Source organism: Pseudoalteromonas tunicata (genome assembly GCF_002310815.1).
Lineage (GTDB): Bacteria > Pseudomonadota > Gammaproteobacteria > Enterobacterales > Alteromonadaceae > Pseudoalteromonas > Pseudoalteromonas tunicata.
This window is the reverse complement of the sequence record NZ_CP011032.1, coordinates 2,981,240-3,211,925: the sequence shown is the minus strand read 5'-3', so window position 1 is coordinate 3,211,925 and position 230,686 is coordinate 2,981,240. Positions and strand designations below refer to the sequence as shown.

General features: G+C 39.8%; 206 protein-coding genes and 1 tRNA gene (2 of these 207 cut by a window edge). 119 read left to right on the top strand and 88 right to left on the bottom strand.

Features of this window, described 5'->3' with window-relative positions; all coding sequences use genetic code 11:
- The 5 genes from prmA to rpsU all read right to left on the bottom strand — a co-directional run.
- Nucleotides 1-143: the start of a 50S ribosomal protein L11 methyltransferase gene (prmA, locus tag PTUN_RS14595; protein ID WP_009837711.1), read on the bottom strand. Its footprint begins 736 nt before the window's first position; only the first 143 of its 879 coding nucleotides appear in the window; its start codon is at nt 141-143; the stop codon falls past the left edge of the window.
- 73 nt (nt 144-216) lie between these two features.
- A complete protein-coding gene (gene rpoD / locus PTUN_RS14590; RefSeq protein WP_009837710.1) occupies nt 217-2,064 on the bottom strand; it encodes an RNA polymerase sigma factor RpoD in 1,848 nt (615 codons plus the stop codon).
- A gap of 134 nt (nt 2,065-2,198) precedes the next feature.
- Nucleotides 2,199-3,950: a DNA primase gene (gene dnaG, locus PTUN_RS14585; protein WP_009837709.1), complete on the bottom strand. Its 1,752-nt coding sequence runs from the start codon at nt 3,948-3,950 to the stop codon at nt 2,199-2,201.
- Nucleotides 3,951-4,073: 123 nt separating this feature from the next.
- Complete coding sequence (locus tag PTUN_RS14580) at nt 4,074-4,520, bottom strand: GatB/YqeY domain-containing protein (RefSeq protein ID WP_009837708.1); 447 nt, start codon at nt 4,518-4,520, stop codon at nt 4,074-4,076.
- 22 nt (nt 4,521-4,542) lie between these two features.
- Complete coding sequence (gene rpsU / locus PTUN_RS14575) at nt 4,543-4,758, bottom strand: 30S ribosomal protein S21 (RefSeq protein WP_009837707.1); 216 nt, start codon at nt 4,756-4,758, stop codon at nt 4,543-4,545.
- A gap of 240 nt (nt 4,759-4,998) precedes the next feature.
- On the opposite strand from rpsU, the gene tsaD reads away from it, so the two are divergent.
- Nucleotides 4,999-6,015 (top strand): tRNA (adenosine(37)-N6)-threonylcarbamoyltransferase complex transferase subunit TsaD, encoded by a 1,017-nt coding sequence (tsaD, locus tag PTUN_RS14570; RefSeq protein WP_009837706.1) that lies wholly within the window; start codon nt 4,999-5,001, stop codon nt 6,013-6,015.
- 31 nt (nt 6,016-6,046) lie between these two features.
- Here the strand turns inward: tsaD and plsY are convergent, their stop codons facing one another.
- Nucleotides 6,047-6,637 (bottom strand): glycerol-3-phosphate 1-O-acyltransferase PlsY, encoded by a 591-nt coding sequence (gene plsY / locus PTUN_RS14565; RefSeq protein ID WP_009837705.1) that lies wholly within the window; start codon nt 6,635-6,637, stop codon nt 6,047-6,049.
- 127 nt (nt 6,638-6,764) lie between these two features.
- Between plsY and folB the strand changes: the two genes are divergently transcribed.
- From folB to PTUN_RS14550, 3 genes are read left to right on the top strand one after another with little or no spacing between them, the layout of a single operon-like run.
- Nucleotides 6,765-7,121, top strand: coding sequence for a dihydroneopterin aldolase (gene folB / locus PTUN_RS14560; RefSeq protein ID WP_009837704.1), 357 nt, complete (start codon nt 6,765-6,767; stop codon nt 7,119-7,121).
- Nucleotides 7,122-7,610, top strand: a complete 489-nt coding sequence (folK, locus tag PTUN_RS14555) for a 2-amino-4-hydroxy-6-hydroxymethyldihydropteridine diphosphokinase (RefSeq protein ID WP_009837703.1) — start codon at nt 7,122-7,124, stop codon at nt 7,608-7,610.
- A complete protein-coding gene (locus tag PTUN_RS14550; RefSeq protein ID WP_009837702.1) occupies nt 7,607-8,419 on the top strand; it encodes an undecaprenyl-diphosphate phosphatase in 813 nt (270 codons plus the stop codon). Before folK (PTUN_RS14555) ends, PTUN_RS14550 begins: the two co-directional genes overlap by 4 nt.
- Before the next feature lie 518 nt (nt 8,420-8,937).
- Here the strand turns inward: PTUN_RS14550 and lepB (PTUN_RS14545) are convergent.
- The 3 genes from lepB (PTUN_RS14545) to PTUN_RS14535 form a co-directional block, all read right to left on the bottom strand.
- Nucleotides 8,938-9,645 carry a signal peptidase I gene (gene lepB / locus PTUN_RS14545; protein ID WP_083781256.1) on the bottom strand — a complete coding sequence of 236 codons (708 nt, stop codon included), beginning with the start codon at nt 9,643-9,645 and terminating at the stop codon, nt 8,938-8,940.
- Nucleotides 9,646-9,754: 109 nt separating this feature from the next.
- Complete coding sequence (locus PTUN_RS14540) at nt 9,755-10,384, bottom strand: HlyD family secretion protein (protein ID WP_050760017.1); 630 nt, start codon at nt 10,382-10,384, stop codon at nt 9,755-9,757.
- A gap of 232 nt (nt 10,385-10,616) precedes the next feature.
- Entirely contained in the window at nt 10,617-11,726 is a 1,110-nt protein-coding gene (locus PTUN_RS14535; protein WP_009837699.1) for a tRNA nucleotidyltransferase, read from the bottom strand.
- 132 nt (nt 11,727-11,858) lie between these two features.
- Between PTUN_RS14535 and PTUN_RS14530 the strand changes: the two genes are divergently transcribed.
- A complete protein-coding gene (locus PTUN_RS14530; RefSeq protein ID WP_009837698.1) occupies nt 11,859-12,770 on the top strand; it encodes an ExeA family protein in 912 nt (303 codons plus the stop codon).
- Between the two features lie 13 nt (nt 12,771-12,783).
- Nucleotides 12,784-13,593, top strand: a complete 810-nt coding sequence (locus PTUN_RS14525) for a general secretion pathway protein GspB (RefSeq protein WP_009837697.1) — start codon at nt 12,784-12,786, stop codon at nt 13,591-13,593.
- Between the two features lie 7 nt (nt 13,594-13,600).
- Here PTUN_RS14525 and PTUN_RS14520 read toward each other — a convergent pair whose 3' ends face one another.
- From PTUN_RS14520 to putA, 3 genes are all read right to left on the bottom strand, one after another.
- Nucleotides 13,601-14,785, bottom strand: coding sequence for a DUF3391 domain-containing protein (locus PTUN_RS14520; protein ID WP_009837696.1), 1,185 nt, complete (start codon nt 14,783-14,785; stop codon nt 13,601-13,603).
- 15 nt (nt 14,786-14,800) lie between these two features.
- On the bottom strand, nt 14,801-16,000 hold the full coding sequence (locus tag PTUN_RS14515; RefSeq protein ID WP_009837695.1) for an HD-GYP domain-containing protein: 1,200 nt from the start codon (nt 15,998-16,000) through the stop codon (nt 14,801-14,803).
- A gap of 136 nt (nt 16,001-16,136) precedes the next feature.
- Nucleotides 16,137-19,943: a bifunctional proline dehydrogenase/L-glutamate gamma-semialdehyde dehydrogenase PutA gene (gene putA, locus PTUN_RS14510; protein ID WP_009837694.1), complete on the bottom strand. Its 3,807-nt coding sequence runs from the start codon at nt 19,941-19,943 to the stop codon at nt 16,137-16,139.
- A gap of 156 nt (nt 19,944-20,099) precedes the next feature.
- Between putA and PTUN_RS14505 the strand changes: the two genes are divergently transcribed.
- Nucleotides 20,100-20,576: a winged helix-turn-helix transcriptional regulator gene (locus PTUN_RS14505; protein ID WP_009837693.1), complete on the top strand. Its 477-nt coding sequence runs from the start codon at nt 20,100-20,102 to the stop codon at nt 20,574-20,576.
- Nucleotides 20,577-20,650: 74 nt separating this feature from the next.
- Here PTUN_RS14505 and PTUN_RS14500 read toward each other — a convergent pair whose 3' ends face one another.
- On the bottom strand, nt 20,651-21,259 hold the full coding sequence (locus PTUN_RS14500) for a TIGR04211 family SH3 domain-containing protein (protein WP_009837692.1): 609 nt from the start codon (nt 21,257-21,259) through the stop codon (nt 20,651-20,653).
- Between the two features lie 186 nt (nt 21,260-21,445).
- Here PTUN_RS14500 and PTUN_RS14495 point away from each other — a divergent pair, with 186 nt between their 5' ends.
- A complete protein-coding gene (locus PTUN_RS14495; protein ID WP_009837691.1) occupies nt 21,446-22,966 on the top strand; it encodes a CYTH and CHAD domain-containing protein in 1,521 nt (506 codons plus the stop codon).
- A complete protein-coding gene (locus tag PTUN_RS14490; protein WP_009837690.1) occupies nt 22,957-23,586 on the top strand; it encodes an START domain-containing protein in 630 nt (209 codons plus the stop codon). The genes PTUN_RS14495 and PTUN_RS14490 overlap by 10 nt, the downstream gene beginning before the upstream one ends.
- Before the next feature lie 55 nt (nt 23,587-23,641).
- On the opposite strand, the gene metK is transcribed toward PTUN_RS14490, so the two are convergent.
- Nucleotides 23,642-24,793: a methionine adenosyltransferase gene (gene metK / locus PTUN_RS14485; protein ID WP_009837689.1), complete on the bottom strand. Its 1,152-nt coding sequence runs from the start codon at nt 24,791-24,793 to the stop codon at nt 23,642-23,644.
- 282 nt (nt 24,794-25,075) lie between these two features.
- Between metK and tkt the strand changes: the two genes are divergently transcribed.
- From tkt to PTUN_RS14460, 5 genes are all read left to right on the top strand, one after another.
- On the top strand, nt 25,076-27,067 hold the full coding sequence (gene tkt, locus PTUN_RS14480) for a transketolase (protein WP_009837688.1): 1,992 nt from the start codon (nt 25,076-25,078) through the stop codon (nt 27,065-27,067).
- A 340-nt stretch (nt 27,068-27,407) separates the two neighbouring features.
- Nucleotides 27,408-28,421: an erythrose-4-phosphate dehydrogenase gene (gene epd, locus PTUN_RS14475; protein ID WP_009837687.1), complete on the top strand. Its 1,014-nt coding sequence runs from the start codon at nt 27,408-27,410 to the stop codon at nt 28,419-28,421.
- Between the two features lie 73 nt (nt 28,422-28,494).
- Entirely contained in the window at nt 28,495-29,670 is a 1,176-nt protein-coding gene (locus PTUN_RS14470) for a phosphoglycerate kinase (RefSeq protein ID WP_009837686.1), read from the top strand.
- Between the two features lie 168 nt (nt 29,671-29,838).
- Nucleotides 29,839-30,903, top strand: coding sequence for a class II fructose-bisphosphate aldolase (fba, locus tag PTUN_RS14465; RefSeq protein ID WP_009837685.1), 1,065 nt, complete (start codon nt 29,839-29,841; stop codon nt 30,901-30,903).
- 133 nt (nt 30,904-31,036) lie between these two features.
- Entirely contained in the window at nt 31,037-32,839 is a 1,803-nt protein-coding gene (locus PTUN_RS14460) for a choice-of-anchor I family protein (protein ID WP_040643756.1), read from the top strand.
- Nucleotides 32,840-33,167: 328 nt separating this feature from the next.
- Here the strand turns inward: PTUN_RS14460 and PTUN_RS14455 are convergent, their stop codons facing one another.
- Entirely contained in the window at nt 33,168-34,790 is a 1,623-nt protein-coding gene (locus PTUN_RS14455; RefSeq protein WP_009837683.1) for a response regulator, read from the bottom strand.
- A gap of 236 nt (nt 34,791-35,026) precedes the next feature.
- Between PTUN_RS14455 and PTUN_RS14450 the strand changes: the two genes are divergently transcribed.
- From PTUN_RS14450 to PTUN_RS14435, 4 genes are all read left to right on the top strand, one after another.
- Nucleotides 35,027-35,977: a porin gene (locus tag PTUN_RS14450; protein WP_009837682.1), complete on the top strand. Its 951-nt coding sequence runs from the start codon at nt 35,027-35,029 to the stop codon at nt 35,975-35,977.
- Nucleotides 35,978-36,260: 283 nt separating this feature from the next.
- The gene (gene phoB / locus PTUN_RS14445; RefSeq protein ID WP_009837681.1) at nt 36,261-36,950 is read left to right on the top strand and encodes a phosphate regulon transcriptional regulator PhoB; all 690 of its coding nucleotides are present in this window, start codon (nt 36,261-36,263) and stop codon (nt 36,948-36,950) included.
- Nucleotides 36,951-37,035: 85 nt separating this feature from the next.
- Entirely contained in the window at nt 37,036-38,364 is a 1,329-nt protein-coding gene (gene phoR / locus PTUN_RS14440; RefSeq protein ID WP_009837680.1) for a phosphate regulon sensor histidine kinase PhoR, read from the top strand.
- A 99-nt stretch (nt 38,365-38,463) separates the two neighbouring features.
- Nucleotides 38,464-39,432, top strand: a complete 969-nt coding sequence (locus PTUN_RS14435) for a PstS family phosphate ABC transporter substrate-binding protein (protein WP_009837679.1) — start codon at nt 38,464-38,466, stop codon at nt 39,430-39,432.
- 333 nt (nt 39,433-39,765) lie between these two features.
- On the opposite strand, the gene PTUN_RS14430 is transcribed toward PTUN_RS14435, so the two are convergent.
- The 8 genes from PTUN_RS14430 to sfsA all read right to left on the bottom strand — a co-directional run bounded on the left by PTUN_RS14430 (nt 39,766) and on the right by sfsA (nt 45,958).
- Nucleotides 39,766-39,999, bottom strand: a complete 234-nt coding sequence (locus tag PTUN_RS14430) for a hypothetical protein (RefSeq protein WP_009837678.1) — start codon at nt 39,997-39,999, stop codon at nt 39,766-39,768.
- A 16-nt stretch (nt 40,000-40,015) separates the two neighbouring features.
- A complete protein-coding gene (gene panC / locus PTUN_RS14425; protein ID WP_009837677.1) occupies nt 40,016-40,867 on the bottom strand; it encodes a pantoate--beta-alanine ligase in 852 nt (283 codons plus the stop codon).
- Entirely contained in the window at nt 40,867-41,661 is a 795-nt protein-coding gene (gene panB, locus PTUN_RS14420; RefSeq protein WP_009837676.1) for a 3-methyl-2-oxobutanoate hydroxymethyltransferase, read from the bottom strand. Before panB ends, panC begins: the two co-directional genes overlap by 1 nt.
- Nucleotides 41,662-41,695: 34 nt before the next feature.
- Nucleotides 41,696-42,181, bottom strand: coding sequence for a 2-amino-4-hydroxy-6-hydroxymethyldihydropteridine diphosphokinase (gene folK / locus PTUN_RS14415; protein ID WP_009837675.1), 486 nt, complete (start codon nt 42,179-42,181; stop codon nt 41,696-41,698).
- A 1-nt stretch (nt 42,182) separates the two neighbouring features.
- A complete protein-coding gene (gene pcnB, locus PTUN_RS14410; RefSeq protein WP_009837674.1) occupies nt 42,183-43,556 on the bottom strand; it encodes a polynucleotide adenylyltransferase PcnB in 1,374 nt (457 codons plus the stop codon).
- A gap of 175 nt (nt 43,557-43,731) precedes the next feature.
- Nucleotides 43,732-44,634 (bottom strand): tRNA glutamyl-Q(34) synthetase GluQRS, encoded by a 903-nt coding sequence (gene gluQRS / locus PTUN_RS14405; RefSeq protein WP_009837673.1) that lies wholly within the window; start codon nt 44,632-44,634, stop codon nt 43,732-43,734.
- A gap of 11 nt (nt 44,635-44,645) precedes the next feature.
- Nucleotides 44,646-45,089, bottom strand: coding sequence for an RNA polymerase-binding protein DksA (gene dksA / locus PTUN_RS14400; protein WP_009837672.1), 444 nt, complete (start codon nt 45,087-45,089; stop codon nt 44,646-44,648).
- Nucleotides 45,090-45,250: 161 nt separating this feature from the next.
- Nucleotides 45,251-45,958 carry a DNA/RNA nuclease SfsA gene (sfsA, locus tag PTUN_RS14395; protein WP_009837671.1) on the bottom strand — a complete coding sequence of 236 codons (708 nt, stop codon included), beginning with the start codon at nt 45,956-45,958 and terminating at the stop codon, nt 45,251-45,253.
- 91 nt (nt 45,959-46,049) lie between these two features.
- Between sfsA and pepB the strand changes: the two genes are divergently transcribed.
- The 3 genes from pepB to PTUN_RS14380 all read left to right on the top strand — a co-directional run bounded on the left by pepB (nt 46,050) and on the right by PTUN_RS14380 (nt 49,130).
- On the top strand, nt 46,050-47,345 hold the full coding sequence (gene pepB / locus PTUN_RS14390) for an aminopeptidase PepB (protein ID WP_009837670.1): 1,296 nt from the start codon (nt 46,050-46,052) through the stop codon (nt 47,343-47,345).
- A 160-nt stretch (nt 47,346-47,505) separates the two neighbouring features.
- On the top strand, nt 47,506-48,369 hold the full coding sequence (locus PTUN_RS14385; protein WP_009837669.1) for an urea transporter: 864 nt from the start codon (nt 47,506-47,508) through the stop codon (nt 48,367-48,369).
- Nucleotides 48,370-48,566: 197 nt separating this feature from the next.
- Nucleotides 48,567-49,130 (top strand): phosphoribosyltransferase, encoded by a 564-nt coding sequence (locus tag PTUN_RS14380; RefSeq protein ID WP_009837668.1) that lies wholly within the window; start codon nt 48,567-48,569, stop codon nt 49,128-49,130.
- A gap of 77 nt (nt 49,131-49,207) precedes the next feature.
- Here the strand turns inward: PTUN_RS14380 and PTUN_RS14375 are convergent, their stop codons facing one another.
- Nucleotides 49,208-49,864, bottom strand: coding sequence for a Crp/Fnr family transcriptional regulator (locus PTUN_RS14375; RefSeq protein ID WP_040643676.1), 657 nt, complete (start codon nt 49,862-49,864; stop codon nt 49,208-49,210).
- Between the two features lie 275 nt (nt 49,865-50,139).
- On the opposite strand from PTUN_RS14375, the gene PTUN_RS14370 reads away from it, so the two are divergent.
- Nucleotides 50,140-50,370: a YgjV family protein gene (locus PTUN_RS14370; protein WP_040643675.1), complete on the top strand. Its 231-nt coding sequence runs from the start codon at nt 50,140-50,142 to the stop codon at nt 50,368-50,370.
- A gap of 2 nt (nt 50,371-50,372) precedes the next feature.
- Here PTUN_RS14370 and ubiM read toward each other — a convergent pair whose 3' ends face one another.
- The 4 genes from ubiM to pdsR form a co-directional block, all read right to left on the bottom strand.
- Nucleotides 50,373-51,530, bottom strand: coding sequence for a 5-demethoxyubiquinol-8 5-hydroxylase UbiM (gene ubiM, locus PTUN_RS14365; RefSeq protein WP_083781255.1), 1,158 nt, complete (start codon nt 51,528-51,530; stop codon nt 50,373-50,375).
- 77 nt (nt 51,531-51,607) lie between these two features.
- Nucleotides 51,608-53,254: an amidohydrolase gene (locus PTUN_RS14360; protein ID WP_009837664.1), complete on the bottom strand. Its 1,647-nt coding sequence runs from the start codon at nt 53,252-53,254 to the stop codon at nt 51,608-51,610.
- A 191-nt stretch (nt 53,255-53,445) separates the two neighbouring features.
- Complete coding sequence (gene pdsS / locus PTUN_RS14355; RefSeq protein ID WP_009837663.1) at nt 53,446-55,593, bottom strand: proteobacterial dedicated sortase system histidine kinase; 2,148 nt, start codon at nt 55,591-55,593, stop codon at nt 53,446-53,448.
- The gene (pdsR, locus tag PTUN_RS14350) at nt 55,593-56,282 is read right to left on the bottom strand and encodes a proteobacterial dedicated sortase system response regulator (protein WP_009837662.1); all 690 of its coding nucleotides are present in this window, start codon (nt 56,280-56,282) and stop codon (nt 55,593-55,595) included. The genes pdsS and pdsR overlap by 1 nt, the downstream gene beginning before the upstream one ends.
- A gap of 221 nt (nt 56,283-56,503) precedes the next feature.
- Here pdsR and pdsO point away from each other — a divergent pair, with 221 nt between their 5' ends.
- The 3 genes from pdsO to PTUN_RS14335 all read left to right on the top strand — a co-directional run bounded on the left by pdsO (nt 56,504) and on the right by PTUN_RS14335 (nt 59,955).
- Nucleotides 56,504-57,247, top strand: a complete 744-nt coding sequence (pdsO, locus tag PTUN_RS14345; RefSeq protein ID WP_009837660.1) for a sortase-associated OmpA-like protein PdsO — start codon at nt 56,504-56,506, stop codon at nt 57,245-57,247.
- A gap of 88 nt (nt 57,248-57,335) precedes the next feature.
- Complete coding sequence (locus tag PTUN_RS14340; protein ID WP_009837658.1) at nt 57,336-59,390, top strand: marine proteobacterial sortase target protein; 2,055 nt, start codon at nt 57,336-57,338, stop codon at nt 59,388-59,390.
- Complete coding sequence (locus PTUN_RS14335) at nt 59,374-59,955, top strand: class GN sortase (RefSeq protein ID WP_009837657.1); 582 nt, start codon at nt 59,374-59,376, stop codon at nt 59,953-59,955. Before PTUN_RS14340 ends, PTUN_RS14335 begins: the two co-directional genes overlap by 17 nt.
- Before the next feature lie 7 nt (nt 59,956-59,962).
- Here the strand turns inward: PTUN_RS14335 and PTUN_RS14330 are convergent, their stop codons facing one another.
- On the bottom strand, nt 59,963-60,901 hold the full coding sequence (locus PTUN_RS14330; RefSeq protein WP_050760023.1) for a DMT family transporter: 939 nt from the start codon (nt 60,899-60,901) through the stop codon (nt 59,963-59,965).
- A gap of 151 nt (nt 60,902-61,052) precedes the next feature.
- On the opposite strand from PTUN_RS14330, the gene proB reads away from it, so the two are divergent.
- The 3 genes from proB (at nt 61,053) to PTUN_RS14315 (ending at nt 65,736) form a co-directional block, all read left to right on the top strand.
- Nucleotides 61,053-62,165 (top strand): glutamate 5-kinase, encoded by a 1,113-nt coding sequence (gene proB / locus PTUN_RS14325; RefSeq protein ID WP_009837655.1) that lies wholly within the window; start codon nt 61,053-61,055, stop codon nt 62,163-62,165.
- A 31-nt stretch (nt 62,166-62,196) separates the two neighbouring features.
- Nucleotides 62,197-63,438, top strand: a complete 1,242-nt coding sequence (locus PTUN_RS14320; RefSeq protein ID WP_009837654.1) for a glutamate-5-semialdehyde dehydrogenase — start codon at nt 62,197-62,199, stop codon at nt 63,436-63,438.
- Between the two features lie 309 nt (nt 63,439-63,747).
- Nucleotides 63,748-65,736 carry an LTA synthase family protein gene (locus PTUN_RS14315; RefSeq protein WP_009837653.1) on the top strand — a complete coding sequence of 663 codons (1,989 nt, stop codon included), beginning with the start codon at nt 63,748-63,750 and terminating at the stop codon, nt 65,734-65,736.
- 134 nt (nt 65,737-65,870) lie between these two features.
- Here PTUN_RS14315 and PTUN_RS14310 read toward each other — a convergent pair whose 3' ends face one another.
- A complete protein-coding gene (locus tag PTUN_RS14310) occupies nt 65,871-66,644 on the bottom strand; it encodes an SDR family oxidoreductase (RefSeq protein WP_009837652.1) in 774 nt (257 codons plus the stop codon).
- Nucleotides 66,645-66,772: 128 nt separating this feature from the next.
- Between PTUN_RS14310 and PTUN_RS14305 the strand changes: the two genes are divergently transcribed.
- The 7 genes from PTUN_RS14305 to PTUN_RS14275 all read left to right on the top strand — a co-directional run bounded on the left by PTUN_RS14305 (nt 66,773) and on the right by PTUN_RS14275 (nt 76,011).
- Nucleotides 66,773-67,687 carry a LysR family transcriptional regulator gene (locus PTUN_RS14305; protein ID WP_009837651.1) on the top strand — a complete coding sequence of 305 codons (915 nt, stop codon included), beginning with the start codon at nt 66,773-66,775 and terminating at the stop codon, nt 67,685-67,687.
- A 187-nt stretch (nt 67,688-67,874) separates the two neighbouring features.
- Nucleotides 67,875-68,234, top strand: a complete 360-nt coding sequence (locus PTUN_RS14300) for a glutathione S-transferase N-terminal domain-containing protein (protein ID WP_009837650.1) — start codon at nt 67,875-67,877, stop codon at nt 68,232-68,234.
- A gap of 182 nt (nt 68,235-68,416) precedes the next feature.
- Nucleotides 68,417-70,402 (top strand): methyl-accepting chemotaxis protein, encoded by a 1,986-nt coding sequence (locus tag PTUN_RS14295; RefSeq protein WP_009837649.1) that lies wholly within the window; start codon nt 68,417-68,419, stop codon nt 70,400-70,402.
- A gap of 281 nt (nt 70,403-70,683) precedes the next feature.
- Nucleotides 70,684-71,787, top strand: coding sequence for a hypothetical protein (locus PTUN_RS14290; protein ID WP_009837648.1), 1,104 nt, complete (start codon nt 70,684-70,686; stop codon nt 71,785-71,787).
- A 497-nt stretch (nt 71,788-72,284) separates the two neighbouring features.
- Nucleotides 72,285-73,769, top strand: coding sequence for a glutamate--tRNA ligase (gltX, locus tag PTUN_RS14285; protein WP_009837647.1), 1,485 nt, complete (start codon nt 72,285-72,287; stop codon nt 73,767-73,769).
- A 177-nt stretch (nt 73,770-73,946) separates the two neighbouring features.
- Nucleotides 73,947-74,645: a DUF3581 family protein gene (locus PTUN_RS14280; RefSeq protein ID WP_009837646.1), complete on the top strand. Its 699-nt coding sequence runs from the start codon at nt 73,947-73,949 to the stop codon at nt 74,643-74,645.
- A gap of 124 nt (nt 74,646-74,769) precedes the next feature.
- The gene (locus tag PTUN_RS14275) at nt 74,770-76,011 is read left to right on the top strand and encodes a DEAD/DEAH box helicase (RefSeq protein WP_009837645.1); all 1,242 of its coding nucleotides are present in this window, start codon (nt 74,770-74,772) and stop codon (nt 76,009-76,011) included.
- A gap of 39 nt (nt 76,012-76,050) precedes the next feature.
- Here PTUN_RS14275 and PTUN_RS14270 read toward each other — a convergent pair whose 3' ends face one another.
- On the bottom strand, nt 76,051-77,700 hold the full coding sequence (locus PTUN_RS14270) for an FMN-binding glutamate synthase family protein (RefSeq protein WP_009837644.1): 1,650 nt from the start codon (nt 77,698-77,700) through the stop codon (nt 76,051-76,053).
- Between the two features lie 182 nt (nt 77,701-77,882).
- On the opposite strand from PTUN_RS14270, the gene PTUN_RS14265 reads away from it, so the two are divergent.
- The gene (locus PTUN_RS14265) at nt 77,883-78,455 is read left to right on the top strand and encodes a mechanosensitive ion channel domain-containing protein (protein ID WP_009837643.1); all 573 of its coding nucleotides are present in this window, start codon (nt 77,883-77,885) and stop codon (nt 78,453-78,455) included.
- A gap of 116 nt (nt 78,456-78,571) precedes the next feature.
- Nucleotides 78,572-80,524, top strand: a complete 1,953-nt coding sequence (locus PTUN_RS14260) for a TonB-dependent receptor plug domain-containing protein (protein WP_162892525.1) — start codon at nt 78,572-78,574, stop codon at nt 80,522-80,524.
- Between the two features lie 125 nt (nt 80,525-80,649).
- On the opposite strand, the gene rimK is transcribed toward PTUN_RS14260, so the two are convergent.
- Nucleotides 80,650-81,555, bottom strand: coding sequence for a 30S ribosomal protein S6--L-glutamate ligase (gene rimK / locus PTUN_RS14255; RefSeq protein WP_009837641.1), 906 nt, complete (start codon nt 81,553-81,555; stop codon nt 80,650-80,652).
- A gap of 13 nt (nt 81,556-81,568) precedes the next feature.
- Nucleotides 81,569-81,994: an ATP-dependent zinc protease family protein gene (locus PTUN_RS14250; protein ID WP_009837640.1), complete on the bottom strand. Its 426-nt coding sequence runs from the start codon at nt 81,992-81,994 to the stop codon at nt 81,569-81,571.
- Nucleotides 81,995-82,125: 131 nt separating this feature from the next.
- Here PTUN_RS14250 and PTUN_RS14245 point away from each other — a divergent pair, with 131 nt between their 5' ends.
- Nucleotides 82,126-83,097 carry a zinc transporter ZntB gene (locus PTUN_RS14245; RefSeq protein WP_009837639.1) on the top strand — a complete coding sequence of 324 codons (972 nt, stop codon included), beginning with the start codon at nt 82,126-82,128 and terminating at the stop codon, nt 83,095-83,097.
- Between the two features lie 83 nt (nt 83,098-83,180).
- Here the strand turns inward: PTUN_RS14245 and PTUN_RS14240 are convergent, their stop codons facing one another.
- Nucleotides 83,181-83,465, bottom strand: a complete 285-nt coding sequence (locus tag PTUN_RS14240) for a hypothetical protein (RefSeq protein WP_009837637.1) — start codon at nt 83,463-83,465, stop codon at nt 83,181-83,183.
- A 384-nt stretch (nt 83,466-83,849) separates the two neighbouring features.
- Here PTUN_RS14240 and PTUN_RS14235 point away from each other — a divergent pair, with 384 nt between their 5' ends.
- The 3 genes from PTUN_RS14235 (at nt 83,850) to PTUN_RS14225 (ending at nt 86,144) form a co-directional block, all read left to right on the top strand.
- A complete protein-coding gene (locus tag PTUN_RS14235) occupies nt 83,850-84,356 on the top strand; it encodes a DUF3087 family protein (RefSeq protein WP_009837636.1) in 507 nt (168 codons plus the stop codon).
- Nucleotides 84,357-84,507: 151 nt separating this feature from the next.
- The gene (locus tag PTUN_RS14230) at nt 84,508-85,380 is read left to right on the top strand and encodes a TIGR02285 family protein (protein WP_083781254.1); all 873 of its coding nucleotides are present in this window, start codon (nt 84,508-84,510) and stop codon (nt 85,378-85,380) included.
- Nucleotides 85,381-85,463: 83 nt separating this feature from the next.
- Nucleotides 85,464-86,144 carry a phosphoglycolate phosphatase gene (locus PTUN_RS14225; RefSeq protein ID WP_009837634.1) on the top strand — a complete coding sequence of 227 codons (681 nt, stop codon included), beginning with the start codon at nt 85,464-85,466 and terminating at the stop codon, nt 86,142-86,144.
- A gap of 14 nt (nt 86,145-86,158) precedes the next feature.
- Here PTUN_RS14225 and PTUN_RS14220 read toward each other — a convergent pair whose 3' ends face one another.
- The 5 genes from PTUN_RS14220 to PTUN_RS14200 all read right to left on the bottom strand — a co-directional run bounded on the left by PTUN_RS14220 (nt 86,159) and on the right by PTUN_RS14200 (nt 90,580).
- Entirely contained in the window at nt 86,159-87,613 is a 1,455-nt protein-coding gene (locus tag PTUN_RS14220; protein WP_009837633.1) for an FAD-dependent oxidoreductase, read from the bottom strand.
- An 83-nt stretch (nt 87,614-87,696) separates the two neighbouring features.
- Entirely contained in the window at nt 87,697-88,884 is a 1,188-nt protein-coding gene (locus PTUN_RS14215; RefSeq protein WP_009837632.1) for a vWA domain-containing protein, read from the bottom strand.
- 4 nt (nt 88,885-88,888) lie between these two features.
- On the bottom strand, nt 88,889-89,728 hold the full coding sequence (locus PTUN_RS14210; RefSeq protein WP_009837631.1) for an AAA family ATPase: 840 nt from the start codon (nt 89,726-89,728) through the stop codon (nt 88,889-88,891).
- Between the two features lie 70 nt (nt 89,729-89,798).
- Nucleotides 89,799-90,257 (bottom strand): hypothetical protein, encoded by a 459-nt coding sequence (locus PTUN_RS14205; protein ID WP_009837630.1) that lies wholly within the window; start codon nt 90,255-90,257, stop codon nt 89,799-89,801.
- A gap of 86 nt (nt 90,258-90,343) precedes the next feature.
- Nucleotides 90,344-90,580: a DUF1653 domain-containing protein gene (locus tag PTUN_RS14200; RefSeq protein ID WP_009837629.1), complete on the bottom strand. Its 237-nt coding sequence runs from the start codon at nt 90,578-90,580 to the stop codon at nt 90,344-90,346.
- Nucleotides 90,581-90,696: 116 nt separating this feature from the next.
- Between PTUN_RS14200 and PTUN_RS14195 the strand changes: the two genes are divergently transcribed.
- From PTUN_RS14195 to rpoS, 11 genes are all read left to right on the top strand, one after another.
- Nucleotides 90,697-91,173: a DUF2947 domain-containing protein gene (locus PTUN_RS14195; protein WP_009837628.1), complete on the top strand. Its 477-nt coding sequence runs from the start codon at nt 90,697-90,699 to the stop codon at nt 91,171-91,173.
- A gap of 69 nt (nt 91,174-91,242) precedes the next feature.
- The gene (locus PTUN_RS14190) at nt 91,243-91,872 is read left to right on the top strand and encodes a hypothetical protein (protein WP_009837627.1); all 630 of its coding nucleotides are present in this window, start codon (nt 91,243-91,245) and stop codon (nt 91,870-91,872) included.
- Nucleotides 91,873-91,886: 14 nt separating this feature from the next.
- Complete coding sequence (gene ftsB / locus PTUN_RS14185; protein ID WP_009837626.1) at nt 91,887-92,168, top strand: cell division protein FtsB; 282 nt, start codon at nt 91,887-91,889, stop codon at nt 92,166-92,168.
- Nucleotides 92,168-92,866 carry a 2-C-methyl-D-erythritol 4-phosphate cytidylyltransferase gene (ispD, locus tag PTUN_RS14180; protein ID WP_009837625.1) on the top strand — a complete coding sequence of 233 codons (699 nt, stop codon included), beginning with the start codon at nt 92,168-92,170 and terminating at the stop codon, nt 92,864-92,866. Before ftsB ends, ispD begins: the two co-directional genes overlap by 1 nt.
- Nucleotides 92,863-93,345, top strand: a complete 483-nt coding sequence (ispF, locus tag PTUN_RS14175; protein WP_009837624.1) for a 2-C-methyl-D-erythritol 2,4-cyclodiphosphate synthase — start codon at nt 92,863-92,865, stop codon at nt 93,343-93,345. The genes ispD and ispF overlap by 4 nt, the downstream gene beginning before the upstream one ends.
- The gene (gene truD / locus PTUN_RS14170; protein WP_009837623.1) at nt 93,342-94,373 is read left to right on the top strand and encodes a tRNA pseudouridine(13) synthase TruD; all 1,032 of its coding nucleotides are present in this window, start codon (nt 93,342-93,344) and stop codon (nt 94,371-94,373) included. Before ispF ends, truD begins: the two co-directional genes overlap by 4 nt.
- Nucleotides 94,370-95,140 (top strand): 5'/3'-nucleotidase SurE, encoded by a 771-nt coding sequence (surE, locus tag PTUN_RS14165; protein WP_009837622.1) that lies wholly within the window; start codon nt 94,370-94,372, stop codon nt 95,138-95,140. The genes truD and surE overlap by 4 nt, the downstream gene beginning before the upstream one ends.
- Nucleotides 95,124-95,762, top strand: coding sequence for a protein-L-isoaspartate(D-aspartate) O-methyltransferase (locus tag PTUN_RS14160; protein WP_009837621.1), 639 nt, complete (start codon nt 95,124-95,126; stop codon nt 95,760-95,762). The genes surE and PTUN_RS14160 overlap by 17 nt, the downstream gene beginning before the upstream one ends.
- Nucleotides 95,763-95,796: 34 nt before the next feature.
- On the top strand, nt 95,797-96,375 hold the full coding sequence (locus PTUN_RS14155) for a YqaA family protein (protein WP_040643751.1): 579 nt from the start codon (nt 95,797-95,799) through the stop codon (nt 96,373-96,375).
- 14 nt (nt 96,376-96,389) lie between these two features.
- Nucleotides 96,390-97,220: a peptidoglycan DD-metalloendopeptidase family protein gene (locus tag PTUN_RS14150; RefSeq protein ID WP_009837619.1), complete on the top strand. Its 831-nt coding sequence runs from the start codon at nt 96,390-96,392 to the stop codon at nt 97,218-97,220.
- Between the two features lie 59 nt (nt 97,221-97,279).
- Entirely contained in the window at nt 97,280-98,299 is a 1,020-nt protein-coding gene (rpoS, locus tag PTUN_RS14145; protein WP_009837618.1) for an RNA polymerase sigma factor RpoS, read from the top strand.
- Between the two features lie 120 nt (nt 98,300-98,419).
- Here rpoS and mutS read toward each other — a convergent pair whose 3' ends face one another.
- A complete protein-coding gene (gene mutS, locus PTUN_RS14140) occupies nt 98,420-100,999 on the bottom strand; it encodes a DNA mismatch repair protein MutS (protein WP_009837617.1) in 2,580 nt (859 codons plus the stop codon).
- Between the two features lie 26 nt (nt 101,000-101,025).
- Between mutS and PTUN_RS14135 the strand changes: the two genes are divergently transcribed.
- The gene (locus PTUN_RS14135; RefSeq protein WP_009837616.1) at nt 101,026-101,517 is read left to right on the top strand and encodes a nicotinamide-nucleotide amidohydrolase family protein; all 492 of its coding nucleotides are present in this window, start codon (nt 101,026-101,028) and stop codon (nt 101,515-101,517) included.
- 66 nt (nt 101,518-101,583) lie between these two features.
- Nucleotides 101,584-102,645 carry a recombinase RecA gene (gene recA, locus PTUN_RS14130; protein ID WP_009837615.1) on the top strand — a complete coding sequence of 354 codons (1,062 nt, stop codon included), beginning with the start codon at nt 101,584-101,586 and terminating at the stop codon, nt 102,643-102,645.
- 161 nt (nt 102,646-102,806) lie between these two features.
- Here the strand turns inward: recA and gbpA are convergent, their stop codons facing one another.
- Complete coding sequence (gene gbpA, locus PTUN_RS14125; RefSeq protein WP_009837614.1) at nt 102,807-104,276, bottom strand: N-acetylglucosamine-binding protein GbpA; 1,470 nt, start codon at nt 104,274-104,276, stop codon at nt 102,807-102,809.
- A 351-nt stretch (nt 104,277-104,627) separates the two neighbouring features.
- Between gbpA and PTUN_RS14120 the strand changes: the two genes are divergently transcribed.
- The gene (locus PTUN_RS14120; RefSeq protein ID WP_009837612.1) at nt 104,628-104,948 is read left to right on the top strand and encodes a hypothetical protein; all 321 of its coding nucleotides are present in this window, start codon (nt 104,628-104,630) and stop codon (nt 104,946-104,948) included.
- 9 nt (nt 104,949-104,957) lie between these two features.
- On the opposite strand, the gene xseA is transcribed toward PTUN_RS14120, so the two are convergent.
- The gene (xseA, locus tag PTUN_RS14115; RefSeq protein ID WP_009837611.1) at nt 104,958-106,307 is read right to left on the bottom strand and encodes an exodeoxyribonuclease VII large subunit; all 1,350 of its coding nucleotides are present in this window, start codon (nt 106,305-106,307) and stop codon (nt 104,958-104,960) included.
- Between the two features lie 137 nt (nt 106,308-106,444).
- Between xseA and guaB the strand changes: the two genes are divergently transcribed.
- Together guaB and guaA are read left to right on the top strand one after the other, a co-directional pair.
- The gene (gene guaB / locus PTUN_RS14110) at nt 106,445-107,914 is read left to right on the top strand and encodes an IMP dehydrogenase (RefSeq protein ID WP_009837610.1); all 1,470 of its coding nucleotides are present in this window, start codon (nt 106,445-106,447) and stop codon (nt 107,912-107,914) included.
- Nucleotides 107,915-108,035: 121 nt separating this feature from the next.
- Nucleotides 108,036-109,613 carry a glutamine-hydrolyzing GMP synthase gene (gene guaA, locus PTUN_RS14105; protein WP_009837609.1) on the top strand — a complete coding sequence of 526 codons (1,578 nt, stop codon included), beginning with the start codon at nt 108,036-108,038 and terminating at the stop codon, nt 109,611-109,613.
- A gap of 88 nt (nt 109,614-109,701) precedes the next feature.
- On the opposite strand, the gene PTUN_RS14100 is transcribed toward guaA, so the two are convergent.
- Nucleotides 109,702-110,724, bottom strand: a complete 1,023-nt coding sequence (locus PTUN_RS14100) for a GGDEF domain-containing protein (RefSeq protein ID WP_009837608.1) — start codon at nt 110,722-110,724, stop codon at nt 109,702-109,704.
- A 223-nt stretch (nt 110,725-110,947) separates the two neighbouring features.
- Here PTUN_RS14100 and PTUN_RS14095 point away from each other — a divergent pair.
- The 3 genes from PTUN_RS14095 (at nt 110,948) to rimI (ending at nt 111,838) form a co-directional block, all read left to right on the top strand.
- Nucleotides 110,948-111,024 (top strand) — tRNA-Trp (locus tag PTUN_RS14095).
- Between the two features lie 74 nt (nt 111,025-111,098).
- Nucleotides 111,099-111,389 carry a hypothetical protein gene (locus PTUN_RS14090; RefSeq protein ID WP_009837607.1) on the top strand — a complete coding sequence of 97 codons (291 nt, stop codon included), beginning with the start codon at nt 111,099-111,101 and terminating at the stop codon, nt 111,387-111,389.
- Complete coding sequence (gene rimI / locus PTUN_RS14085) at nt 111,386-111,838, top strand: ribosomal protein S18-alanine N-acetyltransferase (protein ID WP_009837606.1); 453 nt, start codon at nt 111,386-111,388, stop codon at nt 111,836-111,838. The genes PTUN_RS14090 and rimI overlap by 4 nt, the downstream gene beginning before the upstream one ends.
- On the opposite strand, the gene PTUN_RS14080 is transcribed toward rimI, so the two are convergent.
- Entirely contained in the window at nt 111,819-114,473 is a 2,655-nt protein-coding gene (locus PTUN_RS14080; RefSeq protein ID WP_009837605.1) for a hybrid sensor histidine kinase/response regulator, read from the bottom strand. The two genes, rimI and PTUN_RS14080, sit on opposite strands and share 20 nt — an antisense overlap.
- A 214-nt stretch (nt 114,474-114,687) precedes the next feature.
- On the opposite strand from PTUN_RS14080, the gene PTUN_RS14075 reads away from it, so the two are divergent.
- Complete coding sequence (locus PTUN_RS14075) at nt 114,688-115,140, top strand: YfiR/HmsC family protein (protein ID WP_157742135.1); 453 nt, start codon at nt 114,688-114,690, stop codon at nt 115,138-115,140.
- A gap of 31 nt (nt 115,141-115,171) precedes the next feature.
- Here PTUN_RS14075 and PTUN_RS14070 read toward each other — a convergent pair whose 3' ends face one another.
- On the bottom strand, nt 115,172-117,445 hold the full coding sequence (locus PTUN_RS14070; protein ID WP_009837603.1) for a TonB-dependent receptor plug domain-containing protein: 2,274 nt from the start codon (nt 117,443-117,445) through the stop codon (nt 115,172-115,174).
- Nucleotides 117,446-117,676: 231 nt separating this feature from the next.
- On the opposite strand from PTUN_RS14070, the gene prfC reads away from it, so the two are divergent.
- The 4 genes from prfC to PTUN_RS14050 all read left to right on the top strand — a co-directional run bounded on the left by prfC (nt 117,677) and on the right by PTUN_RS14050 (nt 122,632).
- A complete protein-coding gene (prfC, locus tag PTUN_RS14065; protein ID WP_009837602.1) occupies nt 117,677-119,260 on the top strand; it encodes a peptide chain release factor 3 in 1,584 nt (527 codons plus the stop codon).
- A gap of 125 nt (nt 119,261-119,385) precedes the next feature.
- Nucleotides 119,386-121,128, top strand: a complete 1,743-nt coding sequence (gene argS / locus PTUN_RS14060; protein WP_009837601.1) for an arginine--tRNA ligase — start codon at nt 119,386-119,388, stop codon at nt 121,126-121,128.
- Nucleotides 121,129-121,208: 80 nt separating this feature from the next.
- Nucleotides 121,209-121,847, top strand: coding sequence for a pyridoxamine 5'-phosphate oxidase (gene pdxH / locus PTUN_RS14055; RefSeq protein WP_040643673.1), 639 nt, complete (start codon nt 121,209-121,211; stop codon nt 121,845-121,847).
- A complete protein-coding gene (locus tag PTUN_RS14050; RefSeq protein WP_009837599.1) occupies nt 121,820-122,632 on the top strand; it encodes a TatD family hydrolase in 813 nt (270 codons plus the stop codon). The genes pdxH and PTUN_RS14050 overlap by 28 nt, the downstream gene beginning before the upstream one ends.
- Here the strand turns inward: PTUN_RS14050 and PTUN_RS14045 are convergent.
- The gene (locus PTUN_RS14045; protein ID WP_009837598.1) at nt 122,602-123,219 is read right to left on the bottom strand and encodes an AhpA/YtjB family protein; all 618 of its coding nucleotides are present in this window, start codon (nt 123,217-123,219) and stop codon (nt 122,602-122,604) included. The genes PTUN_RS14050 and PTUN_RS14045 overlap by 31 nt on opposite strands.
- A gap of 116 nt (nt 123,220-123,335) precedes the next feature.
- Here PTUN_RS14045 and serB point away from each other — a divergent pair, with 116 nt between their 5' ends.
- On the top strand, nt 123,336-124,343 hold the full coding sequence (serB, locus tag PTUN_RS14040; protein ID WP_040643747.1) for a phosphoserine phosphatase SerB: 1,008 nt from the start codon (nt 123,336-123,338) through the stop codon (nt 124,341-124,343).
- Here the strand turns inward: serB and PTUN_RS14035 are convergent.
- Nucleotides 124,335-126,845 (bottom strand): PilZ domain-containing protein, encoded by a 2,511-nt coding sequence (locus PTUN_RS14035; RefSeq protein WP_009837596.1) that lies wholly within the window; start codon nt 126,843-126,845, stop codon nt 124,335-124,337. The two genes, serB and PTUN_RS14035, sit on opposite strands and share 9 nt — an antisense overlap.
- 136 nt (nt 126,846-126,981) lie before the next feature.
- Between PTUN_RS14035 and radA the strand changes: the two genes are divergently transcribed.
- Nucleotides 126,982-128,346, top strand: coding sequence for a DNA repair protein RadA (gene radA, locus PTUN_RS14030; RefSeq protein WP_009837595.1), 1,365 nt, complete (start codon nt 126,982-126,984; stop codon nt 128,344-128,346).
- 231 nt (nt 128,347-128,577) lie between these two features.
- Nucleotides 128,578-130,761, top strand: a complete 2,184-nt coding sequence (locus PTUN_RS14025) for an OsmC domain/YcaO domain-containing protein (protein WP_040643672.1) — start codon at nt 128,578-128,580, stop codon at nt 130,759-130,761.
- Between the two features lie 105 nt (nt 130,762-130,866).
- Here PTUN_RS14025 and serA read toward each other — a convergent pair whose 3' ends face one another.
- The 6 genes from serA to PTUN_RS13995 form a co-directional block, all read right to left on the bottom strand.
- Nucleotides 130,867-132,099, bottom strand: a complete 1,233-nt coding sequence (gene serA / locus PTUN_RS14020) for a phosphoglycerate dehydrogenase (protein WP_009837593.1) — start codon at nt 132,097-132,099, stop codon at nt 130,867-130,869.
- Nucleotides 132,100-132,113: 14 nt separating this feature from the next.
- On the bottom strand, nt 132,114-132,770 hold the full coding sequence (gene rpiA / locus PTUN_RS14015) for a ribose-5-phosphate isomerase RpiA (RefSeq protein WP_009837592.1): 657 nt from the start codon (nt 132,768-132,770) through the stop codon (nt 132,114-132,116).
- 55 nt (nt 132,771-132,825) lie between these two features.
- Complete coding sequence (locus PTUN_RS14010) at nt 132,826-133,407, bottom strand: 5-formyltetrahydrofolate cyclo-ligase (protein ID WP_009837591.1); 582 nt, start codon at nt 133,405-133,407, stop codon at nt 132,826-132,828.
- 52 nt (nt 133,408-133,459) lie between these two features.
- Nucleotides 133,460-134,014, bottom strand: a complete 555-nt coding sequence (locus PTUN_RS14005; RefSeq protein ID WP_009837590.1) for a hypothetical protein — start codon at nt 134,012-134,014, stop codon at nt 133,460-133,462.
- Nucleotides 134,015-134,208: 194 nt separating this feature from the next.
- Nucleotides 134,209-135,711, bottom strand: coding sequence for a S10 family peptidase (locus PTUN_RS14000; RefSeq protein WP_009837589.1), 1,503 nt, complete (start codon nt 135,709-135,711; stop codon nt 134,209-134,211).
- Between the two features lie 116 nt (nt 135,712-135,827).
- Nucleotides 135,828-136,718: a dTDP-4-dehydrorhamnose reductase family protein gene (locus PTUN_RS13995; RefSeq protein ID WP_009837588.1), complete on the bottom strand. Its 891-nt coding sequence runs from the start codon at nt 136,716-136,718 to the stop codon at nt 135,828-135,830.
- 120 nt (nt 136,719-136,838) lie between these two features.
- Between PTUN_RS13995 and PTUN_RS13990 the strand changes: the two genes are divergently transcribed.
- Complete coding sequence (locus PTUN_RS13990; RefSeq protein ID WP_009837587.1) at nt 136,839-138,104, top strand: diguanylate cyclase; 1,266 nt, start codon at nt 136,839-136,841, stop codon at nt 138,102-138,104.
- Between the two features lie 37 nt (nt 138,105-138,141).
- On the opposite strand, the gene PTUN_RS13985 is transcribed toward PTUN_RS13990, so the two are convergent.
- The 4 genes from PTUN_RS13985 to PTUN_RS13970 all read right to left on the bottom strand — a co-directional run bounded on the left by PTUN_RS13985 (nt 138,142) and on the right by PTUN_RS13970 (nt 141,677).
- Nucleotides 138,142-138,864, bottom strand: coding sequence for a LytR/AlgR family response regulator transcription factor (locus tag PTUN_RS13985; RefSeq protein ID WP_009837586.1), 723 nt, complete (start codon nt 138,862-138,864; stop codon nt 138,142-138,144).
- On the bottom strand, nt 138,854-139,408 hold the full coding sequence (locus PTUN_RS13980; RefSeq protein ID WP_009837585.1) for a histidine kinase: 555 nt from the start codon (nt 139,406-139,408) through the stop codon (nt 138,854-138,856). Before PTUN_RS13980 ends, PTUN_RS13985 begins: the two co-directional genes overlap by 11 nt.
- 90 nt (nt 139,409-139,498) lie before the next feature.
- Complete coding sequence (locus PTUN_RS13975; protein WP_009837584.1) at nt 139,499-140,593, bottom strand: histidine kinase; 1,095 nt, start codon at nt 140,591-140,593, stop codon at nt 139,499-139,501.
- 1 nt (nt 140,594) lies between these two features.
- Entirely contained in the window at nt 140,595-141,677 is a 1,083-nt protein-coding gene (locus PTUN_RS13970) for a sensor histidine kinase (RefSeq protein WP_009837583.1), read from the bottom strand.
- 335 nt (nt 141,678-142,012) lie between these two features.
- On the opposite strand from PTUN_RS13970, the gene PTUN_RS13965 reads away from it, so the two are divergent.
- The 3 genes from PTUN_RS13965 (at nt 142,013) to hrpB (ending at nt 146,174) form a co-directional block, all read left to right on the top strand.
- Nucleotides 142,013-142,351, top strand: a complete 339-nt coding sequence (locus PTUN_RS13965; RefSeq protein WP_009837582.1) for a P-II family nitrogen regulator — start codon at nt 142,013-142,015, stop codon at nt 142,349-142,351.
- A 10-nt stretch (nt 142,352-142,361) separates the two neighbouring features.
- Nucleotides 142,362-143,594 carry an ammonium transporter gene (locus tag PTUN_RS13960; RefSeq protein ID WP_009837581.1) on the top strand — a complete coding sequence of 411 codons (1,233 nt, stop codon included), beginning with the start codon at nt 142,362-142,364 and terminating at the stop codon, nt 143,592-143,594.
- A 156-nt stretch (nt 143,595-143,750) separates the two neighbouring features.
- Nucleotides 143,751-146,174 carry an ATP-dependent helicase HrpB gene (gene hrpB / locus PTUN_RS13955; RefSeq protein WP_040643744.1) on the top strand — a complete coding sequence of 808 codons (2,424 nt, stop codon included), beginning with the start codon at nt 143,751-143,753 and terminating at the stop codon, nt 146,172-146,174.
- 2 nt (nt 146,175-146,176) lie between these two features.
- Here hrpB and PTUN_RS13950 read toward each other — a convergent pair whose 3' ends face one another.
- From PTUN_RS13950 to PTUN_RS13925, 6 genes are all read right to left on the bottom strand, one after another.
- The gene (locus PTUN_RS13950; protein WP_009837579.1) at nt 146,177-146,980 is read right to left on the bottom strand and encodes a class I SAM-dependent methyltransferase; all 804 of its coding nucleotides are present in this window, start codon (nt 146,978-146,980) and stop codon (nt 146,177-146,179) included.
- A gap of 241 nt (nt 146,981-147,221) precedes the next feature.
- Nucleotides 147,222-149,093 carry a M56 family metallopeptidase gene (locus PTUN_RS13945; RefSeq protein ID WP_009837578.1) on the bottom strand — a complete coding sequence of 624 codons (1,872 nt, stop codon included), beginning with the start codon at nt 149,091-149,093 and terminating at the stop codon, nt 147,222-147,224.
- A 9-nt stretch (nt 149,094-149,102) separates the two neighbouring features.
- Nucleotides 149,103-149,486, bottom strand: coding sequence for a BlaI/MecI/CopY family transcriptional regulator (locus PTUN_RS13940; RefSeq protein ID WP_009837577.1), 384 nt, complete (start codon nt 149,484-149,486; stop codon nt 149,103-149,105).
- Nucleotides 149,487-149,579: 93 nt separating this feature from the next.
- Nucleotides 149,580-150,341 (bottom strand): LytR/AlgR family response regulator transcription factor, encoded by a 762-nt coding sequence (locus tag PTUN_RS13935; RefSeq protein WP_009837576.1) that lies wholly within the window; start codon nt 150,339-150,341, stop codon nt 149,580-149,582.
- Between the two features lie 255 nt (nt 150,342-150,596).
- A complete protein-coding gene (locus PTUN_RS13930; RefSeq protein ID WP_009837575.1) occupies nt 150,597-151,649 on the bottom strand; it encodes an aldo/keto reductase in 1,053 nt (350 codons plus the stop codon).
- Nucleotides 151,646-152,092, bottom strand: coding sequence for an acyl-CoA thioesterase (locus tag PTUN_RS13925; protein ID WP_009837574.1), 447 nt, complete (start codon nt 152,090-152,092; stop codon nt 151,646-151,648). Before PTUN_RS13925 ends, PTUN_RS13930 begins: the two co-directional genes overlap by 4 nt.
- A gap of 163 nt (nt 152,093-152,255) precedes the next feature.
- Here PTUN_RS13925 and PTUN_RS22000 point away from each other — a divergent pair, with 163 nt between their 5' ends.
- Nucleotides 152,256-152,426, top strand: a complete 171-nt coding sequence (locus PTUN_RS22000; protein ID WP_162892523.1) for a hypothetical protein — start codon at nt 152,256-152,258, stop codon at nt 152,424-152,426.
- Nucleotides 152,427-152,570: 144 nt separating this feature from the next.
- Nucleotides 152,571-154,985 carry a penicillin-binding protein 1B gene (mrcB, locus tag PTUN_RS13920; protein WP_119081500.1) on the top strand — a complete coding sequence of 805 codons (2,415 nt, stop codon included), beginning with the start codon at nt 152,571-152,573 and terminating at the stop codon, nt 154,983-154,985.
- A 114-nt stretch (nt 154,986-155,099) separates the two neighbouring features.
- Here mrcB and hemL read toward each other — a convergent pair whose 3' ends face one another.
- The 4 genes from hemL to PTUN_RS13900 form a co-directional block, all read right to left on the bottom strand.
- Nucleotides 155,100-156,380 (bottom strand): glutamate-1-semialdehyde 2,1-aminomutase, encoded by a 1,281-nt coding sequence (hemL, locus tag PTUN_RS13915; RefSeq protein WP_009837571.1) that lies wholly within the window; start codon nt 156,378-156,380, stop codon nt 155,100-155,102.
- A 23-nt stretch (nt 156,381-156,403) separates the two neighbouring features.
- Nucleotides 156,404-157,420 carry an aspartate carbamoyltransferase gene (locus PTUN_RS13910; protein ID WP_009837570.1) on the bottom strand — a complete coding sequence of 339 codons (1,017 nt, stop codon included), beginning with the start codon at nt 157,418-157,420 and terminating at the stop codon, nt 156,404-156,406.
- Between the two features lie 99 nt (nt 157,421-157,519).
- Complete coding sequence (locus PTUN_RS13905; protein WP_009837568.1) at nt 157,520-157,954, bottom strand: CopD family protein; 435 nt, start codon at nt 157,952-157,954, stop codon at nt 157,520-157,522.
- 14 nt (nt 157,955-157,968) lie between these two features.
- The gene (locus PTUN_RS13900) at nt 157,969-159,651 is read right to left on the bottom strand and encodes a chloride channel protein (protein ID WP_040643671.1); all 1,683 of its coding nucleotides are present in this window, start codon (nt 159,649-159,651) and stop codon (nt 157,969-157,971) included.
- A 263-nt stretch (nt 159,652-159,914) separates the two neighbouring features.
- On the opposite strand from PTUN_RS13900, the gene PTUN_RS13895 reads away from it, so the two are divergent.
- The 5 genes from PTUN_RS13895 to PTUN_RS13875 all read left to right on the top strand — a co-directional run bounded on the left by PTUN_RS13895 (nt 159,915) and on the right by PTUN_RS13875 (nt 166,466).
- Entirely contained in the window at nt 159,915-160,580 is a 666-nt protein-coding gene (locus PTUN_RS13895; RefSeq protein WP_009837566.1) for a DUF6776 family protein, read from the top strand.
- Nucleotides 160,581-160,710: 130 nt separating this feature from the next.
- Nucleotides 160,711-161,049: an iron-sulfur cluster insertion protein ErpA gene (gene erpA / locus PTUN_RS13890; RefSeq protein WP_009837565.1), complete on the top strand. Its 339-nt coding sequence runs from the start codon at nt 160,711-160,713 to the stop codon at nt 161,047-161,049.
- A 203-nt stretch (nt 161,050-161,252) separates the two neighbouring features.
- Nucleotides 161,253-162,344, top strand: coding sequence for an efflux RND transporter periplasmic adaptor subunit (locus PTUN_RS13885; protein ID WP_009837564.1), 1,092 nt, complete (start codon nt 161,253-161,255; stop codon nt 162,342-162,344).
- Between the two features lie 2 nt (nt 162,345-162,346).
- Nucleotides 162,347-165,421: an efflux RND transporter permease subunit gene (locus PTUN_RS13880; RefSeq protein ID WP_009837563.1), complete on the top strand. Its 3,075-nt coding sequence runs from the start codon at nt 162,347-162,349 to the stop codon at nt 165,419-165,421.
- Between the two features lie 805 nt (nt 165,422-166,226).
- A complete protein-coding gene (locus PTUN_RS13875) occupies nt 166,227-166,466 on the top strand; it encodes a helix-turn-helix domain-containing protein (protein WP_040643670.1) in 240 nt (79 codons plus the stop codon).
- Nucleotides 166,467-166,512: 46 nt separating this feature from the next.
- Here PTUN_RS13875 and PTUN_RS13870 read toward each other — a convergent pair whose 3' ends face one another.
- From PTUN_RS13870 to PTUN_RS13855, 4 genes are all read right to left on the bottom strand, one after another.
- A complete protein-coding gene (locus tag PTUN_RS13870; RefSeq protein WP_009837559.1) occupies nt 166,513-167,904 on the bottom strand; it encodes an AmpG family muropeptide MFS transporter in 1,392 nt (463 codons plus the stop codon).
- Nucleotides 167,905-167,970: 66 nt separating this feature from the next.
- Complete coding sequence (locus PTUN_RS13865; RefSeq protein WP_009837558.1) at nt 167,971-168,591, bottom strand: peptidylprolyl isomerase; 621 nt, start codon at nt 168,589-168,591, stop codon at nt 167,971-167,973.
- Nucleotides 168,592-168,595: 4 nt separating this feature from the next.
- The gene (locus PTUN_RS13860; RefSeq protein WP_009837557.1) at nt 168,596-169,147 is read right to left on the bottom strand and encodes a YajG family lipoprotein; all 552 of its coding nucleotides are present in this window, start codon (nt 169,145-169,147) and stop codon (nt 168,596-168,598) included.
- Between the two features lie 23 nt (nt 169,148-169,170).
- Nucleotides 169,171-170,307 (bottom strand): methyltransferase, encoded by a 1,137-nt coding sequence (locus tag PTUN_RS13855; protein WP_040643742.1) that lies wholly within the window; start codon nt 170,305-170,307, stop codon nt 169,171-169,173.
- 40 nt (nt 170,308-170,347) lie between these two features.
- On the opposite strand from PTUN_RS13855, the gene PTUN_RS13850 reads away from it, so the two are divergent.
- The 15 genes from PTUN_RS13850 (at nt 170,348) to dinB (ending at nt 184,666) form a co-directional block, all read left to right on the top strand.
- Entirely contained in the window at nt 170,348-170,950 is a 603-nt protein-coding gene (locus PTUN_RS13850) for an alpha-ketoglutarate-dependent dioxygenase AlkB family protein (protein WP_040643741.1), read from the top strand.
- 178 nt (nt 170,951-171,128) lie between these two features.
- Nucleotides 171,129-171,452, top strand: a complete 324-nt coding sequence (locus PTUN_RS13845; protein ID WP_009837554.1) for a BolA family protein — start codon at nt 171,129-171,131, stop codon at nt 171,450-171,452.
- A 195-nt stretch (nt 171,453-171,647) separates the two neighbouring features.
- Nucleotides 171,648-172,085 carry a TRAP transporter small permease subunit gene (locus tag PTUN_RS13840; protein WP_232284982.1) on the top strand — a complete coding sequence of 146 codons (438 nt, stop codon included), beginning with the start codon at nt 171,648-171,650 and terminating at the stop codon, nt 172,083-172,085.
- Between the two features lies 1 nt (nt 172,086).
- On the top strand, nt 172,087-173,466 hold the full coding sequence (locus PTUN_RS13835; RefSeq protein WP_009837552.1) for a TRAP transporter large permease: 1,380 nt from the start codon (nt 172,087-172,089) through the stop codon (nt 173,464-173,466).
- Between the two features lie 12 nt (nt 173,467-173,478).
- Nucleotides 173,479-174,588 carry a TRAP transporter substrate-binding protein gene (locus PTUN_RS13830; protein WP_009837551.1) on the top strand — a complete coding sequence of 370 codons (1,110 nt, stop codon included), beginning with the start codon at nt 173,479-173,481 and terminating at the stop codon, nt 174,586-174,588.
- Nucleotides 174,589-174,710: 122 nt separating this feature from the next.
- A complete protein-coding gene (gene fabV / locus PTUN_RS13825; RefSeq protein ID WP_009837550.1) occupies nt 174,711-175,901 on the top strand; it encodes an enoyl-ACP reductase FabV in 1,191 nt (396 codons plus the stop codon).
- Nucleotides 175,902-176,303: 402 nt separating this feature from the next.
- Nucleotides 176,304-177,647, top strand: coding sequence for a Na(+)-translocating NADH-quinone reductase subunit A (locus PTUN_RS13820; RefSeq protein ID WP_040643737.1), 1,344 nt, complete (start codon nt 176,304-176,306; stop codon nt 177,645-177,647).
- Between the two features lie 2 nt (nt 177,648-177,649).
- Nucleotides 177,650-178,852 carry an NADH:ubiquinone reductase (Na(+)-transporting) subunit B gene (locus PTUN_RS13815; protein WP_009837548.1) on the top strand — a complete coding sequence of 401 codons (1,203 nt, stop codon included), beginning with the start codon at nt 177,650-177,652 and terminating at the stop codon, nt 178,850-178,852.
- Complete coding sequence (locus PTUN_RS13810) at nt 178,845-179,597, top strand: Na(+)-translocating NADH-quinone reductase subunit C (protein WP_009837547.1); 753 nt, start codon at nt 178,845-178,847, stop codon at nt 179,595-179,597. Before PTUN_RS13815 ends, PTUN_RS13810 begins: the two co-directional genes overlap by 8 nt.
- A complete protein-coding gene (locus PTUN_RS13805; RefSeq protein WP_009837546.1) occupies nt 179,590-180,222 on the top strand; it encodes an NADH:ubiquinone reductase (Na(+)-transporting) subunit D in 633 nt (210 codons plus the stop codon). The genes PTUN_RS13810 and PTUN_RS13805 overlap by 8 nt, the downstream gene beginning before the upstream one ends.
- 10 nt (nt 180,223-180,232) lie before the next feature.
- The gene (gene nqrE / locus PTUN_RS13800) at nt 180,233-180,841 is read left to right on the top strand and encodes an NADH:ubiquinone reductase (Na(+)-transporting) subunit E (RefSeq protein ID WP_009837545.1); all 609 of its coding nucleotides are present in this window, start codon (nt 180,233-180,235) and stop codon (nt 180,839-180,841) included.
- Between the two features lie 19 nt (nt 180,842-180,860).
- Nucleotides 180,861-182,087, top strand: a complete 1,227-nt coding sequence (gene nqrF / locus PTUN_RS13795; RefSeq protein WP_009837544.1) for an NADH:ubiquinone reductase (Na(+)-transporting) subunit F — start codon at nt 180,861-180,863, stop codon at nt 182,085-182,087.
- 111 nt (nt 182,088-182,198) lie between these two features.
- Complete coding sequence (locus PTUN_RS13790; protein WP_009837543.1) at nt 182,199-183,242, top strand: FAD:protein FMN transferase; 1,044 nt, start codon at nt 182,199-182,201, stop codon at nt 183,240-183,242.
- Nucleotides 183,243-183,322: 80 nt separating this feature from the next.
- Nucleotides 183,323-183,535 (top strand): (Na+)-NQR maturation NqrM, encoded by a 213-nt coding sequence (nqrM, locus tag PTUN_RS13785; RefSeq protein WP_009837542.1) that lies wholly within the window; start codon nt 183,323-183,325, stop codon nt 183,533-183,535.
- A gap of 81 nt (nt 183,536-183,616) precedes the next feature.
- The gene (dinB, locus tag PTUN_RS13780) at nt 183,617-184,666 is read left to right on the top strand and encodes a DNA polymerase IV (RefSeq protein WP_040643669.1); all 1,050 of its coding nucleotides are present in this window, start codon (nt 183,617-183,619) and stop codon (nt 184,664-184,666) included.
- A 30-nt stretch (nt 184,667-184,696) separates the two neighbouring features.
- Here the strand turns inward: dinB and PTUN_RS13775 are convergent, their stop codons facing one another.
- Entirely contained in the window at nt 184,697-187,012 is a 2,316-nt protein-coding gene (locus tag PTUN_RS13775) for a methyl-accepting chemotaxis protein (RefSeq protein ID WP_009837540.1), read from the bottom strand.
- Between the two features lie 148 nt (nt 187,013-187,160).
- Between PTUN_RS13775 and PTUN_RS13770 the strand changes: the two genes are divergently transcribed.
- Entirely contained in the window at nt 187,161-188,699 is a 1,539-nt protein-coding gene (locus PTUN_RS13770; RefSeq protein ID WP_009837538.1) for a M17 family metallopeptidase, read from the top strand.
- A gap of 143 nt (nt 188,700-188,842) precedes the next feature.
- Here PTUN_RS13770 and PTUN_RS13765 read toward each other — a convergent pair whose 3' ends face one another.
- Entirely contained in the window at nt 188,843-191,044 is a 2,202-nt protein-coding gene (locus tag PTUN_RS13765) for a S9 family peptidase (RefSeq protein ID WP_040643736.1), read from the bottom strand.
- Between the two features lie 145 nt (nt 191,045-191,189).
- On the opposite strand from PTUN_RS13765, the gene PTUN_RS13760 reads away from it, so the two are divergent.
- Nucleotides 191,190-191,585, top strand: coding sequence for an HIT domain-containing protein (locus PTUN_RS13760; RefSeq protein WP_009837536.1), 396 nt, complete (start codon nt 191,190-191,192; stop codon nt 191,583-191,585).
- Between the two features lie 100 nt (nt 191,586-191,685).
- On the opposite strand, the gene PTUN_RS13755 is transcribed toward PTUN_RS13760, so the two are convergent.
- Nucleotides 191,686-194,652 carry a TonB-dependent receptor domain-containing protein gene (locus tag PTUN_RS13755; RefSeq protein ID WP_009837535.1) on the bottom strand — a complete coding sequence of 989 codons (2,967 nt, stop codon included), beginning with the start codon at nt 194,650-194,652 and terminating at the stop codon, nt 191,686-191,688.
- Between the two features lie 539 nt (nt 194,653-195,191).
- Between PTUN_RS13755 and PTUN_RS13750 the strand changes: the two genes are divergently transcribed.
- A complete protein-coding gene (locus PTUN_RS13750) occupies nt 195,192-196,031 on the top strand; it encodes an HDOD domain-containing protein (RefSeq protein ID WP_009837533.1) in 840 nt (279 codons plus the stop codon).
- 67 nt (nt 196,032-196,098) lie between these two features.
- Here PTUN_RS13750 and rdgC read toward each other — a convergent pair whose 3' ends face one another.
- Both rdgC and PTUN_RS13740 read right to left on the bottom strand, forming a co-directional pair.
- Entirely contained in the window at nt 196,099-197,013 is a 915-nt protein-coding gene (rdgC, locus tag PTUN_RS13745) for a recombination-associated protein RdgC (RefSeq protein ID WP_009837532.1), read from the bottom strand.
- A gap of 105 nt (nt 197,014-197,118) precedes the next feature.
- The gene (locus PTUN_RS13740) at nt 197,119-198,888 is read right to left on the bottom strand and encodes a sensor histidine kinase (protein ID WP_009837531.1); all 1,770 of its coding nucleotides are present in this window, start codon (nt 198,886-198,888) and stop codon (nt 197,119-197,121) included.
- Nucleotides 198,889-199,092: 204 nt separating this feature from the next.
- Between PTUN_RS13740 and PTUN_RS13735 the strand changes: the two genes are divergently transcribed.
- The 5 genes from PTUN_RS13735 to ung all read left to right on the top strand — a co-directional run bounded on the left by PTUN_RS13735 (nt 199,093) and on the right by ung (nt 205,094).
- Nucleotides 199,093-199,458, top strand: coding sequence for a response regulator (locus PTUN_RS13735; protein ID WP_040643667.1), 366 nt, complete (start codon nt 199,093-199,095; stop codon nt 199,456-199,458).
- A gap of 226 nt (nt 199,459-199,684) precedes the next feature.
- Nucleotides 199,685-202,102 (top strand): bifunctional aspartate kinase/homoserine dehydrogenase I, encoded by a 2,418-nt coding sequence (thrA, locus tag PTUN_RS13730; RefSeq protein ID WP_009837529.1) that lies wholly within the window; start codon nt 199,685-199,687, stop codon nt 202,100-202,102.
- An 8-nt stretch (nt 202,103-202,110) separates the two neighbouring features.
- A complete protein-coding gene (thrB, locus tag PTUN_RS13725) occupies nt 202,111-203,064 on the top strand; it encodes a homoserine kinase (RefSeq protein WP_009837528.1) in 954 nt (317 codons plus the stop codon).
- Nucleotides 203,051-204,334: a threonine synthase gene (thrC, locus tag PTUN_RS13720; protein ID WP_040643666.1), complete on the top strand. Its 1,284-nt coding sequence runs from the start codon at nt 203,051-203,053 to the stop codon at nt 204,332-204,334. The genes thrB and thrC overlap by 14 nt, the downstream gene beginning before the upstream one ends.
- Before the next feature lie 103 nt (nt 204,335-204,437).
- A complete protein-coding gene (gene ung, locus PTUN_RS13715) occupies nt 204,438-205,094 on the top strand; it encodes a uracil-DNA glycosylase (protein ID WP_040643665.1) in 657 nt (218 codons plus the stop codon).
- Between the two features lie 52 nt (nt 205,095-205,146).
- On the opposite strand, the gene PTUN_RS13710 is transcribed toward ung, so the two are convergent.
- From PTUN_RS13710 to tal, 3 genes are all read right to left on the bottom strand, one after another.
- Nucleotides 205,147-205,329, bottom strand: coding sequence for a DUF3545 family protein (locus tag PTUN_RS13710; RefSeq protein ID WP_009837525.1), 183 nt, complete (start codon nt 205,327-205,329; stop codon nt 205,147-205,149).
- A gap of 179 nt (nt 205,330-205,508) precedes the next feature.
- Complete coding sequence (pgi, locus tag PTUN_RS13705; RefSeq protein WP_009837524.1) at nt 205,509-207,134, bottom strand: glucose-6-phosphate isomerase; 1,626 nt, start codon at nt 207,132-207,134, stop codon at nt 205,509-205,511.
- Between the two features lie 11 nt (nt 207,135-207,145).
- On the bottom strand, nt 207,146-208,096 hold the full coding sequence (gene tal / locus PTUN_RS13700; protein WP_009837523.1) for a transaldolase: 951 nt from the start codon (nt 208,094-208,096) through the stop codon (nt 207,146-207,148).
- A gap of 254 nt (nt 208,097-208,350) precedes the next feature.
- Between tal and yaaA the strand changes: the two genes are divergently transcribed.
- A complete protein-coding gene (gene yaaA, locus PTUN_RS13695; RefSeq protein ID WP_009837522.1) occupies nt 208,351-209,127 on the top strand; it encodes a peroxide stress protein YaaA in 777 nt (258 codons plus the stop codon).
- Between the two features lie 118 nt (nt 209,128-209,245).
- Here yaaA and PTUN_RS13690 read toward each other — a convergent pair whose 3' ends face one another.
- Nucleotides 209,246-210,583 (bottom strand): peptidoglycan DD-metalloendopeptidase family protein, encoded by a 1,338-nt coding sequence (locus PTUN_RS13690; RefSeq protein WP_009837521.1) that lies wholly within the window; start codon nt 210,581-210,583, stop codon nt 209,246-209,248.
- Between the two features lie 194 nt (nt 210,584-210,777).
- On the opposite strand from PTUN_RS13690, the gene tyrS reads away from it, so the two are divergent.
- Nucleotides 210,778-211,980: a tyrosine--tRNA ligase gene (tyrS, locus tag PTUN_RS13685; protein WP_009837520.1), complete on the top strand. Its 1,203-nt coding sequence runs from the start codon at nt 210,778-210,780 to the stop codon at nt 211,978-211,980.
- Nucleotides 211,981-212,048: 68 nt separating this feature from the next.
- On the opposite strand, the gene PTUN_RS13680 is transcribed toward tyrS, so the two are convergent.
- Nucleotides 212,049-212,540: an FKBP-type peptidyl-prolyl cis-trans isomerase gene (locus tag PTUN_RS13680; protein WP_009837519.1), complete on the bottom strand. Its 492-nt coding sequence runs from the start codon at nt 212,538-212,540 to the stop codon at nt 212,049-212,051.
- A gap of 12 nt (nt 212,541-212,552) precedes the next feature.
- A complete protein-coding gene (ygfZ, locus tag PTUN_RS13675) occupies nt 212,553-213,467 on the bottom strand; it encodes a tRNA-modifying protein YgfZ (RefSeq protein ID WP_009837518.1) in 915 nt (304 codons plus the stop codon).
- A gap of 154 nt (nt 213,468-213,621) precedes the next feature.
- Here ygfZ and PTUN_RS13670 point away from each other — a divergent pair, with 154 nt between their 5' ends.
- Together PTUN_RS13670 and PTUN_RS13665 are read left to right on the top strand one after the other, a co-directional pair.
- The gene (locus PTUN_RS13670; protein WP_009837517.1) at nt 213,622-213,873 is read left to right on the top strand and encodes an FAD assembly factor SdhE; all 252 of its coding nucleotides are present in this window, start codon (nt 213,622-213,624) and stop codon (nt 213,871-213,873) included.
- Nucleotides 213,866-214,264, top strand: a complete 399-nt coding sequence (locus tag PTUN_RS13665) for a protein YgfX (RefSeq protein WP_009837516.1) — start codon at nt 213,866-213,868, stop codon at nt 214,262-214,264. Before PTUN_RS13670 ends, PTUN_RS13665 begins: the two co-directional genes overlap by 8 nt.
- Here PTUN_RS13665 and nadB read toward each other — a convergent pair.
- Nucleotides 214,261-215,874 carry an L-aspartate oxidase gene (gene nadB / locus PTUN_RS13660; protein ID WP_009837515.1) on the bottom strand — a complete coding sequence of 538 codons (1,614 nt, stop codon included), beginning with the start codon at nt 215,872-215,874 and terminating at the stop codon, nt 214,261-214,263. The two genes, PTUN_RS13665 and nadB, sit on opposite strands and share 4 nt — an antisense overlap.
- Nucleotides 215,875-216,114: 240 nt before the next feature.
- Here nadB and rpoE point away from each other — a divergent pair, with 240 nt between their 5' ends.
- The 11 genes from rpoE to PTUN_RS13605 all read left to right on the top strand — a co-directional run bounded on the left by rpoE (nt 216,115) and on the right by PTUN_RS13605 (nt 225,174).
- Nucleotides 216,115-216,696, top strand: coding sequence for an RNA polymerase sigma factor RpoE (gene rpoE, locus PTUN_RS13655; RefSeq protein WP_009837514.1), 582 nt, complete (start codon nt 216,115-216,117; stop codon nt 216,694-216,696).
- 12 nt (nt 216,697-216,708) lie between these two features.
- The gene (locus PTUN_RS13650) at nt 216,709-217,338 is read left to right on the top strand and encodes a sigma-E factor negative regulatory protein (protein ID WP_040643664.1); all 630 of its coding nucleotides are present in this window, start codon (nt 216,709-216,711) and stop codon (nt 217,336-217,338) included.
- Between the two features lie 4 nt (nt 217,339-217,342).
- A complete protein-coding gene (locus tag PTUN_RS13645; RefSeq protein ID WP_009837512.1) occupies nt 217,343-218,290 on the top strand; it encodes a MucB/RseB C-terminal domain-containing protein in 948 nt (315 codons plus the stop codon).
- Entirely contained in the window at nt 218,287-218,736 is a 450-nt protein-coding gene (locus tag PTUN_RS13640) for a SoxR reducing system RseC family protein (RefSeq protein ID WP_009837511.1), read from the top strand. Before PTUN_RS13645 ends, PTUN_RS13640 begins: the two co-directional genes overlap by 4 nt.
- 69 nt (nt 218,737-218,805) lie before the next feature.
- Entirely contained in the window at nt 218,806-220,596 is a 1,791-nt protein-coding gene (gene lepA / locus PTUN_RS13635; protein ID WP_009837510.1) for a translation elongation factor 4, read from the top strand.
- 14 nt (nt 220,597-220,610) lie between these two features.
- Nucleotides 220,611-221,546 carry a signal peptidase I gene (lepB, locus tag PTUN_RS13630; protein WP_009837509.1) on the top strand — a complete coding sequence of 312 codons (936 nt, stop codon included), beginning with the start codon at nt 220,611-220,613 and terminating at the stop codon, nt 221,544-221,546.
- A 3-nt stretch (nt 221,547-221,549) separates the two neighbouring features.
- Nucleotides 221,550-222,227: a ribonuclease III gene (gene rnc / locus PTUN_RS13625; protein WP_009837508.1), complete on the top strand. Its 678-nt coding sequence runs from the start codon at nt 221,550-221,552 to the stop codon at nt 222,225-222,227.
- A complete protein-coding gene (gene era / locus PTUN_RS13620; protein WP_009837507.1) occupies nt 222,217-223,116 on the top strand; it encodes a GTPase Era in 900 nt (299 codons plus the stop codon). Before rnc ends, era begins: the two co-directional genes overlap by 11 nt.
- A gap of 1 nt (nt 223,117) precedes the next feature.
- Nucleotides 223,118-223,813 carry a DNA repair protein RecO gene (gene recO, locus PTUN_RS13615; protein ID WP_086009667.1) on the top strand — a complete coding sequence of 232 codons (696 nt, stop codon included), beginning with the start codon at nt 223,118-223,120 and terminating at the stop codon, nt 223,811-223,813.
- Nucleotides 223,814-223,817: 4 nt separating this feature from the next.
- Complete coding sequence (pdxJ, locus tag PTUN_RS13610; protein WP_009837505.1) at nt 223,818-224,549, top strand: pyridoxine 5'-phosphate synthase; 732 nt, start codon at nt 223,818-223,820, stop codon at nt 224,547-224,549.
- A 184-nt stretch (nt 224,550-224,733) separates the two neighbouring features.
- Nucleotides 224,734-225,174, top strand: coding sequence for a tellurite resistance TerB family protein (locus PTUN_RS13605; RefSeq protein ID WP_009837504.1), 441 nt, complete (start codon nt 224,734-224,736; stop codon nt 225,172-225,174).
- A gap of 13 nt (nt 225,175-225,187) precedes the next feature.
- On the opposite strand, the gene PTUN_RS13600 is transcribed toward PTUN_RS13605, so the two are convergent.
- The 5 genes from PTUN_RS13600 to PTUN_RS13580 all read right to left on the bottom strand — a co-directional run bounded on the left by PTUN_RS13600 (nt 225,188) and on the right by PTUN_RS13580 (nt 228,928).
- Nucleotides 225,188-225,403, bottom strand: a complete 216-nt coding sequence (locus PTUN_RS13600; protein ID WP_009837503.1) for a hypothetical protein — start codon at nt 225,401-225,403, stop codon at nt 225,188-225,190.
- Nucleotides 225,404-225,755: 352 nt separating this feature from the next.
- Entirely contained in the window at nt 225,756-226,646 is an 891-nt protein-coding gene (locus PTUN_RS13595) for a dienelactone hydrolase family protein (protein WP_009837502.1), read from the bottom strand.
- A gap of 140 nt (nt 226,647-226,786) precedes the next feature.
- Complete coding sequence (locus PTUN_RS13590) at nt 226,787-227,515, bottom strand: substrate-binding periplasmic protein (protein ID WP_009837501.1); 729 nt, start codon at nt 227,513-227,515, stop codon at nt 226,787-226,789.
- Between the two features lie 177 nt (nt 227,516-227,692).
- A complete protein-coding gene (locus PTUN_RS13585) occupies nt 227,693-227,857 on the bottom strand; it encodes a DUF2256 domain-containing protein (RefSeq protein ID WP_009837500.1) in 165 nt (54 codons plus the stop codon).
- A gap of 123 nt (nt 227,858-227,980) precedes the next feature.
- Entirely contained in the window at nt 227,981-228,928 is a 948-nt protein-coding gene (locus tag PTUN_RS13580; RefSeq protein WP_009837499.1) for a sodium-dependent bicarbonate transport family permease, read from the bottom strand.
- 108 nt (nt 228,929-229,036) lie between these two features.
- Here PTUN_RS13580 and PTUN_RS13575 point away from each other — a divergent pair, with 108 nt between their 5' ends.
- Together PTUN_RS13575 and PTUN_RS13570 are read left to right on the top strand one after the other, a co-directional pair.
- Entirely contained in the window at nt 229,037-229,996 is a 960-nt protein-coding gene (locus PTUN_RS13575; RefSeq protein ID WP_009837498.1) for a LysR family transcriptional regulator, read from the top strand.
- Between the two features lie 122 nt (nt 229,997-230,118).
- Nucleotides 230,119-230,686: the 5' end (the start) of a DEAD/DEAH box helicase gene (locus PTUN_RS13570; RefSeq protein ID WP_009837497.1), read on the top strand. 683 nt of this gene lie beyond the right edge of the window; only the first 568 of its 1,251 coding nucleotides appear in the window; it begins with the start codon at nt 230,119-230,121; its stop codon lies beyond the right edge, outside the window.

The following is a 230,686-nucleotide window of genomic DNA, read 5'->3' as shown; positions in this document are numbered from 1 at the left end:
ACTTCACCAATTGGCGGCTCATAGATTGGCGTATTATTGGTATCTAAAAATGTCACTGAGGCGCTGCCACAGTCCATTAGGTAGTCGCTAATTTGATCAGCATTTTGTTTGGTTGCATTGATGCGAATTTGGATCCAAGCCATGAGAGTGACCTTTTAAAGGTTAAAATTTAAAAAGGCCGCAATGCGGCCTTTTATTTATACAATAACGGTTTAGTTATTTAAAATCTAAGAAGCTTTTTAATAAGTCTGAGCGAGAAGGGTGACGTAATTTACGTAACGCTTTGGCTTCAATTTGACGAATACGTTCACGTGTTACATCAAATTGTTTACCTACTTCTTCTAACGTGTGGTCGGTATTCATATCGATACCAAAACGCATACGTAATACTTTAGCTTCGCGCGCCGTTAAACCCGCTAAAACTTCGTGAGTCGCGCCTTTTAAGCTTTCCATTGTTGCAGAATCAATTGGTGATTCAATGGTGCTATCTTCAATAAAATCACCAAGATGTGAATCTTCATCATCACCAATTGGCGTTTCCATTGAAATAGGCTCTTTAGCGATTTTTAATACCTTACGGATTTTATCCTCAGGCATCATCATTCGCTCAGCTAATTCTTCAGGGTTTGGCTCACGACCCATTTCTTGCAACATTTGGCGCGAAATGCGATTCAGTTTATTGATTGTTTCAATCATATGAACTGGGATACGGATTGTACGTGCTTGGTCGGCAATTGAACGAGTAATTGCTTGGCGGATCCACCACGTAGCATAAGTTGAAAACTTATAACCACGACGATATTCAAATTTATCAACCGCTTTCATCAAACCAATGTTACCTTCTTGAATAAGATCCAAGAATTGTAAGCCTCGGTTGGTATATTTTTTGGCGATTGAAATTACTAGACGTAAGTTAGCTTCAACCATTTCTTTTTTCGCACGGCGGGCTTTTGCTTCACCAATGCTCATACGACGGTTGATATCTTTAATGCGCTCAACGCTCAAACCTGTGGTTTGTTCCATATTACGTAGTTTGTTTAAGCTACGCTCTATTTCAGGGCGACATTCAGCAAGTTTATCTGAATACTTTTCACCAGCATTGATTTCAATATCTAGCCACTCACCATTACTTTCATTATTGGCAAAATGCTTAATAAAGGTTTTTTTAGGTAACTTAGCAATTTGACATGCTTGTTTCATGATCAGACGTTCTTGTACACGAACTCTATCCATCATGTCGCGCATGTTATTTACCATGCGGTCAAACTGTTTAGGCATTAATTTAAACGTGCGGAATAATTCGCCGATTTCAGTAATCGCTTCTTTCGCATCTGGGTGAGAGCGACCTTTCTCTTCAAAAATAAGACGCGCTTTATTGTAAAGATCACGTAATTTTTCAAAGTTTTCGCGAGCAAGCTCAGGGTCTGGACCTAAATCAACTTCTTCTTCATTTGAGTCGTCATCATCATCGTCATCTAAGTCGACGTCTTCATCTTTTAGTTGCTCATCGTTTAAATCTGAGCCGATGTGTGTTGCTGCAATTGGAAATTGTTCTTCATCAGAATCAAAAAAGCCAGAAATGATATCGCTTAAGCGGATCTCTTCAGCTTCATATTTATCCCATTGCTCAAGTAAATAGGTAATTGCTTCTGGGTATTCAGCAACAGAAATTTGTACTTGATTGATGCCTTCTTCAATCCGTTTAGCGATTTGGATTTCGCCTTCACGTGTTAAAAGCTCAACCGTTCCCATTTCTCGCATGTACATGCGTACTGGATCAGTCGTACGACCAATTTCTTTATCAACAGTTGCAAGTGCAGCGGCAGCAGCTTCTGCAGCATCTTCATCTGTTGTTGTTTCCTGCATCATCAATTCATCAGCATCAGGTGCGCTTTCACAAACCTGAATACCCATGTCATTGATCATGCTAATGATATCTTCAACCTGATCGGAATCGATTATATCCTGTGGAAGGTGATCGTTCACTTCTGCGAACGTCAAATAGCCTTGCTCTTTACCTTTTTGAATCAGGAGTTTTAGTTGTGACTGAGGAGTTTGCTCCATAGAGATATTCTCTTCCACTTTGAAAAGTTGACACTGCAGGCGTCAGCTCGGAAATTAGTTCAAATGCGACGCGGTGAATAGAGCATTATAACACGAAGTATTTTTTCTGGCTAGCTCACTTGTCGCCGTTATCTTTACGAGCCCTTGAGGGCTTGGGTTAATAATGAATACTCGAGGCGTTCATCTTTATTCAATCCTTGGGTCTTGTCTTTTATTAATAGGGTCTCGAGGCGATGATTTAAACACTGATCTTCAATAAATTTAAATGTGTTTTTAAAATACTCTTCAAGTTGGCCTTCATCTATTTGATGTTGCCAGCCAGCGAGCATTGAAAGTGCTTTAAAATCAGATGATTCTCGGTAAAGCTCTAAAATTTGACCTGTATTAATTTGATTATGTTTCAGGCACAGTGCTTGAAGTTGTTTAAATAGAGCCAAACCCGGTAAATTAAGTTCAACAAGCTCAGGCGCGTAGGGAATACTGTTTGCTAACTGTGGATGTTGTAGCAACAAACCAATGGCAATCCGCATTGGGGTCATTTTAAATTTACTTTTAAGTGATTGCTGCTGACGCGGATTTTTTATTTTTTGGTTCAGCTGCTCTCGGGTGCGCCCAATCAAACGAGCTAGTTTTTCGAGTAAATTTTCTTGGTAAAAATCACTTGGTACTTTTTCAATCATCGGCAAGGCTAAACTCATTAACTTTGCTTTGCCTGCATCAGTTGTGATGTCCAGTTCAAGTGACAGTCGCTCAAACAACACTTTAGTAAAGTCTGATGCTTGCTCTAACCTTTGTTCAAACAGCGCTTTGCCTTCTTTTTGTACCAAAGAGTCAGGATCTTCACCATCGGGTAAAAAAACAAATAACAAAGCTTTGCCATTATTGAGGTACGGCAGGGCATTTTCAAGTGCTCGCCAAGCGGCATCTTTACCTGCTCTATCGCCATCGTAACAACAAATTACTTTGTCGGTTGCTCGAAAAAGAGTTTGCATATGCTCACTAGTGGTTGCTGTCCCAAGTGCTGCAACAGCATATTCAATGCCTTGCTCTGAAAGTGCAACGACATCCATATAGCCTTCAACGACCATAATTTGGGTGAGTTTTTTAAAGGCTTGTTTTGCTTCGTAAAGGCCGTAAAGCTCAAACCCTTTATGGAAAATACGCGTTTCTGGCGAGTTTAAATATTTTGGCCCGTTATCACCTTGTAATACTCGCCCACCAAACGCTATAACTCGACCCCGTTTATCACGGATGGGAAACATCAGCCGATCGCGGAAAAAATCAAATTGACGACCGGGTGTTTTTTCACTGGCAAGTTTTAAATCGGTTAGTTGTTGTTTTTGATCTTTGGTGCGAGCGAGTTGTTTACATAAGCCATCCCACTCTGTTGGAGCGTAACCGATCATGTATTTTTTAACTGTTTGGCCAGATAAACCACGGCCTTTTAAATAGCTGATCACATCAGCTGAGTTTTGATGATGCTTAAGTTGATGTTGGTAAAAATTGCTCGCTTGCAGCATTAAATCGTAATCGGAGCGTTTTTGTTCTGCGCTGACTTGCGGTGCACTTGATTGGCCTGCAGTTTGTTCTCTTGGCACTTCTAAATGCAAATTTGCAGCAAGTTCTTCAATGGCATCAACAAACTCTAACTTTTCATATTCCATGATAAACGAAATCGCATTTCCATGAGCGCCGCAGCCAAAGCAGTGATAAAACTGTTTATCTTGTGATACGGTAAATGAAGGGCTTTTTTCGTTATGGAAAGGGCAGCAGGCTTGATAATCTTTACCTGTTTTTTTTAAACCAATTTTGTTGTCTATTAGATCAATAATATCTGTTCGGGCTAATAAATCGTCGATAAAGCTGCGTGGAATTTTTCCGGCCATGTATGAAGTATCAGTCTAATAAAGTTGAAGGCAAGGATAACGGAAATCTGAATTAGGATCTAGCCGCTCTAAAACGAAGAAACCGAGCACAAGGCTCGGTTCAGTAACAGGTCGCTACTTTATTTAGGCATTTAATCGTTGCTTGATTAAGCCAGAGATTTTACCGATATCGGCTTTACCTTCGGCTTGGCTTTTGATTAAGCCCATTACTTTACCCATGTCTTGCATGTTAGTCGCACCGCAATCTGAAATTGCTTGGTCAATTAGCTGAAGAATTTCTTCCTCACTTAAAGGCTTTGGTAAAAAGCTTTCAAGTACACTGATTTCACTTGCTTCAGTTTGTGCCAAATCATCTCGACCCGCTTTTTCAAATTGGTCGATTGAATCGCGACGTTGCTTAACCAATTTTACTAAGACTGAAGTTATTGCAGCTTCATCTAAAGTAATTTGGCCATCAATCTCGCGTTGCTTGATTTCAGCTAATGCCATACGAATTGCACCAAGGCTCACTTTATCCTTAGCACGCATTGCATCTTTTTGTGCGTCTGTTAATTTTGTCAGAAGACTCATCTATACAAGACCTGGTAAGGTATTAGTAAAGTTTAACGCGACGTGCGTTTTCGCGAGAAAGCTTTTTCATGTGGCGTTTTACTGCCGCTGCTTTCTTACGTTTACGCTCTGCTGTAGGCTTTTCATAAAATTCGCGGCTACGAACGTCAGAAAGGATACCTGCTTTTTCACATGAACGCTTGAAACGACGTAAAGCCACGTCAAACGGTTCGTTTTCTCTTACTTTGATTACTGGCATTAAAAAATCACCTACTAACTAAAATGAGTTTGACTCATATGACCAAAAATTGGCCGTCTAGTACAAAAATGGTGCGGCATTGTAAAACGAAGCGCGACGCGATGTAAAGAATAATTATTACAAAGCTAGTAAAATTCTGACAAGTCAGTAAAATTGCCGGCTCAGTTTTACGGTTAATGGCGTAAGATATCATATAAATCTGGTTGCCACGATTAATTTGGCATATTTGGAGTGTAACAAATGCGTATTTTAGGTATTGAGTCGTCTTGTGATGAAACGGGAATTGCCATTTATGACGATGAAAAAGGCTTACTTGCACATCAATTATACAGTCAAGTTAAATTGCATGCTGATTATGGCGGTGTGGTGCCTGAATTAGCGTCGCGGGATCATGTTCGTAAAACTCTCCCGTTGATTACTGCCGCTTTAAAAGAAGCTAACTGTACACCAGAGGATTTAGATGGCATTGCTTATACGGCAGGTCCCGGCTTAGTGGGAGCTCTGCTGGTTGGCTCATCGATTGCACGAGCCCTGTCATTCGGTTGGAAAATTCCAGCTGTTGCAGTGCATCATATGGAAGGTCATCTATTGGCGCCAATGCTTGATGAACCTCGTCCTGAATTTCCATTTGTTGCTTTGCTTGTATCAGGTGGCCATACCTTATTAGTAAAAGTGGCCGGTATTGGTGAGTATCAAATATTGGGTGAATCGATAGATGATGCCGCAGGTGAAGCGTTTGATAAAACAGCTAAGTTACTTGGCCTCGATTATCCAGGTGGCCCACTATTGGCTAAATTAGCCGAACAAGGCACACCAAAACGGTTTATTTTTCCAAGACCAATGACAGATAGACCTGGGCTTGATTTTAGTTTTAGTGGTTTAAAAACGTTTGCGGCTAATACAATTCGCTCTGAAGGTGATGATTTACAAACTAAAGCCGATATTGCGCATGCATTTCAAACTGCAGTGATTGATACACTGGCCATCAAATGCAAGCGCGCCTTAAAAGAAACGGGTATTAAACGTTTGGTGATAGCCGGAGGCGTGAGCGCTAATTGTTATTTGCGTGAGCAGTTTGCCAAAATCATGCAAGGGATGCAGGGCGAGGTTTTTTATCCAAGAACTGAGTTTTGCACCGATAATGGTGCGATGATTGCGTATGCGGGTATGCAACGCTTAAAAGCTAAACAATATGCTGACTTAGATAGTAAAGTAAGGCCACGTTGGTCGATTGAAGAATTGCCACCACTTAAATAAGCCAAATAATAAATGAATTTAAAAAGCCAATTTATTGGCTTTTTTTCTGTCCTACTTTTGGTTCTGTACCTTTGATGAGCCTAACAATATTGGCGCTGTGACGAAATATGATGAGTAGCGCCAACATGCTTACAGGCAGCGTGTAAAGTGGTTTGATCAACCATGTATAAAGTGGTGCCAAGCCAACGGTAATAAGTGCAGCAAGAGATGAGTAACGTGTTAACCAGACAATCGCAATCCACGTTGCGATAAGTAATCCCGCAAGTGATAAGCCGATAGGGAGTAAGGTACCAAACGCTGTTGCGACCGCTTTACCGCCTTTAAAATGAAAAAAGATAGGATAAATGTGACCTAAACAGGCTGCTACACCAATTAAACCCAGCATTAGCGGGTCAATCTTTAAAAAGTAAGCGCCCCAAACCGGAATAGTCCCTTTTAAAATATCAAAACACAGCACCAAAATAGCGGGGATTTTACCGCCTAGGCGCAGAACATTTGTCGCACCTGGATTTTTTGAACCAAATTCACGCGGATCCGGGATACGAAAGACGCGACAAATCAATACCGCAGAAGATATTGAGCCAAACAAATAGGCAAAAATGAGCATTACACCTGTTAACACTGTGATCCTTATTTTTTAATCAGCAAAATTGGGCTATCATCTGCCGCTGATATTATTCTGGTAGAAGGGTACTGTTTTTTCATCCTTGTGGGTATCCGACCAGCCTTTAATTTAGAGCATTGTTACTATGGATAAAGTATTTATATCGCAATTGCAAGTAAACACTATTATTGGTGTTTATGATTTTGAAAAAGAAAGTAAACAAGATTTATTTTTTGATGTCGAAATGCTCACTGATATTCGAGCAGCTGCGCAGTCTGACAATATTAATGATGCGGTGGATTACGCTGTGGTGAGCGAGCGAATTATTGCCCATACCACCGCCAAACCTGTGGAGTTACTTGAAACTTTAGTTGAGCAACTAGCAAGCATTATTTTAACTGAATTTAATGTACAACAAGTAATGATTCGAGTGAGTAAACCTGCTGCGGTTGCTGCGGCAAAAACTGTGGGTGTTGAAATCACTCGTATTAGGCATGCATAAATGGCGCAGGTTTTTATTAGTCTCGGTTCAAATATCAATAAAGCGCATTATATTCAAGCTGCAAATACAGTACTTGCTTTGCATTTAACCGAACTAACTTTTTCTTCTGTTTTTGAAAGTGAAGCGGTTGGTTTTAGTGGTAAAAATTTTTATAACTCAGTAGTCGGTGGTAATACTACTTTGGAATTAAGGGAGTTTTGTCAATTACTGAAAAAGATTGAGCGCGAGCACGGCCGCAAAGATAACGATAAAAAATTTAGCCCTCGCACGCTCGATCTTGATTTACTTTTTTACGATGATTTGATTTGTGAAATACCAGCGCAAATTCCCCGAGATGAAATCACTAAAAACGCCTTTGTTTTATGGCCGTTAGTAGAAGTGGCACCTAATTTAATTCACCCCGTTTTGCAAAAAAGCATTGCTGACATCTGGCAAGCTTACGATAAAACACAACAAAAACTATGGAAAGTGGAGTTACCAGTAGTATGAGTATTATTGAAATTATTGTTTTAGCGCTGATTCAAGGATTAACCGAGTTTTTACCTATTTCGAGTTCGGCCCACTTGATTTTACCCTCACAAATTTTAGGGTGGCAAGACCAAGGCTTAGCCTTTGATGTTGCGGTGCATGTTGGTACGCTTGTAGCAGTAGTCATTTACTTTCGTAAAGAGGTGGCGGATATTTTAGCTGCGTGGTTTAAGTCGTTTGGTGCACAAGGTGAAACAGATGATAGCAAGTTAGGGTGGTGGATTATTATTGCAACGCTTCCCGCGCTTATAATCGGCTACTTTTTTAAAGACTTTGTTGAAAGCTACTCACGTAACGCTTGGATCATTGCCACCACAACCATAGTGTTTGGTTTGTTGCTTTGGTACGCCGATGCAAAAGGGAAGCAAGTAAAGTCGGTTTACCAGCTTAATTGGGTGAGTGCGCTGTTAATTGGTTTGTCACAAGTGGTGGCGATGGTGTTCCCTGGTACCTCTCGCTCAGGCATCACGATGACGGTTGGTTTATTACTCGGGTTAAATAAACAAAGTGCAGCGCGATTTTCATTCTTAATGTCTATCCCAGTGATTGCAGCGGCGGGTTCTTATTATATTTATAAGCTCTCAACGGGCGAGGAGCTTATTGATTGGAATGCGATTGTACTGGGCTCTGTGCTGTCCTTTGTCTCCGCTTATATTTGTATTTATTTCTTTTTGAAAGTGATCGAACGGATGGGGATGCTGCCATTTGTGATATACCGTTTAGCGCTGGGCGTTGCATTATTTGGCTTCCTCTATTTTACAGCCGCTTAAGCGTAAAATATTTTAAATATAAAGCTCAACCTTATATGGGGTTGAGCTTTTTTATTATCAGTTGAGCTAGATTTTTAGCTCAAGCAGGCTGTAATGCGAATAATCAAGCGTTCGTTAGTACTTTGACTAGATAATATTTCAATACTTTAATGGTAGTCCTGCTTTTTTGATATAACAGCCAATCTTGTATTGGCATCTTTTAGGGACATGATACTGTCATAATCATATATATCGACATTTTTGCGGTACGATTTAAGCTCACGAACTATTTTATCTGGAAACAAAAAATATCCTAAATACTTACACCTTCTTGTATGTAAAATCCAAAAACTTAAAGTGCCGATATAAATAAGCCATAAATTAATTGGTAATAGGTAAATGCTAAAATACTTTAAGCTTAAGATTGCAAGTAAAATTAAGACGATGCACTTGAGTCGTAAATAAAAACTATTCGAAGGTAAATAAAAATCGAAGTATGTAAACCTATCAATAAACGGCATTTTATTCATTTGCAGTCATTACTCAAAAATAACAGATAAACTGGTTTGTTCTTTAGAAATTGAATCATCTTGATTCAATTGAAACTTATAAAGAGAATGAGCAACAATATCTTTACGTTTTACAGGTCCATAGTGCCTAGAGTCGTGGCTATTGGTAAAATTATCACCAACAAAAAAATATTGATCCTCTTTAAGCCTATAAGTCGAGCCGTTACTGCAATCTTTATAGGTGTTTAATTCTTGTGCTTTCCAATTAGTTGTAATATTACGCGTAAAACCATTCACATATACAAGGTCACCGCAGACTTGCACCCTGTCATTTGGACCCGCAATCAGTCGTTTTCTATACAAGTCACCTTGTGCGTTTTTAAAACCATACATAGCGCCTTTATCAAGACTAAAATCAAAGTGTTTGGATATTATATAATCATTTGAAGAGATAGTAGGCCAGTTTGATTTGGTTTCGCTCTTGTCAAAAGAATAACCTGTGACGAGTGGTAAGTTTATTGAAAGTATAGATACGGTAATAATGCTAATGCTCACCGAAGAGAGTAAAGCGTTTCGTTTTTTTATCCGTATTAAATCTGTTATAAAAAAGATCACAAATAATATCGCAAAGCCATGAAAAATATACGGAAATGAATATAAATTAGATCCAAGTTCGAATAATCTAATGGAATACAAGTAGATTAATATTATTAAAACCTTACATAAAATGTTTTTCATTTTTTCAAATTTATTCCCGCGTTAAAGGTATAGCGCATAAGCGCTATACCTAAATTTAAAAGTTATTATCGGTAAACAGGCCTGGAACATGGCACTTCGACCAAGGAACTTAATCTGGTTGTTTTGCTTGCTTGGCTTCAAGCAATACCTGTTGTTGGTTTTCTTTTTCAAATTTCGAAATAACACCATTATTATGTAACTTTTCAGCATCTTTTTGTTGTGCCACTAACAGTGATAACGTTTCGTTCGCAAGCGTTAGCTGGTTTTCGAGTGCGACCTGTTCACTCTTTAACGCTATCGCTTTGCTTGCTAAGTTTTGGCTTTCTTTGATTTGAATGGTTTGATATTGCGTTATTTCTTCATCGAGCAATGTTAATTGTGAGGTTAACTGCTTTTGTAATTTGCTACTTAAGCTTAACCCATCGGCGTTATTTTGATGAATAATCAACGTTGCTAGGGCTTGGCCTTTTTCAACGACGTCGCCTTCGTTTACCAGCAGACTGTCGATAGTGCCGCCTTGAGTAGCAAAGCTTTTAATCATCCCTTTATTGGGCATTAAAAAGCCGCGCACGGTTTCTTTACGCGAATATTCAGCGGTAAATAAAAAAGTGATAATTGCAATAGCAACCGATACTAAAATTAACGCCGTTAGCTTAATAGATAAGGGTTGAGCTAAGGTTATTGGGCCGGTTAAACGCTCACTTTGATGTGATATAGCTTCCTTTCTAAATAACGACATTGCCATTCCTTGGCGTGGTTGTGGGGACGTTGTGGATGTTAATCCGCCAAAAGTAATCTCGTCAAGCCATTATTGTTATAAAAATTACATGAGGTAAGCTTTTACCTCCCTCAATATTTAGGTTAACTTATTGTATTTTATAGGTTAACTTTCTTGTGAGCTAATTGGTGTTTTTATGGTCGTTTACATAGTTGCCAAGCAAGTATCCAATCTGAGTTTTTAAGTTTAGCGCTTAACCTAAAGCGGCTGCAATGGCTGTTAAGCGGGCTTGGTCCATTGCGGGTTTAATGGCTGCACCAGTAATGCCTTGTTTGATAAACGTTTGTGCATTAATACTACTTGCTTGTTTAGCGGCACTTTCAAGGGTGAGTTGATGCTTACTTTTCTCTCCCAAATGACATTCAAATACCGCTAATAGTGCGGTTAGGCGCTCTGGGCGTCGCCATAAATCTAGTGCATTAAAACAAGCCAGCATTTCACTCGCACACAGTTGTGGCTGCATAAATAAAGGGTTAAAGCGAATGCTCAATTGCGCGAGTTCGACAAAACTATTGGGCAGTTTTAAATCTAGTTTGAGTTTAGCCAAGTCAGGCTGATTAAACAGGAGTGCAACTTGGCAAAATAAAATTTCGGGCGTTGCTAATTGATGGTGTTTGGCGTAATCATGTTGCTGTTGTAAATCACAGGCCGTTTGTGTGCTCCACACTTGCGCTAAGCTTGGGCACAGCTCTCTGAGTGCATTGACCTGTTGCAGCACGCTTAAGAATGTCGCAAAGGCGCCATCGTTTAATGACTTTTCCCACTCAATCCAGACTCGCTCAGCTGTTAAGGTTTTTAGCTCACCTTGGGTTACCATATTTTGCATTAAAGTGATGGTTTCTGGTGCTACGGTAAAACCTAAATAATTATAACGGGCGGCAAAGCGGGCAACTCGTAAGATACGCAGCGGATCTTCTGCAAATGCACCGCTAACATGACGTAAAATACGATTGTTTAAATCATCTTGCCCATTATAGGGATCAATCAGTTGACCATCAGGTGCTTGTGCGATGGCATTAACAGTTAAATCGCGGCGAATTAAATCCTCTTCAAGAGTGACATTGGGATTAAAATCACAAATAAAACCTGTGTAGCCTTGGCCTTGTTTTCGTTCGGTACGGGCTAAGGCATATTCTTCTTTGGTTTTTGGGTGTAAAAAAACCGGAAAGTCTTTGCCTACTTGAGTATATCCCTGAGATAACATTTGTTCTGCGGTCGCGCCGACAACAACAAAATCGCGTTCTAATACAGGGCGGCCTAATAATGTATCTCTGACTGCGCCGCCAACTAAATATATTTGCATGATGAGTTTCACTTATTGCACACAAAGTCAGTTTATCATAGCAAGGTCGCGCTGTAATTTTGACTCGTGATTTTACTCGGTGTTTATTTGTGCCATTATAAGGGCGAATTTTGTGATACAGGAACAGTTTAAGTGTATTTAAGCTATTTTGGATTAAGCGAAAAGCCGTTTTCAATAGCGCCCAATCCTGAGTATTTGTTTTTAAGCGAGCGCCATAAAGAGGCGCTGGCTCATTTAACATTTGGCCTTGGCGATGCAGGGGGATTTGTATTATTAACGGGAGAAGTTGGCACCGGAAAAACAACGGTGACACGCTGCATGCTGGAGCAATTATCAGATTCAACACAAGTTGCGTTTATTTTAAACCCAGCGCTGAATGAACTCGAACTACTAGCCAGTATTTGTGATGAACTTAAAATTCGCTATAAAAAATCTGAAACGAGTTTGAAAGACCTGACTGATAAAATTAAAAGTCGTTTACTCAAAAACCATCAAGCTGGTGGTCATACGTTACTTATTATTGATGAAGCGCAGCATCTATCGGCGGCAGTACTTGAGCAGTTACGATTGTTAACGAATTTAGAAACGAATACCAAAAAATTGCTGCAAATAATTTTGGTGGGCCAACCAGAATTACAACAGCTATTAAAACGCAATGACTTACGGCAATTGGCACAGCGCATTACTGCGCGTTATCATTTGCTGCCATTAAATGAGTCGCAAGTGTTTGCTTATATTCAGCATCGTATTTTTAAAGCGGGTGGCCAAACTCAGTTATTTGAAATGGGTTCAATTAAGTTAATCCATCAATTAACCGCTGGGATCCCAAGATTAATCAATTTGTTATGTGATCGTGCTCTGATGGGAGCCTATTCCAATCAGTATCCGTTAGTGACAAAAGCTGTTGTTAAAAAGGCAGCGGCAGAAGTATTGCCCGATCAGGTGACAGAGCAAAAGGTTTCAAGCAATGGAGCTAAATGGGTGTGGTGGTTTGCTGGTGTTGCAATGCTTTTGAGTGGTTTTGCATTATCGTATGTTTTTTAATTAAAAGGTTGTTATGTCGTATTTATTAGATGCATTAAAGCAAGAAAATCAACAAAGTGGTGCGGCATCGGCCAACGTTGGCATGGCTGCACAATTACATTACTCAGAGCAGCAGTCGCTAAAGTTTTATCGGCGCCTTGTTTTGGTATTGGCACTTGTTTTGGCTTTAATCGTGGGGTTTTTGAGCGGAAAGTGGTATCAGAGTTATCAATACGAGCAAGGTGCACTAAAGCTGGCACAAGATACGGATAATTTGCCGCCTGCACAGGTTGAAGCTAGCCCTGTAAATCCGGTCATTGCTGCACCGGCCATTGAAGCTAAAACGATTGTGGAAAAAAACGATGCTGAGCCAAAATTAACAAACACGCTTGAAACTCAAAATGATTCAAGCGCCGCTGATGAAATTGATTACAGCCAATATAAGGTAGTGGGTAAGCCATTAGATTTAACCGCTCAAAAAGCGCAAGATGCTGCACTTAATGCTGTCCCTGATGAATTAAAAGCGGCATTTGCCAAAGCGGTCGCGCAAACTGAAAAACTCACCGAGTATGAAGTGACTCAAGGCAGTCAGTCGTCTTCGCTAGTGCAACCTATTGAGTTATTGCCAGATGTCATTGCTAAACAAATCCCACCGATGAGTTATCAAGCGCATATTTACGCAACTGACGCTAAAAAACGTTGGATTAAGCTCAATAATCGCTCTTTATATGAAGGTGATACGTTATCGGGAATGACGGTATTAGAAATAGCTCCAGAGCAAACGGTGATGAGTATGGATGGCTATAAATTTAGTTTAAGTGCATTACAAGATTGGCGAAAATAATTCAGCCTTAGAGTGATGATAAATGTGACGTTAAATCAAGGCCAAATTGTGAGGCCAATACATTCGCTTCTATTTTATCATCACTGAGTTCAGCTGAGAGAATGACCTCATGAATATTGATATAAAGCTTTGATTTAACATTATAAAAGCAATGGATTAACGGTGTCGATGTATTGTTATCTTTAAAGCCTTTGATATACCCCAGTTTTCCTGACTCAAGTTGTACCAAAAATCCAGCTGGGTACATTCCAAGTTGTTTTATAACTCGTTTTATAAGCGTATTGTTAAACTGCAGCGGTGACTTTTTAATTAGATACTGATAACAAGCCTTACTTGAGATACTTTTTTCGCCTTCAAATCCTGAAGATAGACTATCAAAGGTATCGCAAATCATAAATAGTTCTAGCATAGGGTGTAAATGTTGAGCCAGCTCGATGGCTGACTTTGGTTCGTTTTGTAGGTTTACCAGCTGATATTGACACAATAAGACCGTATCCTCTGGCGCACCTCCGCTATTTGATAAGATTTGCAGTGTTGATTGGCAATACTTATGACGTTGTATTTTTAAGTAACTATTTAGTAGGTGGTCTTGTTTTTGTAATTGACCAGCGAGTTTGTATTTTCCTAAGTCATGCAAAAGGGCGCATAGGATTAAACTAATAATGTTTTCTTGTTTTTTTGTCACTAAGTGATGAGTTGCAGCTAATAAAATAGCCACGCGCATACTATGGCCTATGATGCTATCGGGTATTGTTTTAATTTTAGTTATGCATAATAGACAGGACGGATTACGTTTAGTTGATTCTAAAATGGCATGAATGAGTAATTCGAGTTGCCAAATATTGATTGGTTGAAACGAGATCACCCTTTGTTCAATATCCTGCATTGCTTTTTCTAGTTGGTTATAAGTTTGCAATGCTTGATCAAATTCATTGGCAAAACTAAGTTGTTTAGTTTTAATCGGAGGTTGTTCAATTTTGGCTGGGGCAGCGGCCACTTTATTACTTTGCATTTCTTTAGATTGATCAATAATAACCTCAATCACCCCTTTTTTTTTCAAATCATCAATCGACTTCTGATTTCGTACCCAACCTGTTTGTACAACCCGCACATCACCAAGCTGCTTGCTGACTCTTTCAACATAGCAGCCAACTGTTAGCTTAGTAATAGAAACACGTTGCAATTGATTCATAACCTACCGTAAAAGTTAATGTAAAATCGAATTTCTGAAAAACTTCATTAAATCAATACCAAAATCCTCAGGTTTAATCGCGGATTCTAACTCATCTTCAACATACTTATCTGCTAAATTAAGATCTTTTACCTCGGTATGATGTTGATGTTTCGCGTTATAAAAAACCTTAACCCAAGGTTGTAACGGATTTTGAAAATTACTGCGAGTGACTATGCCTAACTTTTGGCTTTTTAGTTTAACTAAAGTGCCTATAGGGTAAATGCCGATGCATTTAATAAATTGATTTACCAGCTCAGTGTCAAAACTGGCAGGGCTGTCATCTTTAATAATTTTAAAGGCTTGAATAGGGTTCATGCCATCTTTATAAACACGCTTGGCGGTGAGGGCATCGTAGACATCAACAATCGCAATCATTCGCACATGCTGTGGGATTTGATCTGCGCTCAATGCAAAAGGGTAGCCTTTACCGTCAAGGCGTTCATGGTGATAAGCTGCAATATCGACCGCAAGTCCAGAAAGTCCTGCTTCTTCTAAAATTTCTTTACTATATAAAGCATGATTTTTCATTAGGTTAAATTCATCTTCGGTAAATTTACCCGGCTTATTTAAGACCTCATCTTGAATTTTTATTTTGCCAATGTCATGCAGTAGAGCGCCTGTGGCTAATTGATGGATCACTTCTGGTTCAAGATGAAGGTGTTTGGCAAAAATGGTCATTAAGACCGAAACATTGATTGAATGCTCTAACAAATAAGCATCTTTTTCGCGAATACGCGTCATGCAGGCAAGGGCGTCTTGGTTGCGAAAAATAGAATCGATAAAGCCTTGTGCTACGTCTTCAAAGGGGCCAATTTCAATTTTACGATTCGCTTTTATACTTTCAAAAGCGAGGTGTTGTAAGGACTTTGCTTCGGTATACAATTTTTCGGCTTTGTTTATTTCATCATTAAATTCAGCTGTGATAGCTGTCGGGTCATAAAGGGAAGGCGCCGCATTTTTTTTACTCGTATCTTTTATTTTTTTCTCGGGTTTAGCTAAGGCTTTTTCAGTATCGATTTCAACCTCTAAAATACCGGCCTTTATAAGCTTTTCAATGGCAGCTTTAGTGCGTACTAACCCTTGATTTTTAATTTTGAAGGTGCCTTGCTGCTTAGTTACACCGTTGACGTACATTCCCGGGGCAAGTTCAGATACTGCTATTTTTTTAAGCATTGAGTGGCTACATGTTGAGATTACATGTTTTAAAACTAGCAATAAATGGGGGATAAACCTAGTTGATAGAAAAGAAATAACAGCTCAAACAAAAAGGGCATCCTAAGATGCCCTTTAAAATTAATACTAAGCTCGTTTATTGGTCATCATCAACCGCGAGCGTCATCAATGATGTATTACCACCTGATGCCGTGGTATCGATACTAATGGTTTTCTCGGTGATTAAACGAGAAATCAAGGTATCGTAATATTCACTGCTGATCACAGGTAAAATAGCCCCACTGCGCGCAGCTAACTGCTTACTAAAATAACCCAAACGTGATGAGCGTGCTGCTACTACAGCGCCCGCTAAATGAGTGTGAGCTAAAATAGCTTGCAGCTGATTTGGTTTTGCAACTTGGAATACACCTTCAGCAACACCGGTTGAAATAAACTTATCTCTAAAGGCTTGTGCTTCATCATAAAACAACTCAGAGGCAACCGTAATAACCGTATTACCGGCTGCTAGAGCTGTGATGATAGAAAGAACCCAGAAGTTAAATGAGGTACTTTTGTCTGCATAACACACCACACAACCACGAGGCTCTAAATAAAGGATGTTTGATTCGCCTGTTGGTCCAGGAAGTACAATGGCCTTTTTCATGCGTTTTTCAACACGGTTTAACTGCGAGCGCGCATCCGATAGTGTTAATGCTAAGTCATCGGCTAATTCATTCACGATATCAACGGTTGCAACTTTAGCTAATAACTGACGCACTACAGAAATTCGATCGTTCAATGGGGTTTTACGCCAAATTTTCTCATCGCGCATTGATTTGGCCATCAATTGATTAACTTGCTCTGCAGCGCCTGGGAAATTATGAGTTTCAAGCTCATCAGCACTTAAGTTCGTCATTTGTACGTTGATAGGCGATGCTTTTTCTTTAACTAAACGGGTTAAGTAGTTTGGACCACCTGCTTTTGGACCAGTACCAGATAAACCACGGCCACCAAAAGGTTGCACACCAACAACCGCACCAATCATATTGCGGTTGATATAAACGTTACCGGCACGAGACATTTTTGCTAAGTATTCAGCACGCGCTTCGATACGGGTATGAATGCCCATAGTTAAACCAAAGCCAGTAGCATTTACTTGGTCAATCACGTTATCGAGTTGGTCTGCTTTAAAGCGAATAACATGAACACATGGACCAAATACTTCTTTTTTCAGCACAGATAAATCGCTGATCTCGTATAAACGAGGGGCAAAGAAATAGTGACCAGTATCGCCCATTTGTGGCAATTCACATTGGTAATGTAAAGTTGAGCGACCTTTTAAGTATTCAACGTGTTCATTTAAGGCGTTTAATGCTTTTTGGTCGATTACTGGGCCGATATCGGTTGATAACAACGCAGGGTCGCCTAAATGTAATTCAGCCATTGCACCTTTGATCATACGAATTACTTTATCGGCAATGTCTTCTTGAATAAATAATACACGTAGTGCAGAACAGCGTTGACCAGCACTTTGGAAACCAGATGAAACAACATCGTCTACCACTTGCTCAGGGAGTGCAGTTGAATCAACAATCATACAGTTTTGACCGCCCGTTTCGGCAATCAATGGCACTTGAATGTCTTCACGTTGCGCTAACGTTTGTGAAATACGAGTTCCTGTTTCAGTTGAACCGGTGAACATAACGGCTTGAATACGTGGATCTGGCACAATTACTTTGCCCACATCTGAACCACGAGCTATAACTGCTTGTACTACATCTTTTGGTAAACCAACAGTTTGCATTAGTTCGATGGCACGCAAAGCGATTAAACTTGTTTGCTCTGCTGGTTTTGCGATAACAGTATTACCCGTTACGATAGCCGCAGCGACTTGGCCTAAGAAAATCGCTAATGGGAAGTTCCATGGGCTGATACATAAAATCACACCACGGGCTTCAAAACGCTCATCTTTTGCAAGTTCTTCAGCGCGTGCTGCATAGTAGCGACAAAAATCAACCGCTTCACGGACTTCATCAACACCATCTTTGGCAATTTTGCCAGCTTCTTTAATACATAACGCAATTAGCTCGTCACGATGACGCTCTAGAATATCAGCCGTTTTACGTAAAATATCAGCGCGTGCTTTAACAGGAGTTGTTGACCAAGTTGTGAGTGCTGTTTCTGATTTTTCAATCAGTTGGCGCATTTGTTCTTCATTTTGTAATGAAATATGGCCAATCACTTCGTTATGGTTTGATGGGTTTTTAACCGCTTGCGCACCTTCAGGCACGTGTGTTTCGCTAATTAAATTATCAGCAAGCCATTTGTCTAAGTTTGCTTTAAACGGCGTGATGTGGTTGATATCAGTTAAATCTAACCCTTTTGAGTTAGCACGCTCTGCGCCAAAAATATCAAGCGGTAGCATAATTTGAGAGTTGTATTTATTGCTTAGTCCTTGCAACGTTTCAACTGGGTCTGGCAATAATGACTCAACAGGTTTGCTGTCATCAACAATTGCATTTACAAATGATGAGTTAGCACCATTTTCAAGTAAACGGCGTACTAAATATGCTAGTAAGTCTTCATGTTGACCCACTGGTGCATAAACTCGGCACTGTACTTTATCTTGGGTTACGATTTGGTCGTAAAGTGATTCACCCATACCGTGTAAACGTTGGAATTCAAAGCCTTGGCTATCACCTTGTGCAACTTCTAAAATTGTCGCAGCAGTATAAGCATTGTGAGTAGCAAACTGCGGGAAAATCACATCGCGTGCTGCCATTAGTTTGATGGCACAGGCTTTGTATGAAACGTCTGTAGTCGCTTTACGAGTAAAAACAGGGAAGTGGTCAAGCCCTTCTTTTTGGGTGTTTTTAATTTCACTGTCCCAATAAGCACCTTTAACTAACCGTACCATCATTTTACGACCAACACGGTGTGCAAGGTCGACTAACCATTCAATTACGAATGTAGCGCGTTTTTGATAGGCTTGAACCGCCAAACCAAAACCATTCCAGTTACCAAGCGCTGGGTCTGAAAATACTGCTTCAATGACATCAAGTGAAATATCTAAACGTTCAGCTTCTTCAGCATCAACTGTAAAACCAATATCATAATCTTTGGCTGTAAGAGCAAGGGCTTTAAGCTTTGGCACTAGTTCGTTCATTACACGTTCTTTATGAGTAAACTCATAACGAGGGTGAATTGCAGAAAGTTTTACTGAAATTCCAGGGCTTTTAATTGGACCACGGCCCTTAGCTGCTTTACCAATGGCATGAATCGCATTCACGTAGCTTTGATAATAACGATCAGCATCAGCCATGGTGCGAGCACCTTCGCCAAGCATGTCGTAAGAATATACGTAACCTTTTTCTTCTTTATCTACGGCGCGTTCAATCGCTTCATCAATTGTACGACCCATAACAAACTGTTTACCCATGATTTTCATGGCAAATTGTACTGATTTGCGGATCACTGGCTCGCCAAGACGGCCTAAGGTTTTTTTCAAAACGCCAAATTGTTCATCTTTGTTGCGATCAGAGTAGTTCACCATTTTACCTGTGAACAATAAGCCCCAGCTTGATGCATTTACAAATAAAGAATCACTGTTTCCTAAGTGCGAACTCCAATCACCATGTGCCAGTTTATCGCGAATTAAACTTTCTTGAGTTTCTTTGTCTGGTACGCGAAGTAATGCTTCAGCCAAACACATCAAAACCACACCTTCTTCAGATGACAGTGAGAACTCATTTAATAACGCATCAACACCACCTTGCCCCGCTTGGTCTTCACGGATATTTACCACGATTTGACGAGCACGTTCCCATGCACGGCTACGAGCTGTCACGCCAACTTCAGCTAAAGGTAAAATGTAATCAATCACTTCGTTTTCATCGATACGATAAAAATCACGGATTTTTTGTCTGATAGGACACTGTGTTGTTAAATCTTCATTGTAAAGCATTGCAAACCCTCAAAACAAAATGGAGCCAAACAAGATGGAGCCAAACAAAATAGAGCAGCATTCTATATAATATACAGCAGAATATGCTGGTTAATTTTGGCTAAATACCGTAAATTAGCGAGCACAAACAGGGGTTAAACCGCATAAAATACTGCTATGAGCCAAACCAAACCAAATCGCCAACTCGATAGAATTGATTTAGCAATTCTAGATGCTTTACAACAAAACGGTAGATTATCGAATGTTAATTTAGCCAAAGAAGTTAATTTGAGTCCAAGCCCTTGTCTCGATAGAGTAAAGCGTTTAGAAAAAGAAGGTTTTATTGATGGCTATCGCGCACTACTTAATGCTGAAAAGCTTAATCAGGGGTTGATGGCTCATGTACAAATTACCTTAGAAAAATCAACTACTACGGTTTTTAAGCTATTTAAACAGCATGTATTGGCGATTCCACAAGTGGCTGAGTGCGATATGGTTGCGGGTGGGTTTGATTATTTACTTAAAATTCGAGTTTCAGATATGAGTGAATATCGAGAAGTACTTGGTAAATTGGTTGATATTCCAGGTGTAGCGACTAATTACACTTATATGATCATTGAAAATGTTAAAAAAGACAGTGGCTTAATTATCTAGTTACTATTTTGGTAGCTAAATAGTATTGCCATAAAAAAAGCACCCAAAGGTGCTTTTTTTATTCAATGCTTAAATTAAGCCCAGCCATCGTAGCGTTTACGACGCGATAAAACTAAGGTAATGATGATACCAAACAGTAAGCCTGTAAATGCAATGGCGGCACCGTACATTAATAATTCTTTTTTCTCTTTTTCTGTATTGTTCGCAACAAGGGCTGCTTGCTGGGTATTTTGTTGCTGTGCAAGCGCCAGCTTTTTGTTTAATTGAGCATTTTTTTCATTTAACTCTACATTTTGCTGTTGTAGTTCAGGTAGCTGGCTGCTTTGTTGTAGTAAGTTATTTTCAAGTTCAGTGATTTTATCTTTAAGGTTTTGGTTTTCGACCGCTAAACCACTTTTTTTACTGACAAAACGTTGGTCAACCCAACCGGTGCGACCTTTATCATCTTTTACTTGAGCATAACCGTCTTGTTCATCAATTAATTCAAGCGGACTGCCTGCGTTAATCGAACCAACAATTCTAAAATTCTTGCCCGCACCTGCGTGCATGTAGATGTATAAGTCATCGATAATATAGCCAGATTGTACATTATCGTTATCGGGTGTTGGTTGTTCAGTTGTTTCTGCATGAGCACTCAAAGTTGCAACGAGTAGTCCTGCGGTAAGTAAAAGTTGTTTAAACATCCCCAAACCTTTGATTATTAATTATGATTATTGGCTTACAAATAGTATGAATTTACTTAAGTAATAGCAAGCTTCTCTGTTAAAGAGCGTACTTTGTCGACAAAATAAGTAAAAAATTTGCATTGAATAGGGGGGATGGTTTATTTTGGACACTTCTTTAACTACCTTAAAAGCTATCTAACCTCTATGGATACAGAGATAGAACTGAAATTTCTTGTTTCAGATACTGTTATCACCCATATTCCCGGACTTATCACTCAGTTTGGTAAAAGAATAACAAATTTCCCTGCTCGTAATTTACTGAATGCGTATTTTGATACTCCAAATCGTGAGTTGCGTGCGCTCGATATTGGATTACGAACCCGCTGTTGTGATGGCGAATGTGAGCAAACAATAAAATTAGCCGGTGAAGTGGTGGGTGGGTTACATCAACGTCCTGAATACAATGTTGCTCTTAGTGGCAATCGCCCTGATCTTGAAGCTTTCCCTGCTAATATTTGGCCGCATGGCATGCAAATAAGTGCAATTAATCAAAGTCTTTACCCTATTTTTAGTACCAATTTTATTCGTCGTACTTGGTTAGTTGAAACTGAAAATGGCTCAGAGATTGAGGTGGTATTAGATAAAGGCGAAGTCAGCGCAAGTGGTCAGCATTTAGGTATTTGTGAAGTTGAGATGGAGCTGAAAAAAGGCCATCGTAGTGATATTTTTGCCTTAGCAAAACAATTAATACAGTGCTCGGAAGTCCGTTTAGGTCTTTACAGCAAAGCGGCGCGTGGGTATATGTTGGCCGATCATAAACCGTTAAAAGCAGATAACTACATCAATTATGTGCCTTTAACAAACGATATGACTCAAGAACAAGCCTTAATTGCCTGCTTAAATTATGGTATTCGTTTTGTTCAAAAGCATGAGCAGTGTTATTTTGAAGACGCTAAATTTAAAACTCTAAAATTAATGATGGATGGCATAGCCCTTATTCGTCATACATTTTGGTTGTTTGAAGCGATCGTTGATAAACAGGCAACAGAGCATTTACGCCAAGAATTAAAATGGTTTTTACACACCTTCTCTTGGGTAGAAGGGGCGATTCAAATCAAAACGTTCACTTCAAAAAAACATGCTTATTATAAAAAAATAAGTAAGGCTCCGAGTTTAAATGCTGTGATTGAAGATATTAGAGAGCAGCGCCCTCGCATTGCATCCATCAAAGCCATTTTTCAATCACCGCGTTACAATAATTTGATTTTAGCGCTCACCACTTTTTTAGTGGATAAATCATGGCGTACTGCGTGGTCTGCACAAAATGTGCAAGCGGCTGAGTTAAAGGTTATTGATATTGCTGCCGATTTATTTGAAAAAGATTGGCAAGAAATGCAAACCTTGTTACCACTTGAACGCGCTTTAACGGCACAAGATTATTTAGCTCAGAAAAATGAATTACAGCGAAACTTGCTCAGCGGTGCTTGTTTAGGCTCGTTATTTGCGTCAACTAAACGTGATGAGTATCGTAGCCCTTGGTTTGATATTGTTGAAGGAATTGATGAACTTGGCACATTGGATTATTTACAGCGCTTATCTGAGCAGCAATCTGATGATGCACTTGCAAATATTCAAGTTTGGTTGGCTCAGAAAACCGAGAATTTAGTAGCCGCAATGGAGCAAAGTCGACAAGTGACTTTGAAGCAAACACCATATTGGCGTTAAATCTGATCTTTAAAGTACCAGCCACACTCAGCATGAGCTTAATGTGCGTTGCTCTTTGTGCAGAGCCTGCTACTTGGCAATGGGTGAGTAGTAAGCAGGAGGTTGATTTATATAAACAAGAAACTGAATCTGGCTTAATCCGTATTAAGGCACATACAGTATCTACAGGTACGATTTCAGCATTTATTGCTTTGCTGCACGATACCGAGCATGCGTCACTTTGGATTGATAGAGCTGTTAAAGTTGAGGTGCTTGCTCAGCCAAGTGAAACTGAATTTATTGTTTATACTGAATTTTCGGCGCCATGGCCGCTCAAAAATAGAGACATGTTGACCTATTCGAATTATCAATCTAAAACGGATGGTAGCTTTGAATTTGATATTACGGATCAACATATATTGCTTGAACAATATCAGCAACAGCTCAAATCAGATAATACGATACGTATTAAAGATGTGCGTGCTCATTGGCAGGTTAAAGCGCTTACCGACACTACTATTGAGATTGAGTATCAGGCATTTGCCGATCCTGATGGTGCAGCACCTAATTGGCTTGTTAATAAAATGGTATTAAAGAGTGCTCAAAATACCTTTGTAAATATGCGAGCTCGATTGCAATAATAAAGGCGCTTTGTGAGCGCCTTTTTTATTATTTAATTAACTGATAGTTAATTAATTACAGACCTGCAGCGGCACGAAGTGCATCGGCTTTATCTGTTTTTTCCCAAGGGAATTCGTCACGACCAAAGTGTCCGTATGCTGCTGTTGGCAAGTAAATTGGACGCTCTAAATCTAGCATTTGAATTAAACCATATGGGCGTAAATCGAAGTGCTCACGAATTAACTCGATTAAACGTGACTCTTCTAATTTGCTAGTACCAAATGTTTCAACACTGATAGATGTTGGCTCTGCAACACCAATTGCGTAAGACACTTGTAATTCACATTTATCAGCAAGACCAGCAGCTACGATATTTTTTGCTACATAACGAGCAGCGTAAGCAGCTGAACGGTCAACTTTTGATGGATCTTTACCAGAGAAAGCACCACCACCGTGACGTGCCATACCACCGTAAGTATCTACGATAATTTTACGGCCTGTTAAACCACAGTCACCCATAGGTCCGCCAATTACAAAGCGACCAGTTGGGTTAATAAAGAATTTAGTTGCGCTACTGATTAATTCAGCTGGTAATACTGGCTTAATAATCGTTTCCATTACCGCTTCAATTAAGTCAGCTTGAGAAATCGTATCACAGTGCTGCGTTGATAAAACAACTGCATCAATTGCAACAGGCTTACCATTTTCATAAGCAAATGTTACTTGTGATTTAGCATCTGGACGTAACCAAGGTAAGGTGCCGTCTTTACGTACTTGCGCTTGACGCTGTACTAAGCGGTGCGAGTAAGTAATCGGAGCTGGCATTAAAACTTCAGTTTCATTACATGCATAACCAAACATTAAACCTTGGTCACCAGCGCCTTGTTCTTCAGGGCTTTTACGATCAACACCTTGGTTGATGTCTGGAGATTGTTTACCTATGGTATTTAAAATTGCACAAGAGTCGGCGTCAAAACCCATATCTGAGTGGGTATAACCAATTTCACGCACTGTTTTACGTGTTAACTCTTCAATATCAACCCAAGCGCTCGTTGTAACTTCGCCACCTACCATCACCATACCAGTTTTAACGTATGTTTCGCAGGCTACGCGTGCTTTAGGGTCTTGCTCTAAAATTGCATCTAGAACCGCATCAGAAATCTGATCGGCGATTTTATCCGGATGGCCTTCAGATACAGATTCAGAAGTAAATAAATGTCTTGCCATTTTATTTATACTCACAAAAATCGCGCCCACGTAGGTGGTAAATCGCGCTTAAAAAATTTAGGGTGATACTTTATATGAAAGTGACTTTTTTTCATAGTGCTTTTACGCCTAGACGGCTAAATTAAAATCATAAGGCCGTATTGTTATTAAAAAGTGACAAACAAGATTTATTATTGCAGGTTTTTTCATTGCTCCAACTGGTGTAATAAGTAAGAATAGCTCCATACCCAAACTAATTGGGACTTACAACCAGCGCAAACACACTTAAAGGTAGGAGAATTCATGCCGTCTCGCAAAGAACTTGCTAATGCAATTCGTGTCTTATCAATGGACGCAGTACAAAAGGCCAACTCAGGCCACCCTGGAGCCCCTATGGGCATGGCTGATATCGCAGAAGTATTATGGCGCGATTATCTTAACCACAATCCAACAAATCCAGAGTGGGTAGATAGAGATCGATTTATTCTCTCTAACGGCCACGGTTCAATGCTGATTTATTCTCTTTTACATTTAAGTGGTTATGAGCTTTCAATTGACGATTTAAAGAATTTCCGTCAAATGCATTCAAAAACCCCTGGGCACCCAGAATATGGTTATGCACCAGGTATTGAAACCACTACGGGTCCACTTGGTCAAGGGATCACAAATGCTGTCGGTATGGCAATTGCTGAAAAAGCGTTAGCGGCACAATTTAATCGTGATGAGCATGATATTGTTAACCATTATACTTATACTTTTTTAGGTGATGGTTGCTTAATGGAAGGGATTTCGCACGAAGCCTGTTCATTAGCCGGTACATTAGGACTTGGCAAACTAGTCGCATTTTGGGATGACAACGGTATTTCAATTGACGGTGAAGTTGAGGGGTGGTTTACCGACGATACTCCTGCACGCTTTGAAGCCTACGGCTGGCATGTAGTGCGTAATGTCGATGGTCACGATAGTGAAGCGGTGCGTGCAGCTATTGATGAAGCCCGTGCGCAAACAAATAAGCCGACTTTAATTTGTTGCAAAACTATTATCGGTTTTGGCTCACCAAATAAATCGGGTAGCCATGATTGTCATGGTGCACCGTTAGGTGATGCAGAAATTGCTGCAGCCCGTGAGTTTTTAGGTTGGGAACATGGCCCATTTGAAATTCCTGCCGATATTTATGATGCATGGGATAACAAAGCCAAAGGCTCTGATCTTGAAGCGAGCTGGAACTCTAAATTTGCTGCCTACAAAGCTGCATATCCAGAATTAGCTGCTGAATTTGTTCGTCGTAATAACAGCGAATTACCAGCAGATTGGGCTGAAAAGTCACAAGCATATATTGAACAATTACAAGCGAATCCTGCCAATATTGCATCACGTAAAGCATCACAAAATGCACTTGAAGCATTTGGTCCATTATTGCCTGAGTTTATGGGCGGTTCAGCTGATTTAGCTGGCTCAAATTTAACTCTTTGGTCTGGCTCTAAAGGCCTAACAGCTGAAGATGCATCGGGAAATTACATTTTCTACGGTGTGCGCGAGTTTGGTATGTCAGCCATTATGAATGGTATTACCTTACATAAAGGGTTTGTACCTTATGGTGCTACTTTCTTAATGTTTATGGAATATGCGCGTAATGCTGTGCGTATGGCGGCATTGATGAAGCAACCTGCTATTTTTGTTTATACCCATGATTCAATTGGTTTAGGTGAAGATGGTCCAACACATCAACCTGTTGAACAAATTGCGAGCATGCGTTTAACGCCAAACTTAGATAACTGGCGTCCATGTGACCAAGTTGAATCAGCAGTTGCATGGAAAGCGGCTATTGAGCGCAAAGATGGCCCAACAACACTTATTTTTTCACGTCAAAATTTAGCGCAGCAAACGCGTTCTGCTGAGCAGTTAGCCAATGTTGCTAAAGGTGGTTATGTACTGTCATGTGACGGTAATCCAGAAATCATTTTAATTGCAACCGGTTCTGAAGTGCAATTAGCGCAAGATTCAGCAGCAGCACTTCGCGCCCAAGGTAAAAAAGTACGTGTTGTTTCTATGCCATCAACTGATGTATTTGAAGCGCAAGATGCGGCTTATAAAGAGTCTGTATTACCTAAGGCTGTTAGTCGTCGAGTTGCGATTGAGGCGGGTATTGCTGATTACTGGTACAAATATGTTGGTTTAAATGGTGCCGTGATTGGTATGACGACGTTTGGTGAATCAGCACCTGCGGGTGAGTTATTCCAACACTTTGGTTTCACAGTAGAAAACATTGTTGAAAAATCAATCGCACTTTTTTAATTTCAATTAAAAGAAGTTAATTAATGAAAGCCAGTTTTAACACTGGCTTTTTTATTAACTAAGGGGTAGCTTGGTGATAGTTAATGAGTCAATACCTGCCAAAACAAACTAACCACTTCATTAATATCTTGGGTCTCAAATAACCGGACCTTTACTTGCCTTAGTTTTTCTAATCTGAAAATTAATTATTTTCGCTATCGAAGATGGCGCGGGTCGTTTACAATAGCCCCATTAATTAATTGTAAATCTAAAGTTGAAGTTTGCTGCTTGGGTGTTGATTTTATCTAAGCCAGTAATGTTAAGGCTTTATCTACTTTTATCATGCGGAACCCTTTTTTAGATGGCAATTAGACTTGCAATAAATGGTTTTGGTCGCATCGGTCGTAACATAGTACGTGCTATTTATGAATCCGAACAACACGATCGCTTTAAAGTCGTCGCAATTAATGAACTTGCCGAGCCGCAAGGAATTGCCCACCTGTTAAAATACGACACCTCCCACGGTCGTTTTAAATTTCCTGTTCAGTTAGATGGCGATAGCTTAAATGTCGCAGGCGACAGCATTGCTTTGTTTGCCCTTGATTCACCTGCCGATTTACCATGGGCTGAGCTTGATGTTGATGTGGTTTTAGAATGTACGGGGGTGTTTCATTCTCGTGAGCATGCACAAATTCATTTAGCTGCGGGTGCTAAAAAAGTACTCTTTTCTCAACCAGCCGATGCAGATATGGATGCCACTATTGTTTATGGCATTAACGATGATGAATTAACCGCAGCACATACCATAGTATCGAATGGTTCATGCACCACCAATTGCATTGTGCCAGTTATCAAGGTGATTGATGATGCCTTTGGCATTGAATCAGGTGCAATTACAACTATTCATGCATCAATGCATGATCAGCAGGTTATTGATGCATATCATCCGGATTTACGCCGTACTCGTGCTGCAAGTCAATCGATTATCCCGGTTGATACCAAGCTAGCTCGAGGCATTGAACGTATTTTACCTAAATTTCATGGTCGTTTTGAGGCGATTGCCGTACGAGTGCCAACGATTAATGTTACCGCAATGGATTTGAGTGTCACACTCAATACCGATGTAAATCTAGCTGATATTAATCGTGTCATTAAAGCCGCTGCAGGTGGACGTTTGACCGGAATTTTAGATTACACCGAAGAGCCATTGGTATCGGTTGATTTTAATCACGATCCACATTCTTGTATTATTGATGGCACACAGACACGTGTTAGTCATAAACGCCTAGTAAAGTTATTAGTTTGGTGTGATAACGAATGGGGCTTTGCTCATCGTATGCTTGATACCTCGTTTGCGATGATGAGTGCCAAATAATCGTTTAAAATTAATTTATTGCGTATGTCATTTACTTTTTGTAAATGAATTTTAGTTGAAAAAGGAGCAGACAATGTCAGTCATTAAAATGGCCGATTTAGATTTAGCAGGCAAACGCGTGTTAATTCGTGAAGACTTAAATGTACCAGTGAAAAATGGCAAAGTGACCTCAGATGCGCGTATTCGTGCTTCTTTACCAACAATTAAGTTAGCCCTTGAAAAAGGCGCTAAAGTGATGGTGATGTCACACTTAGGTCGTCCAACTGAAGGCGAATATAATGAAGAGTTTTCGCTTGCTCCTGTTGTTGATTATTTAAATGATGCGCTTGATTGTGCTGTACGTTTAGAAAAAGATTATTTAAACGGCGTAACAGTTAATGACAATGAAGTCGTGGTATTTGAAAACGTTCGCTTTAATAAAGGCGAAGGTAAAGACGATGAAACCTTAGCAAAACAACTAGCTGCATTATGTGATGTGTATGTTATGGATGCATTTGGTACAGCGCATCGTGCTCAAGCATCAACCCATGGTGTTGGTGTTTTTGCTCCAATTGCGTGTGCCGGTCCATTACTTGCTGCCGAACTTGAAGCATTAGGTAAAGCCCTTGATAATCCAGCACGCCCGTTAGTGGCCATTGTTGGTGGTTCAAAAGTATCGACCAAACTAACGGTACTTGATTCATTGTCTAAAATTGTTGACCAATTAGTAACTGGTGGCGGTATTGCCAATACGTTTATTGCAGCGGCAGGCCATCCTGTTGGCAAATCATTATATGAACCCGATTTAATTGCTGAAGCACAAAAGTTAACTGCGGATGCAAAAGCAAATAATGGTGACATTCCGGTTCCAACCGATGTTGTTGTTGCTAAAGAGTTCTCAGAATCAGCTGTTGCTACACTTAAAGATGTGTCTGAGGTAACTGATGACGACATGATTTTTGATATCGGTCCAGATTCAGCGCAGCAGTTAGCGACTATCATTAAAAATGCTGGCACGGTGGTTTGGAATGGCCCAGTTGGTGTATTTGAATTTGACCAGTTTGGCAATGGCACCGAAGCGATTGCTAAAGCAATAGCTGAATCAAATGCGTTTTCAATTGCTGGTGGTGGCGATACATTAGCTGCCATTGATAAATATGGTGTTGCAGACCAAATATCTTATATTTCAACAGGTGGTGGTGCGTTCTTAGAGTTTTTAGAAGGCAAAGTACTTCCTGCTGTTGCGATGTTAGAAGCGCGCGCTAAATAATATTTGTAACCCACTTAGGTCTCTTCTCTCACTTTGATACTTAAGTAGGCTGGTTAGCCTGAGCTTGCTCAGGCGGTGACTTGAGCCATAAATTGAGTCAGTAAAAAATTAATCTATCCGTTCATACCAGATAGCATTCGGTCGCTATCAAATATTGGAGAAAGCAAAATGGCTTTAATTAGTATGCGTCAACTTTTAGACCATGCAGCAGAATATGGTTATGGGGTTCCAGCCTTTAACGTCAATAACCAAGAGCAAATGCGTGCCATCATGGAAGCGGCAGACAGAACAAATAGTCCTGTTATTGTGCAAGGTTCTGCTGGTGCTCGTGCTTATGCCGGTGCCCCTTTTATTCGCCATATGATTTTAGCAGCGATTGAAGAATGGCCACATATTCCTGTAGTAATGCATCAAGATCACGGTACTTCACCAGGTGTTTGTCAGCGTTCAATTCAATTAGGCTTTTCATCTGTAATGATGGATGGTTCATTAATGTCTGATGGTAAAACACCATCGACTTATGAGTACAATGTCGATGTAACACGTCGTACTGTTGAAATGGCGCATGCATGTGGTGTGTCAGTTGAGGGTGAGCTAGGTGTTTTAGGTTCACTTGAAACAGGCGAAGCGGGTGAAGAAGACGGTATTGGCGCTGAAGGTAAACTTGATTTAGACCAGCTACTAACTGATCCAGAAGAAGCGGCTGATTTTGTTAAAAGAACCGGTGTTGACGCCCTTGCGATTGCTTGTGGTACATCACATGGCGCGTATAAATTTACCCGTCCACCAACAGATGATATTTTAGCAATTGACCGCATCAAAGAAATCCATGCTCGCATTCCAAATACACATCTTGTTATGCATGGTTCATCGTCAGTACCACAAGAGTGGTTAGCTGTGATCAACGAATACGGTGGTCAAATTTCTGAAACTTACGGTGTGCCAGTTGAGCAAATCGTAGAGGGTATCAAACACGGTGTGCGTAAAGTAAATATCGACACTGATTTACGTTTAGCATCAACAGGTGCAATTCGTCGTCACTTAGCACTTAATCCTTCAAATTTTGATCCACGTAAGTTTTTAGCTGAAGCAACTAAAGCCATGACGGAGATTTGTATCGCACGTTATGAAGCCTTTGGTACAGCAGGACAAGCGAGCAAAATTAAACCAATTTCGCTTGATGAGATGCATTTGCGTTATTTATCAGGTGAGCTTGCAGCAAAAATCAAATAACCTTGATTCGCTGATTTAAAAAGCCCTTTTATGGGCTTTTTTTATGCCTAAAATTTGTCATACCAATGGCATAAAAATGTCATTTAAAGATGTTCTGCTAGTGGCTTTAATTTTAACTATCAGGATGTTGGATATGTATAAAAAATCGATTATTGCGTTGAGTTTATTAACCTTACTGAGCGGGTGTAGTTTAGAAGGTGATGATGGTGCAGCAGGCGCCAAAGGAGCAACTGGAGAAACGGGGGCCACTGGCTCTGCGGGAGAAACCGGTGCAACAGGTAAAAATAATAACGGTTTATATGATATTCATCTGGTGGGTCGTGCGGTACTTAATGCGCAATCGCCCGAAGGGGCTGCAGAAATTGTTGCTTATCAAGCAAGTAAACAATGGATTTATGCAATAAATAGCTCAGGATCAAAACCAAGTGTTGAGATTATGGCTGCAGCAAATCTCGACGCGCAAACCTTAGTAAAAAATAACGAAGGAGTGATCACCAATACTAATTTAGTGCCAGCAATCAGCATCGATTTGTCGCTTAATACTCCAGGTGATGCTAACAGCATTGCTATTTCATCCGATGATAAATTATTGGCCGTTGCGATGGCTGCAGCGCAAACCGGTGTCGCAGGTCAAATTGCTTTTTATGATATCAGTGGCGATAGTCCGGCATTTATTCGTAATGTAACGGTTGGTTATTTACCTGACATGGTGACCTTTACGCCCGATAACAGCAAAGTTGTAGTGGCCAACGAAGGTGAGCCTGCAGGTGATTATTCGGTTGATCCTGAAGGCTCAGTTTCAATTATCTCAATTGTGAACGGTGCGCCAGCAGAGACAGCGACAACACTGAGTTTAAGCGGTTTTAACGATAAACAAGCCGAATTAGTAGCCCAAGGTGTAGTATTTGCAAACCCAACTGGTCGCACTATCAAAGGTAAAGTGATTAATACTAGCGTTGCGATGGATCTAGAGCCTGAATACATCACTATTAGCACAGATAGCAAAACGGCATATGTCACGGTTCAAGAAAATAACGCCTTATTAATTGTTGATTTAGAAAATAATACTTTGAAGCTACAAGGACTTGGATTTAAAGATTGGAGCCAATTAGATTTTGATGCCTCAGATAAAGATGGTGGGGTGCATTTCAAAAAATATCCTGGTTTATACGGCATGTATCAACCAGACACAATTGCAAGCTACCGTTGGCAAGGTGCAGAGTTTTTAATAACTGCTAATGAAGGTGATGGTCGTGAGTATTTCTTTGCCACAGAAGATGAAGCTAGTTGTTTAAATCAAGGGGGCATTGAATTTGATGCCGAGGCTGGATGCCTTGCTTATATAGATGAAATTAGAGTTAAAGATCTCGATTTGGCCGATAACTTTTCTTACCTTAATAATAACAACGATGATATTGGTCGTCTAAAAGTCACCACCGTCCTTGGAGATAAGGATCAAGATGGCCGTTATGAATCCCTTTACACTTATGGCGCACGCTCATTTACAATATGGGATAGTAATGGTTTAGTGGTTTTTGATTCGGGCGATCAAATTGATCGGATCACTGCTTCAATTCATGGCGCAGCATTTAATAATGACGAAGACACCAATGAAGGCGATACACGTTCAGATGCAAAAGGTGCAGAGCCTGAGGCACTCGCTATTGGTAAAGTTGGCGATCGTACATTAGCTTTCATAGGCTTAGAGCGAATGGGAGGGGTATTGGTTTATGACGTAACCAATCCTTATAACGCTCAGTTTATTGATTATTTTATTAATCGAGGCTTAGTAGAAGGTGCTGATCCGACCGGTGATTTAGCCCCTGAAGGCATGAAGTTTGTGAGCGCAGATCATAGTCCAACAGGTAAAGCACTTCTGATCATTGGTAATGAAATATCAGGCTCAGTTGCTGTATGGCAAATAGCTGAAAAATAATAGTTTTTAACAAGGCGAGCTCAATACTCGCCTTTTTTAGATCGAAATTTTACCCACTATTTTAATTGATCCATGCGTTTTATCATTAATATGATTGTTCGGATCAGATCTTTACCTGCAAGGATCAGTTTTATACCAACAAGGATCGTTATTTTACTTACTGCGATCGGATCTCGGTGCTAAAAACCCGTATAAAAATAAAACAAAGCGGTCTTTTCAGTCTTTAAAACCACTAGATGTGAATAAAGAAACAGCAGTTTTGGCTTTCACTGGGTAAAAAATTGATCTCAAACCGCAACATGATCTTAACTTAGTAAAAAACTGATCCTTATAACATGATCTCTGAATATTGTTTTAACTGTAACAGTCGTTGTTGTTGAGGTTGCGTCATTTTGAGCTTATAAGCGGTAGTTAATAAGTCTTGTTGCTCAAAGCGCCAAAATTTAGTTAGCTTCAATACTTGCATCGTATTAAGTAAATTTAAGAGATAAACTGGATTCGTTGGAGCTAAAAAATGAGCTTTAGAAAATAAATCTAGCGCCATAAAGCTTTGTTGCTGTTGTTGTTTTTCAATAGCCCATTGGTTGTAGCAACTGGCTCTGTGTTCTTCATCTTGATTAATTTGCTCAAATAACTTTTGCATAAAATAATCAAAAGCCATGCTTTGTGCGCTGATATCCATCATGCCGTGTAAGCGCATTTTTTGATGAAATACAGTTGCGGCTGTTTCTTTATCACGAAGTAGTACCGCAGAAACTAAGCAAAAAAATTGCTTCAAATGATCATCTATGCGCATTAAAAGCTGCTGTAATTGCCTGTTTAATTGTACTTTATCTTGTTTTAATGCATCGCCGTCTAATGCGACGCATTCTAATAATAATTTAAAGAAAGGCAAATAAGCTTGGAAGTGATCTTGGTTGTGTAAGCTCAGCAGTTGTTTGATAATTTTTTTCACTTGTTGGCTACATAATTGCGAAGTCAACGCGTTATTATGATTTGATAAACAGTAATCAAGCAGCGCCACTTGCATCATGCTAAATAAAATAATTGTTAAATAATGATGGTTTTCTAAGGTTGTTTTTAATTTACGCTCTAAATATTCAATACTGGTTGGTAAACTTTCGGTTTCAAAAATAAAAATACTTTTTAATTGTGCTTCATGGGCACTATAGCTTACTTCGGGTAATTGATTAAAAGTCACTAAACTTTGATAGTAATCATTGTGTTGCAGAAATATCTTAACTTTATATAACGCTTGTTTACGAGCGAGTAAATTCAAAGACTGCATTTTTAATAAGGTCAGTTTCAGCTTTTTTTCATCACCAATTAAGTTATAAATCGCAAGCTGTGCACTGGCTTGTTGGCCAGCCAAATTTATTGATTTTACCGTTTTAAGAGCTGAATTTACTTGGCCTATTTTTAACTCTTGTGAGGCTCGAATAAGCTGAAGTTCATTATGCTGTGCTGTGGTTAAACCAATAAAGTGAGCATGAGCCAAAACCGCTTCTTTTTGTTCATTATTAGCATTATTGAGCTGAGCGAACATTAATTTTAAACGCTTTGCGGAGCTTTCATGTTCTTTGAGCAGCTGTTTTAGTTTAATTTGATCAATTGGTTTGTCGATGACTTCTGTGGTGATGTAACGAAAAGCCAGATCAGTTAAAACCCGCTCTGGCTGATCGGAAAGAAACAATACTTTGCAATGATCAGCAAGTAATGATTGGCTAATTAAATAACGAATAAAATCGTTACCATTACTGTATTCACTGCTGTCAAAATCCATTAATAAAAGATCAAAGTTGTGCTGTTTTAATTGAGCCACAAGATCATGGGTTGATTTGGCTATATTTACATCAAGACAACCCAGCTTTCGTAGCAAAGAAACAAGGTGAGTGCGAACTTTTAAATTCGACTCAAGTAACAGTACATTGATTTTTAATGGATTTTGCATTTATTGCTAAATTGTTATTAATAGTTTTCTTAAGTTTACCTATTTGTAACCGAAGACGAAAGTTTTAGCTGTATGAGCTTGTGTTTTTTCATCACTTGATCTCTAGTAAATAATTAGGTGATTTAAATGGTTGTAACTTGATCTCGTTCATTTTATAGACGACTTTTAGATAAGACAAAAACAATGCCTATTTGCTTTGCAAATGATTTAGGCCGCTGCACTAAAAGGGTTATTCAATGAAAACAAAGGTAACAAACGCGGTGTTATTGAGTTCGGCATTACTCTGCTCTACAGCGTATGCTGAAGATATTAAACTTTATGGGCGTGCGCATTTAGGGATCCAAAGCTCTGATGTTGGTGAGGGTCGCGAGACAGATATTGAATCTTATGCTTCACGGCTTGGTGTACTAAGCAATCATAAAGTTAATGATAGTCTTGAGGCGGTATTTCGTTTTGAGTGGGAGGTCAACGTTACTGAGCAAGATCATGATGGGGCAAAAGCTGAGAATTTAACAGCCAGAGACCAATATGTAGGCTTAAAAGGCAATTTTGGTGAGATCATGATTGGTCGTATGGATACCGCCATGAAAAAATCTGAAAACCAAGTCGATGTAATGAATGATTTTGCTGCTGATATTAAAGTTTTATTTAATGGTGAGAACCGATTAGGTGATTCTATTCGATACCAGTCACCACTTATGGGTGAAGTTAAACTATTGGTGACTTATGTCGCGAAAGAAAACAGCAAACAAAATGATGAAAATGGGATTTCAGCCGCGATAACTTATGGCGATATTCACTTAAAACGCACCAATATGTATTTGGCGTTGGCTCGAGACGAAAAGGTAGCAGGCTATACTGTTACAAGACTAACAGGGCAATTTCAACTGGGCGATTTAATGCTCGGAGGCATGTACCAAGACAGTGAAAAAGACGCTGATGGCACCGATGGTGATGGTTACATGTTTAGTGCATCTTATAAAATTGATGATTATAAATTGTTAGGTCAGTATCAACACAGTGATATGGCGTTTGGTAAATTAAAAGATACGGGTGATGCAGCGTCACTGGGTGTTGAACGCAAACTCAGTAAACAAGCCCGTATGTATTTGCTTTATAGTATGTTCAATATGGATACCATAGAAGATCAGGATCATTTAGCGGTGACATTACGTTATGATTTTTAAATAAGACTGACCGAAATAGCTGCTCAATTAATCTTTTGTCTTTGAAAATTCTTAAAACAGTAATGCGAATTACTGTTTTTTTATATCTAAATTTAATAAATGTGATAGTTTGTATAAAAATGATGATTAATTTATGTTTTAAAAATCATTGAGTTAACTTAATTATGACTTATTTGTTTTGTTTGTGTTTCACATTTAACGCCAAAATAAGCACTTTTTCATAAAAATGTCATAATTAGTCATAATAATAGCTGCAGTTTAAAGTACTGAAGAGAGTTAAAGGATGTCACGTAGAATACTTGTAGTTGATGACGAAGCACCAATTCGCGAAATGTTGGTGTTTGTACTAGAGCAAAATGGATTTCAAGCTATCGAAGCAGAAGATTATGACTCAGCCATTGCCTCTTTGATGGAACCTTATCCAGATATGATTTTATTGGATTGGATGCTACCTGGCGGTAGTGGAATACAAATTGCTAAAAAGATTAAACAAAGTGAATATACTCGTCACATCCCAATTATTATGTTGACTGCACGTGGTGAAGAAGAAGACAAAGTAAAGGGCCTAGAAGTAGGTGCTGATGACTATGTTACCAAACCATTTTCGCCAAAAGAATTAATGGCTCGTATTAAAGCCGTAATCCGCCGAGTATCACCAACGTCACTAGAAGAAGCAATTGAAGTACATGGTCTTCGTCTTGACCCTATTTCTCATCGTGTCACTTCTGCGGGTAGTGAGCTTGATATGGGGCCAACAGAATTCAGATTGTTACATTTCTTTATGACGCATCCTGAGCGAGTTTACAGTCGTGAGCAATTACTTGATCACGTTTGGGGTACTAATGTTTATGTTGAAGACCGTACTGTTGATGTACATATTCGACGTTTGCGTAAAGCGATTGCGCCTATGGGTCATGATAAATTAGTGCAAACAGTGCGCGGCTCAGGATATCGCTTCTCTAGCAAGGTTTAATAAAAAACGTATTGTTATTCCCTTTGGGTCAGGATTAAAATCATTAACCCCAAGGGAATTAATCCCGTAGCAAAAGAGTCGATTTATGTATCGAGTTATTAATAAACGCACTCTCACCAAGCGTTTAGTCATTTATTTTTTACCTCTTCTTTTGATAGGAGTCCTGATCGGGGCTCCTTTTTTACTGTTATTTTTAGGTGCAAGTGTATTGATGTTTTGGCATTACCGCCAATTGTACCGTCTTAGTGATTGGCTCATAAATCAACGTAGTTTTAATCCTCCTGAAGGAGATGGAACGTGGGAGCAAATATTCGAAGGTATTTACCGCCTACAACACCGTAATCGCAACAAACGTAATGAACTTGCTGAGCTCATTCGTCGTTTTCGCGAAGGTGCAGAAGCCGTTCCTGATGCTGTAATTGTATTACAACGTGATTTTAGTATTGTGTGGTGTAATCAATTAGCGTTAAAAGTGCTAGGCCTAAAATGGCCGATGGATCATGGTCAGCGACTCGATAATTTAATTCGTCATCCAAAATTTTCTCTATATATGCAAGCAAAAAAGTTTGAAGAGCCACTTGAGCTGATTTCACCTCTTGGTATTGAACAAGTACTTGAATTTAGGGTGATGCCTTATGCCGATGCCCAGTTAATGATGGTGGTGCGCGATGTTACGCGATTAAAACAACTTGAACAAATGCGCAAAGATTTTGTCGCTAATGTTTCTCATGAATTACGTACCCCGTTAACTGTGATAGCAGGTTACCTTGAAATGATGGAGCCTGACGATTTACCACCAGCACGAGTTTGGGGTAAAGCGCATGGCACTATGCTTGAGCAGTGCAAGCGAATGGATAGTTTAGTCAGTCAGTTGTTGTCATTATCACGTATCGAAGGATTACGTCGGATTGATCAAGATAAAACGGTTGATGTGCCTAAAATGTTGAAATTAGTAATGATTGAAGCTGAAACTCTTAATCGAGATAAACACCATACTTTACATTGCGAAATTGAAGAGGGACTGTTTATTTTAGGTGGAGAAGATGAGTTACGAAGTGCTTTTTCAAATCTAGTTTTTAACGCGGTTCATTACACACCAGCCGAAGGTGAAATAACGGTTAAGTGGCATGTGAATAATGGTTGTGCCCAATTTAGTGTAACGGACAATGGTGATGGTATTGCCCCTGAACATATTCATCGGTTAACGGAGCGTTTTTACCGAGTCGATAAAGCTCGTTCCCGTAAAACGGGTGGCTCAGGATTAGGTTTAGCTATTACTAAACATGTCTTATCACGCCATGAAAGTGAGCTTTTGATTAAATCAGAAGTGGGTAAGGGCTCATGTTTTTCGTTTTCATTTGCTTCTAACCGAGTAAAACAACAAGTTACAGACGCTTTATTACAATTAGATTAATCAAGTCATAAAAATGTCATTTTTGAGTCATCTAACTGTCATTAAAACAGCAGAAAATAGACTCAATTAAAGAGAATACATTCAAGTGGAGTCACCCGAATGAAATTTAAAAACATCGTTGCAGCAATGGGTTTTGCAGTAACAACCTTAGTTACAACTCAAGCTTCAGCTATCGAGCAAGCACTGCCAGAATATACAAAAGTAAGTGGTATTTCAGGTAACTTTTCATCTGTTGGCTCTGATACATTAGCGAATATGATGACGTTTTGGGCAGAAGAATACAAACGCCAATACCCAAATGTAAATATTCAAATTCAAGCAGCAGGTTCTTCTACTGCGCCACCGGCACTGACTGAAGGTACTGCAAATTTTGGCCCTATGAGCCGAAAAATGAAGTCAAAAGAAATCGAAGCATTCGAAAAGCGTTTTGGCTATAAACCAACTGAAATTCGTGTTGCTATCGATGCACTTGCAGTGTTTGTACATAAAGATAACCCAATTGAAGGGCTTCGTATTGACCAAGTCGATGCTATTTTCTCTTCAACTCGTAAATGTGGTGCAGATAAAGAAGTAACACGTTGGAGTGATGTTGGTTTAACAGGTGAGTGGGCAACTAAAGACGTTCAGTTATACGGTCGTAACTCAGTATCGGGCACATATGGTTACTTTAAAGATAAAGCCTTATGTAAAGGTGACTTCCGTAACAACGTAAATGAGCAACCTGGTTCTGCTTCGGTAGTACAGTCAATCTCATCTTCTGTAAATGCGATTGGTTACTCAGGTATCGGTTATAAAACATCAGGTGTTCGTACTGTACCATTAGCTAAAAAAGGTAATAACTTTGTAGATGCAACGATTGATAACGTAGCAAGTGGCCAGTACCCACTATCTCGTTTTCTTTATGTTTACGTGAATAAGCACCCAAATAAAGACTTATCGCCTATTGAAACTGAGTTTTTAAAAATGGTGTTATCAAAAATGGGCCAAGAAATTGTCGAAAAAGATGGTTATGTACCACTTTCTGCAAAACTCGTAGAGCAAGAGCTTACGAAACTAGGTTTAAAATAAGTTATCTAATTAATTTATATGACAAAAAAGCCAGTCGAGAGACTGGCTTTTTTATTGCAACTTCTTAATTAAAACAGTAAGTAACCTCAATACTGGATAATACATCAATCTCAAGCAGCTATTTTCAACGCTCACTGCGTTGGATTAACTTGCAATAGTCCAGCTATTGACGCGCTAATCCGCCTTGCTAGCCTTTAAAATATCAGGCTAGAGATAAATAACTTCAAAATTTACTTTTAATTCAATGTGTTGCTAAATCTCTTATCTAGAACTGAGGTTAAGTAAAATAGCGAGAAAAAATAACTTATTGAGATAGTAACTTTTACTTTAATACTATTGTACGTTTATTAATGCTTCTGCTTGGCTTTTGCAACGATTGTGTGACTCGGTGCATTTTGTTTCGCATACTGATTTAACCAAGCCATCGCCAGAGCTGCGCATGTCGCAATTTTGCTGACACTGAAATAGCTCTTGGCCACAACGATTAAGTTCTGGATTGCTGCTTTGACAGCCAAAAAGCATTAAGGCACTTAGGCCGATACATAAACGTTTGCTGATGGTGTTCATTGCAGTCCTTTTTTAGTTAATCCAAATTAATTTGTAAGTTATCAATCAAGCGTACATTACCTAAAAATGCAGCAGCTAGAATGATAAGTTGTTTATCACCGAGATTTGCAGGTTTAAGTGTTTGTCTGGCAACAATATTATAGTAGTCAGGTTGTAATCCTGCTGCAGTTAATTTTGTATTAGCTTCAAGCGTTAATGTTTCAATTTCACCATTGCCTGATTGTAGCGCTGCTGCGGTCTCGTTTAAGGTTTGAAATAATACTTTAGCGGTTTCTTTTTCTTCATCACTTAAATAGCCATTACGTGAGCTCATTGCCAAACCTGATGCTAAACGTTTAGTGGCAACGGGAATAATTTCAACCGGGATTGATAAATCTTCGACCATGGTGCGAATAACTTGTAGCTGTTGAAAATCTTTTTCACCAAAACAAGCATAATCTGGTTGTACAAGATTAAATAGTTTAGCTACAACCGTTGCAACACCGCGAAAATGCCCCGGACGACTGCCACCACAATGACCTTCTGAAACGCCAAGCACTTCTATATAACTTTGGGCATCTAAGCCTTTTGGATAAATAATATCGGGTGTTGGGGTAAATAATAAATCGGTATCTAAGGCTTCCAATCCTAATTGGTCTTGCTCAAGGGTACGCGGGTATTTATCTAAATCTTCACCTGCGCCAAATTGCATTGGATTAACAAAAATACTTACTACTACTTTATCGGCCACGGATTTTGCTTTTTCGACCAAACTAAAATGACCTTGGTGCAGATTGCCCATAGTCGGCACAAATGCGACCGTTAAGCCAGCTTGTTTCCATGCTTTTACACGACTACGTAGTGATTGAATAGTTGAAACTGTTTGCATTAATTAAACTCGTGCTCAGTGCCAGGGAACGCGCCACTGGTCACATCATCTAAATATTTTTTTACTGCCGCTGGCATGTTGCCAGTTTCAAGTAAAAAGTTTTTCGAAAATTTTGGAATATAACCGGCTGAAATACCGACTAAATCATGCATCACTAAAATTTGGCCATCGGTTAGCTTTCCAGCACCAATGCCAATGGTTGGAATAGAAACGCTCTGTGTTATACGTTCAGCAAGTGCAGAAGGGATGCATTCAAGTACTAATAATTGTGCGCCAGCACGCTCTAAAGCTTGAGCATCTTGCACCATTTTATTCGCTTGTTCATTTTCACGGCCTTGAATTTTAAATCCGCCAAAAACATGAACCGATTGCGGTGTTAAACCTAAATGACCACATACAGGAATACCTTGAATCGTGAGTGCTTTAATACTGTCATAAAGCCATTCACCACCTTCTAATTTAACCATGTTAGCACCCGCGCGCATTAATTCTGCGGCATGTTTACAGGTATCAGTAACAGTGGAATAAGTCATAAAAGGCATGTCAGCAATCACAAAGGTATCTTTTGCGCCGGCCCGCACGCAGCGGGTGTGGTAAGCAATATCTTGGTTGGTTACGCCAAGGGTATCAGTGCCCCCTTGTAGTACCATGCCCAGTGAATCACCAACAAGCAGAACATGAATGCCGTTATCTTGAAATAGTTGTGAAAAACTGGCGTCATATGCAGTTAGTGCTGCAATTTTACGCCCTTCTTCTTTCATTTTTTTTAACGTAGAAACAGTAATTTTAGCCATAAAGCCCCCAGATAATGCCTGGCATTATCCTGTATTAACGTGTAATTGGTGTTAAGCCATTTAATGGCACTAAATTGAGTAATGCCGCAATGGGTTTACCATTGGGTAAGATTAAATCAGTATCAAGTTCAGCCAATGGGTAGAGCACAAATTCGCGTAGCTCTAATCCATAATGCGGTACGGTGAGTCGCTCGTTATTAATTATTTCGTTATCGTACAATAAAATATCGATATCCAGAGTGCGAGGTCCCCAGCGCTCTTCTTTGCGGACTCGACCGCAATCGAGTTCAATTTTTTGCGTCTGATCAAGTAATGCTAATGGTGCCAATAAGGTCGTGATTTTGGCAACTGCATTCACATAATCAGGTTGATCTTGCGGACCCATCGGCTTACTACTGTAAAACCTAGATACCACAATATTATCTTTACCAACCAATGCGCCAAGTGCTGCAACAGCCTGCTCAAGCTGTTGCACGGGTTGATTAAGGTTTGCGCCTAAGCCTAAATAAACAACTGCCATATTATTGTTCCGAGCTGTTAGGTTTTTTACTTGGAAAACGACGACGAGGACGTCTGCGAGCCGCTGGTTTATCACCTGAATGACTCGGTTTTTCGGCTAAATCAGGTTTGTGCAACGGTGCTGGCACAATATTTTCGCGTTTTTGGTACTCAGTCCACCAATTGGCTAATTCTTGCAGTGGCCCCGGTGTAATTTGAGTGCGTAGCAGCAAAAAGTCATACGCAGCTCTAAAGCGTGGTTGCTGCGCTAAACGGTATGCTCGTTGTCCACCACGTTTTGGTAAGCGTAATTGAATTTGCCAAATTTCCCTTGACCCTTGAGTAAAGTGTTTTGGCACGGCAATATGTTGGGCATTTTGTGCGACAACTTCGTTACCCGCTTGGGTATACGCTTCATATTCATCAAGCTTGGTTTCTTTAATTAATTGTTCCGCACGTTGCACCATTGGGTACCAAAGTAATGCAGCAAAAACAAAAGCAGGTGTTACTTTTTTATCAGCATTAATGCGAGTATCTGTATTGATAAACATTTGCGTGATGAGTTTGAGCTCTTCACCTGTTTTAGATTGTTCAATAATTAAATCAAGGGCAGGGAATAACTGCTTAAACAGACCGTATTGACGTAATGCCACGAAGTTTTGCTCAGCTTTACCATTTAAAAATAGTTTAAGCACTTCTTCAAACAAACGAGCCGCCGGAATATTTGATAATAAATCAGCAAGTTCATAAATTGGCTTTTCAGTGTCTGGTGCAATCGTCATATCGAGTTTGGTGGCAAAGCGAATGGCTCTTAGCATCCTAACTGGATCTTCTCGGTAGCGCGTTTCTGGGTGGCCGATCAGTTCAATACGTCGGTGTTTGATTGCATCCATACCATTGGCATAGTCATGAATACTGTAATCATTAATAGAGTAATAAAGCGCATTGATTGAAAAGTCGCGACGCTCGGCATCTTCATCGATAGAGCCAAATACGTTATCACGCAGCAATTGGCCTTCGGTACTCGATTGGCTAATTGGATTTTTATCTTCGCTACCTTCATGGTGACCACGCATGGTCGCCACTTCAATGATTTCTCGGCCAAATACAATATGCGCTAAGCGAAAGCGACGGCCAATAATACGGCAATTACGAAATAAGCGTTTCACCTGCTCTGGTGTTGCATTCGTAACTACATCGAAATCTTTGGGTGTGACACCAAGTAAGACGTCTCGAATACATCCGCCAACTAAATAAGCGTCGTAACCACCGTCTTTTAAGCGATAAAGCACTTTAATAGCGTTAGGACTAAAGTCTTTACGCGAGACATTGTGTTCTGCTCTGCCGATAATCAGCGGCGACTTGCTGTTTTTCTTTACTTTCTTTTCAGTTTGCACGCTGTTTTTACCGGTTAGTTTTCGACAAAAATTAATTAGTTTGGAAATAATAACGCGTCTCCTTCGGCTGGTTGGGGTAACTTGGCCATTTTTAGGTGGCTATCATATAACAGCGCGGCGAAAAACTTAATAGCCCTTTGCAGCTAAGTGATTTTTTATCTAAATTAGCTGGTAATTATTGATGATTTAAGACAATTTCGGTCTGTTTTGGTACTTGGCTTATCTGCCATTGCCCAGTTGCCCAGGTAAGTAATTGACTAACCGAGCTATGAGTAAGCTCAAGTGGTGGAGGAAAGCCTAAAAATGTCAATGCGGCACATAACGCTGGGAGTGGATTTTGGTTGTCGATTGCAGGGGCATGATTTTGCTTTGAGAGCTTAAAACCAGGCTCCACCACCGCAAGCGGCAGATGTGCAAACTTTGGTACAGTTTGATTTAATAACTGATAGGTACTTATTTGGCGTACTGTTGGTTCTAGTAAATCTGCGCCGCGCACGATATCAGTGATACCTTGTTCAATATCATCTAGTACCACCACTAATTGGTATGCAAAGAGTCCATCGCTGCGTTTAATGATAAAGTCTTCTTCAGCAAAAGATTTAGCAACATTAACAGAGCCTTGAATGCGGTCATTAAACTCTAAGCAGGGTTTACTTTGTTTTATTCTAATAGCGTGATGTTGAAATGGATGACCAGCTACTTTGCAGCTATTAAGATAAATGCCACCTTGCGCTTTAATTTGTTTTCGCGTGCAAGTACAGGCATAAACTAAGTTGTTTTTAATGAGTTGATTGAGTGTATTTTGATACAAATCAAGACGTTGGCTTTGGTAAGCAACGGGCTCATCCCAATGTAATCCATAGGCTTCGAGGGTGTGTAAAATTATATCACTTGCACCAGCAACAACACGTGGCGTATCAATATCTTCAATACGAACTAGCCATTTACCATGGTGAGCTTTAGCGTCAAGGTAACTGCCAACAGCAGCTATGAGTGAACCAAAATGGAGGGGACCTGAAGGTGAAGGGGCAAATCGACCTCGATAAACCCCTACCTCAGAACAAAAAGCAGGATCCATACTACAGAGTATTAACCACGACCCGCTTGTTTTTCTTTGATTTCAGACAACGTTTTACAGTCAACACATTGGTCTGCTGTTGGGCGCGCTTCTAAACGGCGGATCCCAATTTCAATCCCACATGAGTCACAGTAACCGAAATCATCATTTTCAATTAGTTGTAATGTTTTTTCGATTTTCTTAATTAATTTACGCTCACGGTCGCGAGTACGAAGCTCAAGAGAAAACTCTTCTTCTTGTGCTGCGCGGTCAACCGGATCAGGGAAGTTTGCTGCTTCATCCTGCATATGCGTTTTTGTGCGGTCGACTTCTTGTCGTAAGTCATTGCGCCATGCTTCAAGAATCAATTTAAAATGAGCTAGTTGCGCATCATTCATATATTCTTCATTTGGTTTTTCTTGGTACGGCTCAACACCCGCCTGAGCCAGTAAACCTAATTTTTTTTGCTCCGGCATAACACTCTCCTAATCCTTACTTTCAATCCCGGTCAAAGTCGGCGGGTATAAATACCAGAAACTTACACCCTAGGCAAATACTTTATGCATTAATTCATTAGTATTACCTATAACTGAGACTTAGGCAGTTTTTATTATTTTATTATGACAGTTAGCGTTTATTAACAGCTAAAGGTCAGTCTTTTATTTAGGGTTATCTCTTTGGCACTAATATGCGTGTTATAACAGAGTACTTCAACCCCCGCTTTAAGTGCCGCATTGATCCCAAGTGCATAGTTTGGGTCAATGTGAGCTGCTGGTTTCACAGATTGTATGCCTTGGTGCTGCACTAAAAATAACAACACAGCTCTGTGGCCTTGTTGTTTCATTTCAATGAGTTCACGTAAATGTTTTTGCCCTCGAGTCGACACTGCATCAGGAAAGAATCCTTGGTGATTATCTCCTAGCAAGGTGACAGATTTAATTTCTACATAGCATTTATCGGTTTGATTTTGACTTAATAAAATATCAATTCGACTATTTTCACTGCCATATTTTACTTCTGCGGTAATGGTATTGTAGCCATCAAGCTCAGGAATTTGGTTTAAATGAAGTGCTTCTAGCACAATTTTATTAGCTAGGGCGGTATTAACACATATAAGCTGACCTTGCATGTTTTGTGTGAGCTCTAAACTATGTGGGTATTTGCGTTTTGTATTACTGCTGGTTGAATAAAAAGCCCGATAGCCTGAATCTGCGCAACCGGTCATTGCTCCAGTATTGGCGCAGTGAATGGTGCATTGTGTGTGATCTTCTTTGACTATATCGACTAAAAAACGTTTGTAGCGTTTAATTAAAGTGGCGCTTTGAAGTGCAGGCTCAAATTTCATTGTTTACTCGCAATATTCGTCTCAATCTGTTGGGAGAACTGATCGGCTATAGTAGACTCAACCTACTCATAAAACGCAAGAGAAACGCAACATGTCACAATCTTTTATTGTTCGCTTGACTGAACAAGCTGCCGCGGCTCACTGGGGCCAAAATACCCAATTATCATTTGATCAAAGTGGTGCTTTAATTCATTTAACTGAGCAAGAAACATTAAAAAACATTCAAAAAGCAGGTCGTGCTATTGCCGCTCAAGGTATTAAAGCGGTGCAATTAGCAGGCGATGCGTGGTGCACTGAAAGCCAGTGGGCATTTTATCAAGGTTTTGTTAGTCCAAAGCAATTAAGTGGTGTGAGCTTTGTTGAGAATGCGCAATCAGATTTAGCAGAATTAGCGCAATTACAACAAGCTGCGACGTGGGCACGTACCATGATCAACGGCACTGCCGATGATGTTTTCCCTGAATCATTAGCTGAAAAAGCGGCTGAGTTTATTCAATCATTAGCCCCAGAGCATGTGAGTTATCAAATCATTAAAGGTGATGCACTTCTTGAGCACCAATGGGTCGGTATTCATGCGGTAGGCCGTGGCAGTGATCGTAAACCTGCGTTATTAATGCTTGATTACAACCCTACAGGTGATGCAACTGCTCCTGTTGCCGCAGCGCTTGTTGGTAAAGGCATTACATTTGATTCAGGCGGTTATTCAATTAAACCTTCTGAAGGTATGCTTGGCATGAAATGCGATATGGGCGGCGCAGCCACTGTTACTGCTGGTTTAGCCCTTGCGATTAGTCGTGGTATCGATAAACGCATCAAGCTGTTTTTATGTTGTGCGGAAAACTTAATTTCTGGCGGCGCTTATAAATTAGGCGATATCCTCACTTACAAAAATGGTACCACGGTTGAAATCGTTAATACCGATGCCGAAGGTCGCTTAGTATTAGCTGATGGTTTAATGGCCGCAGGCGAAACCGGCGCACCATTAATTATTGATGCAGCAACATTAACAGGTGCAGCGTTAATGGCTGTTGGCACACAATACAATGCGTTATTTGGTTTAGATAAAGCCTTAGTGCGTGATGTACAACAATTTGCCGAAGATGAATTTGAAGCTGCATGGCCATTACCGCTTGAAAAATGGCATCAACAACAATGTCCATCGGCTTATGCCGATACCGCCAATAGTCGTGCCCAAAAAGGCGGTGGCTTTGGTGGTGCATCAAATGCTGCGGGCTTCTTATCTCGTTTTGTACCAAACGAAGGCCAAGGTTGGGTGCACATCGATTTAGCTGGTTGTTTCCAAGATAGCGCAGGCGCGCAGTGGGCTGCTGGTGCTACTACTATGGGTATGCGCACCGTTGCACGTACTTTGTTAGAAAAAGCGTAAGTACGAAAGCAGCTTCATTTATATACTTTAAAAGCTCACTGTGTTCAGTGAGCTTTTTTATGGCTATTGATTGCTGATTCTGCTTGATAAGGCGGATGATATTCTTTATAAAGCGCCGATATTATGGTGAGTGCACATATTTTAGGTAAACGAATCAACGATGAGCCCAATTAAGCAACTGATACCTTTTATTAAGCTGGTTTTTCGTGGCCTTGGCCAAGTCATGCTGCAAAATAATGCAGTATCGGGCGGGTTATTTTTACTGGCTGTTTGGATGAGTGTGCCTTGGCAAGCCCTAGCAATGTTACTCGGTGCATTGCTAGGTTCGCTGCAAGCCAAGTTTTGTGATTATGACCAGTGCGCATATCAGCAAGGGGTTTTTGGTTTTAATGGCGCATTGGTTGCGCTTGGAGCCAGCTTTTTTTATCCAGATGCAATGTGGGTGATTTGGCCTGCAGTAATCGGTTTCGTTTTTTTAGCCACTGTTATTATGGCGCAATGCATTAAACGCCAGTACAGCGGATTGACTAGCCCATTTGTAGTGGCGAGCTGGATTTTATTGCTTAGCTTAGCTCATTTTGGAATTCAACCCGTGTCAGGTGTTGCAAATATAGGTTGGGATTGGGTATTACCATCAGTGTTGCAAGGTACCTTGCAAGCATTTTCACAAGTGTTTTTTCAGGGCAATAACCTAGCAGGTGTTTTGATTATACTGGGACTTGCGATCAATCAATTTAAAGCAACGATCATTACGGTTTTGGTTGCTGCTGCAATTGCATTAGTAATGCCTTTATTTGGATTAAGTGAACCTGCTATGGCGGGGTTATTGGGGTTTAATGCGGTGCTGTGTAGTTTGGTTTTTGCTAATCGAAAAACATTATGGCCGCTATTGGGAGCAGTGTTAATTAGTCTTTGTTTTATGCTGGTGGCGTTGAGCTTAGGTATAACCGCATTAACTGCGCCATTTGTATTGGCGACCTGGCTTGTTTTGAGCGTTGAAAAGTGGCGTATTTATAAACTTTAATCTGCTGAGCGGCTGAATGAAGATATTTTGGTTATTAAGTTTTTTATAACAAAAAGCATGGATTTAAGCTTTTTTTAGTATTTTTGCTCTAAATTAAGCCAAACTTGCGAAATTAATAACCAAAGTCCACGCTTTTGTATTAAGATCCGCCACCAATTTTTGCTACACAGTCCTTTTCTGAATAATGGGGAGCACACATGTCAGATAAACGTTATATCACAGCTCAGCAACTACTTGAGGATTCGTTCCGTGTTGCCGCACAGGTTTATGAAGATGGTTTCCGCCCAGATTTCATTATTGGTATTTGGCGTGGCGGTGCACCAATTGGCATCGCAGTACAAGAATATTACGATTTTAAAGGCGTTGAGACAGATCATATTGCGGTACGTACGTCGTCTTATTATGGTATTAACCAGCAATCTAAAGACATTAAAGTGCATGGTTTGCATTACATCATTGAAAACGCCAATGCGAATAACTCATTGCTGATTGTTGATGATGTATTTGATTCAGGTCGCAGTATTTATGCGTTAAAAGAAAAACTGAAAGAATTAATGCGTTTAAATATGCCAGCAGACGTGCGTGTTGCTTGCCCATATTACAAACCAAAAAATACTAAAGTGGATATGAAGCCTGACTACTTTATTCATGAGTCAGATGAATGGTTAGTCTTTCCACATGAATTATCGGGTTTAACGCCAGACGAAATTATTTCAGGTAAAACTGATTTAACGAATATTCAGCATTTGTTAGTAAAGTAATCTAACTAATTCGCTGATAGTAAATAAAAAAGGCCATTTATTGGCCTTTTTTATTTACTGGAGTTATTTAATTGAAATTAGCGTTGTAAAAAATTATCGATAAATTCTTCAAGTGCTTCTTCATCAACTGGTTTTAAGCCTGAATCGGTGCGCGAGACTAAGCCTTTTTCAACTAATTCACTGACTACACGGCGATAAGCACGCTCTGTGGTGGCAAATCGTTCGGCCTCTGCAATCACAGTTTGATAAGGGCGGAGTGTGGTTGGGCCGCTGTGACGAGCACGGGTTAAGCAATCTTTAGCAATATTATAACTAAGGGGAAGTAACAGTTTGTCGAGGTTTACCTGCTGATTTTCAGCAAATTTTGCCGCAATACTTTGCGCAGTATACAAACTGAGTTCAGGTTGGCTCAGTAATAACTCACGCCAATGTTTAAGCTCAATTAGGTTATAGCAGACATCACTTTTTGAGGTGACGGTGTAGATACCTGGTTTATTGTTGAGCGCTTCAATTTCACCGATCAGCGTATTATTGCAATCGAGTTGCCCAAGTAATAACCTGCGCCCGTTGCCAACATCATAACTAAACGACACTGTGCCAGAGCGTACCAACAAGAGTTTTGTAAATGGTTGCCCTTGATGTAGTAAGGTTTTTTCTTTCTCTTGATTAAAGCTATTGCCAGCAAATGACAGCAGTTGCTCAACCAAATTTGAGGAGAAATGATATTGGAACATAACCGTGGGCGCTCTCTTACTCTGGGGTTCGGACAATTGTCCTTTAATTAAAAACTGCAAGACCTTAACATCTTTGTTAATTTACACCAATCCACAATGAAAAGAAAAAGCCTTTATTCTATATTTAGCTCGATTATTTAATCGAATTAGTTGTGGAGTTATCCCGTGACTGAACGTCCCTGCGCAAGTTGGTAAACAAATTCAGTGGGCTATTGAGTGGATTGGTTTTTTTATTCTGACTACCAACTAAGTAGTAAAACTTAATGAGGTGAATGATGAGCTGGGAATATTTAGGTTATTTAGCATCAGTATTATTAGTCGCCTCATTAATGATGAGCAACGTCACAAAGCTACGTTGGTTAAACTTAGCGGGCTGTATTGCATTTACTTTTTATGGTGTGGCTATTACTGCGTGGCCGGTGGCAATCACCAATGGATTACTCTCTTTGGTTAATATTTACCACCTTTATAAATTGCATCGTTATCAACATGAGCAAGTCAGTTAATTTCAGCCATATTGCGTGAGCTTGGCTGTAATTGCTTGTTTTAGCGGTGGAAAGTGATTGGAAAAACGCAGCAATATTTTTCGTGCTAATTTAGCAGGTGGATTTTCACTGGTAAATAACTGCACTATGCCGTTGGTGCCATAGTACATCATTCTCGCTTCTTTTTGCTGTTCGCTGTGATAGGCCGCAAGTGTCTGCTCGCTGTAGTAGGTGTCGTTTTTATCAATAGCTTCAGAAATCACTTTTGCCAAACGTGTTGCACCCACTAATCCTAAGTTAAAGCCATGAGCAGTAACCGGATGCATGCCCACAGCAGCATCACCAAGTAATGCGACATGCGCTTTACTAAAATACGCTGCAAATACGCCTACCAATGGATATGAAAAGCGCGCAGTACTTAATTGCATATCTCCTAGACTATGAGCTAAAGCATTAGTAATAAATCGGTTGAACTCATCATCACTTAATGCCAATAAATCGGCAGCTTTGTCTGTATTTGCCGTGACCACAATTGATGATTCACCTTCACTTAAGGGCAAAATCGCTAATGTATGGCCGTAATGAAAGCACTCATGAGCTGTGCATTGATGGGCTAATTGGTGGCGCATCCGACAAACAATCGCGGTGCGGGCAAAATCTTTGATAGTGGCGCTTATTCCCACTTGGCGTCGCGTTGCTGAAAAGCGAGAGTCTGCAGCCACTAACAGTGGAGTATCAAATTGGCGGCCATCACAGAGTGTGACGCGATAGCCAAGTTCACTTTTTATTACTTGTTGCACTTTGGTTTGCCAAATAAAGTTAACATTTGGCTGCGGTGCAACTGTTTCATATAAAGCTTGGCGCAGGTGATGATTTGACACTAAAAAGCCAAGTGGTTGTGTGTGTTCGCAAAAATTAAGTGTATAGGGCGAATGACCATCTTGTACCTTGGCCGCTGCAATGGGATGTGCTTGCAGCTTCGACCAAATATCAAACTGTTTTAAAATAGCCAATGATTGATGAGTGAGTGCAATATCGCGGCCATCATAGTCTGGCTGGGCGCATTGTTGCTGGCTTTGCTGTTCAATCAAGGTGATATTGAGGCGGCTGTGAGCTAGGGCTTTTGCCAGTGCAAGAGCGCTTGGACCTGCGCCAATAATTATTAAATCTTTATTCATCATCACTGCCTTTAACTAAGATTACTCAGCATAAAGGCAGTGCAAATTTTTTAGTTGATGTGTATCAAAACGAGGTGAATTTATCGTTTATATTTTTGCTCACCAGCTAACCAGGTTTCAAGTACTTGGGTTTTATAAATATCGGCCGCATCAATGGTAAAAATATCTTGATCAATCAAAATAAAATCAGCCCATTTTCCTTGTTCAAGTGAACCTAATTTAAACTCTTGATGCGCTGCATAGGCTGCATCTAGGCTAAAGGCTTTAAACGCATCTTTACGACTGAGCGCTTCGTTATTGCGCCAGCCAAGTTCGGGTTGTTGGTTGTGATCCATGCGCGTAATTGCAGCATACAAACCATCAAAAATATTGGCCAGTTCAACCGGGAAGTCTGAGCCTGCCGCTACTTTTGAGCCCTGATTTAAAAAACTTTGCCATGCGTACGCGCCTTGTAATTGCATGGCATTAAGGCGTTGTTCTGCCATGTGCATATCGGATGTGGCATGAACAGGTTGCATTGAGGGAATAATTCCTAAGCTTTTAAAGCGCGGAATATCAGCTGGGGTGACAATTTGAGCATGTTCAATGCGATTGCGCAGTAATTTGCCGCCGGTTTTTTTAAAGGTATTTTCGTAGGCATCCAGCACGGTATGGTTGGCCATATCGCCGATAGCATGGGTATTGGCGCTAAAACCATATTTAAAACTGAGCTCAAACAATTGCTCAAGCTTTTCTTGGCTTTCGAGCATTAACCCTTTGTGACCTGGGCGGTCGGCGTAATCATCAATCAATGCAGCGCCTCGGCTACCTAAAGCCCCATCGGCATAGATTTTGACACTACGAATCGACAAGAAGTCTTGTTGATCTTTATAAACACCAGCTTGGAGCATGGTTTCAAGTTTAGGATCGGCAGCGCTTAGCATGGCAAAAATACGCATCGGCATAGTGTGCGCCGCATCGCGTTCTTTGTATATTTGCCATGTTGGGTAATCAATGCCCGCATCATGTACTGAGGTAATACCCAGCGCTAGCAAGTGTTTACCTGCCGCATCAAGTGCCGCATTTAACTGCTCTTTACTTGGTTTTGGTTGATGAACACGAATAAGCTCTTCGGCTTTATCAATAAAAATACCACTTGGCTCCCCATTGGCTAAACGTAAAATCTCGCCGCCGGCAGGGGCTTTAGTGTTTGAGTTAATGCCTGCAAGTGCCATCGCTTTGCTATTGACCCACACCGCATGGCCATCAACACGCGATAAAATAACAGGGCGATCGCTCACGTATTTGTCCAAGTCAGCTGCTGTTGGAAATTGTTTTGTTGGCCAGTTTTCTTGATTCCAACCACGGCCAATAATCCAGCCAGATTTATCTTGGGCAAAACGGCTTAACTGCTCACCAATTTCGGCTTTTGAGCGGGTATTGCGTAGCTCAAGTTGCACTAAGTTTTGCCCCAAACCAATGACATGACCATGGGCATCAATTAAGCCAGGTAACAGTACGTGTTGTTTGCCATCAATTTTTTTTGCTTGGCTGTAACTTTTTAATAAGCCTTCATCTCCAGTTCGCACCACTTTGCCATCCTTAAAGACGAGTGTTGAAAACGTTTTAAGATCACCTTGGCGGGTGAGGGTGTAACCCTTAACGTTATGAATAAGTTCAAATTCGGCTAATGCCGAAAAACTGCTGCCAAGTAATAAGCTGGCAGCAATCAGTTTGTATAGTGTCATAATGATTCTCGTTGTTGTTTTTATCAACAGTATCAAGATTGTCGGCTTTAGCAATATCCTTTTGCCAATAGTGAGAGGAACAAACGATTTATTGAGCCCGGTAGCTGTAAACCAACCTCAATACTGGATAATAAATCTATCTCAAGCAGTTAATCCAACGCTAACTGCGTTAGATTAACTTGCAGCTCGTTCTAGTGTTTTGTTGATGATAACGGCAGGGTAAGGGTCATTTGCACGCCTTGGTTTTCTGGTAGGTTAGTGGCGTTAATTCGGCCATGATGAAACTCAGCAATTAAGCGGGCAACATATAAACCAAGCCCTAAATGGGGTTGTTTTTGCATAGCTTGACTGCGCACCGAGACCATCGAATCAAAAATATGGTCACCAATTTTATCAGGCAGGGCTGGCCCTTGATTGCTGATGGTGAGTTTGGCATGTTTATCATCATGACTAAGCTCAACCACAATCGGGGTCTGTGGGGTGGCAAACTCAATGGCATTGTTGATAACTTTATCGAGCAATTGGGCAATAAACTCCGGCACACCGCTGAGCATTATGGGCTGTTCAGTGAGCTTAAGCTCAAAACGCTCGGTTGGATAAGTCATTTGATAACCCTGCATACAGCCGTTAATCACTTGGCTTAAATCAAACATTTGGCGCTCTGAATGGGCAATGCTTTGCTCTAAGCGAGTGGCTTCGCTCATGGTGGTAATAATTTTATTGAGTCGATTAACACCTTCGGTAGCGCGATCGATGTATTTTTGTTGCTCTGGCGCGAGTTCATCAAGCTGCAAGCTTTCAAGTGATGAGCGTACCACAGCCACTGGCGTGCGTAACTCATGAGATAATCGCGATGACATATTTTCTAAATAATGGGTATATCCGCCTAAACGACCGACAATATTGGCAAAGCTTCGTGATAAATCGCCAATTTCATCACCCGCATTTGAGCTTTTAATCTCACCGAGCACACGCCCTTGTGGGTCGATAGCTTGCTCGGCTAAATCACGCAATTTACGGATCCGTGATGAAATACGAGAAGCAAAAAAGAATAGGGTAAACGTGCCAATGAGCATTACAGCTAAAATAACGGTAAAGAGTTTTTCAAGGGCTTTGTTGCGAATGGAACGTACGCCATTGGTGGTTTCTTCTGCAATTACTGCCCCCATGACGTTATCATCAATCCAAATTGGATACGCGGCAGATAAAATCACCGCTTTTTTATCTGGCGTGAGGCGCCAGCTTGATTCTGAGCGTCCTTCAAGTGCCGCTTTAATATGCGCGCCTTCAAGGGCGGCATTATCATAAAGTTCATCAATAAATTCATCGGCAGGGCGGGTTAAAATCAAATAATAAAGTGGATGAAGGTATTCTTTTTCAAACAGATCCCACCAAGAAGTTCGTTGCTGGTATTCATCAAGGCTATTGGCCCACACGCCATCGGCATGTTTGATGTCACCCGATTGAGCCAGCACCCGATGATGAGTATCAACCACCCAAATGCGGCTACCAGAGTGACCCATACCTTTGATTATGCGTTCAATTTCGGGCGATGGCACCAGCACAGTGCCAAGCTCAGTTAAATTGTTAAGATTTGAAGTGGCCATGGTTTTAACGGCCACATTTGGGCCATCCCAATCAACAATGGCAAAACCGAGTTTTTTACCGAGCATGTTAAGTGGTAAACGTAATTCAATACGATAGCCACTTTGGGTTAGCTTAAAATGGCCTTGAATTTGTGGCACAACCGATAAATCGGCTTCATCGTAGGCAGTGATCCACCCCGGTTGTTTTGGCGCAATAATATAGGTTTTTAAACTGCCATCACTGTCTTGAAACGCAATTTTAAGATGGTCGTTGCGGGTAATACTTAAACTATTGGCTGGGCGAAAAACCACTTGCTGATCAGTCACATCAAAAATGGCATACAAGTGTTTTTCGTATTTACCGACCATGTGTTCAAACGCTAAATCACTGCTTTGATGTTGCTCATTTTGTGGTTGTAAATAGCGACTATCGTATTGCCAAAAGAGTGGGCGATAAAGTTGCCATTCGTTAAAGTCTCCATCGAGTTTGATGGGACCATTGATATTGTAGGCATATAAATCTCGGCCTTTCTCAACTTGTTTTAAAAAGCTCGCTTGGCTATCAAACAAGGCTGGGCGTTCATGTAATGCGGTGGCAAGTGCTCGGGTGGTGCCAACTAAAGTTTTTTCTTGGCCTTTGCGCAGGTATTTTTCCATTTCCCACACATATTCATAACCAAGCCAAGGCAATAATAATAAAAAGCTTGATAACAAAATAAATTGGCTACGAAGACCAAAGCTAGCACGGCGCATTAGCTGTGCTCCCAGCGATACCCCATGCCATAGACGGTATCAACGCAGTTAAAATCGGCATCCACTTTAATAAATTTTTTTCGAATGCGTTTTACATGAGAAGTGATAGTGGAATCATCAACGTAAATTTTGGCATCGGTCATTAAGTCGTTGCGGCTTTTAACATGACCTGGGCGCTGCGCGAGGGCATGCACCATCCAGAACTCAGTAATAGTTAAGTCGATGGCATGGTCGTGCCAGCTGACTTGCATGCGATTGGTATCAATTTTTAGTGGCCCGCGGGTCAGAATGTTTTGTGCAACAACGGGCACTTCAAGTGCCGCCATGCGGCGAAAAAGCGCCGCAATGCGTGCAGCCAAATGGGGCAAACTAATGTCTTTGGTTAGGTAGTCATCAGCGCCCATGCGCAGGCCACACACGGTATCGATTTCGCTGTCTCGGGCTGTTAAAAAAATAATCGGTAAGGTTTTAGACAGCGAGCGTAAGGTTTGGCACAAGGTAAAACCGCCATCAATTTCATCACCAAGGCCGATATCAACAATGGCTAAATCGGGCAGTTGTTGTTTAAACGCCAGCTCCGCACTTTGGCGGTCGGCGTAACCTTGCACCTGATAGCCTTGCTTGGTAAGCATTTCAGTGTAGTTTTCGCGAATGGCGGTTTCATCTTCAACAATGGCAATTTGTTTCATTTTAGCTTGGCTTTTAATGCAGGTTATAAATTTGATAAGCGAACTATACCTAAAAAAATCAACTTGTAAGCAGTAAAACTGTAATTGCCTTTTTTTTGCCACAATTGATCGCCAGTTTGCCTTTTTTGCTCCCTTTTGTTGCCACTTGGCTGGTGTTTAATGAATTCCATCAAAACACACAAGCACTCCAACCAGTAGGCTTACTTTTTAGGAAGAACATTATGAAAAAGACCATCATCACATTAACACTAGCCACTTTATTATCAGCGCCAGTTATGGCAACGGCTAAATCGTCAGAGCAAGCACCAAAACGCGAAAATAAAGAACAAGCCATTGGGCTTGGTTCGGGGGCGTTATTAGGTGCTGCTTTAGGCGGCCCAGTAGGGGCATTTATTGGCGCATTGACCGGTGGTTTAATTGGTCAAACTGCATCAGATAGTAAAATCATTAAAGCGCAGCACACTGACCTAGTAGCACTACAGCAACAAAGTTTGCAACAGCAAGATTTAATGGCGCAAAACGAAGCGCTCGAAAACCGCTTATCTGAAATTGAATTTGAGAAAAACAAACTGCAACAACAACGGTTAGATAATTTAATGGCTATGACAGTGCAATTTAGAAGTGGCTCAAGTGCAATTGAAGCGCATTTTGCAAGCCAACTCGATGAAGTGGCGGCTGTATTAGCACAAAATCCTGATTTATCGTTAGATTTACAAGGATTTGCCGACCGCCGTGGCGACGAGCAAGCCAACCTTATTTTATCAAAACAACGTGTTACTAATGTAAAAGCCTATTTGGTGAAACAAGGTGTAAATGCGGTGCGGTTAAATACCGATGCCTTTGGTGAACAACATGCATTGGCTGCACAGCAAGATTTTGAAGGTGACTTTTTCGATCGCCGCGTCACGCTAAAAGCAAAAAATAACCAAGCCATTGAAGCGACAGCCAAAAACCAAAACTATTAACGGTTTACCCTGCAATTGCGCGAACTAGCCAATCAAACTTTGTTTGAGCGGGCCAGTTGCAGGGCTTTTTTTGCCACGGAGTTCCCAAATGATCAATATCAATCGCCGTTTTTTGGCAACGTTTTACTGTGGGTTGGCAACAGTGTTATTACTGGTTAGTCGACCTATTTTTGCAGTCGAATCAACGGATAGCGCCGCATCAACCCTTGCCCTTAGCGACCGCTCAGGTCGGCTTATAAGTCAAGGTTTGTTGCTCAGCAGTGACGCGCAAATGACCATAACCGGTTTAATCAACAAGGTAACGGTAACGCAGCGCTATAAAAATACCAGTTCAGAAGTTTTAAATGGGCGCTACGCCTTTGCCTTACCTGACAATAGCGCAGTATATGAGATGCAAATGCGCGTTGGTGAGAGGGTCATTGTCGGCGAAATTAAAGAAAAAAAACAAGCAGAGCAAGCCTATGAGGTTGCAAAACAACAAGGTAAAAAAGCAAGCTTAGTCAGCCAAAAACGCCCCAATTTATTTGTTAGCCAGGTGGCTAATATTGAGGCGGGGCAAACAGTTGAGGTGACCTTGGTGTATCAGCAATTATTGCATTATGAACAAGGCGAGTTTACGGTGCGTTTTCCTATGCTTGTTGCGCCGCGCTATCAACCAAAACGGCTGGTTTTTGATGCTGATTTACAAGGTAATTGGCCAAGTGCAAGCGAGATAACCTCAGCCCCTTTTATTGATGAACTTGAAACACAAAGCGCTAAAGCAGTGGGACAAGGGATGAGTGATGCAAAAATTAAACAGAGTGTATCGATAGCGCTTAACTTAGGATTTGAACTCGATACCATAATGTCGCCTTATCATGAAATTAATCAGCAACTTATTGGTAATAATCACTATCAAGTGAGTTTAAAACAGGGCACAACATTCGCTAATCGTGATTTTGTCTTGCGGGTAAAACCTAAAAATCAAGCGGCCATTCAAGCGGCGGTATTTAAAGAGCATTTTGAAAACGATGATTACGCGTTAGTGATGTTAATGCCGCCAAGTGATGAGTTTATTGCTGCGCAGCGGCTACCTCGAGAAGTAATTTTTGTCATTGATACATCAGGCTCTATGCATGGTGAATCATTAGAGCAAGCCAAGAGTGCGTTATTTTTTGCTTTGGCTAATTTAGACCCGCAAGATAGCTTTAACATCATCGAATTTAATAGCAAGGTCAATGCACTTAACGCGCAAGCATTGCCAGCCAACGATTTTAATATTCGTCGAGCGCGTAACTTTGTGTATGGCTTAAAGGCCGATGGTGGTACTGAAATAGGATTAGCATTTGAGCAGGTACTTGATAATAGTGAGCATGCCGATTATTTACGCCAAATTGTATTTTTGACCGATGGCAGTATCAGCAACGAAACAGAAGTATTTGCGCAAATAAAAGGTAGTTTGGGCGATAGCCGAATTTTTACCATTGGTATTGGTTCTGCGCCTAACAGTTATTTTATGACGCGCGCAGCCACACTGGGTCGCGGGACTTTTACCTTTATTGGTGATGTAACGGATGTGCAACGGACAATGAAAAACCTGTTTGTGCAATTGGCTAATGCCGCGCTTAAAGAGCTTATTATTACAGATGAAAATGGTGATGCGCTTGATTTTTGGCCCAAACCGATTGCCGACTTATATTTTAACCAAGCGATGATGGTGGCGATAAAACTCAACGCAGGACAAAACCAAATCAACGTGCGCGGGCAGCAAGCGTTTGGTCAATTTAATGCGCAGTTTATGCTTGGCCAAGCGCAAACTGGCAGTAACATTGCCAGGCTTTGGGCAAGGCAGCAAATTCAGTCTTTAAGCATGCAGCAAGTTTATACTGCTAATAAAGAACATGATCCAATTGCAGATAAAATCCTCACACTTGCGCTTAAATATCAGTTACTAAGCCCTTACACCTCATTTTTAGCGGTTGATAAAACGCCAAGCAGTTTACAGCCAGCGCATGGTGAAAGCCGTATTACACCGATGGCGGTAAAAGGATGGAGTGCGCCAATTCCACAAACGGGTGGTCAAAGCGTGTGGCAATTGCTGGTCGGTTTTATGTTACTGATGTTAGCCGCAATTGGCTGGTGGCGTAATGAGCAAACACATTAAACGCATCGTATTTGCTTTTGGGGTATTGTTTGGCGCTGCCTTGATGATGCAAGGCGGCTACATGCAAGCTAAAGCATGGCTGGCACAATATTTGATTTCAGACGCATGGCAAGCAACGTTATCGGGGCAACATAAAGTTAAGCCGTGGTTTTATGCCGATACTTACCCGGTGGCAAAATTGCGGGTACCTGCACTTGATGTTGAGCGCTATGTATTGGCAGAGGCTAATTTGCGCACCTTAGCATTTGGGCCTGCTTTTTTAGCGCCAGATTTGCAGTTATCGTCACTGCAATCGCCATTAATTGCGGGGCACAATGACAGCCATTTTGCTTTTTTAGCCGCTGTGCAGCGTGGGCAAATACTGCAAGTACAACAACCAAGCGGCCAGTGGTGGCAGTATAAAGTGACTGATTTGTCGGTGATTTTAGCCACCGACACCGCATTTTTAGCGCAAGTTCAGCCTTCATCAACCCTTTATTTGGCCACGTGTTATCCTTTTAATAGCCCAGTAGCCGGAACAACGCAGCGTTATTTAGTCACCGCACAAAGAATGAGTGACGCCTAAAAAGTCGTTAAACCACAGAGGAGCTCTTTACTGGCTCCTCGGTATTTATGTGTTCAAGTTCGCCTAATGGGTCGGCATTATCTTTGATTTGCTTGGCATGTTGTTGACTGACCAAAATACCGATAAAGACCACGCCAATACTTAACCACTGCCAAAGAGTAAGCACTTCTTGCAAAATGATTGCTGAAAGCAGCAAGGCAAAAATGGGAATCAGGTTAGAAAATGCCGCCGCTGTAAGTACCGAGATTTTACTAATTGCATAGTTATAAAGCCCATAACCACCCAAAGTAACAAAAGTACCGAGATATAAAATACTGAAAATGGCGCTACTGTTTATTTCGGTTGGCAGGTCAACAAAGAATAAAAATGGCGCAAAAAATAAGCTACCGCTCAATCCTTGCAAGGCAATTAATGACAGTGGCGAATAACGTGCAGCTAAATGTTTTACGCTTACGGTGTAATAGGCGGCGCAAATCATGGCTAAAAATTCTAAAAAATTACCCAATAATGGGTTAGGTGCTTGGTCTGAATGGGGTGAAACCAAGGTTAATAAAATACTGCCGCCAATACACAAGCTAAAACCAATAATGATTGCTTTAGATAACTGCTCTTTGAGTAAATAAAATGCCAAAACTGCGACAATAATTGGCAAACACGATACCAACACCCCAGCTTGTGAGGCCGAGGTATATTCCATTGCATGACCTTCAAACAAAAAGTATAAACAAGGCTCAGCCAACGACATGCTGACTAAATACTTCCAATCACCACTTTGGTAATCAAATCGTTTTACAAAGCGCCACAATAAAAGACAAATTAACAAGGTGGTCAGCATGCGTGCAAAAATAACCACCGCAGGGTCGTAAATGGCAATAGCATATTTTAATGCGATAAATGAACTGCCCCACAAAAAGGTGGCAATGATTAAACATAAACTCGGTGGCATGGTAAACATCAATAATTTCAGGGGTAAAAATCATATCATTTTGCATAAATAACCGCAGCTTAGTGTCATTATTTTTTTTCAAGTGATTAAAGCTTGTACTAAAAAGTTGTTTTGATATAACTAAGACCGCAAACAGGAATGAGAGGGTGAAATGAGCGTCAGTAAAACCATAGTGGTTAAGCTTGGCACAAGTGTGCTAACAGGTGGCAGTTATACGTTAGATAAAGCGCATATGGTGGAGTTAGTCCGCCAATGTGCACAATTAAGGCAACAAGGTCACAAAGTGATTTTGGTTTCAAGTGGCGCGGTGGCGGCGGGTAAAGAGCACTTACACATGAGCTGCGACTTAAACAATTTAGCCAATAAACAAATGTTGGCGGCGGTTGGCCAATCGCAACTTATTTTAACATGGCAAACCTTATTTAATATTTATGGTATTCATGTCGGGCAAATGCTGCTGACTCGCGCCGACTTAGAAGACCGAGAGCGCTACTTAAATGCGCGCGATACCCTGCACGCCTTATTAAAACACCATATTGTGCCGATCATTAATGAAAATGATGCCGTAGCCACCGCCGAAATAAAAGTGGGTGATAACGATAATTTATCGGCCTTAACCGCTATTTTGGCTCAAGCCGATCAGTTACTGTTATTAACTGATCAGCCCGGATTATTTACTGCAGATCCGCGCTCAAATCCTGATGCAACCCTTATTACTGAAGTGAATAAAATTGATGATAATTTACGCGCACTTGCTGGTGGCAGTGGTACAAATTTAGGCACAGGTGGCATGGCCACTAAGTTACAAGCGGCCGATGCCGCACGCCGTGCAGGTATTGAAACCATCATTGCAGCAGGGCACAGACCCAACGTTATTATTGATACGGTTAATCAAACAGGTGTTGGCACGCGTTTTAAAGCACTCGAATCGGCGATTGAAGGGCGAAAACGTTGGTTGCTTGCAGGGCCTTCAAGCAGCGGTAAGCTTGTACTCGATGCTGGGGCAACGGATGCCATTGTACTGCAAGGTTCCAGTTTATTAGCCAAAGGCGTGAAGCAAGTTAAAGGCTTGTTTGAGCGTGGCGATTTAGTTGAGTTGGTGACAGTACAAGGTGAAGTCATTGCCAAAGGTATTTGCCGCTATAGCAGCATCGATTTAGATAAAATAAAAACCTTACATTCAGAGCAAATCAAAGCCGTTTTAGGGTTTGATAATGGCAAAGTGGTGATCCACCGCGATGACTTAGTGTTGCTGGATGATTAATGCTTGCCATTGACGAAATACAGGAATAATTATGCTAGAACAACTTGCTCAAGATGCACAAATTGCGAGTTATCAATTGGCTACACTTTCAAGTCGTAGTAAAAATCAGGCTTTAAAAGCCATTATTAATCAGTTGGTACAGCATCAAAGCGCTATTTTGGCGGCTAATCAATTAGATATTGCAGCGGGTAAAGAAGCAGGCTTAACCGATGCGCTACTCGACCGTTTATTGTTAACCGCAGAGCGATTGGCGGGAATGTGCCAAGATATAGAACAATTAATCGCGCTCAGTGATCCGATTGGTGAAGAATACCAAGGTAAACAATTAGAAAGCGGTTTATTTTTAAAAAAACGCACAGTACCACTTGGTGTAATTGGTGTTATTTATGAAGCGCGACCTAATGTCACCATAGATATTGCTTGTTTAGCCTTAAAAACTGGCAATGCAGCCATTTTAAGGGGTGGAAAAGAAACCCTAAACTCCAATATTTTATTAGTTAAGCTTATTCAAACAGCATTGGTAGAGGTGGGAATTAATGCTCAAGCGGTGCAATTAATCGCAGATCCCGATCGCGCCTTGATTTACCAATTGCTTAAACTCGATAAATACATTGATATGATCATTCCCCGAGGTGGGCAAACCTTACAGCAAGTATGTGTTGAGCACAGTACCATTCCCGTGATTACCGGAGGGATTGGTATTTGTCATTTGTTTGTTGATGAGTCGGCCGATGTTGAAAAAGCGATTGCGGTTATTCGTAATGCAAAAGTGCAGCGGCCAAGCGTGTGTAATGCCCTTGATACAGTATTAATTCATCAAAGCATTGCCTATGAATTTATTAATCGTTTAGTGCCAGCACTTGCTGCAGATGGGGTTAGTTTTAGAGGTTGCCCACAGAGCGTAGCCATAAATGCAACCTGCCAAGTGGCGCAGGCTAGTGATTTTGATACCGAATGGTTAAGTTTAACCTTGGGTATAAAAGTGGTCGACGATTTAAGCAAGGCCGTGAGTCATATTCGAGCGCATTCGAGTGGTCATTCCGATGGCATTTTAACGCAAAGCCTTAAAAGTGCCGATCAATTTGTTGCCCAAGTAAACTCGGCTGCCGTGTATGTTAATGCCAGCACGCGTTTCACCGATGGTGCCCAATTTGGTTTAGGTGCAGAAGTTGCGGTCTCAACCCAAAAACTGCATGCTCGTGGCCCAATGGGACTTGACGCACTTACAACCTACAAATGGATTGGCATTGGTGATGGTTTAATTCGTAGCTAAACCGCGCTTAACCAAAGGCGTAATTGGTTTACACCTCTGGTTAAATGATGTCCGATTGATGGGTTAAATTGATTGTCGATTTAACCCATTTTTATATTTTTTGTTGCTTAAAATTGTTGTTATTGTTTATTTCTATTAGTTGTTACGCTTTATTTACATCATTTTGTTTGTTTTTGGTTAAATGTAGAAAATCGTTGGGTTATTGACTTATTCAATTACAAATTTATGACACTTTTTTACAGATTATCTGTACCTACCTAGCTACACTCTTCGCCCTGTTTTTGTACTTATATCGGAACTTAATCTGTGATGGATTACGCAGCACCGCATTCAAGTCGTTGGATGATGTTTGTTAAAGAGAGTTGGCGTATTACGCTTTTGTGGTTGGCGGGAACTTTGTTATTTATGGGTTTTCGCATTTTTTATTTATTGTATTTTCATACTCAACTTTCAGAGCTATTAAGTACACAAGCAATTATTGATGGTTTAAAAACTAGTTTTGCGTTTGATTCTGCTGCCAGTGGTATTTTTTTTGTTATTCCTTTTCTTGCCAATTGTGCGCTGCAGCCAATTCGGTTACAGCGTTATGTGGCACAAATTAGAAAAATAACTGCTTATGTGTTTTTTAGTTGTTCAATTTTACTTTGCGTGATCAGCATCACGTATATTTCAGAGTATGGCCGTCAATTTAATTATTTTATGTTTGAAGGCTTGTACGACGATAAACTTGCAATCGCAAAGACCGCCATCATGCAATATAAACCTTGGGGAAGTATCTTAACCCTAGTGATATTGTTGTTTATGAGTCACCGCTTATACCGTGTAATAGAGCGCCATCCGCTTCGTTTGCTTGATAAGCTCTTCACTCAACGCATCGGTTATCGTATTGTTTTAGTATTTTTAATTGTAGTACTGGCAACCTGTGCGGTTAGAGGCTCGTTTGAATCTCGCCCTGTCATGCGCAAGTGGTCAAGTGTGACACCCGATCCCTTTTTTAATGATTTAATCATCAATCCATTTCGTAGTCTTATATATGCGCTAAAGGATTATTACGCATTACAAAGTGATGGCGTATCGGGTCAAAACCCTTATCAGGTTGATGCCCAATTATTAGCCGAACCATTTAATTTTTTAGAAAAAACCGCGACAGGGCCTTATATTGCAAAACCTTCGCAAGTATTTTTAATTGTGATGGAAAGTTATGACGCTTGGCCCTTGCAGCAAAAATATGCTGACTTAAATCTGAATAATGAGTTTAAACAGCTTAGTAAGCAGGGCATATATCTTGATAATGTATTGCCTGCGGCATTTAGTACCATGAACTCATTATCGAGTATTTTGTCTGGGATCCCTTATTCGGGGGTGAACATGAGTAAAGTTGCAACTACAAAAGCAACAAGCCCGCTGTCGATATTTGAACAAATGAAGGGGCTTAATTACCAAACAAACTTTTTTTATGGTGGTTTGCTTTCATGGCAAAATATTGGTCAATATGTCAAAAGCCAAGGCGCTGAAAATAGTTATTCAGCGGTGGATGCAGGTGGCATAGGCAGTGGTGGTGTATGGGGTATTGATGATGGTCAATTGTTTGACTTAGTCGCGAAAAAGGCGAAAGAAAATAGTTTTAATGTTATTTTATCAAGTAGTTATCATGGGCCATTTAATTTAGATCTGGCTCAATATGATTATCCATTTTTAACTCAATCAGATTACCCTCGTGCAATTCAGGCACTTGATGATGAACTACTTGACCCTTATGTGCTAGGGCATTTATGGTATTCAGATAAAATGCTCGGACGCTTTGTTAAGCGGATGCAAACTCAATATCCAGATGCCTTGTTTGTAGTGACAGGAGATCATTACAGTCGGCGTTATTTACATGGCAAGCCGAACTTATACGAGCTGACCCATGTACCTTTATTGCTTTATGGAAAAAATTTGCCAAGCAATCTGATTGCAACACAACAAGTTGCCAGTCATCTTGATATTGGCGCCACTTTAATGGATTTACTTGCACCACAAGGCTCTGATTATTTAAGCTTTGGACACTCACTTATTGAGTATCAAGCTGATCGTAAGGTGATAGGTTTTCAAACGTTACGTCAAGGCGATGATTTTTGGCGTGGTGATTTTAACCAGCAATATGAGTTTTATCAGGTTAATGATAAAGATAAACAACAATTGTTGACTGAGGCTCGTAACGAATCAAAATTAATAACATCTGATGCGATAAAGCAGTATGAAAATTATATGGGATTGGCCTGGCACATGTTAATTAATGGTTCGGCAAAAAAGTAAATTTGGCTTAATAATTTGGCATAAGTGGCAGTGCAAAGGCAAAGCGTGCACTGCCACTATAAACTAACTATTCGAATCATAAACTTTATAATACGCTAGTTATAATTGCTTTTATTACCCTAAATTTGAGTTAACTATTTTGTTGTATAACCGCCATTGACGAGGATCGTTTGGCCTGTCATCCACCAACCTTCAGTTACCACAAAACGAATATAAGGAACAATATCTTCAATTTCAGTTAATCCCGTTTTAGAAAATGCAGAAAGCGCTGCAGCCGTTTTATGATAAGCAATAGCATCTGCGCCTTCCTCGGAATAAAAGAAAGGAGTATCCATAGGACCTGGGCCAATAGCTGTAACCGAAATACCACGCTCGCCAAACTCTTTTGCTGCCGCACGGGTAAAATGCTCAACTGGCGCTTTCATTCCAGCATAAGCTGCATAAAAAGGAGTAAAGGCACCTAACAGCGACGTTACTATGGTACAGACTTTGCCATTTTCATTGAGATTTTTACCGGCTTCTTTTAAAAAGAAAAAAGCAGCTTTAGCATTCACCGCGCTCATCTGGTCGTATTCATCTTCGCTCACTTCTACTATGGCTTTTTTAAGTACCTTACCAACAGTATTTATGGCGATGTCAGGGTGACCAAAAGCCTTAATTGTATCTTCAAATAATCGTTTATTCGCTTCAGCTGAGGTCAAATCTGCTTGTATTGCAATTGCTTTTGTTCCTAGAGCTTCTATTTTGGCTACCGTCACTTCCGCACTCGCTTGTGTTGATGAACTGTTGTAATGCACAACGATTGCTTTTGCACCCTGCTTGGCAAAATCTTCAGCAATTAACCCCCCTAAATTTTTTGCGCCGCCAGCAATTACAACAACTTTATCTTTGATCGTATTAATTGACATTTTTACCTCGAACTATGGTGTTTGACTTCAGAGTCTCTAATATAGACGGCATTATTTGACTGATAAATAATCAATACCTGACAGCACTTAACGGGAAACTCGAACAATCGATAGTGAGACGGCGATAAATGGATAGAATTGAACAACTAAAAATATTTATACAAGTTGTAGATAGTGGCAACTTTACTAAAGCAGCTTTGGTACTTAATAAGCCACGCTCCACTGTGTCGACTGTTATCCAAGAGTTAGAGAATAAACTTGGTACATCCTTGTTCCATAGAACCACTCGAAGCATGTCACCAACAGATGATGGCTTACAATACTTTGAGTTAGCAAGAAGCCTAGTTGATCAGTTTGATGCCGCAGAAACGTTGTTTTTAAATAATCCTGTTAAAGTAAAAGGGCGAATTCGAGTCGATATCCCAAGTCGAATTGCTCGGCGCATCGTTATTCCTGCATTACCTGATTTTTTAATTCAATATCCAGATCTTGAAATAGAGTTTGGCGCCAGCGATAAATACACTGATTTAGTATCAGATGGAGTTGACTGTGTTTTACGTGTTGGCCCACTTACAGATTCAGAATTGATTTGCAAAAAACTAGGTGATTTATCTTTATGTAATTGTGCAAGTCCTAACTATTTAGTGCTCAATGGCACACCGATTGAACTTGCAGATCTGCAAAAGCATAAAGTTGTTAATTATTGCAGCTCAGTTGCGGCAAGCTCAGCGGGCTGGGAGTATTGTGTTGATGGTGAAATACGAAAAATCATAATGGGTAGTAATATTGCTGTTTATAATGCAGAAGCTTATATTGCCGCAGCACTTGCCGGATTGGGGATTATTCAAGTTCCTAGATTTGATGTTGTTGATTTGATTGAAAGTGGTGCATTAATTGAGGTTATGTCTGATTATCGCCCCTTACCGTTGCAATTATCTTTGTTGTATCCGAGTAGAAAAAACCTTACACCGCGAGTCAAAATTTTCCAAGACTGGTTATGCCAATTGGTTTCACAAAAATGCCTAAATTCTGATGAACTTTAAATAATAAAAAGAATAATTAGACATAAGAAGTTGATCAAATAGCTCGAGAATATTTACGATTAATTTTGTAAGCTCATTTTTTAACGAGATCACAGATAACAGCTTGATTCGTTGTGTGATTGAAATACTTAACTTGTCATCCTTGGCTATGGTAAAGTGCGCGCCTATTTTTGTTTAGGAGCCCATTATGAAACTTGTCCGTTGGTTGTTAGGTCGTTTAATTTTGTTATTTGATTTTCTGTTTCAGCCAAAAGCCCGAAAGCGTGCACCACACGAGCAAGAAATGGTTGACCAACAAACCAAACAATTAGCTTTGTATCAATTTAAAGCCTGCCCTTTTTGTGTCAAGGTGCGCCGTGCGATGAAGCGTCAAAACTTAACGATAGAGCTGCGTGATGCTAAAAACGTTGCAACTCATCGCGATAGCTTATTACAGCAAGGTGGCAAAGTAAAAGTACCTTGTTTAAGAATTCAAGATAATCAAGAGGTTACTTGGTTATATGAATCAAACGATATTATTGCTTACTTAAACAAACGTTTTGATTAAGTGCCTAGCAAGGCTAATAAAAACCCTGATTAAATATGATTTTAATCAGGGTTTTTTATTTATGTACTTTGGGCGTGTTAATCCTAATTTTCTAATCTATATCTTAATAAGAAAAAATAATAATTTTATAGGCTAAATCGATTATTTCGAGAGGCTTTTTTGCAATTTAAGGCGGGTATATTTTGAAACTTACAATTGGTCGAGTTTTATCTTTATCATTTAGTGCTGTATTACTCTTAATGTTTATTGCCAGTTTTGTGGTATGGCAAAAGCAGCATAGTTCAATCTTAATGGCAACAGAAGTTGCAGATGATGATGTGCCTGGGGTGGTATTATATTTACAACTGCTTGATGAAATGAGTGATATGCACAGCGCAGCGTTGGCATTCACCCTCGCCCAACCTGGAGCTAAGGCGGATTTTAATGCTAATTTTAATGAATTTAAGGACTTTCACAGTCAATTAGTACTGCTTGAATCGAGTACTTTAGAGCAGCGTCAACTATTAGCTAAAGCTTTGGCTAATATTGAGCAATATGCGCGTGCAATAGAGCAAAATATTTTTAATGTTTATTCATCTGAAAAAGAGCAAAGTGCACAAAATCTTTATAAACAAACTTATTTTGAAACTGGGATTGAGCTTAAAAAACTGCTAACAGAACAAAAAATCAAAACGCTTGATTTAGTGAGTGAAACGGCAAGCTCTGAAAATATAAGTCGGTTGCGTTTTATTCTTGAACTAGAAGATGAGACTGATGATTTGCTTACTTTTTTAGGCAAATATCTTTCGGGTATTGATAACGCTCAGCGTGATTTTTTAGAAGATTCGCAAGAATTTAAACAGTATCTCTCACAGTTAAGTACTCATTTAGAGCCAAATGTTTATCAGCAAATTGATGGTTTATCAAAAACCATTTTAAAAAATGCAGAAACTATTTTTACCACTTTAACTCCAGCTGCAAAAACTAAAGCACAGCTGGCGGTTTTTAAAGCATTTGAAGATTATTTAAAACCGATTGAGAGTTTAATTGAAGATGCATCGGCTGATGAAATTAGAGAAGCCAAACTAGGAGTGGCGAATTTAAAAGTTACGCTTAACAGTGCCACTAATACTTTATTTGTAACTACCTTTTTGGCGATTATTATCGGGATTTTTATTGCATGGAAACTAGCAAGCAGTATTACAACAAGGCTTAATGTATTAACTGGTCAAGCTGGGGCGATTGCAAAAGGGAATTTGTCTTTAACAGCTATTAATGTGACCCAAGATGATGAACTTGGTGAACTGGCAAAATCAATTAATGTGATGCAAACATCCCTTCAGCATTTAATTAGTGAAATCAGTAAGGTGTCTCGAGATGTTGCCGGTGCAAGCCAATCGCTGACTGTAGCAAGTCAGCAAATTAATGCCGGTAGCCAAGAACAAGCACTTAAATCTCATCAAATAGCTACAGCTGCAGAGGAAATGACCGCAACGGTTAATAATGTTGCAATGCAAACTCAAGAGGCTGCGGAGCAAGCCAGTGAAGCGGGGCGCGCGGCTAAAGAGGGCGGTGTGATCATGAGTAATGCAGTGCAAAGCTCAGAAAGAGTTGCAAAATTAATGTCTGAAATTGCCAATACTGTCAGCAGTTTAGGTAATCGTAGTGTTGAAATTGGTCAAGTGATTAGTGTCATCACTTCGATTGCCGAACAAACCAACTTACTTGCACTGAATGCTGCAATTGAAGCCGCGCGAGCTGGCGAGGCTGGGCGTGGTTTTGCGGTTGTGGCTGATGAAGTTCGTGGCCTTGCAGAGCGCACTGCCAAAGCAACCAAAGAAGTATCGGATTCAATTACTGCGATTCAAAAAGAAACTGAAACCGCCGTTTCGCGCATGCATCGCGGTACCGAGGCGGTATCTGAAGGTGTAGAGCACAGCAAGGCGGCCGGTGACGCGCTAGAGCAAATTGTAGGATTAGCGGCCATCGTGAATGACATGATCCAATCGATTGCAGGTGCTGCCGAGGAGCAAACCGCTGTAACAAAAGAAATCACTCACGACATTACCAGTATAAGCGACATTGCTAATGATTCAGTCAGTCAAACTGCATCAGCAGAGCAAACAGCTCTTGCACTTGGCAATAAAGTGAAACAACTTGAAGGGTTAATTGCTGAGTTTAAAATTTAACATCAGCGTTTGAGTTTTTAAATTAAAGCTATTTTTAGCAAAAACCGTTTGCAGCAATGTAAGCGGTTTTTTATTACAAAAATGTGGAGTGGTTTTGTATTTTCGAGTATTTAAAGCTTTGCGTAGGTGCAAGCCTGATTGCGAAGGCGAGCGCAGCTCGGACGCTTTTTATAGATTTAACATACCTCGAATCTAATAAGTTATGGTGAGTTTTTATCCTATTGTTTTTTTTTAGCCTATGCTAGATTAAGTTCCCATTACAATACAAGGATGAGGTAATAATGAAAGTACTTTTCGCTCTTAAGGCTACTGTTTTAGTTATGTTGTTACAGGCAGATTCTGCCTATGCAGCTTCTAAGGAATATAAAGCACAGATATGTGAAAACTGTAGTGCTAGCCAAGCATTTGAAATCGCCAAAGGATTTGAGCCTATCATTCAATGCCGTTCAGGAGCGTTTCATCCTGATGAGCAAGAGTGTTACTCGACAACAAATGAAATAGTGATATTTAATGCAAGGACTCGCACTAGCTATGGCTTTTATAATGGTCATGAAAATCAGGGATCTCCAGCTCATGAGTTAAGTAATTTCATAGTTGATATTAATAATTTACCGAGTGAAGTCGATATTATGCTTAATAATATTGTTAATAATTACAATACTTTAAATAATATTGCTAGCACACTTTTTCATGACAGCTTTATAAAAAATATAAGTAATAGCCAAGGATTGTTAGGATTAGATCGTGTATATTCTTCAGATGAGTGTAAAAGTCACCCCTCAGTACAAACTTTAAAATACATGACCGATTCTAGCAAAATTGCACATGCTCAGATCCAAGCTCAACTCGCATACGATAACAATGTAGACTTTAGAAACAGTGTTACGAGACAAGAAATAACCAGTGCAGGGTTTTCAATAGGTCTTGGACAATTTGGTGCTACTGGGAGCTGGGTTAATATAATCTCACCAAAATTAACAATCTGGAAATTTACAAATGACAGTAGTGTATTACCTAATCAGATTGGCTATAAATTGGATCTTATAGATGGCAGAATTAAAGTAGGTATTAGTGGATCTGGGACGTTATTAGATGGTGCGCCATTGGATGTCCTGAAAGATTTTGGTGGCGATGCTAGTACAATATCTAAATGTTTAGCAGATGAGTTAGATAACATTTTCCCAAAAACCATAATAGCCCCTAATGGATCTCTAGTAGGTGGTGGACCTAATGGTGCTCCTTCATTTGGAAATTCATCACTTATTTCATCTGGCACTACCACAGGTGGTATTCCAGGTGGGAGTGCTCAACAATGTATGCACCATTATTACGATCGTTTTCACCCAGGAGTGATTATGTTTAGTTTCCTTGGCTCATGTCCATAAAATAGTTTTTTATTTTAACCTTGCGTTAAAATAAATTAGTTAACCTCAATTCTGGAGAAGAGATTTAACAACACATTGAATTAAAAGTAAATTTCGAAGTTCTTTCTCTCTAGCTGAGAGTTTCAAGGCTAACAAGGTGGATTGGTGCGTCATTGCAAGTTAATCCAACACTGTTAGCGTTGAAAATAGCTGTATGAGATAGATTTATTTTCTAGTGTTGAGGTTATTTTAGAATAAAAATAGTCTATCCCTTATCTTTTTTAAAAATAGCCCTAAGTACCCTTATCACTGCCAGATTCGAGCTCCTAAAACCTAAGGCTAATCGGCAATCGACTAACAGGTTTAATTTAAATGCTGATACAGATCCTTTTTTGGTTGATGAAACCCAAATCAGGCTGCTCTCGTTTTTATATTGAATCCTAATATCACTTCGAAAATGATCTCCTTTATGCTACTCTTCGCGGCCATAACCGACTTAATTTTTAGAGATTTAACAGATGACTATTCGTACTCGTGTTGCACCATCACCAACGGGTGATCCTCATTTAGGCACCGCGTATATTGCTTTATTTAATTATTGCTTTGCCAAGCAGCAAGGTGGTGAATTTGTTTTGCGTATTGAAGATACCGATCAGGTTCGTAGCACGCGTGAATCAGAACAAGCGATTATGGATAGTTTAAAGTGGTTAGGTCTTAATTGGGATCACGGTCCAGATGTCGGTGGTGAGTTTGGCCCATACCGCCAATCTGAGCGCTCAGAGCTGTATCGTAAATATGCGCATCAATTAGTTGAAGCGGGTAAAGCATTTTATTGTTTTGCGACCAGCGAAGAATTAGACCAAATGCGTGATGAGCAAGTGGCTGCGGGTTTACGTCCAAAATACGATGGTCGCGGGTTAAAGTTATCAGCGCAAGAAGTGGCTGAAAATTTAGCCGCAGGCAAGCCATACGTTATTCGTATGAATATTCCTGAAGAAGGGACTTTTGTATTTGAAGATTACTTGCGTGGTGACATTGAAATCCCATGGGAAAATGTGGATATGCAAGTGCTGTTAAAAGCCGATGGCTTTCCAACGTACTTTTTAGCAAACGTGGTGGACGACCACCACATGGAAATTAGCCATATTTTCCGTGGTGAAGAGTGGATTAACTCTGCGCCAAAATTATTAAAGTTGTATCAAGACTTTGGTTGGACGCCGCCAGTTTTAGGCCATTTACCATTATTACGTAATCCAGATAAATCTAAATTATCAAAACGTAAAAACCCAACTTCAATTAATTATTATAAAGAAATGGGCTTTTTACCTGAGGCACTGCTTAATTATTTAGGCCGTATGGGTTGGTCAATGCCTGATGAGCGTGAAAAGTTCACCCTAGATGACATGATTGAGCATTTTGATATTAAACGTGTTTCGTTAGGCGGCCCGATTTTTGATATCGATAAACTCAATTGGTTAAACGGTTTATGGATCCGTGAAAATTTAACTGATGAGCAGTTAATTCAGCGTTTCCTTGAGTGGAAATTTAACGCTGATTTAATGGCTAAAGTGATCCCACAAGCTAAAACACGTATTAATACATTGTCTGATTTAGTTGAATTGGCAGGGCATTTTGTTGCCGGTATACCAACATACGATCCGGCATTATTAAGCGCAGGAAAAGCCGATGCTGATGTAATTCGCCAAGCGTTACAAATCTTTATTTGGGAATTGGAAGCGCTGCGCACATGGGATAAAAACGAGATATTTACCATTGCTAAAGCGGTTGCAACCCATCACGAATTAAAAATTAAAGAGTTTTTAGAGCCTATTTTTGTGGCCATTTCAGGCAAAACGTCATCTACTTCTGTGGTTGATGCGATGGAGATTTTAGGTTCTGATATGTCTCGTGCTCGTTTACGTGCGGCGCTTGGTCATTTAGGGGTCTCTAAAAAACAAGCTAAAGCATTTGAAAAAGCCTATCAGGTTTACCAAAACGCTTAATTAGCTAGTATTGAAAAAGCGACTGTGAGGTCGCTTTTTTATTGCAAAATAGCAAAAGGAATCGCTTAATTATTCACGTTTCTAGTGGGGTTAAGCATAATCACAACAGATTCGACCTCTTTTTCATCAGTTCACTGATAGAATGCGGCGGTTAAATTAATCAAGCAGTAGATGTGTATGTTAAGTAGCTTTTATAATCAAAACGACGATCGTATTTCTTTCACTCGTGAGCAAGGTAGCCGTTTTGCTAAATTGATTGCCGACGATTTTAATCCTTTGCATGATGTAGATGCGAAAAAATTCTGTGTGCCTGGCGACTTACTTTTTTCATTAATTTTGAATAAGTTTGGCATCAGTGAAAAAATGCATTTTACCTTTTCAGGAATGGTCGACGAAACGGTTGAGCTGATTTTGCCACAAGGTGCAGAGAAGTTTGATTTGACCGATGGTGATAAAGTCTATTTATCGGTTGAGCGCTCGGGCGCAACATCAACGTGTCAAACGCTGACCGACAGCTTGATTAAGAATTATGTTGAGTTCTCTGGTACTACTTTTCCACATGTAATTATTCCATTAATGGGTAAACAAGAGGTGATGATCAACCCATCACGTCCTATGGTAATTTATGAATCAATGTCGATTGATTTAAAACATCTTAATATTCAAGCGCCAGAACTTGAGTTTGCAGAACCTGTTTTTGAATGTAACGGTAAGCGTGGCAAAATTATTTTGCGTTTTAACTTATTGGAAAATGGCGAGTTGGTTGGAACTGGCGAAAAACACATGCTGGTTTCGGGTATTCGTGAATATTGCCAAAACACCGTTGATGATTTAATCGCTTTTTATAATCAACGCAAAGAAACCCTTAAACCTTAAGTTTAAGGTGGGTGAAAAAAGGTGCTGAGGCACCTTTTTTTATGGCTATTTATTGAGTAAAGGCGTGATACTCCGTGCATCTCTGCTAAAATAGCGGCAATTTTGATAGCTAAGGTAATAAAAAATGGGATTTGCTGCATTAGGGTTAAATCAACAACTGGTTCAAGCGCTCACTGAGTGTGGTTACGATACACCTACGCCTATCCAAACTGCGGCTATTGGAGAGATTTTACAAGGTAAAGATGTGATGGCTGGCGCCCAAACGGGCACAGGTAAAACAGCCGCTTTTGCACTGCCAATTTTACAGCGTTTGGCAGAGCAGCCTGAGCGAAAGGGCCAATTGCGTACTTTGGTGCTAACGCCAACCCGAGAGTTGGCGCAGCAAGTATTTGCCAGCTTTGAAAAATATGGCCAGCATAGTGAATTAACCGCCGCTCTTGCTTATGGCGGCGTAAGCATTGGTGAGCAAATTAAAGCTATTAAAGCGGGCGTTGATATTATGGTGGCAACACCTGGGCGTTTGCTTGATCACTTAGTTAAAGGCACGGTTAATTTATCAAACGTTCAATATTTGGTTTTTGACGAAGCAGATCGAATGCTCGATATGGGTTTTATTGACGAAATTAATAATATTTTGCGTCGGTTACCTAAAGAGCGCCAAACCTTATTATTTTCAGCCACCTTTGATGATGCAATTTTTAAACTGAGTAAAAAATTGCTCAATCAGCCTGTTTTAATTGAAGTGAATCAACGCAATCAAGCTGCCAGCGAAGTTGAACAAATTGTTTATGCGGTTGATGCTGATAGAAAGCGTGAGTTGATTTCACACCTAATTGGCGCTAAAAATTGGCAGCAAGTGCTGGTATTTACTCGTACCAAACAAACTGCAGACGAACTTGCTAAAGAAATGTGCAAAGATGGTTTAAAAACCCAAGCTATTCATGGTGATAAATCTCAGGGGGCACGAGATAAAGCCTTAAGTGAGTTTAAAGAAGGCAAAACGCGGGTATTAGTAGCCACCGATGTTGCGGCTCGCGGCATTGATATTCAGCAATTACAGTATGTGATCAATTATGAATTACCTTATATCGCTGAAGATTATATTCATCGTATTGGTCGTACCGGTCGTGCGGGTGAAAAGGGCCTAGCGATATCGTTATTGAGTATTGACGAAAATTGGCTGCTTGAAGAAATAGAAGCGGTACTTGATAAGCGTTTACCTCAGCAATGGTTGCCAGGCTATGAGCCTGATTTAACCAAAGAGCCCGTAGATAAACGCAAAAATGGCAAGGTAGCTGAAAAGCGAAGAGCTAAAAAGCGTTTATCTGGGCAAAAAACGGGTAATCGTGCGCAGCGTAAACGTTAATATAAGTTGATACATGCGCGAGCATGCATCAGATGACAATTAAACGATGTGTTGAAGCTTTAAGCCTGGCGGGCACAACATATCACCTTCAGGTACATAAAACTGAGCGCTTGATGCTTGTTGCCACCAAATAGACCAGGGGTAACTTAATTGTTCAGTATCAAATAGTGCGTTTTCTGCCAATAGAGGGATTGCAGCGCCATATGAAATCATTAATCCATTTTGAGTACGACGTTTAATCATTGCGGGCGTCAAATTTTTTGGATCATCAAGTCCCATGCTGCCAACTAGTTCAAAAAAACTATGTAAGGTATTGCGTTGAAAATTGGCTACCCGTTGTCCTTTGACGGGCACATCAATTGCTTTACCCCGAGCATCATCTTGAGTTGCAATACCTGTTGGGCACATGTTGGTATTACAGCTTAGTGATTGAATGCAACCCAGTGCCATCATCATGGTTCGAGCCGCATTAACCACATCCGCTCCAACCGCTATTTTTGCCAATAAATCAAAGCTTGAGGCTGTTTTACCTGCACCAATTAAGGTGATTTTATCGCGTAAACCACAGCCTCGCAGTGCGCTATTGGCTAAATACAAGCTTTCTAAACAAGTTAACCCCAAGCGATTTGAAAACTCGACTGGTGCTGCCCCTGTGCCGCCTTCGGCACCATCTATGGTGATAAAATCTGGGAGGATGTTTGTTTCGAGCATGGCTTTACAAATGGCTAAAAACTCAGCCGGATTACCCAAGCAAAGTTTAAATCCTATTGGTTTTCCGCCGCTGAGTTCGCGCAATTGTTTTACAAACATTAGTAAGTCAATGGGGGTAGTGCATTCGGGGTGTGCTGCGGGTGAGACACAATCGTGTTGTTTGTCTATGCCCCTAATTTGAGCAATTTCATCGCTGATTTTGGCTTTTGGCAGCACGCCACCATGGCCAGGCTTTGCTCCTTGAGAGAGTTTAATTTCAATCATTTTGATGGAGGTTTTTTGCGCCATGGCAGTGAATTTTTCACTATCAAAGCGGCCATCACTGCCACGACAGCCAAATAATCCTGAGCCAATTTGCCAGACTAAATCGCCTCCGTGTTTTAAGTGATACGGGCTGACGCCGCCTTCACCGGTATTGTGGTAAAACCCGCCAATTCTAGCACCAAGGTTAAGCGCTTCAATGGCATTGGCACTGAGGGCACCAAAACTCATGGCTGAAATATTAAGGTAATCTGCGCTGTAAGGCTCAAGGCAATCAGGGCCACCAATTAATACGCGTTTATTGTTTGCGTGAACGTCGGTTGGCGCTAACGAATGCCATAAACTTAAATAATTGGCCGCCATTAAATCACGTTGCGTGCCAAAGGCGATGGTATCACGCTCGTTTTTAGCTCGTTGATACACTAATGATCGCTGCTCACGATTGAAGGGCGTTTCTTCGGTATTGTTGGCAATAAAATATTGCTGAATTTCTCTGCGAAATGACTCTAAAAAATAGCGGATGTAGGCTACAACCGGATAAAGACGATTTAAACTATGTTTTGAATAGCGCAAATCATAAAAGCCAACAACCGTATAAAGCATTGTAAAACTAAATAAAAAGGCGGTTGTTTTACTTGGCCATTTGAGCCATAAGTAACCCGCACCGAGGTTTCCTAATGTGGCAATCCAATAATAAAATTTTTGCATTAATGTCATGAAAATGGCTCCTTATTTTTTCATTCAGTGTAGGGCGATTCATAATTAAAAACAAAAGCTTATTTGTTATGAAACTATATTTATAGGCTAAACTGCGGCACAATAGTGCCTCAGTAAGTTGAGGTCCAATATCAGTACTTTGTTACTTTGCAACCTCGTTTTTATGATTTTGAAGGTATGAGATGGCGTTATTAGAATCTATTTTGGAACAGTACAAACTGATCGTCACTTTAATTGTTGTTTTACTTTTTCCATTTTTAGTCAAACTGCAAAAAAAACTGCTCGCAAATACAGTTAAAGGGCGGATTGATCCCCATCGTCAGCATCGTGCTGAATTATTACTGACCAGCATTTTAGCCATTGTTTTATTGTGTTTGGTTTTAGTGTTTTGGGGCATTGAACTTCGAGGGTTATTGGTTCTTGGTTCATCCTTGTTTGCCATGTTAGGTGTTGCGCTTTTTGCTGCTTGGTCTTTGTTAAGTAATTTAACCTCGTTTTTATTGATGTTTATCCAAAATGATTGTCGTGTTGGTTATTGGGTTCGAGTCATCGATGGTGCCAATTTTGTTGAAGGTAAAGTAGTGGAAATGGGCTTGTTAAATGTGATTTTAGAAACCTCTGATGGTCATCGCGTTTTATATCCTAATAATTTATTTGTTGTACGTCCTGTTATGATTTTGAATCGCTCCTTACGAGAGAAAAAGAAACTTTATAGTACTCGTTTAATTGAACTGAAAAAGCGTAATACACGTTAAACAATCGTTAAGTTTTGCTGTTAATTAATTGTATCTTGGTTTGTTGCGTTTTATTTGCTATTTTCAAGTTAGAGTCAAAAGAGGGCTTCTTTATTAAAGCATTACTTATATCTTCATTGCTTCTGTCTGCAACAGCGCTTTACGGTGCTGAAGGTGAGGATATCTTTGATTTAAGTTTTGAAGAGCTGTTAGCTGTTAATATTGAACTTGCCAGTAAAACCAGTGAAACCCTGCAATCTGTGCCATCAACTGTTACCGTTATATCAAAACAACAAATCGAAAATCTAGCTGTAAATAATGCCTATGATTTAATTAATTTTATTCCCGGCTTTCAATCAACTCGTGGTGATTGGGTTGGAGCTGTGCCTAAAGAGCATGCCAGAGGCGTATACCTAGACAGCGGCAACTTATTGGTGATGATAAATGGTGAACGCTTAAATGAGTTTTCTTTTGGCAAGGCATCTGTTTATACCCCATTTATTCCAACAAGTATTCTTGAAAAAGTCGAAGTTATCCGCGGGCCAGGCTCGGCATTGTATGGTAGTAATGCATTTATTGGCGTGATTAACTTTGTAACTAAAAAGCACGAAAACCAAGTCATCGTAGGTATTGGTGAGCACGGTTTGGCTCAAATGTCTGCCAATTGGCACCAACAATTGACACAAAATTCAAAAGCTTTCGTTAATTTAGCGGTTGATAAATCACAAGGGGAGCAATATACCGATTTTAATCAGGTGAAAGACCCTCTAGATGCGGTTTATTTTGAGCTTGGTTTGAGTGTTAATAAATGGCATTTTAATGGGCGTTATAACCAAGTAAACCTTGATCAGTTTTTGAATTTGGGCGGTTTTTCGGCTCAAAATCGCCATAAAAGTGAAAATAATTATTTAAGTGCGCAATATCAATGGTGGCAATCGGCTCAGTCGTCATTAAGCTCTAAGTTTTTTTACGGCTTACATAAAATAGCCTCTTCAGGCATGATTATTCCAGCTGAAGCTCAGATAGTAAGCGAGCCTTTTTTTGTAGGGCCATTTTGGCGTACTCGTGAATTGGCGTTTAATACAGATTATCAAAATGAATTATCACAAACTTTAAGTTTAACCAGTGGCTTTGAATTAAAAAAAGTCGAGCAGCTCCAAGCTGGGATTTATACCAGTCACTTTGATACAGAGCAGCAAAGAACAATTCCTGATGATAATTATTGGCTTGGTGGGCCGACTAGGCTTAGCGAAAACCCAGAGTTTGCGGGGCTAAAAAAATCACTCGATCAATACAGTGCTTATGGTCAATTTAAATGGCATTACAGCAATGATTTAACGATTTTTTTAGGCGCACGATTTGATGATGTTGTGAGTATTGAAAGTAAAGTATCGCCTCGTTTGGCTGCTGTTTTTAGTGGCATTAAATCGCACACCATTAAATTTCAATATGGTGAGTCATTTCGAACTCCTGTTACTAATGAGCTTTATTCTAATGATGAAGTGACCAGTGGCAACCCTGCTTTAACCTCCGAATTTGTCAAAACGACCGAGCTTGTTTGGCAATACCATAATCAGCAATTTAATTCAGAATTAGTCTTTTTTAGTAATGACCTGAATGATTTTATCAATAAAGTCGCCACCCCGAATGGGCCTGCAGAATTTACCTTTGCTAATGTGATCGATAAAAAAATTCAAGGCTTAGAGAGTAGCTTAAATTGGCATTTTAGTTCAGGGCTTGAGCTTGGGGTTAATATCACTAATTTATTTGATAAACCTGCCAATGCGAGTTTTAAACACTTTGCTAGTACGTTTATTAACTATCGTATTGAAAGTTTGTTGTTTAGCGTAAATGCTAATTGGCGCGATGGCGTTAATGTCGCGCTAGATAATGGTATGGATTTTTCGCAAAGTGCCTATCTGCTTTTTGGTGGGAGTGTGCAATGGCAATTGAGCGATAAGTCAAAGTTAAGCTTAAAAGCGACTAATTTACTCGATAAGCAGTTTGTTGTGTTTGATCCCAGAATGGATGATGGCCAAGTGCCAGGACAGGGGCGACAAACTCGCATAACGTATCAATATAGTTTTTAAATCATCGAATCTTGATGTGATAAAAACAGCATTTATCTTTGATTCAAAATGTTAGTTAATCACTTATTAAGAACCGAGGTTAAGTAATAAAAAAGGCCTTAAAGGCCTTTTATTATGTCAAATTATTAACCACGACCGCGGGTTGATGTTTTATTTTCACTCGCATTTTTAGCAATGAAATCAATGATCATACCGGCAATGTCTTTACCCGTTGCTTTTTCTATTCCTTCAAGGCCTGGTGATGAGTTTACCTCCATGACCAAAGGTCCTCGGCTTGAACGTAATAAATCGACACCAGCAACATTGAGTCCCATTGCTTTTGCTGCATCAACAGCAGTTTTGCGCTCTTCAGGAGTGATTTTGACTAAAGATGCACTGCCGCCGCGGTGTAGGTTTGAGCGGAATTCACCTTCTTGTGCTTGACGCTTCATTGCAGCAATGACTTTATCGCCAAGTACAAAACAGCGAATATCCGCGCCGCCAGCTTCTTTAATATATTCTTGCACCATGATATTCGCTTTTAGGCCCATAAAAGCTTCTAAAACGCTTTCTGCTGCTTTACGAGTTTCGGCAAGTACAACCCCAATTCCTTGAGTACCTTCAAGCAATTTGATAACAACTGGTGCGCCACCGACCATTGACAATAAATCTTTGATGTCATCGGCTTTGCTTGCAAAACCTGTGACAGGCATGCCAATGCCTTTGCGCGATAATAACTGTAAAGAACGTAACTTATCTCTTGAACGGGTAATTGCGACTGATTCATTTATTGGGTAAACACCCATCATTTCGAATTGACGTAATACTGCACAGCCATAAAAAGTCACCGAGGCGCCAATGCGTGGGATGATGGCATTAAAATCAGATAGGTTTTCGCCTTTAAAATGAATTTCAGGTTTGTCTGAGTTGATATTCATATAGCAGCGTAATGCGTCGATTACTTTTATTTCAAAGCCACGTTCTTCAGCTGCCTCAATGAGACGCTTGGTTGAATAAAGGTTTTTATTGCGAGATAAAATACCTATTTTCATAATGTTTGTTCCTTTATTTTGTGAGATATGACGCAGCAGGATCTACGATGATTTTGTCATTCATAGCAGTGCGTCCCAAAAGCATTCTAAACATCATGTTTTCCCTATTTGTTAGGGTGACTTCGATAGGAAAGCTTTCTTGATTAATTGTTAAGGTTGTTTTAATAACAAATCTGGTTTCTGTGTGTCCGCCTGAATCGGTGACTTTTCGCATGTCGACAACTTGTGCTTCAGCAACAAGTTCGACCTCTGTATTTTGTTGAATAGGGTGAAGCCAAAACCGCACCCAATTCTGGTTGTTTTTTTTGAATTCTTCAACTTTAAATGCATGCAAACAAGATGTACGGGCACCAGTATCAATTTTAGCTTTGATTTTTGTGATCCCAAGATCTGGTAAGCTGAGCCATTCTCGCCATCCAACTAATAGTTTTTCAGCCATTGGTTATTCTCTTTTAGATGTGATTTATTGGGCATTGAATAATTGTAAAATCATTAGGTGATTCATTTATTTGAGTATAACTTACTCCTTAATTCTTATCTTGCGTTAGCACCGAAATAGTGAGAAAAATTATGAAAAACCAAGGATTAATCCATGCGCTACTACTTGATGGCGCAGGAGGAGCAAAACCACTTAATGCGCATGAGGTTCGCTCTTGGCAACCTGAACAAGGTCAATTATGGCTCCATTTTGATTATGGTGTAGAGCAAAGCCAAGATTGGATCCAACAAGATTTAGGGTTAGAGCCGTTAGTTATTGATTCGTTATTAGCAGGTGAAACCCGCCCAAGAGCGGTTAAAGTCGCCAGTGGATGTTTATTATTTTTAAGAGGTGTGAATCTTAATCCTGCACAAACGCCAGAAGACATGGTATCCATTCGGGTTTATGCAGATGAAAACAGAATTATAAGTACGCGTAGACGGCGATTATTATCCGTTAGCCAATTACATGATCAGTTAATGATTGCCCAAGGCCCTTGCTCTATTTCTCAAATTATTAGCCAATTGGCGCTTGGCTTAACTAGTCGGATGGAAAGTGTGATTGATGAAGTCGACGATAGGTTAGATGTTTTTGAAAGTGATTTAGGGGTTGCTGCTAATGATAATTTGCATCAAGCTTTATCTAAAATACGCAGGCAAACTATTACACTTAAGCGCTACATTAAACCGCAACGCGAGGGGTTAAAACAGTTTTTGTCGCATCAACTTGTTTGGTTTGAATCTGAGCAAGTGCAAGTTATTGAAGAAAGTATTAATGATCTAACACGCTTAATCGAAGAGCTTGATATGGCAATTGAGCGAGCACAAATAGTATATGAAGAAATTGCTAACTTGATTTCAGAACAAGTTAATAAACGCATGTACATTATGTCAGTTGTCGCTGCGATTTTTTTACCACTTGGTTTTTTGACCGGATTACTTGGGATTAATGTAGGTGGTGTACCTGGTACTGAAAACCCAAATGCATTCTTTATTTTTGTCGCTTTATTAGTGGGATTATTTGTTTCATTGGCCGGATATTTTAAATATAAAGGTTGGATTTAAAGCTTAATAATGTTTGTTGCTAAAGATTTAGGGCATAAAAAAACGCAAGTCTTTGCTTGCGTTTTTTTATTGTTTATTTGTTATTAGCTAGTTTTGAGCCAATTAACAAATAAACGAGCGTCGCTGTTTGTAGCAAAACGCGTATTTTTTAATCCTGTTTTATCAGCAAAAATAACATTGCTTTTATTAACAGAGATAGACTGCACTGGATGTGCAATTTGGATCAACGATCCGTTATAGTTATATGACATAGAAAACTCACAATAAATGTGTTCAGCATTTTGCTGAAGAAATTTTAAAATAAGCTTCAATACAGTTTTGACGATTCTTCCGAACACTAAGTCAATGAGTTTAGTATTCTCTAACATGGATTTTCATTTTAGCAATAGACAAGCATTGCTTTAGTCGCCGTACAATAATTCAGCTTTTCGATTTTTTAATGCTGGCTTACTGGATCAGGGTAAGAAGGGGCATTACTACTGGAATTTAACACTGAGAGGTTAGTGGTAAACCAAAGAATGGATGCTATCTGTTATTTGCTTCTTACGCAAGCGTTATTTTATTTAATTAAGATAAAAGGTGCATAAAAATCTTTTTTATCGCATAAATCAATTTTAGTAGGACCAATTAAAGGGGAGTTATTGAGATTAAATTAGCAATTGGGGTTATTTTATTTTGCTTGTTGCATTTAGTTAAGTAAGTTTGTTCTTTCAAGGTAGAATAAGTTGTTTTTATTCTGATAGTGAGGACGTATGCAGTTACAAGAAATCAATAAACAACGTTACAGAAAACATTTAAATATCATTATTGTGGCGGCTATTGTGGTGCTTTCCATTTTAAGTCTGTCTATTTCGCAGTCTTTAATTGCTCTTTTCCCATCAGAGCAAGGGTCACATTTTCATTGGAATTTAATTGGCGTGATTTGTGGTTCGTTAATAATTGGTTTTGTACTGAAGCACAATCGCGAGCATACCTTTATGACTGAGGTAATGTATGTGTGGGATTTAAAACAAGCGTTAAATCAAGTGACTCGAAAACTACAAAAAGTTAAAAATGCAGTCGACCAAGGTGATGTATCTGCAATGCATACCTTATATTTTTATTATTCAGGTAATCGCCAATTATGGTTACTTGATGATAATACGATTACTTTGGATGATTTAGCGATTTGGCAGGCGGAATTAGAAGTTAAAGCAAAATCGGTTAATTTAATTTTAAATGCCTCATTACATGACCCACTTTACCTTCGTACTCTTTAATCTTGCTGTATCATTTTGGCTATAAATGGTTTTGTTTGTAGCCAAACTTTCAAATTGCCTGCTGTAAATCTAATTCTTTTTTATTATTTTAATTTAACTTCCTTCCTATTTTCGTATGGTGTGTTATCACTTAATTATCAGTTAAAAAGAGTTGAATATTCACTTGAACACTTTCAATAAGCAGCTTTGCCATTTTAGTTTCTTATTATTGAGCATATTGAGTGCTTGGGTTGCACATGCTCAAGAGCAAATTATTTGGCAATTAAACCACGCGCCACCTTCAACAATTGTTCATGGTGAGTTTAAAAATAAAGGTTTTATCGATCTAATTTTAAAAGAAATTATTGATCAATTGCCTCAGTATGAGCATGTAATTGAGGTCAGTACACTTGCAAGTTCATCGTTTGAAATCAGGGCTAAAAAAAATGTTTGTTTACCAGCTCTATTTGATACTCCTGAACGACAAAAATTTATGGTTTTTTCCAATGCCAGTATCGCTCATCCAAGTAACCGAATTGTTTTATTAAAGTCAAAGGCACTTACTATGCCCGCTTCAAACCTAAGACACTTACTCGCGAATAAAGCATTATTTATTGGTCTTGATCAGGCCCGCTCTTATGGATCTTATATTGACGCAATCCTTGCAGACTTTGAACCTGCCGATAATATTTATCGCCGTGAATCGGAATCGCCCAATGGATTAATCGAAATGGTGGTCGCTGGGCGTTTAGATTACACCTTGGCATATCCATTTCAAATTCAGTATTACTTACAAAGCCATGGATTCAATGGAGATAACCCTTTAATAGAGCAGAAAATAGAAGGGCTGGAGCCTTTTTCTATGGGGAAGGTCGCCTGTGCAGATACTCCTTGGGGGCGTAATGTAATAAAGCAGGTTAATGAAGTATTAGCCCGCATTAAACCGACAAAGGCATATCAAAATGCGATGACAACTTGGTGGCGACAAAGCGCCGCTGATCCTACTTTTGTTGAGTATTATCAAAACGTTTTTTTGACTCATTAAGTTTTATTTAAGTTTGTTATTAAATTACTCGCTCTAAGAAAGGTATAATCGCGCTCTAAAATAAGCTAAGAGTACTTTTGACTATGACCTTTTTTGCTAAAGAGCTGATTATTTTTGATTTAGATGGCACTTTAATAGACAGCGCTCCTGATTTAGCGCTAACAATTAATTTAATGCTGGCTGATTTACAACTTGAGCCAGTTGATGAGTCGCTTATCCGTACTTGGGTTGGCAATGGCGCACAAGTATTGGTGGAGCGTGCTTTAGCGCATGCATACTTATCAAAACCTGTAGAGCTGAGCTTAATTGATGATGCTCTCGCTATTTTCTTAAATCATTATCAGCATAATTTAGTGGTAAAGAGCCGCCTTTACCCAGATGTATATCGCACGTTAACGACATTGAAACAGCAAGGATTTACCCTTGCTTTAATTACTAATAAACCGGAGCGTTTTATTGCCCCGATATTGGCTGCAATAGAGCTAAATTCACTATTTAGTAATGTATTGGGAGGCGATAGTTTAGCGCGTAAAAAGCCCGATCCTCTACCTCTGATTACTGCGTGCCAACAACTCGACTTTTCGGTTGAACAAGCTGTGATGGTCGGAGATTCAAAAAATGATATTTTGGCCGCCAAAGCCGCTAAAATGCAAAGTGTCGGCCTTACTTATGGCTACAATTATGGCGAACCCATTGCTAATTCCAAACCAGATTTAGTGCTCGATCATTTTGCAAAATTAATTGACCATCTTGTTCGGGTTTAGCCAATAATACTCATTTATCCCTGAATATTTTTTGCAAGCGCAATCGGATACTCTCGCTGGCTAGCTAATGTTTTAGCTGTTTGCTCAATTTGCTGGTCAGTAAATGATTGCGTAATCGCAAAATAATGACCCGCATTGGCTGCTTTTTCGCTAAGTTCAGCACATAGCAGCTTTTTATCGATTAAATCTTGCAAAATTGCATCGCTGGCGCACAGTGCTGACGATGCTTTTACTATTTCAGCGCGAGCATAATTAGCTGTTTCAAATGAGACATCGGCTGCACGTAACGTTGGATCTTGCCCTGGTATTTGCTGGGCGCCATACAGTGGTTTGCCTGCAGGTTTTGCCGAATCAAAACTTGGCATAAATTGTGCCAAATGGTGAATGGACAGTTGTGTTCTTTGGTGAATATCAACTTGTTGCCACAAATGGCGCGCCTTATTGAGTAATTTAGTGGGTAATAAAGGTTGAGCGCTATCTTGATTGTTTTTTACCAAGCCATCTTTAAACAAGGTGATGTCTTGCGTCATGCCATGTAGCTGAAAGTAGCCATCAGGATAAGGCGTTAATTGTGCCATGCCATTGGGTGTACCGCGTTCGCCTAAAATAATCACTTCAGGCCAAAGCCCAATGCAATCAGGCCATTTGGCGACATAAGCGGCTTTAAATTCCACCATTCGATTTCTTTTAAAGCCAAGCATGTCATCAATTTCACCCGTCTGATATCCGGCAGCATTAATCAAATAGTCAAACTTTACAATTTCATGATTCGTTTGCACCGACCATTTATCTTCAATCTGACTAACCGACAATACTTGGCTGTTTAGCTTTAGCGTACAGCTTGGTAATTGCGCAGCGGCCAAAGTCGCAATGGCGGCTAAGCGAAACGAACTTAAGCCATATTCTTGCACTAAAATAACAGGCCATTGTAATTGAGTTAAATCTAGATTTTTAGCCACAGGAATAAGCCAGTCATCTAACGTGTTTATTTTAAGTGGCAGATGCTGCTTGGCGAGTTGCTCAAGGTCTTCTTGTTGATAAATTTTATAATAATCATTTGGTTTACCAAGCACTTGATTACTTGGGTCTTGAGTTATTAACGCTTGGTAATACTGCTGTAATTTTTGAAGGCGCGGTAAATAATCGTCAACGCTGCCTTTGTCTCGTTTTGGTAATGCTATGACAGTTGGACGAATATTGGCACTTTGTTGATAAACTTTTAACGTATCAATCGATTGTTTTAGTAATGTAAGACATTGTTTATCTGAGATTTCTCGATACAAATTACCACCAGCGTGCAGGTGACAAATTGGAGGGCCATTCACTAGGCTCGGCCCTTGCTCAATTAAGGTTGTATTGATGCCTAATTCTGCAAACCGTATAGCGATAGTCGAGCCTGCGATGCCTGCACCGATAATACCGACGCGGCATGAGGTTGACGAGGTAAGTTGTGCGTCATTAGATTGCATAGTTTTTACTTAAATGGCCCAAAGAAACGGGCGCATTCTAGGTGAAAACGGCGCTCATTTCACCCTCAAATTTATTAAGGGTATTAACTTAGCGCTTTAATTGCATCGTTGATCCCACCTAAGGTTAGTGGAAACATTTTTTGGTGCATCAGTTGTTTTATCACGCCAATTGAGTGATAAAAATCCCAGTGTTGCTGTGGTTGTGGATTGAGCCAAACGACTTTATCAAAATGCTCCGTTAAGCGATTTAGCCAAACTTGGCCCGATTCTTCATTCCAATGTTCAACACTGCCACCTGGATAGGTTATTTCATAAGGACCCATGGTGGCATCGCCAACAAAAATCACTTTATAGTCTTTGCCATATTTATGCAAAATATCAAAAGTTGAAAGGTGCTTTTCACGGCGGCGCTGATTATCTTGCCAAACCTGTTCATAAACACAATTGTGAAAATAAAAGAACTCTAGGTGTTTAAACTCGCTATGAGCGGCGCTAAATAATTCTTCGCAAGTCTGAATGTAATCATCCATTGAGCCGCCGACATCAAAAAACATCAGCACTTTAACTGAGTTACGGCGCAGTGGTTCCATTTTAATATCCAGCATGCCACCTTGTTTTGCCGTAGCGCTAATGGTGTCATTTAGTGCTAGTTGGTTCGATGCACCGCTTCTTGCAAATTTACGCAGTTTTTTTAATGCCAGTTTCATGGTGCGTGAGGAAATATCCGCTTGGTTGTCAAAGTTTTTAAACTCTCGTTGATCCCACACTTTCACCGCTTGGCGTTGGCGGTTTTCGGCTTGGCCGATACGGATCCCCTCAGGATTATAACCATAGGCGCCAAATGGTGAAGTGCCGCCGGTACCGACCCATTTGTTGCCGCCCGCGTGGCGTTTTTGTTGTTCTGCTAGACGTTCTTGCAGCGTTTTTAACAGCGCATCGAGGCCCCCTAGGGCTTTGATTTGTTGCTTTTCGGCTTCGGATAGATTTTTTTCAAACTCTTTACGCAGCCATTCATCGGGTAAGTTAGCAGCTTGGCTGAGTAAATTAACCACATCTAGTTGCACGATGCCGTTAAAGTATTCGGCAAATGCTTGATCGAAGCGATCAAACGCGCTTTCGTCTTTGATTAAAATGATGCGTGCTAATTGGTAAAAGTCGTCCATGTTAGCAAAGACAATACCTTGCTCAAGGGCGCGAATTAAATCGAGTAATTCGCGCATGCTAACTGGTAGCTGATACTTTTTGAGTGTTAAAAAAAATGAAATAAGCATGGTATTAGCGTTTACGGCTCATAAATGCGAGCTTTTCAAGCAGGCTGATATCTTGTTCATTTTTAAGCAATGCCCCAAACATAGGCATTAAACCACCTTGATGTGTTTTATCTTGTAATGTTTGGGCGTCAATCTCCTGTGCCATTAGTAACTTTAACCAATCAAGCAATTCGCTGGTTGAAGGTTTTTTCTTTAAACCATTGACATCGCGCAGTTCAAAAAAGGCTTCAAGCGCTGCACTGACTAATTTTTGTTTTACATGTGGGTAATGCACATCAATGATTTGTTGCATTTGCTCTGCGGTTGGGAAATTAATGTAGTGGAAAAAACAACGTCTTAAAAATGCATCGGGCAGCTCTTTTTCGTTATTGGAAGTAATAATCACAATAGGGCGCTGAGCCGCTTTAACACGCTCTCCAGTTTCATAAACGTGAAACTCCATTTTATCGAGTTCAAGCAGTAAATCGTTTGGAAATTCAATATCGGCTTTATCTATTTCATCAATCAGTAAAACAGGGCGTTTATTGGCACTAAACGCTTGCCACATTTTGCCTTTAACAATGTAGTTATTGATATCGTGAACACGCGCATCACCAAGTTGGCTGTCACGAAGACGAGACACTGCATCGTATTCATATAAACCTTGTTGCGCTTTAGTGGTTGATTTGATGTGCCACTGGATGAGCTCGGTATCAAGTGCTTTGGCAAGTTCCTCAGCAAGCATGGTTTTACCTGTACCAGGTTCGCCTTTAATCAGTAACGGTTTTTCTAATAACATCGCGGCGTTAACCGCTAATTTTAATGGTTCGCTGGCAATATAATTGGCTGTGCCGTTAAAGGACATGATTGAATCTCTCAAGTGGTCTGATGAGAATATCATCCCATACTCATGCAAAAATACCAACAGCTTGCAATTATAAACTCGACTCCGGCGGTGTTTGTTGGCAAAAGTGTTCTGGGATTTTTGTCAGCGTCACTTTGCTTGCTTCTTTGACTAAGACACATTCACCTGGTTTGATGCTTTTGTCTTTTTGTACCACCGAAAAGTTGCCTTGAGTAACGCTACTTAATTGATACTGATAAGCGTTGTTATCTCCTTCAAAAGCGGCGCTGATTATTCCTGTAAAAAAAGCACCGACTATTGTACCTGCAATCATGTCACCGCTATCGCCATCTAGGTTTTTAATTAATCCTGTGGCACCGCCAATTGCCATAGCTTCGGGCACGTCAGAATCAAGTTTTACATGGGCAATCGAATCAACGCGAGCGTAATACTGTTTGATCACTTTATTTTGGTCAGCGCGATCAATGCCTTGATTAGCACAACCTGCAAGCCAGCTAACCATTAATAAAAGGGGAAGTGATTTTTTCATGAGCAATTCTCTTTAAGGTTTTCTAAAGTGTAGAGAATTACTTTGTTAGCTTCTGCAGGAAATCTGTTGAAAAGTGTCAAAAACTGTTAATACGTTCCAAGTGTTTTTGTTGAAGGAGTGATTAATTTAAAGCGTGGAACGATTTGACCATTAATTTCGACCGTTTCGTTAAACATGGTTAAAGGCCTAGCCCAAATACCAAACTCGCCATACAAGGCTTGGTAAATTACCAAGGCTTCTTGGGTTTCGCTGTGGGTTGCTAAAGCGAGCACTTGATACTCTTGACCTTTGTAATGCTGATATAAACCCGTTTGGATTGTCATGTTTTTTCCTTTTGTTCAGCCTAAAGACTGGTTTTCGCTTTCATGGCGCTATAAATCTAAGCCTGTGCTGAGTTATACTCTAACTAATTTTGGCAAAGGGCCTGTAATGAGAAGTCATGAATTATATACCGTTAGAAGAACATAAACACGCGTGGGTATTTCGCCATAAAGATTTGCCAATTTCGCCTGACGATCTGGCATTAATTAAGCCAATGACCGAAGCGCGCGCCGCAAATGTGTGGACTACGTTTATTAGCCAAGAACAAGATCATCCAGATTTTTTTACTGAAAAAGAGTGGCTTGGCCAAAAATCGACTTGGCTAGAAACCATTAATTGGGAAAAAGCATGGGAAAAAGAGGGCTCAGCCTTACCCGATGAAGTGTTAGGCCATTTAGCTTGGGATAATAATACTACGGTATATTTTTGTTTATCTCGTAATAATGTAATTGAAACCCGTTGGGATGTTTTTGTGCGCTGTTGGCAGAACTTCTTGTTTATGAGTGATGGCGTGATTTTATTAGGTAAAAAACGTCAACAAGTTGCTCAGTTTATGGCAAATGGCACGGTAAAATTAGGGCAAAAATCAGCTTAGCGACAAATGTTTTCACTGCGGACTTTGCTATGGTATAAAAACACAGCAAATTTTTAAAAAGGAAATGCATTGTTAGAGCAACTTAATCAGCAATCTGAACTATGGCAAGATGTTGAAAAGCATCGTTTGCATGCTGAGTTGTGTAATGCGTTTTATGCCCGTGAAATCTTAAGACTCAGCAAAGAGCAAAATAATACCAAAGTGTGTCGCATTTTAGCCAGTTTACCTTTTTACATTGAGCGTGCTGCGGTGCATATTTTAGCGGGTAATAGCCCGTTGCAACTCGATAGCCAAAATGGCAGTTGGATTGCAAAACAAGCGGCGCATCCGCCAGAATTTTTAGGCGAAAAAGTTGCTGACTATTATAGAAAAAATGCGAAGGTTGGTTTAATTGTGCCAATAGTGGTGTGCAAAGAAGGCATGACTTTCATCAAACTCGATAGTATTGATGAAATTCAAAACGAAAGTCTACATTGTAATCAACATGGTTGGTTTTCATTAAATGGGTCAAGCCAAGACTGTGATGAGCAATTATTAATTAAACCGACAAAAGCATCAATCACCGCCGCTTGCTGTGGTCATGTGTGGTTACAGCAAAAACGAACTTCGCCAAGGCGTTTGGCGCTTAGAGAAATGTTATTAGCAGCAAATTTAAATTGGCTTAACTTCGCCAAGCCGTTTATGGCCAATAGACGTTAAACACGGAGAATAATATGCGTCTTTTTCAACTGGCATTGGTGTGTTTGTTTGCCTTTATTCAATACAAATTATGGTTTGGCCATAATGGAGTCAAAGATTATACCCGCTTAAAATTGGCTGTGCATGAGCATCAGCTTGTTAATGACAATTTAAGTAAGCGAAATAAGCTGCTAAAAGCCGATGTTGAAGATTTAAAAATTGGCCTTGATGGTATCGAAGAGCGCGCACGTAATGAGCTTGGGTTAATTAAACCCGGCGAAACTTTTTACCGTGTATTGCCTGGTAAACAAAAATAATGAAACAAGTCAAAATAGCTGCCATTGTGCCAGCGGCTGGAGTGGGAAGTCGCATGCAAAGCGCCTTACCTAAACAGTATATTAAGATTAATCAACAAACTGTCTTAGAGCACACTTTAAATAAGCTGTTATCTGTTGCGGCCATTGAGCATATTATGGTTGCAATTAGCCCAGACGATATGTGGTTTGGTGAGCTTGGAATAAATGACGAAAAAATTACCTGCACCGAAGGCGGGGCGCAGCGCGCGAATACCGTATTAAATGCATTAACTCTTTTAAAAGATCAAGGGGTTGATTGGGTATTAGTACATGATGCAGCGCGCCCTTTAGTACACTCAAGCGATATTGAGCTATTAATTGATCGTTGTTTATCAAGCCAAACGGGTGGGATTTTAGCCTCAAAAGTGAAAGATACCATTAAGCAAGGTGGCCAATTTATTGAAGCTACTGTTCCTCGTGATGCGCTTTGGCAGGCTTTAACACCGCAAATGTTTCAAGTTGATTTACTTTTTCACGCACTCACAAATGCTTTAAACGCAGGTTTTATTGTGACCGATGAAGCCTCTGCTATGGAGCACGCTCAGCATCCAGTGATGCTTATTGCTGGGCGCTCAGACAACATAAAAATTACCACCCCTGAAGATTTAATACTTGCTGAATTTTACCTCAGCACAACGCGCAGTTTGGAGACACAATGATCCGTATTGGCCATGGTTTTGATGTACATCGATTTGGCGGCGAAGGTCCGTTAACAATTGCGGGCGTAAAAATAGATTACCCACAAGGTTTTGTGGCTCACTCTGATGGCGATGTTGCCATCCATGCTTTATGTGATGCCATTTTAGGGGCTTTAGCATTAGGTGATATTGGTAAGCATTTTCCTGATACGGCAAAGGAATATGAGAATATCGATAGCCGAATTTTATTACGCCATGTGGTCTCATTGGCAACTGAGCGCGGTTATCAATTAGGTAATGCTGATATTACGATAGTGGCACAAGCGCCAAAGATGCTGCCTCATATCGAAAAAATGCGCGCAATTTTAGCTGCAGACTTAAACGCGAGCGTTGAGCAAGTGAATGTTAAAGCCACTACCACCGAAAAATTAGGTTATGAAGGGCGAAAAGAAGGAATTTCAACTCATGCGGTTGTTTTAATGATGAGCCAACCAGTATGAGTGAATTAAATTACTTATATGGTAAACCGCTTTCGCATGCTGACTTTAAAAAAGAGCCCGAAGATTTCATGGTTGATGAGGTTTTAGGGTTTGAGCTCAGTGGTGCGGGTGAGCATGTTTGCTTGCAGGTGGTAAAAAAAGGTGAAAATACCCAATTTGTTGCTAAGTTGATTGCGAAACATGCAGGGGTTAATCCTCGTGATGTGAGTTATGCCGGGCTTAAAGATCGCCACGGGGTTTGTACACAATGGTTTAGTGTGCCAGTTCCAATTAAAACTGACATCGATTTTAGTGTGCTTAACAGCGATACACTGTTTATTGTGCAGCAAGTGAGGCATCACCGAAAATTACGTACTGGTTGTCATCAAGCTAATAAATTTACCATTAGGCTTCGAAATGTTAGTGAGCCGCTTGATGTGTTTTGCCGCATCAATGCGCTCAGGGCTGGTGTGCCTAATTATTTTGGTGAGCAACGTTTTGGTCGTGATGGCCATAATTTAACGATGGCGCAGCGCATGTTTGCGGGCGAACGTATTCGTGATAAAAAACTGCGTGGTATAGTGATTTCTGCCGCGCGTTCCCATGTTTTTAATCAAATAGTCAGTAAACGTGTGCTTGAACATGGTTTAGCCAAAACCATGCATGAGGAGGTATTTTTACTCGATGGCAGTAATGCATTTTTTAAAGAGCCAATTAATAGCCTTAATTTAGATAGACTAGCAGCGAATGATATTGCTTTATCGGCACCTTTGATAGGTAAAGGTGATGAGGCGCTTACGGCTCAAGAGTTACTTTGGTTGGCTGATTTTCAACAGTGGCGAGATGGTTTAATTGAGCTTGGTTTAAAAACGGAGCGGCGTTTATTACGCCTAGTACCGCAAGGGTTAACTATTAAGCAAGAAGACTCAACGACGCTAGTAATTGAATTTGCTTTGGCAAAAGGTTGTTTTGCAACTGCATTATTGCGTGAACTTGTACTCTATCGTGATGCATCCCCAAGTCATAAAGAACAGGAAGAAGAACAATGAGAATTTTATTAAGTAATGATGATGGGGTTCATGCCAAAGGGATTGCGGTGTTATATCAAGCGTTATCACAAATAGCGGAAGTTGTGCTGGTAGCACCCGATCGCAATTGCAGTGGCGCAAGTAATTCGCTGACGCTACTTAACCCACTTCGTGCTACTACGTTAGAGAATGGTTTTATCTCTATAAATGGTACGCCAACCGATTGTGTGCATATTGCTTTGAATGAACTGCTCGATTTTGCGCCTGATTTAGTGGTTGCAGGTATAAATAACGGCGCCAATTTAGGCGATGATACCTTATATTCGGGCACAGTCGCTGCAGCAACAGAAGGGCGCCATATGGGCTTGCCTGCGGTTGCGGTATCGTTATGCTCTAAAGATGAGCAATATTACGAAACGGCTGCAGCCGTTGCTGTGAAAATTATTTCGTCTTTAGCGTCTCATCCTCTGCCAAAAGATCAAATTATTAATATTAATGTGCCGGATATTCCATTAGCAGAGCTAAAGGGGATTCAAGTAACACGTCTTGGCGCGCGTCATAAAGCTGAAACTATGACCAAACAACTAGACCCTTGGGGCCGTGATATTTATTGGTATGGCAGTTTAGGAAGTGAGTCGGATGCAGGCCCCGGTACTGACTTTTATGCTGTAAAACAAGGTTATGCCTCAGTTACTCCTTTAACCGTTGATATGACAGCAAAAGAGAGTTTAGTGGCAATGAGTGAATGGGTCGGTAACTTGGAGTTTCCTAGTGCTCAGCAATTATGATCGTAGTGCACAGGCACTAGCGCATAAACTATCGCAAGATGGCATTACCAATCATTTAGTATTAAACGCAATTGCAGCAACACCAAGACATGTATTTGTCGATGATGTACTAAAGCATCAGGCATATCAAAATACAGCATTGCCTATCGGCCTTGGTCAAACGATTTCGCAGCCATACATTGTTGCTAAAATGACACAATTATTATTAGATGCTGGTGTGAAAGATAAGGTGCTTGAAATTGGCACTGGCTCAGGCTACCAAAGTGCTATTTTGGCTCAGTTGTTTAAAGAAGTGTATTCTGTTGAGCGGATTAAATCCTTGCAATGGCAGGCAAAAAGACGGCTACAGCAGCTCGACTTTTATAATGTGATGATGAAGCACGCCGATGGTTGGCAAGGCTGGCCTGCTAAAGGTCCGTTTAATGGCATCATTGTGACCGCAGCTGCTGCGCGCGTGCCAGAAGCGCTTTTAACGCAATTGGCTAATGAAGGGGTATTGATTGCACCGATTGGCGAAAAGGAGCAGCAATTAATCATTGTGCAACGACAAGGTGATAATTTTGTTCATCATCAACTAGAGTCTGTTCGTTTTGTGCCTTTGATTGATGGTGACATCGAATAAATACGATTTTTTATTTTATCTAAATGGAGTTGTCTTGAAGTTATTTACAAAATTATATGACATGGCCTTAAAATGGGCGCGTCATCGACATGCTGTGCGTTATTTATCAGGCATGAGTTTTGCGGAATCTGTTTTTTTTCCTATTCCACCCGATGTAATGCTTGCCCCTATGGCGCTGGCTAAACCGGAAAAAGCATGGCACTACGCTTTTTATACAACAGTAGCATCAACAATTGGCGGGATAGTGGGTTATTTGTTGGGATACTCATTATTTGATCCACTCGTTCAACCCATTATTACTGATTTTGGCTATCAGGATAAGTTTGATCATGCGTTAAGTTGGTTTAAAGATTATGGTGTTTGGGTGGTCTTTTTAGCAGGATTCTCACCTATACCTTATAAAGTATTCACTTTAGGCGCGGGTGTGATGCAAATGGCATTTTTTCCATTTGTACTCGCTTCAGTGGTTGGGCGCGGCGCTCGTTTTTTTCTAGTCGCGGCGCTAATGAAATGGGGCGGTGCAAAAATGGAAGCCAATTTACGCCAATATGTTGAATGGTTGGGCTGGGGAACTATCGTACTTGCGGTGATTGCCTACCTTATTTATCGCTAACTTTGAGGCGCACTGTGAGTTTAAAGTTTGTACAAACATTTATTTTAGCTTGCTGTGTGTTTCTTTGGGGCTGTGCTAATCGCTCAAGCCCCGCTCCAGTCTCTAACTTATCCTCAGGTCAGACCTCTTCGCAACAAAAAATTAACATCAATCAAGGCAGTTACAAAGTTAAGCCGAGTGAGACTCTTTACTCTATTGCTTTTAGAGCAAATTTAGACTTTCGGGAACTTGCTAAGATCAACGGAATTAGCAGCCCCTACACTATTTATCCTGGGCAATTATTACAATTATCGCCAGCGAAGCAAAAAAATAAAAAGGCGTCAAAATACCCAAAAAAGACTGGTAAGTCTACAGTTTTACAACAAAAAAATAACAAAAACTCAAAAAAAGGGCTTGATCCTAAAAAACAACGGGAGTATGGTCAAAAACAAGCCACAAAAAAACAGTCGTCCGAAACTGTTAAAGGTTCAAATAATATACAGTGGCGTTGGCCAGTTGCAGGAAAAATTACTCGTACTTTTTCTAACAAAGATAATGGCTATAAAGGACTTTATATAACCAATAAAGCTAAAACACCGGTTCATGCCGCAGCCTCTGGTACAGTGGTATACGCAGGTGATGCATTAAGAGGATATGGGCATTTAATCATAGTTAAACATAATGATGATTATTTAAGCGCTTATGCACATAATGCTGCGATATTGGTAAAAGAAAAACAGGAAATTAAAGTAGGGCAAAAAATAGCAGAGATGGGTAATACCGAGTCGGCAACTACAGGGCTTCGATTTGAAATCCGATTCCGAGGTAAGTCTGTCAATCCTGCGAAATATTTGCCTAAGCATTAGGGGCGCAAATCGTGTTGGAACGGTAATAATTTGATTATTACTAAACTTAGCTCGGGAGAATGCTTATGGTTCGCACAGTAAAATTAGAAGCTGTTACGGAGACTGCAATGGAAAGCAAATCGACTAAAGTAATGGAAGATGAGATACAAGATGACTTACTTGATGAAGTTGAGGATCTTGATGACATTGAAAGTGTCGAAGATGAAGATGCTGATGAAGAAATTATTGCCAAAGATGCGATAGTTAAGAATTTAGATGCGACACAAATTTATTTAGGCGAAATTGGTTTTTCTCCTTTGTTAAGTGCTGAAGAAGAAGTTTACTTCTCTCGAAAATCTCTAAAAGGCTGTGAAGCCTCTCGTAAACGTATGATTGAAAGTAATCTACGTTTAGTGGTAAAAATTGCCCGTCGTTATAACAACCGAGGTCTTGCTCTTCTGGACTTAATTGAAGAAGGTAATCTTGGTTTGATCAGAGCGGTTGAAAAGTTTGATCCAGAAAGAGGATTTCGTTTTTCAACTTATGCAACTTGGTGGATCCGTCAAACGATTGAACGTGCGATCATGAATCAAACTCGCACTATCCGGCTTCCAATTCATGTTGTTAAAGAGCTCAATGTTTATTTACGTACAGCACGTGAATTAACTCAAAAACTTGATCATGAACCTACGGCAGAAGAGATAGCTGAGAAGTTAGATAGACCTGTTGAAGACGTTACAAAAATGCTGCGTCTTAATGAAAAGATTACTTCAGTTGATACGCCAATTGGCGGTGATTCTGAAAAAGCTTTACTCGATATCTTAGCTGATGAAAAAGGCGGTGGTCCTGAAAGTTGTATTCAAGATGAAGATATTCGCGAAAATATTGTCCATTGGCTTGAAGAGCTAAATGCTAAGCAAAGAGAAGTATTGGCAAGAAGATTTGGTTTATTAGGTTATGAACCATCGACCTTAGAAGATGTAGGTAAAGAAATTGGTTTAACCCGTGAGCGAGTTAGACAAATACAAGTTGAGGCCCTGCGCCGTTTAAAAGAAATATTAATGCACCAAGGTTTAAATATAGAGTCATTATTTCAATAAGTTTCATAACATTAAAAAAGCCGCAAAATGCGGCTTTTTTCTTTTTTACTGTAACGGCCAAATCTATTCTGAGTTATCTGAACTCGAGATAAGGAATTTATTACGCACGAGATTAGGTAATTAACCTAACTCTTTTAAGCGGTACAGTAATGCCAGAGCTTCTTTTGGTGTTAGTTCATCTGGGTTTATTGCAGCAAGCTGGGTTTCAACTTCTGAGATTTCAGGCAAGTTAACTGTTGCTTGAGTTAATAAATCAAACTGACCTGAATTGTTAACTAATTGATGTTGCTCAAGTAGCCTTAATTTTTGTTTAGCCTGTTTGATCACACTTTTTGGCACGCCCGCTAAGGCCGCAACCTGTAAACCAAAACTTTTACTTGCTGGTCCATCCAATACTGTATGTTTAAAAGCAATGGTATCATTATGCTCAATCGCATCTAAATGAACGTTAACTAATCCTGGCACTTGTTCAGCTAATTCAGTTAATTCAAAGTAGTGAGTGGCAAAGAGAGTTTTGGCTGAAATCTTATGTGCAAGATATTCCGCAGTTGCCCAAGCTAATGATAAGCCATCGTAGGTACTAGTACCACGACCAATTTCATCCATTAAAACTAATGAATGCTGAGTTGCATTATTAAGAATATTCGCTGTTTCTGTCATTTCGACCATGAAAGTCGAGCGTCCTGAAGCTAAATCATCACTTGCGCCAATGCGGGTGAAAATTCGGTCGACGATTCCAATGTTTGCTTGGCTAGCAGGGACAAAACAACCAACGTGTGCCAGTAATACAATCAGTGCAGTTTGACGCATATAGGTTGATTTACCCCCCATATTTGGACCAGTAATAATCAGCATTTTGCGTGTTGGAGCAAGATGAGTCGGATTTGCAATAAAAGGCTCACTCATGACATGTTCAACCACTGGGTGGCGACCCTCAACAATAGTAATATCTTGATTATCAATTAAAGTTGGGCGGCAATAATTGAGCGTTTCGGCTCTTTCTGCGAAGTTATTAATTACATCAAGTTCACTTAAACTAGCAGCGAGTTGCTGAAATTGTTTTAAATGTGGTAGAAGTTGATCAAATAAGCCTTCATAAAGCTGTTTCTCAAGTGCAAGCGCTTTTGATTGGCTGCCTAGCACTTTATCTTCATGTTCTTTTAGTTCAGGAATAATATAGCGTTCATTATTCTTTAATGTTTGACGACGAATGTACTCTGGCGGCACTTGATCGGCATAAGCTCGGCTGACTTCAATATAAAAACCATGCACTCGGTTATAACCAATTTTTAAAGTCGCAATGCCTGTGCGTTCGCGCTCTTTTGCTTCAAGCGCCTCAACAATATCTGTTGCACCTTGGCTTAGAGCTCGCCATTCATCAAGTTCAGCATGATAGCCAGGGGCAATGACGCCACCATCTCGAATAAGCACCGGAGGGTTTTCAATAATCGCCTGCTCAAGTAAAGATTGAATGTGAGGGATCACCGCAGAAGCACGCTTGATGTCGCTCAATCGATTACTTGAGGTGTGTGCAAGTAAATTTTGCACCAAATGAAGTTGCTGTAATGCATTACGTAAACGTGAAAGGTCGCGTGGGCGGGCACTTCTTAGTGCTAATCGAGCCACAATGCGCTCAATATCACCAATCTGTTTTAATACGTCATAAAAGTCGTTAAATAAACCGCAATTCATGATCTCACTGACTGCATCTAATCGTGCATTGAGCTCGTTATGGTCACGGGTCGGCGTATGTAAACGGCGTTTTAGCAACCGAGACCCCATCGGGGTCGCTGTTTTATCAAGTACCTGAGCCAATGTATTATCAATATCACCAGATAAATTAATCGTTAGTTCAAGGTTTTTTCGTGTTGCCGCATCTAAGATAACGTGAAGTTCATTTTGCTCTAAAGCAATTGCGTTTATATGTGGTAAAGCAATACGTTGCGTATCTTTTACATATTGCATTAAACAACCCGCGGCAATGAGTGCTTCATGCGCATCTTGTACGCCGAAACCGATTAAATCTTTGGTTTCGAATTGTTGACATAAAATAGTGGAGGCGGTGTTTAAGTCAAACTCCCACTCGGGGCGACGACGGCTTCCCTTATAGCTTGAAATTAAATGCATCGCAGTAAAGTTTTCTGGATACAATAATTCAGCCGGTTGAATGCGTTGTAATATTGAATGGCAACTTTCTTCAGTATTTGCTTGGGTTAAGTAAAAGCGACCTGAATTGATATCAAGATACGCAATGCCAAACGTCCCTTCTTTAGCTAAATAAATGGCAGTGAGTAAATTATCTTGGCGCTCTTTTAATAATGCTTCATCAGAAATAGTGCCAGGAGTAATGATCCTGACGACTTTGCGTTCAACAGGACCTTTACTGGTTGCTGGGTCGCCAATTTGCTCGCAAATAGCAACTGATTCGCCCATTTGCACTAGGCGAGCGAGGTAATTTTCGACCGCATGATATGGCACTCCCGCCATTGGAATAGGCGCTCCGCCGGCTCGACCTCTATGGGTCTGTGATATATCGAGTAATTGAGCGGCACGCTTAGCATCATCAAAAAATAACTCGTAAAAATCGCCCATACGATAAAACAAAAGGATATCGCGATGCTCAGCTTTTATTCGTAAATATTGCTGCATCATAGGTGTTTGTTGACTTATAGTATGTTCAGAAAACAGATCTAATGGCATAAAAACTTAATTACCCAAGGCTTAATATGGAATTACAACAAGAGATCAGTCAGCTTGCTGCAGAGTTAGGCGCTATATTAGCGGATAAAGGCATTTGGATCACTACTGCCGAATCATGTACTGGTGGAGGGATAAGTTATGCGTTAACCGACACTGCTGGAAGCTCTCGTTACATTGACCGCTGTTTTGTCACTTATAGCAATGAAGCAAAACAAGCACTTTTAGGTGTGAGTGCTGCAACATTGACAAGCTTTGGTGCAGTGAGTGAGCAAACTGTGATTGAAATGGCGCAAGGTGCAGCTTTGGCGGCTAATGCTGAACTTGCAATCAGTGTTTCTGGCATTGCAGGACCGAGTGGCGGGAGCACCGATAAACCGGTTGGCACAGTATGGTTTGGAATTCAACTTGGTGCTAAAACTCAGACATTAAAATGTATTTTTAGTGGTTCTCGTGCAGAAATTAGAGTTCAAGCTATTGTATTTGCATTAAAAAATTTAATTGAAATAATAAAAAGCTAAATTAGGCTTGATACTGTTAATCTATACAGTATAATCGATTTATTACACAGGTTCGGAGAATCAAAAATGAACGATAATAAAGAAAAAGCATTAAGCGCAGCACTATCTCAAATTGAACGCCAATTTGGTAAAGGTTCAATTATGAAATTAGGTGATAGTCAGGCACTTGATATTGAATCTATTTCAACTGGCTCACTTGGTATTGATATTGCGCTGGGTATAGGTGGTTTACCTGCTGGTCGTATTGTTGAAATTTTTGGTCCTGAATCGTCAGGTAAAACAACGTTAACGTTACAAGTTATTGCAGAAGCCCAGAAAAAAGGCAAAACATGTGCCTTTATTGATGCTGAACATGCCCTTGACCCTGTTTATGCTGAAAAGTTGGGTGTAAATATTAAAGATTTACTGGTATCTCAGCCTGATACCGGTGAGCAAGCGCTTGAGATTTGTGACATGTTAGTGCGCTCTGGTGCTGTTGATGTGGTGATCATTGACTCGGTGGCAGCATTAACACCAAAAGCTGAAATTGAAGGCGATATGGGTGATCACCATGTTGGCTTACAAGCTCGTTTAATGTCACAAGCATTACGTAAGCTAACTGGTAATATCAAACGTTCAAATACTTTAGTTATTTTTATCAACCAAATACGTATGAAAATTGGCGTGATGTTTGGTAATCCAGAAACAACCACAGGTGGTAATGCACTGAAGTTTTATGCTTCAGTTCGTATCGATATTCGTCGTACCGGCTCTGTTAAAGAGGGTGATGAAGTGGTAGGTAATGAGACGCGTGTAAAAATTGTTAAAAACAAAGTTGCGCCGCCATTTAAACAAGCAGAATTTATTATTATGTATGGAGAAGGTATCTCTAAACATGGTGAGCTAATTGATTTGGGTGTTCAGCACAAATTTGTTGAAAAAGCCGGTGCATGGTACAGCTATCAGGGTAATAAAGTTGGTCAAGGTAAATCAAACTCAATTAAATTCTTAAAAGAAAATCCAGCAATTGCTGATGAAATTGAAAAGAAATTACGCGATATGTTGTTATTAAAAGCAACAATTAAACCAGAGGATGGGATTGCAAGTTTAGCTGCTGAAGCCGAAGGTAGCATTGAAGAAGACTTTTAATATATTAATTAAATAGTTATAGAAAAAGCCCTTTGTAGAAACAACTCTGCAAAGGGCTTTTTTTATGTCGTTACTTAAGTTTTTTAAAGCCTGTATGCGTATGGTTTTAATAAATCTTAAAAACACTCATTATTGATAATACCTGTTGAATACATAGTATTTTATTGCTCAATCCATGCCATATTCCAATATAAACCCACTCCTGGTTCATATTGATTAGACCCTTTAGACCATTGCACACAGTAACCGTTATATGGCCAAGGTTTACATTGATAAATTTTACCATTCTTAGGTTGGAGCACCGTTGTGCCTGCTTTATAGCTACTTAAGCTGTCAGGGAATACAAAATCGGCATTGGTTTTAGGTGGCTCTATTGGATCAATCGGATCAGGATCACCGCCATCATCTGCTACAACAATATTAAGGTGATACGTTTTTTGATCTGTAGTGCCATTTTCTGCATTATAACTAATCACTAAGTTATAGTGACCAGCTTGAGCTTCAGGATAATCTAAGCTCAGCTCTGATTGGCCTGATTCAACATTAAATATTTTGGTCAGTACGCTGCTGTAATTTTTATTTAGCGTTGCAGTAATCGTTGCTTTTTCACTGATATCAACAGAAAAGTCAAAGCTAACAGCGTTATCATTTACTTCATAATTATGGCTTAATCCGGATACATTAAAATCAGGTTTTGGTAATGGTGCTTGAACAAACTCAAGTTCAACAGAACTTATTCCTGAATTACTTTGGGCAAAAATTTCATTCCGTCCAGCCATTGGTTGGATTTGGTTATTTTCATCAAGTTGCCCCGCTTGTAACCAAGATTGTGACTCATTGATTTTTTGCGCTAAGGCTAATGGCCAGTTTCCACTTAGGCCCGCTTCTTCGGTATCAATCTCAAGCACGGTTTGGAGTGAAGGTAAGTCTTTTGAATCACTGCCAAATACTCGTGTTTTAACGCTTGAACCAACGGTTAGGTTTCGACCAGACAAAATATCACCCACATCTTGCCAATACACATTGCTGGTATCTCCATTATCAATCATTAAATCGACAACATTATAAAAGCTCATTCCGGTATCACCTACATCCCATACACCAAGAACTATATGGTAGCCATTACGATCGGCTGGAACATTACATAAATGAGTAACTTGACGAGGAGGTTGCTTGTAGTGACCTGAATATTCGCAAAAAGGGACGGCTTCAAATTGATCTCGGGTTAATGGGCTGTTTGGATCCCAAGTCGTTTTGGTGATGAAGTAACGCCAATCTCGGGTTGAGTGATTGGCGGTGAATGTCCATGTAAACTCATTTGGCCCAGCTTTGATTGGGCGTTTTGTCCATCGACTGATTGTTTGAGCATTTAACTGGCTAAAAGCCCCGTGACCAGCACTGGCAATATGGCCATCAGCTGGGCCTGATTCTGGAAAACGATCGGGACCTTCTAAACTTTGAGGTTCATAAACGACATTACCACAATTGGTATTTTGTGTCAGACGACATAAATAACCACGAGACTCGGGTTTGCTGATATAACCATGTGCAACGGCAGTTTGAGCAAATGGAAGTGATACTAAAGTGGCTAATGGCGCCATAGCTAAAAATAGTTTGTTAAGTTTTTTCATTGTTTTCCTTATTCAATAACAAAAGACAAGTCAGCATGGGTTTTATTTATTAGTTGATAAAAAACAGCGCTGTCATTTTGTGTTTGGTTATTTATTGAGTTAGCTAAGTTTAAAATTGGGAATGGATAAAGCATGGTGAATGTGGCTAAAATGGTAACATTGAAGGTCTCTGTATCACAATAATATAAAAGGATGGTTGAAGTGGATTGGCTTATACCTTTTTTAATTAAAATGAAATTTAGTCTACTAAGAGGGTTTTACTGAGCTTATTTTAATAGAAGTGAGTTCAGGGTTTTATATTTAAATTATATACTTAGTAAATTGCATTTCTAGAATTTTTAAGGTGCTGTAATGGATCGCAGAACATTATTAAAGAAAATAGTGTTATTTGATAAACCCGAAGAAGCATTTTGTGAGCTTGGGAATTTTGCTCGTTTAAGTAAAGAAGATGCGCTTTTAGTTGATAAAAATATTCTGTGCGATGTGTTGACTCTATATTTAAATCAGCAAATTACAGATGAAGATTTAAAGGATTGGGCTGCTTTTGTAGAGTGCAATGATGAAATTAATTGCACTCTAATTGAAGATTTTATTTTTGCGCTGGCCAACAATGAAATGATAGGGGGCATAAACAGCAACTCAATTGTTCTAATGCTTACTCTGTGTAAATAATTCAAATGATTATTTTGAATTAATTTCGAGTATTTGCGCTGTAAAATCCCCATCAATTAAAGTAGTGGTCATTTTAGAGTCTGGTTTAATTTGTAATATTGAGTTAATAATTTGGCCTTGTTCATTTTTTGTGATGCTGTAACCACGAGCCAACACAGTTAATGGACTTACGGAGTTTAAACGAGCAGCTTGCAGTGCAAGATTATTGGATGCTTGTTTAAGTTGCTGCTGCAACTGAGTTTCTAATTTTGTTTTTAATTTGTTAAGTTGATGCTGTGATTGTTGTAGTTTTAGGTTTGGAGAGCGTAGCATTAAACGATTATTTAAGCTGGAACATGACTTTTGAGCACCAAGTAGTTTTTGTTTTATCGCTTGCTCTAAATTAATACTCAGCTCGTCTAGACGTTGACTTTTTTGCTGCAATTGAGATTGTGGATGACATAAAGACAAACGATGTTTAATGGCCACAGCATTGCGTTGTTGTATGGCGAGGTAATGCTTAAATGCATTAAATAGCGCCTGTTTTTGCTGGGTAATAAGTGAAAATAATTGCGCTTGATTTGGGCTCACTAATTCAGCCGCCGCAGAGGGGGTTGCTGCGCGGATATCTGCCACATAATCACTGATCGTAAAATCGATTTCATGACCTACAGCACTTACAATCGGAATTTGGCTGGTAAAAATGGCGCGAGCTAACGATTCATTGTTAAAACACCAAAGATCTTCAAGTGAGCCACCACCTCGGCCTAAAATAATTACATCAACTTCTTTGCGACTATTGGCGAGGCTAATTTTTTCGATAAGCTGTTGATGTGCTGTATTGCCTTGTACTTGAGCCGGATATATTACAATTTCAAGTTGTGGTGCGCGCCTTTGTAATACAGTTAAAATATCTTTTACTGCAGCACCTGTTGCAGAGGTGATAATTCCTACTTTATTGATAATACTTGGCAATGGTTTTTTATGGCTGGCGCTAAAAAGCCCTTCGCTGGCTAGTTGCATTTTTAAGGCTTCAAATTGTAGTTTTAAAGCACCTTCGCCGGCAGGTTCCATTTGCTCAACAATTAATTGATAGTCACCACGCGGCTCGTACAGTGAAATACGAGCCTGCATTTGAACTTGATCGCCATTTTTTGGTTTAAAGCGCATCGCTTGATTATTTCCACGCCACATTGCAGCTCGGATTTGGGCGTGATCGTCTTTTACTGTGAAATACCAATGCCCGGAACTTGGGCTAACGAAATTTGAGATTTCACCCGTAATAGTAATACTGGCAAAATTGCGTTCAAGTAGTTGACGGATCTCTTTATTTAAGCGAGAAACACTATAAACTGAAGGGGATTTTTGATTCAAAAGCATTGTTTTTGTTCTGTAAAAGATAGTAACAAAGCTACTTTAACACATATTTTTTCAATTTATGTTTACTCAATGGGGATCTGCTGATAAAATTTGACCGCAACTCCCTATATTCACTTTCACTCGTGAGATGTTGCATAATGCTTAGGATCGCTAAAGAAGCTCTAACCTTTGACGACGTACTTTTAGTACCGGCTCATTCTACCGTTTTGCCACATACGGCAAATATTTCAACTCGTTTAACACGTGGTATTAAGTTAAATCTACCATTAGTTTCTGCATCTATGGATACAGTAACTGAAGCACGCTTGGCTATTGCTTTAGCGCAAGAAGGTGGTTTAGGTTTTATCCACAAAAACATGACTATTGAAGAGCAAGCCAATAACGTTCGTAAAGTAAAAACATACGAAGCGGGTATTGTGTCTTTCCCTGTGACTGTTACTGCAAATCTAACTATTGCCGATACGCTAGCCCTAGCTGAAGCTAAAGGTTTTTCAGGATTTCCTGTTACTGATGAAAATAATACTTTAGTGGGTATTGTAACTAGTCGTGATATGCGTTTTGAAACCAAATTGGAGCAACCTGTTTCAACAGTGATGACCCAAAAAGCAGACTTAGTGACAGTAAAAGAAGGCACTGAACGTGATGTGATTTTGGGATTAATGCACGAACATCGCATTGAGAAAATTTTAGTTGTTGATGATGAATTTAAATTAAAAGGCATGATCACAGTTAAAGATTATCAAAAAGCACAAGATAAACCGAATGCATGTAAAGACGAGCAAGGTCGTTTACGTGTCGGTGCTGCTGTTGGTGTAGGTCCTGGTACTGATGAACGCATTGCAGCCTTAGTTGAGGCGGGGGTTGATGTATTATTAATTGATACGTCACACGGTCACTCGCAAGGTGTAATCGATCGTGTTACTGAAACACGTAAAGCATTCCCAAATTTACAAATTGTAGCTGGTAACGTGGCTACCGCAGAAGGTGCAATTGCCCTTGCTGATGCGGGTGTTGATGCTGTTAAAGTAGGCATAGGCCCAGGCTCAATTTGTACTACTCGTATTGTAACTGGTTGTGGTGTGCCACAATTGACAGCAATTTCCGATGCTGTAGAAGGCTTAAAAGGCCGTGATATTCCAGTTATTGCCGATGGCGGTATTCGTTTTTCTGGCGATATCGTAAAAGCACTTGTTGCTGGCGCATCATGTGTAATGGTTGGTTCGATGCTTGCTGGCACTGAAGAGTCACCAGGTGAGGTTGAGCTTTATCAAGGTCGTTACTACAAGTCATATCGTGGAATGGGTAGCCTTGGTGCGATGAATCAAAAAGAAGGTTCATCAGACCGTTACTTCCAAAACTCGAAACAAGCTGAGAAATTAGTGCCTGAAGGTATTGAAGGTCGTGTGGCTTACAAAGGCCCAATCGCAACGATTATTCATCAGCAAGTGGGCGGTTTACGCAGTGCGATGGGATTAACAGGCTGTGCAACAATTGCAGAGCTTAATGTTAAGCCTCAGTTTGTGCGTGTTACTTCTGCTGGTATGGGTGAATCACATGTTCATGATGTACAGATCACCAAAGAAGCACCTAATTACCGTTTAGGTTAATGCTTGATAAGCAAAGTAAATTTCGGGGCTAGCATCGGCTAGCCCTTATTTATTATTAGTAGGTTACTTATAAAAGAGTAGTCGACTGATTTGTAATTAGTTTATGACGAACGAGATCCTCATGAGTAAAAATATCCACGATTCACGCGTCCTTATTTTAGATTTTGGTTCACAATATACTCAGCTGATTGCTCGCCGCATTCGCGAGATTGGCGTTTATTGTGAATTATGGGCATGGGATGTAACTGAAGAGCAAATTCGCGAATTTGCACCTGATGGTATTATTTTATCAGGCGGCCCAGAGTCAACAACTGAAGACAATAGCCCGCGTGCACCTGAATATGTATTTAATGCAGGCGTGCCTGTACTTGGTATTTGTTATGGTATGCAAACTATGGCAATGCAGTTAGGTGGCTTAGTTCAAAGCTCTGACAAGCGTGAATTTGGCTATGCTAAAGTTGCTAAGTTAGGCCAATGTAAGTTATTTGATGCGATTGAAGACCATGTTGCTGATAACGGTCAAGGCATTTTAGATGTATGGATGAGTCATGGCGATAAAGTCATTGAAATTCCTGCAAGCTTTACAACCACAGCACAAACAGAAACTTGCCCGCATGCAGCAATGGCTGATGAAGCAAAACGTTTTTATGGGGTGCAATTCCATCCAGAAGTGACTCACACTCAACAAGGTCAACGTTTACTAGAGCGTTTTGTTGTTGATATCTGTGGTTGTGAGAAATTATGGACGCCAGCAACAATTATTGAAGACGCGATTGAGCGTATCAAAGAAAAAGTCGGCGATGACGAAGTTATCTTAGGCTTGTCTGGTGGTGTTGATTCATCTGTTGTTGCTATGCTATTGCATCGTGCAATAGGCAGCAAACTAACCTGTGTATTTGTTGATAATGGTTTACTTCGCTTAAACGAAGGCCAACAAGTAATGGATATGTTTGGTGATCACTTTGGTTTAAATATCATTAAAGTGGATGCTGAAGCTCAATTTTTGGCTGATTTAGCCGGCTTATCCGATCCAGAAGCTAAGCGTAAAGCAATTGGTCATACTTTTATTGATATTTTTGATGCCGAATCTAAAAAGCTTAAAAATGCAAAATGGTTAGGCCAAGGTACAATCTACCCAGATGTGATTGAATCTGCTGCATCAGCAACAGGTAAAGCGCATGTCATTAAGTCTCATCATAACGTAGGTGGTTTACCTGATGATATGGAGATGGGGCTAGTTGAGCCGTTACGTGAGTTGTTTAAAGATGAAGTACGTAAAATTGGTTTAGAGTTAGGTTTACCATACGATATGCTTTATCGTCACCCATTCCCAGGTCCAGGCCTTGGTGTGCGTGTATTGGGCGAAATCAAAAAAGAATATTGTGACTTATTACGTCGCGCCGATGCTATCTTCATTGAAGAGCTGCATAAAGCTGACTTATACAATAAAGTAAGCCAAGCTTTCACCGTATTCTTACCTGTAAAATCTGTGGGTGTTATGGGCGATGCGCGTAAGTACGACTGGGTGGTATCACTACGTTGTGTTGAAACCATTGATTTTATGACTGCTCGCTGGTCACACTTACCATATGATTTCCTAGGTTTAGTATCTAACCGTATTATTAATGAAATTGATGGTATCTCTCGCGTTGTTTATGATATTTCTGGCAAGCCGCCAGCAACGATAGAGTGGGAATAATGGCTGGATAAAACCTTCCATTTGATAATAAAAAACAGCAAAGCAATTTGCTGTTTTTTTATTTTAAAAATCATAAAAATATATCTAGTTAAAATAACTCGATTTCATCACCGCTTTGCGATTCTTGAATATTCGCTTTTGGTACATCCGAGTAAAAGATAACTTGGTCTCGGCCGCTATTTTTTGCGAAGTATAGCGCTTTGTCAGCATTTTCGATTACTGAGATCGGAAAGTCGTAAGGGCTCATACGAGCTATTCCAATACTGAGAGTTAGTTGTTTAATGAAAGGAAAATGTGTGCTGCGAATTTGTTCCATAAATGCTGCTAGTCGTTTATTAATGAGCTCTTGCGTTGTTGGTTCAAATACAATTACAAATTCTTCACCACCAAAACGAAAAACTAAATCAGAAGCCCTAAAAAAAGCAGACATACGCTGTGCAAGCAGTAATAGCACTTCATCACCGCAAATATGGCCATAAGTATCATTAATTTTTTTAAAATGATCAATATCAACCATAGCCAGCCAAGAGGTTGAATCATCATGGTGTTTACGATTGGTTTTTTCTGTACGTACTTTAAAGTGATCGTTTATTTGATTTTCCATCAAGAGCTTTATTTTTCGATCAAAGGTTTGACGATTTAACAAACTGGTGAGTTTATCGCGCTCATTCTCATTTAATATCGTGAGGTAATTTTCATAAATACGGCAATAAGAGTTTAATAATACTTGTTGTTCACTATGCAGAGTTTTACAGCGAATATAAATAGCACCCACGGGTTTATCATTTAATAAAATAGGTAACCAGCGTTGCTCAAGATCATTTTTCTTTTGAATGTTGATTGTGCAGGCTGAATGCAAACATGAAGCAAGCTCTTTTGAGATATCTTGTAGGATTTCTCTCTCACCCCAAATGTAATTATTTTCACTATCAAGATATAAAGAGGCGCTTTTTTCAACACCTATTCCATTGCTTTGAGATAAATTTTTATAAATGATAATGTCTTTGCAATTTAAAAATTCGTGAATAGTCGAAATAAGGCTAAATTCTAAAGAGTCAATGTCACGATTTTTGGTAATTTTTACAACGGAGTTTAATAAGTCTTCTTGCATTATTGCCTCTTTATCATTTGTGATATCTAATAAATAAACATCATTTCTTATTTATAATGTAATCGATTTAAAAAGCAATGTTATTTAGAAACGCTTAATGAGACTTAAATGAATGTTTTTGTGTGAATTATGCTCTAAGTGTTTAGATTTTCGACACTTAAACTAAATTACTAAATTATCTCTTTACCTTTATAAAAAGATCTCTATAATTCGACGACATTGCAGGGGCGTAGTTCCAATTGGTAGAACAGCGGTCTCCAAAACCGACGGTTGGGAGTTCGAATCTCTCCGCCCCTGCCAATTCTTTATCTCTTCTATAAAATCTCGTTTACTGTTAACGTAATTAATAAAACTACCTTAATGGTCCAGTAATAATGTCGCAATTAATTAATCAAATTTTTGAAATTGAAACTTTAACGCTTAATGCACATTATCGTAATCGGTTTGTTCAAGCTGCTACTCAATCAGATTCGATGGTTGCTATAGATGAGCAACTTTTTGATGATATTAAGCGTGCATTGATTGATTCGGTCGTGACTCAAGTGAGTATTAACACCGTTCAAGGGTTCGATTTACAACCTCCCCAGTTAATTATTTGTCAGCATGGCCTGTCGGGGCTAGAGAAAAAACAACTTTGGCAAAAATTGAGCGACATTCAAAAATGATAATTCAACCACTTAATGAGCAGCATCTTAGCGTCATGATGGCAATAGAAGTCTCTGCGAATGCGTTTCCTTGGTCAGAACAAAACATGAGCTCATGTTTTGGCGCGCGATATTTTCATTTTGGTATGTTTGATCAAGCTCAGTTAGTCGGTTTTTATATTGCTGAAATGGCGGGTCCAGATTTTACTTTGATGGATATTGGAGTTCATCCTCAATATCAAGGTAAAGGGATTGCTTCACAATTGATGGCACATTTAGTTGAGCAATCGCAAACGCGTGGCGCTGAAAATATTTTTTTAGAAGTACGAGCAAGTAACCAAGCTGCAATCCACCTTTATAATAAAGTTGGTTTTTGTGAGATGGGAATACGTAAAAATTATTACCCTGCAGCTACCGGTAACGAAGATGCAATTTTAATGGGATTACCTTTTAATCCATTTGCAATGTAAAACTAATCGATTGTTCAAGTTTGAGAAATTGATAGTCTAATCGCTGTTGATTTTTGTCTTTAAGGCAGCTTTCAAGTTCTGAAGCGGCATCACTTATGTGGGTAAAACCAAAACAGCCTGCGCTGCCTTTTATGCTATGGGCCAGTGCGGTAAGTTGTTCCCAGTCTTCACTCTCATATAAATCAGTTAATTGCGTTTTCATCTCTGGCATTTTTGCTTTGTAATTTAGACTGATTTTTTTAAATTGTTCGGTCTTTAAGACATCTTCCCACTTTTTATTATTGTCATGTTGTAGGCTTAAATATTTTTCTAATGCATTTTCAAGCTCTTGTTTATCAATAGGCTTTGCAAGTGATTGGTTGCAACCTGCAGCAATATAAGTATCAATATCATTTTTCATTACATTTGCTGTTAAGGCGATAATTGGACCGTCGTAGGCAGTGTTTCTCAGCATTGTTGTTGCTTCTAAGCCTCCCATTACCGGCATTTGCATGTCCATTAAAATAAGATCGAAGTCGTGAGTTAATGCCATTTCAACCGCTTGCGCTCCGTTATCAGCAAAGTGAGGCTCAAGACCCCATTGTTCCAGTAACAGCCGAATTAGCTCTTGATTATCTGGATTGTCTTCTGCCACTAAGATTTGAGCTTGGTAATAGGCATTTTTAATTGGAGCGAGTGCTGGTTTTAATTGTGCTAAATCTGTGGCCGATTTAATAATATCAACCGGTATGTGCTCGTTGTGACAGGCTACAGTGATAAGAAAACAACTGCCTTGAGTCTGTTTACTTGTCACCGTGATATCACCGCCAAGTAGTTGAGCTAAGTTTTTTGAAATACATAAGCCCAATCCAGTGCCACCAAACTTTCTGGTGGTACTTGAATCAGCTTGTTCAAATGGTTTGAAAATACGCTCAAGCTCTTGGTTGGACATACCAATACCAGTATCTTGTACTTTAAATTCTAATTGACTCAAGCTATGTTTTGCACTGATAGCAAGGGTTACTGAGCCTTCAGCGGTGAATTTTACTGCATTGGTACATACATTGAGCAAAACTTGTTTTAAGCGAGTTATGTCACTATTTAATGTGCGCGGGAGTGGGTAATCGTACTCAACAGCAAACGTTAAGTTTTTATCTTGTGCTAAGACATGAACAACTGAATTGATGTCTTCGATGAGTTGGCTCAGCTCTAACGGTTGTCGCTCGACTTCGAGTTTTTCGGCCTCAATTTTCGACAAATCTAAAATATTATTAATGAGCTCTAATAGATGTTTGGAATTTCTTAATACGGTATTTAAGTGTTGTGCTTTTTTATCGTCAGGTTCTTTAGTGAGCATTTGCTCGGTAAAACCCATGATAGCTGTCAAAGGGGTGCGTATTTCATGGCTCATATTGGCTAAAAAGCGGCTTTTTAACTGACTCGCTTGTTCTGCTTGATTCATTGCTTTTTCGAGTTGGTGGTTCATTTTTGCTAATTCATGGGTACGCGCTGCTACTTTTTCTTCAAGGTGTTCTTTATAGTCTTCGAGTTGACCCTGATAGTGGCGGATTTGGCTGACCATGTGGTTAAAGTCTTGAAATAATGAACCCATTTCATCTTCACGTTCAATTGGGAGTAAAATCTTAAGATCACCATCGCCAACACGATGACTCGCTTCTGCCAGCATTTCAAGTGGGGTTAATAACAAAGAGCGAACCACAATAAAAATCAAGATCGGTAAAAAAATAATTGATGCAATGACGACTAAAGCTGTAAATAAAGTAATTGCTTTACCTGATTCGTAAAGAATATTTTTTGGAATTGATGATACATAATAGGCACCGCCATTCATTTGGTTGGCGTATACCATTCGTTCTTGATTATCTAAAGTACTCAGTTTTAATTCAACTAAATGACTGCGTTCAGCAGCGTCAACAATACTTTTGTATTCAAATTCTGTTAAATAGTGACCGAGCGTTTCAATATTAGAACTAAATAAAATTTTACCTTGCTCATTGAGTACAATATTTAACGTATTCTCAAAGGGAGCTTCTAAAATGCTGGTATTGAGCACCGAAGGGTCTAAATGCACAATGAGATAAGCCATTAGTTTTGGGCTTTCCAGCTGATAATCAGATTTAAATATTTGTTGGGCAAAATATAAGGATGTTGAACCTTGCTCGTTTTGATGCATAAATTGCTGGCGGCGAATTGAGCTGTTTCGTAAGTTTTCAGTAAAATGATAACTGTCTGATGTGGCAAATAAATCACTAGAATAAAAAGCGATACTTTTACCCTCAGGGGTAATTAAATCGATGCTTAAAATGTCGGGATACGCATTAATATAACTGACAAATACATCAAGCAATGAACCGGGATTTACCGTTTTACTGGCGGGTTTATTGTTATAGGCTTCAAGAAAGTCGATAAGTACAGGTGAATTAGACAGCAACTCCGTTGTTGAATGAAAAACCTCAGTATAATTGGATATTTTCTGTTGTTGCTGATCAACAAATTGACTAACACTTAGCTCTGCTTGACGTTCGGTAAATTGCGTTACATTTGAAAGTGCAAAGCCACCAAGAAACAATAATGGAACGATGACAAGCGGGGTTACATACCAAAGTAACTTAATACTAAGCTTGCTTTTGATCATTATTTTTCCCTATATCCTTTTTAGTACTTGTTAATAACACTGAGTGATTTAATATTAAACTGTTATCTATTTGAATACACAATAGAACGCTGATTATTTAATTCCTAACAGAGTAACTCATATTAGTATGACCCAAGCCAAGCGGCAAAATAAATTCATTACTTTTAAGCAGCTAGTATTTGTTTTTGTATGTTTTTTTTCTGGTTTATCACCAGTGAGTACTCTTGCGTCTGAATTACCGGCAAGCTTACAAGTCATCTTAATTTCAAAGATTTTATCGTATGAGGCAAGTTTAAGTAAAAAAGAGCAAGTCTCTATCTACATTATTGCATCGCCAGAAATTTATCGTTCGTTTTATAAGTTAAAAACCAAAGGTTACAGTGAAATTAAAATCGATAAACTCGAAATTGGTGCACAATTACCCGATCCGGGATTTGATCTTGTCTATGTTGCTGATGAAAAGCTGATTGGTCAGGCAATTGAATATGCGACCGCTAATCATGCTTTGCTGATTAGTAGCCATTCTTCTTGGGTGAAAAAGGGGATAACTTTGGGTTTGGGGGCGACCGATGGTCGACCAAAATTTTATTTAAATCTTACTACAAGCACGGCATCGGGTTTGCAATGGGATGATAAAATACTCTCGATAGCACAAACTGTTCGTTAATTTAATCATTCAAACTTAATTTTAAAGTAAATCAAAATGTCGCGGTTAGCTGCGCGGCAATTGTCCGCCCTGGTTCTGGGTGATAAGGCGGTGCAAAACCAATAGGATTTACGTTAGTTGCAGCATTATATTGTGTAACATCACTACTACCATCTTGGCGGCCCACACCTAAATATTGATGATCAAATACGTTATTAATAATAAGTTGCGGAGTAATGTTTACGTTATTTAACTGCCAACCTTGCCAAGACATCACTAGGTTTGCAATTGAGGCGTTAGGTGCTTTGTGTTCAAAGTAGCTGTTGCTTAGTGGTACACTGCGTGACAATAAATGGTTCATGCGAAAATTAATATTAAGTTGTTCATTTAAAGCGTTATAACTGAGCCCCCAGTTTATTTTATGTTTAGCCGTATGAGCAATTGCTAGGTTGGCAGTATCTTGTTTTCCATCAGTAAATTGATAGTTAAAATAACTTGTTAGACCTTTACTTAACTGCCAATTGCCATCTAAAGAAAAGCCATAAACATCACCACTATTTGCATTGATGTATCGACTGCCACCATCACTATTTTGTGCTTCAAGCGCTATGGTGTCATCTTGTTGGCTAAAGAAAATAGCTGCTTTTAGATTGGCCTTAATATTTGGGTTGCTTGAAAGCCAATGGCTGACTAATTCATATGTGCTAATTGATTCTGGTTTTAAATTATTGTTACCCCGAAACTCATCGCTTAATTCAAAAATGCTGGGTTCACGAAATGCGCGCCCATACAAGAGCTTAATTCGCCAATCGAGTTGTTCGCTCCATTTATCTGCATTGTAAATCAGTCCGAAGCGCGGGTTGGTTGTTGAGCCATATTCATCGCTGTGATCAAAGCGAAATCCAAGGGTATAGTTTATTTTTTCAGTCAACTGTTGCTGATATTGGCCATAAAGTGCGTGTTCTTCTACTTTGCGAGTACCTGCATTACCAGTTTGAAATAAACCTAGCCCAGCTACAGCATCGGCCCAAAGTGATGTGGATACACTGTTTTGACCTGATTGATATTGGCCAAGAGATACAACTTGGTCCATTTTGTTGGAATGCTGAATCCGATAGCCAAGCAGCCAATTAGCGTTATTTTGCGAGACTTCGAGTTGCTGCTCAAACCCAACCTGAGAATTAACGCTATGATAACTTTTGACTAAATCAATAAAACGATAGCTATATTGAAAGCCTGTATCTGGTTTTTGAATGTTTTCGCGATACCATAATTTACTGGTGATCAGGTGATTATCATCCCATTGATAATCAATATCTAAGGCGACATGGCCACTTTGATGGTGCTTTTGAAAGGAGTCAGCTCTGGTTTGATATTCAAAACCAGTGACATAACTTCCAAGTCCTTGACGCTGAACCCATTTATTAAATGATAAAGCAATTTTTCTGATACCGTTATCAAAGTTACTCGGTTGCCAAATTGCTTTTCCTCTTAATGCCCAATCACGGGATTGATTATTAAATCCTGCAGCTTGTTGGGTGTTAGCAAATGGGTTTGCACTATTTTCAATATAATTGCCCTCAATGTATTGCTGAGTCAGTTTGACAGGCCAAGCATGGGCAGAAAAATAACCTGCAGGATCAAATCGGTCTAAGCCCGAATCGCCATCTGTTTCAGCCAATCGCCCCGAAAGCTGTAAATACAATTCACTTAATTGTTTATCAACAGCAAAGCTGGTGGAATGACGATTATTTTGACCAATGAGAGTTGTAACTTGATTGGTTAGCTCATCGTCTTGTGCTGCGGTAATAAAGTGGATAACACCCGAGTAAGCATTTGCGCCATAGCTGGCAGAGCCGGGACCTTGAATGATCTCTATACGTTTTAAATCAGAAAATATTTGTTGATTACCAAAAGGTTGCGACCAATTAAACGCAATATGATTTTGCACTACACCATCAATCAAAATAAGTAGCTGCACATTACCGGGTGAGCCGCCAATGGCGCGATTAATACTATGGGTCGTATATTCGCCAGCACTGTCTTCTACTGTGGCGAAATCAAAACCAGGCACATCACGTAATACATCAATTAAATTTTGGTAACCACGCTCAAATATCGTTTTTGCATTAATAACGGTTACATTAGCAGGCGCATCAATCGCGCGCTGTTTGGTACGACTCGCGCTCACAACTTCAAGATTTAGCAATTCATTTAAAGACATTAAATGTAATGTCTCTAAAGCATATTCTTCTTGTTGTTGTGCTTGGGCAGTATTAAGCCAAGGCAGGGACAACAGAAGTGCAGGCAAGTACGCGTAATTCATTGAATAATTTATCAATAGCTAGGTATTATTTTAACTTAGCATAACTTATTGGATAAGTTTATTGAGCAAAGACAAATTTTTGTCAAAAATCACTAAAACACATGTAACATAAAACGCAATGTTGGTAACTATCTGACCATTTGATAGCTTTGAAGACCTAGTTAAATTATTGGTTTGGTATTATAATTGAGCCCATTTTGATCTTTAAACATTCAGCAATTGGCGGTTTTAATGTCCAGTGTTTCTCCAGAAGTAAGCAAGCGTCGTACGTTTGCCATTATCAGTCACCCCGACGCCGGTAAAACGACGATCACCGAAAAAGTTTTATTATTCGGAAATGCGATCCAACGAGCAGGCACAGTAAAGGGCCGCGGTTCAAATCAGCATGCAAAATCTGACTGGATGGAAATGGAAAAAGAACGTGGTATTTCTGTTACAACCTCAGTAATGCAGTTTCCGTTCAATGATTGTTTAGTTAACTTGCTAGATACCCCAGGCCATGAAGATTTCTCGGAAGATACTTACCGTACGTTAACCGCGGTCGACTCGTGCCTCATGGTTATCGATGCCGCAAAAGGTGTAGAAGACCGTACTCGTAAATTAATGGAAGTAACACGTTTACGTGATACACCTATTGTTACGTTTATGAATAAACTTGACCGTGAAGTCCGTGATCCGATGGAAGTCATGGACGAAGTCGAAAACGAACTTAAAATTGCTTGTGCACCAATTACATGGCCTATCGGGTGTGGTAAAGGCTTTAAAGGTGTTTACCATATTCACCGCGAAGAAACGATTTTATATCAATCAGGCTTAGGTCATACCATTCAAGAAGTTCGCGTGATCAAAGGGCTTGATAATCCAGAGCTTGATGTTGCAATTGGCGACGACTTAGCTGCGCAGTTACGTGATGAGCTTGAACTGGTATTAGGTGCATCTAATGAGTTTGATCATGAGCTATTTTTACAAGGTAAGTTAACGCCGGTATTTTTTGGTACTGCACTTGGTAATTTTGGTGTCGATCATTTCTTAGATGGTTTAACTGAGTGGGCGCCATCGCCATTACCGCGTCAATCTGAAGAGCGTGAAGTGGTAGCTGATGAAGAAAACTTTTCAGGTTTCGTATTTAAAATTCAAGCTAATATGGATCCAAAACACCGTGACCGTATTGCGTTTATGCGTATTGTGTCGGGTAAATACAGCCAAGGCATGAAGATGAATCATGTGCGTTTAGGTAAAACGGTCAGTATTTCTGATGCGGTAACCTTTATGGCGGGCGACCGTGAACGTGCTGCCGATGCATATGCCGGTGATATCATTGGGTTACATAACCATGGCACCATTCAAATTGGTGATACTTTTACCCAAGGTGAAAAGTTAAAGTTCAGTGGTATTCCAAACTTTGCGCCAGAATTATTCCGTCGTATACGTTTGCGCGATCCGTTAAAACAAAAACAATTGTTAAAAGGCTTAGTGCAGCTGTCTGAAGAAGGGGCTGTTCAGGTATTTAGACCTTTAATTAACAATGATTTAATTGTTGGCGCGGTCGGTGTGCTGCAGTTTGATGTGGTCGTTGCCCGCTTAAAATCTGAATACAACGTTGATGCCATTTATGAAAGCGTAAATGTAACAACTGCGCGTTGGGTATCGGGCAAAGACAGCAAAAAATATGAAGAGTTTAAGCGCAAGTGTGAGCCTAACTTAGCACTTGATGGCGGTGATAACTTAACGTATATCGCGCCAAGTCGCGTTAATTTGAATCTATCGATGGAACGTCATCCTGACATTACATTCCATCAAACACGCGAGCACTAATCGTCAGTGCGTTAGGTCTGTATCATAACGCACCATTCTTAATTACGGCCTGCAGTGGCCGTATTATTTAGTCTTTATTATTGAGCTGGTGCTGGTGCAGTATCAGCGACTAAAAGAGAAAGAACATGAACATTCGTCAGTTATTAGTTCAAAGAGCGGTTGCAGCTATGGTTGCAGCAGGCTTACCAGAAGATACAAATCCAGCAGTAACACAAAGTACCCGCGCTCAATTTGGTGATTATCAGATTAATGGTGCAATGGGCGCTGCAAAAAAATTAAAAGCCAATCCTCGTGAGTTAGCACAAAAAATTATCGATCACCTTGATTTAGATGATGTTGCGGCTCAATTAGAAATTGCAGGCCCAGGCTTTATTAACATTCACTTAAAACCTGAGTTTTTAGCGGCGCAACTTGTTGCAGCGAATCAAGATGAAAAGCTTGGTGTGCAAGTGCATGCTAAAGCGCAAAAAGTAGTTGTGGATTACTCATCACCAAACCTTGCTAAAGAAATGCATGTTGGTCATTTACGTTCAACCATTATTGGTGATGCGGTCGTGCGTGCTCTTGAGTTTCGTGGTGATACCGTTGTACGTCAAAATCATATGGGTGATTGGGGTACACAATTTGGTATGCTTATCGCGCATCTTGAAGATTTATTAAATCAAGGTATTGATCTTGAAGCGGTGGCACTGGCAGATTTAGAGTCTTTTTATCGTGATTCTAAAAAACGTTTTGATGACGAAGAAGGTTTTGCTGATAAAGCCCGTGATTACGTAGTAAAACTGCAATCAGGTGATGCGCACTGTGAAAAGCTATGGCGCTTATTCATTAATACGTCAGTAAAACATTCTTCTGAGGTATATCACAAACTGAATGTAACGCTAACGCAAGACGATATTATGGCTGAAAGTGCCTACAACAGTGAGTTACATAATATTATCGCGTTATTAAAAGCGAAAAATATTGCTGTTGAGTCACAAGGCGCGCAAGTGGTGTTTTTAGAAGAGCTTGCCAATAAAGAAGGTGAGCCATCGGCGTTTATTGTGCAAAAATCGGGTGGTGGTTTCTTATACGCTACGACCGATTTAGCAGCTTGTGACTATCGTTCTAACAAGCTCCAAGCCGATCGTATCTTAATATTTGTTGATGCTCGTCAAAGCCTACACTTTAGCCAAGTCGAATTAACCGCCCGTAAAGCTGGTTTATTACGCGATGAAACCAGTTATGAGTTTTGTCCATTTGGCACCATGATGGGTGAAGATGGTAAACCATTCAAAACCCGCAGTGGCGATACAGTTAAACTTGCTGATTTATTAGAAGAAGCAATTACCCGTGCACAAGCTAAATTAGCTGAGCGTGAGTCTGACTTATCTGAACAAGAACGAGCTGAAATCGCTCGTAAAGTTGGAATTGGCGCAGTTAAATATGCTGATTTATCTAAAAACCGTACCAGCGATTATATTTTTAACTGGGACAGCATGTTGAGCTTTGAAGGCGCAACAGCCCCTTATTTACAATACGCTTATATGCGTGTGCGCAGTTTATTTCGTAAAGCAAACATTGATGTAAGTACATTAAACGCGGCAATCACCATTGCAGAGCCGCAAGAAAAGGCTTTAGCGTTGAAATTGCTCCAGCTGGAAGAAGTACTTGATCAAATGATCAATGAAGCGACACCACACGTACTGTGTGCATATTTGTATGAGCTGGCAAGTTTATACATGACGTTCTATGAAGCGTGCCCGGTACTTAAAGATGACATTAGTACTCAATTGCGTGACAGTCGTTTAGTGCTTTGTAACTTAGTGGCCAATACCTTACAACAAGGCTTAGGTTTACTGGGCATTGAAGTGATGGAACAAATGTAATCTGGTAAATAAAAACAGCGCATTAGCGCTGTTTTACTTTAAGGTGAACCTAATTTTACTGTGGATCTGAGGGTATGAAAATGAAGTTGGATGATATTAGAAGGGAATACCTCAAAGATGGATTAGAGCGTGACATGCTTAACGATAATCCATTTGTGCAATTTGAAGCGTGGCTAAAGCAAGCTGTAGAAGCCGATTTACCCGACCCAACGGCTATGGTAGTTGCAACGGTTGATGCAGATGGTCAGCCTTCACAGCGTATCGTATTGCTCAAAAATGTAGATGAAAATGGCTTTGTATTTTTCACCAATACAGGTTCACGTAAAGCACAAGAATTAGCAAAAAATAATAAAATTAGCTTACATTTTCCATGGCACCCATTAGAGCGCCAAGTGATTGTTTATGGCACAGCAAAACCATTGTCGAATCTGGCAGTGACTAAATACTTTTTATCGCGTCCCAAAGAAAGCCAAATAGCGGCGTGGAGCTCAGCGCAAAGCAGGCCAATCTCTTCTAAACAAGTCTTGCTTGAAAAGTTTGCCCAAATGAAAACAAAATTTGCCCAAGGGGAAATACCTCTACCATCATTTTGGGGGGGATATTGTATTGAGCCCCATCAGATTGAGTTTTGGCAAGGTGGCGCGCACCGTCTACATGACCGTTTTATGTATCGCAAACAGCCTGATGGCCAATGGCACATCGAGCGTCTCAATCCTTAATTGTGAATACGTCAACCATTGAGTTAATCGACTCACATTGTCACCTTGATTTTAGTGAGTTCGATTCTAATCGCGGTGAGTTAATTACTTCGTGCCAACAGCAGGGCATTATTAGCCTCATTGTACCAGGAGTGAGTGCGCAGCAATCTTTGTCCTTACTCAACTTTAAAGCGCAGGCTCCTTCGTTTGTAAATATCGCCTTTGGTTTACATCCTTATTTTTTAACGCAAACTGCCGATGCTGATATGCAAGTGCTAACCCAACTTGCTCATCAATATAACAAACAACTTTGTGCAATTGGTGAATGCGGCATTGACCGTGCTCAACCTAACCTTGAATTGCAACAGCGGATTTTTATCGCTCATATTGCGCTTGCCAATGACTTAAAGTTGCCATTGATTGTTCATCATCGGCAAAGTCATGATTTAATCCAAGCCGCATTTAAGCAATGCCCACCGAAACATGGTGGGGTGATCCATGCATTTTCAGGCAGTAAAGAAATTGCAAACTACTATGTTGGTTTTGGTTTTAAGCTTGGTATTGGTGGGATCATTAGTTATGAACGCAGCCAAAAAACACGAGAAACAATAGCAACGATTGCATTAGATAGCTTGCTGATTGAAACCGATGCGCCATCGATGCCTTTATTTGGCGCTCAAGGGCAGCCTAATAGTCCATTGGCTTTGATCGATGTATTTACTCATTTAGTGTCATTAAGGATGGAGCCTGCAGCGGTGATTGCGGCGCAATTGCGTCAATCGTGTAATGATATTTTTCGAATATAACGTAATACTTGCCAGCGCTTGATACCGCGGGCCACTAGCCAAGTGCCAACAATCGATAAAATTAGCATTAACGCAATTTGGCGGCCAAGCTGGTGGAAATACGAATGCCCTTCATGCATGGCAGCGCGGGATAAATAAGTCAGACGCACAAATCCTAAACGTTTTCCCGATTGGGAGATAATCGGCTCAATCACCGGCGTTAATAATTGCGAGACACCCGGCAGTGCTTTTGGCTGATTAATTTGTTCTTTGTACAAATAGCCGTTGTTACTTTTTGTGATGAGTTCACCAAAGGGATCAAAAATTGCCGCCGATTGCACATAAGGATCTTGCACCAAATTATTAACAATGCGCTCAAGTGCCGCTTTATCATCGACTCTAATCGCGTCTCGTGCGGCCAAAGACATTTGCAAGGCCAAGCTCCGAGCTGTGGTGTGAGATTGTTTTAATAAGATGTCATGGCTTTGAAAGCTCGAATTAAATGCAATATTTACAAAAATAAATAGGCATAACAAAGCAAGACTCAATCGAGTAAGTCTTTGGTAACGGGATGCAACTGCTGGGTTTTTAAGTTGTGTTTTTTTCATAATGCTCAATGCTCTACTGACAGTGTGCGCATTTCTTGGTAAAAATGCAATACGACTAAGTGACAGCAGCAGTTTATGGGCAAAGTAGCTTAGAAATCTTTTTTATTGGAGTATTTATGCCCATGTTAGATTGGTCAGCATTAGTATCACAAGTCACTGAGCAAACTTTAGTTTTAAATCAGTGGTACCGCAGTCGTTTAATGAATGATGGTGATGTTTTGCCACCAAACAACGAGGTGCAATATTTAGTTGCGTTTGATGGTGAGCTTAACGCTGCGGTATTAACTCAATTACATGCATTTTTAAATGAGCAGCACATAACCGACTGCCAAGTGTGCCTTTATCAACCTCTGAGCGAATTAAAGCCAGCCCTTGCAATTGCATTTTCGCCAGAAAATCCAATTGTGCGTGAGCGATTTGAGTTATTACAAACTGAAGTTTCATTGCAACTTGCATTATTTTCGACGCCACCGACCTTAAGTCAGCCTGGCTTATTGGTAATGGATATGGATTCGACCGCGATTGAGATTGAGTGTATTGATGAAATTGCGCGTTTAGCTGGTGTGTATGACGAAGTTTCTCAAGTCACAGCTCAAGCAATGCAAGGGGCATTAGAGTTTTCTGAGAGTTTGCGTTTACGGGTGGCGAAACTTGAAGGCGTTGAACAGGTTTTAATTGATCAACTCAAAGCGCAGTTGCCGCTTATGCATGGCGTGCAGTCACTGTGTAGCGTGCTTAAGCAACATAACTGGAAACTTGCTATTGCATCGGGTGGATTTATTCCTTTTGCCCAGCAAGTACAGAGTTTGCTTGAGCTTGATGCAATTCATGCCAATGAACTTGAATCAAAAGATGGCGCGCTAACAGGGCGAGTGCTGGGCACGATTGTTGATGCTGAGGAAAAACGAAATTTTTTACTGCGTTATGCTGATCAATTAGGGTTATCTCTTAGTCAAACAGTGGCTATGGGCGATGGCGCAAACGATCTTAAAATGATGCACTGTGCTGGTTTAGGTGTCGCGGTGCACGGCAAGCCGTTGGTTGCTAAAATGGCCGATGTTGCTGTGCAGCATGGTTCTTTATTGCAAGTGATTTACTTTTTAGCGCTACCGCCGTTAGCTTAAGGTTAATTTCTGCAGCCAGTTCTTTTTACGCAGTGCCATATTATGAAGTAATTTAGCTTCGATATTATAACGCTGCGTTAATTCATCTGTAATTTCAATCATTTCACCAACACACACCACAGACCATAATTCTTCTTCTAATACGCGGGCTTTGTGCTGCGCGTACTGGCTGATGTAGCTAAGCTCTTTGGCTAAATATTCAGTATCAGGGCGACCGGTACGAGATAGAAAAATGCGAAAGCCAAAGAATAAATCTTGTTGTGCTGATGCTGTAATAAAACTCTTTTTACTGAGTGAGGTATATTCAGTCGGTACATAATCACACATAAGCGCTTTATCTAGACTTTTTATTAGCGGGTTAAAGCGAATATATAAATCAATTTGCAGCGGTGGGTCTTGGCGTTTGAGAGTTTTTAAACGTGGTAAAAAGATATCATTAATCACATTTTCTGGCATAAATTGCGCAAGCGAAAAATGCTCAGTTAATAAATTAAAATGTTGTAATAAAAAGTGAAAATGAGTGGGGTAAAGGCCTTTGGCAATTGCACCCACCTGAATGTTTGATGCTTTTTTATGAAGATAAAACGGAAATTGACAGACGTTTTTAGTCACTATATTACGCAGCGCCGCTGAAAGCCCTGGCACTTTTGGTGACTCTTCAGAGGCTTGTAATTTATCTTTATTATTGGCAATCAGTTGGGTGAAAAAAATAGAACCTTGATGAGGTGTATCGGGTGTTGGTTGATAACTTCTTAAATTAACAATCGTTTTGGTTTTACTGATAGCCATGATTTCATAAGGTAACTTACTTAATTGGTGCTTTTTAGTGATTTTTTGTAAATCAGGAAACGCGACCAATAACAAATCACCTTTTTCGTAGCGCGTAGGCTCGGCAAGTTCAATTTGCAAGCCATTTTCGGAAAAATCGAGGGTATGGGCAACTACTTTAACGCTTTCTTCTTGCTCAAATTCAATGGTTGTTTTGTACAAATAACGCGTCTCTGCTCGTAAGTTTATGTATTCTAAAGCAACCGCATCAAGAGGGGCATAGGCTTTTTGTTTTGCGTGACCAAATTGTTTTAGTGCATTTACTTGCTCTTTCTTAAAGCTGTTTTTTTGATATTCAGCCGTAGCGGACGCCGTAGTGATATCAGTCAACAAGACTAAATATTTAATATCTTGAAGCATCCCTTGCACTCTAGGTGAGGGCGGCTTATTAAATTTAGCGATGTCGGTTCCTGCGGTTTCAGGTAAAGACAACGGGATAAAGGCATCGGCGTCTAAGCACGGTACCATTTGCACTACAAACGTGCGCCAGCTTGGTTTGTGGCTACCAAATCCTAAAAATAACTCTTTTAAGGCAGGAGTTTGGCTCAACTCAAGATCGGTGGCTGTGTAAAAAAACAATTTTCCACCTGCAATATGGTTAAAACTATAAAGCGTGGTGGTTTTTACGTGACTGGTTTGACTGGTCAAGGCTTGAATTCGGGCACTATTGAGAATGCTTGATAAAACAGGGTGTTTATTTTCGTCGATGAAGTAGCGTAACGAGTTGATATTATTTTCGTTTGTTAAACTTAAAGTGGGTTGTAGTTGTTGATTATTTTCACTTAAAAACAAAAATAACGAGCTAACACGAGGTAAATAATATTGCTCATAGCCTTTTACAATCACGGCTTCTAAAGTGTTGTCGATATTCACTTTATAACGGCGTTTATTGCCATGAATAAAGCTACGCAAAAAGTCATCGAAGGCGCTGTTATTTTCATCATATGTTCGCTTTAAGCGAATATAATTAAAGTCACTATTACTACTATCAACTGCAACAACCTCATATTGCACGCCATCCTTGAGGCCGAGCTCAAAATCTTGCTCTAGGCCAACTAGGCGCAATCGCAACATTTGTCCTTGCGTCACTTCATAGCGATTTGGCAGTTTCACTTTGCAGCCACTGACAGAAATATCTGATGTATTGGCTTCGATTATATTTTTACTAGAAAGTGCTATTTTGACTCGAATAGAGTAATTCATCCGCTCTTCTGAGCGGGTTTCATAACTGGCAAACTCGACAAGGTGAGTTAAAGGAACTTTCTTTTCTTCGACTTGGGTCAGAATAGGGGCCGCTTGGCCTGTTTCTTTGGCTTTACGTTGCATGACTTTGTGGTTGTTATCGGTATTCATCACTGCTTCGTAGACTGCTAAGGTGTAACCGCCATGCTGTTTTATGGCTTTTTCAAACACTTCAATGGCTATATTATCCATAAAGTGTTGTTTGCCTTGATGTTCGTACGGTTTTACGTCGCCTGTTACTTGGCCGCGTAAATCAATAAAACGCTGCACCGGTTGAGATAGCCGATTCATTTCCATTTTTAATAAGAATTGGTCGGGCTTGGATAATGCTTTGGTTTTGGTTTGAAAAAACTTATCAAAATTAGCCGAGCCAAGTTTTTCTCGAAGTTCATCGATTAAAGTTTGATACTTGAGCAAGACATCATCAGACATAAAAAACCATCACCTTTATTTTTGAAAACTCTGTATAATCACAGTATTGAATCACTTAACAGTGCTGTTAGAGAATAACTAATTTATTTATAAAAATCTCTAATTACCTCACTGCAATAAATATGCCTTTGAACTTATGGTAAAAAAGAAAACTGCCTTTGTCTGTAACGAGTGCGGCGCTGAATTTTCGCGTTGGCAAGGCCAATGTACAGAATGTAAGGCGTGGAATACTGTTTCTGAATTTCGAGTGCCAACCATTAAACCAAGTGTTGGTGCCACAGCTGGCTATGCCGGTTTTGTTGAAGCAAAAGTACAGCGATTAGACGAAATCAATTTAAGTGAATTGCCTCGTTTTAGCACCGGCTTTTCTGAGTTTGACCGAGTATTAGGTGGCGGGGTTGTACCGGGTAGTGCTATTTTAATTGGTGGCTCGCCTGGTGCAGGTAAAAGTACCGTGTTATTACAGACCATGTGTTTATTGGCTGAAAAAATGACCGCGTTGTATGTCACTGGTGAAGAGTCGTTACAGCAAGTGGCGATGCGTGCTAAACGTTTAAATTTACCAATCAATAAGTTAAAAACCTTAGCTGAAACCAATGTTGAAACTATTTGCCAGCTCGCTTTAATCGAAAAACCACAAATTATGGTAATTGACTCAATCCAAGTGATGCATATGACCGATGTGCAATCATCACCAGGTAGTGTGTCGCAAGTGCGAGAAAGTGCCGCTTATTTAACGCGCTTTGCCAAGCAACATCAGGTCGCCATTATTATGGTTGGTCATGTTACTAAAGATGGTTCTTTAGCTGGGCCTAAAGTACTTGAGCATTGTATTGATTGCTCTATTTTGCTCGAAGGGGAAAGTGATAGCCGCTTTCGTACTTTACGCGGCAATAAAAACCGCTTTGGTGCGGTCAATGAATTGGGTGTATTTGCGATGACGGAGATGGGTTTAAAAGAAGTGAGTAATCCATCGGCTATCTTTTTAAATCGTTCTAGTGAGCAAAGCCCAGGTTCGTTAGTGATGGTTATTTGGGAAGGCACTCGCCCCTTATTGGTTGAAGTGCAAGCTCTTGTTGATTATTCGCAGCTGGCAAATCCGCGCCGAGTAACCGTAGGTATGGAACAAAACAGGTTAGCGATGCTGCTTGCAGTATTGCATCGTCATGGTGGGTTGCAAGTGGCTGACCAAGATGTATTTGTGAACGTAGTAGGCGGCGTTAAAGTGACTGAAACCAGTGCAGATTTAGCTCTGATTGCAGCACTGGTTTCAAGCTTTAAAAACTTTGCGTTATCACGTGAGCTAGTGGTGTTTGGGGAAGTGGGGCTTGGTGGTGAAATTCGCCCAGTACCCAGTGGCCAAGAGCGGATTAAAGAAGCCGCAAAACATGGCTTTAAACGCGCCATTGTGCCTCAAGCCAATAAACCTAAAGAAGCCATTCCAGGCATGGAAGTGATTGCCGTAACCACCCTTGCTCAGGCGTTAGAAGCACTTTTTTAAACTATAGAACCTCGAATTTAAACACCTTGTTTTTATCAAAGCCGAACTTGTTCGGCTTTTTCATGGCTTTTCGCTGCACATAATTTGCAATTTATGTAATTTGGCCAAGACTATTGGGCTGAAAAAGCAGATAATTACGCCAATTAAGATCAATGTACTTTGGGTGCGCTCAATCTCGTTTTAAACCGAGTAAAAGCGTGCTTTTTAGCACTCGACTGTGGAACCAATGCAATGGAAATTAAAGTTAATTTTCTCGACAATCTTAGACTAGAAGCTAAGTTTGATGATTTTTCGGTAATTGCCGATCAGCCTATTCGTTATAAAGGTGATGGCTCTGCGCCAAGCCCATTTGACTACTTTTTAGCATCATCAGCACTGTGTGCAGCCTATTTTGTTAAAGTGTATTGTAATGCGCGTGAGATTTCGACCGACGGCATTCGTTTATCACAAAACAACATTGTTGACCCAGAAGACCGTTATAACCAAGTTTTTCAAATTCAAGTTGAGCTACCTGAAAGTATTTCGGATAAAGACCGCGAAGGTATTTTACGTTCAATCGACCGTTGTACGGTAAAAAAAGTTGTGCAAACGGGTCCTGAATTTAAATTAGAAACCGTTGCAAATCTGGATGAAGATGCGCAAGCCATGTTAATGGCCAAGCCAGATGATGCTGAAAATACTTTTATTTTGGGCAAAGATTTACCTCTTGAGCAAACGATTGCCAATATGACTAGTATTTTGGCTGAGTTAGGCATGAAGATTGAAATCTCGTCATGGCGCAATATCGTGCCTAATGTTTGGTCATTGCATATTCGTGATGCGGCCTCTCCAATGTGTTTTACCAATGGTAAAGGGGCTACAAAAGAAAGTGCGTTATGTTCAGCATTAGGTGAGTTTATTGAGCGCTTAAACTGCAATTTCTTTTATAACGACCAGTTTTTAGGCGAAGACATTGCTAACAGCGAGTTTGTTCATTATCCAAATGAAAAATGGTTTAAGCCCGATGCAAGTGATGCCTTACCTGAGGGCATTTTAGACGACTATACCCGCGAAATTTATGATCCTGAAGGTGAACTGCTAGGCTCACATCTAATTGATACAAACTCGGGTAATGTTGAGCGCGGTATTTGTGCTATTCCGTATGTGCGTCACTCAGATGGTGAAACGGTGTATTTCCCATCCAACCTGATTGAAAACTTATTTTTAAGTAATGGTATGAGCGCTGGCAATAATTTTGCCGAAGCTAAAGTACAGTGCTTGTCTGAAATATTTGAGCGTGCGGTAAAACGCCAAATTATTGAGCAAGAAATTGTACTGCCTGACGTGCCACAAGCGGTGCTTGATAAATACCCAAGTATTGTTGCGGGTATCAAAGGACTTGAAGAGCAAGGCTTCCCTGTGGTGGTTAAAGATGCGTCATTAGGCGGTCAGTTCCCTGTGATGTGCGTGACCTTAATGAATCCTAAAACCGGTGGTGTATTTGCTTCATTTGGCGCGCATCCAAGTTTTGAAGTCGCACTTGAGCGTAGCTTAACCGAGTTATTACAAGGTCGTAGTTTTGAAGGTTTAAACGATGTACCAAAGCCTACATTCAACAGTATGGCGGTCTCTGAGCCAGAGAACTTTGTTGAACATTTTATTGATTCAACCGGTGTGATTTCATGGCGTTTCTTTAGCAGTAAATTTGATTATGAATTCTGTGAGTGGGATTTTTCAGGCACTAACGCAGAAGAAACCGAGAGCTTATTTGGCATTTTAAAAGACTTGGGCAAAGAAGCGTATATTGCTGAGTTTTCAGACCTAGGTACAGCATGTCGCATCTTGGTACCTGACTATTCAGAAGTCTATCCAGTTGAAGATTTAATTTGGGATAATACTAACAAAGCGCTGCAATATCGCGCTGATATCCTAAATATCCATTCGTTAAACAAACGAGCACTTAGAAAGCTAGTTGAGCGTTTAGAAGAAAGCCAACTTGATAATTACATCGACATCATCACCTTAATTGGTGTTGAATTTGATGAAAATACCGTATGGGGTCAAGTGACTATCCTTGAGCTTAAGATTTTAATTTATCTTGCGTTAGGTGAACTTGAAGAAGCGATTGATTTAGTTGAGTCGTTCTTGCAGTTTAATACCAATACGGTGCAGCGTGGTTTGTTTTATCAAGCAGTGCATGCGGTACTTGAAATTGCGTTAGATGACGACCTAGAGCTTGAAGACTTTATGCATAACTTCAACCGCATGTTTGGTGCTGAGGTGATGAAAAACGCCATTGGCACTGTCACAGGTGAAGTTAAATTTTATGGTTTAACCCCAACCAGTATGAAGCTCGAAGGCTTAGAGCGTCATCAACGTTTAATTGATAGCTATAAAAAGCTTCATGCAGCGCGTGCGGCAAAAGCAAAGCGTTAATTAACTGAGGTTAATAAAAAGTATTAAAAAAGCCACTTCATCAAGTGGCTTTTTTGTTTTTTACAATTTTAACGCAATTAACGCTGCTCAATTAACGCAGGTTTACTAGTGCAAAATACGCGCTTTAATGGTGCCTTCAACTGCACGAAGTTCTTTTAAAGCGATTTCAGAGTCATCGGTATCGACATCGATTACGACATAACCGATGGTTTCATTGGTTTGTAAGTATTGCGCCGCGATATTGATGCCGTGCTGTGCAAATGCTTGGTTGATTTGCGTTAAAATCCCCGGACGATTGTGGTGCACGTGTAATAAACGGCTACGGCCAGCAAGCTCTGGCAGTGATACCTCAGGGAAGTTAACCGCAGATAAGGTTGAACCGTTATCTGAATATTTGGCTAATTTACCCGCTACTTCAATGCCAATGTTTTCTTGGGCTTCTTGGGTTGAACCACCAATGTGCGGGGTTAAAATAACGTTGTCAAACTCACGCAGTGGCGAGATAAACTCTTCATCATTTGAGGTTGGCTCGGTCGGGAATACATCAATCGCCGCACCTGAGAGTTTATTTTCACGTAAGCTGCTGGCAAGGGCATCGATATCAACCACAGTACCGCGTGATGCATTAATTAAAATCGCACCATGTTTGATGATTTCAAGCTCGGCAGCACCAATCAGGTTTTTAGTTTGTGGCGTTTCAGGCACATGCAAGCTAATCACATCAGAAGTTTGTAATAGCTGAGTGAGGTGATGCACTTGTGTGGCATTGCCTAGGCTTAGTTTATCTTCGATATCATAATATTGCACATTCATGCCAATATTTTCAGCCATGATGCCAAGCTGGGTACCAATGTGGCCATAACCTATGATCCCTAAAGTTTTACCGCGAGCTTCAAATGAACCATGGGCTGATTTATCCCATATGCCACGATGTGCTTGGGCATTTTTTTGTGGAATACGACGAAGGAGTAATAAGATCTCACCTAATACCAATTCTGCTACCGAACGTGTATTTGAAAACGGCGCGTTAAACACTGCAATGCCGCGCGCTTTGGCGGCATCGAGTTCAACTTGGTTAGTACCGATACAAAAGCAACCGACTGCTATTAGCTTTTCTGCGGCATTAAGCACTTTTTCAGTTAAATGAGTACGCGAGCGAATACCAATAAAGTGTACATCACTAATTCGCTCAATCAGTTCTTCTTCAGCTAAAGAGGTTTTTACATATTCAATATTGCTGTAACCGTGGCGCTTGAGCGTTTCTACAGCGCTTTGGTGTAAACCTTCTAACAATAAAATTTTAATTTTATCTTTTGCTAACGAAACCTTATTACTCATCCTCATTCCTCAGTTTATTTCAGTATTTTTGGTCCATCGGGGGTGCCGACAATAACAACGTCTGCACCACGAGCGGCGAACAGGCCATTGGTAACAACACCGACGATTTGATTAATTTGTTGCTCTAATTGTTTGGCTTGACTGATCTGTAGATTAAACACATCTAAGATGACATTACCGTTATCAGTGACTACACCTTGGCGATACATTGGGTCACCACCTAACTTAACTAATTCTCTGGCAACATAGCTGCGTGCCATAGGAATGACTTCAACCGGTAATGGGAAATTACCTAATACGTCTACTTGTTTGCTGCTATCAACAATACAAACAAACTTTTTAGCGACTGCTGCGACAATTTTTTCGCGAGTCAGTGCAGCGCCACCGCCTTTAATCATTTCATTGGCGGGATTAATTTCATCGGCACCGTCAACATAAACACTTAAGCCATCAACATCATTGAGCTCAAATATCTCAATGCCAAGCGCTTTTAATTTTTCGGTTGAGGCTTCTGAGCTAGATACTGCACCACGAATATCACCTTTTATTGTGCCAAGGGCATCAATAAAGTGGTTCACTGTTGAGCCTGTGCCTACACCTATAATGCTGTCTTTTTCTACGTATTCGAGTGCAGCCCACGCGGCGGCTTTTTTCATTTCATCTTGTGTCATTGCAGTCATCTCCAGAACGGGTAAAATTTGGGTGCTCAGTATATAAATTTTTTAACTACCAACGGTAGTTAAATTCGGGGGTTGCTATCCATTTCAATGGTATATCCCAGCTTTCACAGGGTAACAGCGCTACTTTTTGGCATTCGTGAGCAAGGCCTATTACGATCGGTTTTTGCCATTGCTCTTGATAATATTTGGCCAAAGTTCGGTCGTAAAACCCACCCCCCATTCCTAATCGATTGCCTTTTTCATCAAATGCCACTAAAGGCGTAAAAATGATATCAAGCTGCTCAATAGGGCAAATTTGACTGCAATTTAACTTGGGCTCAAAGATACCATAGCGATTAGTGGTCATGGGTGAATTTTTTTCATACTTCTGAAAGAGTAAATAGCCTTTTGAAAATGGGTGTATTACAGGTAGAAATAAGCTGTGGTTTTCTGCTTGAAGAGCTTGTATTAGTTCGCTTGTTCCTAGTTCACCATCGTTGGTGAGGTAGAGGGCTATTTTGGCGTTTTTGTAGGGTTTTAGTTGTTGAATTAAATTCACTTTGAGCTGTTTGGCAGCATTTTTTTGTTCTGTTTGAGTGAGTGCGTTGCGCTTTTTTCGCACTAAATCTCGGATTTCATCTCTTTTCAAGGGTAAATTCTCTTTCGAAAAGGGGGCGTGGAGCTTGGTTAAAGCTCATAAATTAGATTTTTAATAGATCTGGATACATTAAGCTCACGAGTAATAATGCGACTAGCAATACTAAAATCCCACCGCCAATCAAGATAAATAGCTTGTTCGATTGTTTTTTAATAGGGGCGTCTAGGTCTTCTTCAAACTCAAGCGGCTCTGCATGATGCTCAGGCTCTAAATCATCATTTAAATCGGGTAGTTTAGCTTGCTGATTTTGAGCGAGTTCGTCTACTTTCTCTTCTAAGCGAATTAGGCTGGTGGTGATGTAATCGAGCGCATTAATGATTTTTAAATCGCGTTCTTTTTGACCAGAATCAGGCGCAGTGCTCGTTGCAGCTAGCGTTTGAGGTTGCACTAATTTGACTTGGATCCCCACACTCGCAAATAGCTTTTGTTGTTTGGTCGCTTTTTCTAGCGTAGTGGCGCTAAAGGCTTCATCACCTTGTAGAAACTTGGCCACAGTGGCATCACTTAACTTGAATTTTGTTTGTAGTAACTGTTTTGCTTGTTGCACTGTGAGTGGCGCGTTTAGTGCCTCAAAGATTACTTTACAGGTATCGCTCATTGATTTTTCTCATTGGCAAATTCGAGTTTAAATTATATACCTAGCTTGGCTAAAAATGCGAGGTGAGGCAAGCGAAGAGTGTAAATATGTCTTAGATTTTATTGATGTTTTATAAATAAATCTGAGCTAGGTACATAAAAAACCGCAAAAATTGTAAAGCGGTTAGTCAGTAAAAACCGGCTAACCGCTCAAGCTTAATATTTTGCAGCAGTGCCTGCAGGTGGTGTGGCGTGTTTGATAAAATCTCGTAAATCGTCATTTGATTGTTTTAAATCATCACGGCGTAAATACATCATATGACCGCTACGGTAGCCTTTAAAACTCAGGCGATCTTTCATTTTTCCACTAGGATCGAGCTGCCATAAAGTGTATTTGGCATCAAAATAGTTAGTTGCGCCATCGTAATAACCGGATTGGATCATCACGTTTAAATATGGGTTTTGTGCCATTGCCAGACGTAAGTTTTCACCTGCATTGTTATTGGTTCTATCCCAAGGATGAACCGAACCAAACATATTGTATTTGATGTCGGTTTTGTAATTGAGCTCCTGGCTTAAATACCAATTAATTGCTGGGGTGAAGGAGTGTAACCAAGAGGTAAGCTCTGGCCAGTAATCAGGTGAATCTCCCACTTCTTTTTTATCTAATCCTAAATAGCGCGAATCAAGTCGACCAATAGTTTGCCCTTTGTTGCGCAACAGTTCTTTCCAGAAGAAGCTTGGTGCAATATCAAGATTATTTTGCAGTACGGCCTCAGTACTTAAACCACTAAAATAAGCCATTTTTGTAGCAATACGTTGTTTTTCATCTGGGGCTAAAAAACCACCTCGGGCAATTGCGGGCATTAGTTGGTCAAGGGTAAATTGCTCTGCTTGAGCAAGCACGTCGTCTAAATCGAGTTTTTGCAGTTCAGGAGTCAGTACTTTGTGGTACCAGGCGGCAGCAGTAAAATATGGTAAGCGATTTGCTGCATCAACTGGACCTTCACGTTTAATGCCGATGTCGGTTGGCGATACTAAAATAACACCATTGAGGTACATCCATTGTTGATTTTGCAGTGCGTGTGCTAAACCAGATACGCGAGTTGTGCCATAGCTTTCACCAATTAAAAATTTAGGCGATAACCAACGGTCGTTGCGACTGACAAAGGTATTGAGCCATTCAGCGAGGTATTTGATGTCAGCATTAACACCAAAAAACTGCTTTTGCTGGTCGGTTTTGCTTGGTAATTTGCCGTCTTTATCTTTAAGCACCCGAGAATAACCAGTATTGACAGGGTTTACATATAAAATATCGGCGACATCAAGCACCGAATACGGGTTGGCTTTGACGCCATAAGGTTGTACTGGGTAACCTTCATCATCAATGTTTAAAATACGCGGGCCTGTATAGGCAAGGTGCATCCAAACAGAAGCAGAACCTGGACCGCCATTAAATGAAATTAATAATGGTCGTTTGCTGTAGTCTTTAACAGCTTGATTTTGATAATAAGTATAATGCAATGTAGCAATGGCTTGACCTTCATCATCCCATACTGGCTGGGTGCCAGTGGTGGCTGAGTAGTTAATGGTTTCACCTTTTATTTTTACTTTATGGCTGGTGGTGACTTTACTTTCGGCTTCGATTTCTCGGCTTGAGGCATAGCTCAATTGGCTGATCACCAGCATCAAGACTAGTGCGCTTTTTAACAGGTTCATAACTTTCTCTCGTAATGATAGTTATGTTATTAAAAGCAACTCTTGGGTAAAAAACAAAGTTCTTGAGACTGATGACCAAATTTTAAGTTGAAGTTAACTTCTTGTCAGTGCGTTCATTAAACTTCAGGCTGCTTGACAAAAGGCCGTACGGCTTCAATGAGGCCTTTAATGGCATCTCTTTGATATAAAATCCCTTTTTTTGCTAAACGGTTGTCGCTAAGTTGGCAATTTTGTGGCCTAGCAGCTTGGCCTACAGGGCTATCCATTGCAGTAATTTGGCTTTTATCATAACCAAACGCATCAGCAAGGGCGCACGCTAATTGAAACTTGGTATAAGGTGTTGTATCTGAAATATGAAATACACCGCCGCGCTCAGATTTATCAAGTTGAGTAATGATGGCTTTAAGTGTTTTTGCTATGTCGTCAACGTGAGTCGGATAGCGTACTGCCCAATTGTCCATTTTCGGAGCATTGCTTTGAATGAGTTGCTGCCAGGTAATGGTGAGTGCAGATTCATCGATTTTTTCTACCGCACCATATAAAACCGGAATGCGCACCACGTTGTGCTGCGGATAAGCAAGCACAGCTTGTTCGGCTTGGTATTTTGAGATGCCATAATCATTCAATGGCGCAGGTTGTGCAGTTTCTGCATAAGGTGGCGATGTGCCATCAAAGACATAATCGCTGCTGATAAAAAATAGCTCGACCTGATGTTGGTGGCATAAATTGGCTAATGCCGCTGGCAGTGACACATTGAGTTGCTGTGTTAATTCGGGGTTTTCTAAGCATACTTCAGGTCTGCGCTCTGCTGCTGCATGTATCAAGTAGTGTGGTTTGTGCGTGATTAAAAAGTCTTCAAGGGCGCGAAAATCTGTGAGATTTAAAGGCACTAAAGGTTCACTTGCACGAGAAAAAGCAGTACCAATCACCTCAAAATGATCTGAAAAAGTATTAAATAAAGCACGCCCTAATAAACCACTGGCGCCGGTGATCATTATTTTTTTCATAAGTTTCTCAGTTGTTAATTTTGCAACAAATTGTTACATTTGTGCAGTCGCATGGGGTGTCATAATAAAGTGTTATCTTGGCTTTGATAAGTGTTTGGCCAAAAGTAGTGTGGAGTAACAATGCAGCGAGTAATAATTGTTGAAGACAGTAAAGTGGTTCAGCAGGTTTTAAGGCATTTAGCTGCGCAGTGGCTAGAAATTGAAGTCGATTTTGCTTGGTCGTTACGAGAAGCTGCAGGACTGATAAAACACCATAAATATGCCCTAGCGCTGGTCGATTTAACATTGCCAGATGCACCCGATGGTGAAGTGGTTAAATTAATGATGAAAGCAGCTATTCCAACAGTGGTACTTACTTCGGCCATTGATGAATACAAGCGATTGCAAATGATTGAAATGGGCGTGATTGATTATGTACTTAAAGATAACAGAGACTCATATCTTTATGCGATAAAGTTATTGGCGCAATTGTTGCGTAATCAAGGCAGTAAAGTCTTAGTTGCTGATGACTCAAAAACCAGTCGTAATATGATGCGACAAATGCTTGAGCAACTGCTTTATCAAGTTGTGGAAGCCGCTGATGGCGAAGAAGCGCTTGAGATGCTCTGCGAAGATAACAGTATTAAATTGCTCTTAACCGATTTTGCTATGCCAAAAATGGATGGATTTGAGTTGGCTAAGGCAATTCGTCATCGTCGTGGACGTGATGAATTGGCTATTATTGGGATCTCAGCTTCGGGTAGCCAAAGCCTGTCGGCAAAGTTTATCAAATACGGTGCCAATGATTTTCTTATCAAACCTTTTATGCCGGAAGAGTTTCATTGTCGCGTGATGCAAACCATGGAACAGCTTAATATGATTGGTAAAATTAAAGATGCCGCAAATCGCGATTATCTGACCAATTTATATAATCGTCGTTATTTTTATCAACAAGCGCAATACAAATTAAAGCATGACAGTAAAAAACAAACGTTATTTTTAGCCATGCTCGACATTGATTATTTTAAACAAATTAATGATACCTATGGTCATCAAGCGGGTGATGAGGTCTTGGTTTCTTTATCTAGTTTATTGCAGCAGCATTTTCCTGAAACCTTAACAGCGCGCCTTGGTGGTGAAGAATTTGCTGTTGTATTTGAAGCCGAAGATAACGATGATGCCAATGAGTTAATGGATGAGTTTCGTTTTTTTATTTCTAACCGAATGTTTAGTTTTGCCGAGCAACCTATAGCTGTGTCTATCAGTATTGGTATCGCTGCTGTAAATGATGCGGCGCTTGAACATGTTATTCAGCAGGCTGATTTAGCGCTTTATGACGCAAAAGGACAAGGGCGAAATCAAGTGGTGTTTTTTGTAGAACAAGTGCAATGCATCGATGAAATTTGATGCATTGCACTGAGGTATTGCTTTGAGGCTTTAAAGATTAAAGCTGTGTAAACTCAAGAAGTTGTTTTAGTTTTGTTGCTTGGCGACGAGAGATTTCAATTGTTTGGCCATTGGTTAATGTGGCTAGTAAACCATAACCAATTGATTGCTCCATACTGGTGATGGCATCAAGACGCACAATGTCAGAACGGCTTGCTCTGAAATAATTGGCTTCGTCGAGCTTCTTTTCAATTTTATTTAAAGAGCTGTGTAAGTACGCTTTACCATGTGGGGTATAAATGGCTGCATGGTTGCCAATAGACTCAAAGCGGATGATTTCACAAAGTTGGATAATGCGCATTTTCTCGCCATATTTAACCATTAGCTTATGGTCATCTGGCAGAGAGGTTTTTTCTTTGGCTTGTTCAACTCGTTTTTCTAATTTGGCAATGCTTTCAGCAAGGCGTTCTGGATTGACTGGTTTAACTAAATAATCCATCGCATTGAGTGAAAATGCATCAACCGCAAACTGGTCGTACGCAGTACAAAAAATAATGTTTACATCATCGCCAAGGGTTTCTGCAAGTTCAAGACCCGTCACTCCGGGCATGTGAATATCTAAGAAAATGGCGTCGGGCTTTTGTTCTGCGATTTTTTCTTTTGCTTCGTCGGCATTTTTAGCTTCGTCGATGATCTCAATTTGACTGTGCTTGGCTAATAAACGTTTTAATTCGTTACGAGCAAGGCGTTCGTCATCAACAATGATTACTTTAATGGTCATAATTAAGCGTTAACTCCATTTTATAGCTATTTTTAGTGAGTGTTTGGGTCAATGCTGGCGTTAAACTTGGTGTTATTGATGCAAGTTCAGTCGAAAAGTTTATTTCGCCGCTTTTTACGTGTGGCGCTTGAACCAGCTCTAAAGTAAAGGTTATTTTTTTATCTGCTTCAAGGCAATGTAGTGATAATTGATTATGTGATACGCCATAAATATCTTTTTCATGACAGATTTTTTCAACTATAGGTAGTAACAATGAGTGAGGTAAGTTGTTGTGCTTACTGATATTGTCTATTTTTATGTCACATTCTAATCTTTCTTCTAAGCGCAACGCTTCTAGATTTAGGTAATGTTTTACAAACGTAAGTTCTTCAAGTACGTCGGTTTGATTTTTACCATCGGCTAATTTAAAACGTAAAAGTTGCGCAAGTTCACTTAAAAGCTCGCTGGCTTTATCTTGATCTTCAAAAATAGTGTAACGAATAGCGTTCATACTATTGAATATGAAGTGTGGGTTTAGCACTGAATCGGTATTACTATCAAACATAAAGTCGCTTTTAAAATAATAAGATGGCGCTTCAATTTATGAGGCGTAACTGTAAATAAGTGTAAAAGTATTCATCTAACTTGCCTACTGTTATATGACAGAAGGTAAAATTTGAGGATGAATGGTTTCTTGCACTTTTATTGGTACAGTTAAAATCAGCTTGTGACTCGTTTTATCTTTGATTGAAATTAACTGCGCATTTTGGTTAAAAATAAATGCTAAACGGCGCTGAATATTTCGAAAATATTCGACATCGAGTTTACGTTTTTTAGCTGAGCTGTGTAATAAAACAATTTGATAGCTACCATCGATTATGTTGCCCGTCATTGATAACGCATGGTGCGGGTAAAGCGCATTTTTAAGAATATGCGAGGCCATAAAAATCAGCGTCATTGTTGGTAATTCGACGAGGTGCTCTTGTTGTTCTAGGTTAATGTAGATCTTATCAGGCGCTCTACCTTGTAATTTAAGCAATCCCAAATAATTCGTTAAACTTGCGAGTTCTTGCTCTATTTGACCGGTATTGCTGTTGCTTGCCGTAAGATTATAACGAAAAAGCTCAGACGCTTGAGTGACCACATCGGCTGCTTGTTCGGCATCGACATCAATCATCTTTTTTATAACATCCATGGTGTTGTATAAAAAATCTGGGTTAATTTGATTTATTAAAATTTTAAGTTCTTGTTTTTCTATTACTTCTTTTAATTTTTTGTAGTTTCGGCCACTGACAACAATAACATAAACCAATACCCAAATGACCATTACGCTCCAGTAACTGATAAAACTAAGCACAATTAAAATTGGGTAGCTTGGTTGCTCAATATCTTTAAATAAAGTTGCGAGTAATTGCTCTAACGTGTAAGGCGCAAACACCATAAACATAAGGTCTAGCAGCATATAACTGAGTGTTGTGATGGTTGTGATTAGGAGTAACCAAAGTACCTGCATTTTTATGGTGCGAATTTTACCTTCTTTGGCTTTATACATTCCTCGAACAATAACGTGAAAGGTAATAAAAAAATTAATGACGCTGATGAGCGTTTGGGCCACGATGTAGGGCTTGCCTGCTAACTCATTTAAGGTTGTAAATGAAGAGTAAGCTAAGTAGATGAATAAAATAACAAAAGAGATCCCCAAATATTGCCAATATCGTTTACCTGTTTGGGTGAGATAATTCCATTCCATATTATTTTTTCTTCATTGGTAAGGTGATGCGCGCGATAAAATGATCATCAATATGCTCTGTCGTGACAGTGGCATCATCATTGAACATTAGTGCCATGCGCTGTTTTAAATTGGTTAATCCGGTTCCTGTGCCGCTAGGTTTGTATGAGCCATGATAGATCGGATTCGATACCGTCAGCTGCCAATTGTGTTCAAATAAGAACGCATCTATTTTTAGCAAGCTTGGTTCAATGCGAGGTGCAATACCGTGTTTAATTGCATTTTCTAGTAAGGTTAGTAAGCCCATTGTTGGAATGGGTAACTCTAAACATTCATCAGGAATGTTAATTTCAATCAGCAGGCGCTCTTCAAGTCGAGTGTGCTCAATATCAAGGTAAAACTCACAGACGGCTAATTCATCTTTTAACGATACTGTAGGCTTTTGTTTTGAGCTTAAATTATAGCGAAACAGCTCAGTGAGTTTATCAACCAGCTCTTTTGCAATTTCTTTATTTTCGAAAATCATGCCTCGGATGCTGTTCATCGAGTTAAATAAAAAGTGTGGATTTAATTGACTCATTAATAATGCTAGTTGGCCTTCTTGCACTTTTTGTTTAATTGCTAACCGATTACGAACTCCAGTTAAGGCTAAGTAAGCCACTGCCCAAAACAGATATAAAAAGGTAATCGCTATAAATTTAAACAGCAATTTGCTGGTTTCCCACTTTGCTTGATAAAGATCATAAGCTTGCAATTCTAAACGATGCTCAACTCCGCCGCGAAAAAAGCGAGTTACTGCATTAAGGTCTGAATTGAGGAGCAGTTGAAAAGTATTGCTAAAGGTAATATCAAGGATTGTTGCAAAAATAATGGAAATAAACAGGGTTTTTGTAATGGTGCTTTTGAGCGCGTTTTCAGGCAAAAAGTGCTTTTGTGGTGCACGAATTATGAAGTGAGACAGCACAATAAAGAGTAATGAATTAAACGTTATTTGGCTCAAAACAACCCAATCTGGATAAATCGCAAAGGTGTGCTCTAAACCCGACATAAATTGTAAGCTAAACAAGGCTACAGCAGCTAAACCTTGAAGGACCCAATAAGTCATTCCCGCGTTATTCCTTTTTAAATTCGCTAATTCCCCTCAAGTTTTTGTTAAATGGAGGAGAAATCAAAGAGGCTATAGTGTGCTAAAAATATCAATAAATCAATCTGTAACTAAATTCGGGATTGTGGTTTTACGCACAGCTTGATTGCTATTGGTGAATAATGCACCACGATAGGATGTCTCGCTTGATTATTGCACAAATATGGTGCGTATTTGCTATTAAATTGTTAATGGTTTTGTTTAACACAATGAAAAAAAAGGTTTTTTAATATTGGCACAAAGGTTGGATTAGTCCGTTATCAACAGATAAATAAAAACGATAACGAGGGCTCACTATGAAAATGATTAGTGCAATTATAAAGCCATTTAAATTAGATGATGTGCGTGAAGCCTTATCTGATTTGGGGGTTGAGGGAATGACAGTGGTTGACGTCAAAGGATTTGGTCGTCAAAGAGGTCACACTGAGCTGTATCGCGGTGCTGAGTATCAAGTTGATTTCATTCCAAAGATTAAGATTGAAATAGCCACTCGCAGTGAAAACCTAGATCGCATTGTTGAAGCTATCACTAAAGTAGCTTCAACGGGCAAGATAGGTGATGGAAAAATTTTTGTTTATGACTTAGAGCAAATCGTGCGGATCCGTACCGGCGAACTAGATGAAGAAGCCATTTAAGGGGTAACAAATGGAAAACACGGTAATTGAATTAAAATTTGCACTCGATACGTTTTATTTTTTAGTGTCGGGAATATTAGTAATGTGGATGGCTGCCGGTTTTGCGATGCTTGAAGCTGGTTTAGTACGCTCTAAAAATACCACCGAAATTTTGACCAAAAACGTCGCTTTGTATGCCATTGCATGCACCATGTTTTTATTGGTTGGCTACAACATTATGTATGTGAATAACCCTGAAGGTGGCATTTTACCTACTTTAGGTGGTTTGATTGGTTCACAAGCAAGTGATGCCAATCATTCACTTGAGTCTGACTTTTTCTTCCAAGTTGTTTTTGTTGCAACAGCGATGTCGATTGTTTCTGGTGCTGTGGCTGAGCGCATGAAATTATGGGCTTTCTTAGCCTTTTGTGTTGTTATGACCGGTTTTATTTATCCTTTAGAAGGTTACTGGACATGGGGCGGTGGCTTTTTATCTAAACTCGGTTTTGTTGACTTTGCAGGCTCAGGCATTGTGCACATGGCCGGAGCTTCAGCGGCTTTAGCGGGTGTATTGTTATTAGGTGCTCGTAAAGGTAAATATGGTAAAAATGGGGAGATTTATCCAATTCCAGGCTCTAACTTACCGCTGGCAACTTTGGGGACTTTTATCTTGTGGATGGGTTGGTTTGGTTTTAATGGCGGGTCACAGTTATTGCTGTCTGATGCGGAAAACTCAACAGCCATCGGTAAAATTATGGTTAATACTAATGCGGCTGCGGCGGCGGGTGCAATTGCGGCCTTATTTGTTTGTAAAATCTTATGGCGTAAAGCGGATTTAACCATGGTACTCAATGGTGCACTCGCTGGATTGGTGGTGATCACTGCTGATCCCGCATCGCCATCGCCAGTACTTGCACTGTTATTAGGTGCGTTAGGTGGATCGCTTGTGGTATTTAGCATTGTATTTTTAGATAAAATGAAAATAGATGACCCTGTTGGTGCAATTTCGGTACACGGAGTATGTGGTGTGCTTGGTTTAATGTTAGTGCCGTTATCAAACACCGATGCCACGGTAGTGAAACAGTTAATTGGTACTGTTACTATTTTTAGTTTTGTGTTTATTGCTTCGTTGATTACTTGGTCTATTTTAAAAAGCGTGATGGGAATTCGAGTATCAGAAGAAGAAGAAATTAATGGTATGGATCAACATGATTGTGGTGTTGATGCCTATCCTGAGTTTGTTACTGTGCGTAGCAATATTTAAATCAGTCATAAGTGTTGTCAAAAGCCCATCGTAAGATGGGCTTTTTTTATGCAAAATATGGCTTGGAGTATTACGTTGAGATTACTCGGCACTTAGCTCGCATTGAAGTTGAATTTAGCGCTACAATATTGGCAAATTGATTGGTTGAGTTTTCTTGTGTTACCTGTTGAATCCATCTATCTCGAATTAGTAAACCGTTTAAAAACGCACAAAATTAATCTATTACAAGCACCTCCGGGGGCGGGGAAATCGACTTGGTTACCCTTACAACTGATGCGTGATAATGTATTTGGTAAAATCGTGATGCTGGAGCCTCGCAGATTGGCAGCACGTAATATTGCCAATTATCTAGCAAGTTGCCAGCAAGAGCCTTTAGGGCAAAGTATTGGTTTACGTATTCGCAATGAGCATATTTGCTCTAAAGCCACTCGCCTTGAAATCGTTACCGAAGGCGTTTTAACGCGAATGCTGCAACAAGACCCTGAATTAACAGGGATTGATTGTCTTATTTTTGACGAATTTCATGAGCGTTCATTGGCGGCTGATACGGCTTTGGCTTTTGCATTAGAAAGCCAAATGGCCTTTCGTGACGACTTGAGCATTTTGATAATGTCGGCCACCTTAGACAGCCAAAAGATTGCCGATACGTTAGGGTGTGATGTGCTGACAACTGATGGGCGGACCTTTCCAATTAGTGAGCATTATTGGCCTGTTGCTGATGAGAGCCAGTGGTTAGTTTCATTAGTCGCGTTAGTTAAACATGTCGCAGCCCATGAAGTTGGCAGTTGCTTAGTGTTTTTACCCGGTCAAAAAGAAATCAAGTATATACATCGAGCTTTAACAGATTTAGACCCTTTAATTGAAGTGCATGTTTTATTTGGTGAGCAAAATAAACAGCAACAAGAGCAAGCAATCGCGCCAATTGATGCACCCAAGCGCAAAATAGTGTTAACAACAAATGTGGCACAAACCAGTTTAACCATTGAAGGGATCACAGTTGTTATTGATAGTGGTAGGCAGCGCTTAGCTAAATTCAATTTAAAAACTGGTGTCACTGAGCTTGTTACGGCGCAAATTTCCCGCGCAGCTGCAATTCAGCGAGCAGGGCGAGCGGGTCGGCTGTCACATGGTAAAGTATTTCGTTTAGGGACTGTTGCCCAGTTTGAGCGACGAGAAAGCCACGATCAGCCCGAAATTTTAAGTTGTGATATTAGTCAGTTATTACTTGAAACAGCGCAATGGGGCGCAGAACTCAATGATTTAACCTTGCTTGATAAGCCAACTGTGGCGCAGCGGCAGCAAGCTTGGCAGCTATTGCTGATGTTAGAGGCGATTGATCAACAACATAAAATTACCGCAATGGGCCAAAAAATGTTGAGTTTTGGCACCGACCTACGTTTAGCCCACATGTTGATTAAAGCTGAGCAGCTTGATTGTGATTATGCTGGCATTCATGTTTTAGCTGTTTACTTGGTCGCCTTGTTCGAAAGTCGCAGTTATCAAGAGGTTGATTTAGCCCAAGCTTTGCATAACCGCCATAATTTGGTGCAGCCACAATTTAAGCAATTTTTAAATGCATGGTTAAGACGCTTTAAATTCCGTGCGCCGGATGAGTTACGAACTGAGTATTTAGGCATATTAGTTGCGCTTGCTTATCCAGATCGGATTGCCAAAAAACGGGGTAAAGGGTATTTACTCGCCAATGGCGCTGGGGCTGATTTATGTGATGATGCATTTTATCAAGATGAATATATTGCTATTGCACAGCTTGGTGGGGTTAAAGGAAGCCGAATATTTAGTGCAGCTCCCGTTGCTATGAGCGAACTACAAAGCGCATTACCACATTTATTTAATTGGTTAGATGTGTGTGATTTTGATGATAAGCTTAATCGCTTTATTGCTGAACAGCGTTTAATGCTCGGTGCTGTGTGTATCAATACCAAAGCGGTAGTGGGGGAAATTAATAAAACCCAACGCAGCCTTGCTTGGCAACGATTAGTCACTGAGCGTGGGATTTCTCTTTTTAATGATTACGAGGCGTGTCAGCAGTTTCTTGTGCGGTTAAGTTTAGCGGGAGAGTTATTTAGTGAGGTGTTTTCTCATTGTTCTGAATCATGGTTGATAAGTAATCAAGCAACATGGTTAGCACCTTATTTAGCCGATATTAAAAATTATGATCAACTGCAAAAGCTAAATTTACATAATGCATTAGGCTCGCTCCTTAATTGGCAGCAAATGAATCAACTCAATACCTTATTACCGTCAAAGTTGGTGGTGCCAAGCGGCTCAACCATTGGCCTAACTTATCAATTATCGGGCCCTGTAAAGTTATCGGTAAGAATGCAAGAGGTGTATGGTTGGTTAAGTAGCCCACAAATTGCCCAAGGAAAATTGGCTGTATTGCTTGAGTTGCTCTCACCTGCGGGACGTCCTTTGCAACTCACTCAAGATTTGGCTGGTTTTTGGCAAGGAAGTTACAAAGAAGTGCAAAAGGAGATGAAAGGCCGTTATCCAAAACACTTTTGGCCTGATGACCCGGCAATTAGCCCTGCAACAAACAGGGTTAAGAGCCGAATGTAAACTTAGTTTTGAAAGCTGGTGTGGTGGGCAAGTGCCCATTGCCATTGTTGGCTGAATTTGGCCATTTCTCTATGGCGTTTAGACGCCAGATGATTTGTTTTATCTATCTCACTTTGAAAGTGAGTAATTTGGCACCAACAACAGCCATTGCTGCAATTTAACGGTGCAATTAAATGCTGTTGCACCAAATGGGCATCGCTATCACTAAAAATATAACTCCAGCCTTGGGTCTCTTTTACGTGTTTATCTCGGTCAACATTTCGCACTTTGTAGCCATCAAATTGCGTGATATCAAATGGCGTTTTTCCTAAATAATTCAGTTCAGTTTGTTCAACTAATGCCGTTTCGATATTCCAATGGCTATAAGGTTTTACATCTTTTGAGGTGATAAGTGCCAGTCTTTGACCCGCGGGGTCTAAAAAGTGTTTAAAACAATTGAGTAGAAAATGACGCAGCAAGATTCGATTAAGAGTATTAACACTAATGTGCTCACATTCATTAAAAAAAAGTGCTGCGTTATTAAATGCAGGTACTAATGGAAATTGAAAAATAACTAAATCAAATTGTCCGTAGCTGATCCCTTGCCAAGTATTTGAGTTGGTGACATCAAAGTCGGTAAGTACGGTAATATTATTTTTCTCTAAAAAATCGAGTTGATTATCACTGTATTTTTCGAGCAAAGTAGTGCGGCTGTCTAAGACCGTTGCACACAATGTGTGAGGTTTATGGTGCTGCCAAAGTGCAGCTGAAAATGACAAATCACCATCACCAATAGTGAGAATTCGCCAATCAGGATTAATAATCATACGTAACTCAAAAATAAAGAATTAACCTAAATGATGGGAAAGTTATCAACCGATAAAACGGATATAAATATCAAGGATATTCTTCTTTAGCCAAATACATTCAGGAATAAAAAACGAATTGACCCGTAACTAGCGAAGTTAATTCAACGCAGTGAAGATTGAAAATAACGACATAAGATAAATTTTATATCCAAAGCCCAGGCTCGGTATCATACCTTATTTAACAATGTGAGGTTAAATGTTAAATCCGTTTAATCCGAGAGCCAATACTCGCAACATCGTCCGCGTGCTCATTTGAGAAATTAAATGTTCTGCTCAATTGCGTTGCAACAGGGACTCCGTCAACCATTTTGGGGTTGAACTTCCATTGCGCCAAGGCTTTTTCTATTGCTTTGGTAAATACTCTTCTGCCATTAGTAAAGTTAATATTGGTGACTTCACCCTGAGCATTGATCGTAAAATGAACTTCAATTGGCGATTCTTTTTTTCTGACAACCGCGAGTTTTGGAAAGCTTGGTGTAACAAAATGAATAAGCTTTGCCGACTGCTCTTTCGGAGCTAAGTTTTGTTTTTTAGTTGGCTCAAGGTTAGTTGCTTCTTTATTTTTTTGTGGTGGGGTGAGGGTCTCAGGTTCTTCAACTGAGTTAGTTAATTTAGCCAATTTTGATGCTGATACTGTTACTTCAGATGCTTTTAACTGTTTTATCGCTTGTGCTGTTTTTATGGGCGATTCTTGTAGGGTTTTAGTAATTGTTCGTTGGATAATAGGCTCTTTTAAGTCATTTTGCTCGACTGTTGCTAGGCGAGTAATAGGCTTAAGCTTGCTATCGTTTAATTTATCATCAACAACAGTTGTGGCTTTACTGTTGTCTTTTAATTCAATATTACTTGCTGAGTTATATGTTTTATTAACAACAACCGAAGCATCACTAGACAGAATAATGGGTTTTATTGATGGAGCTATTTTGTTTGCTGGGAGATTAACCTCAAGAGTCTCGTTTAATAATTGAGTCTCTAACGTTTGCTCCTTGATTGGTGCGGTTGAATTTTGTGTAACTAAGTTGGTTTCAATGTTCTGAGCAATAGCTGATTGTTCAGTATGAAACATCGCCAGTACTTTATGAGTACTTACTAAACAAACAAAAACGAAAACAATCAACAAGCCAGCTAAGCTTGTTGAGGAACCTTTGTTATTTGAAGTGCAATGATGCTGTGTAATCATTCTATTAACACGAGTTAGTAAATCACCACCGCTTGCGGCCATTGCAAGAGTGGGAATATGATGAGGCCGAAGTAATTCAGCATTAGTTAAAGTATTTGCGTACGCCAGTGGTGTTCCACAACATGCAATAGCAGCATCATCACAGCAATACTCTCTTTCTGCACGAATTTGTTTTGATAACCAAAAAACTGCGGGGTGAAAAAAGAATAAGACTTCCACCATAGTTTGAATTAAATTAACAAGGTAATCGTAACGTTTAATATGGGCTAGTTCGTGTGCGAGTAACATTTCTATTTGTTGCAAGCTTAAACCTGTACTCATTGATAAAGGTAATAAAACGATGGGTTTAAGCCAGCCAATCACCATTGGCACTTCAGCTTTTAAAGAGATAAGTAATTTTGCGCGCTTAGTTACATTTATTTTTTGTTGTAATGTATTGAATAGCAGTTGAAGTTGTTCATTTGGTAACACACTGGACTGTTTTGGTAACTGACTGGTGTAGTACAATTGAACGATAAGTTTGATACTAAAATAAATAACTCCAGCAATCCAAATCAGTGACATTATAGGGAGATAATCAAAAATATCAGTAGGATATGAGTCGCTGCCTGTTAGTATATCTTTTGTAATATCAAGTTCAGAGCTATTAAAAATTATTTCAGATTCAGGACTATAACTTAAAAATAAGGAAGTTAAACAAGGCGCGATTAAGCATATAATTAAGGCTGCTAAGCAAATCAGGTATCTTGCGTGGGCATATTGATTATTGACTATTTTTAGTAAAACAAAAACACTAAAAGTAATCGCCAAGGCTTGCCATATGAAGTGCAACAAAATGACCGAAAGTGTTTGGAAGAATGAGCTACTAATAATAAGTTCAATAATGTCCATTTATTGAGTCTACGATTGTTTTTGTTCTAGGTTATCAAGTAGTTTCCGAATGCCATTTATTTCTTCTTTACTGGCACCATCCCCAAGCGCGCGGACAACTAAGTTGTATTTAGAACCACTAAACGCTTTGTGAAGTAAGTCTTTTATAATTGAATTTTGTGTATGTACTTCAGAGTCATAAGCTTTATAAAGGTGTGCTCGCTGGCTTTCATCTCTAACGACTAATCCTTTATCATGCATAATTTGGAGCATTTTTAATACGGTAGTGTAGCCAACTGATTGAGTCTCTGTGAGCTTCTCATGCACCCGCTTCACTGATGCAGGTTGAATTTTCCAAAGAATATTGAGTAAATTCAACTCTGTTGTTGTCGGGACGGCTTTTGATTTTTGCATTTATATGGCTCAATGTATTTTTTACTCAGATACGCCACTAATATACGAGTTTTATCGTAATAAAAAAAGATGTTTGTTAATTATTTGTTTATTTTAATTTAAAATTTCAGCCATGTTTTGTTTGTAACGGCGTGATAAATTTAGATTAGCACCATTTTTTAATGTTAATAAATAGTCACCACTTTCAGTAGGCTGTACTTCTTTAATGCTACGTTTTTTGACCAGAGTTGAGCGGTGAATACGAATAAAACCATGGGATGCCATTTTTTCAAGCATGGTTGATAAGGTTTCTCGGTGTAAAATTGGTCGGGCTTCTTGGGCTAAGTGAATTTCGACATAATTCCCAGCACCACCAATCCAAATTATTTCATCCGCATCAATAATACGAATTCGGCCTGAGTCTTTGACAATAATTGATTCATTATTATTTTGTGGTTCATGAGATTTATTTAATAGCGCTTGAATTTGCTTAAAAGGATAAGCAGATTGATTTTGATGAAGTTTTTTAAATTTATCAAATAGTTTGTTGATCCGTTGCTCGGTAAAGGGTGGCAGTAAAAAATCAACGGCTCCTAAATCAAAAGCTTCAATGGCGAAACTTGCATCATCAGATAAAAAAGCAATTTTGGTATGAATTGGAATAAGACTTATTAAAATTGGAAGATCTTGCGTTTCGAATAAGGAGTGGTTAACAAGGAGTAAGTCAGCTTGAGTATTATTGCATAAATCAATTACTTCATTTGCATTATGAGTAACAACTGCAACTTCGAAATCATTGTCTTGTTTAACACATTGATTAATCGAATCAATTTTTACATTTGAACTTTCTGCAATTATTACACTGAACTTAGCCATGATCTTCTCCTTGTGCATCACTGAGTACGTTAATGGTTATTTATAGTTAATTATTTTAATACGAAATAACTCGTAGCCAATATACGATACCCTTCGTAATTTGCAACTAAAAAGGGACAGTTCACCAATATTTAACGATTATTTAAATTAACAAAAGGAATTATTTATCAAACTATTTAGGTTGTAGCGATTTAAATTATTGAATTTTTTATATTGAAAAGAATTAAGCGCCCATCACAAATAGGCGCTTAAAGTTTAAAATGCCAGCGGGTAGGTTTGTAAAATTTGGTTAATCTCAGTCAATGCTTCGTCCGTGAGTTCAATTTCAAAGGCGGCTATATTTTCATTCAATTGCGCGGGGGTTGTAGCGCCAATAATGGTTGAGGTAACCCCGTTTACTTGTTTGCACCAAGCATTAGCTAATTGTGCAGGGCTGATTTTATGTTGCGCGGCAAGGTCGCAATATGCGGCAGTGGCTAGTTCTGATTGCGCCGTGTCGCGAAACAACCCATTACGCTGAATAAGACTCCAGCGCGAGCCTTCAGGCCTTGCACCATCTAAATATTTACCACTTAGCGCTCCGCCCGCAAGGGGAGACCAAGGTAAATAAGCAATCTCTTCATAAACACATTGTTCAATTAAATACGGCCAGTCTTTACTTTGTAGTAAGTTAAATTCATTTTGAATCGAGACCATGCGCGGTAAATTATGGCTTTTAGCAAGTTTAAGATATTGGTTGATGCCCCATGGCGTTTCGTTTGATAACCCACAGTGGCGAATTTTACCTGCATCAACACAGCGCTGTAACCCTTGCAGAATATCGAGCATTTGTTCAGTTGCTCGGTGGTGATCAACGTCAGTAAAAGCAATATCATTGTGCCAGTGTTTACCAAAATGAGGTGATGGGCGGTTGGGCCAATGTAATTGAAATAAATCGATGTAATCGGTTTTTAAGCGCTGTAATGATGCGTCTACCGCTTGGCACACACTTTCACCACTGATAAGGCTGCCTTCGCGTACCCAGCTTAGACCTGGCCCTGCAATTTTAGTGGCGATAACTAATTCGTTGCGTTTTGCCTGATTACGGCTAAGCCAATTGCCAATAATGGCCTCGGTTTTACCGTAGGTTTTTGGACTTGGTGGAACGGCATACATCTCTGCGGTATCAATAAAGTTAATGCCGGCAGCTAATGCGATTGCTAACTGTTGGTCAGCATCTGTTTGATTATTTTGCAGGCCCCAAGTCATGCTGCCTAAGCATATTTCAGAAACAGATAATCCGCTTGAGCCTAATGGATTAAATTTCATATTGTTTCACCTGAGCCATTTTCGCAGTATTGCTTCAGTAAATTAATTAAGTCAGTTGAAAGTGGTGATTTTTTTCCCGTTTTAAAATTAAACATTACAACTTGGGATGATCCTAAAGTGGTTACTGCTTGTTGCGCTTGGCTAAAAACAGTGTAGTGCAGCAAAAAACGGTCTTCTTTAATCTCGCTGATACTGACACCAACAATTAAAGTATCAGGAAAAGTCACAGGTCGCTTATAGCGAGCGTTATTTTCACTGATCACCGGGCCAATTGCGCTGGTTTGTAATTCCTCAAGAAGATTAAATTGATTAAAAAAGTCGATTCTGGCTGTTTCAAAATAGCGAAAGTAAGCCACATTATTAACATGTTGTAAGGCATCCATCTCACCCCAAGCGACATTAATAAAAGTATGGATTGGGAATTGTTGTAAGAAGTGGTCCATGTTAGCGATACACTCAAATTTTTATTTAAAGCCACAGCCTAGCAAGTAGCACAGTGCTTAACAAGTCTGATAAAACAGAATGTTACAAAGCCCTGCTTGTGCAATATGCGCGCAGTACACATAATAAAATATCTGGAAAATAAGCTTGAAGATGGAATTGATTATGAAATTATTAATGAAGTGGTGCATTTTAATTGGTTTGTTAACGCTGGCATTGGTGTTTTATAGCGCGGGTTCAGTAGAAGGTGGAATAATATTTTTTGTGTTGGGAGCGCTGTTTGAAATCGCTTTTTGGTTTAAATTAATGAAGGTAAATAAACCAAGTAAGCTTTAATCATTGGTCTAATACAAAGGTTAATTGAGCCCAATAACAGAGCATTAAAAGTTACTGCGTGAAAGATAAAACCGCGTTATGCTTACGCATTATTTTGGATTGTGATGACTTACAATCCATAAAATGGGTAAAGAATTGAGAGTTATGAGCGAAAAAGACAGTCCTGCCGAAAAACCGCCTAGAAAAAGAAGCCGAAAAACAGCCGCCGATAAAAGTACAGAGTCAGCAAAAGCTGAGCAAGCCGCTAAGCCAGCTCGAAAAAAACGTACACCATCAGCAAAAAGCAAAGCTAAATCAGAATCAAATCCAGCTAAAGCAAAGCGCACATGGCCACAGATAAAAAGCCGTATGTTAGGCACGCTTTGGTCAATTATTTGGAAAGGCGGCTTAACACTGACTTTGGTGATAGCGCTGTATGTTATTTATTTGGATTCTAAAATCAGCCGCCAATTTGAAGGCAATAAATGGCAATTACCTGCGCAAGTATATGCGCGAGCAATGCAGTTTTATCCTGGGCAATATTTATCAATTGATGAGGTGATTTGGGAGTTAAAGCGACTCAATTATTCACAAGTTAATCAGCTTAGTTCGACTGGGCAATACATTGTTCAAGGTAATAAAATTACCATTCACATGCGCTCGTTTGAATTTTTTGATGGCCCAGAAGCTGATCGTGTTATCGAGCTTGGTTTTGGAGGGCAAAAACTGCGCACCATTCGAGATTTAGCACTTGGTAATTTAACGACTGCACGGCTCGAGCCAGTGCAAATAGCACGTTTAAGTAACGCAACAGGGCAAGACCGTGAGTTTGTGCCATTAGAACGCATTCCTGAAATGTTAAAGGACGCGCTACTGGTGGTTGAGGACCGTGATTTTTATCATCATCATGGGGTTTCACCTTTTTCAATTTTACGAGCTTTGTATTCTAATATTCGAGCTGGGCGCACGGTGCAAGGTGGCAGTACCTTAACGCAGCAATTAGCAAAAAACTTTTATTTAAGCCGAGAACGCTCATTTAATCGAAAATTTAATGAGGCCTTGATAGCCTTGATTTTAGATTTTCGTTATAGCAAAGATCAAATATTAGAAGCCTATCTCAACGAGGTGTATTTAGGTCAAGCCTATAACCAAGGTGTGCATGGTGTTGAATTAGCCAGTGAATTTTATTTCGCTAAACCGGTTGATGAACTGGAATATCATCAAATAGCCTTACTGGTTGGTTTAGTAAAAGGGCCATCGTATTTTAATCCTAGGCGTTATCCTGAGCGGGCAATGGAGCGACGAGATTTAGTGCTGCGATTAATGGCTGAAGATCAACTGATCAGCCCAAGAGAATATCAAATAGCCCTCAATCGTCCTCTTGGCATTGAAGACATGGAAAAAAGTGCCAAAGTGTCTCATCCCGGGTATCTTGATTTAGTCAGTCGAGAACTGAACGAACTGTTAGATTCGCAAGATATATTGGACGCTGGAGTAAGAGTGTTTACTTACTTTGATTTGCATAAACAAACGGCGATGGAAGATGCCGTTGCTGCAGGCTTACCGTTACTCGAACGCAACAAAAAAGTCAGTCAGCTCCAAGCGGCCATGGTTTCGGTGAATGTAGAATATAATGGCATATCGGCCTTAGTTGCCGGGCGAGATACGCGATTGTCAGGTTTTAATCGTGTGCTTGATAGCCAGCGTAATATCGGCTCCTTAGTAAAACCGGCGGTTTATTTAACGGCCTTATCGACACCACAGTACCATTTAGGCACGTTATTGGCCGACAAGCCGCTCAGCCTCAAAGATGAGCAAGGTAATCGTTGGCAGCCTGATAATTACGATCATCAATATCGAGGTGAAGTGCCACTCTATCAAGCTTTTAGCCAAAGTATTAATTTGCCTGCGGTTAATTTAGGGCTTGCGGTTGGGGTTGATAAAGTGGCCGGTACGTTAACTAAACTAGGTATCGAGAGCGCGATTAATCCTTACCCATCGTTATTGCTCGGGGCACTTGAATTGTCGAGTCTAGACGTTGCACAAATGTATAGCACCATTGCTAACTCGGGACGTTATCAAAAGCTCACGTCGATAGCGGCCATAACCGATGCCGTTGGTGGGGTTATTTATCAACATCACAATGCCAAAGAAACTCGCTTTGACCAAGATGCAATGTATTTAACTAAGTACGCGATGAAGCGTGTGACGTTAGAAGGTACCGCGAAAAAGCTAAAACAAGCGTTTCCAACCATTCAATTTGCAGGAAAAACAGGCACAACGAATGAACTGCGTGATAGCTGGTTTGCGGGCTTTGATCAAAATACGGTCACTGTTACTTGGCTTGGTCGAGATGATAATAAGGTCGCAGGTTTAACTGGTGGGCAAGGGGCACTTGAAGTATATATTCGTTATCTTAAAGAGCTGAACCCCGAATCAATTGCCGATCAACGTCCGGCTTCTATAAAGTGGGCGTTTGTTTCAGAGCAAACCGGCCGACAAGCACCACCAGGCTGTGGCAAAGTTGTAAATTTACCGGTGAGAGCCGCCGAGTTTTTAGCAACTCCAGCCTGTATGTAGTATTTCCAGCCGTAAGTAGCTAAAAATAGTAACAAAAAAGCCAGAATTTAGTTCTGGCTTTTTATTGGTGTGATATCAGTTGCGGTATTGTTGAAACATCAATTCAAATAACAATTAAAGTTTCGCAAAAGCACGCTTTGCTGCAGCAATCGTTTGCTCTATTTCGGCATCGCCATGTTCTGAACAGATAAAGCCAGCTTCAAACGCTGATGGCGCAAGGTATACACCTTCTTCTAGCATTAAGTGGAAAAAACGTTTGAAACGTTCAACATCACACTGTGTTGCTTGCTGATAACTGGTTACTTTGGCTGCATCGGTAAAGAAAAAGCCATACATGCCACCGGCGTAATTAGTAGTTAATGCAATACCAGCTTCAGCCGCTGCTTGTTCAAACCCTTCACATAAACGTTTGCTTTTTGCTTCTAAGTCCGCGTGTAAACCCGGTGCAGAGATGAGTTCAAGCGCAGCAAGACCTGCTGCCATGGCGATTGGATTACCCGAAAGTGTACCCGCTTGATATACCGGGCCTACAGGTGCAATGAAATCCATGATTTCTTTTTTACCACCAAACGCACCAACAGGCATACCGCCACCAATGACTTTACCTAAACAGGTTAAATCTGGAACTATGTTGTAATATTGCTGCGCGCCGCCTAGTGCAACACGAAATCCTGTCATTACTTCATCAAAAATAAGCACTGATTTGTATTGGTCACACACTGCGCGAAGACCTTCAAGGAATCCTGCAACAGGTGGTATGCAGTTCATATTACCAGCCACAGGCTCAACAATAATACAGGCGATTTCGTCAGCATATTTTTCAAAAATTGCTTTTACTTCATCCAAATTGTTAAACGATACTGTCAAAGTGTGCTTAGCAAAATCAGCTGGGATCCCCGGTGAATTTGGGACACCCATGGTTAGGGCGCCTGAACCTGCTTTTACTAGTAGTGAATCAGCATGCCCATGGTAACAACCTTCAAATTTTAGGATTTTGTCACGGCCAGTAAAACCACGCGCTAAACGAATGGCACTCATCGTTGCTTCTGTACCTGAGCTCACCATACGAACTTTTTCGATTGAAGGTACTAAGGCTTTCACTTTTTCAGCCATTAGGATTTCTGTTTCGGTTGGTGCCCCGTAGCTTAAACCGTTTTCAACGGCTGCAAGCACTGCATTTTTGATTGCAGGGTGATTGTGCCCCATGATCATCGGGCCCCAAGAGCCAACATAATCGATGTACTTATTACCATCGGCATCAAAGGTATAGGCGCCTTGCGCTTTAGTAATAAAAAGAGGTGTGCCACCGACGCCATTAAAAGCACGAACTGGTGAATTAACGCCACCAGGAATAGAGGCGAGGGCGCGTTCAAACAAATCTTGACTGATAGTCATATTTTTTTATCCTTTAATGTCGATTAGCTGGTTTTTTTGTTGCTAAACCAAGGGACAGAGGTTTCGTGTTTTTCAACCAAATTTTCAACGCCAAGGGTTAGTGCAAATAGCGCCATACGGATCAGGACGCCATTTTGCACTTGGCGGAAAATTGCTAAGTTATCGTTATTATTTAAATCGTTATCTAACTCGTTTGCTTCTCCACGGCTATCGCGCGGCAGTGGGTGCATGAGTACAGAATTGGGTTTGCAATGTGCATTGTAAATCGCTTGGCTAATTCTAAAACCACCACGATATTTGTTGGCTTCTTCTTGAGATGGAAAACGCTCTTCTTGAATTCGTGTTTGGTAGACGATATCGGCCGCTAAATTGCCTTCCATTTTGCTCACTAGCTGAATTTCGTGTCCTGCATTGCTTACTGCATCAAGAATATAATTTGGCATTTGTAAGCCATCAGGTGCAACCATTGAAAACTTTACATTTTTGTAATGGCACAATAATTTTGATAATGAGTGCACAGTACGGCCATATTTTAAATCACCCACTAATGCGATGTGCATACCATCGATTTTGCTGTCAAAGCGGTTGAGCTCTTTTTCGATGGTTAATAAGTCAAGTAAAGCTTGAGTTGGATGTTCATTTGGGCCATCACCGCCGTTGATCACAGGCACCGATGCACCTGTTGCAAATGTTGCGACCGAACCCGCTTCAGGGTGGCGCATTGCGACTGCATCAGCGTAGGCCGAAATAACTCGTGCGGTATCATATAAAGATTCGCCTTTACTCAGCGCTGAGCTTTGCATGCCGGTTGTTTCACGCACTAAACCACCTAATAAATTAAATGCAGTGCCAAAACTTACGCGAGTACGCGTACTAGGTTCAAAAAATAGGTTGGCTAAAATCGCCCCTTCAAGCACTTTGGTACGCTTTTGTTTTTTTGCGTAAGGTTCCATTTTTTTTGCAACAGCAAAAATAGCCTCAATGCTATCTCTATTTAGTTGATTTACCGAAAGAATATTTTCGCCTTGAAAGTTCAGCATGTGGCTAATCCTAATGAACAAAGTTACGGGGAATTTTCGCGCGTAACTATAGCAAATTCACGCGCGGCTGTAGCTATAAATTTTATTGATTTTAACTTGTTATAACGCAGGTTTTAATATCGCTAAAAAAACAATGGCGAGCAAAATAAGCACCGGAAGTTCGTTAAAAATACGGTAAAACTTATGACTACGACGATTACGGTCGTGTTTGAAGTCGGCTAAAAGTTTAAAACAGTAGCCATGGTAAGCATATAAAATAATTACTAATACCAGTTTGTAGTGCAACCACATGCTGACTTTAAACCACTCTCGACCATATTCTGCAATCATCAACACGCCAAAAATGAGAGTTAAAATGGCAAAAGGGGTGACAAAAAATAGTAATTTTCGCTCCATGACTTTAAGCATCGCATGACAGTCTTTTTCGTGGTGCATGGCGTGATAAACAAATAAGCGAGGTAAATAAAAAATCCCAGCAAACCAAGCAATCATAAAAAAGATGTGAAGGGCTTTATAAATTAAAATTAAGCTCATGATGTCCTCAGTTTTTACAGCAAACTACTGCGAATAGTTAAAATATGGCGTATATGATCCCAGCGAATGAGGCCCATAATCTGTTTATTATCAAGCTTGTTATAAACATAAACAGCGCCGCCGCGTTTATCATTCAGTATGGTAAACACCTCCGCCAAGGTGGATTGGCTGGTCACACCTTGCAGCGGCACATATCGAATGCCTACTGTTTGCTCCGCCGTTAACGTTAAGTCATACTCTGCTAGGCGATAGCCATTTTCGTCGTCGTGAACAATTAGAGGAGTTTGCGCATCAACCGCATTGAGGGTTTGAGAAATTTGCTCTTTGTCGCTGCTATACAACAGTTTGAAGTTTTCTTCCATTTCATCAAGTACCCCTACTTTTTGCAGCGCTTCAACCGCAGGTGATACTTGATAAGCGAGGCCTTGAAATTCTAATTGTTGTAAAAAGATGGAGCGATTTTTAAAAAGCTGTAACGCCGTTACGTAAGCTGATGCAATCACTACAATTGCAGGCACTGTAATGGTAGGGCTTGATGTTAGCTCCATAACAGCAACAAGCGCGGCAAGAGGCGCGTGCAGTGTTGCGGCTAATAATCCTGCCATCCCAAGTACCGCATAAGTACCCACAACTTGCACTTCAGGGCTAATATAATGACCAAAAAAAGACATCATTGAGCCAATAATAACGCCAAGTCCAATAACTGGGCCGATGATCCCACCTGGGATCCCAAGTCCTAATGCGAAGATGGTCGCCAATAGTTTTGCGATAAAAATAGTTGTCAGCAGCTGAATGTCATCAGGAGATGAGACTGAAATCGCGATAGCACTCAAACCTGGTCCCATCGCTTGCGGTACTAAATAGCCAATGCCACCGGTGATCACTCCAGCAAGTAATAAACGGGGAAACATGCCTACTTTTCGAAAAGTGCGCATCACGAGCATTAAGTTTTGATTAAAGCTAAATGCTAAAGCGCCAAGAACCACGCCACATAAAATTAAATATGGAATATGCCAGCCAGATAAAGGGATCACATGGATCATTGATAACTCTGTTTGAGTACCAAAAACAAATTGGGTCGTTAAAGCACCGGTTACAGCTGCAAGCATAATAGGAACAAAAATGTGAATTTTGTATTCTCGCATCACCACTTCCATCACAAAAATAACCGCAGCAAGAGGTGTATTAAAAGAGGCTGCAATGCCTGCTGCTACACCACAGCCAGCTAAAGTACGCATTGCATTAAATGGTAAATGTAACCAAGTTGCGAGCACACTAGCTCCTGTTGCACCCATGTGAACAGATGGCCCTTCACGGCCAACCGAAAAGCCGCTGATTAGCGCCAATGCCCCACCAAAAAATTGATTGGCCGCATTCCAAATTGGCATATTACCGTAGTGTTGTTTGATGCGATGTAATACAAATGGGATGCCTAAGCGGTAATGCTTAAAACCGGTGAAATCAGCAAAAATAGCAATAAATAGCGCTGCCAAAATGGGTAAAGCAAAGCGTTCAAGCGGTGGCAGGTGGGCAAAATTATCGGTTTCCGGTAAAAACCAGCTTTGCACCGTTATGATTAATAAGCGAAATAGAATAATTAGCATGGCCGCAATCAGCCCGGCTGCTACGCCTAATAAACAAAGTTGTACAGATGTCTTTGGCTTAGCCAAACTACGCCTGAGCGTTTCAAGCGACATTGCATATTTCCACACATCAACCACAATCAAGAAAGTTTATCAGATAGATTTAGTTAAGTCGTTTTATTTTCTAGGTATTTAACCTCAACTTAGCACAATAAATCGAGTTCAAATGGCTCTTTGCAGTATTAATTAAGTTAAATTTTATTATGTGCACTAAGGAAATCGTGTTTGAGATCCTTTTAAATATCTCTTTATCTCAATTGGTTTGGGCCTTTTTAATCTAAGCTTTGATTACTTAATTAAAATGCTGGTGGAGTAAGATGAGTAAGTATTCAAAATTTGTTGCTGTATTTGTATTTATCGCATTAGTCTTTTTAATTGTTAAGCTGTATCAGCAAAATTTACATGGCGTGGGCCAAGCTGGGGTTGAGTTAGAGAAATTTGCTGAAATCGAAGCTCAGATGTTTAAATTACAGCATCAAATTAATTTGCAAGAAGCAGAACTTGCAATGGAAACTCAAGCCCATCAACAAACCACGTTACAACTTAATCAATTGACTAGTGAACTATTTGATTTACGAAAAGAGTTACTGGTTTATCAATCGATAATGGCTCCTGAATTAGTGAATGACGGGCTTGCGGTAATGGATTGGCAAGTAAGTGCTGTGTCAGAAAACGGCTATCAATTTAGATTTATGTTGTATCAAGCCAGCAGTGCCAAAAATATAAATCAGGGGCGCTTTACGCTGCAAATTGAAGGTGATCTTAATGGCGAATTAAAGCAATTTGATTTATTGGAACTGGCTAATTTAGCTTCCCCACACAATTTCAAATTTCGCTATTTTGCTGCAATAAAGGGGAGTGTGACTTTGCCTGAAGGGTTTAAAGCTAGCCAAGTTTCCTTAGATGCGCTAAAGCCGACCACACAATGGCAAAAGTTTGAACAGCTAAAACATACATTTACATGGGACCCTCATCCGTTATAAATATCTTTTTTATAATTATCAAAACACTGACCTAAATAGCTACAGTATAATTGAGTCGCTTGCAGTGAGTACTTGATTAAAACACTCGGGTATTAGATAATTTCACCATTGCCGTCTAGTGAGTTAAATAATGTCAGATCAAATTCCAATTAAGTTTACCGATGCTGCTGCTAACAAAGTAAAGCAACTGATTGAAGAAGAGGAAAATCCACAGCTAAAATTACGTGTATATGTTACAGGTGGTGGGTGTTCTGGTTTCCAATATGGTTTTACATTTGATGAAAAAACTAACCCAGGCGATTTAGAAATCGTTAAAAGTGGTGTGACATTAGTTGTTGATCCTATGAGCCTTCAATATTTAGTTGATGGTGAGGTTGATTATACCGAAGGCCTAGAAGGTTCTCGTTTTTTTGTTAATAACCCAAATGCGACTGCAACATGTGGCTGTGGTTCATCATTTAGCGTTTAGTATTAAATTAGCGACTGACTAATGATAAAAGCCACTGAATTAGTGGCTTTTTTTTTGCTTACAAATTATTTCAATTTATCACTTTCCATTCTGTTTAAACCTCGTATTATTTATTGAATATCAACAATAAATATTGGTAACCACTCAATAACGTAAAGCTTCTAAAGCCTCAATATCAGCGGTTATCAGCACAGGAGCACCCGATGCACCCTCTGTCTGGCATCAAAAAATCACTCGAAGAAAAGCCCTATATCATTTCAATTGTTATTTGCATTGCTATTTTTATTTGGATGCTGACAGGGCCATCTCAGGCTGAGCAATCAAACATTGCAGATGCTAAAAAAACGACATTGCCTAAAGTGAAGGTTGAGCGTTTAACAGCTGAAACTGTTTTTAAAACACTTTCTCTTTATGGTCGAAGTGAGCCAGATAAAATTGCAAATGTTAGTAGTTATGAGGTTGGCCAAGTTGAAGCTATTTTTGTTAACGAAGGTGAGTTTGTCACTAAAGGCACTGTCGTTGCTCAGTTAGAGCAAGGTGATTTAAGTGAGCGAATTGAGTCGGTTAAAGCGTTAATTAAACAAAGAGAGTTTGAATATCAAGGTGCAAAAAAATTGCAACAGCAGGGCTTGCAAGACCAAGTTGCACTGGCAAAAACCGAGACTGCTCTTGCTCAAGCTAAAGCTGAATTGGCAGGCTTAGCGTTAAGTTTAGAGCGTACGACTTTAAGCGCGCCATTTGCTGGGGTGATTAATCGCAGATTAGTCGAAGTAGGAGATTATGTTGGCCGAGGCGATGCGGTGTTTGAACTTGCCGACCTTGACCCGCTCATTATTCGTGCTGATGTAACTCAAGCCGAAGTTAAAAACTTAACGATTAACCAGCAAGTCACCGCCGATGTGTTTGAGCAATCTTCAACTCAAGGATTGATCCGCTATATCGCATCAGTCGCAGATAGCAATACTAATACCTTTCGAATTGAAGCTGCTTTTAGTAATCCTAACATGACACAAAAAGCAGGTTTTTCGGCGCAATTAAACATTAATGCCCAAGCGGTTGAGGCTATTAAGCTTAGTCCTGCATTTATGGCACTTGATGGCGAAGGTAACATTGGCGTTAAAAGTATCGATAGCCAAAACAAAGTTATTTTTAATCGTATTAATATTGTGAAATCGAGTGTTGATGGAATTTGGATGACAGGCTTAGGTTCGCAAGCTGACATTATTACTCTCGGCCAAGGGTTTGTGCGCATTGGTGATGAAGTTGAACCTGTTTATAGTAATGAGCAGGAGTAATTATGGGTAATTTGATTGATGCGGCTATTCATCATACACGCACTGGTTTATCGATATTTATTTTGTTACTTATTGCCGGTTGGGTGACTTACCAAAATATCCCCAAAGAAGCCAATCCAGATGTCACAATTCCTTTTATTTATGTCTCAATTGTTCATGATGGTATTTCACCTGAGGATGCCGAACGGTTGCTTGTACGCCCAATGGAAATTGAATTACGGTCGATTGAAGGCGTAAAAGAAATGAGCGCAGTGGCAAGTGAAGGTCATGCTTCAGTCACACTTGAGTTTTTAGCGGGCATGGATCCTAAAGAAGCCCTTGCTGATGTACGCGATAAAGTCTCGCTTGCAAAAGCAAAATTACCTTCAGAATCTGAAGAGCCTGAAGTACATGAAGTATTAATGGAAGACGAGCAGCCTACCATAACATTAACCTTATCGGGCAATGTACCTGAGCGTGGTTTGCTGACTCTTGCTCGCAATTTAAAAGATGAATTGGAGTCAATTTCAAGTGTATTAGAAGTTGAGATTGGTGGTGATAGAGAGGATATGGTTGAAATCGAAGTCGATCCTTTAGCGATGATTTCATACGGCTTAAAACAAAATGATATTTACCAGTTGCTTAGCAATAATAATCGCTTAATCGCTGCGGGTACGCTTGATACCGGGAAAGGTCGTTTTGCGATAAAAATTCCTTCAGTGTTTGAATCGATTCAAGATGTAATGGAACAGCCTGTCAAAGTCGTGGGTGATAAGGTTGTCCGTTTTATGGATGTTGCTGTTATTCGCCGTGCTTATAAAGACCCCAATACGATTGCTCGCATTAACGGTGAGTTAGCGGTATCGCTTGAAGTTAAAAAACGGGTTGGCGAAAATATTATCGATACTGTGAAACAAGTCAAAGCTGTGGTTGAAGAAACACGCACGCGCTGGCCTGATCATATCAAAGTTAATTACACCGGTGATATGTCACTTGATGTTGAGCAAATGCTTGCTGATTTACAAAATAATGTGCTTTCAGCTGTATTGTTAGTGGTAATTGTAATTATTGCTATTTTGGGCAGCCGCGCCGCCTTTTTAGTTGGGGTTGCAATTCCGGGATCGTTTTTAACGGGTATTTTAGTGATCTCGTTATTTGGCATGACAGTTAATATCGTAGTGTTATTTGCCTTAATTATGGCGGTAGGTATGCTGGTGGATGGCGCAATTGTGGTGACTGAATTTGCCGACCGTATGATGGGCGAAGGAATGCACCGTAAAAAAGCCTATTCTCTAGCCGCAAAACGCATGGCTTGGCCAATTATTGCTTCAACAGCGACTACACTTGCAGCGTTTGCCCCCTTAATTTTTTGGCCGGGTATGATGGGGGAGTTCATGAAATACTTACCTATTACACTAATGGCCACCTTAAGTGCCTCTTTAGTTATGGCGCTTATTTTTGTGCCGACCATTGGTAGTTTAATTGGTAAGGTCAAGCCACTTTCAGCCACGCAAAAACAAGAATTACTTAATGCTGAGGAAGGCGACTTAACGCAGTTACATGGTTTTATTGGTGGCTATGTTCGGGTGCTTGACCGAGCCATTAGGCATCCTTGGAAAGTTTTATTCGGCGCGATTGTATTTTCAGTATTCGTTTTTATTGGGTATGGCGTATCTAAGCTGGGGGTTGAGTTTTTTCCTGATGTTGAGCCTAATGGGGTTAATATTAAAGTGCGTTCCTATGGTGATTTATCTATTTATGAAAAAGACACCATAATGCAAGAAATCGAAGCAAAAGTGCTGAGTGTTGCAGGTATTAAAACGCTTTATTCATTAACAGGAGGCAAGGATTTAGTAGGTACGTTGCGTCTAAATTTAAAAGATTGGGATGAGCGAGAACCTGCAGACCAAATTATTGCCAAAGTGATGTCGTTAACTAGCACAATTGCGGGCGTCGAAATTGAGTTACGTAAAGATGAAAATGGTCCCGGCGGCGGTAAAGATTTATCAATAGAGCTTAGCTCTAAGTTTCCTGAAGTACTGAATCAAGAAGCAAGACGGATTCGCCAAGCCATTGAAGCTGATGGATCGTTCACGAATGTTGATGATACTGGCTCAAAACCGGGTATTGAATGGCAGCTGAAACTTAACCGCGCTGACGCTGCTCGATTTGGTGCCGATGCTGCCATGCTCGGCGCGAATGTGCAGATGATCACCAATGGTTTAAAACTCGGTGAATATCGGCCAGATGATGTAGATGATGAAATTGATATTCGAGTTCGCTTTCCTTTTGATAAGCGAGATTTAAGTCGTTTAGATACCTTACGAGTTAATACGCAATACGGCCAAATTCCAATAACTCACTTTGTAGAACGCCAAGCGGTGCAAAAAGTTGATTCGGTGCGCCGAGTTGACAGCCATAGAGTTGTGTCTGTTAATGCTGATATGAAAGTGGGGGAGTTGCTGAGCTTGGCATTGCCTCGTTTACAAGCGCAGCTTACAGAGCAAGGCCTCGACCCTAGAGTTAAGCTCAAAGTTCGCGGCGAAAATGAAGAGCAAAACGAATCCGAAACCTTTTTACAAAATGCATTTTTAGTGGCGCTTTTTGTGATGGGAATTATTTTAGTGACTCAATTTAATAGCTTCTATCAAGCTTTGCTTATTTTAAGTGCGGTTATTTTCTCGACCGTAGGGGTGTTTTTGGGTCTATTAATTTTACAACAGCCATTTGGAATTGTGATGTCTGGAATTGGTGTCATTTCACTTGCCGGCATTGTCGTAAATAACAACATAGTGCTGATAGATACTTATAATGTGCTCTGTAAGCAGGGGATTGAAGCTAAAGAAGCTATTTTAAGAACGGGGGCTCAGCGTTTAAGACCTGTATTACTGACAACGGTGACTACTATTTTAGGTTTAATGCCGATGGTTTTACAGGTCAATATAGATTTGTTTAATCGTCAAATTGATTTTGGAGCACCATCGACTCAATGGTGGGTGCAATTATCCACAGCGGTGGCCGGTGGCTTGGCCTTTGCAACCGTGCTGACATTGATTTTAACGCCATGTCTATTAGCGCTAAGAATCAAGAAACACTAATACACCTTTATAGCCTCTTGTAGCGTTCTACAAGAGGCTTATTTCTCTAATCTATTTGTACTATTTTGTTATCTGGATCATTAAAGTAAAAAAACCTAACAAGAAGGCACTAAATATAAGAATGTAAATAAACCCTTTTTTACCTTGTTTAAGGGGGATTTTGTTTTGCTTTAGAAAAAAGTACCACACAAGGCATAAAATAATTGGGAGCAGAAACATTAAGCGGATCATAAATATCTGATTACCATGTTAATTATGATTAATGATTTTTAGTATAACAGGTACTTTTAGATTTTTAAGGTGAAATCGCCTTCCTACTTGATAAAGCGCTCCTTTAACATTTTGAACTAGCACGAACAGGCTGCTTAATTAAATTGTTGAAATGTATTTTTGTATTTATGATTTAACTTTATTTAATAAAAACAATTAGTAAGATTATCTTTCTATCGTCAGGTTATAAATTTTCCGTAAATTCAAATTAAACAGTATTAAAAACCAACAAGTAAAATAATTATTTTATGCTAATATCGAAAATCGGAATTTTTTCGATTTAAAATTGAGTCGTTGATTTCGGAAATAACCTAGCTATTTTTTTGCATATTACATATTTTTTGTAATAAAAAAGAATTAAGCACCTAAATTAGGTAAAGGTAAAAAAAACGTCTATACCTAATTTGGGGCTTGTGTTTTAATAGCCACAATTTGTTTGATGTTTTGATTACAAAACGTTGAACATTTCGTTAAATGGGAAGGGGCATTCTCATTTAATTTAAAATAAACAACATTCATCTAGTAGGAGATGTATATGATGGGTAAAACTGTCTCGTCTGAAGAAAACGGACGTTTAACAAAATGGTTAAAAGATAAGCGCCAAGAGAAAGGTCATACAATGCGTAGCCTTGCTCAAATTTTAGGTACGCCGCATTCTTTTATCGGTAAAATTGAAAACCAAGAGCGTCGTTTAGATGTTGTTGAATTCATGCGTTATTGTTATGCGCTTGAAGTAGATCCAATTGAAGGTTTAGCGCTGCTTAAAGGCGAATAAGTTTTAAACAAGGATAAACCTAGCACGGATGCGTTATCTTTTAGCTCTAACGTCTACTTGTAGCATGAAAGTTCTTTTCAAGAATGTAGAGCTTCTTTCTTATCAACCACAAAAATAGTAACGATGGGATCACCATTAATGCAGTGAGCACAAAAAACAGTGCCCAATTGCCATTGAGCCAATCATCTATTACCACACCGCTATAGCTCGACAATACTGTTCTACCTAAATTACCAAGCGAAGCGAGTAATGCGTAATGTGTTGCTGTAAAAGCCCTATCACATAGCATTGAAATAAACGCCACCATTGCTACTAATGACCATGCTTGGGTAAAACCATCAATAATAATGGCTAAAACATAAAGGTGCTCTTTTGGCCCTTGAATTGCAATCACTGAAAACATCAAGTTTGATGCTGCCATCGCGATGCCACTAATCATTAATCCTTTCACTATGCCGTATCTATGGTTAAAAATACTGCCAAAGAATGCAAAAATAATTGTAATAATCCCAGTCCCAAGTTTTGAATAATTGGCTATTTGGGTATTGCTGAAACCTATTTCTTTATAAAAAACAATCGACATTCTCGCTAAAAAAGCTTCACCTATTTTGAATAAAAAGATAAAAGCTAGTAATGCCAATGCGGACTTAACGCCATTCTTTTTGAAGAAAACTTTAAAAGGTTCAATCAACGTTACCATTAACCATGCAATTGGTTTTTGTAAGGCCTTCAGCTGAAACTGAGAATTTGCCAGGGCGAGTTGGTAATTACGTTCCAGCTCTGCCTGGATAATATCGCGATTTGATGTAGGTTCTTTGGCAAAAAAGACTGCAAAACAGAGCAGTAGCATCAACCCTGTTAAAATGAGATAAACATCGGCCCATTGCCAATTAGGGAAGTCGGCAATATAAAATGGGATCGCACCGAGTAACGCATAACCAGACCACCAACCTGATGTAGCCATTGCTGCGGCAGCCGTGGTTTTATGGCTTTCGCTCTCGGCCAGGGTATCAATTCTAAATGCATCAATGGAAATATCTTGAGTCGCCGAAGCTAATGCAACTACAAAACAAAATAAAGCGGCTAAAAATAGCTGATCTTTGATTACCAGTTGGGAAAGTGAAAACGTCGCGAGCACAATCACTAATTGGCAAATAAAAATCCAACTACGTCTTTGGCCAAGCTTTTTATACAAAAATGGCAGTTTGATACGGTCGATAAGCGGGGACCATAAAAAGTTAATACTATAAACACCAAAAACAATGCCAAATAAGCCGATAGTACTGCGGCTTAAACCTTCGTCTTTTAGCCACGCAGACATCACAGAGCCAATTAGCACCCATGGAAAGCCGCTGGCCATACCAAAAATAAAAATATTAATTAAACGGCGATCTTTGAAATAAGAAAAGTATTCTTTGATTGAAAGCGTATTACTCATAAAAAATCTTATTATTGTTATGTTTGTATGCCCTCATTAGCAGTTATGGCTAATGAGGGAAATAAATTAATGAGCAGCTTCGACCATTTTTACATCCAGAATAACAACTGGAGTGACAGGGATAAACGAATAGCCAAGTTTTTCATTGTAATCTGTTTTTACTGCCATAATTTTATCAAGCGTTTCATAGCCATTCGTAACGCTGCCAAAAACAGCAAAGCCCCAATCTTTCCCTGGGTTTAAGTGGTCATTGTTTTCCATGTTAAAAAAGAATTGACGAGTACCTGAATGAGGTTTGCTGTCTTGATAGGCCATGGCAATAGTGTACATATCATTTTTTAGGCCATTGCCACTTTCATTAAATATTGGGTCGTTTTCGGCGATACCATTATAGTCGGTATCATAACCCCCGCCTTGGATCACAAAATCCTTTTCATTGACATCGTCTTTTTCAACACGATGAAAAACAGAGCCTTTGTAACTCCCATCCATCACGTAGGTTAAAAAGTTATTCACTGTGATAGGGGCTTTACTGCGGTCTAGCTCTATTTCAATAGCCCCTAAAGTGGTTGTGATTTGTACTTTTGGAAATAAATTATCTTTCTGTACAAATTTACCTTCGATAGCTGCGTAGCTAAAATTGGCCGTTAAAAGGCAAACAACAAATCCAAAAAGCTTTAATGGCATGGAATTAATCCTCTAAAAATTCTTTAAATTCAACGTCAGTTACCATACGGGAGATAAGTTGTTCTAACAAGGTATTAAGGTCGCTTTCTATTTTGGCTTTATCGTGAAGTAAAGGTCCTTCACCATGTTGGTCACCATTATAATATTTTGCAAATGTGCGCTGACCTTTTGTTACAATTAGTTCCAGCTCAATAATTGCTTCACTGCGATATTTAAGAGTCTGTTGTTTTACTATGGCTTCAAGTTGATGAATTTTGAGCTCAGCCAAGGTATTACTAGGATTTTTAGTGTTAGCACCATGGCGCTCAAGTGCAGCTTCGAAGCTACGCTGTAAGCTCGTTTGTAGATTGTTACTTGGTAATGTTGTAGTGCCATCAGCGGTTAATATTTTTAACGAGCTTTGTGAAGAGCGCGCATCAGTAACAGTTACGTTTAGGCTTTTAGCCACCAATTGATTGCCCACAGCCGTATAGTTAGGCTGAATGATGATTTGGCTTGGGCTATTTTGGCATGCTGCTAGGGTAAGAAGGCTGGCAGCTAGAATGATTGCTCTCATATTATTTTCCCTTAAATTAGTAATTAACGTTTTTTAGCGCTGAGTACGACAAATTTCTTGTTTGAACCTAATAAGCGGCAGTTCCCAAACAAGTGTTTAAGTTGTTCGTGGTAATCTAAATGGCGGTTGCCGACAATTCTAAGCTCTCCACCGCTGCGAAGTACACGGTGGCTATCTTCAAACATTTGACGTGCAATATGATCGGTTACAGCTTGCAGTTGATGAAACGGTGGATTACATAAAATTAAATCTTGGCTCTGTGTTGCTAAATCACTAAGGCAGTCGCCTTGCACAAACTGACATTGCTCTATTTTTTCAGCTAGATTTTTTTCTACGTTCAATTTTGCTGACGCAATCGCCATAAAAGATTCATCAATAAAGGTGAGTTTGGCACTTGCTAACGTTTGCAGTGTTTGCAATCCGATAACACCATTACCACAGCCTAAATCAACGACATCCAGCGGTTTTTGTCCATGCGGTAAATAGTTGGCAAAAAATCGTGCACCAATATCTAACGAGTCACGAGAAAAAACATTTGCATGGTTAAAAATGCTAAACGTGGTTTTTTCAAGAGGCCACTCAATAGGATACGGGCTAGGTTGTGCCGTTTTGATTAAATTGCTAATTACTAAACGCGATTTTTTGACCGCTAGACTTGTTTTTGTTGGGCCAATGAACTTTTCAAAATTAACTGACGTTGAATTGTGGATATCCTTGGTTTTACCTGCAGCAATAACAGGGGTCTTGAGCCTAACTGATTGACTGATGCTGGCTAATTGATGCGCTAAATAACCTAAGTTTTTTGGCAGTTTAATTAAGACTAAATCGAACTCACCTTCAATAGTTGATAAGCTATTGAGCTGGTTTAATAGTGTTTTTTCTAATTGATTTTGCTCAATATTGTGTAACGTTGCTTGATCTGCAATATACGAATCACTGACAGTTGTGCACTGTTTACCTTGGCTGATAAAGTAACAACTTAAGGCGCCAAAACTATCATTTAAAATTAAAATGTGTTCTGACTCTGGGTGGTGTTCATTCACATAATCAATTAGGTATTCATCGGCGGAATCCCATGCTTGTAAACTGCGATTGATTTGATCGAGTGGGAAACGATCGAGTGAAAATACTTTTGTGCCCAAAGTGGCTTGTGTCATCATAATCATATTGGATTAATTGCAAAGTGTGACTGATTTTACCATGCCTTTGTTCAACACCAAGGTTAAATCCTTACCAAATGGCTTTATTTGCCATCAAAATACCATTAGTAGCGTTAAGGCGGATGCGTTGTACCACTATTTGCTAGATGAGTGTGCCTGGCAGCAACCCAAAATTGTTATTTATGGTAAAACGGTTTCTATCCCGCGATTGCAATGTTATATCGCTGATGAAGGGCTTGAGTATCAGTATTCGGGGTTAACCATGGCTCCAGAACCTTGGTCCGCTGTATTACTGGCAATCAAAAATAGATTAAGCCATACCTTCGGCGTTCCTTTTAATGCTTTGCTGGTTAATTGGTATCGAGATGGCCAAGATAGTATGGGCTGGCATAGCGATGATGAACCTGAGCTTGGTCGTGAACCTTGTATTGCATCACTATCATTAGGCGCCAGTCGCCTGTTTAAGATGAGACAAAAGCAGACGCTACAGGTTTATAATTTACAATTGCAAAGTGGAGACTGCCTGCTAATGTCTGGTCGTTCGCAGCTCGATTTTCAACATAGTTTGCCAAAGCAACCAAGCGTAAAACAGGGGCGTATTAATTTAACATTTCGTTATGTTTTGCCTCATCATGTTAGGTAATTCAATTTAAACCCTTTTTTTAAAAAATCGAATTTTAGCTATAGCCTGCATCGTTTTTACAATAAAATAATCTTTGTTGTGCACACAAGCGCTTGGCTCAATCGGCAAAAAAATAGCGCAGCGGTTAAAGCGTTATGCGCTACAGTTTCACTAAGATTAATTAAAGGTTAAGTCTATCATGCAAATGCAAATCAGAATTGAAGAAAAGCTTATCGCTCAATTTAACTGTCAACACCTTGAAGTTATTAATGAAAGTCATATGCACAGTGCGGGGTTAGAGTCACATTTTAAGGTGGTTATTGTAACTGAGGATTTTGCAAATCAACGTTTATTACAACGCCATAGAGCCATTAATGCTGTATTGGCTGATGAGTTAGCGAATCACATTCATGCACTCGCGCTTCATACTTATACACCTCATGAATGGACCGATTTATATCACCAAGCGCCATTATCACCTAAATGCTTAGGTGGTTCTAAAAAAGTGAGCGCAACACTTTAAATTGATGTTTCTGATATGAAAACAAATAACAAAGGTTTATTAGATGTTATTTAAGTGTTAGATTTTCGCGTATGTTGTTAATTTTAAATTCTAGTTATGCGAAGTCTAATTCACATTTTTTGTATCAGTCTTGAAAAACTCACTGAAAAATTAGGGCTAGTTATTTCGTGGTTTACCGTTTTGATGGTGGTGATTATGACCGCCGTGGTAATTTTGCGTTATGGTTTTAATTTGGGGTGGATTGGCATGCAAGAGTCAATTGTGTACTTGCATGCGTGTGTTTTTATGTTGGGCTGTGGTTATGCGCTCAAGCATAATAGCCATGTCCGAGTTGATGTTTTTTACCGCAAATTATCACCTAAAAGGCAAGCAATTATCGATTTTTTTGGTTGCTTGTTGTTATTAATGCCAACCCTTGGTTTTATATTTTGGGCCAGCTTTGATTATGTCGAGCAATCTTGGCTTTTATCTGAAGGCTCAATCGAAGCGGGTGGCTTACCTTTTGTTTATCTGCTTAAAACACTACTTTTATTAATGCCATTGACCTTGTTTTTACAAGCGATTGTGATGTTACTTCGTGCTGCAATAACCGTTTTCCCTGCCTTTTTAGCGCCTCATCCAAAGGAGTTTTAAGATGGATTATTTGGCGTTATATCTCTTTGGTTTAGTGTGTTTGGTGCTTTTAACTGGTTTTCCGGTTGCGTTTGCGTTGGCTGGCACATCATTGTTATTTGCCGGTTTTGGGGTGTTGCTAGGTCATTTTGATATGGCTTTTTTACATGCATTACCTAATCGCCTATATGGCATTATGAGTAATACCACGTTGCTTGCTGTGCCCTTATTTGTATTTATGGGCATGATGCTAGAAAAATCAAAAGTGGCGGAAAATTTACTTGACGCCATGGCGATTTTATTTGGCAAAACTAAAGCTGGAATGGGCATTGCTGTGACTTTGGTTGGTATGCTGTTGGCTGCAAGTACAGGTATTGTAGGGGCGACAGTGGTCACTATGGGGTTGCTTGCTTTACCGACCATGTTAAAGCGTGGGTATTGTGCACGTTACAGTACTGGCATCATCGCTGCGACGGGGACTCTAGGGCAGATTATTCCACCTTCAATTGCATTAGTCTTACTGGGAGATGTACTCGCCAGTAGTTATCAACAAGCGCAACTGAACATGGGGATTTTTTCTCCAAAAACGATTTCAGTAGGGGATCTGTTTGCTGGGGCGATAGTGCCAGGCTTTATTCTGGTTGGTTTTTATATTCTTTATTCTGTTGTGCTTGCTATCGTCAAACCGTCGCAAGTACCGAGTTTAACGGATGAAGATATCTCGGCTATAAAAGAGCGGCGAAAAGTTGGGCCATTGATGGCATTGATCCCACCATTAATGCTTATTGCTGTGGTGCTTGGTTCAATTTTATTGGGTTTTGCCACACCGACAGAGGCTTCGGGGATTGGTGCTTTTGGGGCTATGGTACTTGCTCTTTGGCAAAAGCAGCTTAATTTAGCCAATTTAAACTATGTGATGCAAGGCACGTTAAAAGTGACGGCCATGGTCTTTATGATTTTGATTGGTGCAGCTATTTTCTCATTGGTATTTAGAGGTTTTGGTGGCGAAGAACTGGTGGTGAGTTTATTTGAGCAATTACCCGGCGGCGTTTTTTCAGCTGTGGTTGTTGTGATGTTTGTGATGTTTTTGCTTGGTTTTATTCTTGATTTTATAGAAATAACCTTTGTTGTGGTGCCAATTGTTGCTCCTATTCTATTAATGCTGGGAGTTGATCCAATTTGGCTTGGGATCATGATTGCTGTTAATTTACAAACCTCATTTTTAACACCGCCATTTGGCTTTGCCCTTTTTTATTTAAGAGGGGTCGCAGAGAAATCAATTTTAACAACCGACATTTATAAAGGTGTAATTCCATTTGTGCTGATCCAATTATTGTTATTAGTATTGATGGCTATTTACCCTGAACTGGTGACATGGTTACCTTCAAAATTATATGGATAGGAAAAATAATAAATGAAAAATAAACTCATTCCATGGTGTGCTATTTTCTTCGGTTTTATTTTGAGTGGTTGCGGCGATAAAACGCCTGCAGAGCAAAATCAAGTAACGACTCATAGCGCAGTTTATGAAGAGCCTGCACCGATTAAATGGAAGTTGGTGACCAGTTGGCCAAAGAATTACCCGGGTTTAGGCACCGCACCTGAACGTTTTGCTAAAAACGTAGAGCTGATGAGTAATGGACGCCTTAAAATTAAAGTTTACGGCGCCGGTGAAATGGTACCTGGTTTTGAAGTGTTTGATACGGTGTCAGCTGGTACGGCACAAATGGGCCATAGTGCGGCTTATTATTGGAAAGGTAAAATTCCAGCCGCACAATTTTTTACTGCAATTCCATTTGGTATGAATGCTCAAGAGGTAAACGGTTGGTTACACCATGGTGGTGGTTTAAAGTTATGGCAAGACTTGTATGCCCCCTTTAATTTAATACCCGCCGCAGGTGGCAATACTGGAGTGCAACTTGCTGGCTGGTTCAAAAAAGAAATCAACAGTGTGGATGATTTACAAGGGTTAAAAATGCGGATCCCAGGTTTAGGTGGCGAGGTATTGAAAAAGTTGGGCGGTATCCCTGTGTCGCTAACCGGAGGTGATTTATTCACAGCACTGCAAACTGGAGCTATTGATGCAACTGAGTGGGTGGGTCCCTATAATGATTTAGCATTTGGCTTAAATAAAGCGGCCGAGTTTTATTATTATTCAGGGTGGCATGAGCCGGGTGCAAACTTAGAGTTTCTAATCAATAAAGATGCGTTTAATGCGCTACCAAAAGATTTACAAGCAATTGTAACAGCGGCAATGCGTGTAGCAAATACAGATATGCTAGATGAATATACTGCGCGAAATAATGAAGCGTTAGAGCAATTAAAAAATAAATATCATGTTGATATTAGACCGTTACCGCCCGAAGTGATGGCTGCATTAAAACAAGCAACAGCGCAAGTGATGCAAGAACAAATAGCAGCAGATCCTAAAATGAATGAAATTTGGCAATCGTATGATGCATTTTTACAACAAGTAATCAGTTATCATACAATTTCAGAGAAAGCGTATTATCTAAATCGTTAAAAAACAGATAAATAAGGCGCTATATGCGCCTTTTTTTAATATTATGCTGCTGATCAGACCTGTTTTAATTAAATGTGATTTAAACTAGCTGACAGTTTTATGTGATGGATATGGAATCAAAAATGGTAATCAAACCTAAAATCCGTGGATTTATCTGCACCAATGCACATCCAGTTGGCTGTGCTGAACATGTAAAAGAACAAATTGCATACGTTAAATCGCAAGGCGAAATTGCAAATGGCCCAAAAAATGTTTTAGTGATTGGTGCCTCTACTGGCTACGGTCTTGCTTCTCGTATCACAGCTGCGTTTGCATCAAATGCAAAAACCTTAGGTATCTTTTTTGAAAAAGAAGGAACTGAAGGTAAGACAGGTTCAGCGGGTTGGTACAATTCTGCTGCGTTTCATCATGAAGCAGAGCAACAAGGTTTATGGGCTAAAAGCATTAATGGCGATGCTTTTTCAAATGAAATCAAAGAAAAAACCATTGCAACTATCAAAGCTGAGATGGGTAAAGTTGATTTAATTATTTATAGCTTAGCGTCTCCTCGTCGTACAGACCCGACTTCAGGTGAAGTGTTTTCATCAACACTTAAGCCTATTGGTCAATCTGTTACTACTAAAAATTTAAATACCTCTAAGCGCGTTATTGATTCGATCACTGTAGAAGCTGCCAATGAAGATGAAATTGCTAATACTGTAAAAGTAATGGGCGGCGAGGATTGGGAATTATGGCTAAATGCATTAAAAGATGCGGATGTATTAGCTGATAACTTCAAAACAACTGCTTACACTTATATTGGTAAAGAGCTAACTTGGCCTATTTATGGTCACGCCACGATTGGTAAAGCAAAAGAAGATTTAGATCGTGCTGTGGTTGCTATTAAGCAAGCAACAGCCCATTTAAAAGGTGAGGCGTATGTGTCATCGTTAAATGCGGTTGTGACACAAGCAAGTTCAGCAATTCCAATTATGCCGCTTTATATTTCTGCTTTATTTAAAGTGATGAAAGCTGACGGTACTTATGAGGGCACAATTGAGCAAATTTATGGTTTGTTTGCTGAAAATTTATTTGGCGCAACACCGCGTTTAGATGCAGATGGTCATTTATTTCAAAACTATAAAGAACTTGAAGATGACGTACAAAGTCGTATTCAAATCATCTGGGATAGCGTTGATTCCGATACTATTGATGAGTTGACCGATTATGTTGGTTATCACAATGAGTTTTTACGTTTGTTCGGTTTTGGTATTGAGCATTTAGATTATGATGCTGAAGTTGACCCTGTAACACCAATTGCGCAGATGGTATAAGCTACTAAAAAATAAAAGGTCGCAATATGCGGCCTTTTTTTTATCCTCAGCTAAACTATCATCTGGCTTTTAAAAAGCGAATTGCAGCTTAGATTTAGCTAAATAGACTATTGACATTTCTAAAGTTAAATCATTTTTTTTTATTTACTCTTCGAAATTTGCGCTGCGCAAAATATAAGCTTCAATTAGATAATTTGTATAAAGAATTTTGACAATTAGGCTCGCATATACAGAGATAATAATGTTAAAATTCGGTGGATATGTGTGGGTTTCACTGTGTAACCTAGCATTGTTTGATAAAAAATATTGTCGAGCGATGTACTTTAGTGGACTTAAAAATAAGTTGGCTTATACAGTAAGCAGAATTTTCAGTTTCTTTCCGTTAATGTAATGCAAGTGCGTATGATCAATATAAAAAAAGGTCTGGATCTTCCTATTGAAGGCGCGCCTCAGCAAGTTATTCATGATGGCTCTGCCGTCAAACGAGTGGCTGTGCTAGGTGAAGAATTCATCGGAATGCGTCCTACCATGCTAGTTCGCATGGATGACCAAGTCAAAAAAGGCCAAGTTCTTTTTATTGATAAAAAGAACCCAGGTGTAAAATACACTGCGCCAGCTGCTGGTGTAGTTAAAGAAATTAACCGTGGTGCTAAACGTGTTTTGCAATCGGTTGTCATCGAACTAGATGGTAACGAGCAAATCACCTTTAACTCTTTCTCGGCAGGTGAGCTTGCGACCCTAGATCGTGAAAAAGTTAAAGAAGTACTTGTTGAATCAGGCCAATGGCCGGCGTTACGAACACGTCCTTTCAGTAAAGTTGCGGCTTTGGATGCAAATCCTAGCTCTATCTTCGTTACTGCAAGTGATACTAACCCATTAGCTGCAGATCCTGCAGTGATCATTGCTGAGCATAGCGAAGCATTTGAAGCAGGTTTAGTTGTGCTATCTCGTTTAACAGATGGCAAAGTGTTTGTATGTAAAACCGCTGGTAGTGTTGTTCCTAGCTCTTCTATTGCTTCTGTCGAAGTACATGAATTTGCTGGTGTGCATCCTGCAGGTCTTGTTGGTACCCACATTCACTTCCTTGATCCAGTATCGCTTTCTAAGCAGGTTTGGCATTTAGGTTATCAAGACGTAATTGCGTTTGGTAAGTTATTCCTTACCGGTGAAATCTTCACTGATCGTGTGGTTTCTCTTGCTGGTCCTTCAGTTAAAAATCCTCGTCTAATTAAAACTAGACTAGGTGTTTCGTTAACTGAATTAGTATCAGGTGAACTTGAAGACGGTGAAAACCGTATCATTTCTGGTTCTGTTTTATCTGGTACTATCGCTGCGGGCCCACAAGCTTACTTAGGTCGTTATCACAATCAAGTTTCTGTTCTGGTCGAAGGCCGTGAAAAAGAGCTATTTGGTTGGATAGTACCTGGAAGCAAGAAATTCTCGGTAACACGTACATTCTTGTCGCATTTATCACCGAAACGTTTGTTTAATATGACAACGTCAACCGGTGGTTCTAGTCGTTCTATGGTACCAATTGGTAACTATGAGCGTGTAATGCCGCTAGATATTTTACCGACGCTTTTATTGCGTGATTTAATTTCTCGTGATTTAGACAGTGCTATGTCTTTAGGTGCGTTGGAATTAGATGAAGAAGATTTAGCGTTATGTACCTTCGTTTGTCCTGGTAAATACGAGTTTGGTCCTATCCTTCGTGAATGCCTGACAACTATTGAGAAGGAAGGTTAATAATGAGCTTAAAGAATTATTTAGAAGAAATTGAACACAATTTCGAGCCAGGTGGTAAGTACGAAAAGTTCTACGCTTTATATGAAGCAGCAGCAACAATTTTCTATACTCCTGGTTTAGTGACAAAATCTGGTTCTCACGTTCGTGATAACATCGATCTAAAACGTATTATGATCTTAGTTTGGATGGCAACATTCCCAGCTATGTTTTTTGGTATGTTTAACATTGGTCATCAAGCTGCTGGCGCATTAGCGAGTGGTTTTGAGCTTGCAAATACTTGGCAAGTTGGCCTATTCCAATTGCTTGGTGGTAACTTAACCGCAGAAGCTGGTTGGGGCGCTAAGATGTTTTATGGTGCTTGTTTCTTCCTACCTATTTACGCAGTTACCTTTATCGTAGGTGGCTTTTGGGAAGTAATTTTTGCATCGGTACGTAAGCATGAAGTTAACGAAGGTTTCTTTGTAACATCAGTACTGTTTGCATTAATTCTGCCTGCTACAATTCCTTTATGGCAAGTAGCCCTTGGTATCACTTTTGGTGTTGTTATCGCAAAAGAAGTATTTGGTGGAACAGGTCGTAACTTCTTAAATCCTGCGCTTGCTGGTCGTGCGTTTTTATTCTTTGCTTACCCAGCTCAAATCTCGGGTGACACGGTATGGACTGCTGTTGATGCGTTTTCTGGCGCAACAATGTTAGGTCAGGCTGTTGTTGGTAGCATCGACTATAGCAACATGGATTTATGGTTTAATGCTTTTTATGGCTTTATCCAAGGTTCAGTTGGTGAAACTTCTACGCTTGCCATTATGCTAGGTGGTTTATTCTTGATTTACGTAAGAATAGCTTCGTGGCGAATTGTTTCGGGTGTGATGATTGGTATGGTAGCCACTTCATTCTTACTCAATGCAATTGGTTCTGATACAAATGCTATGTTTGCAATGCCTTGGCATTGGCACTTAGTACTAGGTGGATTTGCATTTGGTATGTTCTTCATGGCTACAGACCCTGTGTCTGCGTCATTTACCGATAAAGCAAAATGGTCTTACGGTATCTTAATTGGTTTTATGGTTGTGATGATCCGTGTAGTAAACCCAGCGTACCCAGAAGGTATGATGTTAGCTATTCTATTTGCTAATTTGTTTGCACCGTTATTCGATCACTTCGTTGTGCAGTCTAACATCAAGAGGAGGTTAGCACGCAATGTCTAGTAATAGCGAATCTATTGGTAAAACGCTTGGTGTCGTTACTGCACTTTGTTTAGTGTGTGCTATTTTCGTATCATTCGCATCAGTACAACTTCGTCCGTTTCAAGATGAAAATAAAGCAAAAGATATTCAACGTAATATTTTAGCTGCTGCTGGTTTTTCTGATGTGAAAGATGTTAAAGCGGTGTTTGAACAAAATATTGAAGCGCGTGTTATTAATTTTAAAACGGGTGAATTTACAAACACAGATCCTAAATCATTTGACTTCGAAAAGACTAAGTTTGATCAAAAACGTAGTATTAAGCTTGATAAAGCTACCGATACTGCGGGTATCTTACGTATGACTGAAGAGTCACCAGTCTATATCGCTAAAGGTAAAAATGGTGGAATCGATTCTATTATTTTACCTATTCAAGGATATGGTCTTTGGGGTGTTATGTATGGTTTTATTTCTTTAGAAGCCGATACAACCACAGTTAAATCAATTAACTTCTATAAGCATAATGAAACACCTGGTCTAGGTGGCGAAATCCAAAATAAAGCTTGGGTTGCAACTTGGTCTGGTAAACAACTTCCTATTGATATCGTAAAAGGTACAGCTGGTAGTGATGCTCATAAAGTTGATGGTTTATCAGGTGCGACATTAACATCTAAAGGTGTTGATCACACAGTTAAATTCTGGACGAGTGAAAATGCATTTGGTCCTTTCCTTGCTAAAGTTCGTCAAGGAGCATTAAACAATGGCTAATACTAAAGAAATGAAGTCGGTTCTATTAGGGCCAATTCTTGCTAACAACCCGATTGCTTTACAAGTACTAGGTGTTTGTTCTGCGCTTGCTGTTACGTCAAGTCTGAAAAATGCGTTAATAATGTCAATAGCATTAACATTAGTAACTGCTTTTTCAAGCATGTTTATTTCGATGATCCGTAACCAGATCCCATCAAGTGTTCGTATCATTGTACAAATGACTATTATTGCATCATTAGTAATCGTTGTAGACCAAGTATTACAAGCCTTCTCTTATGCAACAGCAAAAGAGCTTTCGGTTTTTGTAGGTCTAATTATTACTAACTGTATCGTAATGGGCCGTGCTGAAGCATATGCGATGAAATCTCCACCATTGATGTCATTCTTAGATGGTATCGGTAATGGTTTAGGTTATTCATTAATCTTAATTACAGTTGGTTTTGTACGTGAGTTATTTGGTTCAGGTAAACTATTTGGTGCTGAGATTTTACCTTTAGTCTCTGATGGCGGTTGGTATCAACCTATGGGTCTATTGATCCTGCCACCAAGTTCTTTCTTCATTATTGGTTTGATCATATGGGTACTTCGTACTTATAGGAAAGAACAAGTAGAAGCGAAAGGTTAAGGGCGCAATAATGGAACATTATATTAGTTTATTTGTTAAAGCGGTTTTCATTGAAAACTTAGCATTATCATTTTTCTTAGGTATGTGTACTTTCTTAGCTGTATCTAAAAAAGTAACAACTTCAATCGGCCTTGGTATCGCAGTTATTATTGTTTTAGGTATTTCAGTACCTGTAAATAACTTAGTTTTCCACGCCGTACTTGCTCCAGGTGCACTTGAGTGGTTAGGTTACCCAGAAGCTGACTTAAGCTTCTTACGTTTCTTAACCTTTATCGGTGTTATCGCTGCATTAGTTCAAATTCTTGAAATGGCCTTAGATAAATATTTCCCTGCGCTTTATAACGCTCTTGGGATTTTCTTACCGTTAATCACAGTAAACTGTGCAATTTTCGGTGCGGTTTCTTTCATGGTTGAACGTAATTACAACTTTGGTGAGTCGGTTGTTTATGGTGTAGGTGCAGGGGTAGGCTGGGCTTTAGCTATCGCAACACTTGCTGGTATTCGTGAGAAAATGAAATATGCAGACGTTCCTGATGGCTTACGTGGTTTAGGTATTACCTTTATTACTGTAGGTTTAATGGGCTTAGGCTTTATGTCATTCTCTGGTATTTCACTATAAAAGGTAGCAAGGAAAAATCATGCTTGAGGTATATTTAGGCGTAGGTATGTTCACCGCTATCGTGGTACTGCTGGTTTTAGTCATTGTTGCGGCTAAATCTAAGTTAGTAGCAAGTGGTGATATCTTGATTGGTATCAATGGTGATACTACAAAAACAATTAAAACATCTGCAGGTAATAAGTTACTTGGCGCATTAGCTGACGCTGGTATCTTTATTTCTTCTGCCTGTGGCGGCGGTGGTTCTTGTGGCCAGTGTCGTGTTCACATCCACTCAGGTGGCGGTGATATCTTACCAACAGAGTTAAGCCATATTTCTAAAGGTGAAGCTCGTGAAGGTTGTCGTTTAGCGTGTCAGGTTAATGTTAAAACTGACATGGAAATTGAACTTGAAGAGTCAATTTTTGGAGTTAAGAAATGGGAATGTGAAGTTATCTCTAATGATAACAAAGCAACTTTCATTAAAGAACTTAAGCTAGGCATCCCTGATGGTGAGTCTGTTCCGTTCCGTGCAGGTGGTTATATCCAAATTGAAGCACCAGCTCATCACATTAAATATGCAGATTTTGATGTGCCAACTGAATACCGTGGTGATTGGGAGCGTTTTGGCTTCTTCAATCTGGAGTCAAAAGTAGACGAGGAAACTATCCGCGCTTACTCAATGGCTAACTATCCAGAAGAAGAAGGCATTATCATGTTAAACGTGCGTATTGCCTCGCCGCCGCCAAATAACTTAACTCTGCCTTGTGGTAAAATGTCTTCGTACATTTGGTCGTTAAAACCGGGTGATAAAGTTTGGATTTCAGGTCCATTTGGTGAGTTCTTTGCAAAAGATACAGATGCAGAAATGATCTTTGTTGGTGGTGGTGCTGGTATGGCTCCAATGCGCTCACATATATTCGATCAACTTAAGCGTCTTAAATCTAAGCGTAAGATGAGCTTCTGGTACGGTGCGCGTTCTAAACGTGAGATGTTCTACGTTGAAGATTTTGATGGCCTAGCGGCTGAAAATGAAAACTTCGTATGGCATTGTGCATTATCAGATCCACAACCTGAAGATAACTGGGAAGGCTATAAAGGCTTTATCCATAATGTGCTTTATGAAAACTATTTACGTGATCATGATGCACCAGAAGATTGTGAGTTCTACATGTGTGGACCTCCAATGATGAATGCTGCAGTTATCAATATGCTTAAAGAGTTAGGTGTTGAAGAAGAAAACATCTTACTTGATGATTTTGGTGGCTAGCACCAAAGTTTAGACCCATAATTGAATGAATTAGGGTAATATAAGGCTTCTTATTAGATGTATCTAATAAGAAGCCTTTTTATTTGTACTGATAAAAGTTTGAGGATTAAGATGAGAAGCTTGGGTTGGAAACACAGTTGGTTTGTACTAGTTAGCGTATTGTTTTTTGGCTTGCTATTACAAGGTTGTGAGCCAGATAAAAAAGACAGTCGTTTTCAGGAAGTATTATTACAAGGTAAAACCATGGGAACGACTTTTACTATTAAAGCATTTGTTCCAGTTAGTCAGATACAGTCACTTAATTTATATTCTGATATTACTCAAATACTAGCTGATGTTAATCAGTCTATGTCGACTTATATTCCAGATTCAGAAATTAGCCGCTTTAATCGCTCAACCGATTTAACTCCATTTCCTATCTCTGATGACTTTAGAATCGTAGTTGCAGAATCTATTCGTCTTGGTAAAAGCACTCAAACACTCGATGTGACAATGGGACCTCTCATTAATTTATGGGGTTTTGGGCCGGATAAGCACCCTGATCGTGTACCAAGTGATGATGAAATTAGAGCGATTAAACAACGTATTGGTGTTGATAAATTAGTGCTAAATGAGCAAGGGATAGCAAAAACGATCCCAGATCTTGAGCTAAGCTTTTCAGCAATAGCAAAAGGGTACGGAATTGATAAAGTTGCTTTGTTTTTAGAAAAGCAGGGCCTTACAAATTATATGGTTGAAATTGGCGGTGAACTGCGAATTTCAGGTACAAAAGAGAACAATGAACCTTGGACTATTGCAATTGAAGAACCTGATGTAAATTTATTGCAACGTGCGATTCATAAAACGTTGCATCCAGGCACTATGTCGGTGGCAACATCTGGTGACTATCGAATTTATTTTGAGGTCGATGGCGTGCCATATGCGCATATTATTAGCCCTACGACCGGTAAACCTATAATCAAAGACTTAGTATCTGTGACAGTATTAAACCCTTCAGCAATGACAGCTGATGGCCTTGCAACCGCTTTAGTTGCAATGGGCACAGAAAAAGCAAAAGCATATGTTGAGCAAAACAATATCCCAGCTTACTTAATTTCTAAAACAGATAAAGGATTAGAGTCATTTGCAAGTAAGGCTTTTGCCCCTTATATGTAGTTATTGCCGTGATTTTAGTCAGTGCTCGGGGTATAATCAGCTTTAAGCACTATTAGTTATGATTCATTTTGGGGCCAAAAATGTCTTTATATGTTCTGTCATTTGTTTTATTTATTATTGTTATTGCGGCAATGGCTGTTGGTATGATTTTTCAAAAAAAATCGATGGCTAGCAGTTGTGGTGGTTTAGGTGCTGTTGGTGTTGAAAAAGCATGTGATTGTGACGATCCATGTGATAAGCGAAAAAAACGAATGGCCAAAGAGCAGATTTGGAAAGAAAACCAAATTCTATAACTCAAAATGAACTAAAAAGCGCTTCGGCGCTTTTTTTGTTACTCTAAAAATGATACTGTATAAAAAAACAGTGTTATTTGTATGAAAAAGTTCATTCACATTGATATGGATTGTTTTTATGCCGCAGTTGAAATGCGTGACAATCCAGCATTAACAAAACTCCCTATCGCAATTGGTGGCAATAGCCGCAGAGGGGTGCTTTGTACTGCCAATTATGTTGCGCGTCAATTTGGTGTACGCGCTGCAATGTCAAATTATCAAGCTAAAAAACTTTGCCCAGACTTGGTGATGATCCCCGGTCGAATGGACGTTTATAAAAATATCTCAAAGCAAATCAGAGCAATTTTTTATCGTTATACTGACCTCGTTGAGCCTCTGTCTTTAGATGAAGCATACCTCGATGTAACTGATTGTCAGGCATGTTTTGGTAGTGCTACGTTAATTGCACGGCAAATTCGCGACGAAATTTTTGCACAAACACAACTTACCGCTTCAGCTGGAATTGCACCGATTAAGTTTATCGCTAAAATTGCGAGTGATTTAAATAAACCTAATGGACAATTTGTGGTTGAACCTTCACAAGTTCAGCCTTTCCTAGCCCAGTTAGCATTACAAAAAATTCCGGGAGTCGGTAAAGTTACCTTTGAAAAGCTAAAGGTGATGGGCTTATTACAAGGGCAAGACGTTATTGACCGTGGTGAAAGCTGGATGCTCCATCACTTAGGCCAATTCGGTTTGGAATTATTTAGAAAGTGCGCTGGAAAGCATGTGGGTCAAGTTAATCCAGACCGAACTAGAAAGTCACTGAGTGTCGAACATACTTATGAATATGATTTAACCTCGTATCTATTATGCGAAGAAAAATTAAGCGGGCTATTAATAGAACTGCAAGTTCGCCTTGAAAAGCAGCAATTGTTAGATCGAATTGGTAAACTATCGGTTAAAGTTAAATTTTCTGATTTTGTAAGTACCACTGCAGATTTCAGTTGTAGTGCATTAAATTTAGATATTTTTAAACAGCTACTCTTTAAAGCTTATTCTCGTGGTGGGCAAAAGGGTGTGAGGCTATTGGGAATTGGCGTTGGGTTAGCTGACGAAGTTGTCAGCACCCAACTCAGTTTTGAATGCTAGTTTGATGCTTATTTATTGTATTAAGCTGTTTCACTCTGATAGCTTAAATTTAGCTATTTGTTGTTTTACCTCATTGGACTCGTTCAATGCAAGGTTGGCAGATTCACTTGCGGCTTGAATACTTGCATCATTTTCATTCGCTAAATTAGTGATATCGCTCACTTGTTTGGTCACATCCCGAGCAACAGCACTTTGCTCTGTAGCTGCGGTGGCCATTTGTTCATTAAAAGCTTCAATTTTATGAATTTGTTCATTAATTGATTGCAAACTAGTTCCTGTATCTTCCGCTGACGTTAAAGTATGAGCGGCCAAATCATGTGATATTTTCATTGCTTGCATCGAACTTTCAGAACCCTGCTGTAAGGTCTGAATAATTTGGTTTATTTCAGTGGTAGATTCTTGTGTTCGCTGCGCTAAGGTACGTACCTCATCTGCTACCACTGAAAATCCTCGGCCTTGGTCGCCAGCTCGAGCAGCTTCTATTGCTGCATTTAGCGCTAATAAATTTGTTTGGTCAGCAATACTTCGGATTACATCTAACACAGTGCTAATACTTTTTGTTTTTTCTTCTAATTGTTCCATCTGCTTGCTGGTTGATTCCATAGCATCGGATAAACGTTTTGATGCATCTAAGTTTCTGGAGACATCTTGATTTCCTTTTTCAGCTTCTTCAACAGCACCATGGCTGGCATCACTTGTTTGTTGAGCATTAAAAGCAACATCCTCTGATGTGGTTGCCATTTGTTCCATTGCAGCCGATATTTGAATCGTGAGATCTGTCTGAGTTCGAGTTTTGCTTATCACGTCATTAAAATGCAGCTGCAGTTGCTGCAGTTCATTACTAAGGTGTTCAGATGCTTTGTTGACTGATAACAATGTATTGTCGAAGGTATCAAGCATTTGATTAAATGAGTTCATTACAATGCCAATTTCATCTTTGCTGATCAGAGATTCGTCAACTCGTTGACTTAAGTCCATGGTATCTGCAGTAGAACGAATAAAGTTACTGAGTTTGCGAATTGGCGTCACGATGTAGTTACTTAAATAAAGTGCTGCTAAAAATGATAAAAATAACATTAAAGAGGTTGTGCCAAGGGTAATTAATGTAATGTTTGATACTAATGTTTTAATGTCGGTAAAGGCTTCGGACTCATCAATTTCATTCACTAAAGCCCAGGTTTGGCCATGAAAGTTAAGTTGAGTATAGGCAGAGATCACGGCTATACCTCGATAGTCATTTACTGTCATGATCCCCGATTCCCCCGCAAGAGCTTTCTTGATTGATTCATTATTGATTGTTTGAAAACCGACAGAGGTGTTTTTTCGGTCAATGTTAACTATGGTTTGTGCTGATTCTCCCGATTGTTTAATAGACGCTAAATAATTACTTTTGTCCTCAATTAAAGAGCGACTTAAGCTGCGCATTTTATGATTTTGACCAACAAGATATGTTTCGCCAGATTGCCCAAGACCTCGAGAACTCCATTGTTGATTATAGGTAGTGATAGCATTGATTTTATCTATTGGCATTTGGAATATAAGGACTGCAATTGTGTTATTTTCTTTCACTATCGGTGTGGCAATAAAAGCTGCTGCTGCATCGTAAGAGGGTAAATATTCCTGAAAATCACTAAAGGCTATTTCACCCGCTTTAAGAGTTTTCGCATGGTTAAATGCTTGTGCAAGCCCTGTATCTTTAAATGGCCCGTTTAGGAGTGAGGTGGCAAAGTCAATTTCTTTATATACGGAATAAACGACATGACCAGTATTTACATCGGCGACAAAGATGTCGTAATAACCAAATCGTTCTAAATATTGATTTAAAAATTCATGGTAGCGCTGGTGTAGTTTTGTATAACCACTGTCATCGGTTGCATTAATAAGTTTATTTTTACTGCCAAGTGGGTATTGATTTTGAGCTATGTATAAATTTTGAAAATGAATTGCAGGTTGATCTAATAGCGAAAAGAGTGGTGAAACTTCGATGGATTTATTATTTTGCTGCTGATACTTGTCTATAAACTCATCATGATAGTACTTAGAAAGCATTGTAGGGTCAGGCTTTGAGTTATCAAAGAGGTGAAATTCTTTGATAAAATCAGCGGAGGCTTCTATTAGAGTTTCACTGCTAGCTAAGGTGATAATTTGGTCATCAATTAACTGAAAGTAATCATTTAGCTGTTCTTTTTTCGCATCCCTTAAACCAATGAGTCGCTCAGATATTTGGTCTGTTAAAGTTTGACTGGCTTTATTACTGCTGTAATGACCTAATACCAATGATAAAACGATTAATGAAAGCGCCACGAGCACCGAAAAGCTCGACACTATTTTAACTTTTAAGTTCATAATCAATACACTGTCGCAGGGGTATTAACTCAGTATAGGTCGAATTTTTAAAATAGTTGGTTTTGTCTGTTGCTCGGTATTCAGCTTTGTTAAAACAATAACTTTTGCGATAATCAAGGCTTAATTTTAGTCCATTAGAGCATTCATTATGGCCCAACCAACATTTTTACAATCTAGCCTTGAGCAATTAGCAACTTCAGAATGTGACTCATTGATTCTGATCAGTGATGATTTTTCTGCTGTTGAAGCATGCCCACTTTACAATGAGATCAAACAATTACAGCAAGTTGACCAAAGAGTTGGTAAACAGGTTTTATTAACAGTTTGTCAAAGTGCGCCGGGACAGCGATTAGTTTTGGCACCTACGGGGCGAATTAATCGTGATTATGATGATGTAAGGCGCTATTTTGATGCAGCTAAACTAGCAATAGTTGAAGCTAAAGCGGCTGGCAGTAAAGCTCCTGCTATTATGTTGTTGAACGTGCCAAGCTCTGGGAAATTCCAACATGCGTTATCTGTTGCAGCAATGGGGGCTTGCCAAGCATTATGGCAGCCATTGGAAGCTAGAGAGCATCATGGTGCCAGCATTGAACCGATAGCACAGTTATATTTAGTGGGGGCGTCAGAGGTTCAAATAAAACAATTCAACGCTTTAACTGCTGGGCAATATGCGGCGCGTGATTTATGTGGTACTGAGCCGGAACGAATGTCCCCACCAAAATTTGCTGATTATTGTGTTGATTTATTTGCGCAAAGCCCGGTTTCGACCTCTGTTATTGATGATATAGCTGTGATTGATAAAGAGTATCCAATGTTAAGTGCCGTTGCTCGAGCTTCATATGCGGTTGAGCGTCATCATCCAAGAGTTGTGAAGTTAACCTATCACCCTGCTGGTGAGATTAAAAAAACCTTACTGATTGTTGGTAAAGGATTGGTTTACGATACCGGTGGTGCTGACTTAAAAGTTGGTGGTGCGATGGCTGGTATGAGCCGAGATAAAGGCGGAGCGGCGTCTGTTGCAGGTTTTATGAAAGCTGTTGCTGAGTATCAACCTCAAGGTATTAAAGTTGTTGCTTTGTTAGCGGTAGTACGAAATTCAATTGGAGCTGATTGTTTTGTTCCAGATGAAATCATTACCAGTCGCTCAGGTGTGCGAGTGCGTATAGGCAATACTGACGCTGAAGGTCGCTTAGCAATGGGGGACTTGCTTCATGAACTTAAAGAGCAAGCTAAAACAGAGGTCAATCCTGAGTTATTTACGGTTGCAACCTTAACGGGCCATGCCGCAAGAGCGATGGGGCCGTACACTGCTTTAGTTGAAAATGGCCCAGCCTTGGCGAAGCAACTATCTTACACATTAGCCCAACAAGGTGATTTGTGGGCTGATGGTAGCGAAGTGTCTCGTAGTCGCCGAGAAGATTATGATTTTGTTCGACCACGTACGCTGGCTGATGATGTCATCTCAAGTAATACCGCACCGTCAGCTGTAACAGCGAGAGGACATCAGTTCCCAATGGCGTTTTTGGCCATTGCTTCGGGTTTGGATAAACATGGCTTAGATTCAGAGCTACCTTTGCCTTACATTCATGTTGATATTGCAGGCAGCGGTGTTGAAGGTGGTGATTGGCAGCACGGCAAACCAACCGCAGCCTCGGTGGCTAGCTTTTTTGCCACTTATTGTCTGTAACTAGAATAAGTAATATTCGAGCTATCTATTATCACTGTGCATGGTTAATTGATTTTGCTTTATCAAAAATGAATAGCAGCTTGAGGTATAAAGTGAAGGTTCGATAATAAAAAAGAGCTAACGAATGTTAGCTCTTTTTTTAGTTATTGTTTAAACGATTTATCAAAGAAATTACTAATTGTTTGATGCAGGTGAGTTTGTACTTGTTTACCTCTTAAGCTATGTTTTGAGCCCGGATAAGTCATCATCTCAAATGGTTTGACCTGATCTTGTAAGACTTTAAACATTTTTGTCGCATGAGTGAACAATACATTGTCATCAGCCATACCATGATAAATTAAAAGCGGACCCTTTAATTGATCAGCGTATGGAAATACCGCACTTGCTTCATAACCTTTCGCGTTTGTCTCAGGATGGCCTAAATAGCGCTCAGTATAATGAGTATCGTATAACGCCCAATCAGTTACGGGGGCGCCAGATACGCCAGCTTGGAAATAATCACCCGCTTTAAACATAGTCATTAACGCCATGTAACCACCATAACTATGACCGTAAATACCAATCCGATTTGCATCGACGAAATCGAGGCTTCTCAGGTATTCAACACCAGTAATTTGGTCTTCAACTTCCACTACACCTAAGTGTTTATAGATAGCGTCCTCGAATTTTTTGCCTCGGTTATATGAGCCTCGGTTATCAAGTTGAAAAATAACATAACCTTGTTGAGCCATGTATTGAAAATATAAGTTTTTGCTGCGCCAGCTATTGGTCACTCGCTGGGCATGTGGGCCGCCATAAACATTTACAATAACAGGGTATTTTTTACCTTTAACTAAGTTGTTTGGTTTAAATAAGCGGTAATGCAGTGTTTGGCCATCTTTTGCTGCAAGCGTACCATATTCAGGTAGGGCAAGGTCTGCTAAATAAGGCGTAAGAGGGTGGGTCTCATCTAACTTATTTTGCTCTAGCCAAGTGATAAATTCACCGTTGTTTTTACGCAGTGCAACAGAAGTTGGTTGATTAACCGATGAAAAACTATCGATAAAGGTTTTATTGTCATCAGCCATCACGATGCCATGGTAGCTACCTTGCTCAGTGATCCGCTTAATGCTGCCTTTTTTAAACAAGGATGTTTGATATAAATGGCTTTCAAGTGGTGAGTCAACGCGTCCTGCAAAATATACAATCCCCGATTTTTCATCAACGCCTTTAATATCATCAACAATCCAGTCGCCCTGGGTAATTTGGCGTACTAGTTGACCATTATTTCTGTACAAATAAAGATGTTTAAAACCATCTCGCTCAGAAGCCCAAATAAAGTGTTTATTATCTTTTAAAAAACGCAGGTCATTATGTAAATTAATCCATGTATTGCTGGTTTCAGTAACAGCTACTTTTTGTTGCTTAGTTTTACTGTTATAAAATCTAAGCTCAAGTTTTTGCTGAGCACGGTCTTGCCATTGATACGATAGGGTTTGGCTGTCGTTGAGCCATTTTGCGCGGGTTAAATAAATGTCTTTATCTTTACCTAAATCAATCCATTCAATATTTTGGTCGCTAATTGAGACCACGCCAAGCTGAATATCAACGTTGGCAGTGCCAGTAAAAGGGTAGCGCTGGTTAAACAGTTTTACTTCTTCGGCATAAATTTCGTTACGGATAGCTTCGGCAACAGGGCTTTCATCAACACGGGTAAATGCTACTTTAGACTCATCACCCGCCCACCAATAACCTGTCATACGCCCCATTTCTTCTTGTGCTACAAACTCAGCCATCCCATTTTTTATGGTGCCACCGCCATCTTGGGTAAGCTTAATTTCTTGGCCTGATGCAATGTTCAGTGCATAAAGATTTTGCTCACGAATAAAAGAAACAAAATGGCCTTTTGGTGAAAAGCGAGCGTCGGTTTCAAATTCAGGGGTATTGGTCAGCTTTTTGCTTTTGCCATCCAACAGGCTGTAGTAATACAAATCGCCATTCAGTGGGAAAAGTAAGGCTTTGCCGTCTTTGGACCAAGTGTACTCTAAAATACCTTTACCAAAGATTCGCTGGCGTTCTCGGCGCGCTTTTTCTTCATCTGACAGTGATTCAGTACCTGAAAAAAGCTGCTCTGAATCGACTAAAACACGGTTGGTATTATCTTTTAAGTTATATTCCCATAAATCGTAGCGGTCGTAATCTTCGACTTTGCCTTGTAAATATGTCACTCGACTGCCATCTGGTGAGAACTTTAGTTTAACGGGCGCTTTGCCTGCCAAACCCGGATCTGAGAAAATTCGCTCGATAGTTAGAGGCTGAGCTGATGCAAATTGCGTTGTCATTACCAAAGGTAAAGTAAGCGCCATCAGCGTAGTTAATTTTTTCACTGTGCGACCTTTTTTTATTGATGTTGTTTTGATGGTAATGAGATCTATTTTGAACTGCAACAAATTGCTATCAACAACAGGTTAAGGTTAAATAGCACCACTTTTTATTATCGATTTAACTAACATGGCTCATTTTTCTCTCGCTTTTGAATTACAACGTGATTGTATTGAATTATTTGATTGGCCTTTATGTAAAGTATTACTCATGAACGACCGACAATTCCCTTGGTTTATTTTGGTGCCAAAAATTGCTGATGTGACAGAGTTTGTCGATTTAACAGAACAAGAACAACAAACTTATTGGCAAGAGTCGATACTGCTGAGCCATAAAATTAAAGCCCAATTTATGCCTGATAAACTCAATATTGCCGCATTGGGTAACATGGTGCCGCAGTTACATATTCATCATATTGCGCGATATAAAACTGATTTAGCTTGGCCCGCTCCGGTATGGGGAAAGTGTCCCGCAGTGGCCTATTCGAGTGATGAAATAGAGCTGATTCGCCTTAAAATGGCATAAAAAAGCGAGCTTGATTAATGAAGTGACTCCCACAAGTTGGACATTCCAATTAGTGGGATCACTCCAGAACTCAAGCTCGCTTTTTTACTAACTCAATCTATTAGAATTGAAATTTAATACCCATTTTAAATTTACGACCTAGCACATCATAGTTACTAGGAAAGGTATTACCTGAGTTTGAGCTAGTATCTCCAGCTTCGTTACCGACTACTGGCGGCTCTTTTTCAAATAAGTTGTCGATACCAAAGGTCAACTTAATATTGTCGCTGTAGTTGTAGCTGGCAAATAAGTCGAAGTAGTTATAACCGCCGATGGTTTGGAAAGTTTCAAATACGCCTGCACGCTCACTTGGCTCAGCAGAAATTCCATCAGAATGTCTCCACTGCAATGATACTGTGGTGTCTTCATAATTCCATGTTGTACGTTGTACCCACTGAACTTCAGGGATTGGATCGCACGATGTACCAAAATGACCTTTACAATCAAGTACAGGTAAGGTGTCTGAGCTTTGACTTTCTTGTTTTAAGTATTTATTAACGGTACCTGAAAACTCAAGTTGACCCATTTCAGTTAAGTCAAAAGCAAGATTAAAACCAATCTCAACCCCTTGAGCACGTTGGTATTTTAAGTTGGTAGTCAGTTGTTCTATCCCTGCGCCATCAACGGTTAAATCACCACCTACACGCTTAATTTTGGCACATGCGTTTACATCACCGTAGATATAGCAGGCATCAGTAATTTCTTGAGCAGAAAACTTGTCAATAGTATCTTTAATATCAATGTCATAGTAATCAACAGACAGCGTTAGGTTTTGTGCAAAGTCAAATTCAGGAGTCCATACAATCCCAGCTGTTAATGTATCTGCTTGTTCTGCACCTGGTTGATTGTTTGGATCGGTACCTTGAATTACATTTACTTGGCCAGAGACTACATCTTGTACATTACCGACTTGCGCATCGCTCATGCCCGTTGAGATACATAATTGACGTAATCTTGCATCAATATTTTCTGCATTAGCGACAGAACAAGGATCTAATTTTGAGTTATCTAAGCTGGTTACTACAGGCGATGCGATTTCGCCAACATTCGGCGCTCGAGTTGCTTGTTGTTGCATCACACGAAATAACACAGAGTCAACTGGACGCCAGTTAAAACCAAGTTTCCATGTTTCATTGTTGCCAACAGTATCGTAATCAGCCCAGCGATAGCCAAAGCTCAAATCAAGCGATTGCGCAGCAGGTAAATCGGCTAAAATAGGTAGTGCGCCTTCAAAAAACAGTTCATCAACTTTAAAACCGCCTTTAACTGGCAGCTGATTACCGCCTGCGCCACCCTGACAGCTTGCAGGTGCAAGTTTTAAACATTCATCAGGTTCAAACAAACCTTTTTCGGTTCGCGTTTCATAACCAAAGCTCAGGGCTAAAGGGGCGTCAGCCGTTGGCAATTGGATCATGTCAACGGGGCCATTGACGATTACCGTAGCGATTTCTTGGCTGTATTTTTGCTGTTGTAAAGCGACAGCTTGTGCATAACCTGCCATTTCATCAGTAATTGTGCCATAACCACCAAATAAATTAATTGGGACACAAGTCGAGTCACCATTATTACACGTAACACCATCGAAGCTATCTAATGCATTCTGAATATTTGTTAGATTGGTATAACCAGCACGAACCGTGGTACGGTTTGATTCACCATATTGATAATACGCATCATATTCCCAATCACCAAATAGTTGACCACGGCTTCCGACTACAAATTGGAATTGTTCAGAATCAAAGCGTTCTGTACGTGCACCTAACTCTAAAGTACGGCGACGTAATTGAACTTTAAGGTAATCATCAGCATCAACCACTCCATTGTTATTAAGATCTTGCCAGTTGGTCGAATCTAATAAGCCATTACTTAGTGCTGTATTAGCTGCACCAATCATAAATTCACGTGCTTGATTGCCAATGAGCGGGTTACGAAGGGGTAAATTAAATGCTGCACCAAATGTACCTGATGGCGCAACTTGGGTATCTACAGAGTTATTGGCATAGCTGAAGTTAGTATAAATTTGTTGCTCTTCAGTAATGTCGTAATGTGCCAAAGCGGTAGCGGTATAACGCTCGGTTGGTGTTTGGTAGAAGTTATAAGGGTTGAAGTTAAATACACTACATTCTTTATTTACAAGAGTACCATCATTTCTAAATTGTCCAGCTGCAGATGCACCAGCACCTACAATAGCAAAACGAGTTGGTATTGCTGTTGTTGAACCACCAGAAGCTACAGAGTTAGGAGCACTACACTCACTTGGTGCAGGTGCTGGCGCTTCACCATTTAAAAACTGCTGGTAGTTGGCACCGTTAGCTGTTTCAATGCCTAATAACCCCAATGAACGGTCACCCAGCAAGACTTGATCTCGCTGCATCCAACCTATTGAAATCGCAGCATTACCTTTGCCATTCGCTAAGCTCGAACCAATGGTTAATGCGATACTGCTTTTATCGCCATCATTATCGCCAGTGCGAGAATGTTTAAGGTCTAAATCAACACCTTCAAAATCATTTTTTAAAAGTACATTTACCGCGCCAGCAATAGCGTCAGAACCGTAGGTTGCTGATGCCCCACCTGTAACTATGTCTATGCTTTTAATTAAGGCACTTGGGATCGTAGACGCATCAACTGAGCCATTGTAGTTAAATGGGATCATGCGGCGACCATCCATCAGGATGAGTGAACGTTGTGAACCCAGTCCTCTTAAGTCGATTGTGGCAGCACCAGCTGAGCCATTATTTACGTTACTACCATCGCCAGGAATTGTAGCAGGTAAACTTCTTAGAATTTGTTCTACTTCAGGTTCTTGTAAAAAACCGAGTTCCTTTTCACCGATCGAAATAATCGGTGATACAGATTCAGCACCGACTTGTCTGATACGACTACCGGTAATAGCAATTACTTCAATATTTTTATCTTTTTGTGCTGCTTCTTCTGCGAGTACTGAGTTTGAAATAAGTGCAACTGGAGCGGAAAGACTGCATAAAATCGCCAGTCGGATTGATTGCGAAAGCTTAGAATTACGCATTAGTATATCCCTGTTTTTTAATTAATATTATTTTTGATTTGAGCTATAAACTTAAATCATGATCAAACGATACTCAGCTTAAGTGAGTTACCGTTTTGCTTACAAATGATTAACGATTTTGTTTTGTAACCAATGGTTGCTAATTATTTATCCAGACCACTAACTTAAGGTTTTTGTTTTTTTTGAACGTTTTTTATGGGCTTATTACTGTTTTAAACGTGGTTTTTAGGAGTTCATAAATAAGAAATAAACAGTTAACTATTTGTTTTTTAGGTTTGTTTTTTTATATTTGATGACTTGAGGCTTGATTTGTGGTGTGGGTGGTTTTTTGCGTGTTAATTGTGCTGTGTATTTTGTGTCGATGTTGCTTTGTTTCTCTTAAAAAAAAAGTTGTTTGTTTACATCGTTGTAAAAAAATTGCTTGAAAATAAAACATTTCCCTTAACTTTATTGATTTCTTAGCCGATACTTGAATCAACATAACAATAATTATCTAGCCCTTTGTAATTTAGGGATTTTGAAATAAGGAACCGGATCTTATGTCAACAGAAAATGCATTACTTACTATTTTAATCGAGAAGATTAATAACGATACATTAGTCCTACCAACGTTACCGGAAATTGCAGTCAGAGTTAGAAAAACAGCCGATGATCCCGATGCTAATTTAATGGCTATGGCAGATGTGATAGCTCACGACCCAGCTTTAGCCGCTAGGATGATTAAAATAGCTAACAGTGCATTCTTAGGCCGAACTATTAAAGTTTCTACCTTAAATCAAGCGGTAACGCGAATTGGTTTACGTCAAATAAAAAATATTGCAACGGCAATGGCTATGGAGCAGTTGTTTGTTTCAAAAAATGCGCTTGTAAAAGGCTACATGGATAAAGCATGGCAACGTACTCTAACTGTTGCCGCAAGTGCGATTACTTTAATGCAGATGTACTTAAAAGAGCACAAGCGCACCTCATTGAATGTCGATACGATTACACTGGCAGCTTTAGTTTATAACATTGGTGTATTGCCGATTTTAACCGAGGCAGAACGTCATGAGGAAGTATTTGGGAATCCTAGCTTTTTGGCTCATTCAATTCAAAAATTAGGTGGCAAAATCGGAGGCTCAATCATGAGAGCTTGGGGATTTACCGATGAGTTTATTGAAGTTGCAGAAAGTTGGTCAAATCCAAATTATCGCCCAGAGCAACCTTGTTATGTCGATTTTATCCGAATTGGTGCGATTGAGCAGGGGTTATTACAAGTATCAGATAAGCAAGCTGCACTGCAAGTTTATGTAGATAAAGGAATTATTCCATCAATTAGCGTATTACAAGATGAAGAATACCTAACAATGCTTGAAGAAGTAAAAGCAATTTTTGCTTAAATAAAGCTTGGCTAATACTGAAAATAAAAAGGGCTAACATTTGTTTAGCCCTTTTTATTTAAGTTTACTAACCTATCGGATTTTCAGGTTCGCCAAGGCTTGCGATAAGCTCTTCTAAGAGTTGTTTTATTTCCTCACTGGCTAGAATGAAATCAGCATCAAGCTTTACCGCCATATCATCTTTAGGGATATCAGCGTTTTCTTCTTTGAGTGTTTCAGAATAACTTAAGCGTTTTATAGAGCCATCTTCTTGTAAGATAAATTTAACTCGCTCTTGCCAATCAAATGCTAATTTAGTTACTACTTTACCATTGGTAAGGTGATTTTTAACTTCATCTGATGCTAAGTCATGTTGTTTTAATTTAACTTGGCCACCATTTTCTGTTGGATCAACTAGTTCAGCTTCTTGACCAATTGCAAAACCTTCCGGCGCATTAAATTCAGTTAGCCAGCTCGTTAAAAATACACCTAGGTCATAATTAACAAAAGCAGGCACAACAGGTAAAGTTCCTAGTGATTTACGAAGTAGAGCGAGCAATTCTTCAGCCTTGTTAAAGCTACCGCTATTTACAATCAACCAGCCTTTTTCTAAATCGATAAATGCGTACTGTAAGCTCGATTTTTTAAATGCTTGTGGCAACAAACTGTGCAGTAAGTTTTCTTTTAACTCGTCTTTTTCTTTTTTCTTAACTGGGCGATTTTCTTCAGCTTCAATATGCTCAATTTTCTCAGCTAAAAGTTCATTTATAACCGATGCTGGTAATACTTTTTCTTCACGTTTAGCACACACTAATATAGCATTTTGTGAGAAGTGACTGAGGCTTTGACCATGTTTACCAAGTGGTTTTGTCCAACCAAAAGAGCTTAGTTCTTGGCTGGTACAGGCTCTAAAAATATCTTGCTCGAGGGCTTTTTCAAATTCGTCTTGAATATAAGTAGTTTCTTGTTTGAATCGATAGCAGATAAGGTTACTAAACCACATAATGTATGTCCTAATATTATTGTTCTGGGATGATAGCAATTTTGCCGCTAGGCTGAAATAAAAAGGCGCATTAAGCGCCTTTAAAAAATAGACTTGTTTAAAAAGTTAGCTATCGCTCAACATTTGCATTGGAGTAGGCATGTTTTTAGGGAAGGTAATATGGTATCTCAATCCCTCACCTAAACTGCTAGTGGCTGTAATATCACCACCTAAAGTTTGTTTTACTAAGTTAAAACTAATGTGAGTGCCTAATCCACTGCCACCTTGTTCGCGTTTAGTAGTAAAAAATGGGTCAAAGAGTTTATCAAGCTGTTCTTGCGCAACTCCTTTACCATTATCTTGGAATATAATATCTACCATGCCATTTTGCTCTGTGATTTTTATCGCAATAACCCCTTCGGTAAGCCCTTCAAAACCATGAATTAAAGAATTCATAATAAGGTTCGTAAAGATTTGACTGACAGCTCCGGCTGGAATATTGAGGGTTAAATCATCGGGGCATTCTAAATTAATTTTGTGCAGAGTTTTCTTTAATTTTGGATGCAAAGAGCGAATGATTTCACCTAAGTAACTTTTCAAGTTTATTGTTCTGACAGCTTCGCTTGCCTGATCGACCGCAATTTGCTTAAAGCTTGCAACGAGCTCAGATGCGCGCTGTAAATTAGTGGTCAATAAGCTGGTACTTTGTTTTGCATCATTAATAAACTCTTCTAAGGCTTTGGGTGATAGGGTTTTATTTTGATAGGCCGATTCTATTTGATGTAAACGTTCTTCTAAAAATGATGTTGCGGTAACACCAATACCAACAGGGGTATTAATATCGTGGGTGATACCAGCGACTAAACCACCCAATGCAGCCATCTTTTCTGAGCTTACAAGGCGCTCTTGCGCTTGATTTAATTCATCTAAATAACGTTGTAAATCATTTTGTTTCGTAATGAGTTCAGTTTCGGTGTGTTTTCTGCGCTCAATCTCTTCGGTGAGAGTGAGCTTTTGTTTTTCTAACTCATATTTTTGTTGTTGCAAATCCATCATCGCTTGGCTTAAGTTAGATGTTTTTCGTGCAACCTCTTGTTCTAATAATAAATTTTGCTGGTCGAGTTTTTCATTACTTACGATCAGTTTTTTTTGTGTCGACTCGAGCTGATTTTTATAGTCACTGACCTTGTCGATTAGTTTGTTGAATGACTCTTCCATGATTTTTAATTCATTGTGCTCAGTGGTATGGATTTCTAATCGAGCACCGTCAAGATTATCTAGTTCGAGTTCTTCAATTTGGTTTGTTAGTTCTGTGAGTGGCTCTGTTAGCAGTTTTCTAAACGATAATAGAAATAGAATGATCAAGAAGGTTGTTTTGATCATTGCATTACCAATTAAAAAATAAATTGAGATCATAATGCGGCTAAGTACAACTTCACGACTAGAAAACAGCGTTACATCACCCACTTGTGTTGCGCGTCCTGAGAATTCAAATATCAGTGGGAAGGTATAACCAAATAAACCCGAAGATGTCGTATCTTCGATGGTTGAAGCATCTTGCACTAGTTGCTCACTGTATAAATCTCGGATATCTAAAGAGCGGCCTAATTGTGAGATGATTTCGCCTGTATCATCACGCACTATAATGCCTTCAATCATAGGTATAGCAAGTAAGCCTTCGGCAATGGTTACTGTTTGCTGGGTATTGAGCTCCCAAATAGCCCTGGTTAAACTGCCGGAAAATGTTTTTTGTAGCGTTGTAAGCTCATTTCGAATGTAGTCTTTGGCGTTATAAAACTCAGCGATAACTTGGCCACAGGTTACAATAAACGTGAGTAAGAAATAGACGGATAAAACACTAGTCAATAATCTTTTCGAGAGGCTTTTTTGTAACATTGGTTAGCTAACACTCCATGAATACGTTAAGTAGCAAGATTTTGCCTTATAAACTTAGCTAATATATTAAAAAAAATAAATAAATTAATCAGGATTTACCTATTTATTTTTAAAATTGAATCAAAGACCTAAAAATTATTTTTTTGTTTAGACCTATGTTATAACTGTTTGCAGGTTTGTTTGATTTTTAGTTAAAAATAACTGATGAGATTCCCTATTTTAGTTTGTGATGATTCAATGATGGCACGAAAGCAAGTGGTAAGGCACCTTGCGAAAAATGCTGACTTTGATATTTATCAAGCTGCAAACGGCCAAGAGGCTATTAATATATTGGCACAGCAAGAAATTGGTTTGTTGTGTTTAGACCTTACCATGCCTGTCATTGATGGGGTCGGTGTGCTCGAATATATAAAAGAAAAGAAAATTGAATGTTTTGTTGTGGTTATATCAGCTGATATTCAACCTGAAATGAAAGAAAAAGTGATGAATTTAGGCGCGCTTACTTTTTTAGAAAAACCAGTTGCAACTGATGCACTTAATGATGTCATGCATAAGTTTGGCATTAGATAATCGTTTTTAAACAAAAAAGAAATAATTTATGCATTTTTTGCATCTTGACATCGCAAGGTGTTTTGAGGCAGTCTAAAGGCTATGAACAAATTTAATTCAGTACTAACCATTATTATTACAACCACCATCCTAACTGGATAGTGGCATGGGTCTGTACGCAAAATAAAAGGCCTGTGCTCACAAAGAGCGCAGGCCTTTTTTCGTTTTTGGGGATGAGGAAATTAATATGAAAGTTATGAAGTTTGGTGGGTCGTCACTGGCTGATTATGCTTGCTTAAAGCAAGTTGCTCAGTTAGTAAATGCTCAGTTATCGTCACAGGTATTGCTAGTATTGTCTGCTCCAGGTGGCATGACAGATAAGTTGGTTGAGCTGGCAGAGTTCGCTGAAAATGGTGTGGATTATCAAGTGCAGTGGGAAGCCTTGTTATCTCGCAGTTTAGAATTAAAACAACATGTTGAAAGTGCTGGTAGAGTCATTAGTAATTGGCCTGATTTTAAATTATTACAACAAAAGTTATCAGGTGTTTCGTTACTCGGTGTATGTCCAGATTCAGTGCGCGCGTTTGTTATTTCGTTTGGTGAACGTTTAAGTGTTGCACTGATGCAAGCATTGCTTAGTGAGCACAATCCTACATATTTGGAAGCAACTAATTGTATTTTATCTCGTGGTGGTCACTTAGATGCAGAAGCGAGCATTTCTTTAAGTACTCCTCGTTTTGCTGACCAAATGGCATTGGCACCAAGTCAAATTTATATCATGCCTGGTTTTACGGCTAGTAATGATGCGGGTGAGCTCACGACACTTGGCCGTAATGGTTCTGACTATTCGGCGGCGATTGCAGCTGCGTGCGTAAAAGCCGATGTATGCCAGATTTGGACTGATGTAGATGGTGTTTATAGTGCTGATCCTCGTTATATCAGCAAAGCAACAAAAATCGATAGTTTGTCATATAAAGAGGCAATGGAGTTATCGTATTTTGGTGCAAAAGTATTACATCCGAAAACAATTTTACCCTGTGCTAAAGCAGGTGTGCCATGTGAAATTAAAAATACCCATAACCCTGAAGCACCAGGCTCTTTAATTAGTGAAGTTTCAAGCGCTGAAGAGCCCGTAAAAGCATTGTCGAGTTTGCAAGACCTTGCAATGTTGACAGTCTCAGGCCCAGGTATGAAAGGCAAAGTTGGCATGGCTGCGCGTGTATTTACTGCACTTGCGCAAGATAACGTTTCAATTGTCTTAATTACACAATCTTCATGTGAATTTAGCATTAGTTTTTGTGTGCATGAAGCTGATTTAAATTTGGCATTAGATGCGCTTGAGGTAGCTTTTGAGCTGGAATCACAAGCAGGTTTAATTGAGCCGGTACAAGTTAAACGTGAGCTGGCTATTGTCACTTTGGTGGGGGACAATATGAAAGCGCACCGAGGCTTGGCGGCAAAGTTTTTTGCTTCTCTTGCACAAGCACAAGTAAACATTGTGGCTATTGCACAAGATTCAACTGAAAGCTCTATTTCAGCGGTTATAGATGGGGCATTATGTAACGATGCGGTAAAAGTGTGTCACGAAAATTTCTTTACCCATATCCCATCAATTGATGTGTTTTTATTAGGTTGCGGTCTAGTGGGGGCTGAGCTGATTAAGCAATTTGAAAAACAACAGCAGTGGCTTGAACAGCGTAATATCAAACTTAACCTATATGGCGTGGCAAATTCTAAACAATTGTTCTTGAACGAGGACGGCATTTGTTTACAAAATTGGCCTGCGCAATTGGCCGAATCAACCCAAAGCTTTGAGTTAGCAACACTTGAAGCGTTTGTTAAAGCGAATCATTTGATTAACCCGGTTATTGTCGATTGTAGTTCATCAAGCCAATTGGCTGATCAATATGTGTCGTTTTTGGCCGCTGGTTTTCATGTGGTTGCAGCGAATAAAAAAGCCAATACTTCATCACAAGCTTATTACCAGCAATTAATTCAAACTAGCCTAAAAAATAATCGTAAATTTTTATACGAAACTAATGTGGGTGCAGGCTTGCCAGTATTAGATAACTTGAAATTACTTTTAAGTGCCGGTGATGAGTTACTTAGTTTTAATGGTATTTTATCTGGTTCGTTATCGTATATTTTTGGTGCCTTACAAGACGGTTTAACATTATCTGAAGCAACATTACAAGCGAAGAAAAACGGTTTTACCGAACCTGACCCTCGTGATGACTTATCAGGGACAGATGTAGCTCGAAAACTGCTGATCATCGCTCGTGAATCAGGGCTTGAGCTTGAGCTTTCTGATATTGAAGTTGAGTCTGTATTACCTAAGGATTTTGCCAAAGGGGCAAGTGTTGATGAGTTTATGGCGCAATTACCAAGTTTAGATGTGGCATTTGGCGCAAAAGTACATCAAGCACGTGATGAAGGTAAAGTATTGCGTTATGTCGGCAGCATTGTAAATGGTCATTGTAAAGTAGGTATTGAAGCCGTTGCGGCCGAGCATGCACTTAATGATATTCGTGATGGTGAGAATGCCCTTGCAATTTTAAGTCAGTATTATCAACCTCGTCCGTTTGTCATTCGTGGTTATGGAGCGGGTGCGCAAGTCACTGCGGCTGGTGTATTTTCTGATATCTTAAAAATCGTATCACGCTAGGAGGTGTTATGTTTGAAGTTTATGCCCCAGCCTCAATTGGCAATTTTTCCGTTGGTTTTGATGCGTTAGGTGCGGCGCTTGCACCGATTGATGGTTGTTTATTAGGTGATGTGGTTCGTATCGAAGCTGCGGATGAAGAAAGTTTTGTTTGTAGTGGCCAATATGCGGCAAAGTTACCCAGTGCGGCACAAGAGAATTTGGCGTATCAGTGTTTAATGCATTTTCGCCAACATGTGGCGCCAGAAATGCCACCAGTACGCTTAGAGCTTAAGAAAAATCTACCTATTGGTTCTGGGCTCGGTTCGAGTGCTTGTTCAGTCGTTGCGACTTTTGCGGCTTTAGATAAATTTGCCAATACCCAATTGAGCCAAGTTCAATTGATTGAATTAATGGCCGATTTTGAAGCGATAGTGAGTGGTGGCCGTCACTATGACAATATTTCACCGTGTTATTTAGGTGGACTGCAGCTAACGGGTGATTTAATTCCAAATAAATCAATTAGTTTACCTGTAAACCCTGATTGGTATTATGTCGTCGCGTTTCCGGGCTTTAGTTTAAATACCGCCAAAGCGCGCTCAGTGTTACCTAAAGAAATTTCGCTACACGACAGTGTTGAGTTTGCCCAGCGCTTATCGGCGTTCACTAGCTTTTTATTAACGGGACAATATGAGTTAGCGCTGTCAATTATGGCTGATCATATTGCAGAGCCGCATCGTGCTGTGTTAATTGATGGTTTTGCTGAGGCCAAAGTTGCATTACCAGAACTTGGCGCCAAAGCGATGAGTATTTCTGGCGCAGGGCCAACACTGTTTGCGGTATGTACTGATTTAGTAACCGCAGAGCAATGCGCAGATTGGTTGGCGCAAAATTATATTAACGACCAAGGTTTTTGTCATATTTGCCAATTAGATAATTTAGGCACACGTGTATTAGAAAATGGAGCAAACAATGTTACTGCATAATTTAAAAGATCATTCAGAAAAAGTGTCATTTATCCAAGCGGTAAAAACAGGATTAGGCCGTGATCAAGGTGTGTTTTTTCCGGAAAATTTAACCCCAATCGCAGACATTGATGCCTTACTTGAACTGGATTTTGTCACCCGCAGTAGCAAAATTTTAAGTCATTTAATTGGCGATGAGTTATCAAGTGAGCAAGTAGCTGCCATGGTTGCTCGTGCATTTAACTTTGATTTGAAATTAGTTGAAGTTGAAAAAAACATATATTGTTTAGAGCTTTATCATGGTCCGACATTGGCTTTTAAAGACTTTGGTGGTCGTTTTATGGCTGAATGTTTAGCTGAGTTTAGCCAAGGTAATAAAACTACCATTTTAACTGCAACAAGCGGAGATACTGGCGCTGCAGTTGCACATGCTTTTTATAAAAAAGACAATATCGATGTCGTGATTTTATACCCTAAAGGTAAAATATCGTTAGCACAGCAAAAGCTATTCACTACCTTGGGTGAGAATATTCATTGTTATGCCGTTGATGGTAGTTTTGATGATTGTCAGGCGATGGTTAAAGCTGCGTTTTTAGATAATGAAGTGAAACAGCGTTTAGGCTTAAATTCGGCTAACTCAATTAACATCAGTCGCTTAGTGGCTCAAGTGTGTTATTACTTTGAAGCCTTGGCGCGTTTACCTAAAGCGCAAAGAGCGCAAGCTCACGTTTCAGTACCAAGTGGTAATTTTGGTAATGTTTGTGCGGCAATGATTGGTGCTGTGATTGGTTTACCTGCGGCGAAACTGTCGGCAACAACCAATCAAAATGACACCGTACCACGCTTTTTACACAATAAAGAATGGCAACCGGCTGCAACTAAAGAATCATTATCTAATGCAATGGATGTGAGTCGTCCAAATAACTGGCCACGAGTGCAATACATGCTTGATCACAACTGGTTTAGCTATGACAATTTTTACTCACACGCTATTGATGAGCAAACCACACAAGCCGCGATGCATCATTTAAATCAGTTAGGCTATTTAGCTGAGCCACACACGGCGATTGCTTATGAAGGGCTTAAACGTGACTTGGCCGCAGATGGCGTTGGGGTATTTTTAGCTACTGCACACCCAGCTAAGTTTAAAGAAAGTGTTGAAGGTATTTTAGATATTAAGTTAGAGATGCCAAAACCGCTGAGCGACGCACTGGCTAAACCGTGTTTAGCGGTTGATTTAGTTAATGATTATCATGTATTACGTGAAGCGTTATTAGTTAAATTAGGCTAATAAAAATGTTTTTAATCAAGCCAGCTCAGCTGGCTTTTTTATGCCTGCTATTTTTATCGTTTTGAGATTGGCATAATAGCGTGTCGATTGAATACAAGAGAATATTATGAATTGGTCTGAGTTTATTGCCCAAGAACAACAACATCCTTATTTAGCGGACACCTTAAGTTATGTCGCTAAGCGTCGTGAAGAAGTCGAGGTTTATCCCCCTGAAAATTTAGTATTTAGTGCGTTTGACTCAACTCCTCTTGCAGATGTAAAAGTGGTTATTCTTGGTCAAGATCCCTATCACGGAGCAGGCCAAGCCCATGGATTGTGTTTTTCAGTATTACCGGGTATTAAACCGCCTCCATCTTTAGTCAATATCTATAAAGAGCTCGCGACTGATATTGAGGGCTTTGCTATTCCAGAGCACGGTTATCTGCAAAAGTGGGCGCAGCAAGGGGTATTGATGCTCAATACCGTGCTGACAGTCGAGCAAGGCCAAGCGCATTCTCATAAACACCTTGGTTGGGAGCAGTTTACTGATAGGGTGATAGCTTTGTTAAATGCGCAATCACAGCCGATTATTTTTGTCCTTTGGGGCGCACATGCCCAGAAAAAAGGCAAAAAAATAAATCAAGGTGTACATAAGGTATTAAGTGGGCCGCATCCATCGCCACTTTCGGTATATCGAGGATTTTATGGTTGTAAGCATTTTTCAACCATCAATCAGTTATTGCAAGAGCTTGGGAATAAGCCGATTGATTGGCAAGTTTAAGCTAATTTAAGTTAATAAGATTAAAAAAGGCTCCATCGGAGCCTTTTAGGAATTAAAAATTAAGTTCTTCGAGTTCGATTTCGTGCGACCAATCTAGGTCTTGCAGCTCCTTGCGCAAGCGGTGCTTATCCTTTAGCGCCTCAATTTCTCGCCATTTTCTTTTTTGGTTTTTCGAGCTTTTCACTGTTGCTTCCGGACTTTCTAACAGAGTTAAAATGTCATCTAGATTATCCATATTGCGCTCCTTTTTTATTCGTAATCCCGAACGTAGCTATATCATAACAAGGTCAAAATTAAAACTATTAGATGTAGCTAAGGTTGCAAAAATATGAATGTTAAGTTACAGAGGGCGTTTTTTGGCTGAAAAAAGGAGAAATCAGAAACAAATTGTTCGTTTGTTTCTGATTTGTCAGATTATAAATTGATATGTTTAAGCAGTGCTTGAGTTGAAGGATCTAGTTGGCTGCTATTTTTTGTCGTTATGGCATTCATTAGCTGGTTACCTAATTGTTTACCTAGTTCCACACCCCACTGATCAAAGCTATTAATACCAAATAATATCCCTTGGCAAAATATTTTATGTTCGTATAAAGCGAGTAGAGCACCGACTGAATAAGGCGTTAAAGACTCGAGTACGAGCGTATTTGAGCCCGTATTACCTGGCATTGCTTTATGTTTGGCGAGTGCTTTTGCTTGCTCAGTTGGCATATTTGAAGCTATCAGCTCATCAAATGCTTGCTGCTCTGTTTTGCCTTGCATTAACGCTTGCGCTTGACCTAAACAGTTGGCAATCATCATTTTATGATGTTCTGGATAAAGTGTCTCACCTTTCGCCGGTACAATAAAATCAATCATTGCCTGTTGCTTACCTTGATGTAGCAATTGCATAAATGAGTGCTGACAATTGGTACCTTCAGCACCCCATAAAATAGGGCCAGAAGTTGCTATAGGGTCACCGATGGCATTAACGGATTTTCCATTACTTTCCATGTCGAGTTGCTGTAAGTAGGCGGGGAGTGATTTTAAACCATGGCTATAAGGTAATACCATAAGGTTGTTATAACCTAAATACACTTGTTGCCAGTAACCAATCAATGCCAGTAATACCGGCATATTTTGATTAAGCGGGGCTTGGCAAAAGTGCTCATCCATTGATGCAGCACCAGCGAGTAACTCGTCAAATGCTTTGCTGCCTATGCTTAGCGCTAAGGGGAGGCCAATTGCAGACCATACAGAATAGCGGCCACCAACAAAATCCCACAGTGGGAAAATATACTCAGGAGCAATGCCATATGCTTGGGCGAGCTCTGGTTTTGCAGTCAGTGCAACCCAATGCTTTTCAATCGCAGCTTGTTCTGGAAACTTGCCTTTAAACCAAGTCATTACCGCATTGGCATTTACTTGTGTTTCAATTGTGGTCCAAGATTTAGAGGCAACAATGACCAGCGTCGTTGCTGGATTTAACTTAGCTAATAATTGTTTGATCTGAGCGCCATCGATGTTAGCTAAATAATGAACGTTAATATTAGATGTTTGATATTCAACAAGGGCGCTTTGTAACATTTTAGGGCCAAAGAATGAGCCACCAATGCCGATGCTGATCACATCGGTGATCGGTTTATCGGTAAATCCACGTAAAGTCTGATTTAAGATCTTATCAACAAATGACAGCATGCGCTGTTTAGTTTGGTTTATTTCTTCTGCAATATCAGGAGCGTGAGAGCTTAATCTTTGACTATTACGCAGCGCAGTATGTAATACCGCACGTTGCTCAGTATGATTAATTTTTTCACCATGGAACATTGCATCTCGGGCTTGGCTAAGTTGCTTATGCTCGGCTAGTTCAACTAAGCTATCAAGCGCTTGTTGATTGATCCGTTGCTTTGAATAATCTAAATAAATGGGCGCGATATTTAATTGATAGATTTCTGCACGAGTTGGCTGCAATTGAAAAAGCTCCACTAAATGGAGCTTCTGCAAATCTTGTGCAGCATCCAACAAGCTATTGTGTAAGCGTTGTTCAATGCTGATGTGAGGCATTTTTAAGTCCTTTAAAGTTTTTTAAAGCAATTTTCAAGGTCGACTTGTGCAGCGGCAAATGCGCGAATACCTTCTGCTAATTTTTCTGTCGCCATAGGGTCTTGGTTATGTAACCAGCGAAATTGGCTTTCAGTTAATGCGTCTGGTTTATCAAATTGAACGGTAAATTTCTCAAGTTGATAGTTGGGTGCATCTGTCATATTTTCTAGTTCAGAAAGCAGAGCGGGGCTAATCGTCAATTTATCACAACCGCTTAATGCCAATATTTCGCCTGTATTGCGAAAGCTTGCACCCATCACAACGGTATTATAACCGTGCGTTTTATAAAATTCATAAATATTACGAACAGATTGCACACCAGGATCTTGTAGTGGATCGGTTGGTTTTTCCATGCCGTTAGCAACGTGCCAATCTAAAATACGACCAACAAAAGGAGAGATTAAGAATACGTTTGCATCGGCACAGGCACGGGCTTGGGCTTGGCTAAATAATAGCGTTAAATTACATTTAATGCCTTCTTGTTCAAGCACTTCAGCCGCTTTTATGCCTTCCCAAGTAGAGGCTATTTTAATAAGCACTTTATCTTGGCTTACACCTTCTAACTGATATAAAGCTAACAGCTCTTTTGCCTTTGCTATCATCGCTTGGCTATCAAAAGATAAACGCGCATCCACTTCTGTTGATATATAACCAGGCACGACATCGGCAATTTCTTTTCCGATTAATACCGCAAAATAATCACACGCTAACTCAACTTGTTTGGCTACATCAGATTGATGTTCTTTGGCATAGGCCCAAGCACGCTGTAATAAAGGTTGGTAAGCTTCGATTTTACTCGCATTTAATAATAAAGATGGATTAGTGGTTGCATCTTGTGGTTTGTGCTTTTTAATTTGTTCAATATCGCCCGTGTCGGCAACGATGGTTGATTGGGCTTTTAAAGCCGCTAATACTGCGCTCATGGGATTTCCTCATTCCAAAATTTACTTAACAATACGATTTGTTAAGTATTTTTGAATATACCTTAATACATTAATATTGCACTTAAATTAACGCGTTTTAACAGGCCAAATGTCCTCATTTTACAGAGAGATAAATTTTACCTGTTGGTGATGTAATGACAGTGTAAATTAGGAGGTATTTCAAACAAAAACGTGATTTTCATCACAATAAGTGTTGAAATTGACACTAAATAAAATACAAGTCAATAGTGATTATGATTACGGTTATTTCTCCAGCAAAAAATTTAGATTTTGAGACGCTACTGCCAACAGTGTTAGCAACGCAACCGCAGCTTTTAGATCATAGCGAAGAGTTAATGACAGTGTGCAGGACACTTACCCCCGCTCAGCTGAGCTCTTTAATGAAAATCAGTGATAAGTTAGCTGGGCTAAACGCAGCACGCTTTAGCGAGTGGTCTTTGCCTTTTATAAACGATAATGCCCGCCCAGCAGTATTTGCATTTAATGGTGATGTTTATGGTGGCTTAGATGCTCATTCATTAACACCGGAGTCGTTAGAGTATGCTCAAACCCATTTACGCATTTTATCGGGGCTATATGGTGTGTTAAAACCACTTGATTTGATGCAAGCTTATCGTCTTGAAATGGGCACCCGTTTAGCAAACCCAAGAGGAAGTAATCTTTATCAGTTTTGGGGGCGTATTATTGCCGATAAATTAAATGAGTTATTGGCACAGCAAGACTGCGAATACTTAGTTAATTTAGCCTCTAATGAATATTTTAAAGCGGTAGATACTAAAGTATTAAAAGCAAAAATCATTACACCGATTTTTAAAGATTGTAAAAATGGCCAATATAAAGTGATCAGCTTTTATGCAAAAAAAGCCCGAGGCATGATGGCACGATATATCATTGAAAATAAGATTACTGATTTAACTGGGATTCAGAATTTCTCAGAGCAAGGTTATTATTTTAGCCAAGAGCAGACTAAAAAAGCAGAAGAGCCCGTTTTTTTACGAGCCGAGCAATAGCACAAAAAGTTTGAAGTTCGTGTAAATAAAAAGCAGCTTTATTAAGCTGCTTTTTATTTTCGCCAATGATCAATTATTCGTGAAGCTGTTGATACCAGTGCGAAAATCAATAGTTTAATTAGTTTTGCATCGCTAAATATAAATCACGTTTTGAACTTAGCTGAGCTATTAAAGTATCTGCGTATGGCTTAAACGTCGCAAGTTCATTTTTTGCAAGAGACTCAGACTTTGGTAGTGCCACTGTTTTTGGGTTTCTATGAACACCATTAACTAAAAATTCATAATGTAAATGAGCACCTGTCACTCGACCTGTTGCGCCAACAGTTCCAATAATTTGGCCTTGTTTTACTTTGGTACCTGATTTCACATTACGTTTGTGAAGATGTAAGTATTTAGTAACATACTGGCTACCATGCTGAATAAACACATAATTACCATTGTATTTGCTATATCCAGACTCAATTACTTTGCCGTTACCTGATGCCATAACAGGAGTACCTGTTTTAGCCGCATAATCAATACCTCGATGGGCTTTCACTTGGCCTGTAACTGGGTGTTTTCGTTTTGGGTTAAAGCTTGAGCTAATATATTTAAAGTTAACAGGAGCGCGCAAGAAAGCTTTGCGCATGCTGCGACCCTCAGGGGTATAGTAATTACCATCATCATGACGAACAGCCGCAAAATGCTCACCTTGATTGATAAATTCAGCTGCAATCACTTCACCGGTGCCAATATATTCACCTTCAATGTATTTTGTCTCATAAATAAGAACAAATTGATCGTTGGTGCGAATGTCATTGGCAAAGTCGATATCCCAGCCAAAAATATCAGCAAAATTCATAATTTGCTTCTCGGTCAGCCCAGCTTCAATTCCTGCATTCCAGAAGTTGGTTTTAATTTGCCCAGCAGTAATTTGGTTGCGGGTTTCAATTTGTTTGCTGTCAATATGGCTGATTAATTGGTTGTTTTCATCTAACGAAACGAGCAATGTATCTGTTTGGTTTATTTGATACTTAAGGTGTGACAATTCTTTTTGTTGATTACTTGCCAAATAAAGCACTTCGCCTGGATGAATTTTTGTTAATGAATGAGTGTCATCATTTAAGTTAATTAACTTATATAAAGTTTGAGCCGAAAAGCCAGCTCGTTTGAATATGATAGCTAAATTATCGCCAGTTTTAACAGTGAAGGCTTTGTAGGTTATTTCAGGAGCTAAAGCAACGGGTTCTACAGTCGCTGTTTCAACTTCGCTCGATTGAGTTGATTGTTCAGCAGTTTGAGATAAATGTTGTAGGGTTAATTCGTAACGTTTGCCAACTTCAAGTTCTGTTTGGTTATTATCTTTTGAAGCTTTAGCTTTTTCAGACGTGGTTAAGATTAAGGTTAAAATAACCGAGAAAAATACAACAATGAGTATTTTGTGTTGTTGGGGTATTTTTTGCACCATAGTAACCATAATGGGCCTTATTCTTAATAAACGATACTATATAACAAAATTCAGCATATAACGAATATAACGCTATTACCAGTGGTTTGTGCATTTAAACTCCATAAATAATCAGTTAGAATCGAAAAATAATTGTGATGTTACAAAAGGCGAGTCTTTGTTTTTTGCAAACATTATCAGCTTTATATTATTTGGAGATTGCAATGGCTGATTTACAAGCCGCGTTAGCAGAAATCAAACGTGGTGCAGAAGAAATACTCATCGAAGATGAACTGATTGAAAAACTAAAATCAGGTAAAAAACTTAAGATTAAAGCTGGTTTTGATCCAACAGCGCCAGATCTTCATTTAGGTCATACAGTGCTAATTAATAAAATGAAAACTTTTCAGGACTTGGGTCATGAAGTTATTTTCTTAATTGGTGACTTTACAGGCATGATTGGTGATCCAACTGGTAAAAATGTCACTCGAAAGCCTCTAACTCGTGAAGATGTACTTGCAAACGCTGAAACATATAAAGAACAAGTATTTAAGATTTTAGATCCAGCAAAAACAACGGTCGCATTTAATTCGACATGGATGGAAAAGCTTGGTGCTGCTGGAATGATTAAACTTGCTTCTAATCAAACAGTTGCACGTATGCTTGAACGTGACGATTTCAAAAAACGTTATGCTGGTGGCCAACCTATTGCCATTCATGAATTTTTATATCCATTAGTACAAGGCTGGGATTCGGTTGCACTAGAGGCTGATGTTGAATTGGGCGGTACTGATCAGCGTTTTAATTTATTAATGGGTCGTGAGCTACAAAAAGTTGAAGGGCAAAAACCACAAACTGTTTTAATGATGCCATTGTTGGAAGGAACGGATGGCGTTCAAAAAATGTCTAAATCGTTAGGTAACTACATTGGTATTACAGATAGCCCAACAGAAATGTTTGGTAAAATCATGTCGATTTCTGATGACTTAATGTGGCGTTACTTCGATTTATTAAGCGCGTTGAGTATAGATCAAATTGCTGCGCTTAAGGCTGACGTAACAGCTGGTACCAATCCTCGTGATATTAAGATTAATCTTGCAAGAGAAATGATTGCGCGTTTTCATAGTGAAGCTGATGCAGAAGCTGCATATCAGGATTTTATTAATCGCTTTCAGAAAAAAGCGCTACCTGATGACATTCCTGAAGTGACGGTTCAAATTGAAGGTGATGTGATTTCTATCGCTAATTTATTAAAAGAAGCTGATTTGGTTGCAAGTACTTCTGAGGCGATGCGCATGATCAAGCAAGGTGCAGTAAAGCTTAATGGCGAAGAGAAAATCTCTGACAGTAAGCTAGAAATTCAAAAAGGTTCAGAAGCAATTTATCAAGTAGGCAAGCGTAAATTTGCAAAAGTAATTGTTGCTTAGTGTTATGTTTTTAAAACTATAATAAAAAGCCGCTATCAAAGCGGCTTTTTTATCAATAAAAGTCAGGATTAGTGACTATGGTCGTGGCCACAACCGCCAGGGCTATGAACATGGCCGTGAGCAAGTTCATCGGCTGTTGCTTCACGCACTTCTAGAATTTTAACATCGAAAGTTAATTCAATCCCCGAAAGTGGGTGGTTGCCATCAACAAGTACATCATCGCCTTGGATATCAAGTATCATCACCGTTTCTTCGCCATCATCCGTTGTTGCGCGAAATTGCATACCGATTTCAACTTCAATACCTTCAAACATCGATTTAGGTACTGCTTGCATTAGGCCTTCATGGCGCTCACCGTAACCTTCAGAAGGTGGCACGGTGACATTAAAAGCATCACCTACTTCTTTGCCAATTAGGGCGTTTTCTAAGCCTGGGATTAAATAGCCCGAACCAATGATCACTTCTAATGGCTCTTCATTCATAGAGCTATCAATCGCATTATTGTCTTTATCTATGACTGAGTAATGCATTTTTACAACAGCGTTTTGTGCAATTTTCATAAGGTTCCCGATTTAGTTGTCGCTTAATGAATAAGGTAGGGGTTGGATTGTGAACAGCATTGGCTGTTCGTGTTTACTTCGTAACGGAGTTTCAGGCGAAATATCGTTAGGTAAAACCACTAACGCAACCGCTTTTTTATCAATAGGATCGAAGGCACTGGCGATGATATGACCAGCGCGACGCCAATTTTCACCAAGCTGCTGTTCAACTTCATCACTGTTAATTGGGCTGTCACCTTGTGCTTGAATGATGTACATAGCGCGTTTATTTTTGCCCAAGTATTTCATTCTTGCGACGGTTTCTTGACCGGTATAACACCCTTTAGTAAAGCTGATGCCACCAATGGCTTGTAGGTTTACCATTTGAGGTACGTATTCGCCCACAGCACTGGTATTTAAGCTCGGTTCGCCATGTAAAATAGCTAAGCTTTGCCAAGTAAAATCGTTATCAAGCCAAATGGCGATATCGTTTAAAAAAGATTCAGGCGTATCTTTTACAATTAAAATGATGCGGTCGTCAGAAAGTTTTATTGCATGACCAAATTGAAATGCAGCGCTGTTGCCTTGAAAGTTAATGTTTAAGGCTGCTAAAGCGGGTTGTAAGTTATCACCAAATAAACCAATTAATTTGAATTCGGTATTATGGCTAATGGTAACTTTGGCAAATACGGCATACTTTTTTAGTTCCGCTAAGCTTTGCTCAAAAGAGTCGGCAGAAGTAATTGAGAAGTAACTGTCGTTGTGGGCAAATAATTTATGTACCGCCCAGAGTTTTCCTTTGCCACTGCAGTGACCAGCCCATAACATTGTTTCATGGTTGATGAGATTAATATCTTGAGTAATTTGACCGTGTAAATACGATTTTTTATCCGCACCAGCAAATTCAATGAGCTGATCGCTAAGTGAGCATGCAAAAATTTGAGACATAAATAATTAAGCCATGAAATAGAAGAGTGCTAATAGTAACGTATCTCAACTTGATAATTAATACTTGATTGATTAAATCATTAAGATAGTGTTTTGGTATTATAAATTAACTAAGTTTTTGGTAGAATCGGCGCACAACACAACGAGGTAGCAAATGACAGAGTTAAATAATAAAGCGCGATTACGTTGGGCATGTCGCAGAGGTATGTTAGAGCTAGATGTTTTGTTAATGCCCTTTGTTGAAGAAGGTTATGACGCATTATCAGCAGAAGATAAGGTTATTTTCCAACATTTATTAACTCAAGAAGATCCTGAGTTGTTTGCTTGGTTTATGGGTCATGAAACAGCTAAAGATCCACAGTTAAACTATATGGTTAAGCTTATTCTAAACCGAGTCCGTGTATAGAATTGCTTTTAGTGCCAATAATCAATTGCCTACTTTTATAGTGGGCTTTTTTATTGTGTTGGGTAGTTTGTTTTTATTGCTTGCAACCTCTTTCTTCCACGCCATTTTTTTATTGTGTTCAATTGGCTTTGCATTTTATTTTAGCTGGTTACAGTTAATTAAAAGTACCCCAAAGCAAGGTGCGCTTTTGCTATTAGAAAATGGCGATATTGAACTGTTAACAGAGCAAAGTTCACTTCACTTTCAAATGCTTAAATCAAGTTTTTCAACAGATACCGTGGTGTTTTTACATTTAAAAAGCCAGCAAAAGCGCTGGCTTATAATTTTCCGTAGTAGTGTTAATGCCGCCGATTATGCTCGTTTACGACGGCATTTAAATCTCCAAAACTAAGGTTTTTTCGTATTAGGTTTTAAAATTGTAGGACCAGATTGCTCAGCCAAGTTAGGATAATCTAAAGTGTAATGTAAGCCTCGGCTTTCTTTGCGCTCTAACGCGCAGCGAATAATCAGTTCGGCAACTTGTGCTAAATTGCGTAACTCTAATAAATTATTGGTCACTCTAAAGTTGGCATAATACTCCTGAATTTCTTGTTGCAGTAATTCAATGCGCCTTAATGCGCGCTCCAAACGTTTTGTGGTGCGCACTATGCCAACATAGTCCCACATAAATAATCTGAGCTCATGCCAATTGTGAGTAATAACAACTTCTTCATCTGAATTGCTAACTCGACTTTCATCCCAATCAGGAATGGTGACTGGTTCATTGACAAGAGACAACTTCGCCATAATGTCTTTTGCAGCAGCTTGAGCAAATACAATACATTCGAGTAACGAATTGCTCGCCATGCGATTTGCACCATGTAATCCTGTATAAGCCACTTCACCAATAGCATAGAGGTTATCTAAATCGGTTTTGCCATTAAAGTCAGTCATTACGCCACCACAGGTATAATGTGCAGCAGGTACAACAGGAATAGGTTCTTTTGTGATATCTAAACCTACGCTTAAGCATTTTGCATAAATGGTAGGGAAGTGATCGATGATAAAATCATCATCTTTGTGAGAAATGTCGAGGTAAACGCAATTAGCCCCTAAACGCTTCATTTCATAATCAATTGCACGTGCCACAATATCACGAGGAGCTAGCTCTGCTCTTTCATCAAAGTCAGGCATAAAGCGGCTGCCATCAGGGCGTAATAGATAAGCACCTTCGCCGCGCATCGCTTCGGTAATTAAAAAGTTTTGTAATTCAGGGTGATATAAGCTGGTAGGATGAAATTGGTTAAATTCCATGTTCGCAACGCTACAGCCTGCACGCCAAGCCATTGCAATACCATCTCCTGAGGCAACATCTGGATTTGATGTGTATAAATAGACCTTACTTGCACCACCAGTAGCCAATGCGACAAATTTAGCACTTATGATTTCAACTTGTTCTAACTCGCGATTCCAAACATAAATGCCGTGACAATGTTTACCCGTTAAACCTAATTTATTGGCGGTGATTAAATCAATAGCATTATAACGCTCTAATAAAGTGATGTTTTTATGTTCTTTAACCCGGTCAATTAACGTTGTTTGTACTGCCTTGCCTGTTGCGTCAGCGGCGTGCAAAATTCGACGATGGCTATGACCGCCTTCTCGGGTTAAATGATAGCGTTCTTTACCTTGTTGATCGCGTTCCATATCAAATGGCACGCCTTGCTCAATCAGCCATTGCATACATTGTTTTGCATTACTGGCTGTATAATGAACGGCTGCGCGATCGCATAAACCGGCACCAGCATCTAAAGTATCTTCTACATGGGATTCAATGCTGTCATCTTTATCAAATACAGCAGCGATGCCACCTTGTGCATACAAAGTTGAGCCTTCTTTTAGCGGACCTTTGCTTATCACTACAACATTGCAATGATTAGCTAAGGTTAAAGCAAGTGTTAAACCGGCAGCGCCGCTACCAATAATGGCAACGTCAGTATTGTGGTGTTTTTTTTGGTTCATGTAAGTGATACTTAGGGTTACAATGCAATTTCAACGAGCTTCACAATAAATACTTGTTCAAGAAATTGCTAGAGAATTTACAGTTGGCGCTCGTTTTCAGCCAAGGTTCATCTAGCATTGACAAGTATTTTAAAAAAAAAAACGTAATAACAGAACTTTTTATTTTTTAATGAGTCTTAACTAACGTTCAATAAGCACAAATTAAAGAGTAACAAGTAAACAATAGGAGTACCGGCTCGAATGAACGAGCAGGATTTAGATTTAGCGCTAGTAATAAAAGTGCAGCAGGGAGACAAAAACGCTTTTAATTTGTTGGTCAGAAAATATCAAAACAAAGTGGCCAGTTTGATTTCTCGATATGTATCAAACCAAAGCGATGTAGCTGATGTTGCACAAGAAGCCTTTATTAAAGCGTACCGTGCAATTCCTGGCTTTCGAGGTGAAAGTGCTTTTTATACCTGGCTTTACCGAATTGCTGTTAACTGCGCAAAAAACTACCTTGTTGCTCAAGGACGCAAACCGCCCGCAAATGATGTTGACGCTGAAGAGGCTGAATATTATGAAGGCGCATCGGCTATGCACTCTAATGCGTCGCCTGAAAATTTGCTGATGAGTGATGAAGTAAAAAAAGTAATTTACGATGCAATCAATAATTTGCCTGAAGACCTAAAAACCGCGATAACCTTGCGTGAATTAGAGGGTATGAGCTATGAAGATATAGCCGTTATTATGGATTGTCCGGTTGGAACTGTGCGTTCAAGGATTTTCAGAGCGCGTGAAGCAGTTGATTTAAAATTAAACCCATTAATAAATAATGCATAGGTGAATTTTAGTATGACCAAAGCACCCTTAACGCAAAATGAGCATTTGTCAGCGTTACTCGATGGTGAAACGCCTCTGACAGATCAAATTTTGACTGCCGAAGATCACAAAACTTTTGAGCGCTACGCGTTAATCGGTGATGTAGTCAAAGCTGAGCAGCAAACCGATATTTTTATTGATATAGCAGACCGTGTGGCGCTAGCACTTGAACATGAACCTGTCTATGGCGATTTTAGTGGTCAACATCAAGCTACAGACAATTCAGTTAATAACGATAAACTAACCGATAAGAACGAAAATAATGTTATTTCTATTAACTGGAAAAAACCATTGGGCCAAATTGCAATTGCAGCAAGTGTAGCGCTCGTTGCCATTATTGGAGTACAAAGTATTCCTAATGGTCAAAATGATCAAATGATTGACTCACTGCCAATGTTTCAAACAACACCTGTAGGGGGAATTGCATCTCCTGTGAGTTATTCCACAGAACCAGCGCTTGCCAATGCCAAGCAAGGTTTACGTGAGTTACAACAACAGCGTATTGGCGCTTTAGTACTTGAACATCAAAGACAAACGCGTATTGCAAGTCAGGCGCAAACTGATGATAATCAAGAGAAGCCACAAGCCAAGGATTCAAACTAATTAGATGAGAGCTCTCGCTTTAATATTTTCGCTCGTTATTTTTTCAACTAATCTTGCTGCGACAGAAGAAGAAAGTGCCAAAGATCTCCTTGAGAAAATGGCACTCACCGTCCACTCAAGTAACTTCGATGCCTCATTTGTTGTTGTTAAAGGAAATGCCATGGAGCCTTATCGTTGGCGCCATGGTCAATACCAACAAACTGAATTAGAACATTTGAGCCTGCTTAATGGAGCAGGGCTTGAAATTATTCGTATTAATGATCAAGTTACTTATTTTGAGCCTCAGACGCCTCCTTATTCAATTAATTCACGCTCAATTTCTGGCCCTATTCCTGATATATTATTTCATGATATCAGTGTATTAGAAGGAAGTTATAGTTTTGTTCTTGGTGGCAAAGGCCGTATTGCAGGCCGTTCGGCGCAGCTAGTGCGCATTGAGTCTAAAGATAATAATAAGTTTAATTATTGGATTTGGCTTGATTCACAATCATCGATAGTTTTAAAAGCTGCTTATGTTAATCAGCAGGGGGAAATTATTGAGCAATTACAATTGACTAATGTGACCTTTTCAGAACAACCCGCAGCAGATTTAATTGAAATGAGTCAGAAACAATTTCCAACACCATTACCGTTGCAAGAAGTGTCAACAGAGCTTGGTAAATGGCAAATTGGTTGGTTGCCGCAAGGATTTAATCTGATTAAGTCTGATCGCCACAATTTAAATTTAAACAATGAACTGGCCGATTACTTTTTATTTAGTGATGGTTTGGTTGAAGTGTCGGTGTTTATTCAAAGGCCACTTTCATCAATGCGACGCAGTACGGCATTAACTTCTGGTGCTACAACCGTGTTTGTCCATAATGCTGAAGGCTTTGATGTTTCTGTTGTTGGGAATATTCCAGCTGCTGCCGCCAAAAATATTGCTGAGTCTGTACAGCGTCCAAATTTATGATAGAACAAACTCTTACCGTAGTGTCAGTAAAAGGCACTACCGCAACGCTAAAACCGCAAGCTAAAAAAGCCTGTGAAGGCTGTAATGGTAAATGTGGCTCGCAAATTTTTGCCAAATTATTTGGTAATAAAGAAGCCTTATTTGATTTTGACTTTCAACAACAACTTGAGCCAGGTCAGCAGGTTTTGTTTGGGCTTGATGATAGTCATGTTGTTAAAAGCTCATTTTTAACTTATTTGTTACCACTTCTATTTGCAATTGCTACCGCTATTTTTGCAGCTGAAGTATTATTTTTACCTGAGGGTTGGCAGATTATCCTTGCATTTTCAGCTGGTTTTGCTGGTTACCTTTGCGCCAAGTTTTATTTAAAAGCGGTGAAACACCATATTGAAGTGATAAAAATTTATCCAATTAGTTCAAGTCCAGCGCAAATAGATGGTGATTAAGTCTAATTAATTGTAAAATTCCCTTTTTCCATTAATCGTTCACTTAATTAGAAGTCTTGAATCCAGTTTATGAAGCATATCCGTAACTTTTCAGTAATTGCCCACATCGATCACGGCAAATCGACCCTTTCAGATCGTTTGATTCAATACTGTGGTGGTTTAACAGACCGAGAAATGCAAGCTCAGGTTTTAGACTCCATGGATATTGAGCGTGAGCGTGGTATTACCATCAAAGCCCAGTCTGTAACGTTAAATTACACCGCAAAAGATGGCGAAACATATCAATTAAATTTCATCGATACGCCAGGTCACGTAGATTTCTCATATGAAGTATCACGTTCTTTAGCTGCATGTGAAGGTGCATTACTGGTTGTTGATGCAGGCCAAGGCGTAGAAGCACAAACAGTAGCAAACTGCTATACCGCGATTGAAATGGAACTAGAAGTTATTCCTGTTCTTAATAAAATCGATTTACCACAAGCAGAGCCTGAGCGTGTAGCGGAAGAAATTGAAGACATTATCGGTCTTGATGCTATGGATGCGGTACGCTGTTCTGCTAAAACAGGTGTTGGTATTCAAGATGTACTTGAAGTTATTGTTGCACAAGTTCCACCTCCGGTAGGTGAACCAACTCAACCATTACAAGCGTTGATTATCGATTCATGGTTCGACCCATATCAAGGCGTTGTATCATTAGTACGTGTTAAGCATGGTGAACTGCGTGCTGGCGACAAAATTAAAATTATGTCCAATGGTCAGCTTCATAACGCTGACAAAGTGGGGATCTTTACGCCAAAACAAACTGAAACCAAAATTTTACGTACCGGTGAAGTTGGGTTTGTTATTGCTGGTATTAAAGAAATTCATGGTGCACCTGTAGGTGATACCATTACATCGGCACGTAATCCAGCTGCTGAAATCTTACCCGGCTTTAAAAAAGTACAACCGCAAGTTTATGCAGGTGTTTATCCAATTTCATCAGATGATTACGAAAACTTCCGTGAAGCTTTATCTAAATTAAGCCTCAATGATGCCTCGCTATTTTATGAGCCAGAAAGCTCAACTGCATTAGGATTTGGTTTCCGTTGTGGTTTCCTTGGTATGTTACACATGGAAATCATTCAAGAGCGTTTAGAGCGCGAATATGACATGGATCTTATTACAACTGCACCAACGGTAGTGTATGAAATCCTACTCAAAAATGGCGAAACCATTAAGATAGATAGTCCTTCAAATTTACCACCAATCAGCAATATTGCTGAAATTCGTGAGCCAATTGTTGAGGCTAATATTCTAGTACCACAAGAGTATTTAGGTAATGTAATTACGCTTTGTATTGAAAAGCGTGGTGTGCAACACAAAATGTCGTACCACGGCAAGCAAGTGGCGTTAACGTATCACTTACCTATGGCTGAAGTGGTGATGGACTTCTTTGATCGTTTAAAATCAACAAGCCGTGGTTTTGCCTCACTTGATTACAATTTCCTGCGTTTCCAAACATCAAAAATGGAACGTGTTGATATTCTAATTAATGGCGAACGAGTCGATGCGTTGGCAATTATTTGTCACCATGAAAGTGCACAATCTCGTGGTCGTCAATTAGCTGAAGCTTTAAAAGAGTTAATTCCTCGTCAACAATTTGATATCGCAATTCAAGCCGCGATTGGTGCGCACGTTATTGCCCGCACCACAGTGAAACAGTTACGTAAAAACGTAATTGCAAAATGTTACGGTGGTGACGTAAGTCGTAAGAAAAAATTATTACAAAAACAAAAAGAAGGTAAAAAGCGCATGAAACAGGTTGGTAATGTTGAAGTGCCGCAAGAAGCTTTCTTAGCAATCCTCAAAGTAGGTAAATAAGGAAAACAGTTAATATGGCTGGTTATTTTTCAATTTTTTTAGTGTTATTAACTCTAACTTCTGGGTTAATTTGGTTAATCGATCACTTGGTTTATGCACCTAAACGTCAAGCGCGTATTGCACTTGCACAGGGCGCAAATAGTGCCATGTTGGATGATGAAACTATTGCACAAATTGCACCTCAACCGGCCATAGCGGAAACTGCTCAATCTATTTTTCCTATGATTGCGGCTATCACTATTTTTCGTTCATTCTTTTATGAACCATTTCAAATACCATCAGGTTCAATGATGCCAACTTTATTAGTGGGTGACTTTATTCTGGTGGAAAAATTTGCTTATGGTGTAAAAGATCCGGTTTGGCGCACTCAGTTAATGGATGTGTCTGACCCTGAGCGCGGCGATGCAGTTGTATTTAAATATCCACTTGATACGAATGTTGATTTTATCAAGCGTGTTATTGGTTTACCGGGTGATACCGTGGTTTATCGTAATAAACAACTTTATATCAAGCCTAAATGTGAAGCAGAACAAACCGAAACATCAGGTTTAAATTGTAATGAATTTAACAAACTTGAAACTCAGCTGATTAATCAAGATGAGTTCTTTTCAGAAGGCGTTGCAGAAGCTCGTTTAACTGAAAACTTGGCGAATGTAAGCCACGATATTTTAATTAACCCAGCTCGTCCTGAGCAGAAAATGGCATATTACCAACAACCAGGCACTCGCATTGATGAGTGGGTTGTGCCGCAAGATAGTTATTTTGTGATGGGTGATAACCGCGATAACAGCAAAGATGGCCGTTTTTGGGGATTTGTTGATAAAGAGAAGTTAGTCGGAAAAGCTGTGTTTATATGGATGAGCTTTGAATTTGAACAAGACCCAGACAGTATCTTACCAAGCTGGGTTCCAACAGGGGTTCGTTTTGAGCGCCTAGGAAGTATTCAATAACTAATGAACAAAAATGTAACTGATTTATATACTAAAATAGGCTACACCTTCAACAACGTTGCGTTGTTGGAGCAAGCGATGACTCATCGCAGTCATAAAGGGCAGCATAATGAACGGCTAGAGTTTTTAGGCGATTCAATTTTAAGCTTTGTAATCGCCAATGAGCTTTATAAACGTTTTCCAAAAAGTCGCGAAGGTGACTTAAGTCGAATGCGTTCAACCTTAGTTCGTGGTCAAACTCTTGCGGAATTTGGCCTAGAATTTAACTTAGGTGATTATTTACGCTTAGGTCCAGGTGAGCTTAAAAGTGGTGGTTATCGCCGCGAGTCAACCTTAGCCGATGCTGTAGAGGCAATTATTGGAGCTGTCTTTTTAGATTCAGGCATAGACACCTGCAGTAATTTGATCTTGAGCTGGTACAAATTTCGTCTTGATGAGATTTCACCAGGATTAAACCAAAAAGATCCAAAAACCTTATTACAAGAGTATTTACAGGCGCGAAAATTACCGTTGCCAAACTATACTGTTATCGATACCAAAGGACAGGCACACAATCAGTCATTTACCGTTGAATGTGTTGTAGAAGGCATGAACAGTATTGTTTCTGTCGGTAGTTCACGCCGTAAAGCCGAGCAAAAAGCGGCTGAAAAAGCATTAAAGATTATTAAACATGAATCCTAAAACACATTGCGGCATGATTGCCATTGTTGGCCGTCCAAATGTTGGTAAATCAACAATTTTAAATGAAATTGTTGGCCAAAAAGTCAGTATTACATCGCGTAAAGCGCAAACTACGCGCCACCGTATTATGGGGATCCATACTGAAGGTGATTATCAAGCGGTGTATGTCGATACTCCTGGTTTACATATTGAAGAAAAACGCGCCATTAACCGTTTAATGAACCGTGCTGCGGCAAGCTCAATCAGCGATGTTGAGTTGATTATTTTTGTGGTTGAAGGGACGCATTGGACTGCTGATGATGACATGGTTTTACATAAAGTAAAACAAACAGGTCGTCCAGTTTTGTTGGTGATTAACAAAGTAGACCAAGTTAAAGAAAAAGAAGAGCTATTTCCTCATTTACAATGGCTCGGCGAGCAAGCTGATTTTGTTGCGATTTTACCTGTCTCGGCAACGCAGGCTAAAAATATCGATTTAATTAAAGATCAAGTTCGTAAGTACTTGCAGCCAAGTGAGTTTATTTTCCCTGAAGATTACGTTACTGACCGTTCAACGCGCTTTTTAGCGGCTGAAATTGTGCGTGAAAAGCTGATGCGTTTTATGGGCGAAGAATTACCGTATTCTGTCACTGTGGAAATTGAACAATTTAAATGGCAAGAAAACGGTGTTTGGCATATTAATGCCTTGATTTTAGTTGAGCGTGAAAGCCAAAAACGCATGGTGATTGGTAACAAAGGCGAAAAACTAAAAGTGATTGGCCGCGAAGCACGCAAAGACATGGAAGAAATGCTCGATAATAAAGTATTTCTTGAGCTTTGGGTTAAAGTGAAATCTGGCTGGGCTGATGACGAGCGCGCCCTTCGTAGCTTAGGTTACGGCGAAGATTAATGTGATTCAAGAGTTCTATCATGCATATCTGATCCATCGACGTCCATTTAGTGACTCGCAAGTGATGCTCGATATGCTGGTAGAAAACCTTGGTCAAATTCGCCTGCTTGCCCGGTTAAAAGGCAAGCAGGCGGTTAAACACAGTGCACAACTGCAACCATTTCAAACCTTACTGATCCGCTTTTCAGGTCAAGGTGACCTTAAATACCTCACCCAATTTGAACTTGCTTCCAATATTGCCGATATTCAATTAGCTGGCAAAGCGCTTTATTGCGGTTTTTACCTCAATGAATTATGCAATCGGATAATTCCTATTAATGAGCCGATCGATTTAGCTTATCAACTTTATCAGCAACATTTGCAAGCATTGACCACATCGTGCGACGTTGAGCAAACTCTGCGCTCATTTGAATATCAGTTATTAGAATTGCTAGGTTATGGTGTTGATTTTAATTATGATGCACAAGGTGATCCAATTGAGGCCGCAGCCTTGTATCTGTATGTTGATGAACAAGGTTGGTGTAAGCAAAATACAACGCACAGTGGGTTTCGTGGTGAGCAACTCATGGCATTTAGTCAATTAGATTTTTCTCAGCCACAAACCCGTTTATTAGCTAAACAATTTGCCCGTTATTTATTAAAGCCATTATTAGGCGAACGAGAATTAAAAAGCCGAGAGCTATTTCTACCAAGGTGATGTAATGAAAGATATTTTATTAGGTGTGAATGTTGACCATGTTGCTACGTTGCGCCAAGCACGTGGCACGACTTTTCCTGATCCAGCTCATGCAGCAGCCGTAGCAGAGCATGCCGGTGCTGATGGGATCACCATTCATTTACGTGAAGATCGCCGACATATCCAAGACAGAGATGTGCATGTGATGAGTAAAACCATTCAAACGCGCATGAACTTTGAAATAGCCGTTACTGAAGAGATGTTGCAATTAGCGCTTGAAATCAAGCCTGCGTTTGTTTGTTTAGTGCCAGAAAAACGCGAAGAACTAACAACTGAAGGCGGTTTAGATGTCGCGGGCAATCAATTGAAAATTGCCGAGGCTGTTGCACGTTTAACCGCTGCGGGCATTAAAGTATCCTTGTTTGTTGATGCCGATCCGATTCAACTCAAAGCCTGTGCTGCGGTTCATGCTCCGTATATTGAAATTCATACCGGTGCTTATGCTGATGCAGAAACTGAAGAGGCACAACTCGAAGAACTGGAACGCATTAAAGCGGGTGTAAAAACAGCGGTTGATTTAGGTTTAATTGTTAACGCTGGTCATGGCTTGAATTATCATAATGTAAAACCAATTGCTGCGATTGAAGATATTTATGAGCTTAATATTGGTCACGCCATTGTTGCTCGTGCCGTTATTGATGGGTTTGAAAAAGCCGTACGAGATATGAAACGTTTGATGCTCGAAGCTAGAATGTAATTGCAGTCTAATTTCTTAAAACAAGCCCGAAAGGGCTTTTTTTGTGGCTAAAATGGGTTGATAGCCGCCAAGCAGAGCTAAATAAGAGCCTTGGTGCGTTCTATTAAATCTGCTGTTTTACAGCTAAGGTGATGTGTAATAAGGTTAGCTCAGATTTAATCAGCCAATTTAAAGGAAAATAAACGTGTTAGCTCATATCAAAAAACTATTACAAGGCTTGGCATTGCAGCCAGAGCCAACAGTCAGTATCGATTTTAATACCGCATTAGCGGCTTTATTAGTTGAAGTGATGCGAGCGGATGGCAAAGCTCACAGCAGTGAGTTAAATAAAATATCGGCGATATTGTTAACCCATTGCCAATTAAGCCAAGAGCAAGTAACAGGCTTGATTGCAAAAGCAGAGCCATTGGTTGAAGAGGCGATTGATTTATTTGCATTTGTTAAGCAAATTAACAACCAAACGAATGATGTTGAGCGTATCGAGATTGTCGAGTTATTGTGGCATGTCGCTTTTGCTGATGGTGAGCTTGATAGCCATGAAGATCATATTATTCGAAGAATTGCAGGGCTACTATATGTAAGCCATGCCGATTTTATTGCCGCAAAACTTGCCGCAGCGCAGTAATATCACAACGCGATTAGCATTCCTCACCATTGTAAAATGCAGCAAGCTTATCAAGCTCGGCGCAGGTTGAGTCAAATCCTTCAGTTTTGGCTTGGTAAGTGATTTTTACCGATGCCTCGTGATTAAATAATCGAGCAGATACCTTTGCAATTGGCCAATGTTTTAATTCATTCAAAAAACGGTTTGCTACTTGTGCGCTAGGGAATTGATAGTGAATTTCTAATTTCATAACAATATAAATATTTACCAATACAAAGTGGGGCGAAGGGTAACAAAAATTGAAATATAACCTCAAGCGTTGTTCTTCCTTTCTATTAAATAACCTCAGCTCTAGATGAAATGTTTACCAACACATTGAATTAAAAGTAAATGTCTTAGCTTTTTATCTTTAGTTAGGGGGGAGGGATAACAAGGCGGATTAGCGCGTGTATTACAAGCTAATCTAACGCTGTTAACGTTCGTTGAAAATAACTGTAGAGCGTGACTGCTTATCCAGTATTGAGGTTAATTATCATTGATGTGCCTTTAAGTTGTTTTGTTTTAGCGTTAAGCTAACTCGAGCGTGAGCCTAACGCCATTATTTAAACTAAGTGCAGTTTGAAAAAGTCGAGTGTGCGCTGCCATGCAAGTTCGGCTTGGGCTTTATCATAACGAGAGGTGGAGTCGTTATGAAAACCATGATTAGCGGCTTGGTACATATGCATGGTGTATTTAATACCTAGACTATCGAGGTCTGCTTGGTATTCGGGCCAAGTTTGATTTACGCGAGTATCTAATTGAGCTAAGTGAATCAGTAAAGGCGCTTTGATATTTTTGCGTAATTCTTTTGCCGCTGGCGTGCCATAAAATGGGACTGCGGCATCAATTAACTCATTGGCTGATGCGGCTAAGTAATTGGCCATGTAGCCCCCAAAACAAAATCCTACTACGCCCAACTTACCTGAACTTAGCGGGTGCGTTTTTAAAAACTGGCTGGCAGCGATAAAATCGAATTGAATTTTTTCGCGAGCCAAGCTGCTTTGCATTGCTCGACCGTCATCATCATTGCCAGGATATCCTCCAAGCGGGAAGAGTGCATCTGGTGCAAAGGCTAAAAATCCCGCTTTTGCTAAGCGTCTTGCAACGTCTTTAATGTAAGGATTTAGCCCTCTATTTTCATGCACCACCAATACACTTGGTAGCTTTGCTGTGGTATTGGTCGGCACGGCTAAATAACCACGACCTTTGCCATGACCTAGCGGCGAGTCAAATTCAGCGTAACTGGCTTTAATATCAGGATCATTAAATGAGACTTGTTCGGCCAAAACATAATTTGGAAGCAAAGCGCTGGTTAATACCGCCATGGAAAAGCCTAACGCGGTTAATGTACCAAGCTTTTTCATAAAAGTACGTCTGTCCATGGCGCCATGGGCATAATCATCATACCAATCAAATGCTTCTTGTGGGATTTGTTGAAACTGAGGTGTTGTCATAAAAAGGCCTAAAAATTGTTATTAATAAAAGAGTTGTTTAAACCAGCTAGGTTAGCGATACGACGATTGTTTAAATAACGATCGCTTTGTGTTTTTCAACCTTAGTATTATTTTGTTAAATAACCTAATGGCCATATGCTCTAGTTATTAATTTGGCTCAACTGATCAAAACGGCCATCTAGTTTCATTTGTTTTAGAACCGCTGCAAGTTGGAAAGCTAACTGTGGATGCAAAGTTTTATTGATGTAAGTATGCAGTTCAATATCGATCAAGGCTGGGCTGTGTACGATTAAATCGGAATACTCAGAGGGGGTTCTATTTAAAAAACGCTCAGCGGTAGCGCGACTGGTTATGGTAATATCGGCGCGTCCAGCATGGATAAGTTCTAGGGCTTGATGAAAGTCATTGACTAAAATGACAGCTTTAAATTTAGCTTGGTTTTTGTTTAAAAACTCCGTACCGCGCTCATAGGCTAAAGTATAATTTTTCATACTAGGCCAGCCTGCAACCTTTAGGTTTTTAGGGCCAATCACCGACTGATCGGTATGTGCTATCGCTTCGCTTACTTGCTCTAAGTTAGGGTGAATCGTTAAATCTAAATTTTTAATTCGAAATAACTCACCATCAACTTTACCTATGTTTGCCCAACTTAAGCTGCGTTTATTTGGCAGCGTGATTATGTTTAATTGAAAACCCAATTCTTGCAAAGCGACGGTTAATATTTGATTTGCCTGTTGGTAAAGCGGAGTTTCTGGGTCATTAGTGGTTGCCAGAGTAAAAGGGGTGAGAGTTGTTTGCGCGCAGTTAACCTTGGCTGTTAGCACAGTTAAAAATAAACAACAGACAAAATATAAGGTATTTCGTAGCATCTGGCTCGCTTACATTATCAAGTTATTGCTATTGTGAGGTCGATTTTATAATTATATCAATTGGTTATTTTAGCGTGAGTTGCGCTCATGTATGAACCATTGATAAAAGCTCTTTTTCAAATCTACAGTTTAGTTTATACCTTATGGCGAGAAGTTACAGTAATGCTGTGGGTATCATTATTTTGGGGTTTCAAATTTATTCAGATTTTTTGCATTACTTTGGCAGCGTTTTGAGCAGTATTTAACATTTGGCCAGTCTCGTTGCCATTTTTTGCGCCAATTAAACGGACGAAGGCAAATTGGGCATAGTTTTGATTCAAGGTGCTGTTTGTGATGTGTCATGGTTGAGCTAAATGCGAAGTGAGTATGCTTTTTTGATACGAACTGCAGTGTAATTAGGATTACCAAAGCCGATACAAATTGTGAGTTGTATCGGCTTCGGTTTAAGTTCAAACCCTTAACCTGTTAGGTCAAAATAGGAATTAAGTAGTGATACAAGCTGATTCCAATAGTGACGTTAAAGGGAAATGTAAGCCCTAAAGAGCTGAGCATAGCAAGTCCAATATCTGCATCCGGGATTGCAGCTTTTATGGCCGCAGGTGCTGCGATATAAGAAGCACTGGCACTTAAGCTTGCTAAGATAACAATTGAACCTTCGCTTAATCCTAAGAAGGCACCAACAAATATCCCTACAATGCCTAAACCTATCGGTACTGTTAAGGCAAAGATCATCAAACGCCAGTGTGCCGCAGGGAAAGGGCGCAGAGTTTGAGCTGCAGTCAGACCCATTTCGAGTAAAAATAATGCTAATATTGCTTTGAAGCCTCCCATGAGGACGTCAGTTACCGGCGCGCCGAGCTGTGTGCCATAAATAATACCAATAATGACCCCTCCAACTAGCAAGATAACTCCTTTATTGGTCAGGGCTTCATGCCACAATGCCCCGACAGTCACAGGTTTTGCATTAGGTAGTTGAGAGCTAAAGCGGCGGTAGAGTAATAAGCCAACAATAATGGCTGGCAGTTCCATCATCACTAAATAAAGTGTCACTTCAGCGCCAACTTCGAGCTGTTTGGCTTGAGTATAAGCAAGTGCCACCGCAAAAGTACCAGCACTCACTGAGCCGTAATGGGCGGCAATACTTGCACTGTCGGCCAAGCTAAGGCGGATGAATTTTCGCAGCAGTGGAAATAAAGTCAGAGGAATTAAGGCTCCGAGCAACATTACAGTGGCCATTTCCGGCAAAATGCCCCAGCTTAAATTACCGTGTAAGGCCATACCACCTTTTAAACCTATGATTAACATTAGTAATAAACTTAATGTATCGTAAGTTGCTTTAGGAATACTTAAATCGGAACGAACCAGCCCCGCAAATAAACCCAGTAGAAAAAACATCACAACAATATCTGGCATAACGCACTCCTTTAATTTAGTCACTGGCGCAGTGTAAGGTGAGATTGTTATTGACGGAAATAAAAAGTATAGCAACACTATATAGATAATTATCTATGGTATCTCTTTATGAATATCCGCCACTTAACATTTCGATTGCTCCAAGTATATCTGGAAGTCATTCAAACTGGGTCTATCAGTGAAAGTGCGAAACGCTTGCACTTGACCCAGCCAACTGTGTCTTTACAGTTAAAACGGTTGAAAGAAGCTATTGGTGAACCTTTATTTGTCTTAGAGCAAAATCAAGTGATCCCTACTGATGCTGGGCGAGAGTTATATCGTATTTGTTTGCAGACATTGGGGGATTTTTCTGAATTTAATCAATACTTAGGAGCGCTTCAAGATGGCCAAAGAGGGCACTTTAGTATTGCGATGGTCAATACTGCTCAGTACATCTTACCGCGTTTGCTTGGGCCTTATGCGCAAGCGTTTAGCAAAGTTGAAGTAACGGTTGAAATTGGCAACCGTGAACAAGTGCTCAGACGTTTTGAGCAAGGTCAAGATGATTTATATGTGTTTAGTCATCCGCCCTCACTTGAACATGCCTGTGCGGGGCGCTTTTTGCGTAACCCCTTAACCCTAATTGCACCTGCGAGTCATCCACTGGCCACTAAAAAAGAGTTAGCCTTAGCGGATGTGATGAAAGAGCGTTTTTTACTCAGAGAGCCTGGTTCTGCTACGCGAATGTTGTTTGAAAGTTGGTTACAAGGTAAAGGACTCACTTTGGCGTCGAGTATGCAAATGGCCAGTAATGAGGCGATTCGAGTCGGTGTCAGTTCAGGTATGGGGCTTGCTGTTTTGTCTCGTCATGTATTGCCAAAGCAAGATAGCAGTATTGTCACACTCGATGTGCCCGGGCTACCAATTGAAAGCCATTGGTATTTTATTGCGCGAAACGATAGGCATTTATCACAGGCAGCACTGGGTTTTTTACGCTTTGCAGAGCGTGAGTTAGATAATTGTTTAGGCAAAGAATGGGTAAGAAATGATATTGGTGCATTATTGAGCGCTTTAACCGCGCAAAGTTGACTCTGGTTGCTGTACTATTTATCAAAAAATGTGCAATTGAATCGCTGATTTGGCGAATAAAATTGGTATAAATGCGGCGCCTGAGGGATAATAAGCGATTATTTGCTAATTGATGTGCGCACATGACTATTTTTGCCGAACTTGGACTCAACAAAACCCTTCAAGCTAACGTTTTAAGCTTAGGTTACAAATCACCTACTTATATTCAGGAACATTCTATTGGTGCTGTGCTTTCGGGTACTGATACCTATGCGATTGCCCCTACAGGGACAGGTAAAACCGCTGCTTATTTACTGCCAACGCTTCAAGAATTAAGCCGAGTCGATAATAGTGCCGAGCAAGTGCGTCCAGTTAGAGCCTTATTCTTAGTGCCAACCCGTGAGCTTGCAGTTCAAGTTGAAGAGTCGATTGCAAAATATGGCAAAGGCTTAAACTTACGTACTATTAGCGTGTTCGGTGGCGTGCGTATTCCATCTCAAGTGAATCGTTTTAAACGTGGTGCAGACATTGTTGTTGCCACTCCGCGTCGTTTAGTTGATTTATTAAAAGTGAAGGCTTTTTCACTTGAGCAAGTAAAACATTTTGTTATGGATGAGGCCGACCGTTTAGTCAGCATGGGTATTGTTGCAGAGTTACGTACCATTCTTGCAGCTATGCCACAAGCAAAACAACAGATTCTATTTTCAGCAA

Coding starts and splice junctions, on each gene's coding strand:
- PTUN_RS14000 (WP_009837589.1), bottom strand. CDS start 135,711: ATGAACCTGTTAAAAAGCGCACTAGTCTTGATGCTGGTGATCAGCCAA.
- PTUN_RS13815 (WP_009837548.1), top strand. CDS start 177,650: ATGAGCTTAAAGAATTATTTAGAAGAAATTGAACACAATTTCGAGCCA.
- dnaG (WP_009837709.1), bottom strand. CDS start 3,950: ATGGCCGGAAAAATTCCACGCAGCTTTATCGACGATTTATTAGCCCGA.
- PTUN_RS13670 (WP_009837517.1), top strand. CDS start 213,622: ATGACAGAGTTAAATAATAAAGCGCGATTACGTTGGGCATGTCGCAGA.
- nqrF (WP_009837544.1), top strand. CDS start 180,861: ATGCTTGAGGTATATTTAGGCGTAGGTATGTTCACCGCTATCGTGGTA.
- PTUN_RS14240 (WP_009837637.1), bottom strand. CDS start 83,465: ATGTTAGAGAATACTAAACTCATTGACTTAGTGTTCGGAAGAATCGTC.
- gluQRS (WP_009837673.1), bottom strand. CDS start 44,634: ATGGATCCTGCTTTTTGTTCTGAGGTAGGGGTTTATCGAGGTCGATTT.
- nqrM (WP_009837542.1), top strand. CDS start 183,323: ATGTCTTTATATGTTCTGTCATTTGTTTTATTTATTATTGTTATTGCG.
- PTUN_RS14320 (WP_009837654.1), top strand. CDS start 62,197: ATGCTAGAACAACTTGCTCAAGATGCACAAATTGCGAGTTATCAATTG.
- PTUN_RS13900 (WP_040643671.1), bottom strand. CDS start 159,651: ATGTCGCTTGAAACGCTCAGGCGTAGTTTGGCTAAGCCAAAGACATCT.
- PTUN_RS14250 (WP_009837640.1), bottom strand. CDS start 81,994: ATGGCTGAAAAACTATTAGTTGGATGGCGAGAATGGCTCAGCTTACCA.
- PTUN_RS14025 (WP_040643672.1), top strand. CDS start 128,578: ATGGAAATTAAAGTTAATTTTCTCGACAATCTTAGACTAGAAGCTAAG.
- PTUN_RS13940 (WP_009837577.1), bottom strand. CDS start 149,486: ATGCAAAAATCAAAAGCCGTCCCGACAACAACAGAGTTGAATTTACTC.
- folK (WP_009837703.1), top strand. CDS start 7,122: ATGGCGCAGGTTTTTATTAGTCTCGGTTCAAATATCAATAAAGCGCAT.
- PTUN_RS14520 (WP_009837696.1), bottom strand. CDS start 14,785: ATGAATCAATTGCAACGTGTTTCTATTACTAAGCTAACAGTTGGCTGC.
- thrA (WP_009837529.1), top strand. CDS start 199,685: ATGAAAGTTATGAAGTTTGGTGGGTCGTCACTGGCTGATTATGCTTGC.
- phoR (WP_009837680.1), top strand. CDS start 37,036: ATGTATCGAGTTATTAATAAACGCACTCTCACCAAGCGTTTAGTCATT.
- pdxJ (WP_009837505.1), top strand. CDS start 223,818: ATGAAAGATATTTTATTAGGTGTGAATGTTGACCATGTTGCTACGTTG.
- PTUN_RS14335 (WP_009837657.1), top strand. CDS start 59,374: ATGAGCAAACACATTAAACGCATCGTATTTGCTTTTGGGGTATTGTTT.
- PTUN_RS14005 (WP_009837590.1), bottom strand. CDS start 134,014: ATGAGCGATACCTGTAAAGTAATCTTTGAGGCACTAAACGCGCCACTC.
- PTUN_RS13840 (WP_232284982.1), top strand. CDS start 171,648: ATGACCGCCGTGGTAATTTTGCGTTATGGTTTTAATTTGGGGTGGATT.
- guaB (WP_009837610.1), top strand. CDS start 106,445: ATGCTTAGGATCGCTAAAGAAGCTCTAACCTTTGACGACGTACTTTTA.
- PTUN_RS13645 (WP_009837512.1), top strand. CDS start 217,343: ATGAGAGCTCTCGCTTTAATATTTTCGCTCGTTATTTTTTCAACTAAT.
- PTUN_RS13600 (WP_009837503.1), bottom strand. CDS start 225,403: ATGAAATTAGAAATTCACTATCAATTCCCTAGCGCACAAGTAGCAAAC.
- prfC (WP_009837602.1), top strand. CDS start 117,677: ATGTCCAGTGTTTCTCCAGAAGTAAGCAAGCGTCGTACGTTTGCCATT.
- fba (WP_009837685.1), top strand. CDS start 29,839: ATGGCTTTAATTAGTATGCGTCAACTTTTAGACCATGCAGCAGAATAT.
- PTUN_RS13740 (WP_009837531.1), bottom strand. CDS start 198,888: ATGTTACAAAAAAGCCTCTCGAAAAGATTATTGACTAGTGTTTTATCC.
- PTUN_RS14460 (WP_040643756.1), top strand. CDS start 31,037: ATGTATAAAAAATCGATTATTGCGTTGAGTTTATTAACCTTACTGAGC.
- rpiA (WP_009837592.1), bottom strand. CDS start 132,770: ATGACACAAGATGAAATGAAAAAAGCCGCCGCGTGGGCTGCACTCGAA.
- putA (WP_009837694.1), bottom strand. CDS start 19,943: ATGCTTTACAATGAAGATTTAACAACACAGTGTCCTATCAGACAAAAA.
- PTUN_RS14385 (WP_009837669.1), top strand. CDS start 47,506: ATGAGCCCAATTAAGCAACTGATACCTTTTATTAAGCTGGTTTTTCGT.
- PTUN_RS13585 (WP_009837500.1), bottom strand. CDS start 227,857: ATGACACATCACAAACAGCACCTTGAATCAAAACTATGCCCAATTTGC.
- PTUN_RS13690 (WP_009837521.1), bottom strand. CDS start 210,583: ATGGTTACTATGGTGCAAAAAATACCCCAACAACACAAAATACTCATT.
- panB (WP_009837676.1), bottom strand. CDS start 41,661: ATGGCTAAAATTACTGTTTCTACGTTAAAAAAAATGAAAGAAGAAGGG.
- PTUN_RS13980 (WP_009837585.1), bottom strand. CDS start 139,408: ATGTTTGATAGTAATACCGATTCAGTGCTAAACCCACACTTCATATTC.
- PTUN_RS13875 (WP_040643670.1), top strand. CDS start 166,227: ATGATGGGTAAAACTGTCTCGTCTGAAGAAAACGGACGTTTAACAAAA.
- PTUN_RS14500 (WP_009837692.1), bottom strand. CDS start 21,259: ATGTTTAAACAACTTTTACTTACCGCAGGACTACTCGTTGCAACTTTG.
- truD (WP_009837623.1), top strand. CDS start 93,342: ATGAGTGAATTAAATTACTTATATGGTAAACCGCTTTCGCATGCTGAC.
- PTUN_RS14300 (WP_009837650.1), top strand. CDS start 67,875: ATGAAACTTGTCCGTTGGTTGTTAGGTCGTTTAATTTTGTTATTTGAT.
- sfsA (WP_009837671.1), bottom strand. CDS start 45,958: ATGAAATTTGAGCCTGCACTTCAAAGCGCCACTTTAATTAAACGCTAC.
- PTUN_RS14340 (WP_009837658.1), top strand. CDS start 57,336: ATGATCAATATCAATCGCCGTTTTTTGGCAACGTTTTACTGTGGGTTG.
- PTUN_RS13965 (WP_009837582.1), top strand. CDS start 142,013: ATGAAAATGATTAGTGCAATTATAAAGCCATTTAAATTAGATGATGTG.
- lepB (WP_009837509.1), top strand. CDS start 220,611: ATGGCTGGTTATTTTTCAATTTTTTTAGTGTTATTAACTCTAACTTCT.
- era (WP_009837507.1), top strand. CDS start 222,217: ATGAATCCTAAAACACATTGCGGCATGATTGCCATTGTTGGCCGTCCA.
- PTUN_RS13775 (WP_009837540.1), bottom strand. CDS start 187,012: ATGAACTTAAAAGTTAAAATAGTGTCGAGCTTTTCGGTGCTCGTGGCG.
- serA (WP_009837593.1), bottom strand. CDS start 132,099: ATGAGTAATAAGGTTTCGTTAGCAAAAGATAAAATTAAAATTTTATTG.
- pdxH (WP_040643673.1), top strand. CDS start 121,209: ATGAAGTTGGATGATATTAGAAGGGAATACCTCAAAGATGGATTAGAG.
- PTUN_RS13755 (WP_009837535.1), bottom strand. CDS start 194,652: ATGCGTAATTCTAAGCTTTCGCAATCAATCCGACTGGCGATTTTATGC.
- gltX (WP_009837647.1), top strand. CDS start 72,285: ATGACTATTCGTACTCGTGTTGCACCATCACCAACGGGTGATCCTCAT.
- ispD (WP_009837625.1), top strand. CDS start 92,168: ATGAAACAAGTCAAAATAGCTGCCATTGTGCCAGCGGCTGGAGTGGGA.
- xseA (WP_009837611.1), bottom strand. CDS start 106,307: ATGCTTTTGAATCAAAAATCCCCTTCAGTTTATAGTGTTTCTCGCTTA.
- PTUN_RS14205 (WP_009837630.1), bottom strand. CDS start 90,257: ATGAAAAAATCACTTCCCCTTTTATTAATGGTTAGCTGGCTTGCAGGT.
- PTUN_RS14100 (WP_009837608.1), bottom strand. CDS start 110,724: ATGCAAGAAGACTTATTAAACTCCGTTGTAAAAATTACCAAAAATCGT.
- PTUN_RS14265 (WP_009837643.1), top strand. CDS start 77,883: ATGGCGTTATTAGAATCTATTTTGGAACAGTACAAACTGATCGTCACT.
- folK (WP_009837675.1), bottom strand. CDS start 42,181: ATGGCAGTTGTTTATTTAGGCTTAGGCGCAAACCTTAATCAACCCGTG.
- rpoS (WP_009837618.1), top strand. CDS start 97,280: ATGCTTATGGTTCGCACAGTAAAATTAGAAGCTGTTACGGAGACTGCA.
- nadB (WP_009837515.1), bottom strand. CDS start 215,874: ATGAACCAAAAAAAACACCACAATACTGACGTTGCCATTATTGGTAGC.
- PTUN_RS13575 (WP_009837498.1), top strand. CDS start 229,037: ATGAATATCCGCCACTTAACATTTCGATTGCTCCAAGTATATCTGGAA.
- PTUN_RS14430 (WP_009837678.1), bottom strand. CDS start 39,999: ATGAACACCATCAGCAAACGTTTATGTATCGGCCTAAGTGCCTTAATG.
- PTUN_RS13960 (WP_009837581.1), top strand. CDS start 142,362: ATGGAAAACACGGTAATTGAATTAAAATTTGCACTCGATACGTTTTAT.
- PTUN_RS14550 (WP_009837702.1), top strand. CDS start 7,607: ATGAGTATTATTGAAATTATTGTTTTAGCGCTGATTCAAGGATTAACC.
- pgi (WP_009837524.1), bottom strand. CDS start 207,134: ATGCCTCACATCAGCATTGAACAACGCTTACACAATAGCTTGTTGGAT.
- PTUN_RS13735 (WP_040643667.1), top strand. CDS start 199,093: ATGAGATTCCCTATTTTAGTTTGTGATGATTCAATGATGGCACGAAAG.
- PTUN_RS13760 (WP_009837536.1), top strand. CDS start 191,190: ATGGCTCATTTTTCTCTCGCTTTTGAATTACAACGTGATTGTATTGAA.
- proB (WP_009837655.1), top strand. CDS start 61,053: ATGAGCGTCAGTAAAACCATAGTGGTTAAGCTTGGCACAAGTGTGCTA.
- PTUN_RS14515 (WP_009837695.1), bottom strand. CDS start 16,000: ATGCTTAAAAAAATAGCAGTATCTGAACTTGCCCCGGGAATGTACGTC.
- PTUN_RS14195 (WP_009837628.1), top strand. CDS start 90,697: ATGAATTATATACCGTTAGAAGAACATAAACACGCGTGGGTATTTCGC.
- PTUN_RS14505 (WP_009837693.1), top strand. CDS start 20,100: ATGAGCCAAACCAAACCAAATCGCCAACTCGATAGAATTGATTTAGCA.
- PTUN_RS13650 (WP_040643664.1), top strand. CDS start 216,709: ATGACCAAAGCACCCTTAACGCAAAATGAGCATTTGTCAGCGTTACTC.
- PTUN_RS14235 (WP_009837636.1), top strand. CDS start 83,850: ATGCAGTTACAAGAAATCAATAAACAACGTTACAGAAAACATTTAAAT.
- PTUN_RS13870 (WP_009837559.1), bottom strand. CDS start 167,904: ATGAGTAATACGCTTTCAATCAAAGAATACTTTTCTTATTTCAAAGAT.
- PTUN_RS14305 (WP_009837651.1), top strand. CDS start 66,773: ATGGATAGAATTGAACAACTAAAAATATTTATACAAGTTGTAGATAGT.
- epd (WP_009837687.1), top strand. CDS start 27,408: ATGGCAATTAGACTTGCAATAAATGGTTTTGGTCGCATCGGTCGTAAC.
- PTUN_RS13595 (WP_009837502.1), bottom strand. CDS start 226,646: ATGACAACACCTCAGTTTCAACAAATCCCACAAGAAGCATTTGATTGG.
- PTUN_RS13640 (WP_009837511.1), top strand. CDS start 218,287: ATGATAGAACAAACTCTTACCGTAGTGTCAGTAAAAGGCACTACCGCA.
- PTUN_RS14070 (WP_009837603.1), bottom strand. CDS start 117,445: ATGAATTACGCGTACTTGCCTGCACTTCTGTTGTCCCTGCCTTGGCTT.
- PTUN_RS14580 (WP_009837708.1), bottom strand. CDS start 4,520: ATGAGTCTTCTGACAAAATTAACAGACGCACAAAAAGATGCAATGCGT.
- argS (WP_009837601.1), top strand. CDS start 119,386: ATGAACATTCGTCAGTTATTAGTTCAAAGAGCGGTTGCAGCTATGGTT.
- tkt (WP_009837688.1), top strand. CDS start 25,076: ATGCCGTCTCGCAAAGAACTTGCTAATGCAATTCGTGTCTTATCAATG.
- PTUN_RS13865 (WP_009837558.1), bottom strand. CDS start 168,591: ATGCCATTAAAGCTTTTTGGATTTGTTGTTTGCCTTTTAACGGCCAAT.
- PTUN_RS14215 (WP_009837632.1), bottom strand. CDS start 88,884: ATGCTTATTTCATTTTTTTTAACACTCAAAAAGTATCAGCTACCAGTT.
- surE (WP_009837622.1), top strand. CDS start 94,370: ATGAGAATTTTATTAAGTAATGATGATGGGGTTCATGCCAAAGGGATT.
- PTUN_RS14210 (WP_009837631.1), bottom strand. CDS start 89,728: ATGTCCTTTAACGGCACAGCCAATTATATTGCCAGCGAACCATTAAAA.
- PTUN_RS13820 (WP_040643737.1), top strand. CDS start 176,304: ATGATCAATATAAAAAAAGGTCTGGATCTTCCTATTGAAGGCGCGCCT.
- yaaA (WP_009837522.1), top strand. CDS start 208,351: ATGATTACGGTTATTTCTCCAGCAAAAAATTTAGATTTTGAGACGCTA.
- ftsB (WP_009837626.1), top strand. CDS start 91,887: ATGCGTCTTTTTCAACTGGCATTGGTGTGTTTGTTTGCCTTTATTCAA.
- PTUN_RS13905 (WP_009837568.1), bottom strand. CDS start 157,954: ATGAGCTTAATTTTAATTTATAAAGCCCTTCACATCTTTTTTATGATT.
- PTUN_RS14275 (WP_009837645.1), top strand. CDS start 74,770: ATGGGATTTGCTGCATTAGGGTTAAATCAACAACTGGTTCAAGCGCTC.
- PTUN_RS14315 (WP_009837653.1), top strand. CDS start 63,748: ATGGATTACGCAGCACCGCATTCAAGTCGTTGGATGATGTTTGTTAAA.
- phoB (WP_009837681.1), top strand. CDS start 36,261: ATGTCACGTAGAATACTTGTAGTTGATGACGAAGCACCAATTCGCGAA.
- PTUN_RS13970 (WP_009837583.1), bottom strand. CDS start 141,677: ATGACTTATTGGGTCCTTCAAGGTTTAGCTGCTGTAGCCTTGTTTAGC.
- PTUN_RS14120 (WP_009837612.1), top strand. CDS start 104,628: ATGGATCGCAGAACATTATTAAAGAAAATAGTGTTATTTGATAAACCC.
- PTUN_RS22000 (WP_162892523.1), top strand. CDS start 152,256: ATGAAATTATTAATGAAGTGGTGCATTTTAATTGGTTTGTTAACGCTG.
- PTUN_RS14470 (WP_009837686.1), top strand. CDS start 28,495: ATGTCAGTCATTAAAATGGCCGATTTAGATTTAGCAGGCAAACGCGTG.
- recA (WP_009837615.1), top strand. CDS start 101,584: ATGAACGATAATAAAGAAAAAGCATTAAGCGCAGCACTATCTCAAATT.
- erpA (WP_009837565.1), top strand. CDS start 160,711: ATGTCAGATCAAATTCCAATTAAGTTTACCGATGCTGCTGCTAACAAA.
- radA (WP_009837595.1), top strand. CDS start 126,982: ATGGTAAAAAAGAAAACTGCCTTTGTCTGTAACGAGTGCGGCGCTGAA.
- PTUN_RS14135 (WP_009837616.1), top strand. CDS start 101,026: ATGGAATTACAACAAGAGATCAGTCAGCTTGCTGCAGAGTTAGGCGCT.
- guaA (WP_009837609.1), top strand. CDS start 108,036: ATGAGTAAAAATATCCACGATTCACGCGTCCTTATTTTAGATTTTGGT.
- PTUN_RS13805 (WP_009837546.1), top strand. CDS start 179,590: ATGGCTAATACTAAAGAAATGAAGTCGGTTCTATTAGGGCCAATTCTT.
- folB (WP_009837704.1), top strand. CDS start 6,765: ATGGATAAAGTATTTATATCGCAATTGCAAGTAAACACTATTATTGGT.
- PTUN_RS14540 (WP_050760017.1), bottom strand. CDS start 10,384: ATGTCGTTATTTAGAAAGGAAGCTATATCACATCAAAGTGAGCGTTTA.
- metK (WP_009837689.1), bottom strand. CDS start 24,793: ATGGCAAGACATTTATTTACTTCTGAATCTGTATCTGAAGGCCATCCG.
- PTUN_RS14435 (WP_009837679.1), top strand. CDS start 38,464: ATGAAATTTAAAAACATCGTTGCAGCAATGGGTTTTGCAGTAACAACC.
- PTUN_RS13810 (WP_009837547.1), top strand. CDS start 178,845: ATGTCTAGTAATAGCGAATCTATTGGTAAAACGCTTGGTGTCGTTACT.
- pdsR (WP_009837662.1), bottom strand. CDS start 56,282: ATGAAACAAATTGCCATTGTTGAAGATGAAACCGCCATTCGCGAAAAC.
- pdsS (WP_009837663.1), bottom strand. CDS start 55,593: ATGCGCCGTGCTAGCTTTGGTCTTCGTAGCCAATTTATTTTGTTATCA.
- PTUN_RS13885 (WP_009837564.1), top strand. CDS start 161,253: ATGCACCCTCTGTCTGGCATCAAAAAATCACTCGAAGAAAAGCCCTAT.
- thrB (WP_009837528.1), top strand. CDS start 202,111: ATGTTTGAAGTTTATGCCCCAGCCTCAATTGGCAATTTTTCCGTTGGT.
- rimI (WP_009837606.1), top strand. CDS start 111,386: ATGATAATTCAACCACTTAATGAGCAGCATCTTAGCGTCATGATGGCA.
- PTUN_RS14090 (WP_009837607.1), top strand. CDS start 111,099: ATGTCGCAATTAATTAATCAAATTTTTGAAATTGAAACTTTAACGCTT.
- serB (WP_040643747.1), top strand. CDS start 123,336: ATGCCCATGTTAGATTGGTCAGCATTAGTATCACAAGTCACTGAGCAA.
- PTUN_RS14310 (WP_009837652.1), bottom strand. CDS start 66,644: ATGTCAATTAATACGATCAAAGATAAAGTTGTTGTAATTGCTGGCGGC.
- thrC (WP_040643666.1), top strand. CDS start 203,051: ATGTTACTGCATAATTTAAAAGATCATTCAGAAAAAGTGTCATTTATC.
- PTUN_RS13830 (WP_009837551.1), top strand. CDS start 173,479: ATGAAAAATAAACTCATTCCATGGTGTGCTATTTTCTTCGGTTTTATT.
- tsaD (WP_009837706.1), top strand. CDS start 4,999: ATGCGTATTTTAGGTATTGAGTCGTCTTGTGATGAAACGGGAATTGCC.
- hemL (WP_009837571.1), bottom strand. CDS start 156,380: ATGACTATCAGTCAAGATTTGTTTGAACGCGCCCTCGCCTCTATTCCT.
- PTUN_RS13945 (WP_009837578.1), bottom strand. CDS start 149,093: ATGGACATTATTGAACTTATTATTAGTAGCTCATTCTTCCAAACACTT.
- PTUN_RS13855 (WP_040643742.1), bottom strand. CDS start 170,307: ATGATGACACAAGCCACTTTGGGCACAAAAGTATTTTCACTCGATCGT.
- PTUN_RS14270 (WP_009837644.1), bottom strand. CDS start 77,700: ATGACATTAATGCAAAAATTTTATTATTGGATTGCCACATTAGGAAAC.
- PTUN_RS14290 (WP_009837648.1), top strand. CDS start 70,684: ATGAAAGTACTTTTCGCTCTTAAGGCTACTGTTTTAGTTATGTTGTTA.
- PTUN_RS14330 (WP_050760023.1), bottom strand. CDS start 60,901: ATGCCACCGAGTTTATGTTTAATCATTGCCACCTTTTTGTGGGGCAGT.
- PTUN_RS13985 (WP_009837586.1), bottom strand. CDS start 138,864: ATGACCATTAAAGTAATCATTGTTGATGACGAACGCCTTGCTCGTAAC.
- gbpA (WP_009837614.1), bottom strand. CDS start 104,276: ATGAAAAAACTTAACAAACTATTTTTAGCTATGGCGCCATTAGCCACT.
- PTUN_RS13950 (WP_009837579.1), bottom strand. CDS start 146,980: ATGATTATTAATCCTGATTGGCGAATTCTCACTATTGGTGATGGTGAT.
- PTUN_RS14280 (WP_009837646.1), top strand. CDS start 73,947: ATGTTAAGTAGCTTTTATAATCAAAACGACGATCGTATTTCTTTCACT.
- PTUN_RS13590 (WP_009837501.1), bottom strand. CDS start 227,515: ATGCTACGAAATACCTTATATTTTGTCTGTTGTTTATTTTTAACTGTG.
- PTUN_RS14225 (WP_009837634.1), top strand. CDS start 85,464: ATGACCTTTTTTGCTAAAGAGCTGATTATTTTTGATTTAGATGGCACT.
- PTUN_RS13850 (WP_040643741.1), top strand. CDS start 170,348: ATGCCTTTGTTCAACACCAAGGTTAAATCCTTACCAAATGGCTTTATT.
- rpsU (WP_009837707.1), bottom strand. CDS start 4,758: ATGCCAGTAATCAAAGTAAGAGAAAACGAACCGTTTGACGTGGCTTTA.
- nqrE (WP_009837545.1), top strand. CDS start 180,233: ATGGAACATTATATTAGTTTATTTGTTAAAGCGGTTTTCATTGAAAAC.
- dinB (WP_040643669.1), top strand. CDS start 183,617: ATGAAAAAGTTCATTCACATTGATATGGATTGTTTTTATGCCGCAGTT.
- PTUN_RS14380 (WP_009837668.1), top strand. CDS start 48,567: ATGTCAGATAAACGTTATATCACAGCTCAGCAACTACTTGAGGATTCG.
- rpoD (WP_009837710.1), bottom strand. CDS start 2,064: ATGGAGCAAACTCCTCAGTCACAACTAAAACTCCTGATTCAAAAAGGT.
- pdsO (WP_009837660.1), top strand. CDS start 56,504: ATGAAAAAGACCATCATCACATTAACACTAGCCACTTTATTATCAGCG.
- PTUN_RS14220 (WP_009837633.1), bottom strand. CDS start 87,613: ATGCAATCTAATGACGCACAACTTACCTCGTCAACCTCATGCCGCGTC.
- PTUN_RS14245 (WP_009837639.1), top strand. CDS start 82,126: ATGAAAAACCAAGGATTAATCCATGCGCTACTACTTGATGGCGCAGGA.
- rdgC (WP_009837532.1), bottom strand. CDS start 197,013: ATGTGGTTTAGTAACCTTATCTGCTATCGATTCAAACAAGAAACTACT.
- PTUN_RS14035 (WP_009837596.1), bottom strand. CDS start 126,845: ATGTCTGATGATGTCTTGCTCAAGTATCAAACTTTAATCGATGAACTT.
- PTUN_RS14450 (WP_009837682.1), top strand. CDS start 35,027: ATGAAAACAAAGGTAACAAACGCGGTGTTATTGAGTTCGGCATTACTC.
- PTUN_RS13925 (WP_009837574.1), bottom strand. CDS start 152,092: ATGGACCACTTCTTACAACAATTCCCAATCCATACTTTTATTAATGTC.
- PTUN_RS13770 (WP_009837538.1), top strand. CDS start 187,161: ATGGCCCAACCAACATTTTTACAATCTAGCCTTGAGCAATTAGCAACT.
- lepA (WP_009837510.1), top strand. CDS start 218,806: ATGAAGCATATCCGTAACTTTTCAGTAATTGCCCACATCGATCACGGC.
- PTUN_RS14455 (WP_009837683.1), bottom strand. CDS start 34,790: ATGCAAAATCCATTAAAAATCAATGTACTGTTACTTGAGTCGAATTTA.
- ubiM (WP_083781255.1), bottom strand. CDS start 51,530: ATGATGAATAAAGATTTAATAATTATTGGCGCAGGTCCAAGCGCTCTT.
- PTUN_RS13910 (WP_009837570.1), bottom strand. CDS start 157,420: ATGCTGAACTTTCAAGGCGAAAATATTCTTTCGGTAAATCAACTAAAT.
- PTUN_RS13845 (WP_009837554.1), top strand. CDS start 171,129: ATGCAAATGCAAATCAGAATTGAAGAAAAGCTTATCGCTCAATTTAAC.
- rpoE (WP_009837514.1), top strand. CDS start 216,115: ATGAACGAGCAGGATTTAGATTTAGCGCTAGTAATAAAAGTGCAGCAG.
- lepB (WP_083781256.1), bottom strand. CDS start 9,645: ATGAAAAACATTTTATGTAAGGTTTTAATAATATTAATCTACTTGTAT.
- PTUN_RS13880 (WP_009837563.1), top strand. CDS start 162,347: ATGGGTAATTTGATTGATGCGGCTATTCATCATACACGCACTGGTTTA.
- PTUN_RS13990 (WP_009837587.1), top strand. CDS start 136,839: ATGCAGCGAGTAATAATTGTTGAAGACAGTAAAGTGGTTCAGCAGGTT.
- PTUN_RS14200 (WP_009837629.1), bottom strand. CDS start 90,580: ATGACAATCCAAACGGGTTTATATCAGCATTACAAAGGTCAAGAGTAT.
- PTUN_RS13680 (WP_009837519.1), bottom strand. CDS start 212,540: ATGAAAATTGCACAAAACGCTGTTGTAAAAATGCATTACTCAGTCATA.
- dksA (WP_009837672.1), bottom strand. CDS start 45,089: ATGCCGGAGCAAAAAAAATTAGGTTTACTGGCTCAGGCGGGTGTTGAG.
- PTUN_RS13580 (WP_009837499.1), bottom strand. CDS start 228,928: ATGCCAGATATTGTTGTGATGTTTTTTCTACTGGGTTTATTTGCGGGG.
- rimK (WP_009837641.1), bottom strand. CDS start 81,555: ATGAAAATAGGTATTTTATCTCGCAATAAAAACCTTTATTCAACCAAG.
- mrcB (WP_119081500.1), top strand. CDS start 152,571: ATGAGCGAAAAAGACAGTCCTGCCGAAAAACCGCCTAGAAAAAGAAGC.
- PTUN_RS13765 (WP_040643736.1), bottom strand. CDS start 191,044: ATGGCGCTTACTTTACCTTTGGTAATGACAACGCAATTTGCATCAGCT.
- PTUN_RS14050 (WP_009837599.1), top strand. CDS start 121,820: ATGGCACATCGAGCGTCTCAATCCTTAATTGTGAATACGTCAACCATT.
- PTUN_RS14535 (WP_009837699.1), bottom strand. CDS start 11,726: ATGCAAATATATTTAGTTGGCGGCGCAGTCAGAGATACATTATTAGGC.
- PTUN_RS13750 (WP_009837533.1), top strand. CDS start 195,192: ATGTCAACAGAAAATGCATTACTTACTATTTTAATCGAGAAGATTAAT.
- fabV (WP_009837550.1), top strand. CDS start 174,711: ATGGTAATCAAACCTAAAATCCGTGGATTTATCTGCACCAATGCACAT.
- PTUN_RS14045 (WP_009837598.1), bottom strand. CDS start 123,219: ATGAAAAAAACACAACTTAAAAACCCAGCAGTTGCATCCCGTTACCAA.
- PTUN_RS13895 (WP_009837566.1), top strand. CDS start 159,915: ATGAGTAAGTATTCAAAATTTGTTGCTGTATTTGTATTTATCGCATTA.
- PTUN_RS14360 (WP_009837664.1), bottom strand. CDS start 53,254: ATGACACTATACAAACTGATTGCTGCCAGCTTATTACTTGGCAGCAGT.
- mutS (WP_009837617.1), bottom strand. CDS start 100,999: ATGCCATTAGATCTGTTTTCTGAACATACTATAAGTCAACAAACACCT.
- PTUN_RS13975 (WP_009837584.1), bottom strand. CDS start 140,593: ATGGAATGGAATTATCTCACCCAAACAGGTAAACGATATTGGCAATAT.
- ygfZ (WP_009837518.1), bottom strand. CDS start 213,467: ATGTCTCAAATTTTTGCATGCTCACTTAGCGATCAGCTCATTGAATTT.
- PTUN_RS14525 (WP_009837697.1), top strand. CDS start 12,784: ATGTCGTATTTATTAGATGCATTAAAGCAAGAAAATCAACAAAGTGGT.
- PTUN_RS13835 (WP_009837552.1), top strand. CDS start 172,087: ATGGATTATTTGGCGTTATATCTCTTTGGTTTAGTGTGTTTGGTGCTT.
- PTUN_RS13710 (WP_009837525.1), bottom strand. CDS start 205,329: ATGGATAATCTAGATGACATTTTAACTCTGTTAGAAAGTCCGGAAGCA.
- panC (WP_009837677.1), bottom strand. CDS start 40,867: ATGCAAACAGTTTCAACTATTCAATCACTACGTAGTCGTGTAAAAGCA.
- pepB (WP_009837670.1), top strand. CDS start 46,050: ATGTCACAATCTTTTATTGTTCGCTTGACTGAACAAGCTGCCGCGGCT.
- rnc (WP_009837508.1), top strand. CDS start 221,550: ATGAACAAAAATGTAACTGATTTATATACTAAAATAGGCTACACCTTC.
- tal (WP_009837523.1), bottom strand. CDS start 208,096: ATGAGCGCAGTATTAGCGGCTTTAAAAGCCCAATCAACCATCGTTGCC.
- PTUN_RS13930 (WP_009837575.1), bottom strand. CDS start 151,649: ATGAAATTTAATCCATTAGGCTCAAGCGGATTATCTGTTTCTGAAATA.
- PTUN_RS14080 (WP_009837605.1), bottom strand. CDS start 114,473: ATGATCAAAAGCAAGCTTAGTATTAAGTTACTTTGGTATGTAACCCCG.
- PTUN_RS13935 (WP_009837576.1), bottom strand. CDS start 150,341: ATGGCTAAGTTCAGTGTAATAATTGCAGAAAGTTCAAATGTAAAAATT.
- PTUN_RS14370 (WP_040643675.1), top strand. CDS start 50,140: ATGAGCTGGGAATATTTAGGTTATTTAGCATCAGTATTATTAGTCGCC.
- PTUN_RS14495 (WP_009837691.1), top strand. CDS start 21,446: ATGGATACAGAGATAGAACTGAAATTTCTTGTTTCAGATACTGTTATC.
- PTUN_RS13790 (WP_009837543.1), top strand. CDS start 182,199: ATGAGAAGCTTGGGTTGGAAACACAGTTGGTTTGTACTAGTTAGCGTA.
- PTUN_RS13995 (WP_009837588.1), bottom strand. CDS start 136,718: ATGAAAAAAATAATGATCACCGGCGCCAGTGGTTTATTAGGGCGTGCT.
- ispF (WP_009837624.1), top strand. CDS start 92,863: ATGATCCGTATTGGCCATGGTTTTGATGTACATCGATTTGGCGGCGAA.
- PTUN_RS14375 (WP_040643676.1), bottom strand. CDS start 49,864: ATGTTCCAATATCATTTCTCCTCAAATTTGGTTGAGCAACTGCTGTCA.
- tyrS (WP_009837520.1), top strand. CDS start 210,778: ATGGCTGATTTACAAGCCGCGTTAGCAGAAATCAAACGTGGTGCAGAA.
- PTUN_RS13860 (WP_009837557.1), bottom strand. CDS start 169,147: ATGAGAGCAATCATTCTAGCTGCCAGCCTTCTTACCCTAGCAGCATGC.